The 230,686-nt window shown below is 55.9% G+C and carries 218 protein-coding genes, 3 tRNA genes, 5 pseudogenes and 1 riboswitch (1 of these 227 running past the window's edge); of the genes and pseudogenes, 88 read left to right on the top strand and 138 right to left on the bottom strand.

Going from position 1 to position 230,686, the window contains the following annotated elements; genetic code table 11:
- Positions 1-259: 259 nt before the first annotated feature.
- Both W02_RS22085 and W02_RS21285 read right to left on the bottom strand, forming a co-directional pair.
- A complete protein-coding gene (locus W02_RS22085) occupies positions 260-481 on the bottom strand; it encodes an esterase-like activity of phytase family protein (RefSeq protein WP_197742181.1) in 222 nt (73 codons plus the stop codon).
- A pseudogene (locus W02_RS21285) lies at positions 388-1,238 on the bottom strand (esterase-like activity of phytase family protein). Before W02_RS21285 ends, W02_RS22085 begins: the two are co-directional and overlap by 94 nt.
- 368 nt (positions 1,239-1,606) lie before the next feature.
- Here W02_RS21285 and W02_RS08130 point away from each other — a divergent pair.
- Positions 1,607-3,109, top strand: a complete 1,503-nt coding sequence (locus W02_RS08130; RefSeq protein ID WP_173046558.1) for a GH1 family beta-glucosidase — start codon at positions 1,607-1,609, stop codon at positions 3,107-3,109.
- A gap of 994 nt (positions 3,110-4,103) precedes the next feature.
- Here the strand turns inward: W02_RS08130 and W02_RS08135 are convergent.
- On the bottom strand, positions 4,104-4,454 hold the full coding sequence (locus W02_RS08135) for a hypothetical protein (RefSeq protein ID WP_173046560.1): 351 nt from the start codon (positions 4,452-4,454) through the stop codon (positions 4,104-4,106).
- A gap of 18 nt (positions 4,455-4,472) precedes the next feature.
- Positions 4,473-4,718 (bottom strand): annotated as a pseudogene (locus W02_RS22090) (SDR family oxidoreductase); the annotation flags it as partial.
- A gap of 393 nt (positions 4,719-5,111) precedes the next feature.
- Here W02_RS22090 and W02_RS08140 point away from each other — a divergent pair.
- Both W02_RS08140 and W02_RS08145 read left to right on the top strand, forming a co-directional pair.
- Positions 5,112-5,420 carry a hypothetical protein gene (locus W02_RS08140; RefSeq protein WP_173046562.1) on the top strand — a complete coding sequence of 103 codons (309 nt, stop codon included), beginning with the start codon at positions 5,112-5,114 and terminating at the stop codon, positions 5,418-5,420.
- A gap of 270 nt (positions 5,421-5,690) precedes the next feature.
- Entirely contained in the window at positions 5,691-6,098 is a 408-nt protein-coding gene (locus tag W02_RS08145; protein ID WP_173046564.1) for a response regulator, read from the top strand.
- A gap of 80 nt (positions 6,099-6,178) precedes the next feature.
- Here the strand turns inward: W02_RS08145 and W02_RS08150 are convergent, their stop codons facing one another.
- Positions 6,179-6,568, bottom strand: a complete 390-nt coding sequence (locus tag W02_RS08150) for a surface-adhesin E family protein (RefSeq protein ID WP_173046566.1) — start codon at positions 6,566-6,568, stop codon at positions 6,179-6,181.
- 53 nt (positions 6,569-6,621) lie between these two features.
- Positions 6,622-6,999, bottom strand: a complete 378-nt coding sequence (locus W02_RS08155; RefSeq protein ID WP_173046568.1) for a response regulator transcription factor — start codon at positions 6,997-6,999, stop codon at positions 6,622-6,624.
- Between the two features lie 250 nt (positions 7,000-7,249).
- Here W02_RS08155 and W02_RS22095 point away from each other — a divergent pair, with 250 nt between their 5' ends.
- Positions 7,250-7,711 carry a response regulator gene (locus W02_RS22095; RefSeq protein WP_173046570.1) on the top strand — a complete coding sequence of 154 codons (462 nt, stop codon included), beginning with the start codon at positions 7,250-7,252 and terminating at the stop codon, positions 7,709-7,711.
- Here W02_RS22095 and W02_RS08165 read toward each other — a convergent pair.
- The 6 genes from W02_RS08165 to W02_RS08190 all read right to left on the bottom strand — a co-directional run bounded on the left by W02_RS08165 (position 7,607) and on the right by W02_RS08190 (position 14,903).
- Positions 7,607-8,389: a DUF2934 domain-containing protein gene (locus tag W02_RS08165; RefSeq protein WP_173046572.1), complete on the bottom strand. Its 783-nt coding sequence runs from the start codon at positions 8,387-8,389 to the stop codon at positions 7,607-7,609. The two genes, W02_RS22095 and W02_RS08165, sit on opposite strands and share 105 nt — an antisense overlap.
- A 168-nt stretch (positions 8,390-8,557) precedes the next feature.
- Complete coding sequence (locus W02_RS08170; protein WP_173046574.1) at positions 8,558-9,679, bottom strand: PepSY domain-containing protein; 1,122 nt, start codon at positions 9,677-9,679, stop codon at positions 8,558-8,560.
- A gap of 37 nt (positions 9,680-9,716) precedes the next feature.
- Entirely contained in the window at positions 9,717-12,017 is a 2,301-nt protein-coding gene (locus W02_RS08175) for a TonB-dependent receptor (protein WP_173046576.1), read from the bottom strand.
- A 329-nt stretch (positions 12,018-12,346) separates the two neighbouring features.
- Positions 12,347-13,027 carry a FecR family protein gene (locus W02_RS08180; protein ID WP_173046578.1) on the bottom strand — a complete coding sequence of 227 codons (681 nt, stop codon included), beginning with the start codon at positions 13,025-13,027 and terminating at the stop codon, positions 12,347-12,349.
- Positions 13,028-13,723: 696 nt separating this feature from the next.
- Entirely contained in the window at positions 13,724-14,236 is a 513-nt protein-coding gene (locus W02_RS08185) for an RNA polymerase sigma factor (RefSeq protein WP_173046580.1), read from the bottom strand.
- 589 nt (positions 14,237-14,825) lie between these two features.
- Positions 14,826-14,903: transfer RNA gene (locus W02_RS08190), tRNA-Glu, on the bottom strand.
- 135 nt (positions 14,904-15,038) lie between these two features.
- On the opposite strand from W02_RS08190, the gene W02_RS08195 reads away from it, so the two are divergent.
- Both W02_RS08195 and W02_RS08200 read left to right on the top strand, forming a co-directional pair.
- Positions 15,039-15,542, top strand: coding sequence for a hypothetical protein (locus W02_RS08195; RefSeq protein WP_173046582.1), 504 nt, complete (start codon positions 15,039-15,041; stop codon positions 15,540-15,542).
- 104 nt (positions 15,543-15,646) lie between these two features.
- Complete coding sequence (locus W02_RS08200) at positions 15,647-16,081, top strand: hypothetical protein (protein WP_173046584.1); 435 nt, start codon at positions 15,647-15,649, stop codon at positions 16,079-16,081.
- 33 nt (positions 16,082-16,114) lie between these two features.
- Here the strand turns inward: W02_RS08200 and W02_RS08205 are convergent, their stop codons facing one another.
- The 10 genes from W02_RS08205 to W02_RS08250 form a co-directional block, all read right to left on the bottom strand.
- Positions 16,115-16,330 (bottom strand): hypothetical protein, encoded by a 216-nt coding sequence (locus tag W02_RS08205; RefSeq protein WP_173046586.1) that lies wholly within the window; start codon positions 16,328-16,330, stop codon positions 16,115-16,117.
- An 80-nt stretch (positions 16,331-16,410) separates the two neighbouring features.
- Positions 16,411-17,118, bottom strand: coding sequence for a winged helix DNA-binding protein (locus W02_RS08210; RefSeq protein WP_173046588.1), 708 nt, complete (start codon positions 17,116-17,118; stop codon positions 16,411-16,413).
- Positions 17,119-17,474: 356 nt separating this feature from the next.
- A complete protein-coding gene (locus W02_RS08215; protein WP_173046591.1) occupies positions 17,475-17,849 on the bottom strand; it encodes a hypothetical protein in 375 nt (124 codons plus the stop codon).
- A 102-nt stretch (positions 17,850-17,951) separates the two neighbouring features.
- A complete protein-coding gene (locus W02_RS08220; protein WP_173046593.1) occupies positions 17,952-18,590 on the bottom strand; it encodes an ABC-type transport auxiliary lipoprotein family protein in 639 nt (212 codons plus the stop codon).
- Complete coding sequence (locus tag W02_RS08225; RefSeq protein ID WP_173046595.1) at positions 18,587-19,624, bottom strand: MlaD family protein; 1,038 nt, start codon at positions 19,622-19,624, stop codon at positions 18,587-18,589. The genes W02_RS08220 and W02_RS08225 overlap by 4 nt, the downstream gene beginning before the upstream one ends.
- A 48-nt stretch (positions 19,625-19,672) precedes the next feature.
- Entirely contained in the window at positions 19,673-20,446 is a 774-nt protein-coding gene (locus W02_RS08230; protein WP_173046604.1) for an ABC transporter ATP-binding protein, read from the bottom strand.
- 7 nt (positions 20,447-20,453) lie between these two features.
- A complete protein-coding gene (locus W02_RS08235) occupies positions 20,454-21,590 on the bottom strand; it encodes an ABC transporter permease (protein WP_173046606.1) in 1,137 nt (378 codons plus the stop codon).
- A gap of 118 nt (positions 21,591-21,708) precedes the next feature.
- On the bottom strand, positions 21,709-22,479 hold the full coding sequence (locus tag W02_RS08240; protein ID WP_173046608.1) for a molybdopterin-dependent oxidoreductase: 771 nt from the start codon (positions 22,477-22,479) through the stop codon (positions 21,709-21,711).
- Complete coding sequence (locus tag W02_RS08245) at positions 22,469-23,287, bottom strand: cytochrome b/b6 domain-containing protein (protein WP_173046610.1); 819 nt, start codon at positions 23,285-23,287, stop codon at positions 22,469-22,471. Before W02_RS08245 ends, W02_RS08240 begins: the two co-directional genes overlap by 11 nt.
- Before the next feature lie 563 nt (positions 23,288-23,850).
- On the bottom strand, positions 23,851-24,426 hold the full coding sequence (locus tag W02_RS08250) for a hypothetical protein (RefSeq protein WP_173046612.1): 576 nt from the start codon (positions 24,424-24,426) through the stop codon (positions 23,851-23,853).
- Positions 24,427-25,203: 777 nt separating this feature from the next.
- Between W02_RS08250 and W02_RS08255 the strand changes: the two genes are divergently transcribed.
- On the top strand, positions 25,204-26,034 hold the full coding sequence (locus W02_RS08255; protein WP_173046614.1) for a hypothetical protein: 831 nt from the start codon (positions 25,204-25,206) through the stop codon (positions 26,032-26,034).
- A 358-nt stretch (positions 26,035-26,392) separates the two neighbouring features.
- Positions 26,393-26,575, top strand: a complete 183-nt coding sequence (locus W02_RS08260; RefSeq protein WP_173046616.1) for a hypothetical protein — start codon at positions 26,393-26,395, stop codon at positions 26,573-26,575.
- Positions 26,576-26,771: 196 nt separating this feature from the next.
- Here W02_RS08260 and cydB read toward each other — a convergent pair whose 3' ends face one another.
- From cydB to W02_RS08305, 9 genes are all read right to left on the bottom strand, one after another.
- Positions 26,772-27,809, bottom strand: coding sequence for a cytochrome d ubiquinol oxidase subunit II (gene cydB, locus W02_RS08265; RefSeq protein ID WP_173046618.1), 1,038 nt, complete (start codon positions 27,807-27,809; stop codon positions 26,772-26,774).
- A 9-nt stretch (positions 27,810-27,818) separates the two neighbouring features.
- A complete protein-coding gene (locus W02_RS08270) occupies positions 27,819-29,183 on the bottom strand; it encodes a cytochrome ubiquinol oxidase subunit I (protein ID WP_173046620.1) in 1,365 nt (454 codons plus the stop codon).
- Between the two features lie 120 nt (positions 29,184-29,303).
- Positions 29,304-29,837 carry a Slp family lipoprotein gene (locus tag W02_RS08275; protein WP_173046622.1) on the bottom strand — a complete coding sequence of 178 codons (534 nt, stop codon included), beginning with the start codon at positions 29,835-29,837 and terminating at the stop codon, positions 29,304-29,306.
- A 2-nt stretch (positions 29,838-29,839) separates the two neighbouring features.
- A complete protein-coding gene (locus tag W02_RS08280; protein ID WP_173046624.1) occupies positions 29,840-30,415 on the bottom strand; it encodes a hypothetical protein in 576 nt (191 codons plus the stop codon).
- Between the two features lie 319 nt (positions 30,416-30,734).
- Positions 30,735-31,187 (bottom strand): hypothetical protein, encoded by a 453-nt coding sequence (locus tag W02_RS08285; protein WP_173046626.1) that lies wholly within the window; start codon positions 31,185-31,187, stop codon positions 30,735-30,737.
- A 67-nt stretch (positions 31,188-31,254) separates the two neighbouring features.
- Positions 31,255-31,524, bottom strand: a complete 270-nt coding sequence (locus W02_RS08290; protein WP_173046628.1) for a hypothetical protein — start codon at positions 31,522-31,524, stop codon at positions 31,255-31,257.
- A gap of 193 nt (positions 31,525-31,717) precedes the next feature.
- Positions 31,718-32,347 carry a response regulator transcription factor gene (locus tag W02_RS08295; protein ID WP_173046630.1) on the bottom strand — a complete coding sequence of 210 codons (630 nt, stop codon included), beginning with the start codon at positions 32,345-32,347 and terminating at the stop codon, positions 31,718-31,720.
- A gap of 9 nt (positions 32,348-32,356) precedes the next feature.
- Entirely contained in the window at positions 32,357-34,477 is a 2,121-nt protein-coding gene (locus W02_RS08300) for a response regulator (RefSeq protein WP_173046632.1), read from the bottom strand.
- Positions 34,474-41,586, bottom strand: coding sequence for a HAMP domain-containing protein (locus tag W02_RS08305; protein ID WP_173046634.1), 7,113 nt, complete (start codon positions 41,584-41,586; stop codon positions 34,474-34,476). The genes W02_RS08300 and W02_RS08305 overlap by 4 nt, the downstream gene beginning before the upstream one ends.
- Before the next feature lie 435 nt (positions 41,587-42,021).
- On the opposite strand from W02_RS08305, the gene W02_RS08310 reads away from it, so the two are divergent.
- The 8 genes from W02_RS08310 (at position 42,022) to W02_RS08345 (ending at position 50,006) form a co-directional block, all read left to right on the top strand.
- Entirely contained in the window at positions 42,022-42,375 is a 354-nt protein-coding gene (locus W02_RS08310; RefSeq protein ID WP_173046636.1) for a hypothetical protein, read from the top strand.
- A 260-nt stretch (positions 42,376-42,635) separates the two neighbouring features.
- On the top strand, positions 42,636-44,030 hold the full coding sequence (locus tag W02_RS08315; protein WP_173046638.1) for an alpha/beta fold hydrolase: 1,395 nt from the start codon (positions 42,636-42,638) through the stop codon (positions 44,028-44,030).
- Positions 44,027-44,860 carry a hypothetical protein gene (locus W02_RS08320; RefSeq protein ID WP_173046640.1) on the top strand — a complete coding sequence of 278 codons (834 nt, stop codon included), beginning with the start codon at positions 44,027-44,029 and terminating at the stop codon, positions 44,858-44,860. Before W02_RS08315 ends, W02_RS08320 begins: the two co-directional genes overlap by 4 nt.
- A 228-nt stretch (positions 44,861-45,088) precedes the next feature.
- On the top strand, positions 45,089-45,823 hold the full coding sequence (locus W02_RS08325) for an intradiol ring-cleavage dioxygenase (RefSeq protein WP_173046642.1): 735 nt from the start codon (positions 45,089-45,091) through the stop codon (positions 45,821-45,823).
- 186 nt (positions 45,824-46,009) lie between these two features.
- On the top strand, positions 46,010-46,702 hold the full coding sequence (locus W02_RS08330) for a lipocalin family protein (RefSeq protein WP_173046644.1): 693 nt from the start codon (positions 46,010-46,012) through the stop codon (positions 46,700-46,702).
- Positions 46,668-48,026, top strand: a complete 1,359-nt coding sequence (locus W02_RS08335; protein ID WP_173046646.1) for a hypothetical protein — start codon at positions 46,668-46,670, stop codon at positions 48,024-48,026. Before W02_RS08330 ends, W02_RS08335 begins: the two co-directional genes overlap by 35 nt.
- Before the next feature lie 289 nt (positions 48,027-48,315).
- A complete protein-coding gene (locus W02_RS08340) occupies positions 48,316-48,522 on the top strand; it encodes a hypothetical protein (protein ID WP_173046648.1) in 207 nt (68 codons plus the stop codon).
- Between the two features lie 206 nt (positions 48,523-48,728).
- A complete protein-coding gene (locus W02_RS08345; protein ID WP_173046650.1) occupies positions 48,729-50,006 on the top strand; it encodes an NAD(P)/FAD-dependent oxidoreductase in 1,278 nt (425 codons plus the stop codon).
- An 85-nt stretch (positions 50,007-50,091) separates the two neighbouring features.
- On the opposite strand, the gene W02_RS08350 is transcribed toward W02_RS08345, so the two are convergent.
- Positions 50,092-50,847, bottom strand: a complete 756-nt coding sequence (locus tag W02_RS08350) for a hypothetical protein (RefSeq protein ID WP_173046652.1) — start codon at positions 50,845-50,847, stop codon at positions 50,092-50,094.
- Positions 50,848-51,873: 1,026 nt separating this feature from the next.
- On the opposite strand from W02_RS08350, the gene W02_RS08355 reads away from it, so the two are divergent.
- The 3 genes from W02_RS08355 (at position 51,874) to W02_RS08365 (ending at position 53,913) form a co-directional block, all read left to right on the top strand.
- A complete protein-coding gene (locus W02_RS08355) occupies positions 51,874-52,542 on the top strand; it encodes a hypothetical protein (protein WP_173046654.1) in 669 nt (222 codons plus the stop codon).
- A 219-nt stretch (positions 52,543-52,761) separates the two neighbouring features.
- Positions 52,762-53,127, top strand: a complete 366-nt coding sequence (locus W02_RS08360) for a hypothetical protein (protein WP_173046656.1) — start codon at positions 52,762-52,764, stop codon at positions 53,125-53,127.
- Positions 53,128-53,361: 234 nt separating this feature from the next.
- Complete coding sequence (locus W02_RS08365) at positions 53,362-53,913, top strand: hypothetical protein (RefSeq protein ID WP_173046658.1); 552 nt, start codon at positions 53,362-53,364, stop codon at positions 53,911-53,913.
- Positions 53,914-54,077: 164 nt separating this feature from the next.
- On the opposite strand, the gene W02_RS08370 is transcribed toward W02_RS08365, so the two are convergent.
- Positions 54,078-55,295 (bottom strand): HEAT repeat domain-containing protein, encoded by a 1,218-nt coding sequence (locus tag W02_RS08370; protein ID WP_173046660.1) that lies wholly within the window; start codon positions 55,293-55,295, stop codon positions 54,078-54,080.
- Between the two features lie 48 nt (positions 55,296-55,343).
- On the bottom strand, positions 55,344-55,739 hold the full coding sequence (locus W02_RS08375; protein ID WP_173046662.1) for a hypothetical protein: 396 nt from the start codon (positions 55,737-55,739) through the stop codon (positions 55,344-55,346).
- Between W02_RS08375 and W02_RS08380 the strand changes: the two genes are divergently transcribed.
- Positions 55,719-57,125 (top strand): tetratricopeptide repeat protein, encoded by a 1,407-nt coding sequence (locus W02_RS08380; protein WP_173046664.1) that lies wholly within the window; start codon positions 55,719-55,721, stop codon positions 57,123-57,125. The two genes, W02_RS08375 and W02_RS08380, sit on opposite strands and share 21 nt — an antisense overlap.
- Here W02_RS08380 and W02_RS08385 read toward each other — a convergent pair.
- Both W02_RS08385 and W02_RS08390 read right to left on the bottom strand, forming a co-directional pair.
- Entirely contained in the window at positions 57,122-57,976 is an 855-nt protein-coding gene (locus W02_RS08385) for a D-alanyl-D-alanine carboxypeptidase family protein (protein ID WP_173046666.1), read from the bottom strand. The genes W02_RS08380 and W02_RS08385 overlap by 4 nt on opposite strands.
- Before the next feature lie 18 nt (positions 57,977-57,994).
- The gene (locus tag W02_RS08390; protein ID WP_173046668.1) at positions 57,995-58,795 is read right to left on the bottom strand and encodes a DUF4412 domain-containing protein; all 801 of its coding nucleotides are present in this window, start codon (positions 58,793-58,795) and stop codon (positions 57,995-57,997) included.
- 349 nt (positions 58,796-59,144) lie between these two features.
- On the opposite strand from W02_RS08390, the gene W02_RS08395 reads away from it, so the two are divergent.
- Together W02_RS08395 and W02_RS08400 are read left to right on the top strand one after the other, a co-directional pair.
- Positions 59,145-60,599: a caspase family protein gene (locus W02_RS08395; RefSeq protein WP_173046670.1), complete on the top strand. Its 1,455-nt coding sequence runs from the start codon at positions 59,145-59,147 to the stop codon at positions 60,597-60,599.
- A 68-nt stretch (positions 60,600-60,667) separates the two neighbouring features.
- Positions 60,668-61,549, top strand: a complete 882-nt coding sequence (locus W02_RS08400; RefSeq protein ID WP_173046672.1) for a hypothetical protein — start codon at positions 60,668-60,670, stop codon at positions 61,547-61,549.
- A gap of 36 nt (positions 61,550-61,585) precedes the next feature.
- On the opposite strand, the gene W02_RS08405 is transcribed toward W02_RS08400, so the two are convergent.
- From W02_RS08405 to W02_RS08415, 3 genes are all read right to left on the bottom strand, one after another.
- The gene (locus W02_RS08405; RefSeq protein ID WP_173046673.1) at positions 61,586-63,310 is read right to left on the bottom strand and encodes a tetratricopeptide repeat protein; all 1,725 of its coding nucleotides are present in this window, start codon (positions 63,308-63,310) and stop codon (positions 61,586-61,588) included.
- Positions 63,311-63,371: 61 nt separating this feature from the next.
- Positions 63,372-63,989, bottom strand: coding sequence for a hypothetical protein (locus tag W02_RS08410; protein ID WP_173046675.1), 618 nt, complete (start codon positions 63,987-63,989; stop codon positions 63,372-63,374).
- 126 nt (positions 63,990-64,115) lie between these two features.
- The gene (locus W02_RS08415; protein WP_173046677.1) at positions 64,116-66,440 is read right to left on the bottom strand and encodes a caspase family protein; all 2,325 of its coding nucleotides are present in this window, start codon (positions 66,438-66,440) and stop codon (positions 64,116-64,118) included.
- A 174-nt stretch (positions 66,441-66,614) separates the two neighbouring features.
- On the opposite strand from W02_RS08415, the gene W02_RS08420 reads away from it, so the two are divergent.
- Together W02_RS08420 and W02_RS08425 are read left to right on the top strand one after the other, a co-directional pair.
- A complete protein-coding gene (locus W02_RS08420; RefSeq protein WP_173046678.1) occupies positions 66,615-68,222 on the top strand; it encodes a CHASE2 domain-containing protein in 1,608 nt (535 codons plus the stop codon).
- Between the two features lie 19 nt (positions 68,223-68,241).
- Positions 68,242-69,147, top strand: coding sequence for a hypothetical protein (locus W02_RS08425; protein WP_173046680.1), 906 nt, complete (start codon positions 68,242-68,244; stop codon positions 69,145-69,147).
- A 45-nt stretch (positions 69,148-69,192) separates the two neighbouring features.
- Here W02_RS08425 and W02_RS08430 read toward each other — a convergent pair whose 3' ends face one another.
- The 5 genes from W02_RS08430 to W02_RS08450 all read right to left on the bottom strand — a co-directional run bounded on the left by W02_RS08430 (position 69,193) and on the right by W02_RS08450 (position 75,213).
- Positions 69,193-69,471 carry a hypothetical protein gene (locus W02_RS08430; RefSeq protein WP_173046682.1) on the bottom strand — a complete coding sequence of 93 codons (279 nt, stop codon included), beginning with the start codon at positions 69,469-69,471 and terminating at the stop codon, positions 69,193-69,195.
- Between the two features lie 329 nt (positions 69,472-69,800).
- On the bottom strand, positions 69,801-72,482 hold the full coding sequence (locus W02_RS08435) for a glucosidase (protein WP_232068686.1): 2,682 nt from the start codon (positions 72,480-72,482) through the stop codon (positions 69,801-69,803).
- Between the two features lie 175 nt (positions 72,483-72,657).
- The gene (locus W02_RS08440; RefSeq protein WP_173046684.1) at positions 72,658-73,590 is read right to left on the bottom strand and encodes an SMP-30/gluconolactonase/LRE family protein; all 933 of its coding nucleotides are present in this window, start codon (positions 73,588-73,590) and stop codon (positions 72,658-72,660) included.
- Positions 73,591-73,679: 89 nt separating this feature from the next.
- Positions 73,680-74,786, bottom strand: a complete 1,107-nt coding sequence (locus tag W02_RS08445; RefSeq protein ID WP_173046686.1) for a cytochrome-c peroxidase — start codon at positions 74,784-74,786, stop codon at positions 73,680-73,682.
- A 46-nt stretch (positions 74,787-74,832) separates the two neighbouring features.
- Positions 74,833-75,213, bottom strand: a complete 381-nt coding sequence (locus W02_RS08450) for a hypothetical protein (protein WP_173046688.1) — start codon at positions 75,211-75,213, stop codon at positions 74,833-74,835.
- 149 nt (positions 75,214-75,362) lie between these two features.
- Between W02_RS08450 and W02_RS08455 the strand changes: the two genes are divergently transcribed.
- The 4 genes from W02_RS08455 (at position 75,363) to W02_RS08470 (ending at position 79,318) form a co-directional block, all read left to right on the top strand.
- Positions 75,363-76,274, top strand: a complete 912-nt coding sequence (locus W02_RS08455) for a hydrogen peroxide-inducible genes activator (protein WP_173046690.1) — start codon at positions 75,363-75,365, stop codon at positions 76,272-76,274.
- 200 nt (positions 76,275-76,474) lie between these two features.
- A complete protein-coding gene (locus tag W02_RS08460) occupies positions 76,475-77,521 on the top strand; it encodes a hypothetical protein (protein WP_173046692.1) in 1,047 nt (348 codons plus the stop codon).
- Positions 77,522-77,568: 47 nt separating this feature from the next.
- Positions 77,569-78,318: a ribonuclease H-like domain-containing protein gene (locus W02_RS08465; RefSeq protein WP_173046694.1), complete on the top strand. Its 750-nt coding sequence runs from the start codon at positions 77,569-77,571 to the stop codon at positions 78,316-78,318.
- Between the two features lie 196 nt (positions 78,319-78,514).
- Positions 78,515-79,318 (top strand): alpha/beta fold hydrolase, encoded by an 804-nt coding sequence (locus W02_RS08470; protein WP_173046696.1) that lies wholly within the window; start codon positions 78,515-78,517, stop codon positions 79,316-79,318.
- A gap of 56 nt (positions 79,319-79,374) precedes the next feature.
- Here W02_RS08470 and W02_RS08475 read toward each other — a convergent pair whose 3' ends face one another.
- Together W02_RS08475 and W02_RS08480 are read right to left on the bottom strand one after the other, a co-directional pair.
- The gene (locus tag W02_RS08475) at positions 79,375-79,878 is read right to left on the bottom strand and encodes a gluconokinase (RefSeq protein ID WP_173046698.1); all 504 of its coding nucleotides are present in this window, start codon (positions 79,876-79,878) and stop codon (positions 79,375-79,377) included.
- Positions 79,879-79,964: 86 nt separating this feature from the next.
- Entirely contained in the window at positions 79,965-80,450 is a 486-nt protein-coding gene (locus tag W02_RS08480) for a hypothetical protein (RefSeq protein ID WP_173046701.1), read from the bottom strand.
- Between the two features lie 766 nt (positions 80,451-81,216).
- Between W02_RS08480 and W02_RS08485 the strand changes: the two genes are divergently transcribed.
- Positions 81,217-82,920, top strand: coding sequence for a PD40 domain-containing protein (locus W02_RS08485; protein WP_173046703.1), 1,704 nt, complete (start codon positions 81,217-81,219; stop codon positions 82,918-82,920).
- Between the two features lie 302 nt (positions 82,921-83,222).
- Here W02_RS08485 and W02_RS08490 read toward each other — a convergent pair whose 3' ends face one another.
- Positions 83,223-83,852 (bottom strand): polysaccharide biosynthesis/export family protein, encoded by a 630-nt coding sequence (locus W02_RS08490; protein ID WP_173046705.1) that lies wholly within the window; start codon positions 83,850-83,852, stop codon positions 83,223-83,225.
- Positions 83,853-84,199: 347 nt separating this feature from the next.
- Positions 84,200-84,670: a hypothetical protein gene (locus W02_RS08495; RefSeq protein ID WP_232068687.1), complete on the bottom strand. Its 471-nt coding sequence runs from the start codon at positions 84,668-84,670 to the stop codon at positions 84,200-84,202.
- A gap of 231 nt (positions 84,671-84,901) precedes the next feature.
- Between W02_RS08495 and W02_RS08500 the strand changes: the two genes are divergently transcribed.
- Both W02_RS08500 and W02_RS08505 read left to right on the top strand, forming a co-directional pair.
- Entirely contained in the window at positions 84,902-85,078 is a 177-nt protein-coding gene (locus tag W02_RS08500) for a hypothetical protein (RefSeq protein ID WP_173046707.1), read from the top strand.
- 298 nt (positions 85,079-85,376) lie between these two features.
- Positions 85,377-86,969 carry a sigma 54-interacting transcriptional regulator gene (locus W02_RS08505; protein WP_232068688.1) on the top strand — a complete coding sequence of 531 codons (1,593 nt, stop codon included), beginning with the start codon at positions 85,377-85,379 and terminating at the stop codon, positions 86,967-86,969.
- Positions 86,970-87,172: 203 nt separating this feature from the next.
- On the opposite strand, the pseudogene W02_RS22100 reads toward W02_RS08505, so the two are convergent.
- Positions 87,173-88,058: pseudogene (locus W02_RS22100) on the bottom strand (AraC family transcriptional regulator N-terminal domain-containing protein).
- Positions 88,059-88,311: 253 nt separating this feature from the next.
- Here W02_RS22100 and W02_RS08515 point away from each other — a divergent pair.
- A complete protein-coding gene (locus W02_RS08515; protein ID WP_173046709.1) occupies positions 88,312-89,283 on the top strand; it encodes a S9 family peptidase in 972 nt (323 codons plus the stop codon).
- 100 nt (positions 89,284-89,383) lie between these two features.
- On the opposite strand, the gene W02_RS08520 is transcribed toward W02_RS08515, so the two are convergent.
- The 7 genes from W02_RS08520 to W02_RS08550 form a co-directional block, all read right to left on the bottom strand.
- Positions 89,384-90,733 carry a BatD family protein gene (locus W02_RS08520; protein ID WP_173046711.1) on the bottom strand — a complete coding sequence of 450 codons (1,350 nt, stop codon included), beginning with the start codon at positions 90,731-90,733 and terminating at the stop codon, positions 89,384-89,386.
- Positions 90,730-92,349, bottom strand: a complete 1,620-nt coding sequence (locus W02_RS08525) for a VWA domain-containing protein (RefSeq protein WP_197742183.1) — start codon at positions 92,347-92,349, stop codon at positions 90,730-90,732. Before W02_RS08525 ends, W02_RS08520 begins: the two co-directional genes overlap by 4 nt.
- Entirely contained in the window at positions 92,346-93,374 is a 1,029-nt protein-coding gene (locus W02_RS08530; protein ID WP_173046715.1) for a VWA domain-containing protein, read from the bottom strand. The genes W02_RS08525 and W02_RS08530 overlap by 4 nt, the downstream gene beginning before the upstream one ends.
- A complete protein-coding gene (locus tag W02_RS08535) occupies positions 93,361-93,885 on the bottom strand; it encodes a DUF4381 domain-containing protein (RefSeq protein ID WP_173046717.1) in 525 nt (174 codons plus the stop codon). The genes W02_RS08530 and W02_RS08535 overlap by 14 nt, the downstream gene beginning before the upstream one ends.
- On the bottom strand, positions 93,875-94,807 hold the full coding sequence (locus W02_RS08540; protein WP_173046719.1) for a DUF58 domain-containing protein: 933 nt from the start codon (positions 94,805-94,807) through the stop codon (positions 93,875-93,877). Before W02_RS08540 ends, W02_RS08535 begins: the two co-directional genes overlap by 11 nt.
- Before the next feature lie 6 nt (positions 94,808-94,813).
- Positions 94,814-95,812 carry a MoxR family ATPase gene (locus tag W02_RS08545; protein WP_197742184.1) on the bottom strand — a complete coding sequence of 333 codons (999 nt, stop codon included), beginning with the start codon at positions 95,810-95,812 and terminating at the stop codon, positions 94,814-94,816.
- Between the two features lie 132 nt (positions 95,813-95,944).
- Positions 95,945-97,477 (bottom strand): arylsulfatase, encoded by a 1,533-nt coding sequence (locus W02_RS08550; protein ID WP_370467979.1) that lies wholly within the window; start codon positions 97,475-97,477, stop codon positions 95,945-95,947.
- 83 nt (positions 97,478-97,560) lie between these two features.
- On the opposite strand from W02_RS08550, the gene W02_RS08555 reads away from it, so the two are divergent.
- The 4 genes from W02_RS08555 to W02_RS08570 all read left to right on the top strand — a co-directional run bounded on the left by W02_RS08555 (position 97,561) and on the right by W02_RS08570 (position 103,667).
- The gene (locus tag W02_RS08555) at positions 97,561-97,824 is read left to right on the top strand and encodes a hypothetical protein (protein ID WP_173046723.1); all 264 of its coding nucleotides are present in this window, start codon (positions 97,561-97,563) and stop codon (positions 97,822-97,824) included.
- Between the two features lie 745 nt (positions 97,825-98,569).
- The gene (locus W02_RS08560; RefSeq protein ID WP_173046725.1) at positions 98,570-99,487 is read left to right on the top strand and encodes an NAD(P)/FAD-dependent oxidoreductase; all 918 of its coding nucleotides are present in this window, start codon (positions 98,570-98,572) and stop codon (positions 99,485-99,487) included.
- A gap of 590 nt (positions 99,488-100,077) precedes the next feature.
- Positions 100,078-101,601 carry an alkaline phosphatase PhoX gene (locus W02_RS08565; RefSeq protein WP_173046727.1) on the top strand — a complete coding sequence of 508 codons (1,524 nt, stop codon included), beginning with the start codon at positions 100,078-100,080 and terminating at the stop codon, positions 101,599-101,601.
- Positions 101,602-101,879: 278 nt separating this feature from the next.
- Positions 101,880-103,667 carry a bifunctional UDP-sugar hydrolase/5'-nucleotidase gene (locus tag W02_RS08570; protein WP_173046729.1) on the top strand — a complete coding sequence of 596 codons (1,788 nt, stop codon included), beginning with the start codon at positions 101,880-101,882 and terminating at the stop codon, positions 103,665-103,667.
- Positions 103,668-103,744: 77 nt separating this feature from the next.
- On the opposite strand, the gene W02_RS22105 is transcribed toward W02_RS08570, so the two are convergent.
- Complete coding sequence (locus tag W02_RS22105; protein ID WP_370467968.1) at positions 103,745-104,197, bottom strand: surface-adhesin E family protein; 453 nt, start codon at positions 104,195-104,197, stop codon at positions 103,745-103,747.
- A 611-nt stretch (positions 104,198-104,808) separates the two neighbouring features.
- Here W02_RS22105 and W02_RS08575 point away from each other — a divergent pair.
- Positions 104,809-105,924 carry a PstS family phosphate ABC transporter substrate-binding protein gene (locus W02_RS08575; RefSeq protein WP_173046731.1) on the top strand — a complete coding sequence of 372 codons (1,116 nt, stop codon included), beginning with the start codon at positions 104,809-104,811 and terminating at the stop codon, positions 105,922-105,924.
- Positions 105,925-106,183: 259 nt separating this feature from the next.
- On the top strand, positions 106,184-106,711 hold the full coding sequence (locus W02_RS08580) for a hypothetical protein (RefSeq protein ID WP_173046733.1): 528 nt from the start codon (positions 106,184-106,186) through the stop codon (positions 106,709-106,711).
- Positions 106,712-106,879: 168 nt separating this feature from the next.
- Here W02_RS08580 and W02_RS08585 read toward each other — a convergent pair whose 3' ends face one another.
- A complete protein-coding gene (locus tag W02_RS08585) occupies positions 106,880-107,086 on the bottom strand; it encodes a sodium-dependent bicarbonate transport family permease (protein WP_173046735.1) in 207 nt (68 codons plus the stop codon).
- A gap of 70 nt (positions 107,087-107,156) precedes the next feature.
- A complete protein-coding gene (locus W02_RS08590) occupies positions 107,157-108,602 on the bottom strand; it encodes a porin (RefSeq protein WP_173046737.1) in 1,446 nt (481 codons plus the stop codon).
- 450 nt (positions 108,603-109,052) lie between these two features.
- Between W02_RS08590 and W02_RS08595 the strand changes: the two genes are divergently transcribed.
- Together W02_RS08595 and W02_RS08600 are read left to right on the top strand one after the other, a co-directional pair.
- Positions 109,053-109,232, top strand: coding sequence for a hypothetical protein (locus W02_RS08595; RefSeq protein WP_173046739.1), 180 nt, complete (start codon positions 109,053-109,055; stop codon positions 109,230-109,232).
- A gap of 420 nt (positions 109,233-109,652) precedes the next feature.
- A complete protein-coding gene (locus W02_RS08600; RefSeq protein ID WP_173046742.1) occupies positions 109,653-110,024 on the top strand; it encodes a response regulator in 372 nt (123 codons plus the stop codon).
- Between the two features lie 138 nt (positions 110,025-110,162).
- Here W02_RS08600 and W02_RS08605 read toward each other — a convergent pair whose 3' ends face one another.
- Positions 110,163-110,321, bottom strand: a complete 159-nt coding sequence (locus tag W02_RS08605; protein ID WP_173046744.1) for a hypothetical protein — start codon at positions 110,319-110,321, stop codon at positions 110,163-110,165.
- A 111-nt stretch (positions 110,322-110,432) separates the two neighbouring features.
- Positions 110,433-110,508: riboswitch (Fluoride riboswitch) on the bottom strand.
- Between the two features lie 954 nt (positions 110,509-111,462).
- On the opposite strand from W02_RS08605, the gene W02_RS08610 reads away from it, so the two are divergent.
- Complete coding sequence (locus W02_RS08610) at positions 111,463-111,645, top strand: hypothetical protein (protein WP_173046746.1); 183 nt, start codon at positions 111,463-111,465, stop codon at positions 111,643-111,645.
- A gap of 81 nt (positions 111,646-111,726) precedes the next feature.
- Here the strand turns inward: W02_RS08610 and W02_RS08615 are convergent, their stop codons facing one another.
- Both W02_RS08615 and W02_RS08620 read right to left on the bottom strand, forming a co-directional pair.
- Complete coding sequence (locus tag W02_RS08615) at positions 111,727-112,677, bottom strand: endonuclease/exonuclease/phosphatase family protein (protein WP_173046748.1); 951 nt, start codon at positions 112,675-112,677, stop codon at positions 111,727-111,729.
- A gap of 189 nt (positions 112,678-112,866) precedes the next feature.
- Positions 112,867-113,190: pseudogene (locus W02_RS08620) on the bottom strand (VOC family protein); the annotation flags it as partial.
- A 271-nt stretch (positions 113,191-113,461) separates the two neighbouring features.
- Between W02_RS08620 and W02_RS22110 the strand changes: the two are divergent.
- The 4 genes from W02_RS22110 to W02_RS08640 all read left to right on the top strand — a co-directional run bounded on the left by W02_RS22110 (position 113,462) and on the right by W02_RS08640 (position 116,854).
- The gene (locus W02_RS22110; RefSeq protein WP_173051410.1) at positions 113,462-113,764 is read left to right on the top strand and encodes a tyrosine-type recombinase/integrase; all 303 of its coding nucleotides are present in this window, start codon (positions 113,462-113,464) and stop codon (positions 113,762-113,764) included.
- 564 nt (positions 113,765-114,328) lie between these two features.
- A complete protein-coding gene (locus W02_RS08630; protein ID WP_173046750.1) occupies positions 114,329-115,672 on the top strand; it encodes an AAA family ATPase in 1,344 nt (447 codons plus the stop codon).
- On the top strand, positions 115,647-116,519 hold the full coding sequence (locus tag W02_RS08635) for a DUF4435 domain-containing protein (RefSeq protein ID WP_173046752.1): 873 nt from the start codon (positions 115,647-115,649) through the stop codon (positions 116,517-116,519). Before W02_RS08630 ends, W02_RS08635 begins: the two co-directional genes overlap by 26 nt.
- A gap of 29 nt (positions 116,520-116,548) precedes the next feature.
- Positions 116,549-116,854: a hypothetical protein gene (locus W02_RS08640; RefSeq protein ID WP_173046754.1), complete on the top strand. Its 306-nt coding sequence runs from the start codon at positions 116,549-116,551 to the stop codon at positions 116,852-116,854.
- Between the two features lie 159 nt (positions 116,855-117,013).
- Here the strand turns inward: W02_RS08640 and W02_RS08645 are convergent, their stop codons facing one another.
- Positions 117,014-117,499 carry a hypothetical protein gene (locus tag W02_RS08645; RefSeq protein ID WP_173046756.1) on the bottom strand — a complete coding sequence of 162 codons (486 nt, stop codon included), beginning with the start codon at positions 117,497-117,499 and terminating at the stop codon, positions 117,014-117,016.
- A 13-nt stretch (positions 117,500-117,512) separates the two neighbouring features.
- Complete coding sequence (locus tag W02_RS08650) at positions 117,513-117,716, bottom strand: AlpA family transcriptional regulator (RefSeq protein WP_173046758.1); 204 nt, start codon at positions 117,714-117,716, stop codon at positions 117,513-117,515.
- Positions 117,717-118,901: 1,185 nt separating this feature from the next.
- Between W02_RS08650 and W02_RS22115 the strand changes: the two are divergent.
- Positions 118,902-119,492, top strand: a pseudogene (locus tag W02_RS22115) (tyrosine-type recombinase/integrase); the annotation flags it as partial.
- Positions 119,493-119,613: 121 nt separating this feature from the next.
- Here the strand turns inward: W02_RS22115 and W02_RS08665 are convergent.
- A tRNA-Lys gene (locus W02_RS08665) sits at positions 119,614-119,689 on the bottom strand.
- A gap of 830 nt (positions 119,690-120,519) precedes the next feature.
- On the opposite strand from W02_RS08665, the gene W02_RS08670 reads away from it, so the two are divergent.
- Positions 120,520-121,686 (top strand): DUF3626 domain-containing protein, encoded by a 1,167-nt coding sequence (locus W02_RS08670; protein WP_173046760.1) that lies wholly within the window; start codon positions 120,520-120,522, stop codon positions 121,684-121,686.
- A gap of 315 nt (positions 121,687-122,001) precedes the next feature.
- Here W02_RS08670 and W02_RS08675 read toward each other — a convergent pair whose 3' ends face one another.
- Both W02_RS08675 and W02_RS08680 read right to left on the bottom strand, forming a co-directional pair.
- Positions 122,002-122,274, bottom strand: a complete 273-nt coding sequence (locus W02_RS08675; protein ID WP_173046762.1) for a hypothetical protein — start codon at positions 122,272-122,274, stop codon at positions 122,002-122,004.
- Positions 122,275-122,682: 408 nt separating this feature from the next.
- Positions 122,683-123,123: a hypothetical protein gene (locus W02_RS08680; RefSeq protein ID WP_173046764.1), complete on the bottom strand. Its 441-nt coding sequence runs from the start codon at positions 123,121-123,123 to the stop codon at positions 122,683-122,685.
- A gap of 1,419 nt (positions 123,124-124,542) precedes the next feature.
- Here W02_RS08680 and W02_RS08685 point away from each other — a divergent pair.
- Positions 124,543-125,157, top strand: a complete 615-nt coding sequence (locus W02_RS08685; RefSeq protein ID WP_173046766.1) for a class I SAM-dependent methyltransferase — start codon at positions 124,543-124,545, stop codon at positions 125,155-125,157.
- Positions 125,158-125,278: 121 nt separating this feature from the next.
- Here W02_RS08685 and W02_RS08690 read toward each other — a convergent pair whose 3' ends face one another.
- Entirely contained in the window at positions 125,279-125,548 is a 270-nt protein-coding gene (locus W02_RS08690) for a hypothetical protein (RefSeq protein ID WP_173046768.1), read from the bottom strand.
- Positions 125,549-126,062: 514 nt separating this feature from the next.
- A complete protein-coding gene (locus W02_RS08695; protein WP_173046770.1) occupies positions 126,063-127,382 on the bottom strand; it encodes an adenylosuccinate synthase in 1,320 nt (439 codons plus the stop codon).
- 281 nt (positions 127,383-127,663) lie between these two features.
- Here W02_RS08695 and W02_RS08700 point away from each other — a divergent pair.
- Positions 127,664-127,739: transfer RNA gene (locus W02_RS08700), tRNA-Ala, on the top strand.
- A 476-nt stretch (positions 127,740-128,215) separates the two neighbouring features.
- Positions 128,216-130,057: an ABC-F family ATP-binding cassette domain-containing protein gene (locus tag W02_RS08705; protein ID WP_173046772.1), complete on the top strand. Its 1,842-nt coding sequence runs from the start codon at positions 128,216-128,218 to the stop codon at positions 130,055-130,057.
- Positions 130,058-130,125: 68 nt separating this feature from the next.
- Here the strand turns inward: W02_RS08705 and W02_RS08710 are convergent, their stop codons facing one another.
- Together W02_RS08710 and W02_RS08715 are read right to left on the bottom strand one after the other, a co-directional pair.
- Positions 130,126-130,512 (bottom strand): PilZ domain-containing protein, encoded by a 387-nt coding sequence (locus tag W02_RS08710; RefSeq protein WP_173046774.1) that lies wholly within the window; start codon positions 130,510-130,512, stop codon positions 130,126-130,128.
- A 55-nt stretch (positions 130,513-130,567) separates the two neighbouring features.
- Positions 130,568-131,860, bottom strand: coding sequence for a replication-associated recombination protein A (locus tag W02_RS08715; RefSeq protein WP_173046776.1), 1,293 nt, complete (start codon positions 131,858-131,860; stop codon positions 130,568-130,570).
- Between the two features lie 117 nt (positions 131,861-131,977).
- On the opposite strand from W02_RS08715, the gene W02_RS08720 reads away from it, so the two are divergent.
- On the top strand, positions 131,978-132,775 hold the full coding sequence (locus W02_RS08720; protein ID WP_173046778.1) for an alpha/beta fold hydrolase: 798 nt from the start codon (positions 131,978-131,980) through the stop codon (positions 132,773-132,775).
- Here the strand turns inward: W02_RS08720 and folE are convergent.
- From folE to W02_RS08765, 9 genes are all read right to left on the bottom strand, one after another.
- The gene (gene folE, locus W02_RS08725; RefSeq protein WP_173046780.1) at positions 132,772-133,416 is read right to left on the bottom strand and encodes a GTP cyclohydrolase I FolE; all 645 of its coding nucleotides are present in this window, start codon (positions 133,414-133,416) and stop codon (positions 132,772-132,774) included. The genes W02_RS08720 and folE overlap by 4 nt on opposite strands.
- Before the next feature lie 14 nt (positions 133,417-133,430).
- Positions 133,431-133,847: a 6-carboxytetrahydropterin synthase gene (locus W02_RS08730; RefSeq protein ID WP_197742188.1), complete on the bottom strand. Its 417-nt coding sequence runs from the start codon at positions 133,845-133,847 to the stop codon at positions 133,431-133,433.
- Positions 133,848-133,951: 104 nt separating this feature from the next.
- Complete coding sequence (gene erpA, locus W02_RS08735; RefSeq protein ID WP_173046782.1) at positions 133,952-134,272, bottom strand: iron-sulfur cluster insertion protein ErpA; 321 nt, start codon at positions 134,270-134,272, stop codon at positions 133,952-133,954.
- 65 nt (positions 134,273-134,337) lie between these two features.
- Positions 134,338-134,685 carry a 2Fe-2S iron-sulfur cluster-binding protein gene (locus W02_RS08740; protein ID WP_173046784.1) on the bottom strand — a complete coding sequence of 116 codons (348 nt, stop codon included), beginning with the start codon at positions 134,683-134,685 and terminating at the stop codon, positions 134,338-134,340.
- A 26-nt stretch (positions 134,686-134,711) separates the two neighbouring features.
- Positions 134,712-136,013: an NADH-quinone oxidoreductase subunit NuoF gene (nuoF, locus tag W02_RS08745; protein WP_173046786.1), complete on the bottom strand. Its 1,302-nt coding sequence runs from the start codon at positions 136,011-136,013 to the stop codon at positions 134,712-134,714.
- Between the two features lie 182 nt (positions 136,014-136,195).
- The gene (locus tag W02_RS08750; protein ID WP_232068692.1) at positions 136,196-136,783 is read right to left on the bottom strand and encodes a urate hydroxylase PuuD; all 588 of its coding nucleotides are present in this window, start codon (positions 136,781-136,783) and stop codon (positions 136,196-136,198) included.
- Positions 136,784-136,889: 106 nt separating this feature from the next.
- Positions 136,890-137,828, bottom strand: coding sequence for a malate dehydrogenase (mdh, locus tag W02_RS08755; RefSeq protein ID WP_173046788.1), 939 nt, complete (start codon positions 137,826-137,828; stop codon positions 136,890-136,892).
- A 71-nt stretch (positions 137,829-137,899) separates the two neighbouring features.
- Positions 137,900-138,334 (bottom strand): hypothetical protein, encoded by a 435-nt coding sequence (locus W02_RS08760; RefSeq protein WP_173046790.1) that lies wholly within the window; start codon positions 138,332-138,334, stop codon positions 137,900-137,902.
- A 60-nt stretch (positions 138,335-138,394) separates the two neighbouring features.
- Positions 138,395-141,397, bottom strand: coding sequence for a nitric oxide reductase activation protein NorD (locus tag W02_RS08765; RefSeq protein ID WP_173046792.1), 3,003 nt, complete (start codon positions 141,395-141,397; stop codon positions 138,395-138,397).
- A gap of 338 nt (positions 141,398-141,735) precedes the next feature.
- Here W02_RS08765 and W02_RS08770 point away from each other — a divergent pair, with 338 nt between their 5' ends.
- Positions 141,736-142,161 (top strand): ferredoxin-thioredoxin reductase catalytic domain-containing protein, encoded by a 426-nt coding sequence (locus tag W02_RS08770; RefSeq protein WP_173046813.1) that lies wholly within the window; start codon positions 141,736-141,738, stop codon positions 142,159-142,161.
- Between the two features lie 144 nt (positions 142,162-142,305).
- A complete protein-coding gene (locus W02_RS08775; protein ID WP_173046815.1) occupies positions 142,306-143,169 on the top strand; it encodes an HDOD domain-containing protein in 864 nt (287 codons plus the stop codon).
- A gap of 8 nt (positions 143,170-143,177) precedes the next feature.
- Here W02_RS08775 and W02_RS08780 read toward each other — a convergent pair whose 3' ends face one another.
- The 6 genes from W02_RS08780 to W02_RS08805 form a co-directional block, all read right to left on the bottom strand.
- Positions 143,178-143,678 (bottom strand): hypothetical protein, encoded by a 501-nt coding sequence (locus W02_RS08780; protein ID WP_173046817.1) that lies wholly within the window; start codon positions 143,676-143,678, stop codon positions 143,178-143,180.
- Positions 143,669-144,100, bottom strand: a complete 432-nt coding sequence (locus W02_RS08785; RefSeq protein WP_173046819.1) for a glycine zipper family protein — start codon at positions 144,098-144,100, stop codon at positions 143,669-143,671. Before W02_RS08785 ends, W02_RS08780 begins: the two co-directional genes overlap by 10 nt.
- Positions 144,097-144,393, bottom strand: coding sequence for a DUF167 family protein (locus tag W02_RS08790; protein WP_173046821.1), 297 nt, complete (start codon positions 144,391-144,393; stop codon positions 144,097-144,099). The genes W02_RS08785 and W02_RS08790 overlap by 4 nt, the downstream gene beginning before the upstream one ends.
- Positions 144,394-144,425: 32 nt before the next feature.
- Positions 144,426-145,244 carry a CbbQ/NirQ/NorQ/GpvN family protein gene (locus tag W02_RS08795; RefSeq protein ID WP_173046823.1) on the bottom strand — a complete coding sequence of 273 codons (819 nt, stop codon included), beginning with the start codon at positions 145,242-145,244 and terminating at the stop codon, positions 144,426-144,428.
- Positions 145,245-145,543: 299 nt separating this feature from the next.
- The gene (locus tag W02_RS08800; RefSeq protein WP_173046825.1) at positions 145,544-149,041 is read right to left on the bottom strand and encodes a PAS domain S-box protein; all 3,498 of its coding nucleotides are present in this window, start codon (positions 149,039-149,041) and stop codon (positions 145,544-145,546) included.
- Positions 149,038-150,543, bottom strand: coding sequence for a phosphatidylglycerol lysyltransferase domain-containing protein (locus tag W02_RS08805; RefSeq protein WP_173046827.1), 1,506 nt, complete (start codon positions 150,541-150,543; stop codon positions 149,038-149,040). The genes W02_RS08800 and W02_RS08805 overlap by 4 nt, the downstream gene beginning before the upstream one ends.
- 192 nt (positions 150,544-150,735) lie before the next feature.
- Between W02_RS08805 and W02_RS08810 the strand changes: the two genes are divergently transcribed.
- From W02_RS08810 to W02_RS08855, 10 genes are all read left to right on the top strand, one after another.
- Positions 150,736-151,746 carry a GGDEF domain-containing protein gene (locus W02_RS08810; RefSeq protein WP_173046829.1) on the top strand — a complete coding sequence of 337 codons (1,011 nt, stop codon included), beginning with the start codon at positions 150,736-150,738 and terminating at the stop codon, positions 151,744-151,746.
- A 391-nt stretch (positions 151,747-152,137) separates the two neighbouring features.
- Positions 152,138-153,268 (top strand): hypothetical protein, encoded by a 1,131-nt coding sequence (locus W02_RS08815; RefSeq protein WP_197742190.1) that lies wholly within the window; start codon positions 152,138-152,140, stop codon positions 153,266-153,268.
- Between the two features lie 56 nt (positions 153,269-153,324).
- Entirely contained in the window at positions 153,325-153,579 is a 255-nt protein-coding gene (locus tag W02_RS08820; protein ID WP_173046831.1) for a glutathione S-transferase N-terminal domain-containing protein, read from the top strand.
- A gap of 14 nt (positions 153,580-153,593) precedes the next feature.
- Complete coding sequence (locus W02_RS08825) at positions 153,594-154,787, top strand: KamA family radical SAM protein (protein WP_173046833.1); 1,194 nt, start codon at positions 153,594-153,596, stop codon at positions 154,785-154,787.
- Positions 154,784-155,938: a 2'-deoxycytidine 5'-triphosphate deaminase gene (locus W02_RS08830; RefSeq protein ID WP_232068693.1), complete on the top strand. Its 1,155-nt coding sequence runs from the start codon at positions 154,784-154,786 to the stop codon at positions 155,936-155,938. The genes W02_RS08825 and W02_RS08830 overlap by 4 nt, the downstream gene beginning before the upstream one ends.
- Positions 155,939-155,941: 3 nt before the next feature.
- Positions 155,942-156,358 carry a hypothetical protein gene (locus W02_RS08835; RefSeq protein WP_173046837.1) on the top strand — a complete coding sequence of 139 codons (417 nt, stop codon included), beginning with the start codon at positions 155,942-155,944 and terminating at the stop codon, positions 156,356-156,358.
- A gap of 11 nt (positions 156,359-156,369) precedes the next feature.
- Positions 156,370-157,077 carry a TIGR04283 family arsenosugar biosynthesis glycosyltransferase gene (locus W02_RS08840; protein WP_197742191.1) on the top strand — a complete coding sequence of 236 codons (708 nt, stop codon included), beginning with the start codon at positions 156,370-156,372 and terminating at the stop codon, positions 157,075-157,077.
- Entirely contained in the window at positions 157,061-157,807 is a 747-nt protein-coding gene (locus W02_RS08845) for a TIGR04282 family arsenosugar biosynthesis glycosyltransferase (RefSeq protein WP_173046839.1), read from the top strand. Before W02_RS08840 ends, W02_RS08845 begins: the two co-directional genes overlap by 17 nt.
- Complete coding sequence (locus W02_RS08850; protein WP_232068694.1) at positions 157,807-158,553, top strand: SDR family NAD(P)-dependent oxidoreductase; 747 nt, start codon at positions 157,807-157,809, stop codon at positions 158,551-158,553. The genes W02_RS08845 and W02_RS08850 overlap by 1 nt, the downstream gene beginning before the upstream one ends.
- A 10-nt stretch (positions 158,554-158,563) precedes the next feature.
- A complete protein-coding gene (locus W02_RS08855) occupies positions 158,564-158,968 on the top strand; it encodes a hypothetical protein (RefSeq protein WP_173046841.1) in 405 nt (134 codons plus the stop codon).
- Positions 158,969-159,194: 226 nt separating this feature from the next.
- On the opposite strand, the gene W02_RS08860 is transcribed toward W02_RS08855, so the two are convergent.
- Together W02_RS08860 and W02_RS08865 are read right to left on the bottom strand one after the other, a co-directional pair.
- Positions 159,195-159,518 (bottom strand): glutaredoxin, encoded by a 324-nt coding sequence (locus W02_RS08860; protein WP_173046843.1) that lies wholly within the window; start codon positions 159,516-159,518, stop codon positions 159,195-159,197.
- Positions 159,519-159,530: 12 nt separating this feature from the next.
- Positions 159,531-159,770 carry a BolA/IbaG family iron-sulfur metabolism protein gene (locus W02_RS08865; protein ID WP_197742192.1) on the bottom strand — a complete coding sequence of 80 codons (240 nt, stop codon included), beginning with the start codon at positions 159,768-159,770 and terminating at the stop codon, positions 159,531-159,533.
- Positions 159,771-160,391: 621 nt separating this feature from the next.
- Between W02_RS08865 and W02_RS08870 the strand changes: the two genes are divergently transcribed.
- The 4 genes from W02_RS08870 (at position 160,392) to W02_RS08885 (ending at position 165,021) form a co-directional block, all read left to right on the top strand.
- Positions 160,392-160,826, top strand: coding sequence for a response regulator (locus W02_RS08870; protein WP_173046845.1), 435 nt, complete (start codon positions 160,392-160,394; stop codon positions 160,824-160,826).
- Positions 160,827-160,895: 69 nt separating this feature from the next.
- Complete coding sequence (locus W02_RS08875) at positions 160,896-161,963, top strand: sensor histidine kinase (RefSeq protein ID WP_173046847.1); 1,068 nt, start codon at positions 160,896-160,898, stop codon at positions 161,961-161,963.
- On the top strand, positions 161,960-164,479 hold the full coding sequence (locus W02_RS08880; protein ID WP_173046849.1) for an ATP-binding protein: 2,520 nt from the start codon (positions 161,960-161,962) through the stop codon (positions 164,477-164,479). Before W02_RS08875 ends, W02_RS08880 begins: the two co-directional genes overlap by 4 nt.
- Positions 164,428-165,021, top strand: coding sequence for a DUF3365 domain-containing protein (locus W02_RS08885; RefSeq protein ID WP_173046851.1), 594 nt, complete (start codon positions 164,428-164,430; stop codon positions 165,019-165,021). The genes W02_RS08880 and W02_RS08885 overlap by 52 nt, the downstream gene beginning before the upstream one ends.
- Positions 165,022-165,026: 5 nt before the next feature.
- Here the strand turns inward: W02_RS08885 and W02_RS08890 are convergent, their stop codons facing one another.
- The 4 genes from W02_RS08890 to W02_RS08905 form a co-directional block, all read right to left on the bottom strand.
- A complete protein-coding gene (locus W02_RS08890) occupies positions 165,027-166,139 on the bottom strand; it encodes an AI-2E family transporter (RefSeq protein ID WP_173046853.1) in 1,113 nt (370 codons plus the stop codon).
- 36 nt (positions 166,140-166,175) lie between these two features.
- Complete coding sequence (locus tag W02_RS08895; protein ID WP_173046855.1) at positions 166,176-166,619, bottom strand: polymer-forming cytoskeletal protein; 444 nt, start codon at positions 166,617-166,619, stop codon at positions 166,176-166,178.
- A 161-nt stretch (positions 166,620-166,780) separates the two neighbouring features.
- Entirely contained in the window at positions 166,781-169,093 is a 2,313-nt protein-coding gene (locus W02_RS08900; RefSeq protein WP_173046857.1) for a penicillin-binding protein 1A, read from the bottom strand.
- Between the two features lie 334 nt (positions 169,094-169,427).
- Positions 169,428-170,843: a sodium:solute symporter family protein gene (locus W02_RS08905; RefSeq protein ID WP_173046859.1), complete on the bottom strand. Its 1,416-nt coding sequence runs from the start codon at positions 170,841-170,843 to the stop codon at positions 169,428-169,430.
- 196 nt (positions 170,844-171,039) lie between these two features.
- Between W02_RS08905 and W02_RS08910 the strand changes: the two genes are divergently transcribed.
- Entirely contained in the window at positions 171,040-171,720 is a 681-nt protein-coding gene (locus tag W02_RS08910) for an FKBP-type peptidyl-prolyl cis-trans isomerase (protein WP_173046861.1), read from the top strand.
- A gap of 81 nt (positions 171,721-171,801) precedes the next feature.
- The gene (locus tag W02_RS08915) at positions 171,802-173,631 is read left to right on the top strand and encodes an ABC-F family ATP-binding cassette domain-containing protein (protein ID WP_173046863.1); all 1,830 of its coding nucleotides are present in this window, start codon (positions 171,802-171,804) and stop codon (positions 173,629-173,631) included.
- Between the two features lie 84 nt (positions 173,632-173,715).
- Here the strand turns inward: W02_RS08915 and W02_RS08920 are convergent, their stop codons facing one another.
- From W02_RS08920 to W02_RS08940, 5 genes are all read right to left on the bottom strand, one after another.
- The gene (locus W02_RS08920; protein WP_173046865.1) at positions 173,716-174,105 is read right to left on the bottom strand and encodes a hypothetical protein; all 390 of its coding nucleotides are present in this window, start codon (positions 174,103-174,105) and stop codon (positions 173,716-173,718) included.
- A gap of 11 nt (positions 174,106-174,116) precedes the next feature.
- Positions 174,117-174,764 carry a DUF3365 domain-containing protein gene (locus tag W02_RS08925; protein WP_173046867.1) on the bottom strand — a complete coding sequence of 216 codons (648 nt, stop codon included), beginning with the start codon at positions 174,762-174,764 and terminating at the stop codon, positions 174,117-174,119.
- A gap of 184 nt (positions 174,765-174,948) precedes the next feature.
- Positions 174,949-175,524 carry a DNA-3-methyladenine glycosylase I gene (locus W02_RS08930; RefSeq protein ID WP_173046869.1) on the bottom strand — a complete coding sequence of 192 codons (576 nt, stop codon included), beginning with the start codon at positions 175,522-175,524 and terminating at the stop codon, positions 174,949-174,951.
- Between the two features lie 19 nt (positions 175,525-175,543).
- On the bottom strand, positions 175,544-176,002 hold the full coding sequence (locus tag W02_RS08935; RefSeq protein WP_173046871.1) for a hypothetical protein: 459 nt from the start codon (positions 176,000-176,002) through the stop codon (positions 175,544-175,546).
- Between the two features lie 99 nt (positions 176,003-176,101).
- Positions 176,102-176,452 carry a fibronectin type III domain-containing protein gene (locus tag W02_RS08940; RefSeq protein ID WP_173046873.1) on the bottom strand — a complete coding sequence of 117 codons (351 nt, stop codon included), beginning with the start codon at positions 176,450-176,452 and terminating at the stop codon, positions 176,102-176,104.
- 520 nt (positions 176,453-176,972) lie between these two features.
- Between W02_RS08940 and W02_RS08945 the strand changes: the two genes are divergently transcribed.
- Both W02_RS08945 and W02_RS08950 read left to right on the top strand, forming a co-directional pair.
- The gene (locus tag W02_RS08945; RefSeq protein ID WP_173046875.1) at positions 176,973-178,142 is read left to right on the top strand and encodes a M12 family metallo-peptidase; all 1,170 of its coding nucleotides are present in this window, start codon (positions 176,973-176,975) and stop codon (positions 178,140-178,142) included.
- Positions 178,143-178,386: 244 nt separating this feature from the next.
- Positions 178,387-178,716, top strand: a complete 330-nt coding sequence (locus W02_RS08950; RefSeq protein WP_173046877.1) for a hypothetical protein — start codon at positions 178,387-178,389, stop codon at positions 178,714-178,716.
- A gap of 61 nt (positions 178,717-178,777) precedes the next feature.
- Here the strand turns inward: W02_RS08950 and W02_RS08955 are convergent, their stop codons facing one another.
- On the bottom strand, positions 178,778-179,128 hold the full coding sequence (locus tag W02_RS08955; protein WP_173046879.1) for a hypothetical protein: 351 nt from the start codon (positions 179,126-179,128) through the stop codon (positions 178,778-178,780).
- 258 nt (positions 179,129-179,386) lie between these two features.
- The gene (locus tag W02_RS08960; protein ID WP_173046881.1) at positions 179,387-179,785 is read right to left on the bottom strand and encodes a hypothetical protein; all 399 of its coding nucleotides are present in this window, start codon (positions 179,783-179,785) and stop codon (positions 179,387-179,389) included.
- Between the two features lie 737 nt (positions 179,786-180,522).
- Here W02_RS08960 and W02_RS08965 point away from each other — a divergent pair.
- The 5 genes from W02_RS08965 to hflC all read left to right on the top strand — a co-directional run bounded on the left by W02_RS08965 (position 180,523) and on the right by hflC (position 185,173).
- Positions 180,523-181,011, top strand: a complete 489-nt coding sequence (locus tag W02_RS08965) for a hypothetical protein (protein WP_173046883.1) — start codon at positions 180,523-180,525, stop codon at positions 181,009-181,011.
- Positions 181,012-181,083: 72 nt separating this feature from the next.
- Positions 181,084-181,632, top strand: coding sequence for a DUF488 family protein (locus tag W02_RS08970; RefSeq protein ID WP_173046885.1), 549 nt, complete (start codon positions 181,084-181,086; stop codon positions 181,630-181,632).
- Positions 181,633-181,994: 362 nt separating this feature from the next.
- Positions 181,995-183,041, top strand: a complete 1,047-nt coding sequence (gene arsS, locus W02_RS08975; RefSeq protein WP_173046887.1) for an arsenosugar biosynthesis radical SAM (seleno)protein ArsS — start codon at positions 181,995-181,997, stop codon at positions 183,039-183,041.
- 240 nt (positions 183,042-183,281) lie between these two features.
- Positions 183,282-184,316, top strand: a complete 1,035-nt coding sequence (gene hflK, locus W02_RS08980; RefSeq protein WP_173046889.1) for an FtsH protease activity modulator HflK — start codon at positions 183,282-183,284, stop codon at positions 184,314-184,316.
- Entirely contained in the window at positions 184,313-185,173 is an 861-nt protein-coding gene (hflC, locus tag W02_RS08985) for a protease modulator HflC (RefSeq protein WP_173046891.1), read from the top strand. Before hflK ends, hflC begins: the two co-directional genes overlap by 4 nt.
- Before the next feature lie 4 nt (positions 185,174-185,177).
- Here hflC and W02_RS08990 read toward each other — a convergent pair whose 3' ends face one another.
- The 3 genes from W02_RS08990 to cutA all read right to left on the bottom strand — a co-directional run bounded on the left by W02_RS08990 (position 185,178) and on the right by cutA (position 188,477).
- Positions 185,178-186,860 carry a formate--tetrahydrofolate ligase gene (locus W02_RS08990; RefSeq protein ID WP_173046893.1) on the bottom strand — a complete coding sequence of 561 codons (1,683 nt, stop codon included), beginning with the start codon at positions 186,858-186,860 and terminating at the stop codon, positions 185,178-185,180.
- A gap of 143 nt (positions 186,861-187,003) precedes the next feature.
- A complete protein-coding gene (locus tag W02_RS08995; protein WP_173046895.1) occupies positions 187,004-188,035 on the bottom strand; it encodes a M23 family metallopeptidase in 1,032 nt (343 codons plus the stop codon).
- Positions 188,036-188,129: 94 nt separating this feature from the next.
- Positions 188,130-188,477, bottom strand: coding sequence for a divalent-cation tolerance protein CutA (gene cutA / locus W02_RS22120; protein WP_173046897.1), 348 nt, complete (start codon positions 188,475-188,477; stop codon positions 188,130-188,132).
- 310 nt (positions 188,478-188,787) lie between these two features.
- Here cutA and W02_RS09005 point away from each other — a divergent pair, with 310 nt between their 5' ends.
- The gene (locus W02_RS09005; RefSeq protein ID WP_173046899.1) at positions 188,788-189,108 is read left to right on the top strand and encodes a rhodanese-like domain-containing protein; all 321 of its coding nucleotides are present in this window, start codon (positions 188,788-188,790) and stop codon (positions 189,106-189,108) included.
- Between the two features lie 37 nt (positions 189,109-189,145).
- Here the strand turns inward: W02_RS09005 and W02_RS09010 are convergent, their stop codons facing one another.
- The 9 genes from W02_RS09010 to W02_RS09050 form a co-directional block, all read right to left on the bottom strand.
- Positions 189,146-190,072 carry an NAD-dependent epimerase/dehydratase family protein gene (locus W02_RS09010; protein ID WP_173046901.1) on the bottom strand — a complete coding sequence of 309 codons (927 nt, stop codon included), beginning with the start codon at positions 190,070-190,072 and terminating at the stop codon, positions 189,146-189,148.
- Positions 190,069-190,875 carry a TlyA family RNA methyltransferase gene (locus W02_RS09015; protein WP_173046903.1) on the bottom strand — a complete coding sequence of 269 codons (807 nt, stop codon included), beginning with the start codon at positions 190,873-190,875 and terminating at the stop codon, positions 190,069-190,071. Before W02_RS09015 ends, W02_RS09010 begins: the two co-directional genes overlap by 4 nt.
- A gap of 38 nt (positions 190,876-190,913) precedes the next feature.
- Complete coding sequence (xseB, locus tag W02_RS09020) at positions 190,914-191,168, bottom strand: exodeoxyribonuclease VII small subunit (protein WP_173046905.1); 255 nt, start codon at positions 191,166-191,168, stop codon at positions 190,914-190,916.
- A 49-nt stretch (positions 191,169-191,217) separates the two neighbouring features.
- On the bottom strand, positions 191,218-192,609 hold the full coding sequence (gene xseA / locus W02_RS09025) for an exodeoxyribonuclease VII large subunit (protein WP_173046907.1): 1,392 nt from the start codon (positions 192,607-192,609) through the stop codon (positions 191,218-191,220).
- A 3-nt stretch (positions 192,610-192,612) separates the two neighbouring features.
- The gene (locus W02_RS09030) at positions 192,613-193,392 is read right to left on the bottom strand and encodes a TIGR00282 family metallophosphoesterase (protein WP_173046909.1); all 780 of its coding nucleotides are present in this window, start codon (positions 193,390-193,392) and stop codon (positions 192,613-192,615) included.
- On the bottom strand, positions 193,389-194,957 hold the full coding sequence (rny, locus tag W02_RS09035; protein WP_173046911.1) for a ribonuclease Y: 1,569 nt from the start codon (positions 194,955-194,957) through the stop codon (positions 193,389-193,391). Before rny ends, W02_RS09030 begins: the two co-directional genes overlap by 4 nt.
- Positions 194,958-195,533: 576 nt before the next feature.
- Positions 195,534-195,830 carry a cell division protein ZapA gene (locus W02_RS09040; RefSeq protein ID WP_173046913.1) on the bottom strand — a complete coding sequence of 99 codons (297 nt, stop codon included), beginning with the start codon at positions 195,828-195,830 and terminating at the stop codon, positions 195,534-195,536.
- Positions 195,823-196,077 (bottom strand): cell division protein ZapB, encoded by a 255-nt coding sequence (zapB, locus tag W02_RS09045; protein ID WP_173046915.1) that lies wholly within the window; start codon positions 196,075-196,077, stop codon positions 195,823-195,825. The genes W02_RS09040 and zapB overlap by 8 nt, the downstream gene beginning before the upstream one ends.
- 74 nt (positions 196,078-196,151) lie before the next feature.
- Positions 196,152-198,407, bottom strand: coding sequence for a transglycosylase SLT domain-containing protein (locus W02_RS09050; protein WP_173046917.1), 2,256 nt, complete (start codon positions 198,405-198,407; stop codon positions 196,152-196,154).
- A gap of 76 nt (positions 198,408-198,483) precedes the next feature.
- Between W02_RS09050 and rlmN the strand changes: the two genes are divergently transcribed.
- The 4 genes from rlmN to larE are packed head-to-tail and all read left to right on the top strand — an operon-like array spanning position 198,484 to position 203,233.
- The gene (gene rlmN / locus W02_RS09055; protein ID WP_173046919.1) at positions 198,484-199,629 is read left to right on the top strand and encodes a 23S rRNA (adenine(2503)-C(2))-methyltransferase RlmN; all 1,146 of its coding nucleotides are present in this window, start codon (positions 198,484-198,486) and stop codon (positions 199,627-199,629) included.
- Positions 199,630-199,660: 31 nt separating this feature from the next.
- Complete coding sequence (locus tag W02_RS09060) at positions 199,661-201,040, top strand: pitrilysin family protein (protein ID WP_232068697.1); 1,380 nt, start codon at positions 199,661-199,663, stop codon at positions 201,038-201,040.
- Positions 201,040-202,398: a pitrilysin family protein gene (locus W02_RS09065; protein WP_173046921.1), complete on the top strand. Its 1,359-nt coding sequence runs from the start codon at positions 201,040-201,042 to the stop codon at positions 202,396-202,398. Before W02_RS09060 ends, W02_RS09065 begins: the two co-directional genes overlap by 1 nt.
- Positions 202,399-202,417: 19 nt before the next feature.
- A complete protein-coding gene (gene larE / locus W02_RS09070; RefSeq protein WP_232068698.1) occupies positions 202,418-203,233 on the top strand; it encodes an ATP-dependent sacrificial sulfur transferase LarE in 816 nt (271 codons plus the stop codon).
- A gap of 17 nt (positions 203,234-203,250) precedes the next feature.
- On the opposite strand, the gene atpF is transcribed toward larE, so the two are convergent.
- From atpF to W02_RS09090, 4 genes are all read right to left on the bottom strand, one after another.
- Positions 203,251-203,757: a F0F1 ATP synthase subunit B gene (gene atpF, locus W02_RS09075; RefSeq protein ID WP_173046923.1), complete on the bottom strand. Its 507-nt coding sequence runs from the start codon at positions 203,755-203,757 to the stop codon at positions 203,251-203,253.
- 90 nt (positions 203,758-203,847) lie between these two features.
- Positions 203,848-204,078: an ATP synthase F0 subunit C gene (atpE, locus tag W02_RS09080; protein WP_173046925.1), complete on the bottom strand. Its 231-nt coding sequence runs from the start codon at positions 204,076-204,078 to the stop codon at positions 203,848-203,850.
- A gap of 73 nt (positions 204,079-204,151) precedes the next feature.
- A complete protein-coding gene (locus tag W02_RS09085; protein WP_173046927.1) occupies positions 204,152-204,901 on the bottom strand; it encodes a F0F1 ATP synthase subunit A in 750 nt (249 codons plus the stop codon).
- Between the two features lie 21 nt (positions 204,902-204,922).
- Complete coding sequence (locus W02_RS09090; protein WP_173046929.1) at positions 204,923-205,144, bottom strand: AtpZ/AtpI family protein; 222 nt, start codon at positions 205,142-205,144, stop codon at positions 204,923-204,925.
- A gap of 200 nt (positions 205,145-205,344) precedes the next feature.
- Between W02_RS09090 and W02_RS09095 the strand changes: the two genes are divergently transcribed.
- The 3 genes from W02_RS09095 to W02_RS09105 all read left to right on the top strand — a co-directional run bounded on the left by W02_RS09095 (position 205,345) and on the right by W02_RS09105 (position 208,486).
- The gene (locus tag W02_RS09095) at positions 205,345-206,817 is read left to right on the top strand and encodes an anthranilate synthase component I family protein (RefSeq protein ID WP_173046931.1); all 1,473 of its coding nucleotides are present in this window, start codon (positions 205,345-205,347) and stop codon (positions 206,815-206,817) included.
- On the top strand, positions 206,802-207,671 hold the full coding sequence (locus W02_RS09100) for an aminotransferase class IV (RefSeq protein ID WP_173046933.1): 870 nt from the start codon (positions 206,802-206,804) through the stop codon (positions 207,669-207,671). The genes W02_RS09095 and W02_RS09100 overlap by 16 nt, the downstream gene beginning before the upstream one ends.
- Positions 207,672-207,778: 107 nt before the next feature.
- Positions 207,779-208,486: a transglycosylase SLT domain-containing protein gene (locus W02_RS09105; protein ID WP_232068699.1), complete on the top strand. Its 708-nt coding sequence runs from the start codon at positions 207,779-207,781 to the stop codon at positions 208,484-208,486.
- Here W02_RS09105 and nadB read toward each other — a convergent pair.
- Both nadB and W02_RS09115 read right to left on the bottom strand, forming a co-directional pair.
- The gene (gene nadB / locus W02_RS09110) at positions 208,422-210,068 is read right to left on the bottom strand and encodes an L-aspartate oxidase (protein WP_173046935.1); all 1,647 of its coding nucleotides are present in this window, start codon (positions 210,066-210,068) and stop codon (positions 208,422-208,424) included. The genes W02_RS09105 and nadB overlap by 65 nt on opposite strands.
- A gap of 3 nt (positions 210,069-210,071) precedes the next feature.
- Positions 210,072-210,620: a hypothetical protein gene (locus W02_RS09115; protein WP_173046937.1), complete on the bottom strand. Its 549-nt coding sequence runs from the start codon at positions 210,618-210,620 to the stop codon at positions 210,072-210,074.
- Between the two features lie 96 nt (positions 210,621-210,716).
- On the opposite strand from W02_RS09115, the gene W02_RS22125 reads away from it, so the two are divergent.
- The 4 genes from W02_RS22125 (at position 210,717) to W02_RS09135 (ending at position 214,270) form a co-directional block, all read left to right on the top strand.
- The gene (locus W02_RS22125) at positions 210,717-210,812 is read left to right on the top strand and encodes an AURKAIP1/COX24 domain-containing protein (RefSeq protein WP_080880037.1); all 96 of its coding nucleotides are present in this window, start codon (positions 210,717-210,719) and stop codon (positions 210,810-210,812) included.
- A gap of 30 nt (positions 210,813-210,842) precedes the next feature.
- Complete coding sequence (locus tag W02_RS09125) at positions 210,843-211,061, top strand: hypothetical protein (RefSeq protein WP_173046939.1); 219 nt, start codon at positions 210,843-210,845, stop codon at positions 211,059-211,061.
- Positions 211,062-211,135: 74 nt separating this feature from the next.
- Complete coding sequence (locus W02_RS09130) at positions 211,136-212,866, top strand: ABC transporter ATP-binding protein (RefSeq protein WP_173046941.1); 1,731 nt, start codon at positions 211,136-211,138, stop codon at positions 212,864-212,866.
- A 213-nt stretch (positions 212,867-213,079) separates the two neighbouring features.
- Positions 213,080-214,270 (top strand): HDOD domain-containing protein, encoded by a 1,191-nt coding sequence (locus W02_RS09135; RefSeq protein ID WP_173046943.1) that lies wholly within the window; start codon positions 213,080-213,082, stop codon positions 214,268-214,270.
- A 23-nt stretch (positions 214,271-214,293) separates the two neighbouring features.
- Here the strand turns inward: W02_RS09135 and W02_RS09140 are convergent, their stop codons facing one another.
- From W02_RS09140 to W02_RS09240, 21 genes are all read right to left on the bottom strand, one after another.
- Positions 214,294-214,665: an Hpt domain-containing protein gene (locus W02_RS09140; protein ID WP_173046945.1), complete on the bottom strand. Its 372-nt coding sequence runs from the start codon at positions 214,663-214,665 to the stop codon at positions 214,294-214,296.
- A 15-nt stretch (positions 214,666-214,680) separates the two neighbouring features.
- On the bottom strand, positions 214,681-215,907 hold the full coding sequence (locus W02_RS09145; RefSeq protein WP_173046947.1) for a PP2C family protein-serine/threonine phosphatase: 1,227 nt from the start codon (positions 215,905-215,907) through the stop codon (positions 214,681-214,683).
- Positions 215,908-215,922: 15 nt separating this feature from the next.
- On the bottom strand, positions 215,923-216,270 hold the full coding sequence (locus tag W02_RS09150; protein ID WP_173046949.1) for an STAS domain-containing protein: 348 nt from the start codon (positions 216,268-216,270) through the stop codon (positions 215,923-215,925).
- Between the two features lie 32 nt (positions 216,271-216,302).
- On the bottom strand, positions 216,303-216,641 hold the full coding sequence (locus W02_RS09155) for an STAS domain-containing protein (protein WP_173046951.1): 339 nt from the start codon (positions 216,639-216,641) through the stop codon (positions 216,303-216,305).
- Positions 216,642-216,742: 101 nt separating this feature from the next.
- Positions 216,743-217,423, bottom strand: a complete 681-nt coding sequence (locus tag W02_RS09160; RefSeq protein WP_173046953.1) for an ATP-binding protein — start codon at positions 217,421-217,423, stop codon at positions 216,743-216,745.
- Positions 217,424-217,456: 33 nt separating this feature from the next.
- A complete protein-coding gene (locus W02_RS09165) occupies positions 217,457-218,284 on the bottom strand; it encodes a flagellar motor protein MotB (protein ID WP_173046955.1) in 828 nt (275 codons plus the stop codon).
- A 3-nt stretch (positions 218,285-218,287) separates the two neighbouring features.
- Positions 218,288-219,355, bottom strand: a complete 1,068-nt coding sequence (locus W02_RS09170; protein ID WP_173046957.1) for a chemotaxis response regulator protein-glutamate methylesterase — start codon at positions 219,353-219,355, stop codon at positions 218,288-218,290.
- 35 nt (positions 219,356-219,390) lie between these two features.
- Positions 219,391-220,002, bottom strand: coding sequence for a hypothetical protein (locus tag W02_RS09175; protein WP_197742193.1), 612 nt, complete (start codon positions 220,000-220,002; stop codon positions 219,391-219,393).
- A gap of 4 nt (positions 220,003-220,006) precedes the next feature.
- The gene (locus W02_RS09180; RefSeq protein ID WP_173046959.1) at positions 220,007-220,825 is read right to left on the bottom strand and encodes a protein-glutamate O-methyltransferase CheR; all 819 of its coding nucleotides are present in this window, start codon (positions 220,823-220,825) and stop codon (positions 220,007-220,009) included.
- A gap of 211 nt (positions 220,826-221,036) precedes the next feature.
- The gene (locus tag W02_RS21875; protein ID WP_305080033.1) at positions 221,037-222,953 is read right to left on the bottom strand and encodes a methyl-accepting chemotaxis protein; all 1,917 of its coding nucleotides are present in this window, start codon (positions 222,951-222,953) and stop codon (positions 221,037-221,039) included.
- 47 nt (positions 222,954-223,000) lie between these two features.
- A complete protein-coding gene (locus tag W02_RS09190; protein ID WP_173046961.1) occupies positions 223,001-223,510 on the bottom strand; it encodes a chemotaxis protein CheW in 510 nt (169 codons plus the stop codon).
- A 153-nt stretch (positions 223,511-223,663) separates the two neighbouring features.
- Complete coding sequence (locus W02_RS09195) at positions 223,664-225,760, bottom strand: chemotaxis protein CheA (protein WP_197742194.1); 2,097 nt, start codon at positions 225,758-225,760, stop codon at positions 223,664-223,666.
- 139 nt (positions 225,761-225,899) lie between these two features.
- Positions 225,900-226,271 carry a response regulator gene (locus W02_RS09200; protein ID WP_173046963.1) on the bottom strand — a complete coding sequence of 124 codons (372 nt, stop codon included), beginning with the start codon at positions 226,269-226,271 and terminating at the stop codon, positions 225,900-225,902.
- 37 nt (positions 226,272-226,308) lie between these two features.
- Positions 226,309-226,806 carry a hypothetical protein gene (locus W02_RS09205; RefSeq protein WP_173046965.1) on the bottom strand — a complete coding sequence of 166 codons (498 nt, stop codon included), beginning with the start codon at positions 226,804-226,806 and terminating at the stop codon, positions 226,309-226,311.
- A gap of 3 nt (positions 226,807-226,809) precedes the next feature.
- Positions 226,810-227,073, bottom strand: coding sequence for a lipid asymmetry maintenance protein MlaB (locus W02_RS09210; protein ID WP_173046967.1), 264 nt, complete (start codon positions 227,071-227,073; stop codon positions 226,810-226,812).
- Positions 227,074-227,177: 104 nt separating this feature from the next.
- Positions 227,178-227,948, bottom strand: a complete 771-nt coding sequence (locus W02_RS09215; protein WP_173046969.1) for a flagellar motor protein — start codon at positions 227,946-227,948, stop codon at positions 227,178-227,180.
- Positions 227,949-227,985: 37 nt separating this feature from the next.
- Complete coding sequence (locus tag W02_RS09220; RefSeq protein ID WP_173046971.1) at positions 227,986-228,573, bottom strand: protein phosphatase CheZ; 588 nt, start codon at positions 228,571-228,573, stop codon at positions 227,986-227,988.
- Between the two features lie 41 nt (positions 228,574-228,614).
- The gene (gene cheY / locus W02_RS09225) at positions 228,615-228,995 is read right to left on the bottom strand and encodes a chemotaxis response regulator CheY (RefSeq protein ID WP_232068700.1); all 381 of its coding nucleotides are present in this window, start codon (positions 228,993-228,995) and stop codon (positions 228,615-228,617) included.
- A gap of 207 nt (positions 228,996-229,202) precedes the next feature.
- Complete coding sequence (locus tag W02_RS09230; protein WP_173046973.1) at positions 229,203-229,406, bottom strand: helix-turn-helix domain-containing protein; 204 nt, start codon at positions 229,404-229,406, stop codon at positions 229,203-229,205.
- 329 nt (positions 229,407-229,735) lie between these two features.
- The gene (locus tag W02_RS09235; protein ID WP_173046975.1) at positions 229,736-230,338 is read right to left on the bottom strand and encodes a PilZ domain-containing protein; all 603 of its coding nucleotides are present in this window, start codon (positions 230,336-230,338) and stop codon (positions 229,736-229,738) included.
- 35 nt (positions 230,339-230,373) lie between these two features.
- Positions 230,374-230,686, bottom strand: partial view of a hypothetical protein gene (locus W02_RS09240; RefSeq protein WP_173046977.1) — the 3' portion only. Its footprint extends 8 nt past the window's final position; the window shows 313 of its 321 coding nt (coding positions 9-321); the start codon falls outside the window, past its right edge; it ends in the stop codon at positions 230,374-230,376.

A 230,686-nucleotide genomic window follows, 5' to 3' on the forward strand; every position in this document is an offset into this window, starting at 1 on the left:
AACTCTGAATGATCAAGCCGTATCACTTGAATCGATGCCTGGATCTTCTAAATCAACCGCTTACCCTGCTGACTGAGCATGCGATGGCCGAATGTCTGAGACCAGGTTTGAATTTGGCGGTCTCTGCGCTTGACCTACCGAAAGGTGCCATCTCTTTTTTCCCACACAGGTACGCCCAGGGACTGAGACTGCCAGAATAGTTCCAGTCCTTAGTTTAGCGTTCATTCATCATTCTCCCCGATCGTCGTCGTCTCCATCCTTATCCTGTGATGTCGATTCGGAAGAGCTTCTTATTCGGCGGCGAAAATTCTGCACCAACACCGACGCCCCGATTGTTGCGCTCCCGAACGAGAAATTCATGGTCATTGATTGCCATGAGCGTGGAAATCACGCGCCCCTGGCTTGAGCCTTCCATCTGGTAAGCATATTGGGCCACGGCAGTGCCGGATTCGGTGCTGAATTTAACAATACGATTGCACACACCGTTGCCTCCCCCTCGTCCAGCATGGCACTTTGCAGCATGGCATAGATGAAGGCGCCATCTGGGCTGATCGCTAGGCCTTCGAAGCCGCGGTTAGTCCGCTTTCCTTTCATGTTCCCGGTACCATTCGCGAAATTTAGCATATTTGAGTCGCTGCGAGGGATGAGATTGGCAGGAGTTAAGAAAGTTCGAAGTCTTTTCCCGTTTTCTTTAAATTCATAAACGATGGGGCCATACTCATCCGAAACAAAAAATGGTGGTTCTTGGGTCCGATGACCAACCCTTCAGGATCGAAGGCATTGCCTAACACATTGGTGGGGCTCGGAGCGATTCCATCCAGAGGATTGCCGAATTCATCTTTAAAGATGATCGTGTCGAGAATCTTGAATTTACCAATGGCTCCTGTTTTCTTGTCCACTTTCAATCGAAAACGCTGCACTCTTGTTTCATAGTTGAGGAAGCCTCCTCCTGGTCCACGGCCGGAAAGGCCCCACCATTCCTCGCGCTGAGGGTCGTAATAAATATCGGAAAAGAAGCCAACGCGACCTGTGTTTGGAGTCTTACCTCCACTTCGGTCGAGCATGGCCCCGTCAAGGGTGAAACCGTTGACGAATTCCGGCGTGGCTCCGACAGGGGCGGGCATTGTTGCGAGGACCGCGGCTATGGCCATGCCAATTGTCACTTTACGAAGACATCTCATCATCACCTCCGATGCTCGATCTGAGTTTAGGTTCTCAAAAAATCTGCTGAGAGGCATGGCACGCACCTGCACTGTGTAAATTTACACGTAAATTTGATCCGTAAATTGCCAATACTCTCGTGAATGCGTCTCGCGGTAACCTCACCGCTTGGCGTGAGAACGAGTTGCATGGATCGCTGATCGTTACTAACTGATTGTCTCTTGAGGAGTCGTTTCCTCTCCAGATCATCTCATCTACGACGTCTGTACGCGTGGCAGCAACAATCTCAAAAGCCTTAGCGATTTTACCCATTAGGGTCTTGGTATTTTGCTCGATTCTCGCCAGTACCACGTCAAACATCGCCTGGCAATTTTGACAGTGTTCTTCACCGATCGCCTTCACGCATACTATTGCCCATATTCCATACCTTCCAGGAGGTTCCGATATGGGTACTCCGTTTACTCGACGAGATTTTGTGAAACTGACCACTGCAGGCATGCTCGGCGTGCTGGCAGCCAACCACGCCTCAGCCGCTCAGCGGAGCGCCACAAGAAGTCCTCAGTCCCCCTCCGTGCGACCGTTTCCCAAAGGATTCTTATGGGGGACTGCCACGGCGGCGTATCAAATCGAGGGTGCATGGGCTGAGGACGCGAAAGGCCCATCGATCTGGGACACATACGCCCACACTCCTGGGAAGATCAAGAACAATGAGAATGCAGATGTGGCCAACGATCACTATCATCGCTACCAAGAAGACGTGCAATTAATGAAGGCTCTCGGGGCAAAGGCATACCGTTTTTCGATCGCCTGGCCACGGATTTACCCAGAGGGAACGGGCCCAGCGAATCCGAAAGGCTTGGATTTCTACAATCGGCTGGTGGATGAGCTCCTCACACATGGGATCCAGCCGTATGCGACGCTTTATCATTGGGACTTGCCCCAAGCGTTGCAGGACAAAGGAGGCTGGCAGAACCGGGATACGGCCAAGGCGTTCGGAGACTATGCCGGCTACATGGCCGAGAAGCTCAGCGACCGGATCACACACTTCTTCACGATCAATGAATTCCATTCGTTCGTCGATATGGGCCACCGAGGTCTCGAAATGGCAGTGGGCGGGAAGACGGTCTCGATTGAACTCGCGCCCGGCATGAAACTCTCACCGGCCGAACTGAACCAGGTACGGCACCATGCAGTACTCGCCCATGGTCTGGCGGTGAATGCGATCCGAGCGAAGGGGAAAAAGGGAACCAAGTGTGGGCCTGCAGAAAACATTACGATCCCCGTCCCACTGATCGAATCACCAGAGCACATTCAAGCGGCGGAGAGGGCTACGCGCGAAATGAACGCGGGTTATTTGACTGTGATGTTAGAGGGTCAATATCTCGATGCGTACCTGAACGCTGCCGGTAAAGACGCTCCGAAGGTCACGGCAGACGACCTGAAGATCATCGGCACACCGGTGGATTTTGTGGGAATCAATGTGTACCGGCCGAGCATCTACGTACTGGCCTCCGATAATGCCCCGGGGTATCGCGAGATCCCGTTTAACGCCTCACACCCGAAGATGTTGTCCTCCTGGCATGTCCTTGGGCCTGAGGCAATGTATTGGGCTCCTCGGTTTGTGCACTCTCTCTGGAAAGCCAAGGAGATTTACATTACCGAGAATGGCTGCGCCGCCGATGATACGTTGGCTGAGGACGGTCAGGTGTACGACACTGACCGGGTCATGTTCCTCCGGAACTGCCTCACTCAGCTTCAGCGGGCGACCGCCGATGGGGTGCCTGTTAGGGGCTACTTCTTGTGGAGCATGATGGACAACTTCGAATGGAGTGCTGGATATGGGAATCGGTTTGGGCTGATCTATGTGGACTTCAAGACCCAGAAACGGACACCGAAACTGAGCGCATCATTTTTCCGAGAGGTCAGCGTTCGAAATGCACTAGCGTAGCCTATTCGACCAGTTGCCGACGCAGGTGTGGAGTAATGGATTGCACGGTGGAAAGCCTAGATTCGATGATTCAACATACCGCTAACGGCATGTTGGGGGCCGTGATCGTCGAATCTCGGTAAGTGTTTATTGAGCCTGATCCTCATCCAGAGCTTTTATAAGCTGGCACTACGCCACGGAGCCCGGGTTATCCACGGATAGCCTTGAGAATCTTGTATCGACACATAAAACATATTGTAACCTCTGATGAACCAGGGAACGAGGGGTAACCGAACTCCTCAAATGTCGTCCAGATTGGACAAAGGATGGTCGCAGTCTGGTTTATAAGCCGAGAGTCTTAGCAGCTCAAAGGAGTCTATGGCCGATCAGGTCTATAAGCTTGACTGGCCAAACCACCTTGGAGCCTGGTCACAATCCACTTGTGACATACCCGCCCTAGGCTTCGTGATGCAGAAAGCGTCACGAAGTGTCGTATTGTGACGATCCTAGCGTCACGCTGATTCGCATTACCTCTAACCAGAGTCCTCGGCCAGGTGAGTGTTTCAGCGAACGCAGGGACTCGTCCAGAGACAGAAAGATAGTCTATTCTATGGCTATGACAGATAAGGAACGAGCCCAACGCTATCGAGAGAAACAGAAAGCAGCCTTAGCCGCGATCCGAGCAGCCGACAGAGAGGCCGAAGTGCTCAAACGAGTCTTGGAGTCGGAACAGAATCCCCTCTTAGTCCAGGTTAAGAAATACTTCCTAACCAGTGAGATCTTTGCAGAAGAGGTTAAAGGACTGGTGCGGAAAGAGAGGTCTAAGAGGGAAGCGGCAAGTCGAGTCCGTTGAGATGAACGGGTCTATTGGCCGGTCGGGGAAGAGGGTCTATCCTCTGACCGACCAACCCGCCCTACCTCACCCATGATTCCGTAGGCAACCCAATGAGGAGACGCATGTAAGGCACGGGGCCGTGCCTCTATTTCTCTTATTCTCTTTTAATAGCTTGCTGTGTTAACCCACTTTGTTTGAAACCTGTCCGAAAAGCTTTCTCCCGAAGAATTCAGAGAACAGCGTCGATCCCACCAGGCCTAAGAAACTGATGGCACCCCGTCCGCGCCATAAGCCATACAGCGTCCAGCCAAGACCAAAAGCGCTGATCAGAGACCGGAGGGCAGGAGGCAAAGAGCCTGCTATCGAATCGGGTGGTATAGATGGTGCGAGGGACGTCATGGCTTCTTTGGCCTGAACGGACGATTTCTTTACGGCATCCTGCACCGGAGACAGACTTCGCTCAGGATAGTTGCGATAAATAAGATAGGCGCCAATGCCTGCTGCAGCGAGGATCGCGGTCGAAGGTTTCATGGTTCCTCCTCATACACGTTACGCATTTACAATTGTGCCCCCATTCGGATGGAGATCTTGTCCGGTCAGATGGGACGAATCCTCTGATGCGAGAAAGACATAACTGGGTGCCACCTCTTCCTGGCTCATCGGGCCTGTCCAACGGGACGTTGGTTCCAAAAGACTTCACTTTGTCCGGCGGAATGTGGCCGGAATCAGTGGAGTCCATATAGGTCCAGGTGCAACGGCATTTACACGAATGCCTTTTGTCTGTATTGCCTGCGAAGTCCCATGCGCTCCTCCTTCTATTTTTCATTGCGCGCAGTGCGCAGGCAGTCCAGTGCAAACGGAGAGCCAAGTGAGAAAGGGCTCAAAATGAGTTCAATTCGTCGTGTCGCCAGTGGCTAAGTTGTCTTGTCCGGACAGGCTGTCCGGATTTTGAAGTACGCCGAAAATGAAATAGCAACATAAATGAATACTATTGCGAGCGAGGTCGCCTTGGCGATTTAATGAGGCCGTATTAATACTTATTTTCTTCCTCGTCTCTCATTCGGACCTTGACCAGTAGAGATCTCGTACTATCTTCGATCTCTGTAAGTTGCAGTCACCTCGCTCCGTCCACTTTCAACACAATAGAGGCACTAGGCCTATCTACCTGATGACAGGAGGATGTATCCAATGACTCCACCGAGCCTTTCGAAGATGCAATTGCGGGTATCGGACACGGCGATTGAAGTCTCCTTTCGTTGGAAAATCGCACCTCCCTATTGCAGGGTGCGACTGTATCGCACGCCAACAGATCCTCACCCTGTTCTCGTCAACACGCCGATGGGATACGGCACCATAACCTTGCAGGAGCCTCGGACGTTATATTTTGAATTCATCAATGATCCTGGAAATATCACTGTCTATACGGAAAGCTGGCGAGAACCCCAGACCACTGAACCTTCTCCGGATGAAGATTCCCGGGAGGCATTGCCCCAATAATTCTGGTGATGCTGCTCATCGCGTTACCTGGTGACGGATCATAGGCTTCGAACAGAACGCTGAGAGGAACTCTGAATTGAATTAGGATTCGAGAAGGACGGATCTATGTGCTGGCGAACAATCGACAGGAAGGGGAAATGCCATCCAGACTACTCGTGTCATGTACGTAACATTTCTCGGCATGGACAGTTCACGCCCTCCTCGCTGGACTGCAACCCCTGACGTCAGTATAGCTGGAAGGAAGAAGGCCTGACGATGCTTCCCCGGGTTTTGATCATCGATGATGATGAGGACACGCTTCAATTACTGACCGAGTTGATTGCGCGTGAAGGCTGCGAAATCAGCACGGCTCTCGATGCGGAATCTGCGCTATGGGAAATTGGCGTTGCGCGCCCTCATCTCCTCCTCATCGATATTCATCTGCCAGACATGAACGGTGTCGCCTTGTTACAAGAATTACGAGCGGCGGGGATTCAAGAACCCGTGGTTCTGCTGACGGCAGGGGGGTCAACAAGCTTGGCGCTGGAAGGCATGCAGGCCGGCGCATTTGATCTCCTCAACAAACCGTTTCTCATCAGTGATCTTCGCTTAGTGGTGCGCAGAGCGCTTTCCCTTCCGCGTGAACCGCCACCACCAATGTCTTCCCCATCTGATCCTTTCATCTCCGGCGCGGCATGATCGTGCATCCGTTTCCATCGCAGCGCGCTTGAGATGGAATGAGCATCTCCCTACTAATTAGTTTGGCATTTCATCTGAACCTATGACGGATTCGGCGTAGCACACAAGAATGCCCACAGTGCATGTAGGGGAGAATTGGGCTGCACGGCTGCCCACTCCTGTGTGCTTGAGTTGGCGAGCTGCGTCTGCCCACTTCCCATGTTTCCGGAAAATTGAGCGAGTTGAAGCCTGCGGCTTTGGAGTCGTGCACAGTGGAATTCTGTTTCCATCATCACTGATAAGTAGGGTTTGCCTCCCGTGAGTTGCGTCGTCTTAAAATCCAACAACTGCCAGACCGTTACGAATTCACCGGAACGACTGATCGTCTCCGGATTGGCGTAAATGGTCAGTCTCTCGCTGTCAGCACTGGCCACCTTGACCCAGTCAGCGAAGACGGGAGAGCTACTCAACCAGACAGCGCCGATCAGCATGAAAAGGATCCGGGGAAGGTGAAAAAGGAACAGTATTTCCTTCCTTGCCGTCATCATCGCGACCTGTGCTTCGCTATGGCTTTCAGGATCTCAAGCTCCAAGTGCTCAGCCACCGCCCCTTTCAGCACAAAGGCATCCGCGCCGGCCTTGCGCATCGCCGGCTCGGCAAGCGGGTCTTCATCTGCGGTCAGACCAATGACAATCATCTCGGGATACGCTTGTTTGACCATTCTGGTCGCCTCGACACCGCCGCACACTGGCATATGGACATCCATGAGAATGACATCAGGACGCTTCGTATGGGCCAACTCCCACGCCTCAAGGCCCTGATTCCCTTCTCCGACGACCTCAAAATCGGGATAGGTCTGAAGCACCTCAATTAGGGTTTTCCTCATTGGCGCGAAATTATCGACAACGAGCACTCGGATCATCGAGAACGCTTACCCAGTTTCCATTAGTTGGCTTCAGTGAGAAGTAGTGCAAAGGGAAGACCAGCAATGGGATCTATGAATATTCAGAGCGATCCATGTGTCCGGCGGTTTTTGGCAGAGTGCTAAGTTGTCTTCAATCGGACAATCTGTCTGTTGTATTAGTATTTAGTGAGATTGTTGATGTGTCCAGGGCATTTCGTAAGAGGGATCTCGTTATCCTTGTCCATCACTCACTCACCCTGGGTGGGTAATGTCGGCTCTTCCCGAGGTCATACTGGTGGACGATGATGACGACACATTGCCCCTGCTCACCGAGCTTATTTCCAACGAAGGATGTGAGATCACGACGGCCACCACCGCAGAGGCTGCGCTTCGCCACTTTGCGACACGGCACCCGCACGTGTTGACCGGAGATGTTCATCTGCCGGGAATGAATGGATGGGCGCTTCTGAAGAAGATACGAGCGGTGCAACCCGATGTGCCCATCATCCTATTGACTGCCGCGGGCCCTCGACTGCTCGAGGCAAGAGCAACAGGCACGGCCGTCAGCCCCTACCTCCTGATCCAATCGTGCCAGGTTCGGCTTAGCCACAGGACACGATGGCAGCTAAACCGATCCGCCCTGGGGCGCACTGAGCAACTGCAGTTTGACCAGGCGCTCTGCCTCAAGCCAATCGTCCACCTCGGTCAGTGCGCGACGGCTTTCATATAATTCATAGGCTTTTTGTGCGACACGCGCTCTGAATTCTTCGTGCGTGAATACTGAGCCTATTGAAGGACTCCCCTGCTCGGCTAAGTTGGCTTGAGCAGGAAGTGGGTAGTGCTTGGGCAATTTCTTGACTGGCTGTCCGGCCAATTTCTCGTCTTTTGAACTTGGTGACCTCACCACATTGGTCTTCCCAACCGCACGCTTGGCTGTCTCACTGTTCTTCGGCTTTTTCATTTGTAGTCCTTGTGTGTGATTATTTGTTGGCCATCCGGGCGTAACACATCCCCGTTTGGTAATATCGCTATTCATTGAGCACAGCTCAAGATTGTAACCCTTCGCTTTGAGATTCTTCTCGCCGTCCAGGCGATAGTAGGCAACGCCCTTTTTCCCGTCTGTCAGCACGATGGTGGCCTCGCAATATCGTGAACGATCGTAATAGTCTGGTGAGGGGGTATATTGATTGACTCTTACCGGAGCGACGGTAGTTCCGACTTCGTGAGGATTCTCGATCGAAAAGGCCTGCGGTATTTTGGCCATGTTCAAGTGGAGCGAGTACCACTCTTTGAGTTTATTCAACACAGACTTCTTGTCACATTCCGGCAACGGTCCCGCTATCGAGATGCCTGGGGTAGCCGCAACAGTCAGGAGGATCGCTCCTATGATTAGTCTCAATGCCATCATGGCTATTCTCTAGAAAAAGATCCCTCAACTGTTGCCGTTCGGAAGGACGATCCTGAAGAAACGAGAAATTGAAGTCAAGACAGTGGGAATGGATGCACACAAAGCCCATTGGTTGGAGGGTCACACCCCCTATCTATCTTCAATTTCGGCCAAAAAAACCGAGTTCAGCTATGTCGTAGTTGAAATCGACTCTGCTTCCGCTAGAAAGACATCAATTGATAAGTACCACTTCTTCCACCATAAAGAAAGTCCAGTGATCAGCACCACAATCGTAATTCCATCAAGAATCGCCCAGATGATTTTGAGCGGCATCCCGCCATAGTCACCGAAGTGTAGCGGTTGAGATACGACCAACGCGGTTAGATACCATGGCAGCGACCGTTGGTCCGTCAGTTTTGCGATCCGTGCATCGATGAGCAGTGGAGTCAGAATACGAGAAGTCAATGGAGTTTGGCCACGCATGAAAACCATATAGTGGTACGGAGTGGCGATGACCGTACCGGGAAACCCGACGAATCGAACGACCATGTTAGGCTCTGCCGCTTGGGCTGTATCCACAACAGAATCTACAGATGCGAACGACGTTGGAGCGGGCTTACCGGTCCAGGGTGCAAGCATTCCTGCAAGTTCTGTTTGTTGCCAATAGGCCAGGAGCGGACGCTCTAACGTGTTGATCACGCCGGTTGCGCCGACTACGAGAACCCACAGCACGGTCGCGATACCGAACAGATTATGAAGATCGAGCCAGACCAATCGTGAACGTCTCTCCTGCCGAATCCCGCCAAACGGCAGTTTACGCATAAACGGTCCATAGATGATGATGCCGGAGAGGACCGAAGCGAGGAAGACTACGCCCATTGTGCCGAGCAACAACGTGCCCGCGAGACCGGCAAAGAGCTCGACATGAAGCTTGAAGAATAAATTGGTGAGGCCCTCATTGGCAGGGGGTGCATGAAGAAACGCCCCTGTACGCGCATCGTACATGTAAATCCCGGTGGTATCGACTGAGGCTGGTGTGGCTGCCAGCGAGACAAACCAGGCCGGATGCTCGTCATCCAAGGTCAGGAATTGAACTGCATCATCGGGCCGCCGGGCGTGCGCATCATCAACTAGAGTCTGTAGAGTCACACGTGTTGCGTCCATTATCTGCTCGGGCGGCACCACGGCTTCCCCCAGCCACGCGGCAAGTTCATCACGAAAGATCAGTGGTAGCCCAGTGAGACAGAGAATGAACAGAAAGACGGTGCTGATGAGACTGGTCCATTTGTGGACAAAGTACCAGTTTTTCATAACAAAGCGGACATCACTGGTTCGTGCTCCCCCAATCCTAAAAGAATTCCAACTTCAAGGAGCCCAGTACGCTTAGCGGAGCACCAGGAAATGCAGACGCGCCGCGAGATTGCTGGCCTCCATAAAAATACTCTTGATTAAGGAGATTCAAAAAGTTCAGTTGAGCCACGAGATTGGTATGAGGGAAGACCTCTTGTTTGCGGTAATACAACGCGGCATCCGTACGCACATAGCCAGGAAGATAAAACGAGTTGGTGACATCTCCCGCTCGTTGGCCAACCGCAAAGAAGCCTATCCCGGCCCCAACTCCCTGCAATAGCCCACTCTGAATGTCGTACGTGGTCCAAAAGCTTCCCGTATTCCTGGCCACGAGCGGCAATCGATTTCCGACGGCGATCGTCGTATCCTCAGTAATCCGCGCATCCGTATAGGCATAGGTGGCAATGACTTTCCATCCCGGCACTAATTGCGCCGCGATGTCGAATTCTACACCCTGGCTTCGCTGTCCCCCCGTCTGAACGAGGAGGAACGGATTTGAAGGATCGACGACCGGCACATCTTGCTTATTGATGCGGTACACGGCGAGCGTCGAAGTTAAACGATCAGGTAGGATCACCGTTTTAATCCCGGCCTCGTACTGAGTCGCGGTCGTGGGTTTAAAGACGTTGGAGACGGCGGAAAAGGGACTAAAGGTCGGTTGAAACGAGCGCGTGACATTGGCATACAACGAAATCGGCGCAATCGGTTGATAGGCCACACCGATGCGTGGGCTAAAGCCAAAGTTCTCTGCTTTGGTGACATCGGTTCCCACGGTGCTGTTCTGATAGAAATAATCTCCTCGCGCACCGACCAAAACTTGAAAGTTATCCAGGATGGAAACCTGATCTTGAATGTAAACCCCCGCGGCATTCGCGAACATTCTCGAGTTCGGGAGGAAAAACGGATCATTCGGCTCAGGCGACTGATTGTAGATGGGATTGAAGATATCGAGAGAGTTAATTGGCGCGAAGCCGAATCCGAGGGACGCTGACTGCCGACCGAGTTCGACACCGCCCAAGAGTTCGTGCTTGATGGAGCCGATGATCACCTTACCGATGACGTCGTTTCGCCAGTAATAGCTTGAGACATCGGGTGTGAGCGCAAAGTAGGAGCGAGCCAGTGTTTGATTGTCGGCTAACAGCCCGTCTGAAAACGCGAAATTCCCGTGAATACTACTCTCGTCTGCTCGGAATTGGCTCTCAATGCGCCAATTGTCGTTAAATCGATGGGCCAGCAAGAGGCTGACCCTCCCCTCCTTGGTCTTTGACAGGTTATAGGACTCTCCGAGGAACCGACTGCGCGGTAATGGTGCGATCCCCTCGCCGAGTGCAGGCAGGCCAGCGTCGAACGTTGATCGATCATGGATATATTCGCCTTCGAGCGTGATTGTCGTATTGTTGCTCGCCTTCCACTGGAATACCGGAGCGATGAAATATCGCTGACCTTCCACGAAATCGCGATAGCTCTCTCTATTCTCGTAGGCACCATTGATGCGAAAGAGCAGTGTCTTGCTCTCATTCATTGGTCCGGTCACATCGACCATCGTGCGATAGTAATTGAAGCTGCCGATGATTTGGTCAATGGAGGCATACCGGTCAGCCTGTGGCTGCTTCGTCATGATGTTGATAATGCCGCCGGGTTCGCTTCTGCCATAGAGCACAGATGCTGGCCCTTTCAGAACTTCCAGACGTTGAACGTTGGCGATATCGCGGAAGGTCAGTACCTGGTTCGTGTCTTCATTGCGGAGGTTGTTCTTGAAAAAGGCACAGGGGAAGCCGCGACAAAACATCTTATCGTTGTTGGCTTCTCCTTCATTCGATTGAGCAATGGCGATGCCGCTCACGTTGCGGAGCACTTGGTCCATTCGAATGGCACGTTGATCCTGAATTACTTTCTGCGTCACGACGCCAACTGACTGAGGGATCTGAATGAATGGAGTATCGGTCCTCGTGGCTGTGCTGGATTCTTCCGCCACGTACGACCTGGTGTCGTCGTCTCGGCTCACAGTATCCTTCACCACGACCTCTGGAACCTTGACTGGCTTCTGAGCATTTTGGCCAGTGGTCCCATTCTCTACTGCTGCTCCGGTCGCTGCTCCAGCGGCTCCTCCCCCAATCACACCAGGCGCAACGACACCGGTGTTCCCATCAGACTTAACGATCATCACCGTTCGGGGATTTGTGAATTTATACGTTAAACCTGTATGCGCCAGGAGGAGTTCCAGGGCATCCTTCGTCGCATGAGTGCCTGATACCCCCTGTGTCTCTACCCCTTCTGTCAACTTCGAATCGACTAGCATTTCTAATTGCGTCACTTCTGAAAATTGCAAAAGGGCTGAGGAGAGGGATTGCGGAGGGATGTTGAATGATCGTTCCGCTTGCGCAGATGCTAAAGATTCACGAGGTTGGGCGAGTGAATGGGGCGGGACAACCGCCACAACTGCAATGGTTGCGGTTAAGCATGCAACAAGTAACGAGCATTGAATAGCCCATGGCATTCCAGTGGGTCCGCCCATCCTTTTTCCCTCCCAATGAGAGTTCTTCTCAATCTCAATTACACAACGCAGAAAAAGAGGGAGACACCCACTCAGAGGGAAAATATATTTTGCCGATCGAATAGGGCTACGGACTAAGGTGGGGAGAACAAAAGAACGAGCCGATCAGTGATGCGTATAAGTTTCACATGAAGACCTGATTCAATCGTGTTCAATGCCTCATCTATGCGAGTCGTGTCAAATACACCCGTAATAGTCTCCTCGGAAAGCTTGTTATCCATTGGAATGATGAAACCCTGACGATACCTGCTCATTTCGGCAAGCACTTCGGTGAGCGGTTGATGCTCAAAGATCAAACGGTGACGTCTCCATGCGAGGTCTCGCTGCTCATTGTAGGGTTCAACCGCGCTAATCTTTCCATCATCCCCCATTCGCACGCGGTTGCCTTGAGAAAGCTCTCGTGAATTGCTCTGTCCTGCCGAGGTGACTTGTACGGAATGCTCCGAGACGGATATCGTCGTCTGGTGAGCATCGACCCGCACATTAAATGCCGTCCCCAGCGCTTGAATTGTGCCCTGGCCAACAATCACTTGGAATGGTCTCTGTGGATCAGGTGCTACCGCAAAGAATGCTTCCCCGGCAAGAAGAGTGATTTGACGCTTTTCAGGTGTCAATGCGATTTTGATAGCACTGTTCGTATTGAGTTCTACCGTTGAGCCGTCGGTCAAGGAGACGGCGCGGGTTTCTCCTGTGCGGGAAGCGTAATCGGCTCCCCAGTGCAGCGCGTCAGACAAATACCAGGCTCCCAATATCAATCCGCAAACCGCTGCCACCATGGCTAGGCCGGTTGGCCATCGCGACGACAGGTTTCTGTGATGTTTGAGTGCAATCAGTTGCTGAAGTTGTCGATGGTTAAGGCGGTCCATCGAACTGGTGAAGGCCTCAACCTCCCGAAGCGATTGCCTATTTTGAGCGGAGTGCTCCGTCCAGTCCTGCATGTCTCGCTGGTCTTTTGGCCCAAACGAACTGCCGTGAGACTGAATATGCCACTTAATGGCTTCTGCCGTTGATTTCTGGAGCATCGCTTTATCTGAGGACTTTGGCATGGTCGTGAGTCTCAATGGTTCGTCATCTATGGATTAGACCTAGTGTGGCGTCCCACAAATTTCGTTCATAACCCGTTCGCCTTGAACCCGTCGAAGCGCATGCAGTTTCAATGACTTCCGTTCATGATTCAACAAGCTCACCACAAAGGAATTTCTGGGACAGCACACTAGCAGGATGTTGAAAAAGTCCTCCGGCTGCGTTCTCGCATCGTTCAGAGGCTCAGCGTACGGCAGAGAGTACGATTCGCCTCTTCGCTCGCTGCGGCCTTGCCGGAAGGCCTTTTTGAACACCCTGTGAGCTCTTCCGACCCGATCAGCGATCATGCCAGCTCTGTGTTTTCTGGGGTCCAAAACAGTTTTTCAACAGCCTGCTGGGCGATTCCCTTTCCATCCATCTCACATCCTTCAGATATCACCGCCAGCCTTATCAACTCGATCCTTGCAAAACGCTATTGCCTTGATCATTTGCTTCATCACGGTACTTTCCGAAACGCCCAGTTCCACCGCAATCTCACTGTACGTTTTATGTTCGAACTTATTCATGATGAAGACGGCACGCCGCTTTGGCGGAAGATCAGCAACGGCAGCTAATAACGCCTCGTATTGCTGCCTGCTGAAAATCTCAGTTTCGGCAGACGGTGCGTCATCCGGAATGTCGATCGTCAGACCGTTTTCGACTAGATGGGCGGCTTCTTTTGAGGAGCGGCGATAATGGTCTGTGACAAGGTTGGCAGCGATCCGGAAGAGGAGCGCACGCGGGTTCTCGACTGTTCGCTTTGGATCCAGCTTGACGATTCGCAGCCAGGTCTCTTGGAATACATCTGCTGCCGTCGCTGCACAGCCAATCTTTCTTAACAGGAAGCGCTCTAAGTCTTGGGAGTGGGGCTGAAAAAGTTGCAGGAAATCGCTAGGTGCCACTGCAAGAGTCCTATGAATGCCGCAGTTTGGCCGGGACTATGGCATGGAGATCGTGACCCTAGCAATAGCCGCCCGCCAGATACCTCGCACGATCTATAAACTTCAGTCCATTAGGGGCAGGAAGGCGCCCCGCACGATGGGGATGCTCGACAGCGGCGTTGGCGCACCAAACCCTTGCGAGATTGATTGGACTTTCACGTACCACGGCATCTCACGCTTTCAACACTCCTGGTCTGTCATTCAATGAGAGCCGATGAAATTAGGACGCGCGCGGTGAGCGGAACTCTTATTACGATGGCATATGCAGCGACATATCGAAAATATTGGGAATACGTTCTTCGTAGACGTGTCGGTCTCGTCCCTCGATGAGCCTCGGTTCAAGCGGGAGCTGAAGGCACGGCTTGCGAATATGAGAGGGCTCCTGGAACGGCACATCTCCTCAGCCCGCCGCCTACTCAGAGTCCTTCTTGACCAGCCGCTACGGTTCGAAACTGCACAGGTTGGAGACAAGAGGAAGTACCGGATCGTAGGGACCGGCAGCTACCTACCGCTTCTCGAAAATGGTGGTGAATCTTTGCTCCCCAGTGCGTGGTGTCCCCAACGGGATTCGAACCCGTGTTGCCGGCTTGAAAGGCCGGCGTCCTAGGCCAGGCTAGACGATGGGGACGAGAGGAGGCTAGTGCAGATCGCTTTGAGACTTACCACATTTCTCACTCTGGTGTCACTAGACGGCGGCGGCCAGTCGCGTTTTGAGCTCACATGGAGTAGGATACGGCCCTTCCCACGCAGAAGGAGAGGAGCTATGGGGGCAACGGTAAGCTCTATATGGACCGGGTCCGGGTCGTGGCGTCTGCTCCTATTGTTCTGCGGCACTCTATCCTTCACTTCTTGCGCACATGACACGTATCAAGATCGTACCGATCTTGTGAAAGATCATTCCGAAGCGTTTTACACCTATCTCAAGGCCAACCGGGTTGAGGCCGCCATTCGCGAGAATGAACAGATTGAAGCGATGGCGAGCCAGATGGGAGAGACGGTCAAGAAGCGCGCTGCGCAGCGGAACTCCAACGAAGCCACCCGGGAATTTGCGATGATGAAAACGGCTAACGAAGCCGCAGCGTCAAACTGGCTGGCGCTCGGACAGTATTTCGCAATCAAGAAGCAGTATCCGCAAGCACGCGCGACATATCAACGAGTGATCGACACCTACACCAATCCCACCGATCAGCAGGTCCGTGAACAGGCGGCACGCGCCCTCAAGGACCTCGAGATCCTTGAGCCAACCCCCGCGTCGACAAATCCGTGAACAACCGTTCCATCGGCGCTCGGGTGATTTCGCTTCCTCTTTGTGTCTCTGTCTTCTTGTGTCTTGGATGCGTACATTACATTCATGTCTCCCCAAGTCCTTCCGTGCAGGCTGTGCAAACGATTCCGTCCTCCGTCCGGATTCAAATCCCGTTTCTCGCCATCGAAGGTGCCGACCACATGCCGGGCATTCCCGCCTTCGAATGGCCGAAGAAGGACCTGCATGCGGCGATCATCGACTACGTCGAAAAGCGCCGCACGTTTGTGTCGGTGGGGAACGATGGAGCACTCACGCTTTCCATCAAGTCATGGCTCATGATGAGGTCAAGGACTGAATATCGATACACGGTTCGATTGGAATCGGATCTCGGTCCCACAGGCAAACCGCCGATTACGTCGTATGTTGCGGAAGCCGAGGAAAAGGGATCGATCGTCCGATGGGTCACGGCCTCTGATCGGAATCCGATCGAACGGGCCGTGCAGGCGACGCTGGACGATCTTCTGGCACAAATCGAAGCTGATGCCGAATTATTCCGGTAGGATCGTTCTGAGCAATACGTTCGAGCGTGACGGCTATCGACCCCGGCGTGAACGGCAAAACCAGAGCCCGGCCATGGCTCCGACCGCCATACCCGCGATGAAGAGACTTCCGGCCAGCCAGGGAAAGACCGGTTCCCAATCGCGTCTGGCACGACTTCGGAGTTCCCGATTGAGATTGGGGACGTGAGACTCGCCCCCAAGCCATTCGTCTTGAGGATGTTTGCGCGGGAACTGGGGCAACATCGTCATCGCTGGACGTACCTTCGATGTTTGTTCAGCCATCATACTACATCACACTCAGATTACTTTAGGAAAGGTGTGTACCTGAATTATCCGATGGCCGATCGTCCGCCTGTGAAAACGAGCCAGGCATCCCTCGCCTGCTCTCTCGCCGCCGGTTCGAACTCCCGGCAATCCAATCGCAGGGCAGGATCTCCAAATGGAGCGTTGACATACTCACAATGATGAGGTTGATCGGCGTCCTCATAGCGGTGTGGCTGGAAAAAACGGCAGGAGACACACATCCTCGCGACGGATATTTCGCCTCGTTCCTGCAACGTTCGGATGACTTTGACGAGCGTTTTGAGAAGCATGCTCTGTTCCGCCTGCTCCAGCATGCTGATCGCCGACACGAGATGATCGGGCTTCTCAGCGGTCGCGCCGCAAGCTTTTAAACCACGCGCTGTGAGTTCCACGGTAACGACACGACCATCTCTCGCCGTTCGGCGACGGCGCACCAGACGTTTCCGTTCCAAGGTCGCGACCGCCTCGGAGGCTGTCGGCATTCTGACCACTAGTTCATTTGCAATCACCGACACCTGGGCCATTTGACCCTGTTTTGATCGTAAAAGTGACAGTATTTGCCGTTGTAACGGCCCTAGTCCGGCCCGCCCTTCACGTCTCCAACTCCGGCTCTTCATGGCCAGGCTGAGTTTCTCGAAACCCGACGCAAGTTGCTCAACTGCTGTGGCAATTTCCTTGTCTCGCGCATCGCCCGATGACCGCGTGGGCTGTCCAATGACCCGCAAATCCGACATGGGGTCCTCCAGAAAAAATACAGGTATTTGCAGTGTAGTGCGGGTTCGAAGGCTACGTCAAGTTTTGGCAACGGAAAGAGAGGGAAAATATGGAACCAACACGAGGGATCTTGCAAGCTGATCGGAAGTATTGTGCGGGACTCTCAAATACCAGAACGAACCGTCACTGCTCTCTCGTTCTAATCGGAGGCTCCATCAGGAGACGCATCCTGTTCTTCTGAAAATCTGGACCATCCTGATCGGTCAGTGGCCCGCACAACCAGCGAATGGTACCCGTTATGCGGGATAACCCACTGATATGCCGGAAGATCCATGAGTCTCTGGCAAACGGCGGAAAGAATGTGGAGACCACCTGGTCACTCGCATCCCACCCGGTGGCCCTCTTGGATGATGCCTTCCTTATCGGCGATGAAATGGAGCTGGCAATTGAGATTCCCGCCGTAGAGAGGAAGGATATCGTAGTAATCCGCCTGTCCGGGCATGCGATCGATACCAAAATCCCAGACCATTTCGGTCCGTCCATCTTCTAATTCGTGGGGGTGAAGGTTGGGAGGACCCAGCTCGATATAGAGATCCGGCGTCTTGCCGCCGATCCACCGTTTGATGACATCATCCCAGGTCTGATACGGACCCGCGACATCACGCTTGGATGTATCGGCCGCGCACCCGGCCATCGTCACGAACAGACAGCAGCCCATCACGGTCACGGCCATCCTTGTCAACTTGCCCATAGCTCTCCCTTCAGACGATTTGCGTCGAGCATCCGGCAGCTGTGGCTCGTCCGCGAGTGGATCACATCGATCGATGACGCGTACGTATTGCGTCGCAACCATTCACCGGCTCGAAGAGGATGAGGCCGTCAGATCCACTCCCGCCAGGTCGCGGTCAAAATCCATCAGCACCTGGCGAACGGCCTGCGTCAGTCCGTCCGCCAATGCCTCCGGAGATGCCGCAGGCATCGGAACCTCTTTGCGATAAATGCGCCGAAATACGATGCCCCGGTCATGGAGGCCATCAAGGAGATGCAGTTCAATCCCGAACACCGCTTTCGGTGAACCCCCGATGCGGTAGTCACCATAAAACTCCACCACGCTCCCGTCCAGCAGATGCGTTGGTTCAACATGATTGGACCCGACAAGCACATAGTGGAACCGCCCGCTCGCGGAGAGCCAGTCATGGAACTGCTCCGTCAGTAATGCGCCCGGAGGGACGAACCATTCGTCGTAGAAATCATTTTCGTATTGGAGTTCCGACACGCGATACACCATCGCTCTGCCGGCGAACAGCGGCGATATACGAAATTTCCCGATTTTGAGCACGACTCCGGTGTCCGCTCCGACGCCGCGCGCTTCCGAAGTGACCTGCAAGACGAACGACTTCTTCTCCACGTAGGTCTTGCTGAGATTCACGCACGCGCCCAGCGTGATACAGAGGAGAAGACACACACCGGCCGCATGGCGTCGGATGGTCATCGCTTCACCGAATGGGTCTTGGGCGGGGCTTCGCCGAACAACACTTGCGAAGGATATTGCTCGACGCTTTTCGTCAGATATTTCAATTCATCAGAGACCGACCGTAAACTGTCGAGGAGGTCATCGACGGATTCACCTTTCGACATGATGAAACTGTCCACCCCGCGCATGCTCTTTCTGAGACGAACCATCACGTCCGGCAGCTGCGCCATGGCTTGCCGGACGTCTTTGGTCGTATGGCTAAGATCTGCGGACGCCTTCCGGAAATCCTGCATGGCCGCTGCGGAGTCCGTGAGCGCTTGCCTGAGGTGGGGATTGTCGAGCACGTGGCGAGTCTCCTGCACCGCTCCACGCAATTCTCCAATTAAGTGCTTCGCCTCCGTAATGATCTGGTCGGACTCGATATGCTTGACCAATTGCGTCACGGACGTGATCATGACATCCAGGTCCGATACAATTTTATCAAGCTCGATCTTCTCGAACTGTCTTGTGATCGAACGGAGGTCGGCACCCAGCTCCGAGATCGTGCTGGGAGCCGAGGGAATATACGGAGTGTTCGGCTTCCAGGCAAGTGTCATCGGGGGGTAGCGTTCGGGATCGAGAAATTCCGATTCGATGTACAGCACCCCGGTGATCCCTTGCGATCCCAATCGGAAGCGGAATCCCGCATCCACCGCCATCGCCATCAGTTTGTCCTCTTCGATCTCCGGAAAATACGCCGCGATGCTGGGGCGGATCGACATCCGCACGATCACGAGGCCCTTGGTCGGAAACATCCCCCCGGACATATCGAGAGGAATTCGATATTCCTCCCTCGCCAGCTTGATCGCCTCCACACGTCCGACATGCACGCCCCGCAGCCGCACCGGGGCGCCGACTTCGAGCCCCTGGACGGATTCGGAGAAATAGGTCTCGACCAGAATCTTTTTCTCAAACCACTTGCCGGCGCCGAGGATGATCACGGCGGCAAGTGCCAGACTCATCGCACCGGTGACGAATAATCCGATTTTGAAGAAATGAGCTTTTTGTTTCATCGAGAGAACGCGCGGTACGCCTCCTGATCGTCCGTCATCTCGACCGGCTCACGCCGCCGGCGTGGCGGCACGGTTGAAGAATTGTCGGACCCTGGGGTCTGGCGAGTGAGCCCGCAACTCCGCCGGTTTCCCCTCCGCAATGATGCTCTTCGTGCGACCGTCCAGCATGATCACGCGGTCGGCGATCGCATCGATGCTCGGCAGTTCATGTGTCACGACGACGAACGTCACCTTTAGATGTTTGGCCAAGGTCAAAATGAGCTGATCCAGCTCGGCCGCCGTAATGGGGTCCAGGCCCGCGGACGGCTCGTCCAGAAAGAGGATGCGCGGATCAAGTGCCATGGCTCTGGCAATCGCCGCGCGCTTTTTCATTCCGCCGCTGATCTCGTCCGGCAATTTGTGGGCGGCAGGGCCCAACCCGACCAGGTTCAGTTTCATCAAGGCGATGGTTTCGATGGCCTCGTCGGGCAAGTCGGTATACTCTTCGAGCGGCAACCGCACGTTCTCGACCAGAGTCATCGATCCGAATAGCGCTCCATGCTGGTACATCACACCGAACTTTCCCAGAATCTTCAATCGCTTCGATCCCTCGGCCGCTGCGAGATCTTCGCCCTCAATGAAAATCGAACCGGCAGCGGGCCTGTATAAACCGATCATATGTTTGAGGAGCGTGCTCTTCCCGGACCCGGACCCGCCCAGAATGACGAAAATTTCTCCCGCGTTGACCGTGAACGTCAAGTTTTTCAAGATGACGGTGTCCTGGTACGCCGCCGTGAAGTTCTCGACCTGAATGATCGGTGTCAATTCGTCACGATCGGTCATGATCGACCTAGAGATCCAGATAATAAAATACGACTGCGAACACGCCATCCACGATCGTGATCAACACCAGCCCGCTTACAACCGCGCTGGTGGTGGACTCTCCGACGGCGCTGGCTCCGCTCCTCGTCTGCAGGCCCCGCAGACACCCTACGGCTGCCACGACAATGCCGAAGACGAATGCTTTGCACAGGCCGCCCACCATATCGCCGATGGTCACGGCGGACGTCACCTGAATGACATAGGTCACGAGAGGAAACCCCAGCGACCGCATGACGACCGCTCCGCCAACCAATCCAAGGAATGCCGCCCACACTGCGAGCAGGGGCGTCATGGCCACGGCGGCAATGACGCGAGGCACCACCAGAAACCCCACCGGCTCCAACCCCATCGTCGTCAGGGCATCGATTTCCTCGCTGACCTTCATGGTTCCCAACTCCGCCGCGAAGGCGGATCCGGAGCGGCCGGCCAGAATGATGGCGGTCAGCAGCGGCCCGAGTTCACGGAGCATCGAAAGCCCGATCAAATTCGCCACATAGATATCTGCTCCGAACTGACGCATGGGGATTGCGGCCTGAAACGCCATGATCAACCCGAGAAGAAAACCCAGCAGGGCTACGATCGGCAAGGCGTTCACCCCCACGAGTTCCGCAGTCCAGAATGCATCGCTCCAGCGGACCAAACCCGGATGCCGGCATGCCCTTCCCATCGCCACGCATAACTCTCCGACAAAGGCGATAAGCGCCATCGTGTCCTGTGCAAGCGTCACAGTTGCACGCCCGATCTGTTCGAATATCGATTCGACCGGCGAGGGAGGATCCGGACGTTCCTCTCCCTTGGGTCCGTACAAATCGATCAGCGCGCGGCACCCGGCATCGAGGGAGCGGATTTCGAAAGTTCCCTTTCTCAGTTGCTGCCGACGCCGCAGCTCCAACAGGAGAGCCGCCCCGGCTCCGTCACAATAGGTCAGCCCACGTGCGTCGATGATCAACTTGGAGGGATTGGAAGCGGTCAGCCGTTCGAGTGCAGTCCGCCAGGCCTGCCCTGTAGTCCTGGCATCGAGCGGCCCTGTAATGGAAAATACGAGATCGTCATGCGAAGAGGCGTGCGTCCTGAGGACGCCTTGTGCCGTCTCTACAGATCTCATCGGAAGGCTGGTCCCCGGGGGTCCCGTGGGGGTCGATTGTACGAGAGAAATCTCCTGAGATTCAACAGCCTTAGGACGGGCAGGCCTGCTCTCGCTGCTGCAATGACAAGCAGATCAGCTAGATACCTGCATACCATTCATAACCTTGATCTTCCCAATAGCCTCCTTTTCCTCCTCCGATGGGTTCAAACGTATCGACCACCACGATCTTGGCAACATACTTCGCGTGCTTGTATCCGAGCTGACGCTCGACCCGGAGTCGCAACGGAGCGCCGTGTGCCACGTCGAGGGACCGTCCATTCAGGTCATATGCCAAGATCGTCTGAGGGTGAAAGCAATCCGCCAGGGCCATGCTTTCATAGTAGGAAATCCCTTGGTCATCGATGTCGGCACAATGAAACATCACATACCGTGCGTTGGAGCGCGGTCCCGCCGACCGCAGCAGGTCGCCCAACGGCACGCCGGTCCATTTGCCGATCGCGCTCCAGCCTTCGACGCAATCATGCCGGGTGATTTGAGTGCGCGCCGGCATCGCCTTTAGTGCGACCAGCGACCATGCGTGAGGGCGATCGACCAAGCCGCCGATCTCCACCGTCCATTTAGAAAAATTCTGTCTCATATGTCCGGCATATTCGGCTGTCCCCGGGTCCGTGTTCCCATTGGCTGGAAATACGCTGGAGATGTCCGCCTCTGTATATTCCTTGGCCAAGGCATCCGCCGGCGTGATGATTCCCTGCACCAGACCGGTCAAGTGTTCCGTGGCATGCATGATCTTGGGAAACCAGTCGCTCGCGGTGAGATTGTCGCACCCTGAAACGGCGAGCGCTCCCGCCGCCCCCGCAGCGCCTTTCAAGAATTCCCTGCGCTTGATTGGCCGCTCAGACTTCATGTCGCGCTCCTTGTTCGGTCTTGATCATGAACCAGCCGGTGATCATCGATCGAACATTGTTGAAAAATCCCGAGATGATAACCTGCGTGATATGCACGAGGATGAATCCCACGAAGCTGAAACAGGCCAAGAAATGAATCGTGCGAGCAGCTTGCCTCCCGCCGAACATCGTAAGCAGCCAGGGGAAGGCCGCATCGACGGTGGGCGACATGGTGAGGCCGGTCAACACGATCAACGGAGCCAACAGGAATATGACTGCCACGTAGGCGATTTTCTGCAAAACATTGTAGTGTTTGGCCTCTTCTACCCTGGGGTGTCTCAAGACCAGATGATCTTTGAGCGCTTGTCCGATTGTGCGAAGATCTCGACCGGTGGGAAGCAGATCCCGCGTGAAGTGCCTGCCGATGATGGCATACGCTGTGAAGATCAACCCATTGATCACGAACACCCATGCGAACAGCAGATGCCATTGCCGTCCCATTGCCAGCCATCTGGGCCCTGGAAGGGTCGCCCAGGCGGGAAACGCCCGGCCGCTATGATCCGAGTATCCGAGCACCCCGGTCGTATCGAATTGGAACCCCAAAACGGTCGTGATGCCCCGTACCTCGCCGTTGTTTCCCCGTACCGGGAGAATCGATAACAACGGACGTTCTCGATCCGATCGATCACCCCAGTAGAGAGCCGGATGCGCGTTGAAGATTTGCAGCCCGCTCATGATCAGAATGGAAAGGCAAACGACATTGAGCCAATGGCCGATCCGTACCGGAAGCGCGTGACGATAGACTTGCAGCTGGGCAGAGGTTCTCATGGAGGAAGACTGTCCCGCATGATCAAGATGTTCACTCGAACCGCGGTCAGCGGGCTTTGCAGATCTTGGCGGATTCATGTTGACCTCATGTATAAGCGTGCGGAGGTATGTCGTACTCCAGCCGCATATCTTACAGAGGGGAACCCCTTCGCTGAAGCCCTGTACATAAAGGAAAGGAGGGATCTGCTTTCAGCACGCAGGAGCGACCGATGGGCTGTCGAAGGAAAAGAGAGAGACGAAGCGGTATGAGAGCCCAAACCGGCTATGGCTGGCCTTGGCCAGGAGAACCAGAACCGGGTGACGGGGATGGAGATGGCACTGGATGCGGAACGGGAGCAGGATTCGGCACAGGGTTTGGAGCCGGCGTAGGTGACGTTGGTCCCGGGCCTGATGGTTTGGGCGTCGGATCCGTCGGGCCAGGGCCTTGAGCGATTATCCCTTGCGGCATGGCGGCCATGACTCCAACGCATATGACCAGCGTGAGCAGTCCGATATACATCGGTCCCCGCCACAGGTAATCAGCCTCACGACGCAATGAAGAAATGGCCTTACAAGCTTTTACATTACCCGAATGCACTCGATCCTCCGTGTCGCGCCAATAGGTCACGGATAACGACCGCGTTATGGTCTGCCCTATTATCTGCGGTGACTGTAATGAGAATTTTCCCCTCGTTCACTGCCTGGTCGTATTGCCGTGCAGTAGATTCCGGCATGTTGATGCTGACGAGGCTCCCGACCAATCCGCCCGTGGCCGCCCCTACACCGGCTCCAGTTACGACTGATGCACCGGTTAAGCCTAGCGCGGAGGCAAGCATGCCACCGGCTACCAATGGCGTAAGCCCAGGGATAACGATCAGGCCGGTTGCTGTCAACAAACCAGCCAGGCCACCTACCATAGCACCAGCCATGGCACCACGTGCTGCATCCTCCTCGGGGGACGGTGGAGTGGCTACCTGGTCCAAGGACTCCGTATGCCTCATAGCGAGACCGATTCGGTTTTCAGGAACGCCATTTTCTTTCAATTCTTTGACAGCTTCCGACGCTGACGTGAAGTCGGGCATGAGTGCGGCGATGACAGACGGCTGAGTTTCCGTTGGCTTGGTGATTGGTGAGAATGGTCGCGTACTCGCCATAAACATAAAAATCTCCTACTCAAATCTGTGGCAAAAAATATAATTCTGGGAATGAATCGTATGATAGATAACTCTTTTAACTCACTGGCTTGGAGAATAGGTCTAATATGCTCTGCTGGTCAGAAAGGAGGACAGAACATACGTACTCGCCAAAGAAATGTGCAAAAATCGCACCTTCATGTATTGCAAAAAACCACTTATAGATCAGTCACATGGTAAATTTTATTTCGAATGATTAGAGACAATATGTCGCCTAGCAGACAAATCGTCCCTCATTTTTTCCCCTTACGTATTCGGACTATTCGACCTGCTATTGGCTAACCGGATCGATTCCTCTCTCAGGCTCTTCCGCCGGCGGCTCTTTTGTCGGCGGATCCCTTCTTGGGGTGCATCCTCATCAGGCTCTCTTCTTTTGCCAAAATGGGATCAGGATCCGTGACCGGGAGGGTTTCTTGTTGTACCGCTGACCAAGTTGAGTTTCCACCCCACCCATCTCCCCTTGCTCCCCTTGAATACTTGCCCAGACCTTTGGCACCTCGTTCACCATCTTCCTTCGCTGCATGCAATGGTCCCACCAGCAGACAAATGACCAGGAGAGAGAAAATGTCTCTAAATAGCAAGTTGTCCGCTCACTCTGTGCCCAGTCACAAGCATCATGAGCGACCTCGTCACGTTCAGCCGCATATGTTCACGAAAAACCACGATCGAGTCCCAACGGCTCATCTCTTGCTTCAGTACCGTTGATAGAGCGCTTACGGCATTGATCACATGAAAGGAGTTGTCATGAAAGAAGTCTTTCGCATGGGCATGATGAAAATGATGAGATCCACGACCGCGCCGGCTGCTGCGGCTTTGGCCTTCTGGACGGGCTCTCTGTTGATGGTATCAATCGCGATGGCAAGTGACGTAATTGAGAAACAGGAAGTCGGAGCGCTTCTTTCGGAGCAGCGCCCCGTCTTAGGGACAGTCCAGGCGGTTACCGCAGATCAAATAAAAATAGACATCGGGGAAGTACAACCGCGTTTTGTTCCCCTCAAGCAGGCGCAGGAAAAGAGTTCCGCTCCAATTGCTGTAGGAGATCGCGTGATCATCGTGTTGAATGAGCAGAACCTGGTCGTCGATTTCCACTCGGCAGACACAGGAACGAGTCAGCATGAAATCGTGAAAGGGGCGATCGCCCAAGCGCTGGCGGTGGGTCAAGAAACCGCGGTGATCACATCAGACGGAACAGAAACTTCGTTTCCGATCCGTTCCCAAGTCCGCAGTAAACTGGCAGCGATTCCGGTCGGCATATCGGCCATATTTCTGATTGACGAAACCGGACAGATTGCGGATGCCACCTTCACCGACGTCCAGGCGGCGAAACAAGCGCACCATCAGCCTGAGCGGAAATCACCGATCAAGGCGCCGCACAATCAGGTAGATGGAATGATCGTCGACCCGCTGCATGCCAACCGGATTACCATTCAGACACCGTCGGGATCAAAAAACTCTTATGAGGTTCGCGACAACCTGCATCAGAAATTTGCCGCACTTCAGAAAGGAGACAACGTGATCCTGTTGATCGACACGGAAAACAAGGTCATCGATATGGCGAAACCGCGTTCCCGTTAGCGTTTCTACGGCCCACAGCGCGCCTTCACTGGGCGCCTGTGGGTCTAAGCATCACAGACATCCGCATCTCCCATACGTTATGTGGATCAACCGTGACGAGACCGTCCTTCCAATGCGTTGGCCAACGCGTCGGATCGATATTTGATACTAGCAGGATGTTGAAAAAGTCGCTCATGTCACCCGCCCGCCCGGACGTGCCAAGACACGTCTTCACCAGGCTTTGTTCTCGCGGGACACTGCCGTCTCACTATCTCGGCGGCGTTCACAGGCGTGCCGTGCCTTATTCGGCACGGCGTGAACCTCAGAGGCTCAGCATACGGCCCCGGGCAAGAGCGGCTTTGGCCGCTCAGGGCGGCGGGTGAGACCTGGGAAAACGACTGCCCCGCAGTCGGTGGGCGGGCGGGTGCAAAAGGCTACGCTTCGCCTCAAGACACTGGGCGCTCACCGACTCGCGCGCCCATCCGCAACCGTGGCGCTCATTATTCTTCGCGCCGCGGACCTCGCTGCGGCCTTGCCCGCGGAACGGCGCGTTGCGGGATAACGATTGCAAAGCAATCGGTGGGTGGGAGGGTGGAAATGGAATCGCCGGGGCTGGCTGGGTGAGAACAGCAGCCTTTTTGAACATCCTGTGAGCTCTTCCGACCCGATCAGCGATCATACCCGGCTCTGTGTTTTTCCGGGGTCCAAAACAATTTTTCAACAGCCTGCTAAGGAATCGCTCGGCACTGCCGCCAGATTCAATAGGAGGAATTGGACCCGACTTTCCCCCTGAAAAGCCGGTGCAGATAAACTTGATAGATCACGAGAAGAGGAAAAGCGACCATGAACCACTGTAAGCCGATCTGGAGACCGTATGATCCTGCTATGGCATTAGTGACCGTCAAACTATAAGACGGGTCGGTCGTCGCGATCAAAATGTTCGGATAGGTACCCCATGCAATACCGGTAAGCATGAACAGAATCAGCGCGCTTGAGGCTGAGAATGCGGCAGCCTCCTGCTCCGGTTTTCTCAGGAATATGGTGGCGGCCACGGCGCACACCCCGGCAAGAGGGAAAAAGAATCCGGCAGGATGTTGCTCGTAGTTCAGGTGGAATGACGGCCGGACGAGTGCGATCGCCGCCATGACTAGCGCGATGAAGGCGGCAGAAACCCAACTCGCGGCCGCGGCCATACGTCTGGCCCGCCGGCGCAATTCTCCATCGGTTTTCATCGCCAGATAACTAGCGCCGTGCATACCCAGTATGGCCAGGCTGGTCGCGGCGGTCAGGAGGGTGAACCAATCGAGGATACCGGGGTTTGGACCTGTGAGGAAATCAGTCCAGAGTGCCACAAAGAAATAGCCGTCCCGATTGAGCGGCACCCCGCGGATCAAATTCCCCAGCGCTGCACCGAATACAAGGGCCAGCATCGTACTGGAGGCCATGAGCGCCAGGTCCCACAATTGCCGCCAGACGGGATGATCCAGATGACCGCGCAATTCAAGCGCCAGTCCCCGTGCGATCAGCAGCCACAGCACGATGATCAGTGCCAAGTAAAATCCGCTGAAGCCGGCAGCATAGGCCTTCGGAAATGCAAAAAACAGCGTTCCTCCGGCCCCGATCAGCCAAACCTCATTGCCCGTCCACACCGGCCCGATGGCGGTGAGTGCCGCCCGCCGCTCAGACTCCGTCCGCGCCACGAATGGATAGATGAAGCCAACGCCGAAATCATACCCATCGAGTACGATGTACATCGCGAGCATGAAGGTCACGGCGATGTACCAGAATGTTTCCATGTGCCCCCTTTAGGCGTGTGAGCCCGATGGTTCCGGGACTGCCGGTGTGTGGGGTGGCTCTGTCGGTCCATGGCGGATGGTTTCCGCGACCAGGAACAAGAAGAGCAATCCGAGCACGAGATAGATTCCAAGAAATCCGAGCAGCGTAAACAACGCATTACCCGAATGCACAAGAGGCGATGCGCCTTCTGCGGTCCGCAGCAAACCATAGACCAGCCAGGGCTGACGTCCAAGCTCTGCGGTCATCCACCCGGCAGTCGTGGCAATGTAGGGAAAAGGTACGGCCAGCATCAGTGCCCACAACAGCCACGTGGAGGTAAACAGGCGCCCGCTCAGGAGCCAGAGCAGGGCAAGACCCATAATACCGATGAGGATCGTCCCGAGGCCTGCCATGATGTGGTAGGAGTAATACAACAGCGGAAGATTGTCCGGCCACAACTCCCGTGGAAACGCGTCGAGCCCTTTGACTTGAGCATATAGGTCCTCGTAGACGAGGAAACTCAAGGCGTCGGGTATGGTGAGTGGGTTGTCGATCGTCATGGTTTCGACGTTCGGCTGCCCTACCAAGGTCATACCGGCGCCTCGTTCGGTCTTGAACAACCCCTCGAATGCAGCACCTTTGACCGGCTGATGTTCAAACACCTGACGGGCATTTTCGTGTCCGGTTGGAAATGCCATCAGCACCGTCGCGAGACTTCCAACCATGACGCCCGTCTTGACGAACGTTTTGGCATATTCGTGATACTGCCCCGAAAGGAGGTAAAACGCGCCACACGCCGTCACGACAAACGCGCCGGTCACCAGGGCCGCCGTCATATTGTGAGCGAATTGCCAGAAGAGCCAGGGATTGGTAAGCAGTCCCCAGAGGCTGTTCACGAACAAGCGCCCGTCATCAGCCACGGAGTAGGCCACAGGGTGCTGCATCCAGGCATTGGTCGCGAGAATGAAGTAGCCGGACAACCATGAACCGAGAAAAAGCATGACCGTTGCAAACCAGAGCATCTTCCGGCTGAAACGGGGGTCGCCGAACAGCAAAATCCCCAGGAACGACGACTCCAGAAAAAACGCAAACAGTCCTTCCATGGCCAGTGTCTGGCCGATGACCCCTCCGGCGAAATTCGAAAACTTTGCCCAATTCGTTCCGAACTGAAACTCCAATGGGATCCCGGTCACCACGCCGAAGGCGAAGCTCAGGGCAAAGATCTTCGTCCAAAATCTTGAGACCCGGTGGAAGTGGTCATCACCCGTCGCAAGCGCTCTGGTTCGGAAATACACCAAGAGCAGCGCCAGCCCCATCGTCAATTGCGGGAAAAGATAGTGAAATGACGCGGTGGCCGCGAACTGCAGACGGTCGTACATCAACGCACTGCTCATGTATTCCTTGCCTTGGCCCCTGCCGGCTTACTACGAACAGAGGCACGACATTCGCCTCGTAGCGGATGCCGGACGGACTCGACGGCTGATCAGAAGTCGCTGTCGATGAGACGGGTCATGCTATTGGCCAAGTTCACCCTTGACCTCGGATGGTACAAATGGAATGTAGTTGGCATCGACCAGCTCTTCCCACACTCCATCGTGATCGGACTGTCGCCCCCATCCTCTTACATATACCATGTTCAGTACAGGTTCCTTGCCAGGCGCCAGACCGGCGACACGGCCGACGACGGTCATGTCGACCCAATGCTGGCGCGCGCTCCGAAAGGCATCCTGACTGCCCACGACGATCCAATACCACCCGGCTTCGGGATCGTTCACGCTGGGAGGAAGTTGTGGTCGATAGTCCTGGTCGAGGGGTCTGTTTTTCACGTGTAACCAGAGGGCTCCGTCCCTGTGTTCCTCCTCCAGAAGAACCGCTCCCATGATCACCAGCCGATTGCGGTAAAGGTCTGGAGTCGTTTGCAGCGAGACGAGCGTGACGTTCGGTACGGCATCCCGGAGGTACTTTCTCGGGACGGGACTGCATCCGATGGCCACACAGAGACACACCAGCAAGGCGTAGCCCGGCACACGGTTGCCTTGTCGATCCATTCTCATGGGCTCCCTGGTTGCAACACGCCGGCGGTCCGGACCTTGTTCATGAATATCGCGATGCATTCTCTGATGCCTCCCTCGATCAAGATTCCAGTCTTCATCCAGTCTCTCGTCTGCCGACGGTCGATTTCGCACGAAGTCTCGAAGTTACCGGCGGCATCATGCCCCGTCACATGAAAGTCCACATCGAGTTGAAAATGCTGGTCCTGAGCTCCCACGTATTCAAGATAGAATTGTTTGATGGTCCCGGACACGACCCGAGCGGCACTCGATTGCACGGTATAGCCGGCAAAAGTCAACTCGTCTTTTACGGCGTTCGTAAAAAATACGGCGATGTCCTGTGACAGAAACAGCGCTTCCGAATCCGATCCGGAGGACTCCACCTCCTTCCGTTTCATGAGCCCCGTGGGATGACCCGCGTACACAAACGTATCGACCTGGACTTCTCCGCTCCCCCTTACCGAAGTGGATGGTTGATAGTTGAGGTACAGAATGCGGGGGCAGCCAGCGCTTAACAGGGCCGCCATGATCAACGAAGGAATCGCCCATCGGCGATGGATCGTATCGAGACGCATCTAACACCCCTTTGGATACCGGAATGTTGCCGATAGCAACCGCATGGGCGCGCAGAGCCTACGAAGAAGGGCCTCGTCTGTCAATAGCTTAGGAGTCCAGGCGTGCAGACCAACTGCATCAGGTCGTGCGTACCAGATCGATGGCGGCGAGCATACCTCCTGGGACGTAACCGCACGGGCACCTCTCAGACTGCCGACGAAACGGCAGATGCTGAACGGTTAGGCACGACAATGGAGCGTAAGGAAAGGATGGGGACGAGGGTGGAACCTCACGACACTGGCGAGGTTGGAGTGGGAAGAGAAGATATGCGCTGAAGGATCAAATCGAATGGCCCGTCAACGTCGGGGAAGTCGGAATATCGGACCGATGGCCGCTTTCAGTCAGTATGAACACGATGCGACTTTCTTCAGACGCCTTCCGACCCGGAAGTCCAAGACATCGAATCAACACTCTCGTGGTCAACGTCGCGGCGAGATAGGAAACCGTGCACTCCGATCGGTCCCCCATCTCGTCATGTTCCTGCAGCATTCCAATGATCTTTCCGGCCAAGTACGAAAGAGGCGGCGGGAGAGTTTCCGCCGCGCTGACGGGGCGGGTGGAAGACACAGATCCAGGGAGGAATTCACGAATGAGTTTCACGGCTCGGCGATTCATGTGAAGCAGATCGAGAACGGGGGAAAAAACCATGATACCGGGCCCTTCGGTCTGTACGACGTCCTCTACGCATAACTCAGGAGCGGCCGCATAATCCTGCTGTACCATTTGTATCATCCCGGGATCTCCTTCTTTTCGACTTTCAGCTGAAACTCGTGCATGATGACGCCGCGACCGGCTCGCTTCAGCGAGGAACAGTCTGGCGCGCGTGGAACGTAGACGGCCGCTCTGAAGTATTTCGGGACATCTGAACCGGCCCCATCGACAGCTCATATTCGAATTGACTTGGATGTCGAAGGACAAGATTGCCTTCACGGCTCAGGTGGTCGATGGCGGCAAACATTTCACTCCACGAGAACTGTGGAAGACGATCGAGCAGCACCTGGAGGGAGCATGGGCCCTGCTCGAGCAGATTTGATTGGATAGCTGATTGGATGCCCGTCTCGCTCACCATAGGAATCCCTCCTTCTCCCCGTCTGATATGGTCCTCCTTTGACAGAGACCATCTCACCGTACGAGCAGTGAGGGTAGGGTATATATCTGTCCCAGACACCCAGAAACATCGGGTTCATCACTATTCTGGCGCCGTAGCTGATACTACGTCATGTCATGGTTTAGACTACAAGCGAGAAGCCGGCGAACTGGGATTACGCGAGGCCTTGCCGGAGGGCATAATGCATCAGCTCGGCGTTGTTTTTCAGATGAAGTTTTTCGAGAATGCGGGATCTGTATGTGCTGACCGTCGTCACTCCCAAATGCATGGTATCGGCAATTTCGGACACGGTCTTGCCCGAAGCGAGAAATCGCATGACCTCGTATTCGCGATCGGATAGGAGATCATGCAGCGGGCCGTCATGACCGGGACGAAGCATATAGACGAGTTTTTCTCCAAGAGCGATCCCGACATATTGTCCGCCGGCACTGACCTTCTTCACAGCCGTGACCAATTCCTCCGGCGCACTCGCCTTGGTCAGATACGCATTTGCCCCTGCTTTGAACATTCTGACGGCATACTGGTCCTCCGGATGCATGCTCAATACGATGACCGGCAAACCGGGCCGTTCAGCCTTGAGAAGTCTGAGGGCGTCGGTACCCGTCGTGCCCGGCATTCCAATATCGAGAATGACTAGGTCCCACTGTTTTTGACGGACCTGTTCCATCAGGTCATACGCATTGGCGCATTCCCCGACGGTGACGTCTTCCAAGCCATCGGCCAGCAGGTCCTTGACCCCGCGTCGGAAGAGGGAATGATCATCGGCAATCAGGATTCTCAGCATCGCTCACATTCAGCCGTCAGCCTGACGTGCATCAGGAATCGCGTCCCGCCCGCCAGCTCTTCCTGATCCCGCCGTTATAATGGCCTCGTAAAGTTCATCACCCGCCGAATCCTTGGAGACGAACAGCGCAGCCCCTGCGGCCTTCATCGCGGTCTCGACATGGATGGCGCCTTCAACGGACAGTCCGACGACCGCGATGGAAGGATGATCCTGTCTGATCCGTCGCGTAGCCTCAATCCCGTCGATGCGCGGCATCGTGACATCCATCACGACGACATCCGGGTTCAGCGATGCGGCCATTTCAATCCCCGCCAGTCCATCCCCAGCCTCTCCGACAACCTGGACGTCATGACGCCCATCCAGCAGCGATCGCAATCCCTCGCGAACCATGGCATGATCATCCACCAGCAGGACCCGGAGGGGAGCAGACACTTCTTCCGCAGTCCGGCGATAGGAGGGCACACCCGGACGATGCTGGTTGAGCGGTTGCCCGGGCTCGGACTGTCCGCCTGATTTGGTGACCGGCCAATACGGAATGGTCAGCGTGACGCTCGTACCCTGACCGGAGGCGGATCGAATCTGGATCCGCCCTCCCATGGCTTCCATCCGCTCTTTCGTACTGAACAATCCAAACCCGCCGGATGCTCCATCGGGAGCGACCTTGGCTTCCGCGTCGAATCCGACCCCGTCGTCCGAGACGGTCACTTCAAGAGACCCCTGTTCCCTCACGGAGACGGACACGGTCGCAAGACTCGCAGAGGCATGCTTCAGGATATTGAACAGGAGTTCGCGTATGGATTGATACATCAGCACGGCATCGTCTTCGGGCAGCGAGAGCACTTCGATGTCCTGTTTGACCTTGATCACGAGTCCGTGAGCCTGCATGCGGGTCGCGAGCCATTCAAGCGCTTCCAACAAGCCGAATTCGTGCAGCGACGGAGGAGCCAACTCCGCGACGAGTGAACGGGTATAGTCCAACGACTGGATGACGGCCTGATCGGCCTCCCTCAGCAGGCGCGACACCTTGCCCTCGGCGATCAACGGATCGGTCTGCTTGATCTTGATGCGCACGACCACCAGCAACTGCGCCAGATAGTCATGGAGATCCGAAGCCAGACGGCGTCGTTCTCGCTGCTCGGTCAAATTCAGCTGGACGGCCAAGGCCCGGAGACGCTCATGCATGAGCACGAGCTCGCTCGTCCGGTCTGCCACACGTTGCTCCAGTTCGGCCGCCAGTCGCTGCAGCGCCTGCTCCGCTTCCTTGCGCGTCGTGATATCGCGAATCACCACCGCATATCCTTGCAGGCTTCCCGTTTCATCCCTGAGACCGGTGATCACCAGATTGGCAATGAACCGACTGGCATCCTTCCGGACCATCCAACGGTCCTGATCGGATCCGGGCTCGGCACGCAAGGCCGCCGCCATCTCAAGATCGCGTGAGGGCTGGCCGGCCGACAGTGCGTCGTCCGGATAAAAACATTCATAATGTCTACCGAGAATTTCAGACGTGCGGTAACCAGTCAGCCTCTCCGCGCCGATATTCCACGTGGTGACCAAACCGTCGGCATCCAACATGAAGATCGCATAGTCCTGCACTCCCTCGACCAGCAGGCGGAAGCGCTCCTCACTTTGCCGGACAGCCTGTTGCTTGACTCGTTCCCGGAGCTGATACAGATCGACGAAGACCGCTACTTTGTTCTTCAGGATTTCCGGTACGACCGGCTTGACCAGATAGTCCACCGCGCCGCTGGTCAAACCCCGCACGACGTCCGCATCCATCGTGTCGATGCCCGAGAGAAAGATGATCGGCGTGTACCGCGACCGTTCCCGTTGACGGATAAGCGCCGCCGTTTCGTAGCCGTCCAGCTTCGGCATGCGGATATCCAGGAGAATAACGGCGAAATCCTGCCGGAGCAGATGTCTGAGGGCATCTTGGCCGGTTTCGGCTTTCACGATGAGGCGATCCTGGCCGTCCAGCAGCGTTTCCATCGCCGTCAGAGCGATCGGATCATCATCGACGATGAGAATGCGCGCGGTCATCGGCGAGTTGGATGTCGAGTGGACCGCCGGTCCATCGACGTCCCGATCGTCGGGGAACCGCGGCCGGTCCGTCGTCCCGAACATGGTCATCGCTTCACCGTCCGCTTTTTTCCAAACAGCCAAATGCGCAGTAACGCCAGCAACTCCTCGGTGTTGACCGGCTTGGCAATGTAATCGGAGGCGCCCGCCTGAAGACAGCGTTCCCGGTCACCCTTCATGGCCTTGGCTGTCAGGGCCAGAATTGGCAGTGTATGATGGCGCGGATTGGTCCGGATGGTACGCATCGTTTCGTAGCCGTCCATTTCCGGCATCATGATGTCCATCAAGACCATGTCCAGATCCTGATCCTGTTCCACCCGCTCGATCGCCTCGCGTCCGGTCTCGCAACTGACGACTTCCATGTGGTGGCTCTCCAGGAGGCTCGTCAGGGCAAAGATGTTCCGGATATCGTCATCCACGACCAGGATCTTTTTCCCGACCAGCGCGTCGTCGCTGCGTCGTACCTGGTCCAGCATGCGCTGCTTCTCCTGGGGCAGTTGCGAAATCAAGAGATGCAGGAACAGCGAGGCTTCATCGAGCAGACGCTCCGGCGACTGCACGCCTTTGACCACGATGCTCTGCGACAATTCGCGCAGTCGCCCCTCCTCCGCATCGCCCAGCTCCTTTCCGGTAAACACGATCACCGGCAGATTCATGAGCGCGGGGTTCTTACGCATCCGTTCGAGGATCTCGAACCCTGACATGTCTGGCAGTCTGAGGTCCAGCACGATGCAATCGAACGGCTTGCCGGTCATGGCTTCCCAGGCTTCGGAGCCGTCGCCGGCCATGGTGATCTCGACATCCTGATGCGCCAACAACTCGCTCAAGCTCTGGCGTTCGATCTCGTTATCCTCGACCAGCAGCAATTGTCTGCGTTTGGTCTGACTGTAGTTCAACAACCGGTCGAACGCGACGCTCAACTCGTCCGTCGTGTAGGGCTTCAGCGCATAGGCATACGCGCCGTGTCCGAGGCCGTGAATGCGCTCTTCCTCCACGGTCAAGATCTGCACGGGTATATGGCGTGTTTCAGGATCCTGCTTCAGGTGACTCAAGACGGTCCAACCCAGCATGTCGGGAAGAAAGATGTCGAGGGTGATGGCCACGGGATTGTATTGATGCGCCAGCGAAAGCGCGAGGCGGCCATGCGCCGTGACAACCCCTTTGAATCCTTTCTCCCGCGCCATGCCCAACAGCACGCGGGCATAATGCGGATCGTCCTCGACGATCAACACCGTCGGTTCGCCCGGTACCAGCGTTTCGCGGTCGTCCGGAATGTCCTCCAAACGGTCGGCCTGCTGCACCAACAGCGGCATGGGTTCATGCGCGGTCTTCAGCTCCCGTGTCATGGCCAGCGATGCGCCCATGTAGGCTTCGGGCAGATACAGCGTGAAGGTGCTGCCTTCTCCGATGGAGCTGGACAAGCGAATTTCGCCGCCCAACAACATCGCGAGCTCACGGCTGATCGCCAGCCCCAGACCCGTTCCTCCGTACCGGCGGCTCGTGCCCGCTTCAGCCTGCTGGAACGCTTCGAAGATGATACGTTGCTTTTCCTGAGGAATGCCGATGCCGGTGTCCTGAACCTCGAACGCAATCACGCTGGGAACGTTCGACAGCAACTGATGATCGAGGCTCCACCCGGTCACCGCCCGCCTGATGCGGAAGGACACATGACCTTGCGACGTGAACTTGAACGCGTTGGAAAGCAGATTTTTCAGGACCTGCTGGAGCCGCTTGAAATCGGTCACCATTCCGCGCGGCAACTGCGGATGAATCTCGACGTTGAACACCAGCTGCCGGGACTCGGCCACGTGGCGGAAACTCCGTTCCACGGCCTCACGCACCTTCATGAAGGACACCTGCTCCGGCTCCACCGTGACCGTGCCGGATTCGATCTTCGACAGGTCCAGGATGTCGCTGATCAGGTTCAGCAGATCGGCGCCTGCCGCATGGATGTTTTTGGAAAATTCCACCTGTTTGACGGACAGATTGCCCGCCGCATTGTCCCCGAGTTGCTGTGCAAGAATCAGAATGCTGTTCAGCGGCGTGCGCAGCTCGTGTGACATGTTGGCCAGGAATTCCGATTTATATTTGGATGCCAGGGCCAGCTCTCCCGCTTTTTCCTCCAATGCATGACGCGCCTGCTCAATTTCCCGGTTCTTGCGTTCTACCTCCGCGTTCTGTTCCGCCAACTGCTTCGCTTTGCTGGCCAACTCATCGTTGGTTTGCTGCAATTCGCCTTGTTGAATCTGGAGTTCGCTGGCCAGCTTTTGGGATTTCTGCAACAGGCCTTCGGTCCGCATCGTCGCTTCGATGGTGTTGACCACCACGCCGATCGTCTCCGTCAGCTGCGCAAGAAACGTCAGATGGGTCGGCGTGAACTCGCCCAATGACGCCAGCTCGATGACCGCCTTGACCTGGCCCTCGAACAGGACGGGGAACACCACGAGATTTCGCGGGCTGGCCTCGCCGAGCCCCGAGGCGATTCGGATGTAGTCCCCAGGAATTTCCCGCAAATGAAAATTGCGCTTCTCAATCGCGCATTGCCCGATCAATCCGGTCCCGATCGCCAACTCGGACTGTTTCAAGACCTCGCGGCCGCACGCATAGCCTGCGAGCAGCTTGAGATACGGACCGGTCTCATCCACATCCATTTGATACACGGTGCCATACTGCGCGTTGACGAGCTGCGTCAATTCGGACAGCAACAGTTTGGCCACGGTCATCAGGTCACGTTGTCCCTGCATCATGCGCGTGAATTTCGCGAGGTTGGTTTTCAACCAGTCCTGCTCGGTATTCTGATCGGTCGTCGCGCGCAGGGTTCGGATCATGACGTTGATATTGTCTTTGAGCTCGGCCACCTCGCCGCGGGCCTGCACCTGAATGGAACGGGTGAGGTCTCCCTGCGTCACCGCCGTCGCGACCTCCGCAATCGCGCGAACCTGCGTGGTCAGATTCGCCGCGAGCAGGTTGACGCTCTCGGTCAGGTCTTTCCACGTTCCGCCGACTCCCGGCACCACGGCCTGGCCGCCCAGCTTGCCTTCCGTGCCGACTTCGCGCGCCACACGCGTCACCTCGGAGCCGAATCCTCCGAGCTGATCCACCATCCGGTTGATGACGTCCTTGATCTGCAGAATTTCTCCGCGAACGTCCACCGTGACTTTCCGGGTCAGATCGCCGTTCGCAATCGCCGTGGCCACCTTCGACATATCGCGAAGCTGGACCGTGAGATTGCTCGCCATGGCGTTGACGTTGTCGGTGAGGTCCTTCCACGTCCCGGCGACGTCCGGCACGACGGCCTGGCCGCCGAGCTTCCCTTCCGTGCCGACCTCGCGCGCGACGCGCGTCACCTCGGACGCGAAGCTGCGCAGCTGGTCCACCATCGTGTTGATCGCTTCCTTCAACTGGAGGATCTCTCCGCGTGCGTCGGCCGTAATCTTTTTCGACAGATCGCCGCTGGCCACCGCAATCGTCACATCGGCGATGTTGCGCACCTGGCCGGTCAGGTTGCTCGCCATGGAATTCACGCTGTCGGTGAGGTCCTTCCAGGTTCCCGCCACGCCCGGCACGCCCGCCTGGCCGCCCAACTTCCCTTCTGTACCCACTTCGCGCGCCACCCGCGTCACCTCGGCCGCAAACGCGTTCAATTGGTCGAGCATCGTATTGAACGTGTCCTTGAGCTGGAGAATCTCACCGCGCACGTCTACGGTGATCTTCTTCGACAGGTCGCCGGTCGCGACGGCCGTGGTCACGTCGGCGATGTTGCGCACCTGGCCGGTCAGATTGCTCGCCATGGAATTCACGTTGTCGGTGAGATCCTTCCAGGTTCCCGCCACGCCCGGCACGACCGCCTGGCCGCCCAACTTCCCTTCCGTGCCCACTTCGCGCGCCACCCGCGTCACCTCGGCGGCGAAACTGCGCAGCTGGTCCACCATCGTGTTGATCGTGTCCTTGAGCTGGAGAATCTCACCGCGCACGTCCGCCGTGATCTTCTTCGACAAATCCCCGTTCGCCACGGCGATCGTGACGTCCGCAATGTTCCGGACCTGTGCCGTCAGGTTGACGGCCATCAAATTCACGCTCTCGGTGAGGTCCTTCCACACGCCGCTCACGTCCCGCACCTGCGCCTGACCGCCCAGCTTCCCTTCCGTGCCGACTTCGCGCGCCACCCGCGTCACCTCGGCGGCAAAGCTGCGGAGCTGATCCACCATCGTATTGATCGTGTCCTTGAGCTGGAGAATCTCGCCGTGCACGTCCACGGTGATCTTCTTCGACAAATCCCCGTTCGCCACGGCCACCGTCACTTCGGCGATGTTGCGCACCTGGCCGGTCAGATTGCTCGCCATCGCGTTGACGCTGTCGGTGAGGTCCTTCCACGTCCCGGCCACCCCCGGCACACCCGCCTGACCGCCGAGTTTCCCTTCGGTGCCCACCTCCAACGCCACCCGCGTCACCTCGGCGGCAAACGCATTGAGCTGGTCGACCATCGTGTTGATCGCCTCCTTCAACTGGAGGATCTCACCGCGCACGTCCACCGTGATCTTCTTCGACAAATCCCCATTCGCCACGGCGATCGTCACGTCTGCAATGTTCCGGACCTGGGCCGTGAGGTTCCCGGCCATCAAATTCACGCTCTCGGTGAGGTCCTTCCACACGCCGCTCACGTCCCGCACCTGCGCCTGCCCGCCGAGTTTCCCTTCCGTGCCCACTTCGCGCGCCACCCGCGTCACCTCGGCCGCGAAACTGCGCAGCTGGTCCACCATCGTGTTGATCGCTTCCTTCAACTGGAAAATCTCACCGCGCACGTCCGCGGTGATCTTCTTCGATAAATCGCCATTGGCCACGGCGGTCGTCACGTCGGCAATGTTCCGGACCTGGGCCGTGAGGTTCCCGGCCATCAAATTCACGCTCTCGGTGAGGTCCTTCCACACGCCGCTCACGTCCCGCACCTGCGCCTGCCCGCCCAGCTTCCCTTCCGTGCCGACTTCGCGCGCGACCCGCGTCACCTCGGCCGCGAAACTGCGCAGCTGGTCCACCATCGTGTTGATCGTGTCCTTGAGCTGAAGGATCTCACCGCGCACGTCCGCGGTGATCTTCTTCGACAAATCCCCGTTCGCCACGGCAGTGGTCACATCCGCGATGTTGCGCACCTGATTGGTCAGGTTGCTCGCCATCGAATTGACGTTGTCAGTGAGGTCTTTCCACGTTCCGGCCACCCCCGGCACGACGGCCTGCCCGCCGAGCTTGCCTTCCGTGCCCACTTCGCGGGCCACCCGGGTCACCTCCGCGGCAAAACCACGGAGCTGTTCCACCATGGTGTTGATGGCTTCTTTGAGCTGAAGAATTTCGCCCCGTACGTCCGCGGTGATCTTCTTCGACAAATCGCCGTTGGCCACGGCGATCGTCACTTCGGCGATGTTCCGAACCTGACCGGTCAGGTTGCTCGCCATCGAATTGACGCTGTCGGTGAGGTCCTTCCACACGCCGCTCACGTCCCGCACCTGCGCCTGCCCGCCCAGCTTCCCTTCCGTGCCGACTTCCCGTGCGACGCGCGTCACCTCGGCGGCAAAGCTGCGCAGCTGATCCACCATCGTATTGATGGCTTCCTTGAGCTGAAGAATCTCACCGTGCACGTCTACCGTGATCTTCTTCGACAAGTCGCCGTTGGCCACGGCGATCGTCACGTCCGCGATGTTCCGGACCTGACCGGTCAGGTTGCTCGCCATCGAGTTGACATTGTCGGTGAGGTCTTTCCATGTTCCGGCCACCCCCGGCACGACGGCCTGCCCGCCCAGCTTGCCTTCCGTGCCCACTTCGCGCGCGACCCGCGTCACCTCCGCCGCAAAACTGCGCAGCTGGTCCACCATCGTGTTGATGGCTTCTTTGAGCTGAAGAATTTCGCCCCGTACGTCCGCGGTGATCTTCTTCGACAAATCGCCGTTGGCCACGGCGGTCGTTACTTCGGCAATGTTGCGGACCTGCCCGGTCAGGTTACCGGCCATGGAATTGACGTTGTCGGTGAGATCCTTCCACGTTCCCGCCACCCCCGGCACGACGGCCTGTCCGCCCAGCTTGCCTTCCGAGCCGACTTCGCGCGCCACCCGCGTCACCTCCGCCGCAAAACTGCGCAGCTGGTCCACCATCGTGTTGATCGTATCCTTGAGTTGGAGAATCTCGCCGCGCACGTCGGCCGTGATCTTCTTCGACAAGTCGCCGCTGGCCACGGCGATCGTCACTTCGGCGATGTTTCGAACCTGCCCCGTCAAGTTGCCGGCCATGGCATTGACGCTGTCGGTGAGGTCCTTCCACGTTCCCGCCACGCCCGGCACGACGGCCTGTCCGCCCAGCTTGCCTTCCGAGCCCACTTCGCGCGCGACGCGCGTCACTTCAGCTCCGAAACTTCGGAGTTGGTCCACCATCGTATTCATCGCTTCTTTCAACTGTAAAATTTCGCCGCGCACGTCGGCCGTGATCTTCTTCGACAAGTCGCCGTTGGCCACGGCGATCGTCACTTCGGCGATGTTCCGCACCTGGTTGGTCAAATTGCTGGCCATGGAGTTGACGTTGTCGGTGAGATCCTTCCACGTTCCCGCCACCCCCGGCACGACGGCCTGTCCGCCCAGCTTGCCTTCCGTGCCGACTTCGCGCGCGACCCGCGTCACCTCGGCCGCGAAGGCATCGAGCTGCCGGACCATTTCGTTCACGGTCTTGGACGCAGTGAGAAACTCGCCTCTGAGGGGATAGCCTTCGGCTTCCAGTGATACCGTTTGAGTGAGATCGCCTTTCGCCACAGCTCCGATCACACGAGCCATCTCGGTGGTGGGTCGCACGAGGTCATTAATCAAGCCGTTCACCGATTCGATATTGACCTTCCACCCTCCTGTGGCCGCGGGTAACGACGCCCGCTCTGATAATTTTCCCTTCTTCCCGACAGCCTGGCTGACCCGATGAAACTCTTCGACGATCTTGCCGTTGGTCTCGATGATGCCGTTGAGTTCGTCGGCAATTTTGCCGCCGATGCCGGGCCAATCATCCGGGAGGCGCACATCGAAATTGCCGCGCCGGACCTCCTTGAGCACCTGCAGCAACAATTTCGGGTCCACAGCCTCATCCTTCGCGCCATTCTTTCTAGCCTCGCCCGCCCGACCAGTTTTTACGGCCATGCCTGCCTCCCAAGAGTGAAACTTTTCATCACGACCGAGTTGTGCCTATCCTCAACATGTTGATGACCATCGTCAAATCGATAGGGTGGCCTGCTGTGGGTTTTTTAACCCGGAGCAGAGAATTGAAGCACATACACAAGGGGAAGGACAAACCTGACCGGTGATGAAAATATCACGCATTCGTGGAATCGGAACGGGTTTAAAAACCGATGAGATTGCAGGATGCCAGGCGCGAACGGATGCCAAAGGAGAGCCTCATCGAAGGGTTCGACAAGCTCATCACAATAACAGGGTGGCCCGGCTTAGACAACCGTCGTATTGCGCCTGACGTACCGGCACTGAGCATTTCACGCCTGTTCAGCCCGGCAGAGAGATTCACTGTCCGGTATGGTATGGTGGGAGGCTAACGCGATTGTGTCCAAACAAGGAGGTTGTATGCGCGTGACGAGTCGTATTGGAATGATGGGAATCGGAATAGCCTTGATAGGTGCGTTCGGCTTGACGCCCGTTCTGGCCGATGAAACTCCAATCGAGGACGGATCCAAGATCGTGATTACCTCTCCGAGAGACGGAGACAAGGTGGGCGATACTTTCGACCTGAAATATGAATTTACCAAAGGCTCGGAGGCTGCTCATGCGCATGTGTATCTGGACAAGCAATATCAGAAAGGGTTTCCAGGGACGTTCAAAGGCCTGAGCAAGGGTCCCCATCAGATCACGGTGACCGGCGCAACGAAAGACCACAAAGTCGTTGCCGCGACCCAGACCATTACCATCGAAGTCCAGTAACCTCCGGTGTTCCCAAACCGCCGGGGCCGCAACGCCTCGGCGGCGCCACATTCCCTATCGCCAAGCCGCCACGGCCTGGCCCTTCACAAACCGCGCCGTCCTGCGCTCGCGGCATCCCCGCAACTGAGCGAATCGGTTCGCCGTCCGTCCTCCAATTGACAGACACCATTTGCAAACGTACTCTGCAGCCATACAGCCTTGACTAACCGCCGGTCGCACTCACTCGGCGCCTGTGAATTTGAGGATCGCCGGTACAGGTCATGACTAGCCGTCAACACGGGAAACCGCTACTCGTCCTCATCCACGGTTTCATCAGCGACCACCGCTGCTGGGACACCTTGTGTCAACTCTTCTTTGCGGATTCGAGAATATCGGATCGGTTCGACATCGAATGCTATGAATACCCGACCTCGCTGGTGGGAAGAGGAACCGAGGATTCCCACCCGATTCTCAGGCAGGTGGCGGGTCGTTTGATCGATTTCCTGTCTCAGCCGCGCTTCGCGGGACGGCAACTCGTGCTGGTGGGCCACAGCCAGGGAGGATTAGTCATCCAGGCGTATTTCGTCCTCTTGTTGGAAACCGGTCAGGCACGCCAACTTTCACGCATCCGGCAAGCCATTTTCATCGCAACGCCCAATCTGGGCTCGATCTTTCTTGACCGAACCAGGAGATTGATGGACCGGGTCCTGAGATTCATCGGCGGATCCTTCCTGCATCCTCAGGAACGACTGTTACGAGCCCTGCAGCCGCAGATCATGGAAATCCAGAAGCTTCTGCTGGAAAGGATTGTGTCCGCGGCAACCCACTCCGACCAATCGTTTCCGGTCCCGCTGCAGTGCTTTTACGGCTCCGAAGACAAAGTGGTGCTGGATGTGTCGGCCCAAAGCTTTTTCTCTCCGGACGTCTGCACCGCGCTGCTCGCGGGACACATGGATATCATCAAACCGCCGGATCGATCGGACGAGCGGTACATCAAATTGGTCGACGCCCTTCTCCACCCGATCGGACATGCGAACGTCGTCGAAATCGAGCGCTATGACACGCGTCTGCGGGTCGAACCGTTTGACGGGCGCGAAGGCGTGGAGGTATCGCACGGCACGACAAGCCGGAAGGTCTATACCGACAATCGGGCAATCTTGTCGCGGAGCATGGTGATCTCGAAAAAGAACCGGTGCTGGAATCACTGCGATATGTCCTACCTGACGAATCCCGAGGGGTTCGTCCGTCCGATTCCCCCCGAACTGCTGGAGCAGGTCGAGCGGAAGGAGCGCACCCGCTATGAAAACAACGGCCGGGAATTCAATTACGTCTTCTCTCCGGTCTCGGGGCGCACATACGACGTGACTATCGAGATTCTGCGCGGTTTCGAAGCAGGCGACCGGCGCATTCATTTTCATCTCGGAACATCGTGCTACCATCAGGTGGTGACCTACAGCCTCGACCTCACGGCTTACCTGGCGGCGGGATATCGGATCAGCCGCACGCCACGGTTATATATCGAAGAAGGAGAGACACACCGTTGCGAGCAGATCTGGGCTACTCCTCCGCTCGAAGCCGTTCCTTCCGGTCAGGAAGGTTTCTGGCAGTGGGAACTGCGTGATCTGCGGCAGGGAGCGATCGGACTGGCATGGGACATCGCCGTTGAGCCAGTATGACCAACCTCGCGTTCATCACGCTCGTGATTTTGGTGATGGCCTTTCCCGGCTACGTGCTCAGAGCCAGCTACTACGCCGGAACCTTCACCCGGAATGTCCTCCCGAAAAGCTGGACCGACGACATCGCGAAGGCAGTCCTCTATTCGCTGCCTCTACACACTGCGGCGCTCATCGCTCTTGAATACCTGCAGCACCACGGACTCGTCCACACCACCCTGACGTTCGAAATCGCCTATCGGGTGCTTGTGGGCGAGTATGACGGCCGTCTCGCCGAGATCGCCGGCACGCTCTATCGCAACAAACTCCACGTCGGCTTGTACTATGCCTGTGTGTTGTCCGCCGCCTTTGCGCTCGGGCATGTGTTTCGCTGGATCGTGTGGAAGCACAAACTGGACGTCAGATTCCCGTGGCTGCTGCGATATCGAAATGAATGGCTCTACACGCTGATGGGTCGGGACATTCCGACCCCTCCCGAGTATGAGAAGGCCGCGGTCTATGCCCGGATCGAAGCGCTGACCAGGGCGCAGGCAGAACAGGAGGGGAAAATGCGTCTGTACCGCGGGGTCGTCGAAGGATTTACCACCGAAGAATCCGGCGCCTTGCGGGATATCCTGATTACTAATGCGGAGCGGGGAACGTTCATACCGAACGATCAGCACGGAGAACACACGTTTGAGTGGAAGGCGGTCAGTCCGGGCGATCTGATGGTGCTGAAGTATTCGGAACTCCAGAACCTGAACGTCACCTATTTATTGGACGTACCCGATTCTCCTCCGCCCGCTTTTGAAATAGCAGAAACGGCTCAGAAACAATCTTTCCCGTCCGCGTGATTTCAACCACTTTGCGGCCGTGTTTCTTGATGTCGGCCAGACCCTGTTCGATGTCTTTCATGAGGGCGCTGTACGTTCCCATGTGTCACACTATACCAGACGCGTTGAATGGTATAAAACTATCCTTCGTGCGGTGTCCCGCGCCGATGGCGAACCGCCCGTCAAGGCGATAGGCCACGTCCTCGCCCGCGGTTTATTCCCGGTGGGGGATCCCATGGAGGAATCCAGATGACCTTTGATGACGATCCGACCGGCCGTATGCTTTCCCGCCGCGACGTCGTTTGCCTGCTTGGAAGCGGCGCAGCCTGGATGCTGGCCATCAATATGGCGCCACGATGGGTGAAAACCGCTGTTGCCACCGACCTCTGCGTGGTCAGACCGGAGCAGACTGAGGGTCCCTACTTTGTCGATGAGCGTTTGAACCGATCCGATATTCGCTCCGATCCATCAGACGGACAGAGCAGGCCCGGTGCTCCGCTCGCGTTGACGATTCTGCTCTCGCGCCTCACGGATGGAACATGCCGGCCGTTGACCGGCGCACAGGTGGATATCTGGCAATGTGACGCGAGCGGGGTGTATTCGGACGTGCGCGATCCCGGATTCAAGACGATCGGGAAAAAGTTCTTACGCGGCTACCAGATAACCGACCAACTTGGAGAGGCCAGATTCCTGACCATATACCCAGGCTGGTACCGAGGCAGGACCGCCCATATCCATGTGAAAGTCCGTACCGCTCCCAGGAATGGCCGCAGCTTCGAGTTCACCTCGCAGATCTATTTCGACGACGCCTATACGGACCGCGTCCATGCAGATGGTCCGTATGCCGCGAGAGGGAAACGTACTGAACGCAATGAGGATGACGGCATTTTCCGCCGTGGTGGAGATCGCCTCATCCTCACTCCGACACCGATCGATGGCGGCAGTCATGCCGGTACGTTTGCGATCAGTCTGGCGTTGCCTTGAACGGGTCGGCCTCCTCCTCGAGCCTGCACCCATTCCATAGGTTCTATTTCCAAACGCCCGGCGGTTGATCGGCACCGTGCCTTCCCTACCGCAGTTCATTACGGCGAATCAGAGCCTGGCACCTGTGATAACCGAAGCGCATCTGGCATTCTGTGATTGTGATTAGCCTGGATATGCGGAGACACGATGAGGCCGTGGCTAGGAATTCATGGCACGATCCTAGGAGCTGCATTGTATGCGTGCTCGTCCATTCCAGCCCAGGATACTCTTCCCACCGCGACGGCAGTGGATTTAACCCGGTATGCCGGGACCTGGTACGAGATTGCTCGATTACCGCTCTGGTTTCAGCGGCATTGCCTCGACTCCAAGGCCGTGTATTCGATCCGCACCGACGGGAAGGTGGATGTTCACAACGAATGTTTCACCGACGAGGGTAGGACCGACGAGGCCAACGGCGTGGCAACAGTGGTCGATCCAAAAACCAACGCCAAACTCAGAGTGGTATTCGACAACTGGTTTGCGCGGGCATTTGGAGCATCCCGGGACGGCAACTATTGGATTATTGAGCTGGACGCCGAGTATCGCTTCGCCATGGTGGGCACGCCGGACCGACGCCATCTCTGGATTCTTTCCCGTTCGCCAAGCCTCGCCGAAGTCACGTACGCCAAACTGGTGGAACGGGCTGCGACACTCGGATTTCCAATTTCCGATCTGATACGCGATACTCGACCATCCCTTCATGAAGAACAAGGACGTTCATGCTGCTCGCCGTTCACCGACGCACGGCTCTTCGTCAAACAGCGAGCAACTGAGCGGACCGTTCTTCCTCGCAATCACCGCCTTTTTGACATCCATCGTCTCGTACTATCGCCTCGATGACGGCGCCGCCAAGGCCGCTCATTGGTCCCTAACCGCCTGGGTATTCCCGGCCTCTCTCGTCGTTTGTGTACTTCCTGCGCTTGTTCTGATTTGGCGATATCGGCGTGCCGGTGGACTCGCCTCGAAATCCGTGCGGCTGACGGTAGCCATGAATATCCTGTCAGTCGGTTGCATCCTGGTGCTGACCGAAGTCCTCCTGCGTCTCGTCGCAGCGCCGCATCCCGAAGGTCCGCTGGTGGGAGACACGCGTCTTCTTCCCCGAAACTGGAGCGATGTTGCGGGCTATCGACTTGCTTTATGGAAGGAGCATGCGGCTGGGTCCGGCGTGCTCGTCTTTGATCCTCAGCTGGGATGGACCGTCGCGCCGAACCGAAGCAGTACCGGTCCTGCCGGCGAGAAGAACTTCAGCAGCGCCGAAGGAAGGCGGATCGGTTCCCAAAGGCCCCACTCTCTACGCAACCAGTCCGGAGTCACGATCGCGCTGATGGGTAATTCCTACGTCTTCGGATCAGATGTCGATTACGAACAGACCTGGGGGTTTCATCTCGAAACACAGTTAGCAGGTAAGGGACAAGTATGGAACTTTGGGGTACCTGCTTACGGCGTTGACCAGGCGTACCTTCGATACCTCAAGGAGGTGCAGGGCCGGCGGCCGGACATCGCCATTCTGGGACTGATCAGTCACGACCTCATCCGCACGACCATGGTGTACTATGCCGTGGGATTTCCGGGAGCTGTGGTTCCGGGTGCCAAGCCAAGGCTGGTTCTGAGAGACGGGGACCCGACACCTGTCAATATTCCACTTCCTCAACCCGAAGCAGTTTATGCGACCGCCCGGGTCGACGAACTGCCACACGTCACCGACGACCGGATATACCGGAGGAGCGACTGGCAGGAGCATTGGTATGCATGGTCATATCTGCTTCGCTACTTCGTGTCCTGGTGTAACCCTTGCGGCGGCATTGCAGGCACGCCTTCAGAGGATGAGGAAACCGTCGCACTGAACGGAGCCATCCTTCGTGCCTTCGTCCGTGAGGCGAAGAACGCCGGAACGATCCCGATCGTCGTCTTTCTTCCGTCATTCACTGAATACCGCGATGAAGGGGAACATTTGTCAGGCAAGTCGCTGTTGGGCACCAGAGTGTTGGACCGGGCGAAGGTAGAGTTCGTCGATATGACGTACTGCGTGGACCGGAGCGACGCCCGCAACCGATTCACGAGTGGTTGGCACTATACCCCTGAAGCCAACAAGAATCTTGCGGCCTGCCTCTTTGATATCCTCAAACCCCACCTCTCAACCTTATCCCCACGTTATGTGAATTGATTCAAATTTGGTTCATTCCTTCAAGAGCTGGAAAGCGAGCGAGTTCGCTCACCTCGCACAGTACAAACTTGTGCTACCGGATTGGATTTGCCTCCTTCCCTTCACCAAGATTTGGCACCGATAACGATATTCTCCTTATTTTTCGAGATAGTCGCAAGTACATTGATTCGAGAGACCCCGGGCAGACGCAGGAACGACCTTTGCTGGGGCTCCAATGTTGAACCCGCGTCCGAATCACATCATTGGTTGAAATGTTAGCCACCCTTAAGGGAAGCACGAGGCCCGCTGCATGTCCTATCAAACCGCCGCCAATCAGATCCTTGAAGTAGTCATTGCCAATCCTGACTGCACTCTCGATGAGTTAAGCGAAAGACTCCCCGACATGCATTGGTCCGACGTCTTTCTCGAGGTTGACCGACTGAGCCGCAAGGGCCAGCTCCTCCTGATTCGGACCAGCTCGGGATTCACAACCACCCTCCGGGCACAGGAACCGTAAGGGCCCTCCGTTTTCTGCTCCACGTCTATTCCGAGATCCGCGAGCGTCCCTATTGTCGGCCGCGGCAGCATGGCTCCGTTGACAACCTCTTCGTCCTCAACACAGGCCTCAAATTGGGCTCTCTGCCGAACCCATGAACCCCTTTTGTACACGTCATTCTTCCATTGACTATGGATTTTCCATGGCCATAGCCTGTCACATACACCATGCGTAGCACACGCGTTGTCATCATCGGTGGAGGGTTCGGAGGACTCAGTGCCGCGCTGTCCCTGCGCGACGTCGATGTCACACTCATCGACCGCACGAATCACCACGTGTTTCAGCCGTTGTTGTATCAAGTCGCCACCGCCGCCCTGTCGCCCAGCGATATTGCATGGCCCCTCCGCACGATCCTGCGCGGACAGCGCAATATCCGAGTGGTCATGGATGATGTGCTCTCGATCGATCGGGTGGTCAGAAGTGTCACGCTTCGCAACAGCGGGCCGATTTTGTTCGATGTACTCATCGTCGCGACCGGATCCCGACATTCGTATTTCGGACACGATGAATGGGAGTCGTTTGCGCCGGGACTCAAGACCATGGCAGACGCGATCCGGTTGCGCGAGAGAATGCTATTCGCGTTCGAAGAGGCGGACCGTCGGCAGGCCGCGACGGGAACGCACGATCCCCTCAATTTTGTCATCGTGGGCGGCGGACCTACCGGAGTGGAGCTTGCCGGGGCCATGGCCGAGATCGGGCGAAAAGCCATGGGACCGGATTTTCCGACGCTACGGCTGAATGATCTGTCGATCGTGCTGGTTGAAGGAGGGCCGCGCCTGTTGCCGGGATTCAGCCCGGACCTTTCGTCCAAGGCCGCCGACGACCTGTCGCACATGGGAGTGACCGTCCGTCTGAACACCGAAGTCACGGCAGTGCACGCCGGCGCAGTTTCCATAGGGCAGGAACGGATTCCGGCAACAAACATCATTTGGGCTGCCGGAAACAAAGCCTCCCCGCTTCTGGCGACGCTGAAGGCTCGCCAAGACTCCACCGGGCGTGTGTACGTCACGCCGGACCTGTCGATTCCTGACGAACCCTGGATCTTCGTTATCGGCGACGCCGCGCATTGTCCGGGAAAAGACGGGGCACCTCTGCCGGGCCTGGCGCCGGTCGCCATGCAGCAGGGCCGATACGTGGCGGACATGATCGAGAAAGACGTGCCGAGCGAACAACGGCGCCCGTTCGTTTATCGGGACCGCGGTATGCTGGCGACAATCGGCCGGGCACGTGCTGTGGCTGAAATAGGCCCGCTCCACGTCTCGGGCCTCATCGCGTGGGTCCTCTGGTGCACGGTGCACATTTTTTTCCTGATAGGATTCCGGAACCGGGTCCGCGTCATGTTCGAATGGATCTGGTATTACCTCACCTTCAAACCCGGCGCGCGACTCCTCTACGCCCAGACACAAACCTCACATGAAGAGGAGCGGCAGCGGGTCGATCCCTAGACAGTGAGCGCATACGTTCAACAGTAGCGACGCGTATGGACTGCCGCCAAAATACGCAAGCCTGTGATTCCTCTAGGCGAACCCGTCATGACTCGCGCACACGATGAAACCGGCGAACCTTCATTGACTGGCTCCGCCCGTCTCTGCCGACCCCTACGAGATAGCTGGATTCCTGAAACCCATCACCGAACTGCTTTTCCACATGGCCGAGATCCCCGGCGTCACGAGATTGCTGTTCCCGGGCGCGTATGAGCGTCTGTAAACGGACGACCTTTGCCGCGATACGATTCAGTTTTTCCTCTTCTTCCATCAGCTCTTCCACCAAAAATGCCCGCGTCCCCTCTCTGTCCTGTTCAGAGCGGTTTCCAGACCGGGGAACAAGCTGACGCTCTGTGCGCGGCCCGTCGCTGTGCTGAAACGTCTGGTCATCTGCGAATGATCCTGGCATGTGTTCAGGTAAGACTTGCGCCGAACGTGCATGGTTTTTTTCAGATGGCTGAGGGGCAACCGGGCGACCAGGCGCTCGGGCGGTGAGCGCTTGCCAGAGATCCGCGGCTGTCTTTGAAACGCTATTCTTTACGGTAGTTCCAAATCGATTCAACCTGTCTCTCAGTGCCATGCCGGTCACCATGGTCCGCAATCCACGTCCCCATGAAATGAGCGTGCGCACGACCCACGACCCTACGGCCGTGGAAATCTTTTCTGCGGCTTGAACCTGTTTCCATGCCCAAACGCGCAACGGCGAGGGACGCAACGAGGACGGATATTTCACTTGCAGTCCACCCGGCTGGATCCGAATTTGCTTGACCGGTCTACGATTAGCCAACGTTCGATAACTCATGTGACGTGCCTCCTTCAAACTACAGGACGCTCGTGTGAAAATGTTTGATGCGCAGATGAAACCGACCGGCTGAACCCGAGAGGATCAATCTCTCAATATGCCACGGGGGAGACGAACGACACGAATCGACCCGCTGTTCACAAACGGGTTCAGCCCGTCATTGGCAATTCAGGAGGGTCGGAGGGTCAAATCCGTGCCGGTAAACCGGAAAAGTCACAAGATGGACCAATGGTGTCCGGAATGGAGCCGGCGCTGGGAATCGAGAGGGCTGCCAATTGGTCATAAAATATCTCTACCCCTGCGAGATTGCATTAGTCAATGGGTTAATGGGCCGCAACATCGCACAGGGAAACATTTGTCGAGATCCATCAACTTGTCACTGTGTCTATAATAAATATCGCCCCCGGGATGTCGAGGGCTTCAAACGAAGACATGGGCCAACGAGGATATCACCATTATCTGGAGACCTACTTAGGATGTTCCGCAACCCTTTGCTTTTCTAACTATGATCATGATCATGAGAACAGCCGTTGCTGCATGAACCCCAGGCGGGCATGGAGCCGGTCCTTCGCTTCGTCTACTGTCGTAATGACGACCGTCCTCGGCGAAGGCCAGAGCCACTGATCCCGAACTCTCCAGACATGTTGATTTCAGGACGTCTAATTCATTCTGCCTGCAACCCTACTCCACATGGCCAACGTATTCATGGTGAGGCAGTCCTCCTCGAGACGGTCGCCCCACCGTCTGTATGAATGAACAGCGCCTCGTGTAGGGTCCGTAAACGGAAGCGATGAAGACGTTTGCATGAGCCACCCCGGGGTGCGATCTGCGGGTCTGTGGCCGGTTTGTCGGTGGCATGTTTGCGATCGAAGTCCTTTCAACGAACATGCACGATCGCTCGGTCGAGCGGCGATAACGGGAGCGTTTGTTGCAGGACGCTTCTGGCAGTCATTGCCGTAATTGTGGTAGTCATCATTCGTTTCCGGCGATCCGCATGATCCCTGATTACTTTGGAGGTTGATCCCGATGCGCCGACGCTCTGCTTTCGACATTCTCCGTCTGCGGCCGTTCGCCAGACAGTCGCTTTCACTCGGCGTGCTGCTGAGCGCCGCCTGTCTCGCGTTATTGTCCGGAGAACCGGGTGCCGCGCGGGAACGAAAGATGGAAGTGCTCCCGGCTCAAACGACCGCCCCACCAGCTGTCGTCATCGACCAGGTCAGTGATGAGCACCATCTCCGAACGCAATTGCGTGGCAAGAATGATGTGGTCGAGCTTTCCGCCTCGAGCAGTCCCTTTTCGCAAGCCCCAACCGGCACCTTCGGATTCATTGCCCCCAGAGCGTTGGGCATGGCGCTCGTCACGCAAAGCCCTGACCTCACACTGGAACGCATCCCCACCGCTTCCAATTCGTACGAAATTCACAAACTCAAGAACGGCAGCGGGATGCTCGTCGGATTTGTCGCACACGATGTGATGGCTCAGATATCGCCTGCCAATCGGCCCAAAAACGTTCACCTTTCCTTCCATTCAAACCCATCGGAGAAGGCGCCATATATAGCAGCCGTCCCGCTGGTCAAACTGATGGTCGACCGGATGCCCGTCCCTCTCGACGTGAAAAATCCCGAGAGCACTGTCACCCTGAACATGGATCTGCAGGGATCGGCCAACCGTAAGTCTCCAACCGTCCCCCAATAATTAATTCAGACATCCTCATCGACAATGCCTTGACACCTCTGCAGTCGGGGGGTGAAGCTAAAGAATAGCCTGGAGGTGTCTTATGAGGCCGGGGTAGCTTTCCTTTCTCATTTCTCTTCTTCCCCCTCTTCTTCTTTTCCTTCATCCCACAATTGTGTGTGCCCCGCAACGCAGGATGCGAAGGGCACTGTTGTATCCAACATACAAGGAGGTCGCACCATGAAAACCTCTCTCGTGCTCCTCACCGCGTTTGCCGTGATATTCCTGGCACTACCGTCCGCATCGGCGAATCCGAACATGCTGCCCAAACATCCCGGTTACCCGATGGGAAAAGCGCAAGACCCCGTGTCGGGACAACCGCTGGCCAATGACCCCGGACAGGTCAATGCGACCGGAGAGAAATCCCTGGCCGCAGCTGCTGGCATTGACGATGTCCATTCAACGCAAAACCTGCCCACCAATGTCGATAATGAGAGGCTGCTGGAAAAACCAGGTGCAGGAGTGCTGCCGAAGGTTCAGGGCCCCGATATTCGAATCGAGCCGCCCGTGAAGGAGGGCACCAAGGTACAAGCCTCGCCCCAATAGCGAGCGGATCGACCGGGTTTCGGACCGTCATGGTCCGGAGCCCGGTCGCAGTCCTGCGTTGTTTCATGATTAGGGACGGCGTTCACGGACCCAACCCGTCTTCCAATTCCACATTCCCACTGACAGCCAATGAGAAGGTGCGAGGAAAAACAGACTTGTTCTTCTCATCGGTCGGGAGTACGATCTTTCCTTCCGACTTCGTTTATTCACATCATATCTGGGAGGAATGGGGTCATGAGCATTCGATCAGTACGGGCGTTGGGATACATTGCGCTGATGGGTTTCCTCGCTGGCGGTTGTGCGACCGAAAGCACGACCGGTTCGTCCGGTGCAACATCGTCTCCGGCCGGCGCCGCGACGACCGGCACGCCAAAATCCGGCGGAAGTATGTCCGGTGGAGCATCGTCCAATGCATCGAAATCCGGTGCCGCAATGTCCGGAAGCTCGAGCAGTGACTCGACGCCGGCCGCCGGATCCTCACCAAGCAAAGCCGCGGCAAATAATGCGGCAGGGCTCCAGACGGACTCGCTCCAGGCTTGTCTGGCACGAATTCCATCTTCCGCATCGGCAGGAACGAAAATGGTGGCGGAAGAAAGCTGTAAGCAAAACGAAGCGCTCCGCTTGGGGATTGTTGGAACGGCTTCGACGAAAAGTAACGATCGGGCGGCTTCCGGAACTCAGGGCGACACGCTCGACGCCTGTATGGCCCGCATCCCAAAGGATGCGACTTCGGGCCAGCGCATGATGGCGGAACAGAGCTGCAACCGCGACCAGGCCAATCGGTAGTCATTCCGGTTCCCTTCGGTTATCCGGGAGATTGTGCCCGCGCCGTCTCCCGGACCTGACTCAATGGAAACTTACCGTTGTCGTTCCCGATCTTCGACGCTTTACGCCGGTGATTCAGAAACGGACGTGCCCTCCTCATCGCGCAGGCCTGGAAGTGCCTGCGACTAAAAGCCTAATGCCTTCTCGAGATCGTCCTGCCCTTTCTTAAACTGTTTTTGCTCCACTGCGTCTTTTTTCTTGGCCAGGGATTCCAGTTCTTCTGCCTTCTTCTTCAGGGCAGCGCTTTCTTTCTTACGCCCCTCCTCCTGTTGCTCTTCCTGGAGCGAAGCCTCCTGGACTTCTTTGATGGTACGGTCTGCCACCGTCATCCATGACAGTCGGTAACCCGGCTTCCGGAGAGCCTGTTCTTGATAGAGCACGACAAAGCGAGTGGGATAGCTGCGTCTGCCGATCTGCCTCTCTTCCAGCACATACACGGTTGGAGAGCCGAAAAGCTTTGGATCATATGAATCGAGATAGATCCTGCTGCCTTGTTTCGCTCCTATGGACTGGACCTTCTGCATGTACTCCGTAAAGGCCTGCATGTTTGTCGGATCAGGCGGCTGAACATTTTCCAACTCCTTTCCTGCCGCCTGCTGTGCCAAACTGTTCGCCTCGTTTTCGTCTTGCAGCTGATACCGGTATTTGTCTTTGAACTCTGCAAGCGGAAATGGTCCCTTCTTGGCCTTCCCCCTGAAAAATTGAGCCGGATCGCTTTTCCCGCTGATGGAGACATAAGACAGCCGACCGACTGTGGCATCACTCGAATCAAACCAATAACTACTGTCCGGAGCAACCGGCATCGAATATTTTGACGCGTCTGCCGGAGTTTGCGGCGTGCGTCCAACGCTCATCAGGATGATCCGCTGTTTCAGCAACGCCAGCGCGTTTCCCTTCCCATGGCCGATCATTTGCGAGACGGCTTGCCGTACATCCGGCACGGGATCGTTCGTGATTGGGATCAATGCATCGACATCCTGATCCTGCGGTCCGATCATGCCGAGCGCATCGGCTGCCGCAATTCGCAGATCGGGTTCATCGCTGGAGAACATCCCTATGATCTCAGGTAGGTAGGTTCGACTGGCAGTCGAACCTAGCGTGTGTACGTCCTGCTTCAGGATATCAATCGTGTCCTTCCTGAGTTTCTCGCAATTGGCCGGTCCGGAAGGCTTGCCGCCACAGTCCCGAAGATAATTGTCGAGGGTTGCATCTTTCGGTGATGATGCCTTAACCGGCGGGGTCCCCTCCGCCAGCGATGGGGACAGTCCAAGACCGGAGAACGCCATGAGCCAAAGCGGGAGCCACATGTACGTCAATAAACGATTGTCGAGATTTCGTCTCATCGAGCGTCCTCCTCAGCCGATTGTACGAGTCCCCTCGCCGTCATGGCCTTATCGCTGCAACCGACGGAAATCGATGTATCTGCGACTGCGTCCTTGTGAACCGCTCAATTCATCCTGTCTGAAGTTCGCCGCTATCAGGGTTCGTACGACGCTGGCACTAAACCTGGTCTTTGGATCGCATTTGTCCTTTAATTTTGTCAGATCATCAATAATGATCTTGATGCTGATGAAATCGCTTGTCGGCAGCGCATCTCTGTGTTTCTTCCAGAGATCTTCATCTTGCGGATGACATCCGGGCGCTGCGGCACCGTTGAGCGGACCCGAGAGCAGCGTCATCGCAATCAGCAAACCCCCTGACATCATCGCCACAATTCTCATAGCTCCCCCTATCTCATTAAAGCCGCAATGCAGTATAACGGCGGCGTGGACCGCCTCATCCTTCACCGCTTGGCCTTCTTTGCTCTCGCCGCTTCAGCCACCGTGGCAACCTATGCGGGCGCGGTCTACGGCGATTTCCAATTCGACGATGTTCCCGCGATTCTCGAGAATCCGCATCTGGAGCGCTGGGAAACCTTCCTCGGCCATCTCGGCCACATGGTCCGGCCCGCACTCTACGGGACGTTGCTTATCGATCGGTCGCTGTATGGAACCGGCCCAACCGGATATCATGTCCTGAATCTGTTGCTTCATCTCGGATCCGGGCTGCTCATCTATCGGATTCTTTCTCATGCGGTGACGGAGGACATCCGACAGCCCGCGTTCTGGACCGCACTGCTCTTTCTGATCCATCCGATTCAAACCGAAGCCGTCACGTACATCTCAGGCCGCGCTTCCGGTCTGATGGCTTTTTTCTATCTTCTTGCCCTTACCCTCTATCTCGAAGCCGCGACGCATCGCCGAAACAGCATCTCTTCCCGACGGTATCTGATCGGAGCGCTCATCTCGTTCATGCTGGCCCTCGGCTCTAAAGAAACCGCCATGACCTTCCCGTTCGTGCTCCTGCTGTGGGACCCATTGATCCGCCGGCTCGATCATGCCGAACTTCGCCGGACCTTCCTCTCATCTCACCTACCATTCTGGCTGGTCCTGTTCGCCGCGGGGTTGTGGACCTGGTCTCATCCCCGCTACTCTGCCCTTGCTCAATTCAGTTTCGGTCTCCGGCCTTTCTGGGACAATCTCCTCAGCGAACTCCATGCCGCGGTATATGCACTGTTGCTGCTTGTATGTCCCTGGAAGCAGAATTTCGACCACGACCTTCCCGTACTTCATTCGTTGTCAGAGTGGCCAATGCCGATCGACATGCTCTTGCTCTCCGGGATGGCAGGAGGAGCGCTGATCGCGGCTCGACGGCTTCCTCTCTTCTCATTCGGCCTTGCGTGGTTCTTCCTGCAGATGCTTCCCACCATCCTCATTCCCCGCAATGATCTTCTCAGCGAGCGCAACCTGTATTTGGCCTCCATGGGACCGTTCCTTGCGGTCGTCGCCCTTGGCATCCACCTGATATCGCGCCTCATCGTGACCCTGCCATATCTCAAACTCGTTCGTGTCGCCGCCGGGAGTCTGATCATCGCACTGGTCGTCACGCTCTGCCTTGTGACCGTCCAGCGAAACGCGCTGTATCGCGACCCGCTCCTTCTCTGGTCCGATACGGTGGCCAAATCACCGCGGAAAGCGAGACCACATAACAATCTGGGGCATTCCCTTGCGCAACGGGGCGACTGGAGCCGCGCGATCGACGAATTCCGGATCGCTGCCACGCTCGATCCAGACTACGTGGCGGCTCAAGACAATCTTCGCGACGCATACCTCCATCACGTCGGACGACGCTAAGGCCTGCCCCCCTCCTGTCCGACGCGCATCACCGCCTGTCCATACCGAAGCAACTGTGTCGTTTGTTCCCATTGGTCCATGAGATTGAGCCCCACCAGCAGGAATTGGTGCCCGTCTTTGACCATGCTGGCGATGAGACAGCGACCTGCCTTATTGGTATATCCGGTTTTCACGCCGGTGACTTCCTGATCGAGAAGCAGATCATTGGTGGTATACAGCGCGATGTGCCTCTTGCCATCCACGCTGGCGATATCCTGCATGACCGTTCGAACCATCGTGGGGAAAATCGGCACCTGCAGCGCCTGCTCCGTCAATTTTGAAAGGTCCGAGGCCGTCGAATAGTGTCCCGGAGCATCGAACCCACAGGGGTTGGCGAAGTGCGTATTCTTCAATCCCAACTTGCGGGCCCGCTCGTTCATCATTGTCACGAACCGGATGTCATCGCCGCCGACATGCCAGGCGACCGCCTCGCATGCATCATTCGCGCTGGTCACCAGCATGGCCATCACCAAATCCTGGAGGAGAAATTCTTCTCCGGCCTCAAACTGAAGGGACGAGCGGTGTCCGAGCGCTCGAGCGTCGATCTTCACCACACTTTGAAGCGGTGCAGCTTCCAACGCCACCAAGGCGGTCATGATTTTCGTCAGACTGGCGGGGGGAAGCCGGCGGGTCGCATTCTTTTCCAGCAAGACACGCCCGGATCTGAGCTCGACCAGATACAGAGCTGCAGCCCTTACGACGGGCCGGCCCGGCAGGTCGGAAGACGACTCGTGAGCAAGAACGCCTTCAGTCCACGCCGCCTGAGCCGTCACGAGCACCGCAACCAACAGCGATCCGGCGAGCAGCCGCATCTCCATATCGTCGTGGCCCTATCGACCGAACAGGCCCTTCATGAAATTGGTGGCCTTGTCCACCTCAGATTCGGCCGGGGGTTCAGGGTTCGGCGCCGGAGTCTCCTGCGGCATCACGACTTCTGGTCTCGTGCCTGATTGTCGCGTGCTGGGCAGCGGCGTTCCCGTCCCTCCCATATCGGGCCGGCCCATCGGCTGCCCCATACCGGAACGGCCCATCATTCCCATCATGCCCATGTCGAATTTCGTGAATCCCTCGGGGATCTCGAAGAGCTGAGGATCCTGCCTTCCGATCTTGAGATTGTTGAGTTCCGTGAGCATCCGCTTCTTTTCGTTGCCTTCCTTGTAGAGAAGGTCCTGCTTCACGTTGATTCCCTCCGTAGTCCGCCAGGAAAAGCCGCCATATTTCTTCCCGTCCGTACTGGTCGCGATGGTCTTGTACTTCGTGACCTTGACGCCGTTCAACGTTTCTTCGCCCATCACCGTATCTTCATAGGTCCATTGCGACGGATCACTCCCCCGGCCCTGGCCTCCGCCGATCGAATGTTCCATGTACATCTTTTCCGACGGCATGAGCTGCCACATCACTTTCGTGTCATATCGCAAAATCTGAACCGCTCCTTCACCGGCGCCGGTCAGCATTTCCCGCCGTTCCTTGCTCGGCGTGACGTACACATGCTGTTGAATGGTCCCTTCCTCGGTTTGAACGACCGAATCGGCCGAGTATTCCGCTTGAGGGCGGCTCGGTTGAGCCGCATCCGCAGGCAACAGGGCCAAGAGATTCGCCAGCGCAATCACGATCATCATGGCGTGTGACATGGTGAAGTCCTCCGGGGTGAGTCGCGTCCGACCGACATGACAGTCGCCGGAAAGCCCAATGCAAGCGGTGAGCGGTCGAGAATCGGGCGGAAGCGTAACGCGCGCCGGAAGGGAAGTAAAGTGGATAGGCACGGCTGGGGAATGTGAGAACATTGCACGAACTGTGCAAGATGACCCGAAACGCGGCCCTTTATGGCACCCGCCGCCTGCGCCAGGCTCATCGCAACAGATGAAGAACCGATCCGAATCCGCCGATTGCAAGCCCGAGGCTGCCTATTGTACACTTCAGCCCCTTCGGTATTGTCCAATCTGGGCAACAATTGCAGCGTGACTTGTTCTGCGAGGGTCCATGGTTAGCCGCTCCCGCCGATCAGGCCTTCTGCTTCTCCTCACCACTGTTATCATCCTTTGGGCGCTCCTTTCCGTTTCTCCTGCTGGCGCCGCATCGCGTGGTGCGAGTCCGGCAAAAGCCGTCCCTGGCGACGTATCGATCGAGGGCGAGTACTGGGCTTTGATCATCGGCATCAATGACTATCAATCGGCCCCCAAATTGAAGACCGCCGTCGCCGACGCGAGCGGCATACGCCAGGTGCTGGTGGATCGGTACGGATTCAAGCCCGAGAAGATCAAAATGCTGCTCAATGGAGACGCGACTCGAAGCCGCATCGAAGGGGCGTTCGTGAAGATGGCCCGGGAGGCCGCACCGTCCGACAGTGTGCTGGTCTACTACGCCGGCCACGGGCAGAACAGCGACGATAACCAACTCGCCTGGTGGGTTCCGGTGGAGGGAAATCTGGAGGAACCGGGAACATGGATTCTGGACGCGGCAATCCGAAACTACGTCGCAGCCATGCGCGCCCGCCATGTCTATGTGATCGCCGATTCCTGTTTCAGCGGCAATCTGTTCGCGCAATCCCGGGCGCTCGTCAACCCCGTCGCCGATAAGTACTACGCCAAACTCTACGCCAAACGGTCTCGCTGGGGCCTCACCTCAGGAAGCAACGAGCCGGTCGCCGATCAAGGCAAGGACGGGCACAGCGTCTTCGCTTATCACCTCATCACGTTCCTGAAAGACAACGACGAGCCGTATCTCGTCCCTAGCCGGATTGCCGACCATGTCATTCCGCTCGTCGCACGGAATGCCGAACAGATGCCGAGAAGCCAGCCCCTTCAAGGGGCAAACGACGAAGGCGGACAGTTCGTCCTGCAGCTGGCATCGGCCGCACGCGGCATCGAGGATCAGGGCAAAAAAGCCGAGGAAGCGGTCCGCCAGCAGCGTGACAAAGCGCAGGAAGAATTCAAGAAGGAATTGGAACGCATGGCCGAGGAACGGCGCCGCCTCGAAACCGATGCCAAAGAAAAGCTGGAACTGGAGCGCGCTCGCCTGATCGAACTCGAACGCCAACTTGAGAAGCAGCGCCGGGAAGAAGCGGACGTCAAACGGCAGCTCGAAGACGAACATCGTCAGCGTGTCGATGCCGAACGGCAGGCTGCCGAAGCCAAAAAATCTGGCGAGGCCGCACAGCAGGCCGCGAAGCTGAAGGCGGCGGAAGGCCAGCGCCAGGCTGAAGACGACACGCGAAAGAAACTCGCCGAAGAAAAGAAGCAACGAGAGGCGCTCGAACGCCAACTGGCGGATCAGCGTCAGCGAGAGACCGACACGCGCCGTGCACTCGAACAAGAACAGGCGCGACGGCGTGAGGCGGAACGGATCGCGAAAGACGCCCCGTCGAAGGGCGAATCGGCCGAGCCGCAGTATAAACCGGCGAAGAGCGAGCGAGCACCGTTCGTGGGCGGCTTTTAGGTCACCGGCAAGCCGAGTGACCGGCATATCAGCGTACGACATCACCCAACCATTTCAGGAGGAATCGCATGAGCAAGCGGGCTGTGAGACTGGGCATTCTGTGCGGTGTGATGGCACTGACCGGCTTCACGTCTGAACCGGCGTGGACAGCTGACAAGATACCGGCCGACTCGCCGTCGACCGACCAGCCGGAGAAACGAGGAATCTTGGGCGATCGGTTTTCGTTGGACGCCGGGATGAAATTTTGGGTCGCAAAGTGGCAGCCGGCGGGATTCGTCGGCGGCATCAACTCCACCAGAACCTCGGACACGACGGCCATGATGGGTCCCAGCATCACCGGTACCGTCCGGTTACGGAACGACGAATGGTGGAACGCCCTCTCCGTTAACTTTACGTGGCTTCAGGCTGGGGGATTCGACTTCAGCCCTTTCGGATTTAACAACGGGGGAAACGGTCCGCCAATCGACCAGACCTCTGCGATCCGTCGTGATTACTCCATCGTCGGTGCGCTCTCAATCTGGCGAGGCTTCGGCGTATTCGCCGGATACTACAATATGCAACAGCGGTTCAGCAGCTCGTATCCCGGAGCCGTCCAGGGACCGGCTCATGAGAGCGTCTACATCAGCGGACCTCTGATCGGCTTGTTCGGATCGGGAACCGTATCCGGTCCATTGAAGGCCTATGGAAATCTCGCGGTTGGATTCTACGATGAGAAGTCGAACAACAACCCGAGTGGAACGGTGCAGACCACGGCCAAGGGTGTTCAGGGTTATTCTGCCGAGTTCGGCTTGTCCCTGGACGGACCCAGTCTGAAGGTCGGCAGCATCGGCTCCATCGGCTCTGCGATCCAGATGGGCTTCCGTGCTCAGGTCATCAACGTCAATACCGGACAGACAGCCAATAACGACGTCACGTGGGGACCGACCTTTCAGGTCGTGGCGCGATTCTAAAACGCGAGGTAATTGGAATGGGGTGGCGACGTCCGGTCAGTTTCTGTGCGCCGACCGGAACGCCACCCAACTTTCGACAGCCTGTTTGTCGTCGAATCTGAAGATGATGCCGACACGTTCATCCCGATAGGGACTTTGATACAGGTAGTAGCGACCCCGTCCCGACACGAAAACCGAGTTCGGAGAACCATAGGCCCGCTCGACTACGTTCACGGTATCCCCGCGTCGAACGCCCTTGATCGTCCGGCCTTCGGCTCCCTGCCGTCCGCTCAGAAGATACGTTGAGCTTCGCATCGATCCGCTGCCTTTGATGATCGCCGTGGCACGAACCGTTCCCCGTTGTCTGGAGACAACGGTCAAGGCAGGCCGCAACTCGTCGTCCGCATCCCACCGAGCCAGGGTCCGCGTGTCTTTGGGATTCATGAATTCACCTTCCCCGAGATCGGCGATCTTCATGTCCCCGACCTGCTCGGGAAGAGCGAGCGTTCGAGGTTCGGCAACGTGAAGACTTGCTCGACCCGCCGGCGCATTGATGCGCGCGAGGTTCTCGACACCGGCGCCGTTCCCGCTATTCGCAGCCAGTCCAAATTCCCGTTTGGCCGATTCATCATCACCTTGATGGGAGAATACGATCCCCTTGACGGCATGCGCACGAGCCAGCATCTCGGCGGCGCCCTGGGACTGCGCAAGCAACCGGGCCGCCTCGGCTCTAGAACCGGCCGACTCATAGTCGCCCAGCAGGTCGAATACACAGGCCAGGTTGAGCAGGGCCATCGCATACGACGGGTTCATGGCGACCGCTTTCTCGAGATGACGCCGGGCCTGCTCCAGCAAATCGTTCCGACGCCCGCGCCGTTGCTCCGGATCGGCGAACGTCATGCCCCGCTGCCCTTCTCCGGCAAGCCGCGATTCTGAATCGATTTCGAACGGATAGACGAATCTGTTCTCGGTTTCCGAAAACCATTGCAACGCATCGAGCGCCTCGGCCACCCCGGCGTTATTGAGGATTTCAGGCCCCGGAAACTCAGTGGCGATCCGGTCGAAGATCAATCCTGAGCTGGTGTAATCGCCGATCAGCAGCGCATACACCCCCGTCTCAAACAACGGAGCCAATTCGCGGAGCCGCTGTTGGGCCTCCTTCGCGGTCTCCCGGCGGTGCTTGAGGTGTTCGTAGGCGGGAAGCCCGGGATCGAACCGGTAGTGCGTGTAGATGGCATCGAACACCGGAGTCGCCACCGAAAGGGGTTGATACCCTGCCAGGAAACTGTAGAACCCTCCGAAGTAGTCCGCCTCCGCTTCCAACCGCCTCCGTTCCTTGGCGGATTCGATCCGGGGCACGTCTTCCCCGCTCTCTCCGCCTCCTAACGCCGTTTGGCGGTGCGCAAAGGCGCGGCCAAATCCTTCCGCCCAGCGATGGTTGCGGTAAAAATGTGCGAGTTCATGACCGAGGATGAGCGCCAACCCGTTGGCTTGTTCTTTGGGAAGCGACGACTGCAGCAGGTCGTAGAATTCCTCCTCGAGATAGACGGCATGCCGGCCGGGGAGAAACTGCGCGACGTCGAAGGTGGTGGCTTTGCCTTTGACGATGCGGAATTCCGGCGGAGTGCGAGGATCGTTGACCGACCGGACGAGTTGATCGAATACTTGCCGGCTGACGCGAACCTTCTGATTGGAAGCGGGGAGGAATTCTTCAGCGCAGGCGAGTGAGGACCATGTCAGAACGAGCGTTCCGATCCACCATATCGCACATCGCGACGGCATGTGGCCCCCGTGGAATCCGGCAGCCACACGTCGTCGTGTGTCGCCTGCGCGGACGCAGAAATCAACGCGGCTGCTCGACGCGAATCGAATCAACGGGAAGGTAGCCGACTTTGACGATCTCCCCTTGTGCGGTCTTCATCACGTATGGCACGACGACCTTTTGTCCCGGCGTATAGGGCGTCTCGCTGTGAAAGGTGACCCGATCCCCTTCGACTGTCCAGGTGCCGTCCTTCAACACCACCACATCATCTGGAAGATTGATCGATTCAATGGAACGAATCTGCCGGTCCAGCTGCTCGGATTCCGCGGTCAACCTGGCGAGTTCATCGGATACGGGGTGCGCCGCTCCGGCTGAATCTCCTCCATCTTTCCCTGCGAACCCGAATCCCCGCTCTTCCGATTGGCCGAGTTGATTGCGCAAACTCGCCACTTGCACGGCGGTGGATTCCTTTTTCGCGGCGAGGTCGGCCTTCGCCTGGCCGGGACTGGAAATGGTGGTGCCCTGAGCCAACTGGACACTCGCCTGACAGGTCCAAGTCTGAGCAGAAAATCCCTGGGGATTCCCGGGCATGTTGCCGGACACCCCGCATCCCATGGAGGTTGGGCAACCTCCGACTCCGAGTAAGGCCAACGCAGGAAACGGAAGCCACCATCGGGAGAAGTGACGAGTGGACGCCATAGTGTCCTCACGGTTGAATGTAGACCGGAGAAACGGGTGTCGATCTTTAAAGAAAGTCCCCCACCGAGTCAAGCTCCCATTTGCCGCGCGCAGTATAACAAGAGCCGGTTTCAACCTGCCTGGCAATCAAGGCACAGCGCCGTCCCCCGCATTTGCCGGCAGGCTGCGGCGAAACTGCCGGGTGATAGACCAATCGGACTGTCCACGTGTCTCCTGCCCCGATCCGGCAACCGCTTCTGATTCAATGAGTTGCCTCGCCTGTTGAATCTCATGCGCCGTCGTCAGCAGGATAAAGGTGTCTACTCCGAACGGCGCATGGACCCTCATAACTCCACTGTCCCCCAAGTCAATCATCGCCAGGTGCTCGGGGGATTTTTTTTCGAACCCTTTGGGGGGAATCAGGTTTTCGTATTCTTTGCTCGCATCGTTGGGAAACAACAGGGTCGATCGTCCTGATTGGTCGATCACAAAGACATAGACGTATCGCTGCTGGATTCCCCAGGTTTGTTGAATGTTTTTGATGGTTTCACGATCGGACTCGAGCATCAGACGGTATGCGCCTTCACGCAACGTACCGGAGCCGGCAGCCGGCGTGCTGGCGGCCGGACGGAACGTCAGTTCATAGGGAAATCGCCGATCATCGGGACTGCTCTTGATAGAGAGCCACTGATGGATGCGGGCCAGTCCTGCCAGACAGCTCTGCAAACCTCCGTGTGCGCAATCCATAGGTTTGTCATTGAAGGTGCCCCACAGGGTATGCACCGGAAGCGGCATCGGAGAATCAGCCTTTTCTGACGCCGCGGACCTAATAGGGTTTCGAAGCGCCCAGGCATAGTGCACGTGCCCGTCGCTCAAGCGACCCAACAACACGTATTGCGCTTCGTCCGAGTTCTTGACCAGTCGAATGGGATTCGGAATTGTCTCGATCGACGCCGTAAGGATCCGTTGCAATGCGGCGGAAGGAGGAATGTTCATGTAGAGCCGGATCGGGGCCCTCTCTTTCTGAAGTCGTTCGGCAATCTGCTTGGCCGTCGGCGCCGCACCGACCTTTTGTGTCCGGCCGTCAGGACCATGCAACAGCCACTCCGAGCCATTCCAGGTCAAGAGATGAGTGGGTGATTGTTCGGTCGGTTCCACAACCCAAGTCATACCGATCTGCAATAGATGATCATGAAGCCCTGCGGCGAGGTGCTCCGCCTCATGCAGGTTTTTGACCGCAGGGGGAAGCCAAATACGGAGAGCCGCCGGGTCGGCATTTCCCTTGCGGCTGACCTCAAATTCATCTCCCGGCTTGAGCCGATTCCAGTCTCCCTGAACAACAGCAGCCTGACTCCTTGCGAGATTTCGCACGTTCGCTATGCGTAGCCGTACCGCCCCGGCCGCAGAGACTAACTCCGTCCCGTTCGTCAGACCGATGGCACTCCCTCCCTGCACATCGACGTCATGAGGACCGTAGGCGCGGACGACATTGATTCGAAGTTTCGGCACATCGCCGTCCGGATCACCACCGAACAGCGGCGCTCGTTTCCGGGCTTCCGCCCCTGCGACCGCTGGATCCTGCTGCAGACCTTCGGCTTTCAACTTGGCTGTGACCCGTCTCATGATCCGGTCCGCGGTCGCATTCACCGCCGTCTCGTTCAGGGCTTCAGTCAATGCAAGCGTGAAGGCCCCGTGCCATTCTGTTTGATCTCCCGCACGATGAAGCGCTTCCTTGGCCTGCTGATCTTCCTGTGTCGCGGAAATGATGAGCGCGCCCTCCCGCCGTTCAGGCTCCTGACCGGAGGGATGGGCCGGCGGCTCCTCACCGATCAACACCGCCACGTCGCGGTCATCCTCCTCCAGAAATCGCACTTGGGCCGCAGTGGGCACCGCCCCGCGTGAAATTGAACCGCTATGGCAACTGTCGAAAATGGCCGTGAGCTTCGCACCTCGATCCAGCACCCGGGTAAACAGTCGATCCCACTCCTTGTCTCGAATGTCGATAATGGTCCGGTCCGCCTGTGCCCGATTGGCATCGGCGGGAACAATCGTTTCGTCTTTCCCGTCGAGTTCTGTCGAATTGGAATTTCGAATCCGGGATCCGTGACCCGCATAAAAAAAGATGCTGAGGTCGCCAGGCTGGGCGGAATCGATGAGATGACGCTTGAACTGTTCGAGAATCTCGGCCCGAGTGGCCTGTTCATCGGTGAGGAGGATGACGTCCTGATGTCGAAAGCCGAACCGGCGGATCAACAACTCCCGGATGGCAGTGGCATCGTTGACCGATCCACGAAGGTTGGGCCAAGTGCGGCGGCCGCCGGATGATGAACGAGAAGGCCCGTCGGCCGCATGTCCTCCGTCGTAATGGTCGATGCCGACCAAGAGGGCCCGCCGATTTTCGGCATCTGATGGATGCGGCAAGACCAGCCACGTCGCGAAAATGCAGGCCGCAGCGGCGAGGATCGTTCGCATTGCCGTGAAACGTGTCCTGCGTGAACTGCTCATGGAGCGGAGGGCGCCGGGTGTCTTAAGTCTTGTACGGTTTGATACACTGGGCCGCGCCTGTTAGGGGTTCCTTGCCGCACGTGTTTCGCATGTGCCCGCGGCGGCCTTGGGACAGTGAGCCCGCAAACCGGTTCGCGATGCATGATGTCTTCATGGCTTGATCCATCCGTCCTGCTCAAAAAGCTCATCGAATCGCTTCGGCATCGGCTCAAACCGTTGGAGCCCATTATAGCGCCGGTCGCCCAAATCTGGCGAAACCTCCCTTCATTCGTACAGCTCCTGCTCAAGAGCATCGCGATCGGCCTTGGGGCCGCGGTTATCCTGCACATCTGTCGGCCATACATTCCGGGGGTCGTCCCGGCAGAGCGGTCGGCAACGGATTGGGCGATTAACTTCTGGAAAGACCGTTCGGTCGAATCGCCGGCCTTATCGGAGCGGTTCGTCTTTGTCGATATCGACGAAGCAACCTACCAACAATGGGGAGAGCAGCTGTTCGTCCCACGGGACAAACTGCTCGCCCTGATCCGATTTGCCGTCGTGGCACAGGCCAAGCTGCTCGTCGTGGACACGGAATTGACCAAACGTGTCGCGCTTGTGCCGGCACAGACCGGAGGACTTTCCCCTCGAGAGGCCGGCGGGGACGCAGATGAACTCTTGAAGAACTATCTTGGCTCTTACAGCCGCCTGCTCCCGCAAGGAGACGGGGCTGAAAGCCGCGTACCGGTTATTTTTGTCCGGTCTATCGGACAGCCGCTGCTGCAGCCGGACGCGGACGGACGAATTCCTGACGGCACCCAGCACGAGACCGCCGCCTCGATTTCGGAAGAGCGTCCCTCTGAATTTCTTGAGAGCACGTTGGCAAACTCCATCGTGTTGCATTGGGCATCGGCCTTGATCGAGCGCGATGATGACGGCGTGGTCCGCGATTGGCGTTTATTCGAACCAACCTGCATCAAGGGAACACCAAACGTGACCCCTTCGATCGCGCTCCTCGCCTGGGCTCTGGTCAGGCAACCGGAATTGGATGGAGGGGCGTTTGCCGTCACCCGGTTTCGATCGGGACTGCGAGAACGATTTGCTCCCCCCGACACGTTTTGCACCCGGATGGCATCCGCTGGGATTCCCGATCCAAAGGCGCGACCGTCGAAGGCCTGGAGATTGATCGATCGGTCGTTGGGGAAACCGGTGGTCTTGAGTCTCAATCCCGACGATCTCGAACATCGCGTCTTCTATAAATTTCTCCCCGATTCGGTGCAGGCGGAACTGTTTTCACGGGTCCGCGCCTCCATCATTACCGACCCTCCTGTTGGCCGCCCGTTGAGTCCCGATTGGCTCAAAGGAAAGATCGTGGTGATTGGGTCAAGTTACGGCGCGGCCCACGACCGCCATGTCACCCCTTTGGGTGAAATGCCGGGCGGCTTGGTCGTGATCAATGAAATCAACGCCCTTCTTGAATACGGCCAGATCCGTGAACCCGACGCCCGGATCCGTTGGACGGTGCTGATTGCCCTGATCATGGCCTTCAGCCTTTCCTTTTCCTACTTTACGAAGTCGTGGGGCACGCGGGTGGCCCGGCTCATCATCAACGTCCTCTTCATCCCTTTGAGTCTCTGGCTTTTTCAATATGGATGGTGGTTAGATATTGTCTTCCCGTTGATGGTGCTCCAGGCGTACGGTCTCCTGGTCGATTTTCAAGTGGAGCCGCAGACGATCAAACGTAAGGCGGCAAGCCAGGCATCGCCGCGATAACCCGGCAGTTGAGGCCTCCTTGAACCTTCTCGCCCGTCTTCTGTTCGTATGGATTGCGATCTGCAGTATCAACCTGGCCCACGGCGGTCCGTCCGACGGTACAGGTCCGGTAGGATATGTTGAACAGCTGGCTGGCAATCTCGACAGCTTCTCTATCGAACGGGCAGGACGTACGCTCTCACCGGCGCTCCTCCTTCCTGTCCAAACCGGCGACCGGCTGTCGGTTCGCGGACGAGGAAACATCCTCTCTCTCCAATGCGGGAATCGTCGCATCCGAGTGACCGAGCTCGAGTCCCCTTTTGTCGTGCCGCCGAATGCGACGCCGCCCGGCTTCCTGTCGCGCCTGGGTGTCCTCCTCCTCGATGTCGGCGGTCGGTTAACCACGCAGCAGGCCAAGTCGGTGACCAAAGTCGCCACGAGCAGCCGTGGACACGACGAACCGCTTGCAATCCCACTATTGCAAGGCAGGACGTCCCACCTCGCTTTGCCGGATAAGACGCTCTATGTTGCCTGGGCAGGCGGTTCACCGCCCTATGAGGTGCGGGTGACTTCGGTCAAATCAGAATCGCGGCAAATCGCCGCCCTCGGGGGCATCGAGGATCAGCGCGCCATCGTCGCGCTTTCTCACTCGTTGCCGATCGGCTTCGCACAGGTAGAAATTATCGATCACGACGGAAGCACCGCGCGGGGACTGTTCGAAGTCATCCCGGCCAAGCGATTGCCGACAGCTGAGGCGGCGTTGAATGACACCGACGTTCCGGCGTCTCTGAAACAAATATTGTGGATGGATGCCTTGCTGAAAGACAGCCCGGCAGAATGGAGTTTTCAAGCCTATCAGGTCATCTCGCCGTTGGTCCCGGAATCCCAGCCTGCGCAGGCGCTCCGTGATTGTCTCGAGCGCACCGTGAGCTGTTACGATCGATAGTTCGCAGGCAACATCCCCGGCCGCCGACCATTCAATCCCGTCGACCTACTTTTTTCGCAATTTGAGGACCTCACGCTGCCTGGGCTTCGTCTGTTCATGAAGCTCTGTCGTGTCAGAGACGGGTTGCTCTGGCTTCTCCGGCATGCGCTGGTGACCTTCCCGTATCGAGCGCAGTTGGGCCGCATACAGCCGGCACTCTTCGCAGAAAAACAGATGGGTCTGAAACTTCGCGTTGACCATGGAAGACAATGTTTGCCTTGGCCCTGCGATGATTCTGGTCACATGCCTGCAGGGCAACGTCAGACGGGTAATAATGTTCTTCATGGAGTTCCAACCTTGCTCCATGGTCTCACCGCCGTGGAGACTCTTCAAGAGTTCAGTCGGCTGCAATGATGTTTTTTGCTATTGCACTCATTATTGTTTTGTAGAACCGACCGCGTTCTGAATCAGTGCATTTCCGACACTGCACGCAGTCCTTTCGAATGCCAGGCAGGCGACGTCGTTGCCTTGTTGGAAACGTATGAATGCTGTGTGCACCACGATGGCGGGCTCGGGGAAGGTGTAACTGCGGGCTTGGAGATTCAGCGAATCAGAGGATCTGCATGGCACGAATTGAGAAGAGATTAGAGATAACGGGAAATTAAACTTTCAAATTACTCTCCCGACTGCTGAATGAGCTTTGCGACGAGACCAGTCCAGCCGGTCTGGTGACTTGCTCCGATGCCTGCGCCATTGTCGCCGTGAAAATATTCATAGAAGCAGAGATGGTTCTGCCAATGCGGGTCCTCCTGGAACACTCGTGTGCCTCCAAAGACCGGCCGTTCTCCCTTCTCATTTGTCAGAAAGACATGCGTCAATCGGCGCGACAGTTCGCGGGCGACCTGCCAGAGCGTCATGTGGTGCCCCGATCCAGTCGGATATTCGACCTGAAAATCGTCTCCGAGAAAAAAATGAAACTTTTGCAGCGACTCGATGAGGAGAAAATTCACCGGAAACCAGACCGGCCCTCGCCAATTGGAATTGCCGCCGAACAGGTCGGTTGACGATTCCGCCGGCTCGTAGTCCACTCGATGCTCGTGCCCCATCACCGAAAGGATGTAGGGGTGCTCTTTGTGATGGCGGGACAGGGCTCTGATACCGTATGGAGACAGAAATTCCTGCTCGTCCAGCATGTACCGAAGCACGGACCGCAGCCGGTCGCGAGTCACCAGCGAGAGAAACCTTCTCACGCCACCGTCGTACGATTGCGTCTCGATGTGCTGACCAAAGTCCGGCCGGTTTTCGATGAACCACTGCATCCGATGCTTGAAGCGGGGCAGACGGTCGACCAGGTCGGAGTCGAGCGTATCGACGGCGAACAGGGGAATGAGTCCCACCATCGAGCGCACCTTCAGATGGTGGGTATCTCCGTTGGGCAGATGCAGCACGTCATAGAAGAAGCCGTCTTCCCGATTCCACAATTCGATCTTCTCGCCGCCCATGTTATTCATCGCGCGGCAAATATAGACAAAATGTTCGAAGAACTTGCTCGCCACATCCTCGTACGCGACGTTGTCCCGGGCGAGTTCCAGCGCGATGGTCAACATGTTGAGACAGTACATGCCCATCCAGCTCGTCGCATCCGATTGCTCGATGCGCCCTCCGGTGGGGAGAGGCGCGCTCCGGTCGAACACGCCGATGTTATCGAGTCCGAGAAATCCCCCCTGGAAGATATTCTTGCCGTCCATGTCCTTGCGATTCACCCACCAGGTAAAATTCAGCAGCAGCTTGTGAAAGACGCGCTCCAGAAAACGGCGGTCGCCCACCCCTTTGCGCTTCTTTTCGATCTTATAGACGCGCCACGCCGCCCAGGCATGCACAGGGGGATTGACATCGCCGAACGCCCATTCATAGGCGGGCATTTGGCCGTTGGGGTGCATATACCATTCACGGAGCATCAGAACCAATTGCTCTTTCGCAAAGGTGGCATCGACCAGGGATAGGGGGATGCAGTGGAACGCCAGATCCCATGCGGCATACCAGGGGTATTCCCATTTGTCGGGCATCGAGATCACATCCGCATTGTAGAGATGCGTCCAATCCGCATTCCGACCGCGCAGCCGTTCAGCCGGAGGTTCGGTACCGACCGTATCGCCCTTCAACCACCGGTTCACCTCGTAGTGATAGAACTGCTTGCCCCAGAGCAACCCGGCAAACGCTTGCCGTTGCACGCGCCGCGCATCCTCCGACAGATTGGCGGGAGCCAACTGGTCGTAAAACTCATTCGCCTCGCGAATCCGCTCCTCGAACACGGCATCGAAGTCCTGATGGCTGAATGCCGGTACAGCTTCCTCATTGGTGAATCTCAGTCGAACGGTCTTGCTCACACCGGGTGCCAACGTGAACACATATTGAGCCGACGCTTTGGTGCCGATGTGGTCCGGATTGACTGCGTCCTTGTCGCCCTGCACGATGTAATCGTGAAAACTGTCCTTCACATACCGGCTGCATTCCGCATCTCCATACAGGCGGCGGGTATTCGTTTCATTTTCAGTGAACAGGAGGTTCGGTCGCCCCTCGCAGACCAATCGTCGCAGCCCGTAATATTCGTGGATCGTTTCGATGACGCTTGCCTGGTTGCTTGATTCTGCCTGTCTGAACCGGGGCCGCCGGATATCGGAACCCCATGACCACGTGTTGCGATACCAGATGGTGGGGAGCAAAGTCAGCTCGGCCGACACGGGCCCGCGATTGATCATCTGGATACGTATGCACACGTCTTCCGGAGTCGCTTTCGCATATTCCACGATTACGTCGAAGTACCTGCTCCCATCGAAGACACCGGTATCGATCAATTCGTATTCCGGTTCTTTGCGCGCCCTCCGGCGGTTTTCCTCCAGGAGTTGGGCATAGGGGAACGCAGCCTGTGGATACTTGTAGAGGAATTTCATGTACGAATGCGTGGGCGTGGAGTCCAGATAAAAGTAGTACTCTTTGACGTCTTCGCCGTGGTTCCCCTCGGGACCTGTGAGGCCGAACAGCCGCTCCTTCAGGATGTGGTCGCGGCCGTTCCAGAGTGCAATGGCGAAACACATGAACTGATGGCGGTCGCACAGGCCGGCAAGGCCATCCTCGTTCCAGCGAAACGTGCGGGAGCGGGCATGATCGTGTGGAAACGACTCCCAAGCGGAGCCGTCGCGGCTATAATCTTCCCGGACGGTGCCCCATGCCCGGTCGCTGAGATAGGGCCCCCAGCGTTTCCAGTGGCGTTTCCGGTGAGCGTCGTCTTCCAGGCGCTGTTGTTCTGCACTGATCGGCACAGATGCCGTGTCGGTCTTCCGGCTTTCAGTCTCCACACATCTCCTTCGGAAGGGGTGCACGCGCGTTGAAACAATTTGCAGACGACGATTGGCGCAGCCTAGTCTGCGGGAAATCCATAGTCAAGCCGACGGGGAATCTCTCCATCGAAGTATGAGACGCGGACCGCAATGAATCAGGCTGTTTTATGATTGCATGGCCGGAATGATCCGCTCACCAGCCCGCCCCTCGTGCGATGATTCGGAGCCGATACACGGACGAACCACCCGTCATGAACAGCGTCCGCCCGTCCTCCCCCCACGCCACGTTGGACGACGGCATTCCCGTTTCAACGGTACCCAATAGCGTCCCATCCGGAGCAATCACACTCAGCCCGCCGTAGCGCGAGCCGAATATGTTTCCGTCTCGATCCAGCTTGAATCCATCCGGTCCGTCCGGTCCAGAAAACGGCTGCTTATGCCAACGCGCCGCGTCGAAAAATACGCGGCCGTTCGACACCGTACCGTCTGCCTTCAGATCATAGGCCAACCATGCCGAGCGATTCGGATCGACGTCGGAGATATACAAAATGTTTTCGTCCGGCGAGAAGGCGATGCCATTGGGCGCGAATATGTCGTGAACAATCAACGTGACGGCGCCTTCAGGCGTGAGCCGGTAGACTCCCTGTATCGGCGCCTTGTCCGGATCGTGAAATGTCTCGGGAAGCCCGAAAGGCGGATCGGTAAAATAGAGGTCCCCGTTGGATCGGAAGACCAGATCATTGGGACTGTTAAATCGATAGCCGCCATGGCCGGACGCCAGCGTCGACATGCGTCCGTCCTGTTCCAACCTGCCGATTTCGCGATCTCCGTGCCGGCACAATACCAAGCGACCCTTGGTATCGAAGGCCAGTCCGTTCGATCCGGGCTCTTTCCCGCGAAACGGAGCTGCCCCACTGTACCCGCTTCGCTTCAAAAACGGTCTGGTGCCGCGGCCATCTTTCCATGCATAGACGGTATTTGAGGGGATATCGGAAAACAACAACACTCCTGTGCGCCTGTCCCACACAGGTCCTTCGGTCCAGGTAAAACCATCGGCAATCTGTTCGATGAGAGTGTCGTGGGGGACGAGCCGGTCGAATCTGGGGTCGAGCGCACGAATAGGCATGGTGGAACCGGGAACGGGAGGTCAGCTACAGGCGGGAGATCCTTTGGCCCACGGCTCAAAGGATTTCCCGCCCATGCCTGTGTACGGCGCTATTGCGGAAATGTCTTGGGGGCCGCAATTTTCTGCCAGCCTTCCCCGTTCAAGGTGTGGAGAAACGCAACGAGAGCCTTTTTCTCCTCCGGCGTCAACTCCAGAGCGATCACATTATTGTCGAGATGGGGATTGGCAATGCCTCCCTGATTATAAAAGTCTACGACGGCTTCGAGTGTTGCGAAACGTCCATCATGCATATAGGGAGCAGTCCGGCTGATCTCGCGAAGCGTCGGGGTCTTGAATGCGCCGATCTCCTCGGGATTCTTGCTCACCATATATCGTCCGAGATCCACCGTATTGTCGTCCCAGCCGATTCCAAGATTATGGAACTTCTCATCGGTAAAGTTGAATCCAGAGTGGCATCGGACACAGCGCGCCTTCCCACGGAACAACTCCAACCCCTTTTGCGCTTCCGGTGAGATGGCATTCTCCTCGCCTCCCATGTCGAATCGATCGGCGGGACTATTTCCCGACAACATGGTCCGCTGAAAGCTGGCAATGGCCTTTCCCACGTTTTCCATCGTAATGTCGGAATCGAAGACGTTCCTGAACGCCGTTTGATAGCCTTTGATCTTCTTGAGCTTCACGAGCATTTGATCGTAATCCGCGAATCCATGCTCGACCGGATTGGTGAACGGTCCGATCGACTGTGCTTCCAATGTCTCCGCCCGCCCGTCCCAGAACTGGCCCTTGCTGAACACGCGGTTCAGGGACGTCGGAGCGCTTCGATTGCCTTTCAAACCCTTGATGCCGGATGAAACCCGTTGCCCATCCGTAAAAGCCAGATTCGGGAGATGGCAACTCGCACATGCAATCTTATTCGTTGTCGACATGCGCTTGTCGAAGAAGAGCTGCCGTCCGAGTTCGATCTTCTCCGAGGTCAACGGGTTGTCGTCGGGAATGACCACGGCGCTCTCTTCAAGACCGAAGGGAAGCTTTAGTTGGTACCCGCCATCCTGCCGGACCGGTTGTGGCCCACCGCGTGAGACCGAATCACCCGCAAGAGGCGCTCCGGAAGCCCACAGAAGCGCCAATAGCCCGGCGATGCTGCCGACTCCAACGGTGAATCTTCCAACCTGTGATCTCGACGTGAATGGCCCCATAAGCTCCTCCCTCCAAGAATTGACGATTGCCGCCGGTTACCGCTAGTTAATTGATTTGCGCATGAGGCACTTGGCTTCGGTATTCACGAGCCAACTCGTCCGCCTCATCCGCCGCAGCCCAGAGGACTTTTGCATTGTCGAGGCTACGTCTCGCCTGCTCGTCGCCCTCTCCCCGTAGCCGGATGAACTGTTGCGCCTCGAGTTCATAGCGAGCGGCCATGGAGCGCAGTTCTGCCGCCTGCGATCGGTATTTAAATACCGAATCCCCCGCCTCTCTCTGCGACATTCCTTTTACCACCTCATCATGTGGCGTTTCAGTGGCTTGATCGAGGCCCAGTGCGCATCCGCTCATCAGCATAACCACAAAGACCGCTCCCAAAACATTTTTAAAATATGACTCTCGTTTGTTCGTGGATAAGGTGCTCATGACTTCCTCCTCTCTTTTATCCCACTCTCCTCGCGCCTTGCTTTGTGAGGTACGCTTGGATTTTACCGGCTGCATGGCGATAAGTACAATTGATTATATTTCTAACTGTGATTTATATTTCTTATCATGTATTCCAAGATCAGCCTGTCATGACACTCACGGTGCTTCGCTACATCGTGGCAGTCGCGCAAGAACGCCATTTCGGCCGAGCGGCCGAGCGATGCTTCATCAGCCAGCCGGCCCTCAGTCTGGCGATTCAAAAACTGGAAGAAGAATTGAATGCCTCGCTTTTCGAACGTAAGAAAAGTGAGGTGACGCTCACCCCACTGGGTGAACAGATCGTCCAACAAGCCCAGCGTGTTCTGGAGGAAGCGGAGCAGATCACTCTGATTGCCGCACAAGGAAAGAATCAGCTGGTGGGCCGGCTCCGTCTGGGAGCGATATCGACCGTCGGCCCGTACATCCTGCCGGACCTCGTGACCGCCCTGCACAAGCGGGCGCCACAGATGCCGCTCGAAATCGAAGAGAATTTGACTGCCAATTTGACCCGCATGCTGAAAAGCGGAAAACTGGACGTCATCCTCATCGCGCTTCCCTTCGAAGAGCCGGGCATCATCTCGGAAGCGCTCTACGACGAACCTTTTAAAATGGTTGTTCCCGTCACCCACCCATGGGCGAAACGCTCCGAAGTGGATGCCAGAGAATTGTCCGGACAGGACGTCCTTCTGCCGCATGCCGGCCATTGCTTCCGTCAACAGGTCCTGGATAGCTGCCCGGATCTAAGCCGATCAGACGCAGAAGGCATTCAGGGCAACTCTCTTGAAACCATCCGGCAGATGGTGATTTCTGGATTAGGCATTACGGTGATGCCGACCAGCGCGCTGACGGCCAAATATCAGCACAAACGTCTTGTCGCCGTCCCTTTCATCAAGCCCGTCCCTCAGCGTCGGATCGGACTGGCCTGGCGAAGAGGATTCACACGTCCTGCTGCGCTGGAGGTCATCCGTCATGCCATGAGGACGTTGAAGATCCCGGCTCTGACGCCCATCTCATCCTCATAAATCTGAACAATCGCATACACCAGTCTCCGGACCGCCGGTCAATGGCCAAGTACCTTCATTTACGACGTTCCAGCAATGCCTCAAGTTGTGAGTGGTACACATGCGTCGCCTTGGTTAGAATGGCCGACGTCGGAGAATCTCAATCTACATTCGAACGGCCGTTCCGATGACACCATGATGCCGGTGAAAGATCGTCCGCGATGAGGGCAATTCCCGGTTGGGATCACCCGGGGCGACGACTGAGACCGTCGCTTCATCTATCTGCCGCACTGCTGTTCAGCACGGCGACGGGGTGTTCCTTTCTCATTCCCTCGACCAATCACACCACAGCCTCTGAGCGTCATTGCACCCCAGCGACCCCCGTCTCCTTTTCACGGGCTCAGGAATACGACTCCGCCGCCCCGCCGGAGGTCGAGACGGACATTCCGTTGTCTCCGCGGGCGCTGGAAGTCGCAAGCGTGATGGACGTGATGCCGATTCTGTCCAGCATGTCGAAGCTTCAATCCGCCGGAGAAACCAGAAGCATCGCATATTTGGAACTGCGGCAGGCATTGACCGACCGTCTGCTGCTGACGATGTTTGAGGTGTCGTCGGCCGTGGCCGAGATTGTGTGCGAACGCGACCGCGCAGACCAGGTTGCCGACCGTATGGAAGAGATCGACGCCGCCATGGTCAGAAAACTGACGCTGGTTTCAATCGTTGTCGGCGGGGTGGCAGCGGCCGTGTCGGGTGGAATCGGATTGGCCGGAGGAGCCAGCACGGCAAGCGACGCGGCGGCATTGGCAGGAGGCGTATTGGCCTCCGTGTTCGGAGGAACGGCGCTCTTTGCGACGTCCAAACAGGAGTTTCATCACGAGCGCAACCTTCTGAAAGAGGTATGGGACAATCCCCAACAATCCGCGGTCATTTCACCGGCCGTCTGGCGATACCTCCAAGCCCGTCATAAAGAACCTGAGACGACGGCACGCGGCGAAGTGGTCAATGCCTGGCAGCAGCAAGGCCGTCTTGGAGAGCAAGGGTCCTCAGTCCAGTCGCAACGCATCCCCTTATTCTTCGGACCTGGAGGGGTCTATACCGCAACAGATCTGCGGGCCAGAGCGTCGATGCTGGAAACCCTGGAAGCCCAGATCCAATTGCTGACCGAAGAGCTGGAATTGTTCCTTCGAGAGATCATGCAACTTCGATACGAAGAGGCGCTACAGGGTCAGCGGCCGTCACTCAATCGCGGATCGGCCGCCATAAAATGATGATGCGTACCTGATCACGCAGGCTTCAACGAGATCGGCGGAGCGCCATGATTGAATCGTCATTTTGTCTGCTTCCAGGAATCGGCCGCACGACAGAACGACGATTGTGGCGGCAAGGCATCCGTTCGTGGAATGATTTTCTTGGCACTCCGTCCATTGCGGGAATCAGCGCGACCCGCAAAACGTTATGGGACAAGAAGCTGCTGGAGGCTCACTACCATCGGACACGGGAAAACGCGAGGTATTTCGGCGTCACACTTCCAGGAAACGAACATTGGCGGCTCTACGAGTGGCTGCGATCCAGAACACTCTTTCTCGACATCGAAACCGACTCGTCGGGCCGCATCACCGTCGTGGGGTTGTATGGCCGCGGACGCTGCCTCTCGTTGGTTCGCGGGGAATCACTGACGCGACGCCGACTGTGCGACGAATTAACCGAGTACGGTCTGCTGGTGACCTTCAATGGAGCGAGCTTCGATCTCCCGATGTTGCTGAATCAATTCCCTACCCTGCCGCTGGATCAGCCACACATCGATCTCTGCCGGCTCGCCCGGCGGCTGGGATATCGCGGAGGGCTCAAAGCGGTTGAACGCCAATGCTCCATACAACGCAGGACCGATCTGCAAGGGCTGTCCGGACATGATGCCGTCTGTCTGTGGAACCGCTGGCGCTATGGCGGAGATTCCCTGGCACGGGAGCGCGTGGTGGCTTACAACGAAGCAGATTGCGTCAATCTGCAGCCTTTAGCCGATCGGATGTATTGTGAGATGGCGCGCGTCCTGACCGGAAGCGCCTGAGAATTCACGACCACCTCGGGCTAACCAAGCTCCGGAATCGTTTCCTGCCCGTGCCTGAATGGCGCCTCTCTTTCAGAACACGAGGCCGGGCATCTCTCGCAGCCTTTCGACTTTTGATGACTTGCGTCCGGAGTGCCTGTCGGGAGTATCATAGCTCCACGACAGCGCGGTGATGACCGTGAAGGAAAAGGAGTCCATGTCGATCGTCCACGTCAACGGCATCCCTCTCAACTATCGGGAGTCCGGCAACGGCAACGGCCCGACGATCGTGTTCGCGCCTTCACTTATCTGGAGCAGCGACGTGTACGATGAGTTGTTGGGTCCGCTCAAGGACGATTTTCATATCGTGGCATTGGAACTCCATGGCCACGGGCAAAGCGGATACAGGCTGGACATGACCTTGGAGGGCATCACCGAAGAATTCTCTCTTTTGCTGAAGCAACTGAACTTGCAGCGCCCTGCCTGGTTGGGCTGCTCGATCGGCGGAATGATCGGCATGCGTCTGGCCCTCGCGCATCCCGACGTCCTCGATTCGCTCATCCTTGTGGCAACGAGTGCGCGGCCGGACCCTTCTCAGATCAAAGGGGCGACCCTGCATCTGTGGAAAATGTTTCGCGACGGGCATCGCGGAGATATCGCAGACCCCGCGCTGAAACTCCTCTTCGCCGCACGCACGTTTAAAGAATGTCCTGATTTGATTGCCCGGTGCAGAGGCGAGCTGATCCGTACAAAAGATGCAGCAGGAATGTTCGCCGCGGCACTGGCAACCATCAATCGAACGGATATCAGCGGAGAGATCCACAAGATCAAGACACGGACGCTCGTCATCACAGGCCGTGAAGACCCTGCGGCAACGCCCGCTCAAGCGGACTTCATCGAGACACAGATTCCAGGTGCGGAGATGGCGATTATCGATGACGCCGGTCACATGGTCGCACTGGAAAAGCCCGGGGAAGTTGCCAAGTTGGTTCAGGGTTTTCTCGCAAAATCACAGTCATAAGCACCCATCAAGCGCAGCACCAACGGGCACGCGACACCTTCGAGCCCCCCAATCTTTCAAAGACTCAGGTTCGATCGAATATGTGCGACGATCTCATCCGGCGTATGATCGGCATCGACGGTGACGGCGTCGACCGGCTCTTCAAGCGTTTCAAACTGACTGGCCAGCAGGTTGCGGTTCATGAAATGTCCTCTCCGCAGGGCCAATCGTTTTTCAATGAGCGCAAAATCCCCTTTGAGATAGATGAACCGGACATGGTCCGCTGCGCCCTCGATCATGGTTTTCCGGTAACCGGCTTTCAAGGCCGAGCAGGCCAAGACACCGTTCCGGCCCTGCTTCACCCATCCGATGATCACCTGCCTGATCGCCTTCAACCAGAGCCTTCGATCCTCGTCTGTTAATGCTCGACCACGTGTCAACTTGTCCAGATTATCGGCAGAGTGTAAGTCGTCCGCATCTTGAAACTCCCAGCCCAATACGCGAGACAAGCGAAATCCAATGGTGGTTTTTCCCGATCCGGATACGCCAATCAAGATAATGACTTGAGGTTTCAAAGCCATGCGGAACACCAATGGAGAAAAATCTTTCAGGTTACAAAGGAGAGATTCAACGGGAGACCTTGACCAGGCCATCTCTGGATCGCCGATCAATAGGCAAGGGGAAGGAGTTCCGCCGTTTCCGCCCGTAAGACTGCGCGAATCCTATTCTCCAGCTGCAGATAGCGAGCGGTTTTAGCCCAGGGTAGCACCTTGCCGATCTTGTTCGCATAGGCGCGGTTGAGTGTGAATTCACCCTCCTGGATGGACAGCGCTTCGTCCAGAAGCTTCTTGGCGGTCTCGTCCGGAATGGGACCCTTGACGAACGCTGTAGAATATTCCTTGATGTTTTTATCCATCCGCCCAGTCAACTGCTCCAGCTCTTTTTGATACTCTTCGTACAGAGGCCAGAACTGCTTCCCTTCCCCGTCGGTAAGTTCCATATTATTGACTATCAACGTTTTCTTGTTCGCTCTGATCATTTGAAGAAGAAACTCCTGGTCGGGAACCGCATCAGAACCCGCCCGGGTCTGAGCGAGGTCGGCCACAGCCAGCATGAGACCGCCAAGAAACAGGAATACGATCAGCTTGTTCATACAGTTCCTCCTTTTACCCTTCCGGCCCCTCTCGGGATATCCACGTCACTCCCTTCCGGTTTCGACATGTTGCATGAGCCGACAAGGCTCCGGATCCTTGCAGATCCGCTGGAGAGATCAAATAGAGTCTCGCACGAAGATGTTGTAGATGAATCGCCAGAGAAGAATGGGAATGCCTTACCGATTACGACAAGATTCATTGTGTCGTGAGAACACCGATGATGAAGAAATGCTATATCCGACGCAGGATTCGGTCAAGCCCGGGAAGCATGCACCGAAACTTTCGACGTTGAGGCATCTTGTTTAGGCGACCTGCCACCTTTTTCTGCTGGACAAATCACTTCGTCGAACCATTAAGGCGATCGCTTGAAGATACTTCCGTAAGCCGCTGACCGTGATCCTTCACCTCGATGGAATTTTTTGCAAGACACGTATTCCTACTTGCTTTCTCTTGTGGCTTTTTCGTAATGTTCCGTTGTCGTCTCGTTCAGGAGAATGACGGTGCCCGACTTTTAAGCCGTCCTTCGTGTTTACCTGTCTAGTCGGCGAACGCATCACGCTACCGACCTCAGTGCCGCTACACCTTGGCGTGTGATCCCAAATAGTGCGTGCAACCGGCTTCTGACTGCCGCGCCGGTAATCGCAGGTTGTTTAGTACACGAAATCCCTTGTTGGACAAAGCAACGCATGCGAGCCGTAGCTTCATTCCCGTGCAGTTCATAAACGTGGATATGCGCTCAACTTATTAAACCAAGGAAAAGTCATCATGCTCTTCAGGCGAAATTCGATATTCACCGTCTTACTCGCGATCGTGTATATTGTACAAGCCGCCTGCAGCAGCGGTGGAGATGATTCTTCCGCCCCTTCCGGCCCTTCCGGACCTGCACCCGCCGGCCCTGTGGCCCCAACAGTGACTTCCTCCGTCAACCAGGGTGGCGTCAACGAACCTCTGAATTTGCAGCTCAATGCTTCTGGAACCGGTCCCTTCACATGGGAATTGACCACCGCTCAGACCTCGTTGCCGGCCGGAGTGACATTGCAATCGTCCGGTCTGTTGAGCGGCACTCCAACCCAAGAGGGGCAGTTCCCGTTCTCGGTGAAGGTGACCGGCCAGGGCGGGTCGACCACGAAAGATCTGAAACTGACCACGCTGGGGTCGACCTTTCGGGCTTCGGTTGTGAATGCGACCACCACGCCGGGGCCGGTGGCCGAAGCCAATGGTGCCAGCGGGGCCGATGCGAGAAGCTTCGATCCAGGAATCAGCGCGGACGGACGGTACGTGGTGTTCGATTCGGCCGCGAGTAATCTGACCCCGGGACTGAATCCCGGAGGGAAGCTCCAAGTCTACCTCTATGACCGCCTGACCGGGTTAGTCGAAATGGTCTCCGTGTCTTCCACGGGCACTCCCGGCAATGAAAACAGTATCGTGGCGACCGTGAGCCAGGACGGCAACGTTGTCGTGTTCGACTCCTTTGCCAACAATCTGGTCGCCGGGGATACGAATGGATCGCGCGACGTCTTCGTGCGTAATCGGGCGGCGAATACAACCGTACGGATCTCTCAGTTAGCGAGTGGAGAAGCCCCCTGCCCGAACCCGAACCCCGATTGCAACAGCTTTGATCCGTCGATCAGCGATGATGGCTCGGTGATTGCGTTCGGATCGCTTCGACAGCTTGCGGCGAGCGATACGGATGACGAAGCGGATGTGTATCTGTACACAGGATCGACCACATTGACGCGCCTGACCCCTGGGGTCGGAGGTCCCCCGGCAGGGCTTGCAGGAAGCCCAAGTGTCAGCGGCAACGGCAGGTTCGTCGCGTTCGCTTCAGCGAAAGAAAATTTGATCGCAGGGGATACCGCCGACGGGGTCAGCGATATCTTTGTTTATACGGTCGGGACCGGGGCGCTGCGTAAAATTTCATCTGCGCCGGGTGGTACCGCAGCAAACGGGAACAATTTTGGTCCATCGATCAGCGGAGATGGCAGATTTATCGCGTTTTCATCCGAGGCCAGCAACTTAGTCAGCGGCGATTCGAATGGGTTCTCAGACATCTTCGTCGTGGACACGAATGCGTCCACGCCCGCCCCCAAGCTGATCGTCAACCTGGCGTTGAATCAAGGCGACGGCGACAGTATCTTTCCATCGATCAGTCGCGATGGAAAGCTCCTCGCCTTCGATACGACGGCGACGAATTATGACGCCGCGTCTCCGGACACGAACGGAGTGCGGGATATCTACATCGTCGATCGGAGCTGCTCGGTGGACTTTGGGACGCCGCCAAGCGGGTCATGTACGTTCAAGCGGGCCTCGATCGGGAGCAACAATGCACTCGGAAACAATCAGAGCATCTTCCCGGCGCTCAGCGGCGACGGAACGTACGTCGCATATTTTTCCGATGCGACGAATCTGATACCGGATGTCGGAGACACCAATGGTCTTCGAGACGCCTTTGTGACGAAGCGGCAATAGTCCCCGACAGGTCCGGCATCTATCTCGTGGGGGTCAGCGTGAGAGGAGTACTATCAGCAGCAGTCACCAGGCTCATGGCACCCTTCACGCGGACTGCGTCATGGTTAGCGGACAGATGCAGAAAGTGGGGCGAGGATCTTGCTCGATAAGAGCGTTCGCAGATAAACGAGGTCATGTACTGTAAAGTATCAACCAGGGAGTTTGAGGCTTGCCATCACTCTAGAATCAGGGACGTGTGCCGAATCCTCAGGAAAGGTTCCGTTGTTTGGGGCGCGGGAAAATGATCCGATGTTACGCATAATCTACCGGCTGGGCAGTACGACCATCGTTTCCGACGGAACGACGATCTGGTCCCCCGGCTTCAGTTCGATATTCTGCTTTGAACCGTCTCGAACGACGATATCGTCGTAACTCGCCCTTAATTTTGTCTGTCCTTCCTTGGTAAAGCGGAAAATCACGATTTTGTTTCTGGCAGCTACCTGCGTCAAGCCGCCTGCAACGGTAATTCCTTGCAGCAGCGTAGTCTTACTTTTCAGAGGATACTTTCCCGGCTTGTCCACTTCTCCAAGCACATAGATTTGGTAACTCTGCACTTCCTTTATCGTGGTCGATATCGTAGGAGTTTCTATATACGCCTTCAGTCGAGAGGATATCTCCTCGGTCAATTGGGCCGGCGTCTTACCTACCGCAGATATATCACCCAGCAATGGAAGAGAGATTCTTCCGTCAGGTCTGACTTGAACCTGCTTAGAAAGTTCAGCATTTTTCCAAACAGTAATTTCGAGAACATCTTCAGGACCAATGATGTAGTCCGACGTCACTACCAGAAAGGCGTTATCGGCCTGAGAAGAGGTTATGCTTGGTATTGTCGGCAACGGTTTCTTTGAATCAGCCTCGTCGGCAATCACGGGCGTTGCAGTGACCCCGAACATGAGGATGGCAGAGCCTAGGAGGAGACAGGAGGAGATTTGCATATTGGCCACTCCCTTACAGTTTACTATTGAAAAGATGAGTTCCCGCCCTGTGGACGGCACCATTATCGAAACAAGTGATCACAGCTCGTTACGCCCTCGCAAGGCCGGCATGTGATCCATTTGCAATCTAAGGCTACAGCATATCGCATTTGTGAGGGCATATGTTGGAACACTCAGACAGCAGGCCGGAGTGACCGTTGAACATAACTCTTATTTCACAGTTGCCATCGGCACCGGCAGTATTAATTGTACCCACTCGAGGAATGGGAGAACCATCAGGAGTGAAACCGAGGACCATCAATATGTCAGATTGTTTCCGGCGTGAGGTCCGGCGAGCCGGCATCCATCCATTCCTTCCACCCTTTCCGCATCAATGGCCCCTTCAAGCGATACGGGCCGTAGACGCGGCGATGGAAGGTGAAGCCCTTCAAACACATCCGCGGATTACGGGCGAACGTCCCGCGGTTGCCATAGAGACCTTCGTAGGTTTGATGATCGTAGTTCTGTTCCACGCGCATGACGACGCCGTTGCGGACGAAGGCGCGGATGCGGCAGGCGTGGGTGTCATTCGGTGAGCAAACCCACGTAAATGAAGAATCATAGCGATATTGGTCGTGATACACCCGCTCCCATGAGCGATCCGGACAATCACCGAACGGATTGCCCGCCTCGATGACCGGCTGCAGCGCCGTCAAGGCCAAGACTTTGTCCGCTACCGCGACGGCAGCAATGGAGCCGGCCCATATCTTGAAGAACCGCCTGCGTGATAATGGCATACGATCCTCCTGATGAGATTCCTTTTGCACCGATCACGCTGGCGTATCGCTATCGGCTTCTCATGTTCATTCGCTCGAGCCTAACGGACTGTTCGCTCTGTGCCGGAGCTCCGACAAGCCATATATTCATGCATGCAAATAGAAGGGCACCGAGCCCGCCTACAACCGCAAGCGTTGTCATCATGTCTTCCATATGACCCTCCTTTTTGTTTCGCGCAGCAGAACCGGCTGATGACCGACACACTGAGCAAACGTTGTGCCGATATGCGTATTCCAGTCAAAAAGAAGCAACGCTGTGAATTATCTGGAAGAATTACTCTTCCGAATGGAACAGCCGATGTGGCGGTGTGTGAAATGCTCGTGACGGGTCGCGATCCCTCACACGTCGTCGCGCGGGTCTTGAGATAGTAGCAGTCGTCTCACGACCGAAATACTAAAGATTTTGTTTCAATTTCAGACACGGATCCTTTCCAAGGTAGTGACTGCACCCAAAACCCAATGCACAAATACCATCATAGGGATCGACAAGGAAGAGTTATCTCCTCCAATTCATGCTGGCCGGCCTGAAACATAATTCATTTGGGCACATAGCCTGCTCTATCAGTAGTAGCAAGTTCGTAGTACCTTAAGATTGTGCGGCATTACAATTCGCACACGTTCGCGCGTTCTTCATCATTATTCGTCCATTCAAAAGACCGAGGTAACCGTGAGTGAAACCAATCGCCGATATCACGCCTTACTCGAAGTTGCGAATGTGCTCAACTCACAGCGCGAGATGAATAGCCTGTGGCAAGCCTGTACCGAGCATATCAAGGAGGTCGTGTCCTGGGAACGGGCGGGAGTTTTGCTTTATATTCCAGAAAAAGATGGATTTCGGTTCCACGCTTTGGAGACCGCCATACCGAAGCCGCTGCTTCAGCGCGGCGCCATCATTCCAAGAATCGGCAGCGCGGTGGGATGGGTCTATGACCATCGTCGAACGCACGTTCGGCCGGACCTGCAACGGCAGCAGGTGTTCTTTGAAGACCAGTACTATGCGGAAGAAGGTCTCGGCTGCATGGTGAACCTGCCTCTCATGACTCGCGGAAACTGTCTTGGCACCCTCAATATCGGCAGCATGGCTTCAGGCCAGCCGGATGCCGAGACATTGGAGTTTTTGGGACAGATTGCGATTCAAGTCGCGCATGCCATCGAGAACGTTCAGGCTTACGAGCAGCTCCATCAGATGAGTCAGCAGCTTGCCAAGCAGAATGCCTACCTCACCGAAGAAATCAAGCAGGAATACAATTTAGGGCTCATGCTGGGCCAGAGCGAGGGGCTGCGAAAAGTGCAGGCGCAAATTCAGGCGGTGGCTGGGACAACGACGACGGTCTTAATCATGGGGGAGACCGGTACTGGGAAAGAGCTCGCCGCGCGCATCCTCCACGAAAATAGCCTTCGGCGCGACAAACCCTTTGTGCGGCTCAATTGCGCCGCCCTCCCTAGCGGCCTCGTCGAGAGCGAATTGTTTGGACATGAGCGGGGGGCATTTACCGGAGCCGTGCAGAGGCACCAGGGTCGCTTTGAACTGGCTCATGAGGGAACATTGTTCCTCGATGAAATCGGGGAAATGCCGTTGCAGGCACAGGCGAAACTCCTCCGGGTATTGGAGGACCACCACGTCGATCGCATCGGAGGAGTGAAGCCGGTCCGGGTCGACGTCCGTGTGATCGCAGCGACGAATGCCGATCTCGCCGAAGCCGTGGCCCAGAAGCGGTTCCGTGCGGATTTATACTATCGACTGCAAGTGTTTCCCATCACACTGCCCCCTTTGCGGGAGCGCCGGGAGGATATTGTGCTTCTTGCCCAATACTTTCTTCAGATTTATCGAAAGAGACTCAACCGACGAAACCTGGAGTTTCACGATTCGGCATTGACGCAGCTCACGCGTTACGACTGGCCGGGGAATATCCGTGAACTTCAGAATGTCATTGAGCGGGCTGCCATTCTCACGAAGACTCATCGCGTCGAAATCGACGAGCATGCGCTGGGTCCCGCCCCAAAGCACGAGGCCACCGCTGAACAAGCCGTCACGTTGTACGACTCGGAACGCCGCCACATTCTCACCACGCTCGAACACCTTGGCTGGCGTATTGACGGACCGCTCGGAGCCGCTCACCGATTGGGCCTCAATCCGAGTACGTTGCGGAGCCGCATGAAGAAGCTGGGATTGTCACGGCCTACATCACTTCCCCCCTTGAATTCATTTACCGTCTACTCCTCCGGCAGCACGAACAATCACGTGTCATCTCAAAAATAGTTGCCTAATCGGGGATGTCGGGCTCACCGCACGGACTGTGTCGTGCTCGAACTGGCTTTGCCGGATATCTTGGGTCTTGAGATCCTGTTTGAGCCTGCTCCTGATCCGGAACATCCCCGCCGTGGCGGTCATCGTCATGCCACTCACGGTCTGCCCGGCTCGTTGGCAAGTATGAAAGAATACGACCGGGGGGCCGTTGCGGGTCACTCGCTCGTTCGCAAATTTGCAATATCGCGTAACGGCGGCGCGCCGAATAAGCGCCTGTACTCTCGGCTGAATTGGGAGGGGCTTTCATAGCCGACTCGGAGCGCCGCGCTGGCAGCATCCGAATATTCGATGAGCATCAAGCGCCGCGCTTCGTTCAGGCGCAGCCATTTTTGATACTGCAAGGGACTCATGGCTGTCAGTGCTCGGAAATGATGGTGAAAGGTTGATGGGCTCATATTGACTTGGGTGGCCAGGTCTTCAATTCGTAACGGCTCCGTGAAACGACTCCTCGCGAATCAATGGCCCGCGTGATCTGGTGGCTCTGACTTCCCGCCGATGCCATATGCCGCAATCGCGCACCTTGATCACCGGCCAGTAACCGGTACACGATTTCGCGCTGGATGATCGGCGCAAGAATCGGAATATCCTTCGGCTCATCAAGCAGGTCGACCAACCGCTGAAACGCGGCGAGGAGAGGCAGCGTGACCTCGCCCACCGCCATGCCGCGGCTTGAGTGTCGCGCACGCGGCACGGGGACGTTACTGTCCACCATGAGTTGCGAGATTTCACAGCGATCAAGCTTCAAAAGAAGACTCAGGTAAGGCTCGGCCGACTCGCTTTGATGATCTGGCACACGGCCGGCAGATCTATGGACGTGATCAAATAATGGTGAGGGTCGTACTCATACACCTCTTCTCCGAGCACCACTCGTTTGGTCCCTTGTGCGATCAAACAGATGCTCCGCTCGTACATATAGCTCGCAGGGAGTGTGAGCGCATCCCGCCGAAACAATGATAATCCTGGAATTGAGGTCGTAAGCTGATCGCCCTGTTCAGTCCATCGCGCCAGGCTCTTCCGCAGCGAGTCGAGTCCCATTGCCATACTTTTCTTCTCACGCATCTGATCGACCGGCTGCTTGCGCACGGAAGGTCTTCCATCCAGGATTATCAGATCTGTATCTTACAAAGGCCCGCTTCGCCGGACAATCTCGTTTTCTCAACGCTCGGACAATTAGGCAAGAAATGAACAGGATTGGGCTACCTGCCTGTGTGCCTATAGGCGTACAAGCTGAATTGCCAACAACGCGGCAAGTATTTTCCCGCTGCCACAGCTACCCATCGCATGAGGTGAAACGATGAGCAGAATATCCAAAGAGAGAATGGAAAAGGCCCTTGAACAGCGTAAGACCATTTCCGCCCAAGATTATGAGAAGGTAAAAGGGATGGCCAACATCGTCCGTCCCTTACGCAGCGTGATCCACAAAACACCCGACGATTATGGCATGACCGGATGGAAGGATCTCGTCATCCCCTCCGACGACGGCACCCCGCTGGAAGCCTGGTACATTCCAGCCAAGGGTGGAGAGAGCAACAAGCTGATCATCTTCAATCACGCACTCCCGATGTGCCGCGCCGGATTCCCAGGTCATTTGGGTGAGCCGTGGAGTATGTATGACGCAGTCGAGATCGACTTCGTGATCCAATACAAGCATCTGACCGATGCCGGCTATAACGTCCTCACCTATGACATCCGCAACCACGGCAACAGTAGTGCCGCTAACGGCGGCCTGAGTGGCATCGGGCAATGGGAATGGCGTGACTGCGTCGGCGTCAAGAAGCTTGTAGACAACCATCCGTCGCTTTCAAAGATGACGGTCGGCCTCTACAGCCAGTGCATGGGGGGAAACTCGCAATATCATGCCATCCACCGCCGTCCCGACCTATTCCAAAATGTCACATGCATGGTAAGTCCCATGGTGGTCTCCATGGCGGCAATCTACGATGCCTTCTCGGAATTGCAGGGGGTGAGGCAGTACCAGGAATTGATCGATCTAGAACTGCTCAAGATGGGCGCATTTGTCGCTGCCGAGATGACTCCGCACTTGTGGGCCGCGAGCGTGAAGATGCCCGTCCTGATGGTTCAAGTGCTGAAGGACGCGTGGACAAGGAATCCGGAAGATGCACAAAAGACCTTCGACTTGCTTGCGAGCAAGGAGAAGGAGCTGTTCTGGATCGAAAACACCACGAGACGTTTCAAGGATGGCTACAACTACTTCGGGAGGCATCCCGAAAAAGTCCTCTCCTTCTTCGACAGCCATATGAAGTGAGCATTCGATCCCCGACGGCAGCCTTTGCAGAGCGGGCCGTTGGGGTGTGCCCGGTTCCTTAATGCGAGCCCTCGCCACAGCATGAGTAGGAATGCGTTGATCACTTCGGGTTTAGCGGTGCGAGCGGCCGTTCGTCATCTTCCGGTCGCATCTCCTTCTCAGCCAAAAGACGCTGACGGACATGGTGTAAAGACCGACCAAAATCTCGACTTGAATAATTTGACCGTGAGACCGCTGCAGGTCCAAACCGCCCGGACAGCAGCCCTTTGCTTGTTCTCTCAAAGAGGTCATCGTGGGCCAACGCAGCCGAACGTCCCACAAGCGCCGGCTCCTCGCCTCCCGTGCGGTCCAGCCATTGATACAAGCATCGAACGGCCTCAATATCATCTGCATGACGAACCGCTTTCTCAAGTCGTGCAAACGCTGCTCGCTCTGAATCTTGATATTGCCGCTGCCGTTCGACCCGCCGGGCCATGTACTTCTTCACAAATTGTCTAGCCTGTGGCCACAGCAGCACGATCACTCCGACAATTCCGAGTACTCCAACGACCCACAACCGTGACGGTCGAAGTGCTTCCCCTTCGGCCGACAGACGGGCGGAAATGTTAGACGATATGGCGATGTCCGGCCGATAATTTGGGTTCGGCGATACCTCCAACACAACGGGGGGGATGAGATGTTCTCGCAGCTTGCGTCGATGGGTATCCCACCATTGGACAGTAATGCTCGGCAATTCATATTTCCCGGCTCGTTCAAGGGTGTATGTGACCGACTCGGTACGACGACCGGCAAGGAAGCCCTGCCGTTCCTTGGAAATGTTCTCCACCCGGGGAGCATTGGGATAGAGGGCCAATCCTTCGACTTCGATGAAAGAAATGGGAGGAAGAAACATTCCCGGCGTGCCCTGCGCCGTCAGGACAATCGTGCGCGTCACGGCATCTCCAACCCGCAACCCTGGCAACCCCCGATCGAACGTCTGGGCGACGTCTAGACGACTCGTGGCAAAAAACTCGGCCATCCCTTCGGCTCCCGCTGGAACGCGCGCCGTCATTCTCCGGACCGGTGTCCAGACGGTCACCGGTCTCCCGACTAGCCCTTGATGTATTTGGACCCGCAGGCGAGGGATGACATAGTCGCGCGGTTCCATTGGTGTGACCCTGTAGATCCGGGAGAGACCGAACCATTGTACTCCGTCGATCGTTTCCGTCAGATGGGCCGGCGCTTCATCGGATACAGTCACCAATGCGCCGGGCATATCCAGCATGGGTAATTCCGGGGCGCCGGTGAACCACGTCGTCACTAGCACATCCACGATCAGTTTCATGGGTTGACCCACGACCACGGTTCCAGCGGGCTCAAGATGAGCGCGTATCATCGAACGGGGGGCGTCGTCCGCCGACACATACGCGGGCAGCATGGACAATCCGAACACGAACCAGAGGAGCCTCATGGAGGACCTTTCGGCTTTTTCGTTTGTGCGTCGGCTTCGATGCGAAACTTTTCACGCAAGAAGGCCGCGGGTGAAACGTGAAGATTCCGCATCCACAGTTTCGCCATTTGATCCGGTTGAATCTTGAATTGCGGAATCTTTCCCGGCTTCCCGCGCTTACCCTTTTCATCGAACTTGATGTCATCGGGATCCAGATTCGGATCGGCTTCGCCTTCTTCAGGGGGTTTGGGTTTCCTGGGAATGAGCGAAGCGACCAATCTTCTATTCTCAGTCGCCTCCGGAAAGACCTCCCGCCGCTTCAGCGCGTTGTCATACGCTCCTACGGCAGCCGGATAGTCCCGCCTTCGCGCATAGCAGTTGCCCATGAGAAAGAAGGCCTCGGCGCTGTCCAGGCCCGCAAATTGCGCGAGCGCCGAGGCGGAGTCCCCGGCTCGATAGTACGCAAGCCCTTTCCACAGCGGATCCTGGTACCGTTGGGCGGAGGTCACATAGTCACCGTGCTCGAAATACCAACGGCCCTGCTGATCCGGCGTCAGAAAGAGATCGATAAAACGGAAATTCGCTCCGGCTGGTTCAGGCAAACACAGTGCCGTGGCCACTATGAGGGGCAGCACCAATCCTGGCGTCCATCGCACAGTCCAGCCGCGCCGGAACCAGAAACCTGCGAGCAGCAAAAGGGGAAATGTTCCAAAATATCCGAACTCGCGCCATCGGACATCCGCGTTCTTTTCTTCCATGACCTGCAAGTGATGCAACGCTCGTTGCTGCACCCATTCCACATCGGTTTTGTCGATCGTCAGACTAGCGACGGGCACCCCCGCTGCGGAGCTCAGTCGCGAAAACACTTCACGATCAAGCCCGGCATGGAGCGGTTTCCCATGGGCATCGGTTACGAATCGTCCTCGAGCACCTCGAATCGGTCCCCCCTGTGATGTGCCCGCCACGAGTGCGATCACCTGATGCGAAGACTGCTGGCTATGCGCGATAAACGCGGGGATCTCCGTCTCTTCCAATCCATCGGTGATGAAGAGGATCGTACCGGGAGCCGATTCGACGGCCAGCACATGATCGGCCAGCGCCAGTGCCTCGGCAGGGTGCCTGCCGGAAACCGGCATGAGCCCCGTATCGAGTGCGCCAAGAAACAGATCGAGCAGTTCGGGGTCTTCGGTGGGAGGCAGGACCAAATGGGCGGTGCCTGCGTAGACCACCAGACCTGTACGAGAGCCGGATCGTAATGCAGCAAGATCACGCACTTTTTGTTTCGCACGCTCAAGCCTCGTTGGCGGCACATCGACGGCATCCATGGTTCGCGAGAGATCGAGCGCGACGACCATGAGTGCATGATCTTCAACAAACGGCGGAGGTTCCTTCTCCCACGTCGGCCCTGCCGCTGCGATGCCTCCGAGCATTATGACAGCGGCAGCCCAATGGATGGGCTTGAATCTCACACCCGTTTTCTGCCCCACGAGGAGATGCTCGAGAAGTTGTGGTTCGATGATGTCGCGCCACTGCGCTCGGGGATCAGCCTGCTTGCGCCAGATCCAGACGATGATGATGGCAGCCGGCATCAGCAACAGCCACATGGGACGGAGAAAGTGAAATAATTCGATGTTCACAGGCTTGTCCGAGCGGCCATTGTGGGCGTTGGCTGAACAGCCTCTCGATGTCGCGCAAGGCTCGTCCATACAAGCATCAGCACGTGATATCCGAGAAGGAGAAGCGTCGCCGCACCGAGCGGATACATGTACAGCGCCCGCTTGGGTCGATACAGCGCCCGCTTGACCAGTTCCGGAGTCATCTCGTCGATCGTCTTATAGATCCCTTCGAGTTCCTGTCGGTTTTCTCCTCGGAAGGAACGTCCGCCCGCCACACGTGCAATCTGTTCAAGTGCCTTCAGATCGACGCGCTGCTCCCCATTCGCCTGCGGGTTGCCGATCCCGATGGTGTGAATCGTCATCGCATGTTGAGCGGCAATTTTGGCGGCCTGACCCGGGGGAAGTTTGCTGGCCGTGTCATTGCCGTCAGTTAACAAGATCAGCACTCGTTCCTTCGTCTTCGAATGTTCCGTCATCTTGATGGCGACTCCAATGGCGTCACCGATACTCGTCTGCGGCCCCGCCATCCCGATCTTGACCTCATCGAGCAACAGCCTCACCGTGGCATGATCCATCGTGAGGGGAGCTTGCGGGAAGGCCGCGGTGCCGAACACGATCAAGCCGATGCGATCACCCCTGCGACGGTCGATGAATTCGTCCACGACTCCTTTCACGGCGGTCAGTCGGTCGGCACGCCGGCCTTGAGAATCGACGAAGTCCCGCGTCTCCATCGATTGGGAAATGTCGATTGCCAATATCAGGTCGCGGGCCGATTCCACGCGTTCGATCGGCGGATCGACCCACTGCGGACTCGCTGCGGCGAGGACCACCAGCACCCAGGCAACCGGCGCACCGATCTTCTGTATCCAATTGGTCTTGAGGACGACGGCGCCGCGAGCAGGCGTCAGCCCTCCGGCTCGAGCCGCCTCTTCGAAGAATGGTATCCGGATGGCATGACTCACCTCCCGGTACGGAGGCAGAAGCCACCACATGAGCAGTGGAAAAGGAAGGACGGCGAAGACCCATGGATGATCAAACACGAACATCGTGTTGTTCGATCCATCGACGGATAAGCGTCAGGAGTGCACGGATCTCCGAATCGGGCACTGCCGCACGTTCGGCGGATCCCGCATACGCGAAGGTTGTAAGCCATTTTCCGGGACCAGTGGAGAACCCGCCCGGTGCATACGTCCGGTCAAGACATTCCAGCCACGCAGTCGCAGAGAGACCCGCCACCTTTTCGCGCGGCATCGCGGAAAGGGCTGTCCGCTTCACGAGCACGGGAATGGCGGCGAGCGCCTCCAGCCGCATGGCGGGGTCCGTCAGCTGCGATTCGATCTGATCGAGCCGAGACGCGGCAACCCTTCTGTACCGATTGGCTTTGTGACGGGTCCACACATGCCGCAGCACGTATCCGATCGCGGCAATCATCAACGCTCCGACGATCACCCAGCCGGCAGTCTGCGGGGTATAAGACACCGGCGGCGGAAGCGGGATCTCCTTCAACCCCTCGAAGGCATGACCGGCGTGATCCACTGATTGTCTTTCATCCGGCATATCGCATGCGTCGCCCCAACAAATGGCGGACCTGATCGACCACTTCTTCGGCCGTGGTGATGGGGAACAGCGGCACAGTGCTGCGCTGCAAGAGTTCGGTCACATCGCGCAAGCGGCCGGAAAAGAACGATGCGATCGGCGCCTGGACCGTTCGGTCTCCGAGATTCACTTCGACCTGCAAATTCCCTTCCGTCACCACCAGGCGACCGGATTGTGGCGCTGCCTGAACAAGCGGATCAAAGACCAGTCCCGCAATGACGTCGTTATGCGCGCGCAATTGACGAAGCAATTGCTGCGTCCGTTCGCCGGCTCCGGCAAAATCACTGACAATGCATACCAGATGATCGTGGTGTGCGATGCCGAGCGCTGTTTCAAGCGCACGATCGAGCTGCTCATAGTTTGCACGGACGGAACTGTCGGGTCGAAGCACCTGATTCATCGTCGCGATCGCCTGACAGAGGACCTGGACACGGCTCCGGCTCCGATGCGGGCGAATCGGTCGGATCTCGTTGTCGTTGAAGACGACTCCGCCGACACGGTCCCCGGCTTTCAACACCATCCAAGCTCCGAGAGCCCCCAGTTCCGCCGCCGTGACAGACTTGAGCGATCGCCGCGACCCAAAAAACATCGGCATCCGCTGATCGACGACGAACAACGCCGGCCGATCTCGCTCCTCGGTATAGGTCCGGACCTGCGGCTTGCCCAACCGCAGAGTGATTTTCCAATCAATGGTCCGGATGTCGTCGCCCGGCAGATAGTTCCGGATCTCCTCGAAATTGAGGCCGCGTCCCCGCATCCGCGACGCATGCCGTCCCGCGAGAACACTTCTGCTTTTCCGGCGAGGCAGCAATGTCAGACCGGTGGCCTTGAATTCCAAGGCCATCAGGTCGGCCGGGGACACATAGACACCACGATGTTGCATCTTCCCTTACGCCGGAACCGCCACAGCTTCGACTAACTTCTCGACGACCTGATCAGGGCCAACGTGATCGGCATTCGCATCGTAGGACAATATCAAACGATGCCGCAGCACCGAGCGCACCATGGCCCGGACATCATCGGGCGTGACATGATCACGGCCCTCGAGCCAGGCATTCGTGCGCGCCGCCCGATCGAGATTAATTCCACCGCGCGGGCTCGATCCGACTTGCAGCCATTTCCCAAGTTGCTCGCCGTATTTGTCCGGATGACGAGTCGCGTTCACCAGGTCAATGATGTATCGCGCAATGGCATCGGACACGTGGATCCCGTTGATTTCGCGACGCGCGGCAAAGATCGTCTCCGCAGCAATTTTCCCGTCGTCAGGTTGCGGGCTCTGCGTAGCGGGTTGGCTGCCGGAACCGGCAGCCGCATCTTCACTCCGTACCAGCGCCAATACCCCGCGCTCGCTGTCGGGATCAGGGTAATCGATGAGCACCTTCATCATGAATCGATCGAGCTGTGCTTCGGGCAACGGGTATGTGCCCTCTTGTTCGATCGGGTTCTGCGTCGCGAGCACCATGAATAGCTCGGGCATCCTGTGTGTCGTGCCGGCTACGGTGATTTGCCGCTCTTCCATGGCTTCGAGCAATGCCGCCTGGACCTTGGCGGGTGCCCGGTTGATTTCGTCGGCAAGAATAATATTGCCGAAAATCGGGCCCTGTTGGAATCTGAACAGGTTCTTCCCCCCGTCTTGATGCAGCACCTCCGTGCCGGTGATGTCGGAAGGCAGAAGATCCGGCGTGAACTGGATTCGGCTCATCGTCACATCAAGGTTTTTTGCCAGGCTCTTGACGGCCCGTGTCTTGGCAAGACCAGGCAGACTTTCGAGCAGGAGATGACCGTTGGACAGCAACGCCACCAGAATCTGACGGATCACATCCCGCTGGCCGATGATTGACACGTCCATTCTCCGCTGAAGATCGGCAATTGCCTCCCGAGGCGTCATAATCTCCTTGTAAGGCTCGTGCCCAAAGTTGGAACAGGCTCAACCTAGATCAATATCGCATCTCGCAAACATGAAATGAGGCGCCACGAAATCCCCGGCAGGTTGCCTCCAGGGATTCATGGCAGCGGTGAATTATTCCAACCCTCGTTTTCTAAAACTCTCATCGATCTTCTTGTCCACACGCTTGCGAATCTGGTCGATGCTGAAGCTCGCAGGGCGCTGGCTCGGCGGATATTCAACGAAGGTTTCGAGGAACCCAGCAGCCTTGATTTGTGCCTGTGCAACCATATACCCGTTCTTCGTCATCCAATCGTAGTACTGATCGGATACGATGTCCGCACGCTCATAAGGATCCATTCTGAGATTAAAGATTTTCGAGACGCGCAGGGGAACGAACGGGTTGGACCAGACCTCGAAGCCGCCCGGCTTCCGCTGCTCTTCAAAGACAAACTTCCAATCTTTATACCGAAAGGCCACGAGGTCGCCATCATCGTTAAAGTACACGAACTCATTGCGCGCGCTCTTTTTCGATTTGCCTGTTAGAAACTCCAACTGGTCGTAACCATCGAGGTGAACCTTATAGCGTTTCCCGCCGCCTTCCACTCCCCTCAGGAGCCGCTCCTTGATGGTGGTATCACCGGCGGCGGCAAGCAGTGTAGGAAACCAGTCGAGCCCGGAGAACAGTTCGTTGGAAACATCTCCGGCCTTGATGTGACCCGGCCAGCGCACCATGGCCGGCACACGGAACGCACCTTCCCAATTGGTATCCTTCTCTGAACGGAACGGCGTGGTCGCCGCATCGGGCCAGGACCATTGGTTGGGGCCATTGTCGGTGGTGAATACGACGATCGTGTGATCCGAGATCTTCATTTCGTCCAACGTCTTCAACAATTTTCCGACGTTGTTGTCCATCTCGATCATGCCATCGGCATACTCATTGCCGAGCATCCCGCTTTGTCCTTTCATCGATTCGCGGACATGGGTGAACACGTGCATCCGGGTAAAGTTCATCCACGCAAAAAATGGTTTGCCATTCTTGACTTCTTTCTTCATGAACTCGATGGCCGCATTCGTCGTTTCATCATCGATCGTTTCCATCCTTCTGCGAGTCAACGCACCGGTATCTTCGACTTTCCCGTCCGCAAAGCTGTGGAGCACTCCGCGAGGTGTGTAGGCTTTCAAGAACTGTGAATCATCCTTGGGCCAATAGGGGCGCTCCGGCTCCTCTTCGGCATTGAGGTGATAGAGATTCCCAAAGAACTCATCGAACCCGTGTTTGGTCGGGAGATACTCGTCCTTGTCGCCGAGGTGGTTTTTCCCGAACTGGCCGGTGGCGTAGCCGTGAAATTTCAGGGCCTGGGCAATCGTGATGTCGCCATCCTGTATGCCTACCGGTGCGCCTGGAATGCCCACCTTGCACAACCCCGTCCGCAGGCACGATTGCCCTGTGACAAACGTCGAACGTCCGGCCGTGCAGCTATTCTCCCCGTAGTAGTCCGTGAACATCAGACCTTCTTTGGCCAGCCGATCCAGATGAGGCGTCTTGTGACCCATGAGTCCAAACGAGTATGCGCTGATGTTCGTCTGGCCGACATCGTCACCGAAAATCACCAAGATGTTCGGTTTGTCTTGGGCGCCAATGGCCGGGGAAGCGAGGCACACCATGAGACATGCGATTGCAAACCAGCGCACCGAGAAATGCATATTCATAAATCCTCCTCACACGTCTGCCCATTTCAGAAGACACGATGAGACAGATTCTAAGAAAATCCATCTCTAGACAACTGGCAAAACTACCAGGTACGTCGCTCGACCGGAAAAACATAGGTCCACAGGATAAGACAAGAAACACGCTGAACAGTCGGCCGGTCGTGCCATTTCAACGGACGAAGGACTGGCTCCTGATCACCCGGACCATCATGCCGGTCATCGCACAGCCGAATACGTTTGCAAACACGGGAGGTGTCGTCCCCACGACCCAAGATGCGGGGGAGTGCTCGGCTGGACTGTAGGACCGATTCTCGCGTTTCCCACCGCAAACAATCAGGCGTTGAGAACGGAAAAGTGCAACGCCGGACCGGCGGCCCTTCTTTTGGTTCAGCCGCATCCTTGGACAGTGGGTGTCGCCAACCACATGTGGTCGTACGCCGGCTCATCCACTCGCGGAAGTGTCAGCCAGATGCTGCTGCAATATTTTGTCAATTTACACCGCCGAAAGCGTGGTTCTTGACGATGGCTCCAATCATTACCGCGAGCTGGGAAGAAGGCACCGGCAACAAATGGATCGTGCGGTGAGGGGAAGGTGTTTAAGATTGGCGATCAGGCGATGAACGGATCCGTCCAATCCTGCGACAATACGGTCAGACCGGATTCCATTCCCGCAACAGGTAGGCAACTTCGCATTCAGATAGGATTCTTGTTCCTCGGTGACAGTTGCCATATAGGATCCGCTCACAGACAGCACCCCGAGAACGATGGTTCGCCTTCCACCCTTCTCCCCTATGTCCCCACGTATTAGGCTGTCGTGCGGGCGCAGATAGTGTGTCTCGGACAAGCCTTTAAGCGAGCAGTGAACAAGGCAGGACTTGCACAGACCCCCACCCCAAACATTCGACTCATCGCGCACGCGATCGAACGAATTTCGATGCAGTCCCAAGTTTCGAACCTCCGATACCTTTTTGTCACGCTCCAAAATGACTATACTAGGACCTTTCGCGTACCCATCACACCTCGCACCACTCCAGAAGGAATCGAACCATGTACGACGTCATCATTATCGGCGGAAGCTACGCGGGCCTCGCAGCGGCACTCCAGTTGGTGCGAGCGCGTAGACACGTGCTCATCGTCGATGCGGGCCAGCGGCGGAATCGCTTCGCGCACCACTCACACGGGTTTCTTGGACAGGATGGACAACCGCCGGAGGCCATTGCGGCCAAGGGACGGTCCGAGGTCCTCGCCTACCCCACCGTTACTTGGCGGGAGGCGCTCGCAACCGAGACCCGCTCCGCTTCAGACGGGTTTGTCGTGCGTGCAGGCTCCGACGAGCATCATGGTAAACGTCTCATTCTTGCAACCGGCGTCGTCGATGAGCTTCCTGCTATTCCCGGGCTGGCCGAGCGGTGGGGCAAGCAAATCTTCTACTGCCCATACTGCGATGGTTACGAATTTGGGATGGGGCGCCTCGGCGTGTTGGCGACGAGCGCGGCATCGACGCGTTTCGCCCTCCTGATTTCCGAGTGGGCGGGAGCCGGAAAAACCACGTTTTTCCTCAATGGCGCCATCGAGCCCGAGGTGGAGCAGGTCGCCGCGCTGGCATCGCGCAACATCGCAGTCGAGCGGGAGAACGTCGTCGCGGTCGCCGGCGAGGATCCTGCTTTGGAGCTGCGTCTCGGCAATGGGCGTTCCAGCACGCTAGACGGGCTGTTTCTCCTCCCTTCCACGCGGCTCAACAGTCCCTTCGCAGAGCAGCTTGGATGCGAGGTGGAGATGGGGCAGCATGGTCCCCTCTACAGGACCGACGAGACGAAGGAGACGACCGTTGCGGGCGTATTCGCATGCGGCGATGCCGCGCTGACGATGCCGTCGGTGGCGTTCGCGGTCGCGGATGGCGTGCGAGCGGGAAAATTCGCTCACCAGTCGCTTGTCTTTGGATCAGCGAAAAAGGAGAAGACGTAATGCTCGATAATGAATGGTGAGCCGTCTGGAGCCAGAGGAAACCACAAAAGTAGAAGTTCGCACCATGGGGTGTGATGGGCTTGAGTTGTACTGTCTGGTAGCAGCGAGGTAGCAGAAAAGGAAGAATTCTAAATTTGCTCAAGACGATGCTTCCTGGTGCGCTGGATTTTGATCCTCAACACCGATCCCCTCCAGGGTTACCCATTCCGGTACCGTTCGTATCTCTTTCACTTCCCAGCTCGGGTGATCCTGAAGTCCCCAGTTCGCTGCCGCGATTTCCGCTTCCAATCCCCTTTTGTGCACCTTCGTTAGATTCCCTCCCTGATGCCACCCGACGCCGGAGTTCGCTCACCGCGTTAGAACTTTGACTGACCTGACTGATCCCATTGATGAGGACGTTGAGGAGGCTCAGGGAGACGGACTCGTGAAACGTAACCTTTCGGTAAGTGCGAGCAGAAAGTCTTGTAACACACTCGTGTCAACATTCTCCGTTAGAGCCCTACCAGGCGTGTGGTCCCGCAATGCTCACATAAAACAGTTGGGTCTCTACTCGCATCGACGAGAGAGTCATTTGCATAAAGGAATCGCTGATGAACAAGGTCAACCAATCCGCTTTGAATTGGCACCAGGGGATGATGAAGGTCGGGCTGGTGACGGCATTGCTCGCAAGATCAGCGCTGCCAGTCTCTGCTGCCGACGATTTCGGAGCTGACGTCGTGGAGAAGCAGTTGCGAAATCGCTCTATGCAATGGTTTGGAATTGAGGAGCCATTGGACGCCTCGGCTCCTCCTACATCAGGACCTTATCGCACGCCGGCGCAAGGTGCAGGAAAACAGGTGCTTCTCGCGGAAGGGCTTCGAGCCGAATACGTGACCCGCATGGTGGGCGATGCAGCTGACCAGTTTGCTTTCTGGCCGAGCGATGAGAATCCAACCCATCTTATCTTCTGCATTGAAGGTAGCAGACAAGACCTCGGGACATTGCTCCCAGGCGGCTTCGTACAAAAGTTTAATCCGGGCGTTCAGCGTGTTCGTATACGGGATGGAGAAGTGGATACTATCGTTCGTGGAACCGATGCCTGTGATGGGATCCGGCGAACTGCCTGGGGAACCATTCTGTTCACCGAAGAACGCACTGACGGTGGCGCCTATGAGATTCTCAATCCCTTGCAAGTGACCAACCATACGATTACTGATCGGACGTTGGGCAACATCGTTGATCAGAATGGCCTTCCTTCCGTTTCAATTGTACAACGCACGGCGTTGCCGACAATAGCATGGGAAGGAATCGCCGTGCTGCCCTCTGGAGTCATCCTCGCAGGCGACGAGTTGCGGCCAGGCACCGGTACGCCGGACGCCGACGGCGGAGCCATCTTTAAATTCATTCCCGCTGTACCACGTACGTCCTCCGGCCCAATCTCGAATCTCAATGAGTCGCCGCTTGCAACCGGAAATGTATATGCATTGCGCATGAGCTGTATAACCGGCGTGCAATATGGACAGGGATGTGAAATCGGAACTGGTGCATGGATTGCGGTCGGAACGCCCACGGCGCGTGCCGACGCAGACAAGCTCGGAGCCACCGGATACTATCGTCCCGAAGATCTTGAACTCGATGAGGAGTACAGCGGCGAAGGAGTTCGATTCTGCTGGACCAATACCGGTGACGCGAGCATCGCGAATTACGGAGAAGTTCTCTGTGGGATCGACCGAACGCCTCTCGTCGCTGATTCCAACCGACAGACCGTCACGGCCAATCGGTTTGTAGAAGGGGATGCGGACTTCAATCAGCCGGATAACTTTGCGTTTCAGCCCAAGACGCACAATCACTATGTTATCGAGGACAACCCGAACGGCGATATTTTTGCCTGTTTGCCGGATGGCGCCGATCGGGATATCAAGACCGATGGTTGCGTGAAAATCCTCTCAGTCAGAGATTCATCGGCGGAGCCGACGGGGTTTAAGTTTTCGTCTGATGGCAAGACGGCATATGTGTCGATTCAGCATAGCAACGATATGAATATGCCTAAGGTCGATGACTATGGAACGGATGACATCCTCAAAATTACCGGATTCAAGACGAATACACGATCTGACCGGGGTAGTTCGAAGTAATCGTCGTGGGCAGGCGCTTCGTTTCGCTGCGTGTATCATAAGGAGTGCGTCCACCACACATCATGGATCTTTTGGTGTGAAACCGACCACCTCAATGGTGTCTGATGCTTTGAATTAGGAGATACCTATGGGTTGTTTTCATGGATTCGCTCGCGTCAGTTAACGCTCGCATGGTCTCATTTCGTATGCTCATCACGTTGAGCATTGAGCAACTTCTCAATGGCGATTCCAACTGTTGATTTGCTTGTTGAATCTCTTGGAGACAAATCGAGGGTCTGATGCGGGTACAATGGCTGATCATCGCCTTTCTCCCTTTCCTCAATTTCGCCGGCGATATTCGCATCGTCACCGACGGAACCGTTGATGGTAGTCAACGCGACACCATTTCGATTCGGGAAGCGGCTACAGTACCAGTTGTCTGGCGAGGCGTTAAGGAGCAAGGTCACATTGAATCCGAACTGATCAAAATCCTCGCCATTAACGATTTTCACGGGCAATTATCAGCGGGCCACCGGATTGAAAACCGGCCCGTCGGCGGAGCTGCCATTCTTGCCGCATATCTGAGACAAGCTCAAAATGACCCATCCGATTCTCGGCTGCCTGAGAAGACCCTCATTGCACATGCCGGGGACCATGTTGGTGCATCACCGCCCGAATCATCTTTCTTTCAGGACGAACCCTCCATCGCCTTCTTGAATTCACTTGCGAATTCATATTGCAGTCATGGGAACAGGTTGCATCCCAAATGCAACATCGTGGGGACAGTTGGGAATCATGAGTTCGACGAAGGAGAAACTGAAATGCTTCGCTTAATTGAGGGAGGCAATCACTCCTCAGGTCCCTACATCGATAACCCCTACCGTGGCACACGATTTCCCTATATTTCGGCCAATGTGGTCGATAGGGTGTCAGGAGAACCTATCTTACCGCCGTTCGTTGTCAAAGAAGTTGGCGCGATAAAGCTGGCGTTTATTGGTGCTGTCCTTAAGGAAACGCCGACAGTTGTGATGCCAGCCGGTATCAGTCACCTAAGGTTTCTCGATGAAATCGAAAGCATCAATCGCTATGTCCGCTACCTCCGAGAGAGCCGCGATATTCGGACGTTTGTCGTATTAATCCACCAAGGCGGACGTCAAACCGCCTATGAAGGGCCAACTCAACCTGGCGTTATCCTAACAGGACAGGAGATCATGAAGATTATTGAAGGTCTGGACGATGACGTTGATGTCGTCGTATCCGGCCATAGTCACAATTTCACAAACACGCTTGTAAAGAATTCCCATGGTAAAGACATTCTCGTTATACAAGCTTTTGCATCCGGAACAGCCTATGCGGATATCCAATTGCAAATCGACCGCAGCACTGGTGATGTGGTGGAAAAGGTCGGCGCCATTGTCACCGCTTATGCAGACAGAGGGCCGGGCCTCGTGCCAGATCCAGAAGTCAAGCAACTGGTTTCTTTGGCTGAACAGAAAGTTGCTCCGCTCACGATGCGCTTCATCGGCGAAGCGCAAACTGAGATCTTGCGGATAGAGAACGAGGCGGGAGAGTCCGATCTGGGCAATCTCGTCGCCGATGCGCAGCGGGCGGCAATGAAGACTGACTTTGCTTTCATGAATCCAGGTGGTCTCCGCGCTGACCTCCCGAAAGGTGCCATCTCTTTCCGGGACCTGTTCCTGGTCCAACCGTTCTCAAATACCCTTCTACGCATGACTCTCAGTGGACAGGACATTTATGACCTGTTGAATCAACAGTGGGTGGGGCAATCGCGGCCTCGCATGCTGAAAGTCTCGGGGCTCACGTACAGTTGGGATAATCGGCGACTTCCCGGAGAGAAGGTTGTGGATGTGCGGGGGCAAGATGGTTTGCCATTGGATAGAGCGAAGACGTATTCGATAACCGTCAATGATTACCTAGCCGCCGGCGGAGACAGGTTTTCAGTGTTCATCAAGGGAAGGGATCGTGTCGGAGGTCCAGTGGACATTGAAGCTCTCGTTTCCTATGTGAAACTGCTTCCTCAGCCATTCGAGTGTCCGTCCAACAATAGGATTCTACGTCTTCGCTAATCGGCACCCCGATCTCGTACGCATTGATGATGCCGAATTGATTCAATTTGATGTTCTCGGCGCCCTGAACGACTCATTTACGAGTGTGGAGGTTCTTTAATGCCTTCATTGCAATACGTTGCCAGGGCCATTGATGCAAGTGTATTCGGAATCACCCGTACCCACTGTTGATTATCCGATGTAGTCGAGACTACCCTGCCGCTTCCCATGTTTCCAGAGAAGTGAGTGATTTCCAGCACGCGGGTTAGCTTCCCCTCGCAATCAAACTCGTTGTGCAGCTTCACTGACAAATATGGCTTCCCTCCGACCGTTTGGGTACGCTGGAAATCAAGGAGTTGCCAAACAGTTACATGGCCCTTGATGCGGAGGACCGTTTCAGGATCAGAATAGACAGTCGTATGATCCGTACCCGTGCTCACCGCCTTCCATTCTCCGTGAGCAGGTGTCGTCGGAAGGAGAGCCACTCCCACGAGCATCCCAAGTATTAAAGACCGAGGCAGAAATATATATACGCCTTCCGCAGAAAGCATCACATAATCCGTGATTGGTTTCGTTTCTAAAACCAACCGACAAGCATCCTCTATACCAATGACTAATTGTGAGAGTTTATCGCCAATTCAGCTGAATACTCGGCGCTGTTTAGGCAGGTAAGGAGCGAAATCGCTCTTGGCGCTCCTCCATTAATCGCACAGGACCATTTTGCCATGAAAAATTTTACACACTTTCTGTAACAGGGAGGTTACTAACTCGCAACTCTTTCCCGATACCCCTGGTCCGATACTTTTGCCCTCACTCAAATTGATGTTCGTCTGTCAAAAGAGAATGGAGTTTCAACGTCGCCAGCAATGTCCAGCATCGAATGTTTAGAAACCGATTTCATTGTGGAGGCTTTCTTGTCACGTTGGATGGATATAATCAGCCGATGCGATTGCGCTAAGAGCCTTAGAAGAGCATCGATCGGAATTCAGAGCGGGCCGCACGCATAACCCCGTGTTGTCAGAATTCTACGATCAGACCATTTCAATAGAATCTCGGCGAAGTTAACAATTTGTTAACACCGTCGTTATGGAAGTGAAATCGGCAGTCTCTATATCTTGGGAAGGAAGTAGAGAAGCGCGTACCTCAATGAAGGGAGCCACTCATGCTCTGGGATCTGGGAAGAGCCATGCACAAGCATAGAGAATATCGTACAGGGCTCATGACAGTCGGCGTGTGCCTACTAGCCTTTGGATCCGTGAGCCATGCAGAACATGAAAAGGCGAATTACGGAGGGGCCTTCGTCGATCCCAGCCTGTCTAGTTACTCAGCAGAAAGCACAGTATCCGGTCGTATGACGATCGCCGGATCGGACACCATGCAACCGGTCCTGTCCAAACTCGCAATGGAGTTCAGACGGCGTCATCCTGACATCAAGTTGGCCATTCAGGGTTCTCGAGATTCCAAGCTCACACCTGAGCAGGTCTTTATCACGGGTATTTCCACGATGCGTCGTGGGGACGGCGATACGGCTGGACATTTCGGAGCGTACGACGTGCAAATTCTTGCCTCATCCAGGCCCTTGATGGAGAAGGAATTGAGCGGATTCAAAGACAGATATGGCTATACCCCGCTTGCTATCCCGATCGCTCAAGACGCGCTTGCCGTCTACGTCAACCAGAACAATCCGACCGAACGGCTTACCCTTGCTCAGATCGACGCGATGTTTTCAGGCACACGCAAGCGAGGCTTGCCTGAGATGACAGAGTGGGGGCAACTCGGCCTCGATGGAAACTGGGAGCATGCACCCATTCAGCTTTTCGGGCGTGACCAACGATCTACCGGGACGTTACCATTCTTCAAGCACGCGGTCTTGTTGGATGGAGAATTTACGCGCTCGGTCATTCCGCAGCCTGGTTCGGCATCGATCGTCATCGCAGTTGGAAAATCAGATTACGCAATCGGGTACAGCGGCATCGGCTTTCAGACGACGGCCGTCAAGCCTGTTGCTGTGGCGGAAGGGGTTGACAAACCCTACATTTTCCCCACCGCCGAGACGGTGATGAGCGGCGAGTATCCCTTGAGCCGTCCACTCTATCTGTATGTGAACAAGAATCCTTCCAAGGTATGGGATCCTAAGGCTCTCGAGTTCTTGCGATTCATCAATAGCCGTGAAGGACAAGAGACCGTCTCACGAACCGGCGTCTATCCACTTTCGTCGTCGCAGCTAGCGTCAAATCAGACTGTCTTGCAGAACGAAGCACTTCGCGCGTCCCGTTAGGAGAATATTGAGATTCATGAGGGAGACATCCGAAGCGACCGTTCCAGGTGCCTTTCCTTCTCTCCCCTTTTCCACTAGACCCTGAGCACCCCAAGGGTGATCGATGCATCGATCTATACGACAAACCGCTTCCATCTTGGGATTTGCGCTTTCTGCCTGTGCGTCAACTCCATCCAGCATCGTCATTTACGAAAGCCCTGTGGCCTCGGTATCGATACACGCAGATTCTAGAGCAGGCTCGGGACATGACCATCCTTTTATGATTTCCCCGGAGACCCTCTCAACCGTGCTGAGAGGCGTCCAAGTATTGGATCGAGACACTTTGACAGGGCTTGGATTCTTCGAGTCTAAAACCGGCAACCCCGCCTTTCTGCAAGCTGAGATCTCCGTCCTGGCGCCATCTCTCTCTCAAGCGCTAGGCAAAGCGTCTCCAAAGGATATGGCTACTTTTTATACGGTGGTGCTCGACGTGAACCGTAAAAGAGCGGTGACGTCCGGCGGCATTTTCATCGACAACCAACGCCGGCTTCATTTGACCTTAGCCAATTGTCGGTCAACCCCGAGTGGCGGACAGGACTACACCAGCGCCATGGAGTTGGATACGAGGGACGAGCCGTTGCTTCCGGTCTCTCAACACCGGTTTCGGACTGCTTTTCAGCCAGATGAAGCATGGATAAAGAGCTCACAACTAGAGAAGCGGCCAAGCTTCCCCGCATATGAGACTGCGTATGGAGACCCTGCGAAGACCATCGTTATCGACCTCAACCGGATCCCCCCCCCGGCTTAACCTCACAGGTGCGGTTTTAACAGTTTGGAGACCTTGCTCCTTAGACATTGTCTCTTTTAGTGCATTCGTTCCCCGTCTGAACACGAACCTACAGATCTACTCTACTGCTACAAAATTTTATCAACACCTACGTTTCGAGTCATTTCTTACTCCCAGTGTGCTTGGAATTCATATGTTGTAACCTGGGATGCTCACAGTGTTAGCCAAAGATTGCCGCTCATCTTGAAGAAACGCAGACCTCGTGAATTTCCGTCCCCCCTTCAAGCCGATGGCCGTCAGCGGATAGAGGATCAATCCTCCATAAACCGCATCGGATACGTTGAGTTCTGAACGGACCAGTCGGGCGAGTACGCCCAACACAAAAAATAACGGCATGGGCGTAACCGAGTTGGCCTGATCGCTTGAAGTGCATCCATAATGTTCCTCTCGGTTAGATAACACGCCGTCAGTTCCAGAACCAGATCAACTGAAGTCGGATCAGATTTCCGTACGCATCAAACTGTTGCCCGGGAACAGTGGCGCTCCCCGGAGTGGTCGTGAACACGTTCCGCCGATCGGTGAACGAATAGGCAGTGGTGATTTCCCACTGCGGATCAGGCATCCAGGCAATGCCAAGTTCGGTCTCTTGCATATTGTCGCTGGGCGCGCCGGCTTGAAACTTCAATCCACCGTTATAGGCTTGATATCTCACATAGAAGTTCGCGAGCCCTGTATCGTTGTATTGCCAGGTGTAGTGCCCCTGGACGTATCCGCCGTAGAGACTCTGTTCTCTTATAACTCCTCTGCTATCCCGTTCCGGCCCTCGTCCGACGACATATTCGGCAATGAAACCCCAAGGCTGGGGCGGAAAATACAAAAAGAAGTTGAGGCGTTCGTCGAGGTACTTTCCTGATTGGTGCCCAGCATCGAAGTTCGACCATAAAGTGGTTCCAGCGGCCGGGGTACCCCGGTTGACAGTAAATTGCCCACGATAGGCGTTCATCCCCACCTCGAAGAGTCTTCCGCCTGGTAATTCGAACGGATACGCGAAACGAACGCCGACATGCTTGTCCTTGTTCGTTTCTTGCGCGTTCAATCCCTGGCCGTTGTACACGGAGACATTGAACATACCCCAGTCACCCGCGCCATACAGATAGTCGATCATGTGTTTCCAGCGCTGTTGTGCAAACTTGGGAGTCCATTGAAACGAAATTCCTAAATCACGCTCGCTTTGTGCGCCGGAGTTGGTCGCATCTGCGCGGTCGATCGCCATGCGCTGGCGGCTGGCCTGCCAATTGTCCCAGGAAGCCGGCACACGTTGAAGCCCCACGCGAAAGCGATACTCCTTGTCCTTATCGAAGTACCATTCGCCCCATGCATCGCGCATGCTAAGTACGTGCGTATTGCCGCTCACATTGCTCGCGAGGTCGGGTTGAAAGAAAATCCCGACATGCTCAGACATTTGTCCGGTGACGACCCATCGAATCCGGCGGTAGAAGAAGCCGGGCTGAGCGCCGTTTGACGTATCACCCACCGACGCATCGTGATACGTCCGGACCTGACCATTCGGGTTTCCAAGCTGGTTGTAGCGAAACTGCCCGTATCCATAATGCCGCAGGCGCTCATACCAACGAGGGCTGGAGGTAAACTCGGCCATCGTCGCTGTTTCAGACATTCTACGTTCGTGTTCAGCTTTGAGCCGTATGTAGTCGTCCTGTGAGATCAGCCCTCTTTCGAGCATGAGTTCCTCAAGAGACGTGGCCTCGCTGGTTGTAGGTTTCGGCGCTTCCGGTTCCTTAAACGGCCCTGGTGGTTTCGGACTGGCTACACCCGGAATGCTTTGCGGGTAAGACGTTCCGGGAATGACCAACACCAAGTACGTGCAACACATCATCAATCGAATCCACGTCATCGTCGGTCTCCTCCAGGCTGATAGAATAGTGTGTGTTTCCTGTTACGTGGATGTATACGATTGCGATCACAGCGCAATTGCCGAACTGTTACGCAGTGGTTAATAAACTGAGGCGGACTGATTAAGCGTGTGACCAACGCACCGCAGGAAAGACCGCTGGGCAGATGGGGACCATTCAAAAGTTAACGCGGACGTAACGTGGATGTGATCGAATGGGCCTATTGCTTCCGTACGCTGATGCGGATCATGAGATTCGTATCGAAACACGGAAGACACCGTATGCGGTTGCCAATGCCTCGCTCCCTAACGAGAGTCATCCATTGCAACTGGACTCATCCCTGCTAGGGTTGATGAGCGGCGGGTTCGCTCAGTCCAGGCAACCCAACATCGTTGGCACCTCTAATTCGTTTTCATATCCAAGGATTGTTCACATGGTTTAGAAAGCTGACCATGCTGTTTCCGAAATTCAGGCGGTCCTACCTCAGACAGCAGTGGGAAGGCGAGCGGCGATCAACCAGCAACTGGCGGCGCGTGGGGGGGGACAATTCTGGGGCGGAGTTGAAAATGCTCGCCCGGTTCAATAATCAGCTTGTGGCAGAGGAAGCACGCGCTATTGGACCGGCTGTTTAATACGGCTACGCTCGGGTCGAATGCGGCCGTACGGACAGCGTCGAACACCATGCAGACGGGCGCTACGGTCGCGGGCATCCAGGCACAGTCCGGGTAAGCGCCTGGGCAGGCCGGGATGTCTTTGGTCGCTTGCAAGTGGAGTGAATCAGTACGCGCAATACACGTTGTTCACACTTAATGCGAATTTGGTTCGGCCTAGGTGCTGAGTTATCTCGTTTCCTCACTCCGAATGGCGCACCTAAGTGAGCGAATCTACATCGCGATCTTTTCCCACTCCTTCGGGCTGGCGTATTCTCCACCTAACCGGGCTTGAAATGCGTTTTTCCTCCATGGCCTGCGTGTTCTCCATTATGCTCATCAGGAGCATGCGAAAGAAAGGCATTAGATGTCAGATTGCTCAAATAGCGGATAAAGGCTCATATGACCAAGATTCTCGTCATAGACGATGATGCCCACGATCGGGATCTCCTAGCTACCGTCTTAGCGGAAAGAGGATATGAAGTTATCATGGCAGACAATGGTGGGACGGGTTTGACGTTATGCCACCGGCGAACTCCTGATGCTGTGGTGTTGGACCTCCACATGCCAGGAATAGACGGTCGCAGCCTACTGCGGCAATTGCGGACACTACACCCCACCCTGCCGGTCGTAGTTTGTAGTGGACACAACGCAGGAGAGGTTGAGCTGGAAATGCTGAACCAGGGAGCCACCGCCTTTATTCAGAAGGCATTTTCACTGCATCAGCTGGGATTGGCATTGCAGGAGATCCTGCCCTCCCCTACTCAAGACTGAACTTCTCTGTCGGCTGACGTCAAAATCCAGCGGACGATTGATCAGCGTAGTTGTCTCGTGAACGTATACCTCGCGTTTTCTGTTCGTCTACATATCCAAATTTACTTCGTACCAGTTCTTTTTCCAACGCGAGTGGCCTCATTCACACAAAATGACTGCGCCGCGGAATTCATGCCCAAAGCTGACTCCGAAAAATACCATCCCGAAGGCGATCAGAATTCCTCCCAACACCAGGGCCAAGATGGTCGTTCGAATATCCATGGCCTCCCCCTTCCCGAGAACAGCGGCACTGCTCATTGCTTCCCACCTGGAAGGAGCGGTGGGCATGTTCTCGACTCGCAAAATGAATAATGAGAGGTAGGAGGGGCTAGAAGAGGTTTGGCCCAACAAAAAACTCCTACCAGAGCGTATCCGGTAGGAGTTATCAGTCCCGAATCGAAAGAGATAAGGACGGTTCTTGGTGAACTCCATCACCAGTCGAATGGTATCAACTTAAACTTAGCTCATTGAGGCTGTCAAGTCTGTAACCGCCTGTGATCGTATGTAGTCTCACTGGTTTACATGTCCGCAATCCTCGCAGGCTCATTTCGCGAGTTGTCGATTGCCGGCGTGGATGTACACAATGGGACTCGATGTCCACACAGTGCGCCATGACGTATTCAACGAGATTCACTCCTCGGCGCGGCGTATCAGATCCGCGAGAAAGGGCTCGTGCGAATCGACGGCGTGAACAAGTGTTCGAAGTGTCTTGGCCAGCACGAGAGTTTGACGACCCGTGCCACATCCTGCATCAACGATTACTTTGAATGTCTGTCTGGCAAGTGTACGGAGAACATGCTCGGTATGAACATTGTCACCCGGTCCGAGCTTTTCTAGGCCATTAAACAGTAACGCGATTGGATCGACGACCATGGAAGTGATTTTAGCAAGCAGGGATCAACATTTTAGGTCCGGCATTTGACGGATTCAAGAACCATGACTACGTAAGAGGTCCTCGCTTCCCCTTGACTCGACGTTTTCCCACGAGTAGCGCTATACGGCATAGTGAACTTTATCACCTTGGCGGCCCCGGTGGGCATGATCACCTGCCGGTTCCGTACTGCAAACCGGGGGACATCTCAATTTGTAGGCAATACGTCCTATTGCATAGCATGCCAGATGGTAGCGACAAAGAAGCTCAAGATGATCAATAGTGCGATTGTCAGGGTTAGAGGATACCAATTGATCCTCATGAAAGTCCTTCATCTCAACACATGTTGAGCCAAACCCTGCATAATTATCGCTCCACTGGTCCAGCGCATCGCTCCACAATTGACCATGTCTGCGATTCGGTACCGTGGCCATTATAGCCTCGTCTGTATTCGACACGAGTCGTGGTCGCAGAAACTGGCTGGAGGGTCAGGTCGAATAAGACAGTGTTAGAGGCGACGGCAAAGACGTGACCGAACTTCGTTGCCGGATCGACGTGAAATTGGATGAGTGGCTGACCAAAGGACCATTTCGTATGTTCCAGTTTGTCGACCAGGCATGCAGCGAAGATATTCACGGGTATCTCATAAGTGGCTGCCTGCCGAACCTCTGTCTGCTGAATTTCAGTAAGAGTCTCAACGCAGCCAACTAACAATACGAGAAGAGTGATGCTTAACAAGACAGGACGTGAAGTTCGCTTGAGAACGGCGGCCCGACGTTCGCTCAAATTGCCTCAGGCAAATATGGCTGTGACCGGGGCGTGATCCGGCAATACACCTCCAACATTTGGATCGCTGCCAGCTAAGTTCGGTGTATCGGCATTATCGATCCGCATGGTCGGTACTCTCCGCAATCCGTTCACGCGTGGCAGTAACCCTTGACTGACCAGGATATGATCCAAAAGTTCATTCTGGCCATTATGGCGACGGGACCAGCGAGCAGCTTCAGGAATAAACTTCGTGACATTAAATAGCCGCTGCTTGTCCTGCGCATCTTCCCGTTGAAACGCCCCGCTCACCTGGGTAGCGTCCTCTGGTCCTCGCGGCTGACTGCCAGGCGGACCATACAAGAGTTCGGTGGTTGCCGCCTCCGAACCATCATTAAGATCCCCAAGCAGGATGACGTTACGATTGGTCTTCAGTAAGTCAGTAACGAAGTCTCGAAGTGTCGTAGCTTCTGCGGCTCGCCGCTCCAAGGCAAAGAAGGCGGTGCGTGCTCGCAATGTTTCATCCTTGGTCGAAAAATTGCCGCCGAAGGTCAGGAGTTTCGATTTCAGATGTGCTGCAATGACATCGATGTTTTTACCGCCGTATGACACGGTGATATGGAAGGCAGGCCGGGAAAATTTCGGCAATACCTCTACTGTGCCGTTTGCGGCAAAATCTCGAACTTGCACTCCAGGCGCAAGCATCCACTGGTCAATCGCTTCAGGTTCCTGTGCCAGCGCGTTTCGAGTTAGAAATGCGACTCTATTTCCGCGGCCGTCAGGTTGTGCTGCGACGTAAGAGAAACCGATGCCAGCCGCTAGTTCCTTGACAGCCTCAAGGTCCAACACTTCCTGTAGAGCAATGACATCCGAGTTCAATGCTTTAAGTGCATGCACTAAATAGGTGAGCTTATCAGCATAAACAGGATCGGCTTTTCGGTAGTTTTGAATGTTCCAAGTCGTGATGGTAAACGCCATAGACTGCTCCTTGTGAGAATTATGTAGTACCGGCAACTCATATTATGTCTGAGGTAGCAGCCACACAATAGAGCTGAACGGTGCAAATACATGCCATTGAACTGAATGGTCTCTCACAGATCTCCTGACGGCCTATATTCGAACCTGACTTCACGATCGTAGGAGGTGTTAACTGCGACGGTGACCGCTTCAGAAGAGTTCCTCGGCCAGGGCGACGATGCTGCCCTCAGGGCCTCGCATGTAGCAGAGTTTGTACAAATCCTTGTATTGGGCCACCTCGCCGACGAGTTCTGCGCCGTGGGCGCGCGGGCGAGCGACAGTGTCGTCAACGTTTTCGACTGTAAACATTGCGCTCCGCAGGCCCAACGTGTTCGGCGGTGCGATCGCCGGTTTGATCTCGACCAGTTTTGGATTGCGAAACTTCGTCAGCTCAAGCCGCCCGTGCCCATCCGGGGTCCGCATCATAACGATAGCAACTTGGACACGTTGGAGTCCATTGATGCGGTCTATCCATGGGCGAGTTGGAAGCCATTAAGATCCTAAATGATCGGGTCACACCTGAAGTATTAAAAGAACTTTGGCGAGTGGTTGTAGCTGAGCTTAATACCGGGTTACGGAGGGGAAACTCCTGGTTATCGATCGATCCTGGATTCGTGAAGAGGCTGATGGATGGTGGTTTGTATTACCACCAAACCGTATCCCTCTCAATCCCTCAGCGCTATCGGCACTGCGTGATCCCCAATCCTCCATTGTAGACGGCCGGGTCTTTCGGAGGTAAGACGATATCCGAGCCTTCAGGAAATATTGGGCTCGAGTCTGCAAATTGGCCAAGATTCAGGATTTGCATTTTCACGACCTACGACACACCTTCACCACCCGCCTACAAAGCTTGGGAGTCGACTACGAGGTCAGACAGACCTTGCTTGGGCATCGGATGCCCGGGATGACGGCCACCTACTCCCATGGAGGTCCGGAGTGGGATGCGAAGCTCGCCAAGCCGTCAGTTCACTACATCAGGCATTCAAAATGGTCGATGGTTTGGTCTACGAACGCTCGTCCATCGCGGTGGGTGATCGTAACCACTTGAAAAGTGGTGAGCCGCCTGGGACTCGAACCCAGGGCCCTCGCCTTAAAAGGGCTAATCAGGTTGTTGGGACTGAATGTGATGAAGAACCACAGAGTGAGAGAATCATTAGATCAGGACTGATGTTTCCTGCTATAGGATGGTGATGGAAAATGATCTACGCGGATTGGTGATCGTGACCAAAACCGTGACTCAACCGTGACCAGAACCGTGACCGCTATGGGGGTGCACGTTTCGGCAGGTATACCGTATCAATGAGGTCTCCCAGCTCAAGCAAGATGCACCTACCGCCCCACTTTCCTGAATCCACCCATCTGACCGTGTCCGGCCCATGCCGTCGTGAATGGGTACGGGAGACGCGACTAGGCCGCGGTGTAGATCGAACACCTTGGTAAACGGATAGAGTCAATAATGACATTGGCCTCCCCTGGTCCCGCTTGAAGTGGATCTTCGGCGTCAGAGGGAGAAGAACTGGGGATCGGGTCTAGACAGGCGTCATACTTTCAATGATTGAACACTTAGTCTAAACTATGCATTATCGAACCTTCCTCTTGAATCGGAGCACCTATGTCACCGCAGTATGACCTTTTCAATCCATCGGCAATAAAGAGAATAGTTGTAGAAAAATTGTTCGGTGTTTTTTCATATACTATTCCGGCACCAGACTCGGATTGCTCACAACTCCTAATCATATATGGCGACAACGGCTCAGGGAAAACAACCATACTCAAGTTGGTGTTTCATCTTTTATCCCCTGAAAGCAATAAAGGGCATAGATCATTTGTCGCTAAGACGCCTTTCAAAAGCCTCCATATCGAACTTGAAAATGGCTTTGCTGTGTCCGCCAGCAGAGAAGATACCCTGATAGGCGAATATGAACTCAGAATCGCACAAGGCGAAACAATCTTGGCCCAGTGTAAGTGCATTACGAAAGAAGATTTTGCCGTAGTCGCACATTGTGAAGGTTTAAACAGAGTTGAGGAGCAACTAGCAAGGCTTGAGCTAACCGTGCATTTTCTTGCAGATGATAGGAGGATGGCTCGCAGCGTCCAGGTCCCCAGAGAAACCAAAACAGTGTATGAAAGACGCTACCGAGTCCCAGGGGTTATAGGCGCTAAAGACGAGGATTCCGATGAGTCCAGACTTGATGCAAATCTTAAGACTGCAGTTTACAGAGTTACCCAATGGATAAGACAGCAGGTGCTCAGAGGTTCCTCCAAAGGCCAGGAGGATTCAAATACAATATATGCCCATGTCATCAGACAAATAATCGCAAAAAAAGATTCCTCAGAATTGCATTCAGGCTCTATTGTTGAGACCATCGACACACTTGCTTCACGAAACAATCTATTTTCAGAATTCGGATTTATTGCCCCAATAAATATTCAATCCTTTAAGGAACCACTGATGAGCGCCCCAAGCACTAACTATCATCTAGTGAGCAGGATACTGCAACCTTACTTTGATGGAATCAGGGCGCGATTGGATGCCCTAGATGGTATCTACCAACTTGTGAAGCTGTTTGTGACTAATGTTAATTCGTTCTACACCAACAAGCAGATCGCGTTTAGTTTACAGGAGGGTTTATCCATAATTTCAGCCGACGACTCAAAATTGCACTTTACAATGCTCTCATCAGGCGAAAAACAACTTTTGTTACTTTTCTGCAATACGCTCTTAGCAAGAGACAAGTCAGCCGTTTTCATTATTGACGAACCTGAGTTGTCTCTAAATGTGAAATGGCAGCGGCGCCTGTTAAAAGCACTGCTAGAATGCATCCAGGGAAGTAACATACAGTTTCTTCTTGCTACTCATTCGCTAGAGATTCTGGCTTTACACAGAAAAAACGTTGCGAAGTTGATATCCGATCCACTGGAGCAATTTGATGAGTTACGATCGGCGAACCCTTGAGGAGATTATTGCAAGATATGAGTTGGAGCCCACTCTCCGCGATATATATGTAGAAGGGGAGTTTGATGCATTTCTTATCAGATGGGTTCTCCATGAAGTAGGCATTCGGGATTCTTTTGTTTATGAAATCGCAACCGTAGAAGTCCCTTCATCTCTCCTAAGCGATCTCGGTGTAGATAATAATAATAGGGGACGCGTTGTAGCATTGGCACACAGGATAGCGCACCATCTTGGAAGCCAGAACAGACAAGTTACTCTTGTTATCGACAAGGACTTTGACTCCCTGCTTGGAAAGTCCCACAACACAGATTTGTTATTGGTAACCGATTATTCATCCATGGAGATGTATTTTTTCAATCAATGGCACATTCAGAAGTTTCTGACGTTAGTCCTGCAGGAAGGATCATTGGATGTGCCCATTCTTCTTTCTCATATAACTAGCATTCTCGAATATCTCTTCTTATTAAGGTTCGCAAATTACGTAAGGAGGCTAAACTTACAATGGATGTCTTTCGAGCGCTGTTGTACGTATGAAACAGGAGGAAGCGAAATACACTTCGATCAAGAGGATTTCATCACAAGATATCTAAACAAGAATAGCGCATCAGCCAATAAAAACGACATATTACAGACAATCGAGGAATACAAGTCTCGGCTAAGCTCAGATGCTCGGTTGAATGCTCATGGGCATGACTATTATGCTCTTATGGAATGGATATCAAAACAGCTAAAGCCTCGCTGTTTCAATAATACGCAGTCTTTTGAAAGGGCTTTCACGGGATGCTTGGAGGTAGGCCGGGTCAAAAATGAACCTCTGTTCCAGAAGTTGCTCCAGCGGCAAACTTAAGCTGCCATTAAAGTAGAACAAGATAGAGCATGTTTACAAAGGGTATGAAAAAACTGGGAGGACGAAAAAGAGGGATCCCCAATAAATTGACCAGCAACTTTCGCGACGCAATCTTATTGGCTTATCAAGACATCGGAGGTCATAGAGCATTTGCAGAATGGGCCACAGAGAACAAGACCGATTTTTACAAAATCGCCGCGCGGTTGATTCCAGGCGAGATCAGAAATTCCAGCGATAACGAAATCCGGGTCATTATTGCTCGAACCGTTGAAGAGCCGAATCAAATTGGAACAATTCAAGGAGAGCAGAGGTATTTAGAGAATGACTCCCTCTGATTCATCGAGGGATGTCACAGACTATTACCTTCTCTCATCCCTTCCTTTCACTCATACCAGCCTTTCACTATTACCAACACTCTTGCTGAATCTTTCTCTTCTTCCGCTTCTCTCGCTTCTTCCATTCTCTCTCTTTCTCCTTCTCCAAGTGTTTTGACCTCATTTGTATTTGAAATCGCGTTCTTGTATGGGGAACCCTTTGATGATTTCACCGTCGTGTAAAGGACGCAACACTCTCCCGACCCGTGAGTGATAGAGCGAGGGATGAAGGGGACCGCGGTTGTCCCGATCAACTATGACAACATCGACAAAAAGGCGTTTGCCGATAAAGATTTCTGGCGTCAACCGTTTCTCTCGATCTGGAAGCCTCCCGTCATTAGCCGAGACCCAATCCTTGTAATATCCGGAATGTGACCCGGCATATATTTGTCCTCCCTTATCACGTTTGATTGGGTGATAACCTTCTAGCCTTCGAGCTGTCTGGCAGTCTGGTGATAGGAACACGTCCCACTCAATAACGATTTTTTCTCCCCAATCAGTATAAGGTTTGACCGACCATCCCTTTGCGCACGCCACGTAGATTCCGCTGGGTAACAACGGAAGTGGCGATGCTGGACCTCTGATATTTTCATTATCGTTTGCCATGATGTCATTCCTCTCACATGCGGCTTTGCTTTTGGGGGTCCGCAGCACGGTAGCCGCCTTCGAGGATGCGTAAAACAGCCGATTCAGGAACGCGCACCGCTCGGATAGACGGTCGAACCGTGTCGATTCGCCGCTCCAAGATCATCCGCCGAATGGTCGCTTCTTTAAGCCCTAGCCGCTCCGCCGTCTGTGCCACCGTCAGCAACTTACCGATCATAGTCATCTCCTTTGCTACGATTAATTGGACTTGCTTATTACTTGTTGCGTAATGTATATATGTTTGCGTAATTTCTGTCAAACCGCAAACAGCAGTGATAGCGAATAAACATGGGAGGGGCGCATATGCCGCAACGTCGGTTTAGCTCTCAGTCCTTCGGGCCTATTAACAAGACCGGTGAGGTTCCACCGACCTTATCTCCAACAGATGAACGTGCGCTAATCCGAATCGGCTATGACAGGGGTCCCGCCGAAGAGCTTGGTTGGTTCATTCGATTAGCCAGCACTGATTGGGATAGGGCAAGTGAGGGAGATCTCTTGAATCTCCGTGAGGAGTTTCTCGCGTTGCAGAAGGTCCGGTTGCGGGTTGTCACGGAACTGCCCGGCATGGATGTGATTCAAGCTGTACAGCCCCTTGTTCGTAGGCATCTCACAGATCTGGCCGACAAGGGAGCGACCGCTTTGCCTCAGATCCCAGTCACTCAATTTATTGAATATCCCCGTGTCGCACACAAGCTTTGGGCAGGTGAGACTCATGCATCGTCGGCGCCGTTACCAAAAAATATTCCCGATTGCATATCGCTCTATCATGCGCCACAAGGAATTGGGCTAATCGTCGTAATGGGTCATCTTCTGGCAACAGTAAGACATCTCATCACTCGCTGTCCTCACTGCACGAAAATATTCCTGCAATCGCGCCGCAATCAAGAATACTGCAGTCGCTCTTGTCAGAATATTGCTGTGGTCAGACGTCACAGAGCTGCTGAGAAAGAGGCAAAAAGCAGAGGGATCAGAGCGAAGAAACAACGAGGAGGCCAACATGGCAAGAAAAGACGGTAAGGACAGAGGCATCCTGCAGCGAAAGGGCCGTGAGGGTTGGTGGGTGCGCTTCTATGTCGATGGGAGAGAGAAGTGGCAACGTTGCGATACAAAAAGCCAAGCAAAAGCCTTATATGGGCGGCGGAAAGCAGAGCAACGGGAGGGAAGATATTTTGAACGTCCGCAAGCCATGCCTTTTCGGGAGTTGGCAGGTGAATACATAAAGGCAGTTGACGCTCGCCGTAAGAGAAAGGGCGATGACCTGTCGCGAATCAGTCGCTGGATATTAGCATTCGGAGACCAGGACGCCAGTACGATCACGATCCGACAGATTGAAAGGGTCCTAACTGAACTTCATGAAGCCGGGATGCAGCCAGCCACTCAACAGCGCCACTTAACTGTCCTGAAGGCTGCTTTCAATAGAGCAAGGAGGCTTGGGCTGGTAAAGGAGAATCCCGCATGTCTCGTAAGGCCTCCAAAGGTCAACAATGTCCTTGTTCGATATTTGACACACGAGCAAGAGACAACGCTTCTTGCATACTTGCCCAAGAAATATCGACCATTGATCGTTATGGCCTTGAATACGGGATTGCGGCAGGGCGAGCTGTTACGTCTCACATGGGCCGACATTGATTGGAATGTTGGCGTGTTGACCATTCATGAAACCAAAGCTGGAGAACGTCGTCGAGCCCCGATGAACTCTACCGTGGTAGGCCTTCTCAGCGATTTAAAGCCCGCTTCCAAAGAGGATGGCCCTGTTAAGCATGTATTCCCATTTGATGCACGGTACGTCCGACGCGTCTTCGAGGATGCTGTTAAGGCAGCGGGACTCACTCCTTTCAGGTTTCACGATTTGAGGCACACATTTGCCTCACGGCTTGCGATGCAGGGAGCGAATGATCGAACCCTCATGGCTCTTGGAGGATGGAAATCTCCCGCCATGCTCAGTCGGTACGCACACCTTTCCCCTACCCACCTTTGGAAGGCTGTAGAAGGCCTAACTCAGGTTGGAACCGTGACCAAAACCGTGACCGAGGAATTAGCCACGGAGGTAGAGACTCAGAAGTTATTGAAAGAAGTGGTGAGCCGCCTGGGACTCGAACCCAGGGCCCTCGCCTTAAAAGGGCGATGCTCTACCGTCTGAGCTAGCGGCTCACGCTTGAGAGAATGTGAAGGATTCGGCGGAGTCGGACACAGTAACGGTTTCGGGCTGGCGTGTCAATTGGTCGATTGTGCCCGTAATTGTGCCCATTTCTTTCGAAAAGCACCCGGACAACCGGCTCGCGGCAGCTTTCAAGTCAGCCTCATTGACGATATTGTACCTGGTCAAATACGGTCCTGTTTCAGCTTCACCTATTAGCAGGAGAGACAGTGATGAGATATGCCAATCCATTTACTGTTACCGGCTTCTCCCTCATCCCTACTTTTTGGTCTCATGGGGTTATACAAGACTCAACAATGGTGACCATCAAACAATTTGGTTATCGGTGAGTGTGCTGCCAGCTATACCACTGTTCTTTTGGATCATCGAATCGTTTGGTAAATCCTCATCCTGAAAATTTCATGGCCGTAGCATTGCCGCGAACAATGCTCTATTGTTCCTCCAATCGAATCGCTTCCCCCAGCGACGATATGCAAATGGCAATTTTTGAGACCTACCTCTATTGCATTCAAACTAATCCCGAGTATGCTTCACCACTCCAACCAGCAGCCGTGGAAACAGAGCGCATGTTGAACTTCATTGACCAACTAGGAGTTGTCGTTGGAATGCGCATGAGGGAAACCTGCGAAGCGGCGCTTAACGTATATGCCCCTCATTCCAGAGCAACGCATCGTTTATCATGGTGATCCTGCCGAAGGGGTTGGAATATTTGCTACGGAGTGAGAAGCAACGACGCGTCGGCACCCCGCAAGGTGCGTTGTGCACTATTCTCGATTCGGCTGGAAGTTCGCGGGTATGAGGCGCATCGCTTCGACGACCAACCGTGAATACGCATGATCTCCAATGCTCGGGTCTTTCCGCGCCGCCTCGCACGGCCTTGACTCACGTGCTCACGCTCGTGCGGCGCCAAGAGACTGTAAGCAGGTCGTACATCGCTGAAGCCCTCCAACGCACTGGATCCCAAATCGCCGCATACGGCGCGGCCATGGAGTGCATCCAAGCGCACGCTCGCGTGGTGATTCACTTCCATCCCGACCGGGTCGGCATTAAATCCATCCCGGTGGTTTCGGCACTCCTGAAGGAAGGCGTATACCGCAACCAGTTCGAGACCGGCCTGTCGACTGGAAGCCTTTCTGCATTCCCAGGCGGGGCTCGCGACTCGTGGGAACGCGTGCTGTTCGGGGACGCTTATCACGGGAGGGGCGTCAGCCACTCGGAACGCCCCAAATACGGAGCCCTGGAGCTGGTTCGCTACGCCGACGGCCCGATTCCGCGGTTCGGATCGTGCTATTTCGTGATGAGGCCCGCCGTATCGAGACGTACGTCGTTCACATTCACCGGGAGCGAAGATCTGCGTGCAACGGAGCGGATCGGGGTGATAGGTGAGATGGACAACGTCATGGCGGCGCTATTTGAAGAGATCGAAGCCGGCGGGATGGCGTCTCCGCCGTGGCCTCCGTTTCGCGCACCCACGCTCGGCCTTTCCAACTTAACTGTCCCAAAGCTGCTGGACGTTTTGAAAGACCTCGCGAGTCCGAGGACCGACACAATACGTCTGCCAACTGGCCGCGTGCTCGACACCCAGATCGAAGCGCAAGTACACGGGCCAATCGACCTGCAGGAGGACATCGAATTGCTGGTTGCAGACCCCGCATTTGCGCCCACGCATACCGGGAAGACTCTGCATGAGCTCGCCTTGCGATACGGATTTCCTCTGCGCTGGCATCGCGGTTTCCGTCTAGCGGTCGGCGAGGTGCCCGCCGATTTCCGAGGACCGGCGATGCCGCGCCTCGCGGGGCGAATTGCCGGCGGGAATGGAATGATAGATGCGGCAGTGATCGGAGCCGCCGAAGCATCGCTGCATGATCGGCCTGAGCTCTGGCGCGATTGGGGAACCCGTGAAGAACTACTTCAGCACCTCAAGCAGCTTTGGCATGTGCTCGTACACTATGGTGCGCCGGCCCACCACACTATGGAAGGTCCTCGATGACAACAGATGCGCCGGTTACGCCGCCAGGCTCATGGTTTCCACCTGACGCAACCACCTGATCAGCTGGTCAGAGACGGCTGGTGCCGGTGGTATCGGACGTATGCGCCGGACGATCCATTACTAGAAATTTAGAGACGAATGCGCGGACGGCAAAGTTGGGACTGTGGCGCGATGCAACTCCAATTCAATCCCTGGAAGCTCAGGAAGAATAAACGAGGGAAGGCACCCGAATGGTTAGCTTTGGAAAGCGCCGGATGTTGAAGTGATGCCTACTCAATAGGCGTGAGGAGGATGAAGGGCTTTAAGTGCGCTACGCTATTTTGCCTTGTGTGCCCATCTCCTTTTTGCAACCTTTGTAACATTCAATGGCTTCTCCTTCGCTGCACGCTTCTTCGCTTTCGCCTTGTCCGTCTTAAACCCTCTTGATCGCTCTAGAACAGCAGGGTTCTTTTTAGGCTTCGAGTCGTCTGCGACTAGTGGAAGGGGTGGAAGTGGCTTACCCGGGAGAAGAGGATTAGGGAGTGGATCGACGGTGGTCTTGAGAATCTCAACCGGGGTGACGTATGTAGATTTTGTATTTTTAGCCATACGGTCACCCTACATGACTCCTGACGCATGAGCAATAAGCCAATAACGCCCCAAAGCGGTGCGACTCTAGGTTCGTAGTAATCGAGTCGTTCGTGAGAGCGTTGAGTACGGCTTGGACTCTACTCGGTGCATTCCCTTCTGATCGATTATTCACCAACACATAGGTGCCGTTCTTGTGCGATCGCTTTCTTAATGACCTGCACGGTTTGCTCTCACATCTCTGGGAGCGGCTGCATCAGCTTGTCCTAGGGCTGATAGTCCTTCACCGCATCGTGGTACTTCCTGTTGCGAGAGGTCATGAGCCGGAACAGGACAAAGGGAGCTGGAAAGGCGGCTCCTAGTTTCTCATGAGATGCCAAAACGGATCAGAGAGGAAATGGTCATTACTTCACTTCTTCACTCAACGAACTATGATCCTCTCACCATGTGCGGCTGACTGGTAAATGGTAAGGCAATCTGCTGAGAGATGGATGGGTTGGCGAGGCCACGCCCTTTCTCGTGCAAAGCCACGAGTTCATCCATGGCCTTCGTCGAGGTGGCCCGCTCTTGGGCCGTGATGACCTCGAACCAGGTGAGGGCTTCCTTTCGGAACCGATGGCGGTCGTCGCCCGAATCAGGACACACCACCGTCCTCACCTCGCGGACCACCTCATCCACGATTCGCCCACGATGCACGCGGGCCTTCCGGTGCATTGGCTTGGTCTGAAGATGCCGATCCCAGTGCACGGTGAACCAAAATTCCTCACCGCTGGCGACTTCGCGGACAGTGCCCGTGGCCCCAGGCTGTTTCCAACCGAGCGTGGTGAGGAGGCGGACGAAAACACCGTTTTTAACGTCCTCTCGGTTCATCGGGGGCTCCGACTGGCCAAGAGATCAATCTTACAGCAACAGGGTCTCCGTGTGGGAAAGCGCGGTTCAACAGTCATCTTGACGACGCGGTGCTCACTACCATGTTTGTCGTTTGGCCGTACGTCAAGGGCGTCGCTGAGTGGGACTTCGGTCGTTTTTGTCGTGTATGTCATCGCCTCTGGTGAGCGAGCGGACTGGGTCCCATCGTCGCGGCGGGGCTCCCATTCGAGGAATTCATGAAAAGAGCAGGCCCCGGGGGATCAAGGAGCCGTTCTCCTACCTTCTTTCGTATAATTCGTTTAATTCGTAAGGCGACCACAGCCAGACTCTGAGGTAAGCCCGGGTGTCCTCGCGTGGAGTGTCCTCTTTTGGAGAAATTGGGGGAGAGAAAGACCTGGGGGGATGCGGGCTAGCAGTTGATGATGAGGATTTGCCAACTATGATCGAGGTGCCAGTCGATGGGTGGGGGCTGCCAGGGTACGCCATTGATGAGCATAGGCGGGGAGATGAGCCGGTAAGGTTTTGGGCTTTCGATGGGGATGGTGAACATCAAGTCATACCCATAGGCCCTATCGAATGTCTCTGGTCCTTTGGTTTGATTATAAGTGACTTGGTATTGATACGTGCCCCCTTCAAGCGTTAAGGGATCGGCAAGTGGTAGCTCCGATCTTTGCACTTCCCCGGTTGGGGGCCCTATCTTCCAATGGCCAACCAGCTTGATAGGCTGAGGAGTGAGCTCACGGCCATCAGATAGGATTTTTTATTTGTCGAGCGCGAGGGTCACCACATGATCATTCGGTATCGAAAAATACAATCTCAATGAAGGATTCTGATGGTCGTCCAAATAGGAGAAGTATGAGAGCGTGGAATCGCCGACATAACTAACGGCAATTTGTTCATGGGTAAGCTCTATGGCATCCCGAGGTCCCTCAGTTCCTCGACACCCGCGCCGCTCAACCTTTACTCCCAGAATTTCCGGTTCGTAGTAGGTGTACTTGACTGGAATACAGCCAGAGACGGACCAGAGAAGGGCAAGAATCAGTATCAGGCTACGCGGTATCAAGACGAGGAAACTATGCCATGGATCATGTCTTGCTGCGAGGGAAATGGGAAACGCTGCCGCCCCACCGCCACAGCATGGCCCTTGCGCGAATCCTTGGCCGACTCACGGCGCTGTTTCGTAAACAATCTCGTCGGGGAATACCGAAGGGTGGGTACGGGGGTAGGCGGATCAGAATCGAGCTGTGTGGGCGTGAGGGGCATCTATGACGGGTGGTGATACCTATTCGGACCTTTGGGACACCCAAACCGGTCATGCTCACCATGCCCTGAACTTCCTCCCCCCATGTCTAGCCACTTGAACGCGCGGGTGTTCATTTCATAGGCTAGGGACTGTTTCCATATTTGCGAGGTCTCTTGATGACAATAAAGTCGCATTGGGAAGAACGGTACCAGGACGCTCCTTCGGAATTGAGCTGGTACCAAACCAGGCCGCTGATATCCTTAGAGTTGATTCGTGAGACGGGAGTAGCTCCCCATACAGCGCAGATCATTGATGTTGGAGGTGGGGCATCGAGCCTTGCAGATGGACTCCTTGCAGACGGCTATCTCCACCTTACAGTGCTCGATGTATCCCGGGCAGCGTTAGACCATGCACGTGAAAGACTTGGCGCGCGGGCGAACGCTGTCACCTGGATCGAAGCTGATATGACCACCGTCACGCTGCCGCAAGAGACGTACGACGTCTGGCATGACCGGGCCGCGTTTCATTTTCTCACTGAATCTGAACAACGCCGTCGCTATGTGGAGGCGGTACGACACGCCCTACGGCCCGGTGGGCATGTGATTATCGCGACCTTTGCGCTCGATGGACCAACGCGATGCAGCGGCCTCGAAGTCATGAGGCATAGTTCAATGACCCTGGGAACGGAATTGGGAGCTCGTTTTGAGCTGATGCGCACAGTTCAAGAACTCCACCGAACGCCAGGCGGTCGAGAACAGGCCTTCCAGTATTCTCTATTCAAGAAACACTGACTCCCGGTTAGAGAAGCATCTACCCGGGGGCTTCTTTTGGAATTTCATCTCCAAGAATTTTCCCCTCACATGCCGAGGATCCGGACGGTCTAGGAATGTGAACATGGAAAGGCCGGGGGGGTCATGGTGCTGGACCGACGGACAGAGTTGTCGCACGACAATCGCCGGATGTCGGACAATCTTCAAGGACTGCAACTGCGGGGCGCGTGTCACGATCGACGAGAACAATGTAGCGGCCACCAATCACGAAGAATTCGACAACGAGAATGGCCAGAGCGATCCAGAAGAGAGTGAAGAGCTTGCCGTCATAGCGACCAACGTATCCCCGGAAACCTCCTCCCTGCTCATCGACCAAGCCCAACCGGATGGGACTCTTTGCCTGTGAAGCCATGGATGTTTCCCTCCAGATTTGATAGTGAGGGAAACTCCGTGCAAGGGAAATACCACTTCCCTTCTATGTCTCACCGCTCGCGTTTCCTGCGCCTTACATGGTTAATGAGATCGCCTTGAGAGACGCTATGTCTTTATGAGGGCAGATTGTCTACCTAGAGTGGTGACCGTAGATGTCTCTGGCTAGCGCTGGGAGTCCTCAGAAGGCCGCCCCGCCGCCGCCTTGATGCCGGGGAGTCTTTCCGCTGTGCCCAAATTGTGCCCGAACATGCGCCCACCGTACTGCATGTCCTACCGACTCCCCCACACTGCTCCAAACAAACCAAAAGCCAGGCAACTCATTGAGCGGCCTAGCCTTTCTCTCATTCCTCTTGTCTGTCTTATCGTTCCGCTCTGTCCCTGATTCTCTCCCCTTTTACCTTAAAAGGGCGATGCTCTACCGTCTGAGCTAGCGGCTCACCGGATTGAAGGTGAGAATCTTATCATCCAAGATCGATGCGTGCCTAGTGAGGAATTCACCGCCGGCGAGATCGACCTCGGGCGCTTGTCGTGAGCGGGTTTTTCAGAATAATCGTGGCTTCCCGTTTTGAACCGGTCGAGACCATGTCGATCGGGCACTCCGCCACATCCTCAATAAATGTGAGGTAGCGCTTAGCCTCCGCCGGAAGCGCCTTGAAAGTCTTTGCGCCGGTGGTGGATGCGGACCAGCCTTTGAACGTCTTGTACACCGGTTCGCAATCAGTCAATGTTTCCAAATCGGCGGGCATGTCACGATAGAGTCGTCCATTGCTTCTATATCCGGTACACACCTTTAATTCTTTGCACCCATCCAGTACGTCCAACTTCGTGACCGCCAGCGAGGTCAGGCCGTTGACCCGGCTGGCATACCGCATGACGACTCCGTCGAACCATCCGCAGCGACGCGCTCGTCCGGTGGTGGAACCGAATTCTTTGCCGCGCTCTTGCAGTGCAACACCGACTTCATCGTTCAACTCGGTCGGGAATGGTCCGCTTCCAACCCGCGTCGTGTAGGCCTTGGCCACGCCGAGTACCGCGCCGATCTTTGTCGGGCCCACTCCGCTTCCCGTTGCTGCCCCTCCGGCGGTCGCACTGGAAGACGTTACATAGGGATACGTCCCGAGATCCACGTCCAGATGAGTACCTTGGGCACCTTCGAAGAGCACGGTCTTTTTGCGTTCGATCATGTCGTTGACGATTGTCGAGGCATCGACGATATGGCTCTTCAACCGATCGGCATACCCCATGTACTGCTGGAAAACCTTTTCCACTTCGAATCGCTCCACTTTATACAGCTGTTCCAGGAACCAATTGATCTCGACGAGATTTTCCTCCAGCTTCGTTTTGAAGGCCGTCGGGTTCAGCAGATCTCCCACCCTGATACCGATGCGCGACATCTTATCGGCGTAAGAGGGACCGATACCCCGGCCGGTCGTACCGATGCGCCGCGAGCCTTTGGATTGCTCGGAGGCCTTATCGATCGCCTTGTGATAGGGCAGTATCAAATGGGCTCGCTGGCTCACGACGAAGTTCTTGCCCACGGAGATTCCCTGCCGTTGGAGATTATCCATCTCTTCGATCAGCGCGGCAGGATCGACAACCACGCCGTTCCCAATGACACAGAGCGTTCCTCGATACAGAATTCCTGACGGGATCAGATGAAATACAAAGGTGCCGTGGCGGTTGATGACGGTGTGCCCGGCATTCGACCCGCCCTGATAGCGGACGACTGCATGAGCATCCTGGGCCAGGATATCGACAATCTTGCCCTTTCCTTCATCACCCCACTGTGCCCCGATGACGACGAGTGTATGCATGGCTCGACTCGGTTTCGGTGAACAAAACGGCCCCGCAATGCGGGGCCGGGAGGCATGGTAGGGACCACCCTAATATTTGTCAAGGACCAGACCTGTCTTCTAATGCGGCCTCGACTGACTGACGACTGATTGCGAGAGTGCGCTCGTTCGGAAATTTCCGGCCCGGACAGAGGTCAGATGACCCCGAGGTGTGCGATCCAATTTCTTGACTGCCCAACAGACATAGTGTTAGCATAACCGCGTTTTCACAAGGTTTTGTGGTGCTCAGGGGTTTTCCGGGTGGGGCTGTGGCGCAGCTGGGAGCGCGCGTGAATGGCATTCACGAGGTCGCGGGTTCAATCCCCGCCAGCTCCACCAAAATTATTGAAACCGCGACCGGGGGTTTCGAAGGGGGTGTGCCCCCTTCGTGGGGAGCGTGCGAGGGGGCAGGCCCCCTCAGCAAGAGTCGGCGAGAGACGCTTGGCTCGAACCGACGAGGGAGCGTGGTTCAATCCCCGCCAGCTCTACCAAACCAACCTTCGGTTGAGCCGGTCGCTCATTTGAGTAGTTTCGTAATTGATGCGACCGGATAGAATCTTCGACCCACGGTTGTTACTTGCTCGTGCCGCCGCGTTCGATCAAATCGCGTCGGATAGGTACGTTGCCTCAAGTGAGCTTAAATCTTCACTTGCTCATACCGTCGGCTCTTTTGAGTTACACGAGGCTCTTCGATCCACAGTGGTGACATCTAATCGATGATTGTTTCCTGCTCCATGCGCCTTCCGCCGGCTCTTCCATAGCAGCGGCCTCGCTCGCTGCCGCCATTTCACCATTCACACGAATCGAGCACCAGTATGCTGCAAATCGAGTCTGTTCATAAGCAATTCTCCACGAAAGTGCTGTTCGATGACGCCTCGGCCCACTTACGCCCTCAGACGCGGGTCGGTCTGGTCGGACCCAACGGAACGGGCAAGACGACCCTCTTCAAGATGATTTTAGGCGAGGAGTCTCCCGACGAGGGAGCAATCCGTAAACGTCCACGTCTGCGGGTGGGATATCTGCCTCAGGAACTGGAAACCATCACGGGAAAGACGGCGCTCGATGCCGCTCACCGGGATCAGTATCCTGAACATGAAGCCAAGCGCATTCTTTCCGGACTCGGCTTCGGCGAGGCCGACTTTTCACGCCCGGTGGAGAATCTCTCCGGCGGCTACCGCATGCGGGTGGCGCTGGCGCATCTCCTGCTTTCCGAACCCGACGTGCTCATGCTCGACGAGCCCACGAACCACCTGGATAAACCGACGCAGCGATGGTTCGAGGAGTTTTTGTTGGATTCGAGCCTGACGCTGTTGGTCATCAGCCACGACACGGCGTTCCTCGACCGAATCGTCACGCATGTCTGGGAGCTTCGCGATAAAACGATTCAGGAGTTCCGCGGCAACTATTCCAAATTCCGCGAACTGCGGGCCGAGCGCGATGCCCAATTGCAGGCCTCGGCAAATCGGCAGGCGAAAGAAGTGGCCCGCGTCCAGCAGTTCATCGACCGTTTCCGCTACCAAGCCAACAAGGCCAAACAGGTGCAGTCACGCATCAAGCAGCTCGACAAAGTCAAACTCATCGAACTGCAACGGGATGCGAAGCGCGTGAAATTCAAGTTCCCGCTCCCGTCAACGAGCGGCCGCCACGTTCTGGAGCTCGCCGGTGTCCGCAAGCAGTACGGAGAGAAGATCGTGTATGACTCGCTGGACTTTTCCGTGGAGCGAAGCCAGCGGGTCGCGCTCGTCGGAGAGAACGGGGCGGGAAAGAGCACGCTTCTCAAGATGCTGGCAGGGGTTCTGCCGCCCGACCAAGGCAAGCGCACGGTGGGCCATGGAGTCACCGTTCACTACTTCGCCCAGCATCAGGCCGAAACACTCAATCCGGAACACACGATTTTGGAATCGCTGGGTGAAGTGTCCAACACCGCGGAGACGAATTTCCTGCGCGGTCTCGCCGGCGCCTTTCTGTTCTCCGGCCCCGATCAAAAAAAGCCGATCAAGGCGCTCAGCGGTGGAGAGCGCAATCGCGTGGCATTGGCCAGAATGTTGGTCGAACCGGCCAATACGCTCTTGCTCGATGAGCCCACCAACCATTTGGATCCGGCTTCCGTCGACGTCCTTACGGATGCGATGACCGAATTCCCCGGCACGATCATCTTCATTTCTCACGACCCGACGTTCCTGATGCGCGTATCCACCCGCATCGTGGAAATCGAGGACGGGAAGGCCCGAAACTTCTTCGGCGACTATGAATATTATCTGTGGAAGAAGGCCCAGGAATTTGAATCGATCAAGGAAACGAGCGAAGAACTGACCGGACAACATCAGGCGAAAGGTCCAGGCCTCACCAAGGCCATGACGGCACAATCGCAAGCCAAGGGTTCGGCCGGCGATCGCAGAGACTTGACCAAGACACAAACCAGGCTGGAAAAACAGGTGGCGCGAGCGGAAAGCGACATTGCAGATCAGGAAGTGAAGATTAAAGATCGAGATCTGCAATTATCAGATCCGAATTTGTATAAAGATTTTTCTCGCTGGAACAGCCTCCATCAGGAGCAGGACGAATGGAAAAAGGAGCTTGAACGGATGAACGCCAGGTGGGAATCCCTGTCTGCTGAACTACAAGGTGTAAGGCAGAAGTTGGCGACGTATAACTAAGCCGGCCGCCGGTCATCGGAAGGATCGGCACGTCAGTTTTTTGAATCCTGCTACGCTCGTACCTCTTATCAGGGGGATTTGATCGCCTCTTCCAGATAGTAATACAACCAGCGGTTCTTTTCCTTCGTCACTACTTCATTCCACACTACGCCGATCAGAAAACCCTTTTCCCACGTCTTGACCCAGGCGACGGTCCCCTCCAACTTCTCCTGCTGTTCCACTCGATCGGAATCGAGAAATGCCAGTGAAACGGTCACGCCCTCTCCCGTACCGAGTTTCTCCTTGGCGTGGAGGCCGGCTCCCACTTTGTTGACGTTATCCAATACAGCGGTGATGGCCTTCTGCCCGCTCTTCGGAGACACGAGCGCGGACCCAACCAAGGTTGCCCGAACCAGCCTTCTCCGCTCGCTGGCTTCTGCCGTCACCTTTGATGGCTTGGATTCAGACCTTTTCATACCTCTACGTATAAGTATAACCGATTAGAAGTGTTTGTCCATGGTACAGATGACCCTATCGACTTTTGGGGCGGTAATACCGACGGCCTTTGAGTTGAGGCGGTAGGTGCTCCTGCTCGCTTGAGGCTTCAGGATCCTCGTGGACATAGCGGTAGCCCTTGCCGTACTGAAGACCTTTCAGCATCGGAGTCACGGCATTGCGTAAATGGAGAGGAACGCTAAGATTTCCGTGCTGTTGTGAATCGCTCATGGCCTCCTGCAGGCCGACATATGAGGCATTATCTTTCGCTCTGGTGGCCAGAAAGGTTGTCCCGTGAGCGAGATTGATTCCGGCTTCCGGCAGTCCGACAAACTGAACCGCTTGCGCAACGGCTGTGGCAACAATCAACCCCATGGAGTCGGCGTTACCCACGTCTTCCGATGCGAAGATCACCATGCGCCGGGCAATAAATTTCGGATCTTCCCCTCCTTCCAGCATCCTCGCCAACCAGTAGAGGGCGCCGTCTGCATCGGAATCGCGCATGCTTTTGATATAGGCTGAGATCAGGTTGTAGTGCTCTTCGCCCGTCTTGTCGTAGCGGAGAGATTTTTTCAGCAGGGATGCATCTACGGCCGCTTCATCGATGCGCCTTATTCCGTCCGCGGAGATGGGGGCCTGTTCAGCCACGTACTCAAGGGCGGTCAATAGCGCTCTCCCGTCTCCATTCGCAAAATTCCGCAGGCGCTGCCGAGCGCCGCCGGTCACGGTCAGCCTGAAACGTGCCAGGCCAAGCTCCGTATCGTGGAGTGCACGGTCGAGGATGCGGTCAAGCGCCGCGTCCCCCAACGGGTGCAGTACGACGACGAGGGAACGTGACAGGAGGGGCGCAATCACTTCGAAGGAGGGGTTCTCGGTCGTCGCCCCGATCAGCACGATGGTTCCGCGTTCAACATGCGGCAGGAACGCATCCTGCTGCGCCTTGTTGAAGCGATGAATCTCATCGACAAACAGGACGGTTTTCTGATGTTTGGTGGCCAGGCGGTGCTCCGCATGTTTCAGGATTTCCCGCAGTTCCGGAATCCCGCTGGTCACGGCGGAAAAGGACACAAATTGCGCCTTCGTATGTCGTGCGAGCAGCAGTGCGAGCGTCGTTTTTCCGCATCCTGGCGGTCCCCAGAAAATCACCGAGGTCAACCGGTCCGACTCTATGGCCTTGCGCAGCGGCCGATCAACGCCGATAAGCTCTTCCTGCCCGGCAAAATCGTCGAACGACTTGGGACGCAGACGCTCGGCCAATGGCGACGCGCCTGCATCGGATGCCTTGGAGGGCTCCGCAAACAAATCCGGTTCATCACGATGCACAGCCATGAACCGAATTGTATACGTCTCTTTTTGATGACTGCAAACATGAGATCGGAGAGCAGAACTTGACTCAGCAGTGGCCGGATTGTTACGAACGATCCCCTATCCAGGAGGATCGCGACGATGAAGGCTCAAATCAATGGGATCACGCTCGGATACAGCGACCAGGGCAAAGGCACGCCTCTGGTTTTTCTTCATGCGTTCCCTTTCAACCGGACCATGTGGGCGGCGCAGGAAGAGGATCTTTCAGATGCATTCAGAATCATCACGGTCGACATGCGGGGGCATGGAGAATCAGAGGCTCCGTTCTGGCGGTATAGCCTCGAACAATACGCATCCGACGTCACGGCGCTGCTGCGGCATTTAAGGATTGATAACGCCGTCTTCATCGGACTGTCGATGGGCGGATACCTTTCGTTCACGCTGTATCGGCTGTACCCAGAATTCGTGCTTGGTTTCGTGCTTGCCGATACGAGAGCCGAGGCGGACAATCCGGAGCAGGGGAAGTGGCGATTCGAGCTAGCCCGACGAGCTGCGGCGCAAGGGCCTTCGGCCGTCGTCGCCGACATGTTGCCGAAATTATTGTCGCATCAGGCGTATGAACGGCGGCCTGACCTGGTGGAGCAGGTCAAATCCATTCAGGAAGCGGCCACGGTACCCGGTATCCTGGGAGACTTAAGGGCCATGGCTGAACGACCGGATTCAACCGACATGCTGCGTTCGATCAGGGTGCCGACATTGGTCTTGGTGGGTGAGGAGGATGTGCTGACGCCGAGGGCCGACGCGGAACGGATCACCGCAGGCATTCCGGAAGCGATTTTGGAGACCATTCCGGACGCCGGCCATATGAGCAACATGGAGCGGCCGGAAACGTTCAACAAGGCCGTGCGCCGGTTTGCCGCCGGCATCGATCGCCGCTAAGCCAAATCTCCGACCGCGTTCCGGCTGATGAGCTTGAGGAACTCCGCTCGCGTCTGCTGCTGCGTTCGAAATGCGCCGAGCATGGAACTGGTCACGGCCAGGGTATTCTGTTTTTCGACTCCCCGCATCATCATACACAGGTGACGCCCCTCCATCACCACACCGACCCCGTGCGCATTCAATTTGCTTCTCAGTGTCTCCGCAATTTGCGTCGTCAACCGTTCCTGGACTTGAAGCCGCCGGCTGAACGCATCGACGACCCGCGGAATCTTGCTGAGCCCGACAACCTTCTTGTTCGGCAGATACCCGACATGGCACTTGCCAAAAAACGGCAGCATGTGGTGCTCGCACATGCTGAAAAAATCGATGTCTTTCACGATGACCATTTCATCGTATTCGATGGGAAACAACGCTCCATTGAGCAGATGGTCGATGTCCTGATGGTAGCCCTGCGTCATAAATTGCAACGCCTTCGCCACTCGCTCGGGTGTCTTCAGCAGGCCATTCCGGCCTGGAGATTCACCCAGCGCCTTCAATAACTCGCTGACTAGGGATTTGATCGCCGGAACATCGACTGGACCTTTGAGGGAAGGCAGGTCTTCGATTTGCGGAAGCGAGGAACGACGACGTCTCTGTGCCATAATGCCGTAGGCTCCTACGAGCGGGCGGCTGGAAGAGCCGCATACTCAAAATAATTATCCCTGGTTTCGATGACGCCGACCTTTTCCAGCACGCCCGGCGCAATCTTGGCTGCCAAAAGATCCCAGATCAATTTCACCAAATTTTCACCGGTCGTCGTCTGTTTGGAAAATTCCTGATCGCTGTTGAGATCCTGGTGATCGAAGCGCCGAATGATGGTCTCATTCACGATTTCGTCCACCCATGCCGGATCCAGAGTGTCCGGATGGCCGCCATCGTTGACCGTCACCAAGACGACATAATTGTGGCCATGCCCGTTCGGATTGTTGCATTTGCCAAACGCCGCCCAATTCTGCTCGGCCGTAAGGACATCCGAGTGCAACCGGTGGGCGGCACAAAAACGATACCGGCGGGTCATGCTGACATGGGGCATTGCAGATTACCCAGTATGGAAAATGAAAAGGCCAGGATCACCCATTTCGGGTCACCCAGGCCTTTTCGTCACGTTCCAGTCGACGTGCGCAAGCACGGCGCCGTTTATGCGCTGAATGAACTGCCGCAACCGCAGGTCGTCTTGGCTTGCGGATTCTTGATGGAGAATCCGGAACCTTGCACGCTGTCGACATAGTCGACTTCGGCGCCTTGGAGCAACGGTGCGCTCTGAGAATCCATGATCACCTTGACGTCGCCTTTTTCGATCACCGTATCGTCTTCGGCCATCTTGGATTCGAAGGCCATTCCGTATTGATACCCATGGCAACCGCCTCCACGGACATAAATACGCAGTCCGACGACGTCCTTCTCTTCCTTCATCAATTCCTGGATCTTTTGTTCTGCCACCGCCGTAATCGTCACCATGTGGGCCTCCTTCTCGTCAGACAGGCCTTCCGGACCTGCTGGATTCGATTTAGTGTAACATCTCTCTATCGGATATCAACACCCTGCGCCTCCGATTTTTCAGTGGTCGGCGCGGCCCACTTGGTTTCCGGCACCTTGACGATAACATCGCCCAATACCTTGGCCTGACAGCCCAGCCGGTGCCAGGGCTCGCTCAGCGCTTCCCGATCCAGCAGGTCTTGTTCTTCAAAATCGATTTCGGAAAGATGTTCTCCCCCGCTTTGGACCTCCACCCGGCACGTTGTACAGGAGGCATTTCCTCCGCAATCGTGATTGAGCGGGAACCCCAGTTCTTTGGCGGCGTCGAGCAACGTCGTATTACGCGGTACACTGCCGCTTCGTCCCTGTGAGTGTAGAAATGTCACATGCGGCATGCTCAACCTCGCGCGGCCGCCTATTTCTAATGAACCGCCGCTTCGACGGGGGCCGCAGGAAAAGGGCATCGCTGTAACCGGATATGCTCCTCGAACTCATGGCGGAACAGCTTGAGGCTGCTCTGTACCAGCACGGACGCCCCTGTCACGAGCGTACAATAGCCCGTTCCCTTGACGAATCCACAGAGTTGCAAGAGACTGTCCAAATCCTTTTGGGTCCCTTCCCCCGCTTCAATCTTGGTCATGAGCGTCGCCAGGTTGATCGTGCCCATGCGGCACGGCGGGCATTGTCCGCAACTTTCCCCTTTGAAGAAATTCGAAAATTTTAGCGTCTGCCTGACCATGCAGGTCGCATCGTCCACCACGATAACGCCCGCCGATCCCAGTCCCGTGCCGGCCTTCTTCAGCGAGTCAAAATCCATCGGCAGATCGAGTTGATCGGCCGTGACCATTGAAAATGCCGGGCCGCCGGGGAAAACCGCCTTGATCTTTCTGCCGCCAGGAACCCCTCCGCCACATGTTTCGACAAGCTCACGGATCGAGACTCCCATGGGCATCTCGTACACGCCTGGTCGATTGACGGCCCCGCTGAGGGAGAACATCATGGTTCCCGGACACTTCTCGGTTCCGACCTCGGTAAACCAAGAGGCGCCTTTATAGAGAATGCGAGGAATGTTGCAGAGCGTCTCGACGTTGTTGACGAGCGTCGGTTTTCCGTACAAACCGAAATCCGTAGGGTAAAACGGCGGTTTCTGCCTCGGCATGGCCGGCCGGCCCTGCATGGATTCCAACATGGCCGTTTCCTCTCCGGCCACATAACTGCCGTGTCCTTCGAATACCTCGAGGTCGATATCGATGCCGCTTCCAAACACGTTCTTTCCGATGAATCCCCGTTGGCGGGCCTCGGCAAGCGCTTTTTTCAAATTTTCGCGTTCTTCATGATATTCGTGATTGACGTAAATGAACGACGCTTTGGCACGCGCGGTCAATGAGGCAATCAGACACCCCTCGATCAGCTGATGCGGCACTGTCTTCAGCAAATGCCGATCTTTGAAGGTCCCCGGCTCATGCTCTCCGGCGTTGCAGACGAAGTAGCGTTCCTTCACTCTGTGATTCAATACCTTGTCCCATTTCACTCCGGTCGGGAATCCCGCTCCGCCCCGGCCGCGCAGCCCCGAAGACTTGAGTTCCTGCACAATTTGCTCGGGAGTCAGCTGAGTGACACACTTTTTCCAGGCCTCGTATCCCCCGACCTTCATATAGGTCGCGATGTCCCAGGGATTCCCCTCGACCTTATGAACAAGACGCGGCTCAAGCAGGGTACTCATAGAGTGGCTACTATACGGGTGCCCCGCAGTGCACGTCAAGGTAAAGCGCTGATAATAGGCCTGAATCTCAATGATTTAGGGCCACAGCCCTACGGGACAATGGGCATATTGGACAGGGCGGGCAAGGGATAGAGCGAACAGTATCAGGCCGATGGAATTGTCCACCGGCCTGATGCGATGGCTTACTTGAAGTGGCTTCCGGCACCCATGAAAAATAACATGGGAATCGATAAGAGAAAGTTGACCCTGGAAGCAAGTAATGCAGTTCTTCCCCATTGCGCCATTTCGGCCGGCGCCGGGGTACCCTGGGCCGCTGCGGAAACCGCGGCGATGATCTTCTGCTGATTCGGCCAGATGATGGCATGCACGTTCACCATCATGATGATGCCCAGCAAGCCGCCGATGGCCAATGCATACGCGCCCGTGCCGCCGTTCATATACAATTTTCCGTAGAGCAGAATGCCCGCCAGCACCGTCACGGTGGCGCCATGGCGGAACCAATTCAACGCAGATGGCATCAATTTGGGAATGACGATGTTCTTTGTCGGCCCGTCGAGGCTCTTCATAAAAGCGGCATTGATCAGGTTGAAGAAATACAACAACCCGATCCAGGTGATACCTGCCAGAAAATGAAGCCACCGCAGCAGGATGCCCACCCAGTCTGCATCGGCCGCGCCGACACCGGATATGCCGACATACACAAGAATCAACAGGATTGAAAGCGCAAACCCTGCTCCTATGGTTTGCATCGGATCTTCAAGAAATTTCATGATGTCTCCTCATTCGGTGCGCTGCAACGTTCGAGTGGTGTACTGTAGCCTCTCTTCTCTTGTCAAGCGAGCGGTATTGCGGATGCGTGTCCGCATTGCCCTGCGCCTACCCCATCAGTCGGTCGACTGCCGCGCACAGTTCGCGCACTGCGCCGGCGGAAGAGTTGAGCGCGGCTCGTTCTTCTTGCGTCAACTCGTACTCGACGATTTCCTCCGCTCCACCGCGCCCGATTTTCACCGGCACTCCTACCACGACATCTTTCAATCCGTACTCACCTTCACACAAGACCGCGCAGGGCATGACGCGTTTCTCATCTTTGTGAATGGCCTCTACCATGTCCACGGCAGAAGCCGACGGGGCATAAAATGCGCTGCCGGTTTTCAGCAGTCCGACGATTTCGGCTCCCCCATCCCTTGTGCGCTTTACGATCGCATTCAACCTGTCCTTTGTCATGAGGTCGGAGACCGGCTTCCCTCGTACGGTCGTATACCGCGGCAGCGGCACCATGGTATCGCCATGTCCTCCGAGAACCATCGCTTGTACCTCGTGTCCAGGTACTCCCAGTTCGGCTGCAATGAACGTGCGCATTCTGGCCGAATCCAGGACTCCGGCCATGCCAATGACTTTGGTCTTCGGTAAGCCGCTCACGCGCCGGGCCACATGGACCATTGCGTCCAGGGGATTCGTGACCAGAATCAAGATAATCTCCGGAGAGCGGGCAACCAGTTCGCTCACGACGGATTTCACGATTTTCGCATTCGTGGACAAGAGCTCATCGCGGCTCATCCCGGGCTTTCTGGGAATGCCGGACGTAATCACGGCCACAGACGATCCTGCCGTCTCATCGTAGCCGTTGGTGCCGACGACACGGGTGCTGTAGCCGCATACCGGGCCGGCTTGCGAAATATCCAGCGCCTTGCCTTGCGGAATGCCTTCCACGATATCGACGAGAACGACCTCATAGGCATCCTTCTCCGCCAATCGCTGTGCCGTGGTCCCGCCGACGTTTCCGGCCCCCACGACGGTGATCTTGGGTTTTTTCATGTCATTGTCCTCCGCATCACCCGGGTTCCAGTTGCCAAGAGTCTCTTCCCGCGGATCATGACCTCACCGGATCAGGAGTGTTCATGCTCAGTCCAACCGGCCACTTTGAAGTTGATCGTGCAGACAAAATTCTCTCCATCATAAAAATTCACTTTGATCTTTTTCTTGCCGTACGTCTTTGCCAGAAATTCCTCCGGATTGTCGACCAGTTCCCGATAGGCTCCCGCTGGATAGGAGTTCAGATCATGGAACACGACAATCATGCCGACTTTTACTTCCTGGAGCACCTTGACGGAACAACGAGGATACACTTCCCAGAATTTCGCCTCGATCATGTCTTTGGTAGGTTCGGGACGATCCTCCCCGGCCTTTACCGGTTGGGCAAATTTCGCCAAACGCCGGACATATGGGTATTGATGGCCGGTAAACAATTTATAGAGCCACGGTGGAACCGATGGCTTTTCAGAAGCACCCTGCATATGGATCGATTCCTCTCGGTCGGGCATATGTTTCTCATCGCTGTCGATCACTAACATTCTGTGATCCGCTTTGACCTTCGAACGGACTCACGCGGTCAGCCGTTGGTAAATCAGAGGAAGCCTGGCGGGAAGGCTCTCGATGCGGTCAATGACAGTATAGCGGACTTCGCCGTACATCCGCCGCAGGTATTGATCGGCCTCCCGATCGATCGTCACGCAAAAGGTGTCGATCCCGCTCTGCCTCGCCTCACGCAAGGCGACCTTGGTATCTTCAAGGGAATATTCGTCTTTATATTCCCCGTCCAACGGCCGCCCGTCGCTTAACAATATGAGAAGGCGGGTTTTCGCCTCTCTGGATTTGAGTTTAACGATCGCGTGACGAATGGCCGCCCCATCCCGGTTTTGCTGCCTCGGGCCTAACCCACCGAGGCGCGCGGCGGTGAGGGGGCCGAGGTGCTCGCCAAAATCCTTGATGACGTGAACATCGACCATCCGGCGGCCCTGCCCCGAATAGGCGAAGAGGGCATATTGGTCGCCGATCGCCTCCATGGCCTCGCATAGGACAATCAAGCTCTCTCTCTCGATATCAATGACCCGCCGTCCCTGATCGACCTGTCTTGCAGTCGACCCGCTGACATCGACTAAAAAAGCCACCGCGACCTGCCGATCGTGCTTCTCCCTGCGGATGTAAATCCGGTCATCGCCTTCAAGGCCGGCTCTCTGCTCGGCGGTCCTCCGCACGAGCGCGTCGAGATCAATGTCTTCTCCATCGGATCGACCGGAAAGCCGGCGGGACGCGGGAACTCTGAGACTTTCGAAAACCCGGCGAAGCGATCGGATCATGCTCCGATGCGACGCCAAGGTCTCGGCCACGCCATCGTCCGAGCCGGCTTCGGCAGGTTTTTCGATGACCCGGCACCAATTCACCCGGTAGTCCCGGATCCCATGGTCCCATTCGGAATAGAGGATCGTCCGCTCTCCGGTTACCGCCTGTTCTTCCGATCCGTGCCGACTCTCGAGACTCAACAATTCCTCGATGGAGCTTGGTAGAGATCGGCCTCCTGTCATCAGATCTCCCGTCAACGAATGATCTGCGCTCGAACGGTCGGCCTGACCGCCCTCGTTCCGATTCGAAGCCCCTGCATCTCCTCTGCTTTGCGTCTCTGGTTGCGGCCGGGACTTATCCGTCCTTTCGACATGCCCGGTGACGAATTCGGGATTCAACTCACCACGATACTCCCAATTGGTCACCGGTCGATAGGGTTCTCCGCTCTCCTCGGATGCTGCCGGGCCTGCTCCCTGATCCTGAGATGACTCTTCCGTTCGATCCCCTGAAATCATCTCTGCTTTCGATGCCAACAACTCTTCCAGACGGACGTATACTTTGTGGGCGACGCGAACTAACTCCTCGGCCGTGGTGTCCGGCTTGAAGACCGGATCGCACAGCCGCCAGATACTGGATACCTCCTGCTTCACGGCGTAAGGCACCGACGATTCTTCCGACCGGCCGGATGAAAGCTTGAGCAGACAATCCACGATGAGCTCTTTTGCGGTCAACCCATGAGACGGATTCCTCGCAACAATCGCTTCGTCTGCCAATTGAGCGAGATCGCGACTCAATCCGGGATACTCGGTCCGGAGCCGATGTTCCACACGGGCGTCTTCGAGCACCGTCCAAATATCGCGGATAAGTTTCGGATGCGGATAGAAGGCGAACAGCGCGGCCAGCGAGACGGGAAATCGTCGATCCCTTATCAGGTACCGTTCCCACAACGCCTCAATGACATCCCGCAGCGCGTCGAGCCTGAGTCTATACGTCCCGAACTCCAGATGGCCCGCCTCATGGGCTGCCATGACCAAATAGAGCCGTTCATTTTTGTCGGCCGAGGAATACCGGCGCAGCAGCGCAGGAAGGGCGATGGTCCGGCCATCGGCGCTCACAGACGCCCGGGCGGCAGGAGCGGCAACCGAATCCGGCAACGGGACGATCGCGACATCGGTTCCGCACAGGCCTTGGACGAACAGTTTCACTTTGCGCGACACCTGGCGAAGTGAGACCCCGCTCAGCGCCTGTTCCACGGCAGACAACGCCCGGCCTGATTCGACCGCAAAATACGCACGCGCCCCTTCGGAACTATAGGCGAGTACCTCCATGCCGGTTTTGAACCATTCGCTGAATCGCGAGACAGCCTCCGCCCCCTGGCCGATCAATCCGAGCACCTCCGGACACCGACGCAGAAACGCGAGCGTCGCATCGGCATCCCGCTCGGCAAGAAGCGCCGCATGCTGCAACACGCGCATCTGCCACTCGCCTGACGGCAAATCCCGCAGCAATCTGGGTGATTCCGACAGCCATGTAATGCCTATCTCCGGTGAGCGATCCGCCAAACTGGTTCCCAATCGGACTACCTTCGACCGTGACGGGAGATGCTCCACGTCTTTCAAAATGGCCGGGCTCGTTCGTAGAAACTCCATCGTCGCCATGTAGTCCGGTTTACCCAGCGTGTTCGGCGTAACCAGTTTCATTCCGAATGCCAGCCAGTCGCGCACATCATCGAGTTGCAGAACTGGAACAAGCTCGGGGATCTGACGGACGTATTCCAATCCGACGACCACATCGGCCTGAGTCAGCTCAACTGCCGCTTCCAGCCAGGGCCCCACGTGACTTGCAGGGAGCACTGCCGACAGGCGTGGAGCGGTACGAAGAAATTCAAGCGCCACATTCGCATCCTGCTCCGCGATCTCGAGACCGCGGGCCAACACCGCAGCCCGTTGATTTTCAGGTTCGATCACACCGAGGATAATGGGACTGTCCTTCAGGTATTTGAGGGCGGTGGCGCCCGAGGAACCGGCCAGCGTGACGGCAACATCGAGCCAGGGAATAATCAATGACAGACATTTACGCGATTCTAAATCAGGTAGGGCTGACACCGCCGCTCGCGCCACCTTAGCGGAGATGTCTTCAAGTTCGTCGAGGAGAGCCAAGATGTCGCCGGACCGCAGACCTTCCTGGGTCAGAGCCGAGGCGATACGAAGGGACATTGTTGTTCCCAGCTCTGTTTCAAGGCGGCTGACGAGCTTCTCCTGCACTCACGACCTCTTCGCGAACCGTAAAATTGAGAAGCTCAGGATTGTAAAGAAGCCCCGGGCGCTTGTAAACTGTGGCGAATCGGCCTTTACGACTCGTACGTCCCAAGTATCGAGGTCGGGCGCCCTAAACAGCGGCTGGTGGAATACCGGTGTCGTCGATCGTTTTCCCGGCGGCGAGTAGACCGGCCATCCGATCACAGGGTGAGAACATGACTTTCGTCATGTTACGCGCCCACGCTTTTCGGTATCTTGAAGCGTGCCCGATCGTTTTATGCAAACCGCGCTTCCTGCTCGATAATTTTACGCTGATAATCAATCGGGCGGCATGAGGAATTCACATGGCAGAACCAAGCCAAGAGAGTCTTGAGAAGATGATACGGTATGTGAAGGGCTTTGCCGACAAGAGCGGCACCGCCATGCATCCGAACCCGGCCGTCACCGAATCGGTCGTCAAAGGGCTGGCGATGCACGTCGATGAGTTGGGGAAGCCGCTCTGCCCTTGCAATTTCTATAAGGATAAACCTGCAGAGGCCAAGCTCCGACGGTGGATTTGCGCCTGCGATGAAATGCAAATCTACAAGTATTGCCATTGCCTGTTGTTTGTCCGCGAGGATGGCCTGCCGATCACTGAATATCTGCCTGAAGGCCACGAAGGGCGGGAAATCTATGGCGTGGTGAGCGATCCCTCGCCTGGTCGCGGGCGGGCGCTCAAACATAAGGCGGCTCAACCACCCGGCTCCCGTCGCCCGGAATCAACAGGCTGATCCTCCTGTCAAATATCTGACGCGACTGTGATCGCGTAGCCGTTCAAACAGACCAACACGAATACACGGCTTCAGCAAATCCCTCTGCCAACCGATACTAACGGTATCGGTCGGCACATCGATTGATTTTGTAGAGGCCACGTTATGCCTTCAGCCAGAGAAGTCGTAGAAGCTTGCGGATCGCTCACATCATTGCCGGAAATTTATCTGCGGGTCAGGGAGACCATAGACGATCCCTATTCCAGCATGGATGACCTGGCCAATGCCCTCTCGCTGGACCCTTCTATGACGGCCAAGGTGCTCCGGATCGTAAACAGTCCGCTGTATGCCATCCCGCATAAGATCGGCACGCTGAGCCAAGCCGTGAACCTCCTTGGCACCAGATCGATTTCACATATGGTCTTTGCCACGAATGTCGCGAAGGCCTTCGGACAGTTGCCGCCGACCACGATGAATATGACCACCTTCTGGCGCAAGAGCGTTCTGTCCGCCCTGATCGCCGTACACGTGGCAAGAGCCTGCCACATACAGGACAGCGAGCAGCTATTCGTCGCCGGACTGCTCCGGGACGTGGGCCATCTGGTGCTGTACCAGACGGTGCCGGAACGAATTCACAGCGCCATAATCGAGGCCGCTAATCTGCAGCTCTCTCTTCCTGAAGTCGAACGGGCTTCCATCGGATGCGATTTTGCGGAGGTGGGAGGAGAGTTGATGAGTCTATGGGGCATGCCATTACGCTTAGAAGAGGCGATTCGTTTTCAACTGACCCCGATACTGGCCACTCAAGCGGAGCAGGATGCCGCGATCCTCTATGCGGCGGGAGTGATGGCGGATCCAAGCGAAGCTGGCGGCATGGCGTCTTCGTCGCCAAAGACCCTCCCATCGGGTGTGAGCGCTTTGCTCAAAATGAGGGGCGACGAGTTGGAATTGGTGGGAAGGACGGCACGGAGACAATTAGAAGAGACACTGGCCGTCATCTACCCCCGAGCCATCGCGCGAGCGGCTTAACCAGACTCCTAATCCCAGCCTTTGACCTCATACCCGCGTTCGATCAAACAGCCGACAACGGCATCAGCATACGGCGGATCGGGTTCAAGCGGCCGGTAGGCGCCCCCGACCATCCCGATCACGAGACCAAGCGCTCCTCCCACTGCCGCACCGATCGCCACTCCGGTTGCGCCGCCGATCAGCCCGGACGAAGCGCCAATGGCCGCCCCTCCGACAATACCGATACCGGCTCCGGCGGCGACGTTCCCACTTCTGTCCGTCCCTGGCTTCAGCCCAGCCGCCTCCGCTTTTCTGCGGCAGTCTTCAACATCCAACTTCGACGCCTCGCGCCCCTGGAGTTGATATTTGGCATTGGGTCGCAGCAACGGCTCAGGACCAGCGCATGCTCCCAGAGACACGACGAGCGCGAGCACGATTGCGAGGTCGCTCCGATTGCTGCCATTCTCATCGCCCGTCATCCGCTTGGATCGCAGCGGTTCCACTTCTCGTCCAAGCCTGCTTACTGCCATCCGGTCACCTCATAGCCTTGTTCCTGCAGACAACGATTCACGAAATTGGTATAGGCCTGGTTCGGCTGCGACGATCCCGTGGTAAACAGCCCCATGAGAAATCCCCACACGGCGCCGCTTGCTGCGCCGACGAGTGAACCAGTCCCGGCCGACCCCACGATTGCACCGCCGACGGCACCGCTGGCCGCACCAACGCCTGCGCCGATCGCCGTGCTCTTCGCGACCCGCCCGCCCTTCCCCGTTCCCTTCTCCGCGCCGGAGGATTCGGCAAGCTGCCGGCATGATTCGATATCCTGGTCAGCTGTATCCTTTCCGACTGATTGTAAATGAGCGTTGGGATAGAGCACCGGCTTGGGACCGGCGCAGGAGGTCAGGAACAACAAACAAGAGAAGAGAACCGCCGCTTTGCCGGCAGCTCTCATGGTTCACGTTCCTTCGGAATCAACCGGCCTGCAATGTATTGCGCCGTGACTCCCCTGATCTTGACCCGTTTCTGTCTGGATTGGGATCCCGACTGAATCGTCACGGCCGCGCGCGGAACCGTCAAGGCGCTGGCCAGAAACCGAATCAATTCCTCATTGGCCATGCCGTCGACCGGAGGTGAGACCGTCCGGATCTTAAGCGCGTCCCCTTGCCTGCCAACACATTCCGTTCTGGATCCTCTTGGTTGGACCTGGACTCGGAGAACGGCACCGTCCTCGGTTTCAACGATCATGTCATGATTCATCGACGAAACGGCTGCGATGATCAGAAAATGGCCTTTGCCAGTTCGAGAATACTCCGCTGCATGTCCGTGTCATCCGTAATCGGCCTGGCGATCGCCACATCACATGCCCGGTCGACGGCGACGCCGTCGCGGATCAGCGTGGCAGCGTAGATCAACAACCTGGTGCTGACGCCTTCCTCCAGGCCATGATTTTTCAGATTGCGGACTTTCCCGGCAAGCCTGACCAGGCCCGCAGCGAGTGTTTCGTTCACGCCGGACTCCCGCTGCACAATGGCGGTTTCGATGTCGGCGGTTGGATAGTCGAACTCGATGGCCATGAAGCGTTGCTTGGTACTCTGCTTCAAATCCTTGAGTACGTTTTGATAACCGGGATTGTAGGATATGACCAGCATGAAGTCGTCGGAGGCTTCGAGAATCCGGCCTTGTTTTTCAATGGGCAATACGCGGCGGTCATCACTCAGCGGATGAATGATCACCGTCGTGTCCTTGCGGGCCTCGACGACTTCATCCAGATACACGATCGCTCCATGCTTCACCCCGAGAGTCAGAGGACCATCGATCCATACTGTTTCCTGCCCTTTGAGCAGATATCGTCCCACAAGATCGGAAGCGGTGAGATCCTCGTGACACGCCACGGTAATCAGCGGACGCTTCAGCCGGTAGGCCATGTGCTGGACGAATCGCGTCTTCCCACAGCCCGTCGGCCCTTTCAGCATGACCGGCATGCGATTCTTCGCCGCCGTGCTGAAGAGACTTACTTCGCCACGGACATCCGCATAGAACGGTTCCGCGGCAATTCGATATTCCCCAATGTCATGGAGGCGTGCCGTTTGTTGCATAGCATTCCCGGTCATTGAATGGTGATGGCACGATAAACGGATCGTAACGGAAGATCAAGAGAACGACGCGCCTCGGCAGCGTGAACGGCGCGAGTCTCTAGCAGGATGCTGAAAAAGTCCGCCAGCGGCGTTCTCACTTCGCTCAGAAGCTCAACGTACCGAAGCGTACGCCTCGCCTCTTCGCTCGCTGCGGCCTTGCTGGACGGCCTTTTTGAGCATCCTGGATGGCGTACACCTGTTATTCCAGACGTCTCGGCCAGTGCAATTCCGGCGTACCCACAGGGTTTTTCCGCAGCCTCCTAGGCGACCTTCACACCGTCCAGTACGTCGCGAACCTTTTTTGCGAGGACATTCGGCGTAAACGGCTTCGGAAGAAAGGCCGTTCCTTTCGACACGCCGCCTTGCTCGAAGACGGGATGATCGGGATAACCGGACATATAGAGGACTTTGGTTCCCGGACGGATCGATTGTAATTTTTCGGCCACCTCCGGTCCGCTCATCTGCGGCATGACGACGTCCGTCAACAGGAGATGAATCGGGCCATTATGTTTCGCCACCGTCATGAGCGCTTCGATGCCGTGACGGGCTTCCAGTACGGTGTATCCGTGCAATCGCAATGTTTCGTGGACCAATCCGCGCACGGCCGGCTCGTCCTCGACCAATAGAATGGTTTCCTTGCCGTAAGCCGGGGCCGGAATGTCTCCGGGTCCGGTAGCCACCTGGGCGTCCTCGGCAATCAACGGGAAATAGATGCGGAAGACCGTCCCCTGGCCTGGAACGCTTTCAACCCGAATATTGCCGTTACTCTGTTTGACAATGCCGTAGACCGTCGAGAGACCCAGGCCGGTGCCCTTTCCTTTATCCTTAGTGGTAAAGAACGGTTCGAACATGTGTGACCGCGTGTCGGCATCCATCCCGTGACCCGTATCACGGACAGCCAGCATGACGTAGGATCCGGGATCGACACCTATCGCTTCGTGTCTGGGCTGCTTGCCGATCGTGACGTTACGCGTCTCGATCGTGAGTTTTCCGCCTTTCGGCATGGCATCCCGGGCGTTGACGGCCAGATTCATGATGACCTGCTCCATCTGGCCTGGATCGGCGCGAATGCCGCCGATTTGGGGAGCCAGCTCGGCGCAGAGTTCGATCATGTCTTCCCCCATGAGACGGCGTAACATGCCATCCATGTTCATCACGAGCGCGTTGAGATCGATGACCTTCTGCGCAATGAATTGCCGTCGGCTAAAGGCGAGCAGCTGGCGGGTCAGGCCGGTCGCACGATCAGCCGCCTTCTTGACTTCTTCCACATCCTTTCGCATCGAATCGCCGCTTTCGAGACGGGCAAGCAGCAATTCGCTATATCCCCGGATCACCGTGAGCAGGTTGTTGAAGTCGTGGGCCACCCCTCCGGCAAGACGTCCGACAGCCTCCATTTTCTGAGAGTGTTGGAGCTGCGCTTCCGTTTGACGCAAGGCATCCTCTGTCCGCGTGCGTTCTCCGAGCTGACCGATCTTGAGTGTCATATCTTCGATCATCTTCAACAGTTCTTGATCCGGCACCCGCACCTGCCGGCTGAAGAGTTCGATCACGCCTTCGACTTCCCCTCCCACTTGAACGGGAAAACCGATGGCCCCATGAAATCCCGACGAGCGTACATCCTCCCGGCTCGCAAACTGCTGGTCGTCACAGACATCTGCAACCCAGGCAGGCTTTCCGGTTTCCCAGATTCTCCCGGGCAAACCCTCGCCGGGTTTGAATGCGTAGTGCCAGGTCGCCGTTTCGAACCGGTCGTTCTTGAGCGATGAGTGTTGCCACTGATCGATGCACCGCAGCACACCCTTGACTTTATCCACCCGCCAGAAGACCCCGCAGTCCCATTCGAGATTTTGTCCGACTGCCTGGATGATCTTGGGAATGGCTTCGTCGAACATGCGGGACTCCGCCAATACTCTCGTCACCGCATATTGCGCGGCCAACCGCTCTTCAGCCCTTTTTCGTTGGCTGATATCGGAAAATGACACCACGACCGCCGAAGGAGCTACGTCCCCCTTGAGATGCAGCGGCCTCGAATTGACATCCAGCCACCGTAGCTCTCCGTTGGGCTTGTAGAGTCCCAGGATCATGCCCGAACAGGGTTTCCCCGTTCGTAACGTGACGGCGGCGGGAAACTCTTCGCTGCGATAGGGCGTGCCGTCTTCGTGAATGGCCTTCCAATTGGGGTCACCGACCGCCCGCTTCGTCAATTCGGTGAGGGGAAGTCCGAGAATGCGTTCGGCGCTGGTGTTGGCAGTGCGAATGCCGCCCTGAACATCGATGACGACGACACCCTCGTCGAGAGCATTGACCACCGATCGGTATCGGGCCTCGCTCTCCCTGAGCTTCGTTTCGGCTTCCCGCCGCTCGGTGATATCCCGCGCAAACGCGCTGAAGAAAAAGGTGTCGCCGATGCGGACAGGAGAAATCGCCAGTTCGACCGGAAATTCCCGCCCGCTACGATGCAGGGCGATGACTTCGATGCGACGATTCAGGATGTGACTCTCGCCGCTGTTGAGAAAATGGCGCAATCCGCGCAAGTGGGCCTCGCGATCCCGCAATGGAATGATCAATTCGGAAAGGCTCCGCCCCAAGGCTTCCTCGCGTGGCCAGCCGAATATGGTTGAGGCCTGGCCATTCCAATCGGTGATCATACCGCCGGAATCAATGGTGACCAGCCCGTCAAGCGCCGTATCGACGATGGCGCGATTGCGCTCCTGACTCTGCAGCAGCGCCGCCTCGGCCGCGCGAGCCCACGCGCCTTCCTGTTGAGCCTGCTGGTATTCATTTCGCAATTTTCTGGTTGACCAGTAGAGCAGAAGCAGCATGGGCAGCCATACGACCACCCCGGACAGAGCCAGCTTCCAGAGTATCGACTTGATCGGCTCCAGGACGCGATCCCGGTCCATGCGCATCAGGACATGCCACTGGGGTGCGGACAGATCGCCCGGACCTTTCGTACGGGCATATCCCGTTACGACCCTCGTACCGCGATACTCCTCTTCGATGAACCCTGCTTCGCCCTTGCGGGCGGCCTCGAATGCAGGACTTTGGTCCGCCGCTGCCTTGTGGGCGCCTTTACGGGACACATCCGAGTCGGCGAACACCATTCCGTCGCTTGCGATCATCTGATAGGCTACGGGGCCCGTAAACTGTTGACGGTTCTTCAAGGATCGAACCGTACCTGTCGTCACCTCCTCCAGCGCGGGGACCGCTACGCGGGTCGTGACCACACCCCTAAGCATGCCGTCGGCGCCGAGAATGGGAGCTGAAAAAGCCACCGTCTCCACGTCGTCGGCCTCGTGAGCCCGAACACCCGCAATCAGCACCGACTTTTCGTCCCGAACCCATCGGAACCAGTCGGCCGTTCGGAAATCATGTCCCTGAAGAGCAGGGTTCGTGGCGGCAATCATGGTCCCGTGCGCGTCCGTCACGCCCAGCCAGAGGTAGACGGGCGCATAGTGCGTCTTCATACGTTCCAGATAGCTTACTAGGTGGACCGGATCGTGTGCGCGCAAGGAAAATGCGTGCGCCATCATCAGGATATCGCCGTGACGCTCATGGAGCAAACGGTCCAATTTGTCCGTGACTTCCGCAGCCGCAACCGTTAACTCTTCGCCGGCGGCAGACACCAGACGGCGCTCCACGCTCCAGAGGAGCAACACACCCACCGCCACCGCCATGAGCGTGACGAGCACGATGAGTTGCGGAAGCCAGCGATAACGTTGGAGGCTGTTGGGACGATTAAAATTCTGCGTATTCATGGGGCAGCCGCTTTGTAACACGCGAAATTCTGAATTCCGGTGATGGGACGATAGGCCTGCTTGGATGAACGTAGACCCGCAAGGCCGGCATCGTCCATCGTATTGATAAATTCAGCACCGTGGGACAAGGCTGTCCGGCACGTATCACGGAACAGATATTGGGCCAGCCCCGCCATCGTCCGGTCCGAGACTTCCAACAACACGCACCAGGTCTTCTTCGTGAGCCAGTACCCGAACGTATAGGCGCGGATCGTCCCATTGATGCGCAGGACCGTTCCTGAAACCGCCAACGCAGGGGCATGCGCCCAGATGATCTCGTGAGCCGAACGCGCATCCTCCAGCAGCAAGCGTCCGAAGGTATCAAGCAGTCCCTTTTGCTTCTGCTCCTGCCATTGTTCATACAGCGCACGGCAACCGTTTCGGTCCGCTGCCTCGTACGGCTCAACGGTTACCCCGCCCAATCTTTCGATCCGGTTACAGAGCGTACGTTGCGATTTGAATCCCGCTCCGCCAAGCGAAGCGAGCTCCGCAGCACGATACAGATAATCTGGGTCTTTCTGTACGAGGCGATACCCGCCCGGCTGCAGGGACATTGCCGCCGCCGCACCGATATTTTCGACGCGGCTGACAACAGATGCCCCGTTCAATCGCTCCATGAGATCGAATGCCTGCGCAAGCGGTTCTCGAATCTCCCCGGAGACCAATGGAGGAAGCGGCATGAACCAGCCATCAGGTGAATGGGCGAACAGGTAAAACGCTCCTCCCACCTCCGCCCACCAATATGGAAGCAGGGTGTTGCACATATAATGGTATGGAACCGAGTAGGCCGCCAATGATTGAGATTCGATGAGGCCTGATCGAATCAACGCCTCCGCCATGCGAGGAACATCCTCTATCGTCAGCGGATGGATCGCCTGCCCGCCCATCCGGGTCATGACCGCCGACGTGACGTGAGGAAGAGCGGTCAATATCCGAACATCCGCTTGGAACCGTCCGATCATCCGCGGGTGCGCGGCAAGCATATCTACCAACTCCGGTTGCCGCAATCGTTCCAGAGTGCGTTCCGCGTGGCTGCGGATGTGCTCGGGCACCTGTTCATCTAAAAACGGACATTTTGTATCCCACCCAAGAACGACCTCCGTGCGGGTCGCATTCCACATGAGCGCCAGCGGGTACAGCTGACAGTCGAGCGGTCTTGATTCGTAGATCTTGCAATATGACGTGGCCGCATCGAAGGCAGGGCACAAGAATCCATCTGCCTCCTGGTCGGGCACCAGATGTACCTGGCATCCGTCGAGCGCCCGGAAAACACGACCATCGAGGCCCCGCGCGACGGCTGCATCTATTTCATGGTTCATGAAATATGGTCGTAAAGGACTGTCGGGATCGGGAAACCGACAGCATACCTCGCAACGTGTGCACGTCGAACTAGGGACGATCTGGGGAAGCTCGGACGATGGGTGCTTCGTCGAAGATGTGGTGCCGGTGGCGGGGACGGCCATGTGATTTCCTTGGTTTTACGGCCTATTGTAACACTATTTATCCTGCTTCCCCTACCAGGATCTCTATGCCGAAACAATCACGTTCCGGCGTCGGAGATAAGATCGAAAGCCATAATTTCTTTGACCGAATTTCCCGCCATTGGGATACTTCATCCAACGAGAGAATCGCTATTCTATCCCAACTGCGCGACCATGACCCCATCGGACCGGCCCCAATATGATCCTCGGACGTTACTGAACTCACAACAGCTCATCATCACCGTCATCGATCCCGTGACCTACAAGGTCGTATTCCAAAATCAGACCTCGCAAGCAAAATTTGGAGACATTTCGAGCAGGACCTGTCATGAACACATTGCCGGCTGCGAAGTGCCTTGCACATTTTGCAAGCTGCCGAAAACGATCGAGACGGGTCTTCCGACGGCAAGCGAAGTGCCGCTACCAAACGATGAACATCTCCTCGTGCAATGGTCCAAGGTTCAAACGACGTCGGGCGAAACACACATCGTCGAGACCATTACCGATATTACAGACCTTAAACGCCAACAGGCGGAGACAGACCGCCTGGTCAAGAAGCTGTCAGCCACCAATCGCGACCTGATCCAGGCCAATCAACTGCTGCAAGATCAATCCGTACGGGATAGCTTGACTGGGTTGTATAACCACTCGCATTTCGAGCAAACACTCAAGCACCTCTGCGCGCTGGCGCTGCGTGCGATGCGACCCTTGTCATTGCTGTTTGTCGACCTCGACAATTTCAAACAGATCAACGACCTCTATGGCCACACGACCGGAGACCAAGTGCTGAGGGAAATTGGCTGGCTGCTGGATAGCCAGCAGGGGCCAGATCGCGGGATCGCCCGAGCCAGTGATTTCGCGGCCCGGTACGGCGGTGAGGAGTTCGCCCTGATACTTCCCGATACATCGATGGATGGAGCGCTGAGTGCGGCTGAACGGCTCCGCCTCCGCGTCACGACCCTCACCATGCTTCCCGAGTTGTCCGCACTAAAATCCCGGTCCTTCTCATTGACGTGCAGCGTGGGAGTCGCATCATTTCCGATTCACGCCGGCAATCCGAATGATCTCGTTGTTGCCGCAGACAACGCCGTGTATGCCGCCAAGCGCGCAGGAAAAAACTGCGTGCGCATGGCTGTACCGGCGGCCCCGCCTCCCCCCGCATCAGATCCTCTTGTAGGATCATAGGCCCCGTGTTACGATCACGTTACTTCTATTGATGTCAGCCTGATGGTTACGAACTTCGCCCCTGTCTGATTTGGCTACCTCCGACCTTCTGCACCGCTATACCGGTATCAGGGATGCCCTGAGGGAGGCCGGACTGTTCGCCGAGTCCTCCGAGACGACCTCCTCAGGCGACAGATCCGATACCACGACCAATTCATGGCGAATTGGTGTTTGTCCTTTACCTCTTCGCGCTGCAGAAGTGACGTTTTTCCAGCAACTGGGTCCCCAGCTGCTCCGATTCGTCCACGCCTTGAATCGTTTGTACACGGAAAGTACGCGCCATACGCAGCCGCAATGGATCGCTGACTACCTTGATCAGGGCAAACCCGATTCCCTCATTGCGTATTCCAGGATGAAGCGGTTTCGTGATCACATTCCGTCGGTGATTCGTCCCGACGTCATTCCCACATCCGACGGCATGGTCATTACGGAACTCGACTCCGTGCCGGGCGGGATCGGCTTGACCGCATGCCTATCGCATCTCTATGCCGATCACGTGGATGAGCCTCCGGTTCTCGTGGGTGGAAGGGACGGCATGGTGCGTGGATTCGCCTCTCTCCTAGAGTACCGGCGCAGCTCGCGAAGCGGTTGCGTCGCCCTCGTGGTGTCGGATGAGGCCAAAGACTACCGGCCTGAGATGACTTGGATGGCCGGACAGCTCACTCGAATCGGCTTAGAGACATATAGTGTGGAGCCCCGCCAGATCCGGTTCACCGAAGATGGCCTGCGGCTGTCCGCCGGGGATCGCGACATCCCCATTGCGCTGATCTACCGGTTCTTTGAACTCTTTGACCTCCCGAACATTCCGAAATCAGAGCTCGTGCAATACTCGGCGAAGAAAGACAAAGTCGCCGTGACACCGCCTTATAAGCCGGCCTTGGAAGAAAAATCTGCCTTTGCCCTGCTGCATCATCCGGCCTTGCAACCGTTCTGGCGCGGGGAACTCGGTGAGGAGACGTTTCTCCATTTGACCACCGTCATGCCACGGACATGGATACTGGATCCCGCCCCCATTCCTCCTTCCGCCACGATCCCCGGCCTGTCGCTCGGCGGACGGGCCGTCATGCACTGGGGGGAACTGGCCGCGGCAACCCAAAAGGAACGACATTATGTCATTAAGCCATCTGGCTTCTCGGAGCTGGCTTGGGGCAGTCGAGGCGTTTCGGTCGGTCATGATCTTTCTCAGATCGAATGGACCGCCGCCATTACAAAAGCCCTCGATGCATTTCATCGGACGCCGCATGTGCTGCAGGAATTCCACAAGGGGCGGCAATATCACCTGGATTATTTCGATCCGTCCACCGGCGAGATCAGAACGATGGCCGGCCGCGCGAGGCTTTCCCCTTACTATTTTGTCGCTGGGGAGAAAATTGAGTTGGCTGGAATCCTTGCGACCGTATGTCCCGCGGACAAGAAGGTGATTCACGGCATGACCGATGCCGTCATGGTCCCTTGCGTATCTGTCCAAGACCATGTTCAATAATCGTAACGCCGCATGCCCGACAACTGTCGCTCGCGACAGGAGCTGAAACCGCCAACATGCCGATGACCCTCTACCATGTCTCCTGGTGTCCCGAGTGCGACGTCGTGCGCCAGAAATTGGCCGACCTCAACATGGACTATGAGGGCGTCATCGTTCCGGACATTCGCCCCTTGCGCAAACAGGTTCACGACGTGTCCGGACAATACTACGTTCCGGTGTTGAAAGACGGAGACGTGGTCCTGACGGAGACGGACGAGATTCTCGCCCACCTCGACCGCAAACATCATTCAGGCGGGGCCTCGACCCGCTAACCATGGAGTGATCGATGGAGGCATGGAGACGCATCCTTGCAGAGAGCATCGTAAAGCCCAAAGACCTCGCCGATCGGTTCGGGTTGGATGAGAAGGAGGTCGAAGCCGTCGTCGGCCCGTATCCCATGCGGATTACTCCTGCTGTGCTCGGGACGATCAAGGCGAAGGGAGATGCCATCTGGAAACAAGTCGTACCGGAAATAGAGGAACTGGCGGACATCGACGCGGAGGACGATCCGCTCGAGGAAGACCTCATGAGTCCCGTTCCTCATCTGGTTCATCGTTATCCGGATCGCGTCCTGCTCATGGTCACCAACCAGTGCCCGATTTATTGTCGCTTCTGCACCCGCAAACGGCTGGTCGGGAAACCGGGCTTCCTTAAGAAAGGGGAGCTCGACAGGGCCATCGCCTATCTGCGGGCGCATTCTGAAGTACGGGACGTCATCTTGTCCGGAGGCGATCCGTTGCTGTTGCCGGATCACTTGCTGGAGCGTATCCTGAAGGCGCTTCGATCGATCCCGCATCTCGAGTTGATCCGTCTGGGCTCACGCGTGCCGGGAACGTTGCCGGAACGCGTTACGCCCAAGCTGTGCGAGATCGTAAAGAAATATCACCCGATCTATATGAACCTCCATTTCAACCATCCTGACGAATTGACGCCCGCGGTGAAGACCGCCTGCGGGATGCTGGCCGACGCCGGGGTGCCGCTCGGTGCGCAAACAGTATTGCTCAAGGGCGTCAACGATGACCCTGACACGATGAAACATCTGGTTCATCAACTGCTTCTCGCCCGCGTCAAACCCTATTATCTCTATCAAGCCGATTTGACCAAGGGGACGAACCATTTCAGGACGTCCGTCGAAACCGGACTGCATATCATCAAGGCTCTGCAAGGGCACACGAGCGGCATGGCCGTGCCGCACTTTGTGATCGACGCCCCGGGCGGCGGCGGAAAAATCCCGCTCCTCCCCGGCGATTACCTGGTGCACTTGGACGAGGACGGCGCCGTGCTGCGCAACTACGAAAACAAGACGTTTCACTACCCACAGCCGAAGTCAGGACATCTCCGCGAATTGCCGATGGTCGGAGCCCGGTCGGCACGCGCAGAACCTGAGGAAGCATTTGCCTCCTGCGGCGACAGCTATCCTGACAGAGACGGCTTTGCCGCATGGGGCAACAGCTGCGGCGGAGATCTGGACGATCAGTGATCAAGACGCCGGCGCAAGGCATCCTGCCCTATCAGCAGATTACGAAACTGATCACCGCCGGAGCGGTGTCCGCAGCCGTTCCGATTGAAGACCGGCAGATCCAGCCCGCGAGCTTCGATCTCCGGCTGGGGAAGAAAGCCTACCGCCTGATCAGCAGTTTCCTCCCTGAGTTGTCTCCCATTTCCAGCCGTCTCGACGTCATGGATTTTTACCAATCGGACCTCGTGATGTACGAGGTGGATCTCTCGCGCGGCGCCATCCTGGAAAAGGGACATGTCTACTTGGTTCCACTGCTGGAATCTCTCGCGTTGCCGAGAAACATCCGAGCACGAGCCAATCCCAAGAGCACGACTGGGCGACTCGACGTCTTCACCCGCATCGTCACCGATTTGAATGCGGGGTTCGACGAAATTCGTTCCGGCTATTCCGGTCCGTTATTTTTGGAAATCGTTCCCCGTTCGTTTGCCATCAAGGTCAAGACGGGACAATCCTTGAACCAAATCCGGTTCGTACGGGGACAGGCCGGTTCGACCGATGCAACAGTCCAGGCTCTGCACCGTCAGGAACCTCTCCTGTATCATAATCAGCCTCAGCGCAAGCCTCTAAGCGCGAAGGAGTTGCGAACGGATCGGGGGCTCTTCTTGCGCATTGACCTCAGGGGAGAGGATCGACACGGGGCAACGGTGATCGGCTACCGGGCCAAGAAAAACAGCCACGTCATCGATCTTTCAAAGATCGGCTATTATGCCGCCCAGGATTTCTGGGAGCCGCTGTATCGTCATCGACAGGATAGTCTGCTCCTTGAACCGGAGGAATTTTATATCCTAGCCTCGAAGGAACGGATCAGCGTCCCCCCGGACTATGCGGCCGAAATGGTCGCCTATGAGGCGGCCTGCGGAGAACTCCGCACGCATTATGCCGGATTTTTCGATCCTGGATTCGGCTATGGTCTGGACGGCGAAATCGCCGGCACGCAAGTGGTTCTCGAGGTGAGGCCTCACGACGTGCCTTTCCTCATTCATGACGGGCAAACCTTTTTCAAAGTCATGTATGATCGAATGATCGACGTTCCCCAACGACTCTATGGTGTCGGCCTCGGCTCCTCGTACCAACGGCAAGGCCTCACCCTGAGCAAGCACTTTAAGGTCTGACCCATGGCACCGACTCAGCTTCCTCCGATGAAATCCGACGACTCCGAACCCCGCACGCCCCCCTCCCCTCCGCGTATGGAACCGGACGGAGGCGCCGACACCCAGATGCACGTGATCGGACTCATGGTGGGCACGGCGCTGATGTTCATCGGTTTCTTGAACGTGTTTCTGTCCATCAGCGGCGGATTCGAAATCAACGTCGTTCCGCTGTTGATCTATTTCTGCGGCCTCGCCGTCTGGGCGAATGCGGTCATCGAAAACCTGGTCGTGCGATACGGTGTGATGACCGGCGCGGTGGCTCTCGCACTCGCATTCTTTCACTATGGCGAAGTGCTGTTTTGGCATAAGCAAGTCGTGTTCTGGACGACGGTCGTCATCGTCATGTATTTCATGTTCAACGAGCCCAAAAAGCAGGCCTGACCAGTCGAAAGGTGACCATCAGCGTCGTCATCCCTGTCTTGAACGAAGAAGGGAGAATCTCGCGCGCGATCACAGATTCGGCGGATCTTGGTTTCGACGAAATTCTCATCGTGGACGGAGGAAGCGCGGACCGGACCGTTGCGCTGATCGAAGACCACATGCGAGGTGGAACCCCACCGGCACACCCTCCTCTTCGACTTGTGTTTTCGGCTCCTGGCCGTGCCTCGCAAATGAATCGGGGAGCCTCCGCCGCGCAGGGCGATGTGCTGCTGTTCCTCCATGCCGATACGCAATTGCCCCGCTCCGCCAGACGCTCGATTGAAAACGCACTGTCGGACCGCCGCGCCGTCGGCGGTCGGTTTGATGTGGGGTTCGACTCTCCATCGGCGTGGGCCGGCACGATCAGCACATTCATGAATTACCGGTCACGCCTCACCGGCATTTGCACCGGCGACCAAGCCATCTTTGTCAGGAGCACGGTTTTTCGGGAGATGGGGGGATTTGCGGATATTCCTCTCATGGAGGATATAGAATTCAGCCGCAGACTGAAACACCACGGCAAACACGTGGCACTGAGAGAACGGGTGACGACTTCCTTTCGGAGATGGGAACGTCGAGGCCCGCTTAAAACGGTCTTGTTGATGTGGGCGCTCCGCTCGCTCTATTGGTTGGGGGTCGCCCCCGGCCGTTTGCATTCGTGGTATGGCACAGTCCGCTAAACGGGTGGGCCATCACGAGGCGGTCTTGGTCGTATTCGCCAAGGCACCGGTTCCCGGTCAAGTCAAGACACGCCTCTGTCCTCCGCTGACCCACGACGAAGCCGCGACGCTCCACGGAAGTTTCGTACTGGACACGCTGGAACGGACGAAACTCGCCAGAGAACAATTACGGCTTCCGTTTGACCGCTATTTGGCCTGCGCGCCCTCGTCGTCCCTCCCGTTCTTCAAGATCATGGAAGAACGGCACGGCGTGCCGCTCATCGAGCAATCGGGCGACACGTTAGGGGCAAGGATGCATCGTGGCTTCTCGGAGATGTTCGATCGCGGATATCGGAACGTGATGATCGTCGGCACCGACGTCCCGTCATTGCCGCTCGAGCATTATGCTCACGCCCTTCGCCTCCTCACCGACCACGACCTCGTGCTGGGACCCGCTGTGGATGGGGGTTACTATCTCATCGGCCTCACCGCACCCTCGCCATGGCTCTTCGAAGACATCCCCTGGTCCACGGATCGCGTACTCTCGCTGACCCGCGAACGTGCGCATCAGCGGGGAATCAGTACTGCGTTGCTCGCGCCGTGGCGGGATGTCGACACGATTGATGACCTCCGGGCACTGATCGAGAGCTGCGCGTTGGACAACGCGAGGCCGAAATCGCAACGTATATTTTCATCCCGCACAGCCGGCGCCCTCGAACTACTCGCCAAACGTCTGCGGTCGAGGGCATAATGGGAACCATGGGACATCCTGGAGTTGCGCTGATCACCGGCGGAGCAAAAGGCATCGGCCGGGGGGTCGCGCTGGATCTGGCTGCGCAAGGCTGGAGTATCGCCTTCTGCTACCGCACGAGCGAAACCGCTGCCCGGGAAACTGCCGACGCCATCCGGACCAGGGGCGGGAACCCGATGGCCAGACGGTGCGATGTGTCGGATGCCGCCGCGGCAGCCCAACTGGTGTCGGAAGTGGAGCACGAATGGGGACGGATCGATGTCCTGGTCAACGGGGCGGGCCCTTATCATCGGGTGAATCTCTTTGATGAAACCATAGAAGGCTGGAATGAGATGTTCGCCGGCAATTTGCATCCGATTTTCTATCTGGCGAAAGCCGTGGCCCCGGGAATGAAGGCCCGCCGTGCCGGTCACATCATCAATTTCAGCATGGCCAATGCCGACCAGATGGTGTCGCAACCCGACGTGACCGCACATTACATCGCCAAAGCCGGCGTGCTGATCCTCACCCGGACCCTCGCCAAATTACTCGCCCCGCATGGGATCAATGTGAACGCGGTCTCGCCGGGATTCATTGATTCCGGCAGCGCACCGCCGGGCGAACTTGCGGGTATGACCAAGCGCATTCCCGCCGGATACATCGGAACTGTGGAGGATACCGTGGCTGCCGTGCGCTACCTGCTCAGCGACGAGGCACGCTACGTCAACGGAGCCAGCATCCAGATCAGCGGTGCCTGGGGAATTTGAAGGAGACCCTATGTTCATGGAAGAGGACAAGCACGCGCACTGCCGGTTCGTTCAAGCCCTTCAACACGAACATCTCACTTGCGACCGACCTGGTTGCAACGGGGCCATGGATGTGACCGATCTGACCCGCCACAACGCCAGGATCAAAGTCTTCGAAGCCACTTGCGAACGGTGCGGATCCACCGAGAAAATCACGGGCAAGGAACAATTGACCCCGCCATGGGATGTCGCGTCCATGACGATGATGGCGGAGGTTCACCTGTTGCACGACCAGCCGACCTGCCCGTTCGACGACACGCCTATTACCTTCACCTCAATGCCCAACCCGCGACGGAGAGCCCGGTACCGGCTTTCCTGTTTTTATTGCGGAAGACACACCGAAATGAACTGGCCGCCTCCAGAGGCCAAACGCTGACCGGATCGGTCATGACAGAACATTTGGCGGGCAGGAGCGGGCTGGTCGGCAAGCCGGTACAGCTCCATCCAATGAGTTTGCCAATCAAGGTTGTTGCCGTGAGTATTGGACGGACGAGGCGTGAGGTCACTTCGGCGTCAAGACCGTGCATACAGCGGCCAGCCAGGACGGTCTGCATGATTTGAGAGTACTTACGAGCGGACGTCGTCCAAGTGGATGTCTCCCGCTACTTGCCGAACGCCTTCTTCAGGAGTGGTTCCATCTCTCCCTTGGCCGCCATCGGATCGAGGATGTCGGTATCCCCGTAGAACTGCCCGTCGATAAAGACCTTTGGAAGCGTCGGCCAATTGGTCATCTTCGTGAGGGCCTCGCGCTTGGTCGGTTGAGACAGCACATCGATCAATTCATATGGATACCCGTATTTGTCGAAAAATTGCATGGTCTCACGGGTAAACCCACACATCGGCATGGTCTTCGTCCCTTTGCCATAAATCAGGATCTTATGAGCCGCTATTTCCTTCTGGATCTCTTCGACAATCGCGTCGGCCATGATGTCTTCCTCCTATGATTCTTCCTTCGTTCGAGCAGTCAGTTCCAGCGCATGTATTCTTCCGTCCTTCATTGGAACGTCAAGCGCCTGATAGATCAAGCGATGACGGTCCAGAAGGTTCTTATCCCGGAACGCCTCTGAGACGACCGTCACCTTCAGGTGATCGAGGGTTCCAGTACGGTCGACCATCGTCACGGCGGCGTCGGGCATCGCTTTTCTAATGTACTCCGTCAGCGTCTCAACAGTAATCACGTTGAACCTCCCGTCAGAGCGAGGATACCGTACAGACTTCCGCAAAGGCAATTTCGATTGCTCGGGTCGCAGAGCCTGTTTCTTTTCATAACACAGCCATTATTCGATTCATGCTTGAATCGAATTTGATTCGCGCCGCCTTGTCGCCACCTCATGTTTCGAGTGCCGTGGGTCTGAGGTGCCTGCTGCATGCAGCTGATTTTACAGCAGACGGCAGCATTCTACCGCCCTGGTACGAATCGTGGATTGATCACTCTCCATATTCGAACAGGAAGAAGGAGGTTCTCATGGCGATCATCATGGCATTGACGGCATCAACAGTCTTGTTCAGCTCTCTGATCTTTCTTCGAAAGATGTGGTAGCGGATGACGCGTGGCGCTGTACGATTGTTTCCGGTGGTGGATTTCAACCCATTGGTGGTTGATATCAACCAAGCCTCAGCCGCGGCTGGCCTTCCTGCGAAAGAATCCTAGTAAGCTCGCGGATTGCGAGAAATCAGTACCGGCACAGCGCTTGCTCAATGAGATGGTCAAAAAGTAGGAGAGAGACGAGTTTCATAGAGTGGAGAAGAGTGAATTGGATAACAAGCGTTCGCATCCATAAACATACAAGGAGGGCGTCATGGGTGAATTCACGTCTGGATTTTTCATGGGGGACAGTGCGACAAACGGGCGTATCTTAGTAGTTGATGATGAGGCCGATATCCGAAAGGTCGTGCGGATGACGCTCCAGAAGGCCGGTTATGAGGTGCTCGAGGCGGAGAACGGCGAAAAGGCCATCGAGACCATCAACTCGGGAGAGAATCGATTGCTGCTGGATGTCGTGATCTGTGATATCCGCATGCCGAAAATCAACGGCGTGGAAGCTATCGCCTATTTCCGCAATCATTATCCCCGCGTGCCGCTGATCGTCCTGACCGGTTTCCCGGACACCGATATGGCCACCTCCATGCTCCGGCAAGGTGTCGTGGATTATCTCGTCAAACCGGTGGAGGGAGAAAAGCTCCGCGAGACGGTGGCGCGTGCCATGGAACAGCGAGAGCTCGCGCATCTTTGATGCCGGATATCGACACACTTCAGAGGGGGGGTCCGATGGGACCCCCTCCTGGCGTCAGGAGGGATTGCTGTGCAGCGTCTGACGGATAGTGCCGTCGTCTCGACCCTTGCGCCGATCAAGGTTGCCATTCTCGGTGCAGGACGCGGAGGAACGGCGCTCTTGGACTTGCTTCATCAGATTCCTTCGATCGAAATCGTGGGAATTTCGGATCGAGACCGTGGCGCCCCCGGGTTGCAGCGTGCGCGCGATCTGCATATACCCGTGACGGACCGGGCCGAGCATCTGATCGGGAACCACGGCGTGAATCTGATCATGGACGTGACGGGCGATCCGACCATGGAACGGTTCGTCCACATGCATAAACGTCCGGCGGCAGACGTCCTGAGTGGGTCCGCTTCGCGCGTGCTGTGGGAACTGGTCCGCCACGAGTCCAACCTTCAAGCGGAACTTTTTCACGCGGAGAAGCTGGCAGGCATCGGCTCGTTTGCCGCCGGCATCGCGCATGACATCAACAATCCGCTGCAGCTGATCATGGGACTCGCCGAAAATCTCATGGATGAACGCGACGTGACCACCATCCGCGAACAGGCGAAAGAGATCATCGAAGCCGTACGGCGAACAAGCGCCATCTGCCGGGACCTCACCCAATACGCGCGACGGTCATCCGTACGCGATGATACGGTCGTCTCCGTCAACGGACGCTTGGACGAGGCACTCAAGATCGCCCGCTATGCGGCAAGCTTTCACGACATATTCGTCATCAAGCACTACCAGGCGGGCGTCGAAGTGAGAGGCAATCCGGACGAACTCCTGCACGCATTCGTGAATTTCATTACCAATGCGGTCCATGCCATGGACCGCGAGGGCGGGACGCTGACCCTGACGACGCAGCAATCGAAGGAAACGATGGAAGTCCGGATCTCCGATACGGGATGCGGCATTCAACCGGACACGTTGCATCAGATTTTCGAGCCCTTCTTTACGACAAAAGAGCCGGGAAAAGGCACCGGCCTCGGCCTGTACAATGCCAAGACCGTTGTGAACAAGATGCACGGCACGATCAGCGTCGACAGCCATGTCGGTGCCGGCACGACATTTACCCTCACGTTCCCCGCCGTCCAAGAAGGGCCCCCGTGATCCGGCCCCCGGCATCGGCCTCGACTCGAGGATGGAGACTCCAGACCAAACTGATCGTCTCCATGCTCCTCGTCGGAATGGTCCCACTTCTCGTCGGATTGGGAATGGCCTTCTGGCAGGGGTCGAAAGAGATTCAAGAGGTCAGTGGCGAGAGTTTCAAAGCCCTGGCCACTGAAGCCGCCAGAAAACTCGATATCTTGGTGGCCGAAGAGCTGTCCAGAAACTCCCGTATCTCGATGGATCCCGCCGTGGTGCGCGAGTTGGAGCAGCGACGGGATGCTCGGCGAAGATTCTCTGCCGGTTCTTCCTCAGATAAGAACGATCAACAGGCAAAATGGGAGGCGAAAGATCCCGCTACCATCAAGGCTCTGACCGAAAATCCCATCGCGAATCTCCTGCGAGAATATTACACGGGAACCCGGAGTGAGCCGGACCACCTCATCCCACAGGTCGTTCGAGGAGCCACGAGGATGTTGTTCCTCACCGACTTGCAGGGACAGCTCGTCGCCGCCATAACGACCGAACCGAAGTTTTCCCACAGCGACAGCGTCTGGTGGAAGGGATCCTACAACAAAGGGGTCGGGCAACTGTACATCGAGGATGTGTATTTCGACGAACGGGCGGGAACCTATGTCTTTTCGATTTCCCTGCCGGTCATGGACAGTCTCCGATACGAAGCAGTGGGGGTCCTGCATCGGGTCATCGATGCCAAGGAATTTTTCTCTCCGTCCATTCATCCGATTCGATTCGGGAAAACGGGCCATGTCATGCTCATCGACAGTCGAGGCATTGTGATGAGCTGCCCGATCCTTCCGACGGGCGTCAGCCTCTCGGATGCCGGACTGATTCCACTGGTTACTCCTCTTCACCCCGGATGGACGAGCGCTCCGAGCGACGGGCATGGTGGGCGCTCGTCATCGATCATCGGATTCGCCCCGCTGCCGGAAACGAGCCGCAATACGAACGGAACGCTCGAAAACGGCTCCTGGCACACGTTCGTGTGGCAATCATCCGACGAACTCTTTGCTCCGATCAAACATCTGTTCACCTGGATGATTGTGTTTGGATCCATCGCGGTGGCGCTCTTGGCAACGCTCGGCTATCTTGCAGCGACGCGCATCGTCACACCGGTTCGCCAATTGCAGCTCGCGGCGCAGTCGATCGGCAGGGGGGAACTGCGCCAGGCCATTCAGATCAATACGGGAGACGAGCTCGAGTCCCTCGCTGAAGAATTCAACCGGATGAACAAACAGCTGGAGGCGGCCTTTGCCGGGTTGAACGATCAAGTGACCCTGAAGACTCAAGAAGTCCAATATCTCCAACAATCCACGGACCAAATCCTGGACGCAGTCCCCACCCCCATCCTCTTGATCGACGACCAAGAACGCGTGCGCTATGTGAATCGAACCGGCCGGGAAGCATTGCGGATCCCCGACCGCAACGGGAATCCTCCCTGGCTCTTCGACATTCTCCCGGTCGAGGCGTCGCTGCAATCGCGTCTTCGAACCGAATTACTGGAACAGGAGGCGGCCCAGGTCTCCGTTCCCGTCCCGAACAATTCGGGTTCATCACCCGACATCCGGTACCTTCGGGATCCGCTGATGCCCCTGGTCGGATCAGCCACGACGGACAGGCGAACGGAACTGCAGGTGGGACTCAGACTGTATCATTATCAATGGTTCCCTGTCATAGGCCGGCCGGGAGAATCCGATCTCATCGGGCTGGTGCTCCGGGACATTACCGACGACAGCCGTATCCAGGATAAACTCATTCAGGCGGAAAAGTTCGGTAGTCTCGGCGTCCTGACCGCCGGCATCGGTCACGAACTCAATAATCCGCTGTTCGGCATTCTGGGACTTGGAGAAGCCATTCAGGAAGAACCGGATCCGACGCGCGCGAAATCCTATGCGCGTGATATCGTCGAACACGGGAAGCGGATGGCCGCCATCATCCGAGATTTCACAGGTGTGACGGCCCGGGAATCTTCGGAGCAACGTCAGACCGTTCACCTCGAACGCGAACTCGACCAGGCCTTACACACACTGGCCTCCGGGCTGGAGCTTTCCGCGGTCACCGTCGATAGACAATATGCCGGTGATACCTGCATTCAGGCGATGCCCGACCAACTCCGTCAGGCCTTCAGCAATATTCTTCTCAATGCGCTCCAAGCCATGAAAGGGCAGGGAGTCTTACGATTGTCGACGTCGGTGACCGATGCTGCAGTCGTCACGACTATATCCGACTCGGGTCCTGGGATCTCCAAGGAACACCTTTCGAAGATCTTCGACCCGTTTTTCACGACGAAGGGACAAGGCGAAGGATCAGGGCTCGGCTTGACCGTCGCCCGCCGCATCATCAGACGATTCGGCGGTGATATCCGGCTGGAAAGCGTCGAAGGCCGCGGCACCTCCTGCTTTGTGACGCTTCCGCTCATCGCACATGTGCCCTCACCGCAGGAGGCATCATGGAACGAACCAGCATCACGTATGCCATCTCAGTCATCTCGTTCTTCATAGCAGGACTGTGGCCGGCCGCCACGGCATTTTCAGCGAAGGACGAACCGAAGCCACCGGGGATTCCTCCGGAAAAAGTGGCCGAATACGTCCATGCGGTCTTGCAGGCTGATCGCACCATCTACACGACTCAGGTGGTGAACCGGATGCAGGAGAAGGGAGTGGTGACCGCGGCCGAGCATTGGGAGCAGGACAATGCCCTGCCTCTTCCGGCCCAGTTCCTTCAGCATTCAGGGCGCTTGGTCGCCGAGAGCGGATATGGTATCCGTTACCGCCTGATCGGTCTGACGCCCATCTATCAACGAAACGCGCCGGCGACGGAATTTGAGCGCAAGGCGTTGGAGTCCTTGAACCGTACGTCGGAAAAAGCGGTGACCGGCATCGTCTCGAGCGGTCGCAAACAGTATTTCCAAGCGATTTATCCGGACAGGGCGGTGTCAATCGCCTGCGTTGCCTGTCACAACACCCACCCTCTCAGCCCCAAACGCGACTTCAAGCTCAACGACGTGATGGGTGGGATCGCCATTACCATCCCGCTGGACTGAACAGGTCACACATTGGGAGTGGCCGGTCGGGATTGATACTCTTCACGATAAATTTGAAGCGCGGTGATGAGCAGGCTCACCAATACGGGGCCGATGAACAGGCCGATCATTCCGTACAGCGACAATCCACCGAGTATGCTGAATACCAGCAATAAGATTGGAATTTCGACATCGTGTCCAATGAGCCATGGACGAAGGAGTTGATCCACCATGGACACCACACCGACCCCCCACCCCAACATGGCCAGCGCCTTCCACAACGGTCCGATCCAGTAGAGGTACGCAACCACCGGCCCCCAGATCAGAGCCGTGCCGCCCAATGGAATGGGAGCCAGAATGATCGTCAGCGCCATCAGGACGATCGGGAACGGCACACCGAGCGCCCCATAGGCCATCCCCGCAAGCACACCCTGCACGATCGCCGTCACCACCACTCCCTTTACGACCGCGCGGATCGTGATATCGAGGCGAGCGATGATCTTCTGTTTATGCGATTCGTCGAGGGGGATCAGCTCATAGAGGACATCGACCCATAGCTTGCCGTCGGTATAGAAGAAGAATAGGACCAGCAGCATGAAAAAGAAATCCGCCACCAGAAGGACGGTGTCTTTCAAAAACCCCCCCATTTGATCGACAAAAAATGCGCTGAAATATTTTGCTCCTGTCAGGACAGACTGCTCCATCGGGATCCCGCGAATGCCATCTCCGGACACGAGCGACTGCAGCCATTCTCCAATCAACGGAATGGCGGCCACCTGCTCCGGAAGACGCTCGACTCCCCCTCCGGTGATCCATGCGCGAATGGCTTTCTCGGCCTCCACCGCTTCCCGCACAAGCAGTACGCCCGTCACGACCAGCGGGATGACGACGACCGCCAGCGCGCCGATCGTCAAGGTAGAAGCCGCGAGGAGATTGCGGCCTCCCAACATCCGGGTCAGACGCTCGTACAATGGATAGCTGAAGTGCGCCAGGAGCGCGGCCCAGAAAATGGGAAACAAAAATGGCTGAAACAACAGGATCAGTTGATAGAGCAGCAGGAGGAGGAGGGCGAAAAAGACGACGGTAAATGGCTGGGATCGCGTCATGAATTGGGGAACGGACAGTCGGCTGCCGATCATGGCGATCTTACACGGCGGGAGGGGGCAGCGCAATTGCTACTGGCCGGCATCCTTCTCGATCACGACGACCTGTTTGGCGCGGTGGGACGAAAGTTCTCGAACCATTCCGGGTAATTTCGGAATCTCATCCGTCCAGGAATTGACCCCCATGTCGGTCAACCCCTGAAGCTTCGCGCCTTCTTCCATCATCAACAGTGGAGCATGAATTTCACCGATGAGGGTGGCGGTCTTCAGAAGCTGAACACGCTCGAGAGCGGTGACGTTGGCCTTGATCCGGCCGCTGCTGACGACCGTGCCGGCAGAGATCGTCCCTTGTACCAACCCATCCTCGCCGATGATGACCTGCCCTTTCGTATGAATCTCTCCTTCGAGGCGCCCGTCGATCCGCACCGTGCCCTCGACCCGAATCTCACCTCTCAGCTGAACGCCTTTTGCCAGGAGCGTAATGCTGTCGTCGCCTGAGAATCCGTTTTTCTTCATGACTGCTCCCTTCTCATGAATAGCATCGACAGCTTACACCAGGGCGCCACGACGGCCTAGCAGATAATCAATCACGGCCCGGCATGCACCAGTCGAGATCAACGGCCCTCACCAGGCGTCGGCCAATGTCTCGTCCCGCCCGGCGCCTGTGATGCGGTCAGTCAGGACAATCCAAAGGTCTGGCGGAACCGCTCCCACAACCCGCCGCCATGGATCTCGCAGTAGACGCTCGGCTCAGTGCCTTCGATAAAGACTTCGGCCACCTGTTCAGGACATTGGGAGGTAGCAAGTTGCCCTGTCTTCGGATCCACGCTTTTCGTCACGACGCCCGACGGAGCATGAAAGACCTGCGACCGTGATGGAATGACCTTTCTGGCCACTTCCATCCAGATCGGCAATGCCGCCTGGGCTCCCGTCAGGCGCAGAGCCTGTTCGTCATCGAACCCGACCCAAACGCCGACGACAAACTCCGAGCTATAGCCGACGAACCAGGAATCCCGATAGCCGTCGGTCGTCCCGGTTTTTCCTGCAATGGCGCCATTTAGACCGAGGGTTTTCGCTCTTGCCGCAGTGCCACGCCGGATCACGCCCTCCATTAACGACGTGGCAAGAAAGGCGGCTTGTGGAGAAACGGCTTGCCGCCGGTCCGGTGTCGAGCTCCAAAGCGTTTGGCCCTGACGATCAATCGCCGCACGCACCGCCGTAGGACGGACCCAGACACCGCCGTTGGCGACGGCACCATAGGCGCTGGTGATTTCCAACAGCGTCGCGGACGGACTCCCCAGCGCAATCGACAGGTCTTCGGGCAATGCACCCGTCAGCCCGACGCGACGCAACAGGTCGACGATGGCACGCGGACCGACGGCCTTCGCCACCCGCACCGCAGGCACATTGAGCGACTGTTCCAAGGCGGCTCTCACCGTGACGGTGCCCCGGAACTGCCGATCGTAATTCCTCGGGGTCCATGTCCCCGTTTCAGATTCGAATGTCACAGGCTCATCCGCCAACAAGGTCGCTGCGGTAAGATTCGGAATCGTACCTTCCCGGCTGCCTTCGAATGCGGCGAGATACACGAACGGTTTGAGCAGCGAACCCACCTGTCGACGAGCCTGGACCGCCCGGTTGAACTGGCTGACCCGATAGTCACGTCCTCCCACCATCGCGGCAATCGAACCGGTGGATGGATCCAGGATGACGACCGCGCCTTGGAGCGGTTGATCCGAGTTCTTGAGCGCCGGATAGGACCGTTCGAGCTTGGCCAAACCGGCTTCCAACGCCTCGCCCGCTGCCTGCTGGAGGATAGGGTCCAATGTGCTGTCGATACGCAAGCCTTCTGGCAACGGCGTACCCACGATGTCTTCGACTTGGCGAAGCACCGTGTCGACGAAGTACGGCGCGTCAGCCAACACATCATCGGACGGCGCGACGCGAAGCGGCTCGTTCACGGCCGCCTTCCATTCATGCTCCGTCAGCAGGTCTTGCTCTCTGAGCACCCGTAACACCGTGTCCCGCCGCTGTGTCGCCGACGTAATATTTTTCGTCGGGGCATAGGTGTTGGGCCCTTTGATCAGGCCTGCGATCACGGCCGTTTCACCGGTGGACAACTCTGACAACGCTTTCCCGAAGTAACGATGGCCGGCCTCACCGACCCCATAGATGGACACAAAACCCGCCTGTCCCAGATAGATTTCGTTCAGGTAACTCTCGAGAATTTCCTGTTTTCGGTACTTGACCTCGAGCACGACCGCCGCGAGCGCTTCCTTCATTTTCCGCACGAAGGTCCGCTGCGGGGAATAAAACAGATTCTTGGCCAATTGTTGGGTGATGGTGCTGCCTCCCTGTACTAGACCGCCTCTGGTGAGATTCCGCCAGACGGCCCTTCCAATGGCCACCGGATCGATCCCGATGTGAGAGTAAAATCGACGGTCTTCGACGGCGACGACCGCGTTCACCATCCGGGGCGGGATCTTCTCCAACGGTATCCATTCTCGCACCTGCCGTGACGCGCCGCGCAATCCGCTGATCAATTCTGGTTCCAGATACACAGGGAAAATCGGGCTTCCATCCGGTTCTGACAACACCCGCGTGATGACGTCCTGCTCCACTTCGGCCTTCACCATGTTCGGCCTCACCAGTTGTTCCGGCTGGCCATGCAGATACACCGTGAGCGCCTCACCGGTCACGCGATAGTCGCCCGGCACACCAAGACGGTCTTTCACCGGCTTGTATCCCAGCCGTTGCAGGCGGTCGGCGAGTCGAGCTTCCTTGACGTGCAGATCCGATTTGATCTGGAACGGAGCCGCGTAAAGCCGCAATGGGGGATGATCCTCGCCCTTGGGAAGCTCAAGGAATGTGGCCAGATACGCGCCGTATACGCCCATGACCGCACCCAGCAAGGCGATCGCAATTCCAAGGAACAGGAAATATTTGCGAATCCTGAAAGAGGAGAGGTCTGTCCCGACCATTTCATTCATGGTCTACCGTATAAGAACTAGCAGTGTGTTGACAAACCCTGTGATGACCTCGGAATGGCATCGTGCCTCAGACACGGCTGCCATCAGCATGCCCCGCAGGCTGTGAGAAAGGCGGCTTTTCTCACCCACCCGCCAGCGACTGTGGAAACAGTCGTTTTCCCGGGCCGTACGTTGAGCCTCTGAGGTTCACGCCGTGCCGAATAAGGCACGGCACGCCTGTAAACGCCGCCGAGATAGTGAGGCGGCAGTATCCCGCGAGAACGCCGCCGACGGACTTTGTCAACAGCCTGTTAGGTCGATTCGCGCCGGGCGCGTCGGGTGACATGCCCGAACATTACAATCGCTGGCTCCGAGACGCTGAGGACAACGAACCGACGACCATGCCGGCAACTGACATTGCAAGCCCCAACAGTTGAGGCGGCCAGACGGAGTTGTCCGTTGCCGCTATTTCTCCTCCGATCCACGTGACGAGCCCGAACACAATCGCCCACAATGCCCCTCTGGTTGTCGCGCGTGGCCAATACAGGCCGAAGCACAGCGGAACGAATGCGGCGACCAGCGTCACCTTGTAGGTGTTCACGACCAGCATGTAAATGCTCGTCTCGGAGCTGAGTGCAATGACGAGCACGACCACGGCAAAGCTCACCAGCACGATACGCATGGTGAACAGCAGGATACGCTCATCCGTGCGAGGAAGTATTTCTTTGATCACGTTTTCGCTCAAGGCCACCGAAGGGGCCAAGAGTGTCGCGCTCGAGCAGCTCATGACGGCGGAAAGGACGGCGCCGAAAAACATGACCTGCGCGAAGGCGGGAGTATGCTCGACGATCAGGGACGGCAGCACGAGTTGCGGATCGTGCTCGAGCAAGGCGCCGAATTTCACGGGATCGACGAGGAGTGCCGCATAGGCGAGAAACATCGGCACGAAGCAGAAGCAGAAATAGAGACAGGCTCCGATCAGCGCCCCCCGCACCGCTGTCCGCTCATCCTTCGCCGAGGTAATGCGCTGGAACACGTCCTGTTGCGGTACGGAGCCGAGCATCATCGTGATACCGGCACCGACGAACGGAATCCATGCGTCCACAGCAGGAGGGGGGAAAAAGTCCAACCTGCCGGCCTGTGCCGCATGGAGAATGACGGCTTCGGCCCCTCCGGTCAATCCGCTGACGACCGATACGATATACAACAACCCCCCGACGATAACCGAAAGTTGCGCAAAATCCAGGATGGCCACGGAAAACATACCCCCGAAGGTGGTGTAGGTCAGCACAATAGCGGCTCCGATCACCATGCCGAGCGGCTGGCTGACGAAACCCTCCGTCACCACGTGCAGGACTAACCCGAGGACCTTAAATTGCGCCGCCACCCACCCAAGGTAGGACGCCACGATGCAGAGGGTACAGAGGATTTCGATCCGGCGGTCATATCTGAGGCGGTAGTAATCCCCCACCGTCAACAAATTGAGCCGATAGAGGCGAGGCGCAAAAAATAATCCCACCAGTAAGAGGCAGACTGTCGACCCGAATGGGTCGGCCACGACTCCCCGCAACCCTTCCTTGGCAAACGTGGCCGACATACCCATGAGCGCCTCCGCGCCGAACCAGGTCGCAAACACCGTCGCCGCGACGATGGGAAGAGGCAACGAACGCCCGGCCACGGCGAAATCCTTCGCGTTGTGCACGCGGGTCGCCGCATAGAGCCCGATTCCCACAGAGACGATGAGGTAGAGGATGACGAAGGTCAGGATCATGAACGGATCGCGAGGCTCCGACACGCGGAAGGAGTGTACCGTTGGCGAGCACAACGCGCAACGTCGTTCTTGCGAGGGTCAGTCACGGATCACGCCCACGGTATTCTTGCCATGATAAAACTGTTGAGCTTGTCTCACAGGTAGCATATGTTGAGGACCACACGTCGTGAACCTTCTTTTGACGAAAGGACCGCTCATGCGATCGACCGTTCTTACATGCTTTGCCATTCTCTGCATCAGCCTGTCTTCTGCCGGAACAGTCGGCGCAGCCGATCCTTCGACGGATGATCAAAAAACGTTTTACGCGCTGGGCCTCCTCATCAGCCAATCGCTGGAACAATTTGCATTAACCGATTCCGAGCTGGAGTTTGTTCGATCGGGGATGACAGACGGCGTCTTGAAGAAACCGGCCAAGGTCGAACTTCAGACGTTCGGTCCGAAAGTGAATCAACTGCAGCAGGCTCGGGCTGCCGCCCAGGCCGAAATCGAAAAGAAGCACGGCGCCACCTTCCTCACCAAAGCCGCGGCGGAACCGGGTGCAAAGAAGACGTCGTCAGGTGCGATCGTGACCACCATCAAGGAAGGGAAAGGCGCGTCTCCGACAGCCACCGATACCGTCAAGGTGCATTATCACGGTACGTTGATCGATGGCACGGTGTTCGACAGTTCGGTCAAACGGGGGGAGCCGGCCACCTTCCCATTGAACCAAGTGATCAAGTGCTGGACCGAAGGCCTCCAACAGATGAAGGTGGGAGGAAAAAGTAAGCTGGTCTGTCCGTCGGCGATCGCCTACGGCGACCGTGGTTCACCTCCCACCATCAAGCCGGGCGCCACGCTCCTCTTCGAAGTCGAGCTCATCGAAATCGTCAAGAAATAGCATGCTGTTGCACTCAGAAGGATGAACCCGCCACAAGGCTGTTCATCCTTCTGAACCCGCCATATTTTCCACTCCACGCCCATGGCACCAAACATCCTGCTCAGCTGTGAATCGATCAGCAAGCGTTTCGGCGCCAAGCCACTGTTTTCCCATCTTTCACTTTCCCTGGCCGAAGGGGATCACGTGGGAGTCGTGGGACCCAATGGATCAGGGAAATCCACGCTGCTCAAAATTCTAGCCGGTGTGGAACCTTCTGATGAAGGGGTGCGAACAGTCCGGCGACATATCCGGATCGGTTACGTGGCCCAAGATTCCTCATTTCCCGACGAGGAGACGATCGAAGAACTGCTTGAACGGGTGCTCCTCGCGGATGGAGTAGACCCGCACGAAGAACGTAACCGCATCGCAAAGGCGCTCAGCCTCGGAGAGTTTCCCCGCGCCGACGTGCCCGTATCACAGCTGTCCGGGGGATGGAAGAAGCGTCTCGCCATTGCGCAGACGCTGATGATGGAACCCGACGTCCTGCTCATGGATGAACCGACGAATCATCTGGACGTCGATGGCATCCTCTGGCTCGAGCGGATCTTACGCGATGAGCCCCGCGCCTTTCTCGTAGTCAGCCACGATCGTCGGTTTCTTGAGTCGGTGGCCTCGCGGATGATCGAGGTGAATCGCTGCTATCAGAACGGGTTGTTCGAGGTCAATGGACGCTACAGCGACTTTCTGGAGAAGCGTGAAGACCTCCTGCGGTCGGAAGCCCAGTCGCAGGCCTCACTGGCCAATCGCGTACGGCGGGAGATCGAATGGCTCCGGCGGGGGCCAAAGGCTCGAACGACCAAGGCGAAAGCCCGCATCGACGCCGCGGGAAACCTGATTGAGGAACTGCGCGACGTAGAAAGCCGCAAGAAAAGCGCTACGGCGGGAATTGATTTTGTCGGTTCAGGGCGCCAATCCAAACAACTCCTCGTGGCGACCAACCTGGGCTATTCGATCGCCGGAAGGCCCACCGTATCCGGGTTGGACCTCCGTCTGGAACCGGGACAACGGCTCGGGCTTCTCGGCCCGAACGGAAGCGGAAAGACCACGCTGCTCAAGCTGTTGGCCGGCACCTTGACCCCGGTTACGGGAAGCATCACTCGGGCCGACAAACTTCGCATCGTGACGTTCGAGCAGCACCGCGAATCACTTGATCAGACCGCATCCGTGAGGTCCGCGCTCGCCCCTTCCGGGGACGCCGTGATTTTCCAAGACCGTTCCATCCATCTCGTCTCCTGGGCCAAACGCTTTTTATTTAGGCCGGAACAGCTGGATCTTCCGGTATCGCGGCTGTCGGGCGGAGAGCAGGCACGGCTGCTGATCGCCCGACTCATGTTACAGCCGGCCGATCTGTTGATCCTGGACGAACCCACCAACGATCTCGATATTCCGACGCTCGACGTCCTGGAGGAGAGTCTATCGGAATTTCCAGGTGCCTTGGTCCTGGTCACACATGACCGATGGCTGTTGGACCGCCTGTCCACCAAGCTGCTCGCGCTAGATGGACAAGGGAAAGCATCTTGGTTTGCTGATTATGCTCAGTGGGAATCGGCGAGGAGCCGGGAGGTTGAACGGTGTGAAGCCACGGACGAAGCGGCTACGGCCGCCGACGGCAGTGCTGTTCCCCGTAAGCGCAAAGGACTATCCTACCGCGACCAGAGAGAGTGGGAGCAGATGGAACGCCTGATCGTCAAAGCCGAGGAAGCTGCGGCGGCCTGCCAAGCCTCAGCCCATGATCCGGTTATTGTTTCCGATGCCGACGCTCTTCGCACTCGATATGCCGCTCTCCACGACGCCCAGGCCGAAGTCGACCGGCTCTATGCACGCTGGGCCGAACTCGACGCTCTCCGGACCAAAGCGCTCCAACAGCCTTGAGCCGTGACAATCTGTAAGATATGGCTCTATCGGTCCATGCTATGGACCAGCTGCTGCGAGGGTTCGACCATGACAAGTGAACGATCAGCAGGGAATCTCGACCGCGGGATCGCATAGAACAGGCGGAAGCGTGGGAGGTCGCATATATTGGCTGGAAGGGTCTTGACCGCCAAGGGTCCCGGTCAGCGGAGGTCCTCCAGGCATTCCGGGAAGTCCGCGTCCCGCCGTTCCGAACGACTTCCCCACGCTCGAACTCGCCGCGTTCCCGGTTCCAGGTGCGACGGTCGGCGCCGGGGTGCCAGAGGCAGGATTCGCGGCATTGGCCGCGTCCGTTTGAGTTGTCGACTGTTGTGTGAGTGGAACGGTTTGGGGAGGGGTCAACGTGGGCGTCGTTTGGGCGTATCCCGATATGGCAGGCAAGAGACAACCAAGAATAAATGCCAATGCATGGAGCACCGCCCGCCTATTCGTCATACCAAGATCCATCATCGAACCCAAGGCGGGGGCGTAGTGGGCGTCGGCGTCATTTTCTCGAGAGTGCCCAGAGGGCGCTTGGACGGTTCAGCGGGAAGCGCCAGTCCTTCAGGCTCGGCCTCCCGCTTCAACCGCACGACGAGGCCGCCCATGACATCCCACTTCTGGAAATTCTTTCTGGCGGATCGCGGATGATGGTTATGACAGTCGACACAAGATTGCACCAGCGCCAAATCTGCTGAAACTGCCTTGAATTGGTCGCCGTCCACGAAGCTGACAAACCGCCGTTGCCGATTTTTTTCCAATTCGATGAGAGCCTTGGTTTCCGCTTCCGTACGCGGGCGGTTGGCAGGATTGAGGGGGGTCAATCCGATCAGTCCCACCTCGAAGCTGCTGATTTGCTCGGCGGCTCCCTTGACGAATTGAGCTGGCAGAGGAAGGTAGTGAGCGTCCTTCTGCCAGTTTTCCTGCGCAGACGTTCCCCCATCTTTAGTATGTTCGACGACGTGAAGAACATATGCGGTGCGAAACGCCTTCACAACCTCGAGAATATACCGGGCGGTGGTGTCAAACGATGGCTCACCGGCCGTCACGCCCCAGGCCGTGCAAGTCATGGCGATAGAGAGGCTCAGAGCCAATACGGTCCGATTGGAATTCATAGGCAATTGATCTGAACGCCAAATTCGTGGAAGCGTACCTGATCGCCGCTTCCTGCGTCAATCTGAGCAATCGTGTCAAGGAACAGACTTCACCGCCAGCGAACATCGGATTGAGAGGATCGATCACTCATGGGAGAGATGCAGGAATCAATGACCGGAGATGTTCCTTGATGCAGAAGGGCTTCTATGCCAAACTTCGACGAGAGGAGGTTTTTCTCGTGAAGCAATCCATTGTATGGTCGTTGACCATGCCGATGGCTTGCATGTAGGCGTAGACAATTGTCGTGCCGACAAAACGAAATCCCCGTTTCTTGAGATCCTGAGATAACACATCGCTTGCCGTGGTGCTTGCCGGTACGTCCTGTTTCCGTCTCCACCGATTGATGATGGAAGTACCTCCCACAAACTGCCAGACATATTTGTCGAATGAGCCGAACTCGCGTCGTATCGCTAAGAACGCCCGGGCATTGCTCACTGCCGCGTCAATTTTGAGCCGGTTCCGGATGATGCCGGGATCTTTCAACAGGGCGCTTTTGTGTTTCTGATTGAACCTGGCAACTCTGACAGGATCGAATCCTGCGAAGGCTTTTCGATACCCTGACCGGCGAAGCAGGATTGTTTCCCACGACAACCCGGCTTGAGCGCCTTCCAACAAAAGCATTTCGAAATGCTTCTTATCCCTGTGCACGGGAACACCCCACTCGGTGTCGTGATACTGAATACAATGCGGCTTAGATCCGACCCAACTGCAACGCGTCATGGTCGTTTGTTCACAGCCATCAGTCGATGATCTCGACCTTTTTGCCCATCGACTTCGCACGCTTTAGACAGTCAGCATCCGCCACCGAGCAACGCAACGTCTCAAGATCATTTTCGTCCACAATCTCCACTTTCTTGCCTTGTGCCTTCGCTTGTTTAAGACACGACTGGTCGGCCGCGACACACTTAACGGAATCTGGGGCCGGAGGAGCATTGAGGATCGTGACCTGCTTGCCTTCGTCTTTGGCTTTTCTTAAGCACTCCTGATCGGTAGAGACGCATTGGACCGCTTCCTCGGTCTTGTTGATGGCTTTGTCGACCGTTTGATCAATACGTTGATTAACGCGGTCCCTGGTTTTTCGCTCGGCGCTGTCCTTCGCCTTATCAAAGAGACCTTCGAAGAGGCCGTCAGCCTGCGCGCCGGAAGCTGCACACAATACTCCCATAAGCAGGACGACACAGCCCGCCGACTTCGCCATATACCCTCCTTTGCAGCGTGGGAGGCATGCGGAATTCTAATCCAATATCGTGGAGGCACAGCCTCGGCAGTTCGTAGATGACCGGTGAATCGCCCTCAGCTATTTAATCGTTCTGGTGATCTGATTGGAAGGAGTACTCTCGTTACCCGACGTGTCATAGGCCGTAACAACAAAATAGTACGTTGCGCCAACCTGGAGATTTCCAACCGTATATCTTGTACTGGACGGCGAAATATTGCCGCTGACGATCGAGCCCTGTGAACCGGAAGACGTCGATTGATACAACTTGTAGCCTGCCAGATCTCCGGCTGCCACAGGCTCCCATTCCACCGTCGCAGAGGAGGTTGCAACCGGCGGTGACTGGACGGGAGAATTCACTTCGCCCGTGCCGCTATCCCCGCCGCCACATCCGGCAAGGGCGGCAAAAACAATCAATAGCCACCGGTTCATGGGAGCACAGGCCATACGAAAGGCATTGTACATAATTCGACCAGATAAAAACATGGGGGCGCAAGAACTACGGGCTCATACGTCCATCAGCATAGTACATATGCAACCCTTTGATTGGTCAAGGTTGTTGATGATACCACTGAAATCTTCCGCAAGGGAGCGACAATCGGCCCTAAACGAAAGATAAACCACCTCCTCGAATACGGACTTGAAATAGATCGGCCCGGTGAACATACTGTGGATCGCCTTGACATTGTCGTAACAGAGCTTAAGCCGTTAAACACAGAGAATTTCTTATGGATTCAGAATAATGGACGGATTCCAGCGCGCATGTTCCACCTTTTTAGTCTGCCTAATAGGTCTGGCATTCTCATCGCATCCGACGAACGCCCTGGATCAGCAGAATCCTCTTAAGCTGTTTACCGTGAATTCGAAGCCGGTGCCAGGCCCTTTGGCTCGTGCTATTACTCCTACTCAAGCTGACAATAGGCCCTGGATAAAGAATACCCATGCTATCACCGTGAACCCTGCTGTCATCGATCGAATTAATACTGGAAGCAATGATGAATCCATTGAACTAACAGTGGACCTTCCGGCGTCCGGGGAGGTGACCGCAATCGTGCACCCTCATCGGAAGAAGACAAAGACGTTGCAGCGTATCCGCGGTTGGAACGGATCGCTGAGACAGCATGTGGACAGTGAAGTGGCTCTCGTCTCCCGGGATGGAATGATGGCGGGAAGCATTCGGAAAGGGCGGATCGTCTATGAGATCAAACCGGGCGATAACGGCTCGCATCACTTGCTCGAAATCGACTCCGAGGAGTTGCCGCCTGACTACCACCCTATCCCGGTATCCAAAGAACAGCTTGACGCTGCGGAGCAAGCTGCCGGACGAGGTGGACAACCTGGCAGTACACAGACAGCCCGCGATGATGGATCCGTGATCGACGTGCTGGTCGTCTACACCGAAACCGTCAAGAACGCGAATGGAGGACAGAGTGGGATCGAAGCCTCAATTGACTTGGCTGTTGCGCTCGCCAACCAAGCATTGGCCAATAGCTCGATCCATACGGAGTTTCGCCTCGTCCACACGGCTCAAGTCACCTACACTGAAGCGGCAAATTCAAACACCGATCTGAACCGGCTTCAAAATCCCGGCGACAGCTTTATGGACGGCGTGCATGCATTGCGGAATCAGTACAATGCCGATCTGGTAGCGTTGATCGTCGAAAACCTGGGAGACGCCTGCGGCATTGGGTATGTGATGACCCCCGTCAGCCCCGACTTCGAAAAGTTCGCCTTTAGCGTGGTTCAGCATAGTTGTATTTCCAGCTACACGTTCGCCCATGAGGTCGGTCATAACATAGGATCAATGCATGACAGACAGGAAGGGGGAAGGGGCGCGTTCCCGTATTCGTTCGGTCACAAGGAGCCGGGAAAGTTCCGGACGATCATGGCCTATCCTTGCCCGCCTCCCAATCTCTGCACCCGCATCAATCACTATTCCAATCCCCATGTCCAATACCAAGGGTCTTGGGCGACGGGTGTGGATGACAATGTGGATCCCGCCCATTCGGCTGACAATGCGAGAGGGTTTAACAATGCTCTCGGCACCGTGGCACGCTTCCGAGACAGTGAAATTGATACCACCGCACCAGACGCGCCTGCAAACCTCCATTTCGTCGACTAGCCCCACTGTCCGGACGGGTCTGCAAACGGGCATCATACACTCGGCACTGAACGTCTCATGGGTTGCTCGCTCGAACTCATTGACTATGAAAGTTTTCGTGGTAGCCATCTTCGCGATTTCCGCACTAGGCCCCTCTGCCAATGCGTGGAGCATGGGATCGTTCTTTGATGACACACGCTTGTGGGAGCCACTTTCGCCCCTGGCCCGACCTCAAGGGGACTCGGAACGGAAAGAGCCTTGGATCGTGCGGGAACAAGACATTGGATTTTCCAGTACTGTTCTGTCGGTCCTTCGGAATTCGAATGAGCCGCTCCCGGACAGACTCCTAATCAACCTTGGCGATGAACAGAACGTGAAGGTTCACTTCACGCATCGGACAAGCAGTCGAACAGGATCCACCGTCTTCCAGGGAACGATCGAGACGTCCCCCCCAGGAGACATTCTATTGTCCGTACAGGGTGAGGCTGTCGCCGGAATCGTCAGAAAGGGAGATGCGACATGGCGGATCACGTATCGTGGAAGCGGGCGCCATCGATTGATGCAGATCGACGTCGAAAAACTTCCACCTGACTGAACCAACTTGGTTCCGGATCGGTGTTTGTGTCAGGTCAACGGTGGCGGGATACGAATATGCGTCAGAATTGCAGGTAGTGATACGGACCAAACGTTCGGCGGCAACCGACCAGATAGTAGTGCCCGACCGCCGGGACTTCAACCGGCCTCACCCAACGAATGTCGAAGACCAGTAACGTTTTTCGGCCAAGGCTGTGTGAAGTATGAATCTCCAACATCTTGGTAGGAGCGGGCGATTTTTCCATCAGCAGCAACATCCCCTCCGTACTCTGATCAAGCGTGACGGCATCGCCGACCTGGTCGGATACGGGACTCTCGCCCGGCGTCTCACTGGTTTCGTACGTGCAGGGCTGCCAATGTTCTACTCGCGGTTCGCGACGACGTTCCCCCGCGTCCCTCGGTGCAGCACTCACGCGTATCGAACCGCTCCTTAAGCCGGGCTGCCGTACGGCCTGTTCAATACGAGCTCGGTGTCGCTCGAAGAATTGTGTGATCAAGGCGTCCGCCCCATCGCTGGGGGCGCATTATGCCTTATCCCTTTTGTGTCCGCAACCTCGATGTGGAAGCCGCTGTAAGTCGATGCGCGATAATTCCATGCATTATGCGGGGTCTGAAATGAGATTGGCAGTGGGGGAAGACGGGATGTTGAGAGAATATCCGATTGGTGGACGTTAGAATTCCAGATATCGGCAGGGAGCGAGAATCCGGTGACATCCGACCATGAAATAATCACCCTTGGATTCAATGTGTATCGGCTGCGTCCAACTCACTTCGCATACCGATATCGCTTTGCGCCCAAGTGTTTCCGTCGTAAGAATTTCGAGATATTGCCGTGATTTTGGGGCTTGAGTCATCAGCAGCAACATCCCTCCTGAGCTTCGATTAATTGCATACGCCTCACCCATCTTGTGGGAAATCGCTGTATCGCCGGAAGCCTCGACCATCTCATAGGTGCAGCGTTCAAAGAAGAACTCTCTTCTTTCCTGCCGCCGCTCATCCCGACACCCTGCACCAGGCCACGACATGGGAATCTGACCAGCTATTTTGCTATCCGTAGAAAAATGTGGCATTCCGTCTCCGGAGATGGGCATTGGTCGACTCCTGAGTTGGAGGAAACACGCTGAATAGCCGGCTTGCTGGATTGACGTCTAGTCTAGACAGAGCAAGGGACGTACCTGCAAGGCTATAGAATCGACACTGTTTCTTGAGGCATTGCGGATCGCTTTAGAGGCGACCAGCCTATTCCGAATGCCTGATTGCAACAGAGAGAGGATGAAGTAGAGCGGTTCTTTGTCTACATAGTTGATATTACTGGCGTCAGAGTGAGTGTACTCACAAACCTACAATGAGAAGGAATTTTCCTTCACCAGCATCGCCATTAATATAATTTCTAGTTCTTCTTATCGACAATAATGACTAAGACCCCGAATGAGCCTCCCCCTTGACACTGACAGGGAATCGTCGAAGTATACGCACTCATTTGTGAAATCAATAGGATCGTCTTTTAAAGTACCTTCTGCTTATGACCCGTCCGGAATTTCTTGCTGAATGGTCGGGTGCGTCGCCCGACGAATACCTGAGCAGTTTGCTCGAACTTGCCGCTCCGCTTCAAACTCTCATGACCACGCTTTCACCTGTTCATTTGGATGAAGTCACACGGTTGATCTTTCGTACCGCGGCCACCTACCGGAACGGAACCGCATCGTGTTTCCGATTGCAGTCAGGATAGTCAGTGCGCGGAAGGCGCATTGATGCCATTTGGAGATAGGCCTTTCAGTCTCATATCTACGCAGCAGTTGGTGATCGTATGGATATCGGAACGCAACTGGGTCGCGTCTGGCTAGCAGCCGTGGCGTTCCTGATCGTCGATCCCATCCCTGTCTTTGCCGAGGCGGTGACTTCTCTGCAACTGTGGGGGGAGGCACCTGCACAAGAACAACCTCTTCCTCCGAAAAAGGCGTGGGTGATTCGCGAACGGGAGATCGCTTTTGATCCTCAATCGTTGGCAATCATGAAGGACGCAACGGCAAGACCTCATCCATCGGTGCGAATCGAACTGTTTCAGCATCAAGGGTATGAGTTAGATGTAACTTCGACTGTTTCCCGCATGAGCAATCTTTCAACTGTGCGAGGGACGCTGAAGAGCATCGACCGGTCGACATGGTCACTTCTGATCAATGGCAACCTCGTGAGCGGCACTATCCAAATCGAGGGACGTCAATTTCGAGTCGAACACGTCCAAAACGGTCGCCACAGGCTCCTCGAAATCGATCCGGCTAAAGTGCCTCCCGATTGATCACCTCCCCCGACATTGGCCCTCCTCAGGGGAGTGGCGCTTCATCCAGACACATGACACACTTGACACATCATGCCCGGCATCCTCTGGACCATCGGTCATTCGACCAGACCCGTCGATGAGTTCATCGACCTGCTACGGGCCCATGACGTGCTGCAAGTCATAGATGTCCGGACTATTCCGCGGTCCCGGCACAATCCTCAGTTCAATTCCAACTGCCTGGCAACAAGCTTGACGTTGGCCGGTCTCGTCTATGGACTGTCCCCGGAACTCGGCGGATTACGAAAACCTTCCAAGAATTCGATCAATACCGGGTGGAGAAATGCGAGCTTTCGAGGGTATGCCGATTATATGCAAACGGATGCATTTTGGAATGCACTGGAAAATCTCATTCATCAGAGTGCCGCGCGAGCGACGGCCGTCATGTGTGCGGAAGCCGTGCCGTGGCGCTGTCACCGGTCATTGATCGCCGATGCCGTCTCATTACGCGGCTGGAAGGTCCGGCACATTCTCTCCAGCCGGAAGGTACGACAGCACGTCTTGACGGCATTCGCCGTAGTTGATCACGGCAAAGTGCGCTATCCTGCACCGGTCGAACAGAGTCCACCCGAACTGTTTTGATTCAAAGCGGTATAGCATCCTGCGAAGGAACCGCAGGATTCGTGATTCCTTCGTTGGCGCTTCTGCCGCTGGCACAGAAGGATTTAGTCCACGGCTACGATGAGTACTTTCAGAATAGAGGTGCGATGTCCGGCGCTCTGACTCATGCGGTAACCTGTGCCCTTACGTGTTGCCACGATGCTGCTTTAATCTCGGCGCCCTGTTGACGAGATCTCGGTTGTATTGATAGATGGGAAAGGGCGACCTGTGCTGCTCGCCTAAAATGAATCTACAGTGTGATGGAGTCGAAACGTAAGGCGGACGCTGCCGGGAACGCGATCGACCGGCTCCGACCATTTCGATAGCCCAGTTTGGAATCGCCTATGACGTTGACTTTGCTTAAACGGAACAATCCGTTGGCTTCGGCCGCGACACAACTTCAGTTATTGGCGGAAAGCGAGGCCGTTCCTCCGTTTAACGTGCGACTCAATCAGTCCGGCCTGTTTCCTCTTCAGGCGACAGGGATTAGCGTCCTTCAACTCAACGTTGGCAAACTGTGCAATCAGACCTGCCGGCACTGCCATGTAGACGCCGGTCCCGATCGAACCGAGACCATGTCCCGTGAAACGGCAGAGCTGTGTATCAAAGCGTTATCAAAGACCGACATTCCAACCGTGGATATCACCGGGGGAGCGCCGGAACTGAACCCTCATTTCCGGTGGCTGGTCGAGCAGAGCCGCTCGTTGGGCCGTCATGTGATAGATCGCTGCAATCTTTCGGTGCTGCTTCTTCCTTCGCAATCAGATCTCGGCGACTTTCTTGCAAGTCATCGAGTCGAGATTGTCGCGTCGCTTCCGTACTATCGTCCTGCCCAGACGGATGCCCAGCGCGGAGCGGGAGTGTTCGATAAATCGATTGAGGGATTGCAACTGCTCAACCGCCTGGGGTACGGCCTTCCTGAAAGCGATCTGATCCTGAACCTCGTTTACAATCCGGTCGGAGCATTTCTTCCTCCGAACCAAGACTCCATTGAGCGTCAGTTTCGGCGCGAACTGGCGAGTCGTCACGGCATCCAGTTCACCCGCCTCTTCACGATCACCAATATGCCGATCAGCCGTTTCTTGGAATTTCTCGTCACGAGCGAGAATTTCGACGGCTATATGTCGCGACTTGCCAGCGCCTTCAATCCCGCTGCCGTGGCGGGAGTCATGTGCCGCTACACGCTGTCTGTGGGATGGGATGGGACGCTCTATGATTGTGACTTTAACCAGATGTTGAATCTTCGCGTCGGCTCGGAAATGCCGGGACACATCCGAGACTTCGATCCTGCGAAGCTATACCACCGCCTGATCGTCACGCGTAACCATTGCTTCGGCTGCACAGCTGGAGCCGGTTCCTCCTGCGGTGGGACTGTGACCACGTCGCCATGAGCATAACGCACGGGGCCGAACGCCGTTGATTGAGGACAACGCGAGTCCCCATGTGACAATCGCCATGGCCGCCAAAAACCGGAGGCAGCCTCCCTCGTTTTTTCGCTCAGTGGGTCCCCGAGCGTCGTAGCCACCTCATGGTGGGCCAGGAACGTGACCAGGGCCTCTCTGACTTGCTCCCTTCTCAAACACTCTGATATGGTGGCGAGAAATCTTCCTATTGGCTAGAGGACATTGTGCATGGTGTGGGACCCAAAAGATCCTTGGAGCAAGAGAAGCGACCCGCTTGAAGATGCCCTGAGACAAGCCCGGACACAATTCCAAGCCATTCTTCCTTCGGGCGGGCTGAGAAACATTCTCCTCGTCGGGCTTCTGATCTTTTTGGTCTGGCAAAGCGCATTTATCGTCGGTCCCGACGAAGAAGGTGTCGTCAAGCGTTTTGGCATTCCAGTCCGTACGCTCGGGCCAGGACCCCACATGAAAATTCCACTTCTTGAAACGGTACTCCAACCTAAAGTCGCCAAACTCCACCGAGTGGAGATTGGTTTTCGCACTGACCGCCAAAACCGCCAGCAAATGATCTCACAAGAAGCGCTCATGCTAACCGGAGATATGAATATTCTCGCCATCGAGTTCATCGTGCAATACAAGATCAAGGCGTCCGCCGATTATCTGTTCAACGTGGCCGAAATTCACGACACGATCGGCAAGGCCGCGGAAGCTTCAATGCGAGAAGTGATTGGGAAAAGCAAGATTGACGAGGCCCTGACGACCGGCAAAGCGCAGATTCAACAAGACACGCAGGATCTTTTGCAAAAAATCTTGGATCAGTACCATACCGGCGTCCAAGTTGCCGCGGTTCAGTTACAGGACGTGGATCCACCGGAAGCGGTCGCCGCCGCCTTTAAAGATGTGACGAACGCGAAGGAGGATCGTGAAAAACTGATCAATCAAGCCATCGGATATCGAAACGACATCCTGCCGAAGGCCAAAGGAGAAGCCGCGCAGATCGTCAACCAGGCCAAGGGCTATTCCCAAGCCCGCGTGAACCGGGCGTTGGGTGAGACGAATAGATTCCTGGCCACGCTCAAAGAGTACAACCAGGCCAAGGATATCATCAGCAAGAGAATTTATATCGAAACCATGGAAGAGATCATGCCCAAGATGGAGAAGATCATCATTGATGGGAAAGCAGGGGAACGGCTGCTCCCCTACTTGCCGCTTGATCGTCCATCCAAGAAGCAGACCCCTCCCGCTGAGGGTTCGAAATCATGACAAAGCAGGGATTTGTCATCGCACTAGGCGCCGTCTTCGTTGGATTGCTGATCGTAGGCGCATCCCCGCTCTTCGTCGTGGACGTGACGCAGACGGCCATCGTCGTTCAACTCGGCAAACCGATTCGCACGGTGACGGAACCCGGATTGTACCTCAAGATGCCGTTCGTGCAGGATGTCACCTATTTCGACAAACGCCTTCTTGACTATGACTCAGACGCCCAGGACGTCATCACGGAGGATAAAAAGACCTTGCTGCTCGACAATTTTGCCAAATGGCGGATTACCGATCCACTCAAAGTCTATCAAAACTTTCAAAGTCAACGAGGGGCTCTTCAACGTTTACATGACATCATCTATTCGGAGTTGAGGGTCGAGCTTGGACGACATGATCTCTTGGAAATCGTTTCCACCGCACGCGCGGAACTGATGAAGGTCGTCACGCAGCGATCGAATGAAAAAGCATCGGCCTATGGAATCGAGATCCAGGATGTGAGGATCAAGCGGGCGGACCTTCCGCAGGAGAATGAAAAAACAGTGTTCCAACGGATGCAAGCGGAAAGAGAGCAGCAAGCCAAACAATATCGGGCGGAAGGAGCCGAAGAAGCGCAAAAAATCCGTTCTGAAGCCGAAAAGGATAAGGAAATCTTGTTAGCGCAAGCCTATAAAGAATCTGAAGAAAACAGGGGAACGGGGGATGCGAAAGCATTCCGCATCTATGCCGACGCGTATCGTCAGGACCAAAAGTTCTTTGATTTTACTCGCTCAATGGAAGCGTACAAACGATCCTTCGATGACAAGTCAACGGTCGTGATGAGCCCTGATTCAGAGTTCTTTCACTATCTGAAACAACGATGATTCCCTAGAAAAGCCCCACGACTTGTCCGGTCAGAGGATCGCAATCGATCCTTTCTCCTGCCGGTCTCTTCGGCAATCCCGGCATCAACTGCATGCCTGAACACACGGCCGTTAGGAAGCCTGCTCCCGCGAGGAGTCGAACCTCCGTAACCGGCAGGGTAAAGTTCTTCGGGCGTCCCTTCAACATGGGATCGTGTGACAGCGATAAGGCGGTTTTAGCCATACACACGGGAAGCTGAGCATATCCCATCTCCTCAGCCATGGAGATTTGATGCTCCACGTTGGCCTCATAGGAGACAGCAGCGGCGCCGTACATGCGCATGGCAATCGTTTCGATTTTCTTCTTGATCGGCCAGGATTGATCGTAAAGATGTGTAAACTCTGCCTGCTGGTCAGCCGCCCGAACAATTGCATGGGCCAATTCTTCAGATCCCCGACCACCTTCGGCATAATGGGTGGAGATCGCTGCCTCTTTTGCGCCAACCTTCAGCGACTCCCTGCACACCCATTCCAGTTCATCCACCGGGTCATCCTTGAAGGCGTTCAGGGCTACGACGACCGGAACGCCATGAGCACGCACATTCTCAATGTGCTGGATGAGATTACAGAATCCTTTCTCGAGGGCTTGACGATTTGGACCCGTGAGGGAATCCGGAAGTGCGCTTCCTGCTTTAGCTGGTCCACCGCCTCCGTGCAGCTTGAGCGCACGCAGCGTGGCCACGACGACAACTGCGGCCGGTTTAAGCCCTGAAATCCGGCACTTAATATTAAAGAACTTCTCTGCACCCAAGTCACTCCCGAAACCGGCTTCAGTCACAACATACTCTGCGCAACGCAACGCCAGAAAATCTGAAACGATCGAGCAATTCCCATGAGCAATGTTTCCAAACGGTCCGGTATGGACAAAAGCGGGTGTACCTTCAGTGGTCTGGACCAAGTTGGGCAACAAGGCATCCTTGAGTAGGACGCTCATGGAACCCGCACAGCCCAACTCTTCGGCTCGAACGGGCCGACGAGGTGACGCGAATCCCACTACAATTTCGGCGAGCCTTTTTCTGAGATCGGCGTGATGAGCGGACAATGCCAGAACGGCCATGACTTCTGAAGCTTCCGTAATCACAAATTGTGAGTTACGTCTTCCTGGTCCGTCGCCCAGAACGATGCCTCTCAAGGCACGATCACTTATGCTTCCAACACGCGGCCATGTGATAGACGCCGGGTCAATACCCAAGGCATTTCCATGAAATATATGATTGTCTACAAATGCCGACAATAAGTTGTGGCTCGCCGCCACAGCATGAGCATCGCCGGTCAGATGCAGGTTAATTTCGTCCATTGGAACTATCTGTGAACGTCCTCCTCCGGTACCTCCCCCTTTAATTCCGAAAACTGGGCCGAGAGACGGCTGTCGAAGTGTGACGACGGCTCGATGCCCGAGGCGGCACAAGCCCATTGTCAGGCCAATGGACGTCGTGGTTTTGCCCTCTCCCAAGGGGGTTGGATTAATCGCCGTCACTAAGATGTATTTGCCCTGCGAATTGCCCTCCAGTCTCCTGAAGGCGCTTGGTAAGACCTTTGCTTTATATTTTCCGTAGCAATCAAGGTCTTCTTTCGATAAACCGATTTGTGCAGCGACGTCTTGAATGTGAAGAGGCTGATCTACCCTAAGGACTTCTGATCCTGTCATGGTCTAATACTCGGACAAGTCTCTAATACTGTTTATGCCAATGCATGTGGGCTCAATTGCTTATCAACAAACAAAACGCGCAACGGATCTGACGAGATCGATCCCTTGCGCGTCTTACAACCGCCAGAAGCTTTGACTTTGAGTCAGTCTAAAATATATTTGGTCGGATCGTACGCCTGACCATTTACCTTGACCATATAGTGGAGATGGGGACCGGTTGCCAATCCGCTGCTTCCGACCAAACCTACGACATCTCCACGTTTGACACGCTGTCCCTCTTTAACAAGCGATTTGGCCATATGGCCATACAGAGTTTCAATGCCAAAGCCATGATCCAATTTAACGACATTGCCGAGTTTTGAATCGAATCCGACTGTAGTCACACGACCTTGGGCAGGTGCATGCACGGGAGCATTAGCCGCAGCTCCGATATCAAGACCATCATGCCAAGCCGGCTTCTCAGTAAATGGAGATACTCTCGGTCCGAATCCTGAGGTAACCCACCCTTTAACAGGCCAGATCGAAGGAGTTGCCGCCCATCTGGATGATTTTTGTTCCGCGGCAACCGAAAGCTCGTTCAATGATTGTTCTTCCAGTGCAGCCTCTTTACTCAGCCATTTGAGACCGGCTTTCACTTCAAGGACTAACTCCTCTTCACTCAGATCAGTCATGCCCATTGCGCTTGGCTGCCGCTGTTGCCCCGACGCAAGCATTCCTTCAGCCGATCCCATTGCCATAGACACGTCGGTTGTGATGGTTTTACCTGGAGGAACAGCGCTACCTTCTGGCAATGGGGTTTCCTCACCGCCGCGTCCGTTCACCAGGTCGCCTGTCTTAGGAGCGTCAATTCCCAACATCACGCGCAGTCTCTGATTCACCTCTTTCATGCTGCCCAGTCGTTTCTTGAGATCATCTATAGCCGTGGAAAATGCTACAGTCTGTTCTCTCGCACTCATGGCTTCCGTCTTGAAAGCTGACAACTCCCATACTTCGCCTGTGCGGATGACGTAATGAGAGATAACCAGTATGTCAGCAACGAGAAAAATTGCACATACTATCAATAGCTTACGCACAAACTTGCGAGGAAAGCTAAAGCGAAGCGGTTTAGCGGTAGAACCGCGAAATATCACGACTGTGTATGAATCGTTGTTCTCTGCGCCGGACGACTGTGCCATTGGTTATTCTCCCTCGGACCCCACGTATAGCTGGCACTCTCTTGGCGAGTTTACCCGCGTGGTCCGGTTCGGTCAACCCCAATTGTCATTCTAATTATTTGTGACCATCAACTAATTGTACTTCTTGGCTGACCCACTCCAAATAGTTGGGGCTTCCTTGAAATAGGCTAATCGCAATGATCTCCGGATTGTCATAAGGGTGAATATCGAGTAAGAATCTCTCCAACTGACTATATTGCTTATCGGTTGTCTTAAATAGAACTAGAACCTCGTGCTCTTCAACGATCTTCCTTTTCCAGCGATAAATGGAACGGACCCGATCTACGATGTTGGCGCAAGCGGCCAACCTCCTGTCGATCACTGCCCTCGCGATTCTTGAGGCTCCTGGCTTGTTCGGGCAGCTAACAATAATAAGGAGAATTTTGGGCGTTTGGCGTTTCATCTTTTATTAGGTTCAGCGATCAAAAACACAGGAATGGTTACGCTCGCATGAATTGTGATAAGCTATTGAAATACAACAACATTGCCAATATATTCAAACCCATTGCCCAGAATTCTTTTCACTTGCGCGAGATGCATTTGCAGGCAAATGACACCCCCATGCATCGGCTTAGCTAATTGACCTCGTAAATCCATCAATCCCCTATTTCTTGTCTTGTTTTTTAAATTCATCATGAGTTTAAAGACGCCACCCGGCCTCGTTGACACCTTCACAACGGCTAACCTATGATAATTACGAAGAGAGGGTCATTATGAGTTTTGTAATCACACCCAAAGAATTGAAAATGCGTCTAGACAATGGCGATGAGTTTTTTTTACTAGACGTACGCGAGCAATGGGAATTTGACTTGGCCAAGCTTGACGGGTCCTCACTCATCCCTCTAGCCACTCTTCCTCATTCGCTCTCAAAACTTGATCGTGGCAAAGAAATCGTTGCTATATGCCATCATGGGATGCGGAGTGCAGATGCGACGAATTTTTTACTGCAGCAGGGTTTCCCGAATGTCAAAAACCTAGTGGGGGGAATCGACGCTTGGTCAGCACAGGTCGATAACAAGGTGCCAAGGTATTAGCCCACACGATCAGGCCTTGTTCAAGCATGTCCGGGTGTTAACCCATTCGTTCTCTAAAATATTCCACGGTTCGTTTAAGTCCATCTGTTAGACTCATCCTCGGCTCCCACGCCATTTCATGCCGCAATTTTCCCGAGTCAATCACACTCCTTGCCTGCTCTCCTTTTTTTGCAGGTCCATGGACTTCCTTACAAGTCGAACCGGTATGCTGAACCAATATTCTGAAGAGATCGTTAACAGAGGTCTCCATTCCAGTACCTACATTGTAGGTTCCTTCGGAATCTTGACTACCCATCACAGCCAAATTCGCTTCAACAACATCCTCGACAAATATGAAGTCTCGGGTCTGACGTCCGTTACCATTAATGACAGCTTGTTCATTATTCAGTAATTTCTGAATAAAGATAGCCACGACCCCCGCCTCTCCTTCCGGATCTTGTCGCGGGCCATAGACATTGGCATATCGTAAATTGACAACTTGCAATCCCCCCACACGCTGGAAGTACGACAGATACTGTTCGCCGCAGAGTTTACTCAGCCCATAAGGCGATAGAGGCTTGGTAGGATGTGTCTCAGGGGCAGGATAAAGATCTTGATCCCCATAGATCGCACCTCCGGAGGAAGAAAATACGACCTTTCGCGCTCCATGCTTCACTGCCTGTTGCATGATGTTCAATGTGCCAAGGATATTGACCTGAGCGTCAAACATCGGATCTTCAACAGATTTTCTCACATCCATCTGAGCAGCCAGATGCATGACAATGTTGGGGCGCTCATTTCGAAAGACCCGCTCAACACGCCAACTCTGAATGTCGGATTTGTAAAATCGTGCTGCGCGATTGATATTCCTACGTTTTCCGGTTGACAAATTGTCGATGATGACGACGGCATGTCCCTCCTGCACCAGTCGATCAACCACGTGTGATCCGATAAAACCAGCACCGCCTGTGACGAGAACCTTCATGCCTCCCCCTTAGTGCGTGACGAAGCGGATAGATCCTTCTCAAGGCTTATCCTACTCCGATAATCGAACGCTACAAGAATTTCTCGATTTCCTTTTCTTCCTTTCAGCGGCGACTCACACCGATTGCTGAACGACAGCCCCAGCTTCTTTGCGCTTTCAACCACCGCTCGGACTGCGCGCTCACGCTGAGCATCATCGCGGACAATCCCTCCGGCACCGACATTGCCCTTTCCAACTTCGAATTGAGGTTTGACCAATGCAATCACCTTGGCTTCGTCGGCCAATAAGCCGACTACACTCGGAAGAACGAGCGCGAGCGAGATAAACGAGACATCTAGGACGGCGAGCCCGATTCTCTCAGATATCGTCGATCGATCGACGTATCGAATGTTCGTTCGCTCCAATAGAATGACGCGAGTATCTTGACGCAACCGCCAATGGATTTGGCCATAACCGACATCAACGGCATAAATGCGCTTTGCACCTCGTTGCAAGAGGCAGTCCGTGAATCCCCCCGTTGAACAGCCGACATCGAGACACACGGAATCGGAAGGATTGATCAGGAAGTCGCTCAATGCGGCCGCGAGCTTCTCTCCGGCGCGACTGACATAAGGCGGCGGCAGCGCGACATTGATCCGTGCGTCATGTGCAACAAGTTTGGCAGGCTTGTCAACCACCGTGCCGTCCACCGACACATCGCCCGCCAGGATTGCTCTTACCGCCGATTCGCGGCTTTCGGCCAAACCGTGGATGACGACTAAGCGGTCTAATCGCTCTTTTTGAGCTCGGAGAGGAGGAACCATGAGGTCAGCGTGGGATCAGAGAATCGATGACCAACACACTATTCGGCCGGCTGATTGTCTTCACCATCGACATCGTCGGGAGATACTGCCTGCAGTCTTTTTTTCCCGTTTTGTTCCTGCACCAGGACTTCAACTTTGTGCTCCGCATCCTCAAGAATTTTCAAACAATTTTTCGACAGCCGGATGCCCTCCTCAAAAATTTTCAGAGACTCATCCAGTGGAAGATCTCCCTTTTCTAGCTCTCCGACGATGGTTTCTAATCGTGCCATCGCTTGTTCAAACTTCACGCCCATTGCCGTCCTTTCTCTTCAAAAAACACGTGTCATCCCTCAGCATTATCCCTCACCTCACGACCGAATTCAAACCGGCAGTCTGGCACACTTCGTCAATTGTGCACCTCAAGTGTCCGTCAGCCAAGTGGGCTTCGATCTGATCACCGGCTTGCACATGGCGAATGTTTTTGATCAGCTGCCGGGAGGGAACCAAACGGAGCAGGCTATAGCCCCGGCCGATCACCGAAAGAGGGCTGAGATGGTGGAGCTGCGAAGCACGGGCATGAACGGATTGCCTTTTTTGGTCCAACATCACCCGCATCTGGCGCTCCAGCCTCTTTACGCATTGTGGCAATGTCGACAATCCTCTTTTGACCATCAGGATTGGACCACGACTTCTTAACTCCTGCTGGGATTGCATCACATCTCGCAGGCGGACCGATACGCCGGCCCTCATCACGTCGTGCAAATTCATCGTCAAGAGATCAAGACGCTGCGCCTGTTCTTGCACGAGGTATCGTCCGAGCCACAACCCTCGTTGGCTCCCTTCCAATCGGCGTCGCTCCACTCGACAATGCTGATTCACACAGTGAGTCATTCGCGTTCTCAAATCGCGCACTCTTGCCATGACCTCTGTACGCACGGGGACGATGGACTCTGCGGCAGCCGATGGAGTCGGCGCACGATAATCTGCCGCAAAATCTGACAGCGTCACGTCTATTTCGTGGCCAATGGCCGAGACGACAGGGATGCGCGATCCTGCGATGGCGCGGACCACGATTTCCTCGTTAAATGCCCACAAGTCCTCCAGACTGCCGCCACCTCGTCCCACAATCAGGACCTCTGGAGTCTCCAATTCGTTCAGTGCTTGAATCGCCTCGACGATACATGTGGCTGCGGCGGCGCCCTGGACAGGAACAGGAGCAATCACGATGTGGATCGACGACCATCGCCTACGCAGCACCGCTAGAATATCTTTGATCGCAGCACCTGACAGCGATGTCACCACACCAACGGTCTTGGGGAATACCGGCAGCGGCTTTTTCTTCCTGTGATCGAAGAGACCTTCAGCGGCAAGTCGCGCCTTCAGTTGCTCGAAGGCTACCTGAAGAGCCCCAATTCCCCTCGGCTCGACCGCATCAATCACGAGTTGATACTCACCACGCTGTTCGTAGACAGTCAGTCGTCCCCTCACGACGATATGCATCCCCTCCGCCAGCGAGAACCGCAACCGTGCGGCATCGGACTTAAACAGCACGGCCCGAATTTGACTGGCTGCATCCTTCAAGGTGAAGTAGAGATGACCTGAGTTGGGCACTCGGAGATTTGAGACCTCACCTTCCAACCAAATATCCCGGAAGGAGGACTCGACCGACGCTCGGATCAATCGAGTCAGTTCGGAGACGGTCAGTATCGGGGCGGTGTAACCGGGGAGTGCGGGTTGAAGTGCTGAAGCAGGCATTCGTCAGTCGAGGATACGAATACGTTCAATCGAAAGAGCCTTGCCGATACGCGCATCGACGTCGAGCAATACAGCGCTGAATACTGTAGGTCCAGATGCAACTTCAAATCGTCTAGGCATTCCTGTGAGAAACTTCTCAATGGCGAGGTCTTTTTTTATCCCGATGACACCATGCAACGGCCCCGTCATACCGATATCCGTCAAATACGCCGTGCCCCTTGGAAGGATTTGCTCATCGGCAGTTTGCACGTGCGTATGGGTCCCGACTACCGCAGTGGCCTCGCCATCCAGATAGTGGCCCATCGCCATTTTTTCTGAAGTCGCCTCGGCATGCATGTCGACAATGACAGCAGAAACCCGTTTCCTCATCCTGGCCAATTCTCTCTTTGCTACTTGAAACGGGCAATCGAGCGCGGGCATGTACGCTCGCCCCATGAGCTGCAACACCCCCAGTTCCTCACCTGCCGCTGTTTGTATGACGACACTCCCGTGACCCGGAACACCCTCAGGATAGTTCGCCGGGCGCAACAGTCTTCGTTCTCGCGGGAAATAGTCGAGGATCTCTTTCTTGTCCCACGCGTGATTTCCCGTGGTAATCGCAGCCAGTCCCATCCCGAATAACTCTTCGGCCAGTTCTGGAGTGATTCCAAATCCTCCGGCGACATTCTCACCATTGCCGATGACCACGTCGATCCGGTGCTTCGCGACGAGCCGGGGAACCATGCGAGCGACCGCTCGTCTGCCGGGTTCGCCCATGATGTCACCGATACACAGTACTTTCATTTTGCGTACTCGATGTACCGACTTTCCCGAATCACTGTCACTTTGATCTGTCCTGGATAGGTCAGTTCCTGTTCAATTTTTTTCGCGAGGTCGCGAGACAACTGGAACGATTCCGTATCGGACATATCTTCCTGCCGCACGATCACGCGGATCTCGCGCCCAGCTTGAATGGCATAGGCTTTCTGAACCCCTTTTTGAGCATGAGCGAGCGATTCCAGCTTTTCCAGTCTCTTCACATAGGATTCAAGCGCCTCGCGTCTCGCGCCGGGCCGCGCAGCCGATAACGCCTCAGCCGCGGCAACCAGCACGGATTCCGGACAAATAGGCTCCACCTGCTCATGATGAGCGGCGATCGCATTCACGATTTTTTCACTTTCCCCCCATTTCTTGGCAATGTCGGCTCCGAGCATGGCGTGAGGGCCTTCCTCTTCATGGCTCACGGCCTTGCCGATGTCGTGCAGGAGAGCGCCGCGTCTCGCTAACTTGACGTCCAAGCCCAATTCCGAGGCCATGATCCCACAAATATAGGCGGCTTCCCGTGCGTGATACAAATTGTTCTGGCCATAACTGGTCCGGTATTTCAACCTCCCGAGCACTTTGATCAGCTCGGGATGAAAATCGGACAGGCCCAATTCAAAAATGATTTTTTCGGCTTCTTCGTACATCAGCTTGTCGATGTCGACTTTCACCTTGTCGACGATTTCCTCGATCCTTGTGGGATGTATTCGACCGTCGTGCATCAGACGCTCAAGCGATACCTTTGCAATCTCTCTGCGTAGAGGATCGAATCCGGATATAATGACCGCCTCCGGCGTTTCATCGATGATCAGATCTATGCCAGTAGCCGCTTCGATCGCCCGAATATTTCGACCCTCCCGTCCGATGATGCGTCCCTTCATTGCATCATTAGGAATCGGCACGACGGAGATGGTCGACTCCGACACATAGTCACGGACGACCCTCTGGATGGAACTCGTAATGATCTCCCGCGCCTCGCGTTCGGCATTTTCCCTCGCTTCTTCTAATGTTCGCTTTGCAATACCTGCCGCATCGAGTCTAGCCTGGCTTTCCATTTCCTGCAGAAGATGCTTCTTGGCCTCTTCGGCAGTCATGCCTGCAACACGTTCCAATGCTTCCCGATGTTCTCTCTCAGCTTGGATACAAGCCGCTTCTTTGGCGGTGAGCTTTTCTTCCCGCTTCGCGCACTCGTGATCCCGCTTCTGAAACTCACTGTCTCGTTTATCGAGCGCGCTGATCCGCTTATCGATCGATTCTTCTCTCTGAACTAAGCGCTTCTCGGACACAGACATTTCGGCCAGCTTGGCCTTCTGTTCCTTTTCCAGTTCTGCCTTCGACTGAAATATCAAGTCCTTCGCTTCCAGCTTGGCTTCTTTAAGAATATTTTCAGCTTCCCGCTGCGCATTTTGAACCGCCTGCCGGGCCTGTTCTTCCTCCTTCACTCTTCTGTTGGCTTGCGACATACGCCGAACAGCTTCATAGATCCCTATCCCCAAGAGGGCTGCGACAATTCCGACAAGCACGAGCGTGACAAATGAGGTAGTCATGTGGACCAGTCCCTTTCACAACGGGACCAAGAAGCACATCTCTTCTCAGATCCCGATCTCAGCAGTACCGTATGATGTGACGACGGAAAATACAGCAGGGAACGCGGCGGAGAGAGGATGGTCGAACTAGGAACCGATCATTGCATACGAGGATGGGGCTGAATACGTGGTCGGATTGTCGACGCGGGCCGATAGTCCGTCTCGTCATGGGGACTCCCCCTAAGATGCCGCCTCAGATGGCGACGTTCAATGGCAGAGCTCTTGATGACCGCCACAGTTTGCCGACTGGGCATAAGTACCCTGTGGCCCAGCGTGATGGATGCCATGAAGTCTTGCACTTGTGAAAAATTGAACCTGAGGATCGAACTGACCAGAAAGACGAGGCGTTCAAAGCACGCTTGCACGCGAATCGGACCCAGCATCGCTACGACCTTCCACATCGCTTCTCGTAAGAACTCATCTCCAAGATCGGTATCACTTCCGAAAAGACCAGCACTTTCCCTACCGCTGTAACATCTACTTACTTGTAACCCCGCGTATTATGCTAACAAAATGCTGATATCGCTTGCAAGCGCATTAGCGAAACAGCGATGTTGAAACCTGTTCCTCGATCGATTCCATGATCGACGTCATTCGACGTTCGACATCGGCCTCCCCCTGGGCTCGCTTCTTTTCCGCCTCAAAAAGCTGATGCGCCAAGTTGAGCGCGGCTAGAACCGCCAGCTTAGAGGGCGTCGCTGTGCTCATTCCAGCAGCAACATGACGCATTTGCCCGTCCACAAACCCAGCTAATCTGCGGACATACGCTTCTTCGGCCTCTCCACGAATCGCATATCGCTGGCCGTAGATCTCGACTTCCGTCGTTCTAGTCAATGGCCACCTCCTTGCGTTCTTCAAAGCACTCCAACAGCTCGATCTCTCCCAGCACTTTTTCAATTCTCGTCTTAATATCGATCCGCTCCCGCTCCCAACGTCGATTCGAATCGTTCTGATCGGCAAATCGCTGGCGCATCGTCTTGAGATCTTCCTCCAATGCGACATTCTTCTTTTTCAATTCATGAATAAGCTTCACTAAATCCTTAACGCGCGACTCCAATGCATCCAGACGATCCAAAGCCATAAGTAACTCCTACAATAGCCCTACAAATTGTGGTGCACTATAGAAACTTGTCTAGATCTTGTCAAGAAATGAGGTCAGGAAGTACTGCCAAGCCTCATGTATTCCCGATAGCTTCGCAACACGCGCTTTACGTACTGTCTCGTTTCCTGGTACGGGATCAATTCCACGAACTCATCCTGGCTTTGTCCGCGATATTGATTGATCCAGGTGGTCACGACAGGAGGACCGGCATTATAGGCCGCAATCGTGTACACGAGATTTCCCGAATATTGATCTAGCAGTTGCTCAACGTATCGAACACCGATGCGAATGTTCGTATCCTGATCGAAGAGATCCTCTCGACCGACCGCTGGAAGTCCCAGGCGCTGAGCCATCGTATTGGCGGTCGCGGGCATGACCTGCATGAGTCCGATCGCTCCTACCCTTGATACCGCCTTGAGATCGTACTGACTTTCTTCACGTATGATCGCCGCAATCAAATACGGGTCTACACCCTTTGCGCCTTGAAGTTTAATCGTTGGAAGAAGACCAGTGGGGTAGGCAGCCTGCCATACCGATGTGGAGAAGGTACCTCCCGTCCGTTCGAGTTTGTCCCGAAATTGGGATCGTGCCAGACGAAGCGCATAATTGTAGGCTCCGACTTCATTCAGCATCGTGGATAATGTCATGACGAGAGCCGGGTCTCGGCCATAACGATCCGTAAGGACGGCAACTTCTCGGGCAGCTTCCGCATCTAAACCCAACGTCTTAAGCTCGAGAGCACGCCGGTAGGCGTGGTCTCGAGCAATCTGAGACCGCAGTGACAATTGGGAGAACTCACCATCAGGCGCAAGCACTCCATTAGAGGGAATGGCACCCGATGTTCCATCGAATGAAATTGCGGTTCGTTCACGGGCAAGCTGGCAATAGTAGGTGTACACGAACCGTTGGCATATCTCCCTATAATATTCGTCGGGAGTGGACAGCCGCCCCTGTTCTACAGCTCGCGCCGTCCAATAGAGCGCCTGGGGTTCGAAGTCGCTGTCGTACTTTTCGACCAGAGTACGCAACACTTCGACGGCCTCACGATATCGGCCCATCCGATAATAGACCCACCCTGCTCGCCATTGGCCTTCTGCCCGTTGAGAGGCCGGTTCGCCGGATTTTGCCACCTGACGGTAGCGCGCGATTGCGTCATCGAATAGCTTTTGATCCTCCAACCAAATGCCTGCGAAAAGCACAATTTGCCCCTTTTGCTCCGGCGACAGAGCTGAGGTTTGTGCTGATCGCGCCACTTCCAGCAGTTTCTCTCCTTCTCCTCGGCGAAGGTACACTCTCGCTAACCATACCGCAGCCTCCTGAGCCTCTCCTCCTCCGGTTTTCACGACGCCCGAGAATGTCTCTCTGGCATGGTCGTATTGCTTGAGTCGCACCTGGGCAACCCCGAGCTTCAGCCTGGCCTCACTTCTACGAGGAGAATTCGGGTCGCTGCTCAAGAAGTGCCGGAACTCGTCGATGGCTTCCTGATGGTAGGCCTGCGCAAAAAAGCCCTGTGCTCTCGCAAGCCGGTCGGCCGGAGCTGGCGCCCACGGTTCGCCCCCTAAGTTTGATGCAAGCAATCCTGCAGCCTCTTTCGCCTCAGGGCTGGAAGGATAGCGTACCCACAACTGCCTCAGAACCTCGCGGCCTTCGGCGACTCGGTCTTCACGAAGCCGACATGCTGCCCGACGAAACAACGCCTGGGGAGCGTTTGTGTCCTTTTCATTCAGCGCAAGAGCTTTCGCGAACCATTCCTCTGCATGCATGCAGTCTGATGATTGATACCAGGCTTCACCTGCACGGTAGGCGGCCTTCGCCGAAAGGTTGGTGTCGGGAGCGGCGACGGGAATGCTCTCGAACATGTTCGCGGCCATGCTGGCATCACCAATGTTCAAGGAGGCTTCACCGATCCATAGTCGGATGTAGTCATCCAGCACCGGAAAATCGCGTTGGGCTCCGCGTAGATATTGAATAGCCACCGGAGGATTACGTTGAATCAGAAGGACTCCGGACAGCAGACCGCCTCGCTTCGCCCATGTCGTAGAAGGGAATTTCTCCATCAGGAGACGCAGCCGTTCAAGCTGCAGTGATGAGACTTGGTCTTTCACCATCACATTTCTCAGCCGTTCCTTCGGCAACGCTCCGGCTTGGAAGCACACCTCCGCCGCGTCACACGAATCAGAATCCGAGATTTGAGAAGGAGAATCAGCCGACGAATATGTTGAGGCGGTCAACCCGACCGAGATGAGAACCATGAGACCCGTTGAAACGAGCACGGGCATCGAGCGGTACCGATTTTTGCCTACAGCCATCCCTTTGCATCCCCTCGACTATGTATTTAATCATATATAACAGCGTCGTCGGAGTCTTGCCAGCCGACATCCATTCATGAATGGTCGGCTCCTTGTTCCCATTTTTTACGCTGTGTTAGGCTACCGGATGCCCAGAGTCGCCTCGTCTCCCAATCAGATCAATTTACTGTCATTGACCGAAGACGGTCTCGCCAGCCTCGTCAAAGACCTGAACTGGCCGGCGTACCGTTCCATTCAAATTCTTCGATGGCTCTATCAGCGGCGCGTTCGATCCGTCGATGAGATGACCAATTTAAGCGTGGAGGACCGGAAGCGACTCGCTGCCCGGGCTGTCATTGGGCGCCCCGACCATTGCAGAATCCTCCGTGCCTCTGATGGCACCGCCAAACTACTTGTCGCACTCAACGATGGGTTGACCGTGGAAACAGTGCTGATCCCCGACGACGAACGGCTGACATTGTGCGTTTCGACTCAGGTCGGATGTACGCTGGACTGCAACTTCTGTCTCACGGGAACCATGGGATTGCGACGTAATCTGAAGGCCTACGAAATCGTTGAACAGGTCCTGACCGCTCAAGACCATCTGCGGAAAGACGAGCGCATTACCAACCTCGTGTTCATGGGCATGGGGGAGCCGCTCGCGAACGTGAACGAACTATCTGATGCCGTCCGACGCCTGACGAATAAAACATGGGGGCTTACTTGGTCAGCCCGGAGGATCACGGTGTCCACTGCCGGTTTGGCTTCGCGTATGAGGGATATCGCACCGTTGGGAGTCAACCTCGCCATCTCTCTCAACGCGACTACGGAAGCCCAACGTGACTCGTTGATGCCGGGGGCACAACGCATCTCGTCGCTAAAAGCTCTCCTGGCGGCCTGTCGGCGATATCCGCTGCCTCCGGGTCGGCGCCTCACCTTTGAATATGTCTTACTGGCAGGCGTCAACGACCAGGAAAACGATGCACGCAGGCTCGCGCAACTGTTGCGGGGCATGACATGCAAAGTCAACCTCATCCCCTTCAATGAGTTTCAGAGCAGTCCCTACCGTCGCCCGTCCGATGTCTCGGTACTGGCCTTTCAATCGATCATCCGTCGGGCCGGGATTGATGCATTCATTCGGAAAAGCCGGGGTCGAGAGGTGCTTGGTGCGTGCGGTCAGCTCGGCACGTTACCCGCTTCGGTAGCTGAAGGAGCCTTGACACAAATTGAATCGCATTGTTAGCATGCATCGTCTTGGGTCCTTCCGATTGAAGATGACCAGCCTGCTCCGCCGCTCAGCCTTATCGCTTTTGCTTGCCTCGCTTAGTTTACCGTTCGACATGACGTCTGTTTCTGCCGCTTCGGACACTCGCGAATTCTTACTGTCAAATGGGATGAAGGTTCTGATCAGTGAGGTGCCGAAAGCGCCCGTAGCCACGGTACAGGTCTGGTATAAGGTCGGCTCCCGCAATGAAGTGATGGGGCGAGCCGGTCTTTCCCATATGTTGGAACATATGATGTTCAAGGGGACCGCTAAATATCCAAAAGGAGCATTCTCACGATTGATCCGTAAAAGCGGAGGGATGGACAACGCCTTCACCAGTCAGGACTTCACGGCATATTTTGAGAATCTCGCAGCTGATCGGGTGGAACTGGCTCTAGAAATGGAAGCCGATCGCATGCAAGGACTCATTCTTGATTTGGAAGAGCTGAAAACGGAGCGGGAGGTCGTCAAGGAAGAGCGCCGCCTGCGAACTGAAGATGATCCTCAGGGTGCGCTTGTCGAAGCATTGTTTGCGCAAGCATACATGAGCCACCCTTACCACTGGCCGGTGATCGGTTGGTTTGGAGACCTCGACGCCATGACGCTCGATGACCTCCAGCGGCATTACGATACGTATTATTCTCCGAACAATGCGACGTTGGTCATCGTCGGTGACGTGAATGCGGATGGATTAATATCAACGATTCGGCAGTTGTTTGAACCCATTCCTCGAGGACCCGAACCCAAACCAGTGGCGACCATGGAGGGGGACCAAAAGGGAGAGCGACGCTTCTACCTGAAACGAGATGCGCAGGTCCCGTTCGTCATGATGGGGTATCGGGTCCCCAATTATACCAGTGAAGATTCCTACGCGCTGGATGTGCTGGAATCCATCCTGTCGCGCGGCAAGAGTTCTCGTCTGTACCAAAGCCTCGTGTACGAGCAGAGCGTGTCGCTTGCGGTCGGCGCTGAGTATGGTTTGATGCAAACCGATCCTGGGCTGTTCTATTTCTATGCGCTTGTGCGGCCTGGTGTGGGCGTTGAAACCGTTGAAGAGGCCCTCCAAAAAGAAATCAAGCGGATCCAAACAGATCCTCCTACCGAGCAGGAGCTGCAACGGGCTAAAAATCAGGTCGAAGCCGCCCGTGTCTTCGAGCAAGATTCGAATTTCAGGCATGCCATGTTGTTAGGTCAGGCTGAAGCGGTTGGCGCCGGATGGCGCAAAGTCGAACAGTTTTTGGAACGAATTCGCGCCGTCACTCCCAAAGACGTCCAACGGGTTGCGGTGCAGTATCTGACCGATGACGCCCGAACGGTCGGAACGCTCATCCCCGTACCGCCCAAACAGCCGGAGATGACGTCGACATCCGGACCGCAAGGGAAACCGTGATGCGTATCAGGAGATCGGCGTTTTTCCATGCATTCATCACCCCGTTGGCGGCAACCGCACTCACACTCGCGATCATGTTGTGCGACGCCGCCGCGGCCGAAATCGCCCCCGTCAAATTCGCGACGCCCAATGGCATGACCGTCGTCATCCTGGAACAGCACTATGTGCCAATCGTTGAAGTTCATGCCCTGATTAAGGCCGGGTCTTCGCATGACCTCCCGGAACGCGCCGGACTGGCGAATCTCGTCGCCAGTCTGCTCGATGAAGGCACGACCACTCGCACCTCGAAACAGCTTGCCGAACAAATCGACTTCGTCGGCGGAGCTCTGGAAGTGAAAGCCGGCGAGGATTTTACGACCGCATCCGCTCGTGTACTCAAAAAAGACGTGGACTTGGCTTTCACGCTGCTTGCGGACATCTTGCAGCATCCCGTGTTCAACAAACAGGACTTCGAGCGGATCCGAGGCCAAGTCCTCGGCGAAATGGCAAGCGATAACGATGATCCCGGTCACGTCGCGATGAAGGCGTTCAACCAACTCGTGTTCCATGGTCATCCCTACCGATGGCCCCTGAATGGGACTGAAGAGACGGTCGGCAAGATCACTCCGGCCGATGTGGCTGCTTTCTATTCAAAAGAGTATGTCCCAGGCCAGGTCATCCTTACCGTGGTTGGCGATGTGACCGCCGAACAGATCACCGGCTTGACACAAACACATTTTGGGTCTTGGAAGAAGGCTGCTCTGCCGGTGCGGACGAATAAAAAGGCGGCTCCGCTGGAAAAGAAAACCGTGCAGCTCATCGAGAAAGACCTCATGCAATCGAGCATTGTACTCGGGCACGGAGGAATCAGTCGGACGAATCCCGACTTCTATGCCGTCACGGTCATGAACTACATCTTGGGAAGCGGCGGATTTTCCTCCAGGCTGATGGACTCCATCAGGGACAAGCAAGGTCTGGCATACGGCATCATGAGTCATTTCGATGCGCGATATATGCCCGGATCATTTTGGATTAGTTTGCAAACGCGAAGTGAGGCGACTAATCAGGCCATCAACGGAGTATTGGCTGAAGTCAAAGCCATCCGGGAATCTCCGGTATCCGATCAGGAACTTGCCGATGCCAAATCCTTTCTCATGGGAAGCTTCCCCCTACGCCTCGATTCAACCGCCAAGCTCGCCCAGGTGTTGGCCCAAGTGGAATTTTACGGCTTGGGATTCGAATACTTTTCGCAATATCCGAAATGGATCGAACGCGTGACGAAGGATGACGTCCAGCGAGTGGCTAAACAGTACCTAGATCCCCACCGATATGCGATGGTGGTGGTTGGTAATCTCACGAAGGCTAAGATCAAACATTAGCAGATCATCCGGAATTCCGATGTCAATGCCCAGGCAAGCTTCCACGGACCAACTGACGCGCTTGCGGAATGTATTTGCCGACATGCGGTCGGTGCTCGTCGCGTATTCCGGGGGCATCGACAGCACATTGGTGTTGAAGATGGCCCAGGATGTGTTGGGAGACCGTGCGCTAGGCGTGACGGCTGTCTCGCCGACGCTCCCAGGCGAGGAACTGGAAACCGCGATCCGGGTTGCAAGAGAAATCGGAGTTCGGCATGAAATCGTGCGAACGGATCAATTATTGATTCCTGATTTTGTCAAGAACGACGCCAGCCGTTGCTTCCATTGCAAATCCGATCTCTATCAGCTGTTGGACAGGTTGCGAACGGAACGGAACGTTGAGTGGGTGGCTGACGGAACAAATCTCGACGATATGGGCGACGACCGGCCCGGCATCACCGCTGCGAGTGCCTATCATGTCCGAAGCCCGCTTCTCGAAGCATCCTGTACGAAATCGGATGTTCGGACGATGGCCGAGCGGCTGGGGATTTCTACCTGGGCGAAACCGGCAGCAGCCTGTTTGTCCTCCCGCATTCCTCGGGGCATGCCGATTACAATAGAAAAATTGCGACGGGTTGAGTTCGCTGAGTCTTTCCTGCACGGAGAAGGCTTGCGACACATCCGCGTTCGCGATCACGGAGACATCGCCAGAATCGAAGCCCCATCTGAGGACTTCGAAAAATTGGCGACGGCTGCCAACCGGGAACGAATCAGCAGACAGCTGAGAGAGTTCGGGTTCCGGTTTGTCTGCGTAGACCTGGAAGGATACAGACCCGGGGGAACCAGTCTAGGATAACGTCGCTAGTCGACAACTCAGCGAGCTGGCGACTTTGCGAGGGCATCGAGGGCTTCATCAGCCAATCTGCGGTGATCGGCATCAGTCAAACTTCGTTGAACAACTTTTTCGGCCACCATCAATGCCAATTCGGTCGTCTGTGACCGAATCTCCTGAACGGCCTTTCTACGCTCCTGATCGATTTCTCTGGTGGCGTCCCCCTTGATCCGCTCAGCTTCAGAGGTCAACCGCTGCTCATTCTCCTCCAACAGGCGTTGAGCCCGCTCCTTTGCCGCCGCGAGAAGACCTTCAGCTTCCTTTGAGGCCGCATTGAGCTTGGCCTCGTATTCCTTGAGTCGTCCCTCGGCCTCGAACCGATGCCGTTCGGCCTGATCCAAACTGTCCTTGATTTTCCGCTCTCGCTCTTCCAGGACCGCAAGAATGCCTGGGAAGGCGTACTTGTAGAGCACGAAAAGGAGGATCGCAAAGGATACGACCTCCCAAAAAATGAGCGAGGAGAAAAAGTGTGATTCAAACTGCGGCATAGCAACCTCTCAAGCCAGGGACCCTCAGCCAGTATCTACGAAACGCCTCGCGCAGCGACCAGATTCTATCCAACCACTCCGCGGCCAGTACTACTTGCGAAGTCCCATGATGATAAACGCGATCACGAGGCCGTAAAGCGCAATGGCTTCGACCAGCGCAAATCCGATCCACATGTACTTGCCAATGCGACCTTCGGCTTCCGGCTGCCGTGCGACCGCTTCAATCATCTTGCCGAAAATATATCCGATCCCGACTCCGGCGCCAGCGAACCCGGCGGCGGCCAATCCCATTCCCAATAATGCTGCGGCTGCTGAATCCATCGTATCTCCTTCCTCTCGGTTATCAAAATGCTACCGGCACTGTTGAACAGTCCGTGGACATGAGAACAGGCCGTTAGTGCGCATGATCATCGTGGCCATGTAGGTGGAACGCGTCCCCCAGATAGACGCATGTCAGAACCGTAAAGATGTAGGCTTGGATGAAGGCGATACCAACTTCCAATCCGTTCATCGCGATCGTGAATGCAAACGGCAGCCAGCCAATCAGCAACCCACCGCTAATCGCCAGCCCGAACAAGACGCCGAGGATGACATGCCCGGCGGTCATATTGGCGAACAGCCGTACCGCAAGAGAAATCGGGCGGGCCAACTGGCTGATGAGTTCGATAGGAACCATCAGCGGCAACAGCCACGCCGGGGTCCCGGGCGGCACTAAAATGCCCAGAAACTTTGCGCCATGTATGAGAAATCCCATGATAAGGCTCAGTGCGTAGACCGCAATGGCAAACACCGCTGTGACAATAATCTGGCTTGTGACCGTATAAGACCCTGGAATCAAGCCGATGAGATTGCAGAATAGAATGAAGAGAAATAAGGTGGCCACTAGCGGGAAAAACCGCATCCCATCCTTGCCCATCGTGTCCAGGATAATTCCACGAATGAAATCGACAAGCATTTCAGCCAGGCTCTGTAATTTTCCCGGAACTAACTGCCTTGCCCCCCCGGCCTTGACCATCAGGAAGGCCACGAGTGCCACGACGACCCACATAATGATCACGGCCTTATTAATCGATATATCCAGGCCTGCGAAATTAATCGGGACAATGTTATGAAGTTCGAAGGGATGTAGGGGACTTTCTTCCATCTATTCTGTCCTCACGGTGTCTTAGGATTTTGGCCACTGCTGGGCAGATCGATAGGCGTTCCGTATCCCAGCGGCCGCCCCAAAAAATAACCCTGCTGCCATGCCCCAGGGACTCGACTCCAAGAGATAGGTATCGACGACCCATCCCAACCCCCCGCCCACTATCAGCGCAGCGATCAGTTCCGTTCCAATTCGAACGGCTTGCCCGAGTCCCGCATATATTGGATCCTGTGATGGAGGCATGATGTGCCTCGTTGATCCACGGAAGCGAGCACTCATTGAGCCGCGTTGAACAAGACTCTCCCAGTGGCGGGCGCGCAATTCAAACAGAATACCTCTGAATTTGTCAAGCCGAGTCTTATCACACGCTCACCGACAATGAGGGTATGAGGTATAGTAATTTCCTATTTTGCGTACTCGATGTTACTGGAGATAACTGCGTCATGGATTCCCTCTCTCAGCAGGCGTTTTTGCATGGTCCCCCAAGACCACTCATGCTCACCCTCGAAGGACGAACCGAAAGCCCGTTTGAACTCTACGGAAGGATTGCCTCCGAGCATCAACCATCATTCTTGCTGGAAACCGGTGCAGGCAGCAAAAATAAGAGCTGCTACTCATTTTTAGGAAGCCACCCCACTGCCATCACTTCAAGACTGGAAGATTTGAGATTGGCGACGGCAAATCCTCATCCGCAATCCTCCACCTGGGGAAAACCGTCTGGGATTGAACCTATTCCCAACCTTCCTCCGTTTTTTGGAGGAGCGGTCGGTTACATCAGCTACGACTTTGTCCGATGTCTGGAAGCCGTTCCCTCGATGGCTGCCGACGATCTTCAGATCCCCACCGTCCAATTTGGTTTATTCGAACTCGTCACAGCCGTCGACCACCTACACAATCGCATCCAGGTGATTTTTTGTCCGTCACTGGAGCGGTTCCATGGAGAGTCACGAGATCGATTGTATAGAGAAGGGGTCGAGAGAGTTCGAGCATGCGCCGCGACATTGACCGGACCAACCCGCGGAAGCATGGTTGCCTCAATGGAATCAATTCCCTTCGTCGCTGAACAGAAAAAAGAGGAATATCTTGACCGCGTACGACGTTGCCAGCGCTATATCGCGCAGGGAGATATTTACCAGGCCAACCTCTCACATCGGTTCTCATTTGAAATCCCTGCGGCTTATCAAACCGGCGCACAGCGGTTCCAATATGAGCAATCGCTCTTTCATCATCTGCGCACGATCAATCCCTCACCATTTTCGAGCCTCCTGCGCTTTGACAAGGTTTCTCTGATCTGTTGCTCCCCTGAGCGGCTGGTTCGGCTGCAGGGAGGTCGTGCCGAGACCAGACCGATCGCGGGAACACGTCCTCGTGGAGAAAATATTTCGGAGGATCGAGCTCTCGTCGAAGAACTGCTCACGAATGACAAAGAACGCGCCGAACACCTGATGCTGGTCGATCTCGAACGCAATGATCTCGGTCGTGTCTGCGAATTCGGCTCGGTGGTGGTGGATGAGTTTATGGCCGTCGAACAGTACTCTCACGTCAATCACATCGTTTCGAATGTCAGCGGCACCATCCGTCAGGATGTCACGCCGTTTGACGTGATCAACGCTACGTTTCCAGGAGGAACCATCACTGGCGTTCCAAAAGTGCGTTGTATGGAGATCATCGAGGAACTGGAACCAGTTCGGCGAGGACCCTATACGGGGTCGTTGGGGTACATTGGATGGAATGGCGATCTCGACTTGAATATCATCATACGAACCTTGGTGTTGACCGGCCACAAAGGCTATCTGCAGGTGGGCGCCGGGGTAGTGGCCGATTCCATTCCCGACCGGGAATACGAGGAAACTCTTCACAAAGCACAATCGTTTTTCACTTCGCTGGGGCGGGATGCACCATGTGGATCTACTTAAACGATCGATTCCTTCAGGAGCGCGACGCTCGCATTTCGGTCTTTGATCACGGCTTTCTATACGGCGACGGCGTCTATGAAACCCTGCGTTCATATGGCGATGCCATCTTCATGCGCGAGCATCACCTTGCCCGTCTTCGACGATCCGCGGATTCCATCGGCATCGCCGTTCCTGTATTGGATTGGCCCAATCTGCTGCATGAAGCGATGACCCTCAATGACGTGGGGAACGAACGGCACGACGCCTATATCCGCATTACCCTGTCCAGAGGGCCCGGAGACATTGGACTAGATCCGGCTCTCTGCCCCACCCCTACTCTCGTCATCATGAGCAAAGCCCTTGTCCGACCCTCCTTGAAGGCTTACGCAGACGGCATGAGTATCATCGTGGCTGCCACGAGACGCAACCTTTCGACTGCCTTGGATCCGCGAATCAAGGCCACGAATTTTCTGAATAATATCATGGCAAAACGTGAGGCAATCCTGGCCGGTGCATCCGATGCGGTGATGCTCAATGGGAATGCTCACCTGACGGAATGTACGGTCAGCAACATTTTCTTTGTCAAAGATGGCAAACTCTGCACGCCATCTCTGACCTGCGGCATTCTGGATGGGATTACACGAGAAATTGTCTTATCACTTGGTACGGAGGCCGGTATTCCAATTGAGGAAGGAATTTTCGACGCACAAATGCTGAGCCAAGCCGATGAATGTTTCTTGACGAATACTTCGATGGAAATCATGCCCGTCACGCAGGTAGACGGTAGACTTGTCGGCAGCGGACACCCGGGACCCCTTACTATCAAACTACAGCACCTTTTTGCCGCCAACCGTGGCCGGTTCACGGCTAAATAGTTAGATCCATTGGTCAAATCGTCCTTGCTCTTCGCGAGCTTAGGTCTATTCCCGCATGCGCGATGCATTTTCTTGACAGGAGGCTAGCTACTGCTATCGTTGAAAGCATGACTATGTCTATTTCGGCATACGTATGCCTGCTGGCACGGAAAGGCAGGCGGACCTCTATCGGACTTCTGGTGGCGAGTTTTCTTATTTGGGGCTGTGCGGATCAGATCTCGGCCGAGATCTACCAATACGTTGGACCGAACGGAACGATTTCACTCACAAATGTGCCCAGCGATGCCCGCTATCGTCGGTTTGAAATGGACGCGGCTCAATTCCCCTCTGTGATTTCCGAACGGGAGCTTGAGCCTCTCATCCGCCGTCATTCAACACAACAACAACTGCATCCGGCCCTCATCCGGGCGGTGATCAAAGCAGAATCCAACTTTGACCCGCGAGCGGTGTCCCGGGCAGGAGCGATCGGCCTCATGCAACTGATGCCTCAGACGGCAATACGAATGGACGTGCGCGACCTCTACGATCCAGAGGATAACGTGGCCGGCGGGACGCGGTATCTACGTCAACTCCTGGACCGCTTTCACGGCAACCTACCCCTTGCACTGGCGGCCTATAACGCCGGCGAAAGCGTTGTCGAGCGGTACCAGGCTCTGCCACCCATTGCCGAAACTCGCCAGTATGTGAAGAAAGTGCTCCGATACTACCGCACGTTTCTGGTTCGTGACGGAGTGATTACCGAACGACCCATCAGCCGGTACGCCCCCGCAAGGTCAGTAGCAGCCCCTGAGACTTCCGAGATCGTTTCTCGCTGAACGCGCTGTCGATCGACAGGCGGCTGTGTTCCTGCCAGCCTGCGCGCTTCTCTTGTGGAAAGTCCGATCGGTAATGTGCTCCTACGCTGTTTTCCCTCCAGAGTGCCGCTTCCGCGATGCACTGTCCGACCTGGATCATGTTTTTGACTTCCAGCGCGGCGCGACTCGAGAACGGTTGCGCCGTGATCTGAGCCCATCGTGATAGTTGGGCGCAGGCGCGAATGAGTGATTCTCCCGAGCGAATGACACCGACCTGGCCCCACATGGTCCGTCGGAGCGAGCTGCGAATTTTTTCAACATCCTCCACAGAGCCGAGGTGTTCGGACCTGAGAGCCGCTTCATGAGCGGCCAGCGACGGCACGGCGTGACGCGCCGCATAGTCCATAGCAGCTCCCGCAGCGCGTGCTCCGAACACTAAACCCTCAAGCAGCGAATTGCTCGCCAATCGGTTGGCGCCATGCACCCCGCTGCAGGCCACTTCTCCGGCAGCGAAGAGTCCGGGTACCGTCGTCGCTCCGTGCAAGTCGGTCCAAGCACCGCCCATCACATAGTGGGCGCTTGGGGATACCGGAATCCACTCTTCCGTAATGTCGATGTCATATCGAAGACACGTTGCATAAATAGTCGGAAACCGGCGTTTGATGAAGTGCGACCCGAGGTGCGTCACATCGAGATACACATGCCGCGCCTTGGTTGCCGCCATTTCGGCCCAAATCGCCCGCGAGACAATGTCCCTGGGTGCCAACGCTCCCATCGGATGGTATCGATCCATGAACAGTTCGCCCTTCGTATTGCGGAGACGGGCTCCTTCGCCCCTCATCGCTTCCGACAAAAGAAACGGGGGTGAGGACGGCAAGTAGAGCGCGGTCGGATGGAACTGAATAAATTCCATGTCCTGCAGGACCGCTCCCGCTCGAAGCGCCATCGCCATTCCGTCTCCAGTCGCATTGGCAGGATTCGTCGTCCGGGCGTAGAGTTGTCCGGCACCTCCCGTCGAAAGTACGACGGCTTTGGCGGGAAGGATGAACCGCTTGCCTGAATGCTCATCCAGAACGAGCGCGCCACCGCATCTTCCCGATTCAACAACCAGATCGATTGTGAAATGATAATCAAGCCGCTGAATGCGCTTGTTTCGAATGGCTTCCGCGATCAGGACACGCACCATCTCGTTTCCAGTCGCGTCGCCACGAGCCCGAAGAATCCGACTGCGACTATGCGCAGCCTCCCGCGCAAACGCGAATTTTCCTCCGGACTTGTCGAACTGCGCACCCCAGCGTATGAGTTCTTGTATTCGAGCCGGCCCTTCTTCCACGAGCACCCGCACGGCATCTTTTCGACACAAACCATGCCCGGCCTTGAGCGTGTCCGTGAGGTGAATCGTGACGTCATCCTCCTCGCTCATGGCAACCGCTACTCCTCCTTGCGCGTGGGTGGAGCTGCTCTGAAGGGGATGCCCTTTGGTGAGCACCAGAACACGACCGGCACGACTCAGTTCTAGGGCCGCTCGAAGACCGGCCACGCCGCTCCCGACAACGAGGAAATCCGCTTCGCGGGAAAGATTGGAAGACTTCCGGTGACGCATCGGTTATTTCTTGGTCGATGGTGTGCCGACGCCCGATTGCCGTGCGGCAATGCCGAAAGGGGCGTCACCTTGTAATCCCCGAAGCAAGACGGCTTTCGTGCCAACCCACTGCAGGCGTGAGTGCCCACGTTGACGAAGGCCAGGGTCTTCGAGGTCTTTTTTCCAAACCCCTTGCCAGTGGACGTACACGTCGATGTCGTCATTTTCAATCATGATGCGTTCGACTCTGAATTCAAGCAGGATTTTTTGAAACGCCTCGAAATCACCTTCCGCATCTCCCTGCAGTCGTTCAAGCTGCTCCGTCGGCACCATGAGGGACGTCATGCCTGAGAGGTCCTTCTTCACGTAGGCCTCACGCAGCGACTCGACAGCCTTGTCAATACGAACATAGCGTTCATGATCCTCTGGATATTGCAGAACCTTCGATCCACATCCGGCGCCGGGGATCAGCATGGCGATGAGCATCGCGACACAAGCGGCGGATCGATGGATTGGATAGACGTCCATTCGTGCAGTATAGAAACCGGTCGCAAAGCGGTCAAGGCGCGGCATCGCTCTTTGACTCGACGATCACCATGGGATGTCTCGTCGCGTTGCTTGCATTTTTACATGAAAGCACTTAGACTCGCGTTCCATTGGAGAACTCGCATGGCCAGTGTACTGAAAAAGCGCCGAAAGAAAATGCGCAAGCATAAATATAAAAAGCTGCGCCGGCGTCAAAAGTTCCTTCGTCGAAAAAGTTAAACTCGCCCAGCGCTGTGGGAGGAGGCTCTTGTGCCTGAAGGCAAGAAGGTTCGCATCCGCGTCCGCACGGTCAACTGCGTCTACGTGGGCGATTTCTTGATTCCACCCATGCGCAACCGCGTCTCAGATGCGATCAACGAAGAACAGCGGCTGTTCATCAGCCTGACGGACGTCGTGATCAATGACAAGGACCGCTCGGACTTCGTCGCCATCAACAAGAATCTGATCGAATCGATCGCCCAATTGTAGAAAATCGCCCGCCCGCCCGCTGAGTTTTTCACGCGTGATCGTTCTCTTCGCCTCTCAACGCCAATGTCTCCGAGATGCAAAATTTTAGACGATTCATCCCGTTCCTGAAGCCGTACCTCGGTCGGATGGTTTTGGCCGGACTATTGGTGATGATCGTCGCCGCCATCAATCTTCTACTGTTGAGGCTGGCGGGGCACGTGTGGGATGTCATCACGGTCCACCATGACGTCGAGGGCATGACGCGTCTGATCGGGTGGTTTCTCGCCTTGGTCGTCGTGCAAGGCGTGTGCTCCATGGGACACAGCTACCTGACCGCCTGGGTGTCCCAACGCATCGTCGCTGACTTTCGTATTCACCTGTTTTCTCATCTTCAACGACTCTCCGTCAGCTTTTTCACCAAAAGGCGTACCGGTGAATTGCTGTCTCGTCTCATGAACGACGTGACCGTGATCCAGTCGATCACGACGGATACTCCTATCGACACGGCGAAACAACTCGTGACCTTGATCGGCGGGATCGGATTTCTTTTGGTCATGAATTGGCGGCTCTGTCTGTTGATTCTGATTCTGCTTCCGCTGCTGGTGCTGGTCGCACGGTTGTTCGGCCGCCGTCTTAAATCCCTTTCAACGTCAATACAGGACCAAACCGCAGCGCTCAGTACCGTCATCGAAGAAGTGATTTCCGGTATCCGCATCGTCAAGTCGTTCGTACAGACCGACCGTGAACAAGGGCGGTTCTCCGATCACATAGAGAAGGCGCTTCAACTGACCATGACGCGGGCAGGTATCATGGCCCTGTTCATTCCCGTCATCAGTCTCTTGACGTTTTCAGCGGCTGCAGCGGTTCTCTGGTACGGAGGGGCACAAGTGATTGATGGCACCGTGTCGGCCGGCGATCTCTTTGCGTTCGTACTCTTTGCCGGTATTCTAATCGGCCCATTCAGTTCGGCCGCGAGAGTCTTTGCGCAATTACGAGAGGCACAAGGAGCCACCCAACGAGTCTTTGAAATTCTCGATGCACGATCCGAAGTCTCAGACAGGCCAGGAGCGACCTCCGTAACGACAATCACGGGACGGTTGCAGCTCGAACAGGTCGGCTTTCATTACGACCTGCGCCAACCGGTGCTCATGGATATTTCCTTTGAGGCGCAACCTGGAGAATGCATCGCGATAGTGGGGCCAACCGGTTCAGGGAAAAGCACGCTCATGAATCTTCTTCATCGGTTTTATGATCCGACGCAAGGGGTGATTCGCGTCGACGGACGGGATCTTCGAGATATCTCTCTCGAGAGCTGGTATCGGCAGGTCGCACTCGTGCCGCAGGAAACTGTGTTGTTCGGAGGAACGATTTTGGACAACATTCGATACGGCAACCAAGAGGCAAGCGAGAAGGCGGTTGAAGAAGCCAGCCGTGCAGCACACGCCCACGACTTCATCACCGCCTTTCCCGACGCGTACCAAACCGTTGTCGGCGAGAAAGGCATCAATCTCTCAGGCGGCCAACGTCAACGCATTGCCATCGCACGAGCCATCTTGAAAAACTCCAGAGTCCTCCTGCTCGACGAAGCCACGTCTGCGCTGGACAGTGAATCGGAGCGCCTCGTCCAGGAGGCCTTTGAACGATTGATGACTGGGAAAACCACTTTCGTCGTCGCTCACCGACTCACGACTATTCAGCGAGCCGACCGTATTCTCGTCCTGAATCAAGGCCGCATCGTGGAAACCGGCACTCACGGCGATTTGCTGGGCCGAAAGGGGCTGTATCACTACCTGTATACCCTGAGACTCAATGAATTACCGGCATGACCCGGCCCGAGCTGGTCGATATCCAGGGGGCTGGCTGCCGATGGTCCGCACCTTCCCAGTCGTTCTATCGGTCTCGCGGAGTAAAACCTGAGTAGAGGCCCTTTCAATGATTCCGCACCCTCGCCATCGGCGCTGTCTCAAGCCACCGGTCGATAGTCCGAAAGAGAGTAGAGACAGCTCCCTATTGACGCTCCGGCAAAGATTGGACCCGACATGAAACATCTCCTCGTGGTCGATGACGATCCAGCACTTCCGGTTCAGTTTCGTTCTATGCTTGGCGAAGGTTTGGGCGAGTGGATTGTTCATGGCGCCACCACTGCCGACACCGCGATCAAAACTATGTGTGCCGCATCGATCGACATTGTCTTTGTGGGCACGCATTTGGGAGGGATCGGAGGCATAGAACTGCTTACAGACATCAAACATCGATTCCCCCTGACAATCAGAATCGCCATGTCGGGAGCTGCGCATCAAACAATGGTGATGCGCTTCCTTGAAGTGGCTCACCAGTTCATTCCAAAGCCAGTCATCCCGGAGGCTTTTAGATCCGCGCTGGCTCGAGCCACCTGCCTGCCGCAGATGTCGACGGAGTCGATTCGCGGTCTGGTCGCCGACCTCCGTAGCGTTCCGTGTCTGCCTGACATTTACCAAGAGTTGGTGGCAGAACTGCAATCCCCACGAGCTTCAATCGAGGCGGCTGCTCGCATCCTATCGCGCGATATGGCCATGGTGTCCAAGATCATGCAAGTGGTGAATTCCGCCTACTTTAGCCTGCGCCGAACGATCTCGAGCCCAGCTCATGCCATGGCCCTTCTGGGGATTGATACAGTCAAGTCTCTCGTGCTCGGCCTCCAGATCTTTTCTCAGTTTCCGCAGACGGCGTCGCTCCCACTCTCGGTTGACACACTCTGGAGGCACGCCATGTCTTGCGCGGTATCCGCACGTGCGATTGCTCAGGCAGCGGGCCTGGGCACCCTTGCCGTTGAAGCAGCGTTTGTCGCGGGCTTGGTTCACGACCTAGGACTCCTCATTCTCGCGACTAATTACCCAGATCGTTATGCTGCAGTCTTGCGTGGATGCGGTCAGAATATGCACGCCCGTGTCGCCGCCGAAACGGAGGTCTTCGGAGCTTCTCACTGCGAGATCGCGGGGTATTTACTCGGAATTTGGGGCTTGCAGGACTCGATCGTGGAGGCTGCGAGCTATCATCACAAGCCGTCCTGCCGGCCGCATCGTGCGATGTCTGTGCTCACCGCCGTGCACGTCGCCGACGCCTTGGACGATGAAGGGCTCACATTAGGCGAACCGTGCAATCCCGAATCAATTGATATGGCGTATCTATCCGCATGCGGGGTCGTGCAGCATCTCTCGCGGTGGCGTGAAACATGCCGCCAAGCGGCATAAACAAGCAGGATCTCGTGGCCGGCTTAACGGCGCGGGCTGGAAACGCGGCCTTCGGCCAAGACATGGTTTAGAGCATCACTCAGCTCTTGCAGTCGCACTTCCATTGTGCGATAGGCCGTGCCAGCCGTCGCCAGATCACCGCTGCGACCGAGTTCCTCCAGCTGCTTTGCGCACTCGGAAACAGAATGAGCACAGAACTGGAGTACGGATCCTTTGAGACGGTGTGCAGCCGTCGCCAAACTTTGAGCATCGCTACGGTCCAAGGCCGCCCGTGCTGCGGCTAGCTCCTTAGGGCTCTCTTCAAGGAAGAGTACGGCCAATTCGACGAAGAGAGCTTGATCCCCATCGAGGCTCGCCAGTACCTGTTCGAAATCGAATACCGCGCGTGCATCCACCGAAGCGCCTCGTCTTCAGGCAAGCCGTTGTAAGCCGACCATCGCCGCGTCATCACGAAAGTGCTCGGCCTGTTGCCATGCGCGAGACGCGAGTAGACATCGGTCGATCGTTTCGATCAACGACTGGTCGGCCTGTTGCTCAATCACTTGTTGAAGTCTTTCTCTTCCCCATAACTCTTTGTCTGGAGACATCGTTTCATAAATGCCGTCACTCAGCAGGTATAGACGGTCACGAGGATGTATGCCGCTGGTCATGGCACGGTAGGTCGCGTCGTGAGTGAACCCCAATGGGAGATTCGTCTGACTCAGCCAGATGCATGACTGATCCGGCCGGCACAAGGCCGCGCCTCCGTGCCCTGCCGAAACAGACGTCAGCGTCCACGTAGGCAGGTGGATCGTTCCCACCCAGAGCGTGAAATAGTCTCCCTCTTCTGTCATGGGAAATCGCCGGTTGGCTTCCGTCACGATGGCTTCCGGATCGTACGATCCGACTACGTGGATCAGATTGTCGGGGTGCAGGAAGCCCACCATTGCCGCGGCCCGCAATGCGGCCGACACACCATGTCCCGACGCATCAAGCATGAATAGCCCGAGATGCTCAGGCCCCCAGGGCCGCACCCCGAAGAGATCCCCGCCCAGTGTTAAAGAGGGCAAATATCGCCATGTCATGGCCATTCCGGGAACCGGTCGCCCCGGCGGGGGCAATAAGGATTCAATGAATCGCGCGGAGGACAGCAAATCTTCTTCCAGTACCGCTTGCTTCGCCACAAGGTCATGGTTGGACCGTTTTAAATCATCACGGGTCCGCTCTAGTTGTGTCACCAGGGCATGAGCCCGTAGTCCGGCCTGCACCCGTGCCCCGATTTCCTGGAGACTGGCAGATTTACTCAAGAAGTCATCGGCTCCTCTGGCAAGTCCTTCGGCAATCTGCTCTGGCTGATCGTGCGCGGTCATCATAATGATCTGACTGGTCGCCATGGCTGCATCGCGGCGCAACGTTTCGCATAGCGTCGGTCCGTCCATCCCGGGCATCATCCAATCGACGATGATAAGATCCGGCCGAGACTGGTGCACCAATTCGAGCCCCTCGGCTCCATCCTTCGCTTCGATCACCTGATATCCCATATTTTTCAAGCGGCCGGCGAGGCTTCGTCTGGCCACTGGTTCGTCGTCGATCACCAACACCGAGGCGGTCCTGGGCACCGATGTCGGGTCTAGCTGGCTAGGATTGTCGTATGGCATGTGGAGGGCTTCCGGTTATGCCGCCGCGTCACTTTTCGAAGTCAACGCGTCGGATTCGCTGTTGTGGATGGGAATTAATTTCGAGATATTGGCCAGCGCAAGAATTTCTCGCACGTAACTTTGAGGATTGACCAAGCTCAACCGGACCTGGCTCAGTTTCAGGTTCTGTGAGAGCAGCGCCAACAATCCGAGCCCTGAACTGTCGAGGAACTGAACCTGCTCCATGTCGAAAATGATATGCCGACATCCGGTCTTCTTGACTTGCTCCACGGCATCTTTGAATGCCGTCCGGTTGTCGTATGTCAAATCTCCTTGGAGTTCCAAGACGACCGCCTGTTTGGACTCTCGCTGCCTGATTTCCATGTCCAGTTCCTTCTCCACGTCGACCCGTGCGACTATGCAGTAGTGGCGGTCGAGGCCTCCTGCTCGGATTGGAAAATCGGCATCATCTTGTGAATGCCTGATATGGTCAGTAATCTCATCACTTGCTCAGTCGGCTTGAGGAGTCCAAATATCTTGTGCTGCTGCTTTAGCCGCTGATGAGTCGTGGCGAGGATACTGAGCGCCGCGCTGTCGATGAAATGGACTTCGTGCAAATCAAGGAGCACTTTGGTGCAATCCGGACCGACCGCCTGGTTGAGTGCGGTAGTCAGCGCCTGGCGATCTGCATATCGCAAGCCCCCCTTCAGCGATACAATCACGTGGCTGTTCACAATGGTCGTCTGGATCACCATCTCCGCACTGACCCTTCAACAGGCGTCCGCATGACCGGTCTACGGGGTGACATCCGTTCATCTTCGTATCGGTCGATTGGCGACAATTCTTTATGACCTGCTCAATTCCGCTCTGGCACTCGATTGCCCAACTCCGAGTTGTTCGGAGCCGATAGCACAACGGTCACCGTCACTTCGTTTCCCGATCCCCGGTACAGCAGTTCGGGGAAGCAGAGCCTCCGGGCTGTCGCAATTCCTCGTCCGTGCAGTTCGTGAAGACCTTCAGGACGGAACTCGAGGTAAGGTCTCCAATCGAACCCTTCGCCTTCATCCCGTATTGTTAATTGAATGATTCCAGGCGCGCGTTCCAGCTGCAGTGTGGCATATCGGCCGGCATAGGGCGGCATGACCAATCGGCGAGCCACTTCCGCGTCGAGGCCGTCGGAAGCCAACAGTTGGGATTTTTCTTCGAAAGAAATGCCAAGATTTCCATGCTCAACCGCATTGAGCAGAAGCTCACAAATCGCGATGTCATATTTCTGCGGCTCAGGGAAGAGACCAGCCACGCAGGAAGCCAATCCTCTCGCCTCCTCAAGCGTGCGGAATTTGAAGTGTGCGCCATGCAGAAGCCGCATGGTGTCGGCCATGTAGCGCGCAATGCCGGCCGATGCTTTGGCCAGCCGACAGGCCTTGTCTGCCAGCATCGCCAATCCGAGACCATCCGCCTCTCCCTCATCCACTCGCGCAGACAGAACCTCGGTTTCGCTCATCATACGGTCAATCGCCGTCACGATGTCGGACATTGGACGGGGTCCCCGGAGCTTGGATTATACGTGCTATTGCACAACGGGCGGTGCAGGAGTATCGACATCCGCCCCGGCGGCATCATCGAGAAACGACGGTGCATTCGCGGCATCTTCTCGTCCCAGTGCATCGTGCGCTTGCGGCAATGCCGTCTTCTCCGCCAAGAGAACAATTTCTACGCGCCTGTTTTTGGCCCGACTTTCCGGAGTCAGGTTGTCGGTTCTCGGCACGGAGTCCGCACGGCCAACCGCGCTCAGCCGATTCGCCGGAACCCCGTTCAACTCCGCCATGACGCGAACCACCATTACCGCGCGTACGGCCGACAATTCCCAGTTGGATGGATACTGAGCGGTTCGGATGGGCACATTGTCAGTATGGCCCTCGATGCGCACCTGTCGGTCCAATTCGATCAAGACGTCCGACAGGGCCTTAAGGAATGGGAGCGCCTCGTGGCGCAACGATGCTTCTCCGCTGTTAAACATCACATGATCGGGAACGGTAATGATCAGATCTCCCGACGCGTGTTCGATCATTTCGATCAATTCGAGCCCCGTTGTCTCTTTGAGCGACTTCATGATGGCGCGAAGGCGCCGGATCACCGGCTCTTTCGCGTCAACCGGTGCGTGCATGGTCGTCGGCTTGGCTGTGCCGATGGTAAAGGCCAACTTGCTGGTGGGAGCGCTGACAACGGGATTCAAGGCGGCCTTGATGGATTCGCTCACCGTTCGATATTTCCCTTCGTTGACGGACGACACCGAATACATCACGACGAAAAATGCGAACAGCAGAGTAATGAAGTCCGCATACGAGACCAGCCACCGCTCATGATTCTCATGTTCTTCGTGCTTATGCTTTGCCATACATCAACTGCCGCCATTCTGGCTTGGATCACTCACACGAACCAGCATGGACGCCGCGATCGCCGAGAGCGGCAACACTTTGTCCACTGCGCCAAGTTTGATGGCTTCCTTGGGCATGCCAAAGACCACACAGCTTGCCTCATCTTGCGCAATGGTATGGGCTCCGACCTGCTTCATCGCCAACATCCCTTTCGCGCCATCGCCTCCCATACCGGTCAGGATGACACCGACCGCGTTTCGTCCGGCCACTCGTGCGACGGAGTCGAACATCACGTCGACCGATGGGCGATGCCGATTGACGGGAGGATCCTGATTGATCTTCACCGAATAGCGCGCTCCGCTCCGTACCAGGGTCATGTGATAGCTCCCCGGCGCAACCAGTGCATGACCAGGGAGCACACTGTCCCCATCCTGTGCTTCTTTGACGGAAATGCGCGACAGGCTGTTCAACCGGTCCGCCCAGGTCTTGGTGAACCGTTCAGGCATGTGTTGGGTGATCAAGATCGGAGGGGTGTTTGCGGGCAGCACTTCGAGCACCTCTTTGACTGCTTCGGTCCCGCCCGTCGAGGAACCGATGGCGATGATCGTGTCCGTCGTCTTGATCATGGCGGACTCCAGCAGTTTTCGAGGCATTGGCTCATTGGATGCCGCAGCTTGACGAGGCCGGACTGTCGCGCGCGCGGCGGCTTTGATCTTCGCAATGAGATCCTGCGCGACGTCTTCCATGCCTTCGCGCAGATCGATTTTCGGCTTGGTGATGAAGTCCACCGCTCCGAGCTCCAAGGCCCGCAACGTTGTTTCACAGCCGGCCTCCGTCAAAGAACTCACCATGACGACCGGCATCGGATGACCTCGCATCAACTTTTCAAGAAAGGTCAGTCCGTCCATTTTCGGCATCTCCACGTCGAGGGTCAGCACGTCCGGATCCAAGGCTTTGATCTTTTCACGCGCGATGTAGGGATCGGGAGCGGCGCCGACCACCTCAATGTCGGCGTCACGTGAAAGAAGAGAGGCCAACAGTTGGCGCATAAGGGCTGAATCGTCCACAGTCAAGACGCGAATGTTTCCCATAGGGCCTTTCGGAGTCGATCCCTTCTGGACCGCGCTTAGAACAACGTAACGTCCTCGACAGGCTGCTGTTTCACCGCTTGGATCTTGACTGCATACTCCGATTCGCGGTCATGAATCGTACGATTCTTCACCCGTTCGAGTTTTTTCATCAGCACACGACCAGAATCGGTAAAATAGTAGACTTTCCGCGGAAACACATCGCCCAGGTCTGTTTTCATCGGCGCCAGACCTTCTGTCTTCAGAAAGTCCAGGACCCATGCAGTGTTACGCGCTCCCACATCGATATTGCCTTCATAGATTTTCCCTGCCCCGAACAATTTGACCTCGAGTCGTCCTTTCAGACCGCCACGCTTCAGGATCTCATTGATGAGCGATTCCATTGCGAACGATCCATATCGGGTGGACTCTCCCCAAGAATCATGAGTTCCGTCCTTCGGCGCCGGCAGCATGAAATGGTTCATCCCTCCCACGCCGGCAATCGGATCCCGAATACAGGCAGAAATACAGGATCCCAACACCGTATACACAATCATGGGCTCTCGGCTGACGAAGAATTCTCCCGGCAAAATCGATGCGATTTCGTAGGGAAAGCGGTTATCGCGCATACGACGAATATGCGCAAATTGCGCCGTATCGACATCCGACATGGCCTCATCGCTCCTTCTGATAGATGGTGGGGGCCAATGCTTTGAATGGGTGTTTCACCCATTGCAGACTCTCCGAATGCCCGATGAATAGGTATCCTCCTGGTTTCAGGTAGCGATGAAACTTGTTGACGAGACGTTCCTGAGTCGGACGATCGAAATAGATCATGACATTCCGACAAAAAATGAGATCGAGCGGACTCTTGATCGGATAGTGGTCATCCATGAGATTTAAGCGGCGAAAGCGGATAATCTGCCCTAAATGCGGCTTGATCTTGATATTTCCGACGCTGGAGCCACGCCCTCGAAGAAAATGACGCTTGACGACCTCGGGCGGGACATCACGGACGCGCTCTTCGTCGTACACGCCTGAAGCCGCTCTGGCGAGGACGCGCGTCGACAGATCGGACGCCAGAATCTTGAAATCCCATTCCGATGGATTCTGAACGCTGTCATACAGCGTCATGGCAATCGTATAGGGCTCCTCCCCTGACGAACAGGCGGACGACCAGATTCGAATCTGTTTGGCCTTGGCCAGTTCCGGAAGAATGCGGTCCCGTAGAAACTCGAAATGCTTGGGTTCTCGAAAGAAGTCGGTCTTATTCGTGGAGATCAGATCCAGCATCCTTGTAAACTCGTCGCTTGCCGGATCCTCCATCAGGCGATTGTAGTACTCCGAGAATGTGGCAAACCCGAGGTCCCTCAAACGCTTCGACAAGCGAGAGGCCAGGAGCGAGCGCTTTTGTTCGCCAAGAGAGATGCCGCTTTCATCGTAGATCAGTCGGCGAAAGCGTTCGAACTCTTCCGTGGAGATGGCATAATCCATGAGTGGTCGGCTCCGGTACAGCGCACACGCATGTCGGCGTGGGCGAGGTGGACTGAATCTCTATCGGTTCAGTTGCCGGGATTCTTGACCGTAGGCAAGACTCGATGAGTGGAGGAAATTTTCGGGGAAGCCGGCTGCACGCGACGGGAGCAACCCTTCATCAGGAAGCGTGACGGGGGCCGACCGTTTGGTCAACCCCCGATGGGTCCTTCTAGAATTCCTCGAATCCGTCGTCATTGCCAGATCGGTGTGGAACCGTTCCGGCTCCCACGGCGACGGGCGCCTTTCGATCAACCGATCTGAGTACGGCCTTCTTGATCGAAGACTTGCCCGGAGTCGCGTGGCTCAAGGGCTTGACCTCGCTCTTCGGCTTGTCCTGGGAGGATTCTGCATGGCTCGCGTTCACTCTGAATGCCGCCATCTGTTGCATGAGTTCTTTGGCCTGCTCTTTCATGGACTGGCTGGCGCTGGTGGTCTCTTCGACCAACGCGGCATTCTGTTGTGTCGTCTCGTCCATCTGCATGACGGCCTTGTTCACCTGATCAATGCCGCTGGCCTGTTCCTGCGACGCGGCCGTGATTTCCGCAATAATGTCGCTCACCCGCTTCACCGAATGCACGATCTCCTCCAAGGTCTTGCCGGCTTGATTGACCAATTCGCTGCCGTCGGAGACCCGCTGGATGGACTCGTTGATCAGCCCCTTGATTTCTTTCGCCGCCGTCGCCGACCGCTGAGCCAGGTTCCGCACCTCGGCCGCCACCACCGCAAAGCCCCGGCCGTGTTCGCCCGCTCGGGCGGCTTCCACCGCCGCATTCAGCGCCAGCAAATTCGTCTGGAAGGCGATCTCGTCGATCACCGTAATGATGTCGGCAATCTTCTTGCTGCTCTGCGTGATGGCCCCCATGGCTTCGACCGCCCGCACGGTGACGGTGCCGCCTTTATCGGCGGTCTCCCGCGCCGCGGCTGCCAACTGATTCGCCTGCTTGGCATTGTCGGCATTCTGCTTCACGGTCGAGGTCATCTCTTCCATCGAGGCGCTGGTCTCTTCCAAGGAGGACGCCTGCTCGCTTGTCCGCTGGGAGAGATCTTCGTTGCCCTTGGTAATCTGTTCGGCGCCGGCCGAGACGCTTTCCACGGCATCCCGTACAGCCGTGACGGTCCCGGTCAACTTCTGCACCGCCAGGTTGATGCTGGTCTTGATTTCCGACAGCCCGCCCTCGCAGGGAATCGTCATGTGTTCGGTCAGATCCCCTTGCGCCAAGGAGCCCAACACCCGTTTGGCCTCCACCATGAACTCTTCCATCTTGGCGGCCTGCGCCCGTTCCGCCGTCACCTTCGTTTCCAGTTGCGTCCCCATTTCATTGAACGCCTGGCCCAACTGCCCCACCTCGTCCCGCGTCGTCACGGCACACCGCGCCGCTAAATTGCCCCGGGCCAAATCATTCGCGACAGTTGCGATGCTGATCAGACCGTTCGTGATGTATCGTGCCACCAACCACCCGAACAGGAGACTGAGAGCAAGACCGACGGCGCTGGCGCCGACCATTGCGTTTCGAGTCGTCACAAAGGTCTGGACGGAATCCTCATACTTCTGTTCGGCAATCCTGGTCTTGACGGCCACTACCCGGTTGATCGCGTCCACAGCCGATTGATACTTGTCCGCGCCTTCCCCCTTCATGACTTCGATGGCGGCGTCCTGTTTGCCGCTCATCGCCAACGTCAAGACTTTTCCTTCTCGCACCGCCCGGTAGTCAGCCAAGGCGGATCGAAACCCGGCATAGGCTTGCTTCACGTCAGGCGATTCAATGAGGGCTTCGAACTGTTTGCTGGTCTCATCAATCCGTGTCTTCAGCTCGACGATTTTGGCGATGGCCGCGGTGCGATCGACCGCGTTCTTTGACAGGACAGCCTGTAACGCCCATCCCCGCTGTTGATGCACCATCCCGCGCACTTCGGTAATGATCATCAACGGTTTCAATTGCACGTTCTGAATGTTGTCGGTGTTCTCCCGCAATACGCTCGTATTGAAGAGACAGAGCGTGGTGAGTCCGACCATGACAAGGCCGGCGATTCCAAATCCCGCCATCAGTTTTGTCTTGGTCCTACAATGACTGAATGATTCCATCATGCCGGCACTCTCCGTTCACTGGACACAACCACACACCGTGACCATTCTCACGCCGCAGCGGTAAGGGATTCCTTAATAGCGGAATCCACGAGGAGCCGGTCGATATCGACCAGCGACACGAGTTTGTCCCCGGACTTGGCGATCCCGCTGAGAAACGTGACATCGACTTTGTTCCCGAACTCGGGAGGCGATTGAATGTCCTTGCGATCGAAATTGAGGACGTCGGACACGGCATCCACCACTAATCCCATCACCTTGTCTTGGACGACCACCACAACGATGACCGTAAACATGGTGTATTCGATTGTCGGCATTCCGAACTTCGTGCGGAGCTCGACGATGGGCACGATGGTGCCACGGAGGTTCAAGACTCCCTTGATATGAGACGGCGTATTCGGAATCCGAGTCACGGCCGTGTAGCCCTTGATTTCCTGTACTCGAAGAATGTCGACTCCGTAGAGTTCCTCTCCCAGACTGAACGTCAGAAATTGACTGCCGTCGTTGGCGCCCGTTTGCTGTTTCCCCACTTGAATCACAGTGTCCGCTACAGCGGCCATGATGTTCCCTCCCTGCCTGAAATGATCTCGGTTAAACCCACACGGGAATCGTATGACGAAATGTCCTCGACAATCCTCGACGCTCGCCTGTTCCGTTGAAAGCCGTATCGGCCACTTGCTTCCGTGACTTGAGAGCTGAGGATGATGCGCCGCCTACGCAACCGCCGGCAGGTTTCTGGCTATCTCCAGGAGCCCTCGCACGTCCAAGATAAATCCCACTGTGCCGTCTCCAAGAATCGTGGCTCCTGCGATGCCTTCGACTTTTCTGAAATTCTGTTCCATGCTCTTGATGACGACCTGCTGCTGACCTAAAATCTCATCCACCATCACTGCAACGCGCTCCCCCTCTGTTTCGAGAATCAGCAGAATGGCCTCGTGTGGGTCCGTGTATTCCGGCACGTTGCCAAAGACGTCATACAGCCTTGTCATTGGGATGTAGGTGCCGCGGACGTTGACGAGTTCGCCCTTACCGACCACCGTCTTGATGGATTCAGGCTTCGGCTGAATCGATTCCAGAATGGACAACAACGGGACGATGTACGTCTCTTTACCCACTCGCACGGTCATGCCGTCGATAATGGCCAAGGTGAGCGGCAGCTTGAGCGTAAAGGTCGTCCCTTTTCCCGTGGCCGTCTTGATGCTGACCGTGCCGCCGAGACCCTCGATGTTGCGCTTGACGACGTCCATCCCGACTCCGCGACCTGACACGTCTGTGACTTTATCCGCCGTTGAGAATCCCGGTTTGAAGATCAGCGGCCAGATTTGATCGTCGGCCAATTTTTCGTTTTCACCGATCAATCCCTGCTTGACGGCTTTCGCCAAAATCTTGTCCCGGTTGAGCCCGCGCCCATCGTCTTCCACCGTGATACAGATGCTGCCTCCTTCATGGAACGCGTTGAGTCTGATCGTGCCGGTTTCCGGTTTATTGTCGTCGAGTCTCTGCTCGGAAGGCTCCAGGCCATGATCAGCGGAATTCCTGACGAGATGTGTCAAAGGATCTCCGATGGATTCGATGACGGTCTTGTCCAGTTCCGTCTCTTCCCCCGAGAGCACGAGCTGAATCTTTTTCCCTGATTTTGTCGCGAGATCGCGCACAAGCCGAGGGAAACGACTGAATGCAGTGCCGATGGGCAGCATACGAATCCCCATGACACGTTCCTGAATCTCGCGTGTATTTCGTTCCAGCTGCGCCATGCGCTCAAGCAAAACCGGCAATTGACGCATCTCGAACCTGGATCCTAGATCGCTCAACATCGATTGCGTGATGACGAGTTCGCCCACGAGATTGATGAGCTTGTCGATCTTGGCCGTGTCGACGCGAATCGACGTGGTATCGGTCTTCTTCGCCTGAGCGGAAGATTCTTGCTGTCGTTGTTTCTGCAGAGCTTGTTCAACCTGCTGCGGAGTGACGACGTGTTGCTCAACCAATATTTCCCCAACGCGCTTCTGCTGCGATAACGCTTTGTCCAGCATTTCACGGGAGACCGCTCCACTTTCGATAAGGAGTTCGCCCAACGGCTTGGGTTCAGCAAGGCCAGGATGTGAGAGCGGTATGTCGGCCGGGGAAGGCTGAGGAGTCGACGGGCCCTCGGGCTTGACGCCGATGTCTTCAATCAAAAGCACGCTATCTTCGCGAACGAATTCGAATACTCCTTCCACGACTTTCCGGTCCTTGACGCTCTCCAGCTTCATGGTCCAGGAAAGGTAACATCGCTCAGGATCAACTGCGGGCAGGTCGGGAAGCTTGGACGTATCCACCGTCACCGCCGACAGCGTTCCCAGGTCGGACAGCTCCTTGAACATTTGCAACGGATCCAGCCCACGCTGAAATAGCCATTCCGGAGGCGTCCATCTGATGGAATACACACGATTGTTGGTGGCGGCCTGGGTCGCAGCCATTGTCGGCTTGATCGCCATGGGGGGTTGCGCGACGTTGGAACCGCCCGGCGTACAGGATGCCGCCAGTTCTCCCGTCAGCCGTTGGACCGTGCCGTCATCCACCGATGACCCTGTCTTGGCCGCATCAATCAAGGTCTTCAAGCAATCGGTCGATTTCAGCAGGAGATCGGCGATCTGTGGCGCGACAACCTTTTGCCCGTTCCGGAGCAAATCAAGCAGCGTTTCCATCTTGTGCGTAAATTGCGCGACGGCATTAAAGCCAAACATCCCGCTCGTGCCCTTAATGGAATGCGCCGACCGGAAGATTTTATTGAGCAGGTCGAGGTCTTCGGGATGCTGTTCGAGCGCCAAAAGACCTTCTTCGACAATAGAAGGTGTTCCGCCGCCTCCTCAAAAAAGGCGTCTTGAAACTGTGCAAAATCGTTGCTCATGGTCGGCTCCTCGCTCTACATCCTTGCGGACAGCAGGCCGCGTGCGTCCCACCAGCGCATCATGCCGGCAAGACTTTCGCGATCGTCTTCAAGAGCACCTCGGGATCAAAGGGCTTGACGATCCATCCTGTCGCCCCCGCCTCTTTCCCAGACCGTTTCTTATCCTCGGCAGACTCCGTCGTCAGCATCAGGATCGGCGTGAATCGGAAGACGGGTATCTTTCTCAGTTCTTTGATGAGAGTGATGCCGTCCATTTCCGGCATGTTGAGATCTGTGACGACGATATCCATTTTTCGCCCGTCAGAGACCTTCTTGACGGCATCTTTTCCATGCTCGGCCTCTACGACTTGGAAGCCTGCATTCGTAAGAGTAAAAGACACCATCTGCCGCATCGTAGGAGAATCGTCGACAACGAGCGCTGTCTTAGCCATGTGCTACTCCGATGAAAATGAACATAGAAGTCCCCTCTTAGAACAACGTGACGGAATCGTCGTCCGTTGCCGGCCGCGTTGAAGCCGGAATAGACGGTCTCGGCGCCGCAGGTGCACAACCATGGATTCGCCGTTCCGAATCCATGGTGTAACTGTGCTCAAGATCCTTCAGAAGCGATAAGCTGTCCTGCACTTCATGGTCCGGCTTGCCATCGGCAAGATTTTGGAGGTGGTCACGAACCCGCATGAGTGCGTGTTCGACATGCTCCAGCTTCTGCCTCGTAATATCCTGAAATTGGAGCGACATGACGATTTGGCCAACCTCACGAGATAACGTAGGCGCTTCCACGTCGGGAGGATCCCCGGCGATCGTGAGCCGATCCTGCCGCTGTGCCACGCCTTGCAGTTTCGTCATAATCTGGAGTGCGGCCTCTTCAGTCTGTTGGGTCACTGCCGCCATCTGCCGAATCAAAACTGGAATCAACGGTAATGCACACGCCGCGAACGCTTTCCATTCTCGACAAGATTCTGACATCGTCTATTCGCTCAGAGGTTCGGCAAAACCAAGCTGCGTCAGCTTGTTCTCCAGCTCTTTCGAAATATTCATGGCCAGCAACCGTCCGGACTTGCGAGCAGCCCACATGAGCTGGATAGCCGCCGTATCGATACGCTGGGTCTTTGCCAAATCCAAACAGACCAGGCCGTCGTTCTCTAACAGTCGAACCAGCGACTCTTTCAATGTGGCCGCTTCGAAGATTGTGAGATCGCCGACTGGCGCATAGTGCTTTGAATTCGCATCCATGGTCTCTGCTCCGTGCGCCGAATGCAGGTCTTATGCGCAATACGGCGTGTGCGATACCGCTATCGGTTGTGTTGGTAGAGTTCTTAAATCCGGTTAACGCGTCCCTATTTCTTGTCGCCTTTCGTCCGCTGCGAGTGAGGGAGAAAACTTTCAAGCTTTTCCTGCAGCAGGCGCGGGTTTTCTCCCTGTGCCAGACCGACCAAACCCATGATCATCATGGAACGGACGCTGGATTCTTCCTTGAGTTTAAACTTGATCTTGTTCGCCAACGGAAGAAAGAACAGGTTTGCCGCACCAACTCCATACACGGTCGCCACGAATGCGACGGCGATACCTCCTCCCAACTTTGAAGGATCGGCGAGGTTTTCCATGACGTGGATGAGGCCGAGCACGGCGCCCAGAATCCCGACCGTAGGGGCATACCCTCCGGCGGCTTCCCAGACCTTTGCTCCGGCCATGCCTTCTTCTTCATGATGCTCGACCTCGATTTCCAAGATTTCATGGACGGCCTTTGGATCTGTCCCATCGACGATCAGCTGGACACCCTTGGCCATGAACGGATCTTTGATCTCTTTGAGTTTGCCTTCGAGAGCCAGCAACCCTTGTTTTCTTGACACATTCGCCAAGTCCAGAATCAGCTTGATTGTGCCCTTAGCATCAATATGGGGATTGCCGATCGCGAGCGACAGCTTGGTCATCGCACGGATGACGACCGGAAGCGGATTTTGAACGCAGCACGCTCCAAGGGTTCCGCCCATGACAATGATGAAGGCGGTGAGCTGCATGATCGACCCGAGATGTCCCCCCTCAAGGTGCTGCCCCCCGACAATGGATCCAATCGCAATGACAATCCCCAAAATAGTAGCGATGTCCACTTCGGCTGCTTCCTTTCAGGTCAACCTGGGTCGTGAATTACTTGAATCCGAATTCGGAGAGGATTTCGTCGGCTAAGTCCTGCTTCATGGCCATAGACTTGGACGCTTCCAGTTGTTTGAGCATTTCGTCCGCCTTTCCAGTAGACGGCGAGTCTGACCCATGCTGCTCAAGTCCGAAGACAACGACCAACTCCATCAGTTTGTGTTGGACATCGTCCAGAATCGTAACAAGCTTCTTGACGCGCTGCGCCACAAGATCCTGAAACGATAGCGCGGTCATGATTTCCACCAATCGCCTGTCATTTTCAGTCAGCATTTCCGACGATCGCGTGAGCCGGCCCGCCAGCGACGGACAGTCCATCGCCTCTAGTACTTCTTTGGCCTTCAGCAGATCCTTGAGCAAGGCGCTCTGACTGTCCTGAATGAGTTCGGTCAAACGCATGACCTCATGCGTTCCTTCTTCCGTCATCTTATTCAGGTCGTTCAGATGCGCGGCGGCTTGCGGCAGTTGCGCGCTGCTGCTGGCCATCGGGCCGCCGACTTCGGACAGCTTTCGCATAGCGGTGTCGATAAACCGCGCCAGCTCACCAAGCTCCGAATACAATTTCAATTTGCTCTGTTCCACGATGCCTCCCACGCGTTAGGGCACGGATGGCCGGTTGCGCGCTACTTGAAAATCTTCGCCATCTTCTCCTGCATCGTTTCCGCCGTAAACGGCTTCACGATGTAGTTGCTGACGCCGGCCTGAATCGCCTCAACGAGGTTTTCCTTTTGCGCTTCAGCCGTGACCATTAAGACGGGAATATGTTTCAACTTATCGTCCGCACGAATCGCTCTCAGCATATCGATGCCGGTCATGACCGGCATGTTCCAATCCGAGACGACAAAGCCATAGGCGTCCGCTTGAAGCTTCTGCAACCCCTCTTGACCGTTTTCAGCCTCCTCGACATTGCCAAACCCCAGCTGTTTGAGAATATTTCTGACGATTCTGCGCATCGTTGACATGTCGTCCACGACAAGGATTTTCATGTTTGGATCTGCTGCCATGGAACCTCCTCATTCACGGTGATAGCTAAGAGATGGCCTGTGTTCCCAAACACCTCGTGGGTCAGACCGGGCGCCGGTGGGATTCGGAGCAGCCTTCGACCGGTCATCGCCGGTCTCAGCCTCGACACGTAGGGCACCTTGCCCCTGGGCATGACGGAATAGTGCCACCGCATCCCGATTCACCTGGGCCAACCGGAAGGCTTTGGCTTACCCCTGTTGCGAACGACTGTGCATCCATGAATGGATGTCCCCACGGAGGAAGCGCCAATGCTTCCCGATTTTCGATGCCGGCAATTCGCCGACCCGGGCGAGTTTGTACACAGTGGATTTTGGCACCCGGAGAAACCGGGCCACCTCCATCACCGTCAGAATCTCGCCATCCGTAGCTGACACGCCATCAGATTGATGCATGGTTGATGTCGACACCGTATTGTTCATAGCGAATGACGTATCGGCATCATGGATTGAAAACTTGAGAGGACGATGACGGTGGTTACCGTTCCTGAATCTCCACTGACACGAATTGATACTCGAACCGCCAGGTTTTTGACGGACGGCGAAAGAAGCGGCTATCGGTGCCCACACTCCGATGGTCATGGCAGGCAATCGTCTTCGATGCTTCTGGAGAAGGTGAAGGCGCTGTGGGGTGGGTTACGCAGTGGTTACAACCTGGAGCCGTATACAGGCTGCCGGAAACGATGCATTGCCGGGAGCGTGAATTGAGCCAGGTAGCGGAATACCTATGGGTTGCTGCGTTGCTTGCGTAACCGCTCGGCTTGGGTCAGCAGAATATGCCGGATCAGCGCTTCCTGCTCGTCTGCGCTGATCAAGGTGAACTGGGTCGCGATCTCGTGCCCCTGTTCGCCGTGACGAGCGGAATCGACCCTGATGATCCTGGCAGTCGTTTGAATGGGTGTGAACGGCGGAAGAATTAGCTTCAAGGCAAGATCCTGTCCTACGGCAAATTCCCTGCTCGAATAAAACGACACCCCACCCCCGCTCAGGCTCACGTCCGTCACCTGCGCCATGGAGATTCCTTCCGGATGCATTGTCGCGAGGGTTTTCAACGTCAGATCGAGGAGCCAGTCGATCTTTTTCAACCATGGAACCAGGAGCGAGTCTTGAAGCGCTTCCCCTGATCGTGCCAGCAAATCAGCGGTCGGCTTGGCTATTGCCGAAGTGATGGACTCGGGAGTCACTTTGATTTGGTTCGAAACGGCTGCCCCGGGAGATTCCGATAGGAGTCGGTATTCCAGAAGTACCTGATCGTCAATTCGAAGCCATTCGCGGCGGTCGTCGGAAAGGACCATGGAATCAGAAGCAGACTTTACGATGGTTGGCATGAGAGAGTCTTCTTCCCTAAGATTGACTCGCGGGGTCAGAGACGCTGGCTCAACATGGTATTGTGCGTTTCAGGAACCAATGCACCCCGCAACTGTCCCATGGTTTTCCGCGTCGTCGCGACTTCTGCAAGCGACTGCCTCAGCGCAGCCTGAGCGGTTTGTACCATCGCTGCAATGGTGCGATCGATCTCCACGACCCGTTTCGCCAGATCCGCATTATCCAATGCCGCATGGAGCCGCGCTTCCCTCAAATCATAATACGCTCGAACACGGTCCCACATGCCCTGCTCCGCCGCGGTCATGGCCGCTTGAGCTTCACACTCCCAGTCAACTAACTCTGGATAATCG

This window comes from Nitrospira sp. KM1, from assembly GCF_011405515.1.
Classification (GTDB): Bacteria; Nitrospirota; Nitrospiria; order Nitrospirales; family Nitrospiraceae; genus Nitrospira_C.

Coding starts and splice junctions, on each gene's coding strand:
- W02_RS08130 (WP_173046558.1), top strand. CDS start 1,607: ATGGGTACTCCGTTTACTCGACGAGATTTTGTGAAACTGACCACTGCA.
- W02_RS08135 (WP_173046560.1), bottom strand. CDS start 4,454: ATGAAACCTTCGACCGCGATCCTCGCTGCAGCAGGCATTGGCGCCTAT.
- W02_RS08140 (WP_173046562.1), top strand. CDS start 5,112: ATGACTCCACCGAGCCTTTCGAAGATGCAATTGCGGGTATCGGACACG.
- W02_RS08150 (WP_173046566.1), bottom strand. CDS start 6,568: ATGCTGATCGGCGCTGTCTGGTTGAGTAGCTCTCCCGTCTTCGCTGAC.
- W02_RS08155 (WP_173046568.1), bottom strand. CDS start 6,999: ATGATCCGAGTGCTCGTTGTCGATAATTTCGCGCCAATGAGGAAAACC.
- W02_RS22095 (WP_173046570.1), top strand. CDS start 7,250: ATGTCGGCTCTTCCCGAGGTCATACTGGTGGACGATGATGACGACACA.
- W02_RS08165 (WP_173046572.1), bottom strand. CDS start 8,389: ATGATGGCATTGAGACTAATCATAGGAGCGATCCTCCTGACTGTTGCG.
- W02_RS08170 (WP_173046574.1), bottom strand. CDS start 9,679: ATGAAAAACTGGTACTTTGTCCACAAATGGACCAGTCTCATCAGCACC.
- W02_RS08175 (WP_173046576.1), bottom strand. CDS start 12,017: ATGCTAGTCGATTCGAAGTTGACAGAAGGGGTAGAGACACAGGGGGTA.
- W02_RS08195 (WP_173046582.1), top strand. CDS start 15,039: ATGGGGGCAACGGTAAGCTCTATATGGACCGGGTCCGGGTCGTGGCGT.
- W02_RS08205 (WP_173046586.1), bottom strand. CDS start 16,330: ATGACGATGTTGCCCCAGTTCCCGCGCAAACATCCTCAAGACGAATGG.
- W02_RS08210 (WP_173046588.1), bottom strand. CDS start 17,118: ATGTCGGATTTGCGGGTCATTGGACAGCCCACGCGGTCATCGGGCGAT.
- W02_RS08215 (WP_173046591.1), bottom strand. CDS start 17,849: ATGGGCAAGTTGACAAGGATGGCCGTGACCGTGATGGGCTGCTGTCTG.
- W02_RS08220 (WP_173046593.1), bottom strand. CDS start 18,590: ATGACCATCCGACGCCATGCGGCCGGTGTGTGTCTTCTCCTCTGTATC.
- W02_RS08225 (WP_173046595.1), bottom strand. CDS start 19,624: ATGAAACAAAAAGCTCATTTCTTCAAAATCGGATTATTCGTCACCGGT.
- W02_RS08230 (WP_173046604.1), bottom strand. CDS start 20,446: ATGACCGATCGTGACGAATTGACACCGATCATTCAGGTCGAGAACTTC.
- W02_RS08235 (WP_173046606.1), bottom strand. CDS start 21,590: ATGAGATCTGTAGAGACGGCACAAGGCGTCCTCAGGACGCACGCCTCT.
- W02_RS08240 (WP_173046608.1), bottom strand. CDS start 22,479: ATGAAGTCTGAGCGGCCAATCAAGCGCAGGGAATTCTTGAAAGGCGCT.
- W02_RS08245 (WP_173046610.1), bottom strand. CDS start 23,287: ATGAGAACCTCTGCCCAGCTGCAAGTCTATCGTCACGCGCTTCCGGTA.
- W02_RS08250 (WP_173046612.1), bottom strand. CDS start 24,426: ATGTTTATGGCGAGTACGCGACCATTCTCACCAATCACCAAGCCAACG.
- W02_RS08255 (WP_173046614.1), top strand. CDS start 25,204: ATGAAAGAAGTCTTTCGCATGGGCATGATGAAAATGATGAGATCCACG.
- cydB (WP_173046618.1), bottom strand. CDS start 27,809: ATGGAAACATTCTGGTACATCGCCGTGACCTTCATGCTCGCGATGTAC.
- W02_RS08270 (WP_173046620.1), bottom strand. CDS start 29,183: ATGAGCAGTGCGTTGATGTACGACCGTCTGCAGTTCGCGGCCACCGCG.
- W02_RS08275 (WP_173046622.1), bottom strand. CDS start 29,837: ATGGATCGACAAGGCAACCGTGTGCCGGGCTACGCCTTGCTGGTGTGT.
- W02_RS08280 (WP_173046624.1), bottom strand. CDS start 30,415: ATGCGTCTCGATACGATCCATCGCCGATGGGCGATTCCTTCGTTGATC.
- W02_RS08285 (WP_173046626.1), bottom strand. CDS start 31,187: ATGATACAAATGGTACAGCAGGATTATGCGGCCGCTCCTGAGTTATGC.
- W02_RS08290 (WP_173046628.1), bottom strand. CDS start 31,524: ATGGTGAGCGAGACGGGCATCCAATCAGCTATCCAATCAAATCTGCTC.
- W02_RS08295 (WP_173046630.1), bottom strand. CDS start 32,347: ATGCTGAGAATCCTGATTGCCGATGATCATTCCCTCTTCCGACGCGGG.
- W02_RS08300 (WP_173046632.1), bottom strand. CDS start 34,477: ATGACCATGTTCGGGACGACGGACCGGCCGCGGTTCCCCGACGATCGG.
- W02_RS08305 (WP_173046634.1), bottom strand. CDS start 41,586: ATGGCCGTAAAAACTGGTCGGGCGGGCGAGGCTAGAAAGAATGGCGCG.
- W02_RS08310 (WP_173046636.1), top strand. CDS start 42,022: ATGCGCGTGACGAGTCGTATTGGAATGATGGGAATCGGAATAGCCTTG.
- W02_RS08315 (WP_173046638.1), top strand. CDS start 42,636: ATGACTAGCCGTCAACACGGGAAACCGCTACTCGTCCTCATCCACGGT.
- W02_RS08320 (WP_173046640.1), top strand. CDS start 44,027: ATGACCAACCTCGCGTTCATCACGCTCGTGATTTTGGTGATGGCCTTT.
- W02_RS08325 (WP_173046642.1), top strand. CDS start 45,089: ATGACCTTTGATGACGATCCGACCGGCCGTATGCTTTCCCGCCGCGAC.
- W02_RS08330 (WP_173046644.1), top strand. CDS start 46,010: ATGAGGCCGTGGCTAGGAATTCATGGCACGATCCTAGGAGCTGCATTG.
- W02_RS08340 (WP_173046648.1), top strand. CDS start 48,316: ATGTCCTATCAAACCGCCGCCAATCAGATCCTTGAAGTAGTCATTGCC.
- W02_RS08345 (WP_173046650.1), top strand. CDS start 48,729: ATGCGTAGCACACGCGTTGTCATCATCGGTGGAGGGTTCGGAGGACTC.
- W02_RS08350 (WP_173046652.1), bottom strand. CDS start 50,847: ATGAGTTATCGAACGTTGGCTAATCGTAGACCGGTCAAGCAAATTCGG.
- W02_RS08355 (WP_173046654.1), top strand. CDS start 51,874: ATGCGCCGACGCTCTGCTTTCGACATTCTCCGTCTGCGGCCGTTCGCC.
- W02_RS08360 (WP_173046656.1), top strand. CDS start 52,762: ATGAAAACCTCTCTCGTGCTCCTCACCGCGTTTGCCGTGATATTCCTG.
- W02_RS08365 (WP_173046658.1), top strand. CDS start 53,362: ATGAGCATTCGATCAGTACGGGCGTTGGGATACATTGCGCTGATGGGT.
- W02_RS08370 (WP_173046660.1), bottom strand. CDS start 55,295: ATGAGACGAAATCTCGACAATCGTTTATTGACGTACATGTGGCTCCCG.
- W02_RS08385 (WP_173046666.1), bottom strand. CDS start 57,976: ATGCGGCTGCTCGCCGGATCGCTGTTGGTTGCGGTGCTCGTGACGGCT.
- W02_RS08390 (WP_173046668.1), bottom strand. CDS start 58,795: ATGTCACACGCCATGATGATCGTGATTGCGCTGGCGAATCTCTTGGCC.
- W02_RS08395 (WP_173046670.1), top strand. CDS start 59,145: ATGGTTAGCCGCTCCCGCCGATCAGGCCTTCTGCTTCTCCTCACCACT.
- W02_RS08400 (WP_173046672.1), top strand. CDS start 60,668: ATGAGCAAGCGGGCTGTGAGACTGGGCATTCTGTGCGGTGTGATGGCA.
- W02_RS08405 (WP_173046673.1), bottom strand. CDS start 63,310: ATGCCGTCGCGATGTGCGATATGGTGGATCGGAACGCTCGTTCTGACA.
- W02_RS08410 (WP_173046675.1), bottom strand. CDS start 63,989: ATGGCGTCCACTCGTCACTTCTCCCGATGGTGGCTTCCGTTTCCTGCG.
- W02_RS08415 (WP_173046677.1), bottom strand. CDS start 66,440: ATGCGAACGATCCTCGCCGCTGCGGCCTGCATTTTCGCGACGTGGCTG.
- W02_RS08420 (WP_173046678.1), top strand. CDS start 66,615: ATGATGTCTTCATGGCTTGATCCATCCGTCCTGCTCAAAAAGCTCATC.
- W02_RS08430 (WP_173046682.1), bottom strand. CDS start 69,471: ATGAAGAACATTATTACCCGTCTGACGTTGCCCTGCAGGCATGTGACC.
- W02_RS08440 (WP_173046684.1), bottom strand. CDS start 73,590: ATGCCTATTCGTGCGCTCGACCCCAGATTCGACCGGCTCGTCCCCCAC.
- W02_RS08445 (WP_173046686.1), bottom strand. CDS start 74,786: ATGGGGCCATTCACGTCGAGATCACAGGTTGGAAGATTCACCGTTGGA.
- W02_RS08450 (WP_173046688.1), bottom strand. CDS start 75,213: ATGAGCACCTTATCCACGAACAAACGAGAGTCATATTTTAAAAATGTT.
- W02_RS08455 (WP_173046690.1), top strand. CDS start 75,363: ATGACACTCACGGTGCTTCGCTACATCGTGGCAGTCGCGCAAGAACGC.
- W02_RS08460 (WP_173046692.1), top strand. CDS start 76,475: ATGAGGGCAATTCCCGGTTGGGATCACCCGGGGCGACGACTGAGACCG.
- W02_RS08465 (WP_173046694.1), top strand. CDS start 77,569: ATGATTGAATCGTCATTTTGTCTGCTTCCAGGAATCGGCCGCACGACA.
- W02_RS08470 (WP_173046696.1), top strand. CDS start 78,515: ATGTCGATCGTCCACGTCAACGGCATCCCTCTCAACTATCGGGAGTCC.
- W02_RS08475 (WP_173046698.1), bottom strand. CDS start 79,878: ATGGCTTTGAAACCTCAAGTCATTATCTTGATTGGCGTATCCGGATCG.
- W02_RS08480 (WP_173046701.1), bottom strand. CDS start 80,450: ATGAACAAGCTGATCGTATTCCTGTTTCTTGGCGGTCTCATGCTGGCT.
- W02_RS08485 (WP_173046703.1), top strand. CDS start 81,217: ATGCTCTTCAGGCGAAATTCGATATTCACCGTCTTACTCGCGATCGTG.
- W02_RS08490 (WP_173046705.1), bottom strand. CDS start 83,852: ATGTTCGGGGTCACTGCAACGCCCGTGATTGCCGACGAGGCTGATTCA.
- W02_RS08495 (WP_232068687.1), bottom strand. CDS start 84,670: ATGCCATTATCACGCAGGCGGTTCTTCAAGATATGGGCCGGCTCCATT.
- W02_RS08500 (WP_173046707.1), top strand. CDS start 84,902: ATGACCGACACACTGAGCAAACGTTGTGCCGATATGCGTATTCCAGTC.
- W02_RS08515 (WP_173046709.1), top strand. CDS start 88,312: ATGAGCAGAATATCCAAAGAGAGAATGGAAAAGGCCCTTGAACAGCGT.
- W02_RS08520 (WP_173046711.1), bottom strand. CDS start 90,733: ATGAGGCTCCTCTGGTTCGTGTTCGGATTGTCCATGCTGCCCGCGTAT.
- W02_RS08530 (WP_173046715.1), bottom strand. CDS start 93,374: ATGTTCGTGTTTGATCATCCATGGGTCTTCGCCGTCCTTCCTTTTCCA.
- W02_RS08535 (WP_173046717.1), bottom strand. CDS start 93,885: ATGCCGGATGAAAGACAATCAGTGGATCACGCCGGTCATGCCTTCGAG.
- W02_RS08540 (WP_173046719.1), bottom strand. CDS start 94,807: ATGCAACATCGTGGTGTCTATGTGTCCCCGGCCGACCTGATGGCCTTG.
- W02_RS08545 (WP_197742184.1), bottom strand. CDS start 95,812: ATGACGCCTCGGGAGGCAATTGCCGATCTTCAGCGGAGAATGGACGTG.
- W02_RS08550 (WP_370467979.1), bottom strand. CDS start 97,477: ATGGTGTGCCTCGCTTCCCCGGCCATTGGCGCCCAAGACAAACCGAAC.
- W02_RS08555 (WP_173046723.1), top strand. CDS start 97,561: ATGAGACAGATTCTAAGAAAATCCATCTCTAGACAACTGGCAAAACTA.
- W02_RS08560 (WP_173046725.1), top strand. CDS start 98,570: ATGTACGACGTCATCATTATCGGCGGAAGCTACGCGGGCCTCGCAGCG.
- W02_RS08565 (WP_173046727.1), top strand. CDS start 100,078: ATGAACAAGGTCAACCAATCCGCTTTGAATTGGCACCAGGGGATGATG.
- W02_RS08570 (WP_173046729.1), top strand. CDS start 101,880: ATGCGGGTACAATGGCTGATCATCGCCTTTCTCCCTTTCCTCAATTTC.
- W02_RS22105 (WP_370467968.1), bottom strand. CDS start 104,197: ATGCTTTCTGCGGAAGGCGTATATATATTTCTGCCTCGGTCTTTAATA.
- W02_RS08575 (WP_173046731.1), top strand. CDS start 104,809: ATGCTCTGGGATCTGGGAAGAGCCATGCACAAGCATAGAGAATATCGT.
- W02_RS08580 (WP_173046733.1), top strand. CDS start 106,184: ATGATTTCCCCGGAGACCCTCTCAACCGTGCTGAGAGGCGTCCAAGTA.
- W02_RS08585 (WP_173046735.1), bottom strand. CDS start 107,086: ATGCCGTTATTTTTTGTGTTGGGCGTACTCGCCCGACTGGTCCGTTCA.
- W02_RS08590 (WP_173046737.1), bottom strand. CDS start 108,602: ATGACGTGGATTCGATTGATGATGTGTTGCACGTACTTGGTGTTGGTC.
- W02_RS08595 (WP_173046739.1), top strand. CDS start 109,053: ATGCTGTTTCCGAAATTCAGGCGGTCCTACCTCAGACAGCAGTGGGAA.
- W02_RS08600 (WP_173046742.1), top strand. CDS start 109,653: ATGACCAAGATTCTCGTCATAGACGATGATGCCCACGATCGGGATCTC.
- W02_RS08605 (WP_173046744.1), bottom strand. CDS start 110,321: ATGAGCAGTGCCGCTGTTCTCGGGAAGGGGGAGGCCATGGATATTCGA.
- W02_RS08615 (WP_173046748.1), bottom strand. CDS start 112,677: ATGGCGTTTACCATCACGACTTGGAACATTCAAAACTACCGAAAAGCC.
- W02_RS08630 (WP_173046750.1), top strand. CDS start 114,329: ATGTCACCGCAGTATGACCTTTTCAATCCATCGGCAATAAAGAGAATA.
- W02_RS08635 (WP_173046752.1), top strand. CDS start 115,647: ATGAGTTACGATCGGCGAACCCTTGAGGAGATTATTGCAAGATATGAG.
- W02_RS08640 (WP_173046754.1), top strand. CDS start 116,549: ATGTTTACAAAGGGTATGAAAAAACTGGGAGGACGAAAAAGAGGGATC.
- W02_RS08645 (WP_173046756.1), bottom strand. CDS start 117,499: ATGGCAAACGATAATGAAAATATCAGAGGTCCAGCATCGCCACTTCCG.
- W02_RS08650 (WP_173046758.1), bottom strand. CDS start 117,716: ATGATCGGTAAGTTGCTGACGGTGGCACAGACGGCGGAGCGGCTAGGG.
- W02_RS08675 (WP_173046762.1), bottom strand. CDS start 122,274: ATGGCTAAAAATACAAAATCTACATACGTCACCCCGGTTGAGATTCTC.
- W02_RS08680 (WP_173046764.1), bottom strand. CDS start 123,123: ATGAACCGAGAGGACGTTAAAAACGGTGTTTTCGTCCGCCTCCTCACC.
- W02_RS08685 (WP_173046766.1), top strand. CDS start 124,543: ATGACAATAAAGTCGCATTGGGAAGAACGGTACCAGGACGCTCCTTCG.
- W02_RS08690 (WP_173046768.1), bottom strand. CDS start 125,548: ATGGCTTCACAGGCAAAGAGTCCCATCCGGTTGGGCTTGGTCGATGAG.
- W02_RS08695 (WP_173046770.1), bottom strand. CDS start 127,382: ATGCATACACTCGTCGTCATCGGGGCACAGTGGGGTGATGAAGGAAAG.
- W02_RS08705 (WP_173046772.1), top strand. CDS start 128,216: ATGCTGCAAATCGAGTCTGTTCATAAGCAATTCTCCACGAAAGTGCTG.
- W02_RS08710 (WP_173046774.1), bottom strand. CDS start 130,512: ATGAAAAGGTCTGAATCCAAGCCATCAAAGGTGACGGCAGAAGCCAGC.
- W02_RS08715 (WP_173046776.1), bottom strand. CDS start 131,860: ATGGCTGTGCATCGTGATGAACCGGATTTGTTTGCGGAGCCCTCCAAG.
- W02_RS08720 (WP_173046778.1), top strand. CDS start 131,978: ATGAAGGCTCAAATCAATGGGATCACGCTCGGATACAGCGACCAGGGC.
- folE (WP_173046780.1), bottom strand. CDS start 133,416: ATGGCACAGAGACGTCGTCGTTCCTCGCTTCCGCAAATCGAAGACCTG.
- W02_RS08730 (WP_197742188.1), bottom strand. CDS start 133,847: ATGCCCCATGTCAGCATGACCCGCCGGTATCGTTTTTGTGCCGCCCAC.
- erpA (WP_173046782.1), bottom strand. CDS start 134,272: ATGGTGACGATTACGGCGGTGGCAGAACAAAAGATCCAGGAATTGATG.
- W02_RS08740 (WP_173046784.1), bottom strand. CDS start 134,685: ATGCCGCATGTGACATTTCTACACTCACAGGGACGAAGCGGCAGTGTA.
- nuoF (WP_173046786.1), bottom strand. CDS start 136,013: ATGAGTACCCTGCTTGAGCCGCGTCTTGTTCATAAGGTCGAGGGGAAT.
- W02_RS08750 (WP_232068692.1), bottom strand. CDS start 136,783: ATGAAATTTCTTGAAGATCCGATGCAAACCATAGGAGCAGGGTTTGCG.
- mdh (WP_173046788.1), bottom strand. CDS start 137,828: ATGAAAAAACCCAAGATCACCGTCGTGGGGGCCGGAAACGTCGGCGGG.
- W02_RS08760 (WP_173046790.1), bottom strand. CDS start 138,334: ATGCCCGACCGAGAGGAATCGATCCATATGCAGGGTGCTTCTGAAAAG.
- W02_RS08770 (WP_173046813.1), top strand. CDS start 141,736: ATGGCAGAACCAAGCCAAGAGAGTCTTGAGAAGATGATACGGTATGTG.
- W02_RS08775 (WP_173046815.1), top strand. CDS start 142,306: ATGCCTTCAGCCAGAGAAGTCGTAGAAGCTTGCGGATCGCTCACATCA.
- W02_RS08780 (WP_173046817.1), bottom strand. CDS start 143,678: ATGGCAGTAAGCAGGCTTGGACGAGAAGTGGAACCGCTGCGATCCAAG.
- W02_RS08785 (WP_173046819.1), bottom strand. CDS start 144,100: ATGAGAGCTGCCGGCAAAGCGGCGGTTCTCTTCTCTTGTTTGTTGTTC.
- W02_RS08790 (WP_173046821.1), bottom strand. CDS start 144,393: ATGATCGTTGAAACCGAGGACGGTGCCGTTCTCCGAGTCCAGGTCCAA.
- W02_RS08795 (WP_173046823.1), bottom strand. CDS start 145,244: ATGCAACAAACGGCACGCCTCCATGACATTGGGGAATATCGAATTGCC.
- W02_RS08800 (WP_173046825.1), bottom strand. CDS start 149,041: ATGAATACGCAGAATTTTAATCGTCCCAACAGCCTCCAACGTTATCGC.
- W02_RS08805 (WP_173046827.1), bottom strand. CDS start 150,543: ATGGCCGTCCCCGCCACCGGCACCACATCTTCGACGAAGCACCCATCG.
- W02_RS08810 (WP_173046829.1), top strand. CDS start 150,736: ATGACCCCATCGGACCGGCCCCAATATGATCCTCGGACGTTACTGAAC.
- W02_RS08815 (WP_197742190.1), top strand. CDS start 152,138: ATGAAGCGGTTTCGTGATCACATTCCGTCGGTGATTCGTCCCGACGTC.
- W02_RS08820 (WP_173046831.1), top strand. CDS start 153,325: ATGCCGATGACCCTCTACCATGTCTCCTGGTGTCCCGAGTGCGACGTC.
- W02_RS08825 (WP_173046833.1), top strand. CDS start 153,594: ATGGAGGCATGGAGACGCATCCTTGCAGAGAGCATCGTAAAGCCCAAA.
- W02_RS08835 (WP_173046837.1), top strand. CDS start 155,942: ATGGCACCGACTCAGCTTCCTCCGATGAAATCCGACGACTCCGAACCC.
- W02_RS08845 (WP_173046839.1), top strand. CDS start 157,061: ATGGCACAGTCCGCTAAACGGGTGGGCCATCACGAGGCGGTCTTGGTC.
- W02_RS08850 (WP_232068694.1), top strand. CDS start 157,807: ATGGGAACCATGGGACATCCTGGAGTTGCGCTGATCACCGGCGGAGCA.
- W02_RS08855 (WP_173046841.1), top strand. CDS start 158,564: ATGTTCATGGAAGAGGACAAGCACGCGCACTGCCGGTTCGTTCAAGCC.
- W02_RS08860 (WP_173046843.1), bottom strand. CDS start 159,518: ATGGCCGACGCGATTGTCGAAGAGATCCAGAAGGAAATAGCGGCTCAT.
- W02_RS08870 (WP_173046845.1), top strand. CDS start 160,392: ATGGGTGAATTCACGTCTGGATTTTTCATGGGGGACAGTGCGACAAAC.
- W02_RS08885 (WP_173046851.1), top strand. CDS start 164,428: ATGGAACGAACCAGCATCACGTATGCCATCTCAGTCATCTCGTTCTTC.
- W02_RS08890 (WP_173046853.1), bottom strand. CDS start 166,139: ATGATCGGCAGCCGACTGTCCGTTCCCCAATTCATGACGCGATCCCAG.
- W02_RS08895 (WP_173046855.1), bottom strand. CDS start 166,619: ATGAAGAAAAACGGATTCTCAGGCGACGACAGCATTACGCTCCTGGCA.
- W02_RS08900 (WP_173046857.1), bottom strand. CDS start 169,093: ATGAATGAAATGGTCGGGACAGACCTCTCCTCTTTCAGGATTCGCAAA.
- W02_RS08905 (WP_173046859.1), bottom strand. CDS start 170,843: ATGATCCTGACCTTCGTCATCCTCTACCTCATCGTCTCTGTGGGAATC.
- W02_RS08910 (WP_173046861.1), top strand. CDS start 171,040: ATGCGATCGACCGTTCTTACATGCTTTGCCATTCTCTGCATCAGCCTG.
- W02_RS08915 (WP_173046863.1), top strand. CDS start 171,802: ATGGCACCAAACATCCTGCTCAGCTGTGAATCGATCAGCAAGCGTTTC.
- W02_RS08920 (WP_173046865.1), bottom strand. CDS start 174,105: ATGACGAATAGGCGGGCGGTGCTCCATGCATTGGCATTTATTCTTGGT.
- W02_RS08925 (WP_173046867.1), bottom strand. CDS start 174,764: ATGAATTCCAATCGGACCGTATTGGCTCTGAGCCTCTCTATCGCCATG.
- W02_RS08930 (WP_173046869.1), bottom strand. CDS start 175,524: ATGACGCGTTGCAGTTGGGTCGGATCTAAGCCGCATTGTATTCAGTAT.
- W02_RS08935 (WP_173046871.1), bottom strand. CDS start 176,002: ATGGCGAAGTCGGCGGGCTGTGTCGTCCTGCTTATGGGAGTATTGTGT.
- W02_RS08940 (WP_173046873.1), bottom strand. CDS start 176,452: ATGAACCGGTGGCTATTGATTGTTTTTGCCGCCCTTGCCGGATGTGGC.
- W02_RS08960 (WP_173046881.1), bottom strand. CDS start 179,785: ATGCCACATTTTTCTACGGATAGCAAAATAGCTGGTCAGATTCCCATG.
- W02_RS08965 (WP_173046883.1), top strand. CDS start 180,523: ATGGATATCGGAACGCAACTGGGTCGCGTCTGGCTAGCAGCCGTGGCG.
- W02_RS08970 (WP_173046885.1), top strand. CDS start 181,084: ATGCCCGGCATCCTCTGGACCATCGGTCATTCGACCAGACCCGTCGAT.
- arsS (WP_173046887.1), top strand. CDS start 181,995: ATGACGTTGACTTTGCTTAAACGGAACAATCCGTTGGCTTCGGCCGCG.
- hflK (WP_173046889.1), top strand. CDS start 183,282: ATGGTGTGGGACCCAAAAGATCCTTGGAGCAAGAGAAGCGACCCGCTT.
- hflC (WP_173046891.1), top strand. CDS start 184,313: ATGACAAAGCAGGGATTTGTCATCGCACTAGGCGCCGTCTTCGTTGGA.
- W02_RS08990 (WP_173046893.1), bottom strand. CDS start 186,860: ATGACAGGATCAGAAGTCCTTAGGGTAGATCAGCCTCTTCACATTCAA.
- W02_RS08995 (WP_173046895.1), bottom strand. CDS start 188,035: ATGGCACAGTCGTCCGGCGCAGAGAACAACGATTCATACACAGTCGTG.
- cutA (WP_173046897.1), bottom strand. CDS start 188,477: ATGAAACGCCAAACGCCCAAAATTCTCCTTATTATTGTTAGCTGCCCG.
- W02_RS09005 (WP_173046899.1), top strand. CDS start 188,788: ATGAGTTTTGTAATCACACCCAAAGAATTGAAAATGCGTCTAGACAAT.
- W02_RS09010 (WP_173046901.1), bottom strand. CDS start 190,072: ATGAAGGTTCTCGTCACAGGCGGTGCTGGTTTTATCGGATCACACGTG.
- W02_RS09015 (WP_173046903.1), bottom strand. CDS start 190,875: ATGGTTCCTCCTCTCCGAGCTCAAAAAGAGCGATTAGACCGCTTAGTC.
- xseB (WP_173046905.1), bottom strand. CDS start 191,168: ATGGGCGTGAAGTTTGAACAAGCGATGGCACGATTAGAAACCATCGTC.
- xseA (WP_173046907.1), bottom strand. CDS start 192,609: ATGCCTGCTTCAGCACTTCAACCCGCACTCCCCGGTTACACCGCCCCG.
- W02_RS09030 (WP_173046909.1), bottom strand. CDS start 193,392: ATGAAAGTACTGTGTATCGGTGACATCATGGGCGAACCCGGCAGACGA.
- rny (WP_173046911.1), bottom strand. CDS start 194,957: ATGACTACCTCATTTGTCACGCTCGTGCTTGTCGGAATTGTCGCAGCC.
- zapB (WP_173046915.1), bottom strand. CDS start 196,077: ATGGCTTTGGATCGTCTGGATGCATTGGAGTCGCGCGTTAAGGATTTA.
- W02_RS09050 (WP_173046917.1), bottom strand. CDS start 198,407: ATGGCTGTAGGCAAAAATCGGTACCGCTCGATGCCCGTGCTCGTTTCA.
- rlmN (WP_173046919.1), top strand. CDS start 198,484: ATGAATGGTCGGCTCCTTGTTCCCATTTTTTACGCTGTGTTAGGCTAC.
- W02_RS09060 (WP_232068697.1), top strand. CDS start 199,661: ATGACCAGCCTGCTCCGCCGCTCAGCCTTATCGCTTTTGCTTGCCTCG.
- W02_RS09065 (WP_173046921.1), top strand. CDS start 201,040: ATGCGTATCAGGAGATCGGCGTTTTTCCATGCATTCATCACCCCGTTG.
- larE (WP_232068698.1), top strand. CDS start 202,418: ATGTCAATGCCCAGGCAAGCTTCCACGGACCAACTGACGCGCTTGCGG.
- atpF (WP_173046923.1), bottom strand. CDS start 203,757: ATGCCGCAGTTTGAATCACACTTTTTCTCCTCGCTCATTTTTTGGGAG.
- atpE (WP_173046925.1), bottom strand. CDS start 204,078: ATGGATTCAGCAGCCGCAGCATTATTGGGAATGGGATTGGCCGCCGCC.
- W02_RS09085 (WP_173046927.1), bottom strand. CDS start 204,901: ATGGAAGAAAGTCCCCTACATCCCTTCGAACTTCATAACATTGTCCCG.
- W02_RS09090 (WP_173046929.1), bottom strand. CDS start 205,144: ATGCCTCCATCACAGGATCCAATATATGCGGGACTCGGGCAAGCCGTT.
- W02_RS09095 (WP_173046931.1), top strand. CDS start 205,345: ATGGATTCCCTCTCTCAGCAGGCGTTTTTGCATGGTCCCCCAAGACCA.
- W02_RS09100 (WP_173046933.1), top strand. CDS start 206,802: ATGTGGATCTACTTAAACGATCGATTCCTTCAGGAGCGCGACGCTCGC.
- W02_RS09105 (WP_232068699.1), top strand. CDS start 207,779: ATGACTATGTCTATTTCGGCATACGTATGCCTGCTGGCACGGAAAGGC.
- nadB (WP_173046935.1), bottom strand. CDS start 210,068: ATGCGTCACCGGAAGTCTTCCAATCTTTCCCGCGAAGCGGATTTCCTC.
- W02_RS09115 (WP_173046937.1), bottom strand. CDS start 210,620: ATGCCGCGCCTTGACCGCTTTGCGACCGGTTTCTATACTGCACGAATG.
- W02_RS22125 (WP_080880037.1), top strand. CDS start 210,717: ATGGCCAGTGTACTGAAAAAGCGCCGAAAGAAAATGCGCAAGCATAAA.
- W02_RS09130 (WP_173046941.1), top strand. CDS start 211,136: ATGCAAAATTTTAGACGATTCATCCCGTTCCTGAAGCCGTACCTCGGT.
- W02_RS09135 (WP_173046943.1), top strand. CDS start 213,080: ATGAAACATCTCCTCGTGGTCGATGACGATCCAGCACTTCCGGTTCAG.
- W02_RS09145 (WP_173046947.1), bottom strand. CDS start 215,907: ATGCCATACGACAATCCTAGCCAGCTAGACCCGACATCGGTGCCCAGG.
- W02_RS09150 (WP_173046949.1), bottom strand. CDS start 216,270: ATGGAAATCAGGCAGCGAGAGTCCAAACAGGCGGTCGTCTTGGAACTC.
- W02_RS09155 (WP_173046951.1), bottom strand. CDS start 216,641: ATGGTGATCCAGACGACCATTGTGAACAGCCACGTGATTGTATCGCTG.
- W02_RS09160 (WP_173046953.1), bottom strand. CDS start 217,423: ATGTCCGACATCGTGACGGCGATTGACCGTATGATGAGCGAAACCGAG.
- W02_RS09165 (WP_173046955.1), bottom strand. CDS start 218,284: ATGGCAAAGCATAAGCACGAAGAACATGAGAATCATGAGCGGTGGCTG.
- W02_RS09170 (WP_173046957.1), bottom strand. CDS start 219,355: ATGGGAAACATTCGCGTCTTGACTGTGGACGATTCAGCCCTTATGCGC.
- W02_RS09175 (WP_197742193.1), bottom strand. CDS start 220,002: ATGTCGGATGTCGATACGGCGCAATTTGCGCATATTCGTCGTATGCGC.
- W02_RS09180 (WP_173046959.1), bottom strand. CDS start 220,825: ATGGATTATGCCATCTCCACGGAAGAGTTCGAACGCTTTCGCCGACTG.
- W02_RS21875 (WP_305080033.1), bottom strand. CDS start 222,953: ATGATGGAATCATTCAGTCATTGTAGGACCAAGACAAAACTGATGGCG.
- W02_RS09190 (WP_173046961.1), bottom strand. CDS start 223,510: ATGGCCGCTGTAGCGGACACTGTGATTCAAGTGGGGAAACAGCAAACG.
- W02_RS09200 (WP_173046963.1), bottom strand. CDS start 226,271: ATGGCTAAGACAGCGCTCGTTGTCGACGATTCTCCTACGATGCGGCAG.
- W02_RS09205 (WP_173046965.1), bottom strand. CDS start 226,806: ATGTCAGAATCTTGTCGAGAATGGAAAGCGTTCGCGGCGTGTGCATTA.
- W02_RS09210 (WP_173046967.1), bottom strand. CDS start 227,073: ATGGATGCGAATTCAAAGCACTATGCGCCAGTCGGCGATCTCACAATC.
- cheY (WP_232068700.1), bottom strand. CDS start 228,995: ATGGCAGCAGATCCAAACATGAAAATCCTTGTCGTGGACGACATGTCA.
- W02_RS09230 (WP_173046973.1), bottom strand. CDS start 229,406: ATGCATCAATCTGATGGCGTGTCAGCTACGGATGGCGAGATTCTGACG.
- W02_RS09235 (WP_173046975.1), bottom strand. CDS start 230,338: ATGCCAACCATCGTAAAGTCTGCTTCTGATTCCATGGTCCTTTCCGAC.